The organism is Jatrophihabitans sp. (assembly GCA_036389035.1).
Taxonomy (GTDB): domain Bacteria; phylum Actinomycetota; class Actinomycetes; order Mycobacteriales; family Jatrophihabitantaceae; genus Jatrophihabitans_A.
Genome location: DASVQQ010000008.1, coordinates 1 through 230686 on the forward strand (window position 1 = coordinate 1; position 230686 = coordinate 230686).

212 protein-coding genes, 1 tRNA gene and 2 riboswitches (1 of these 215 cut by a window edge) are annotated in these 230686 nt (G+C 69.8%); of the genes, 133 read left to right on the plus strand and 80 right to left on the minus strand.

What is annotated here, in order from left to right; all coding sequences use genetic code 11:
* Nucleotides 1–1464 (minus strand): NAD+ synthase (locus VF557_05100; protein HEX8079563.1); only part of this gene is annotated, 1464 nt, incomplete at its 3' end.
* 192 nt (nt 1465–1656) lie between these two features.
* On the opposite strand from VF557_05100, the gene VF557_05105 reads away from it, so the two are divergent.
* The 5 genes from VF557_05105 (at nt 1657) to VF557_05125 (ending at nt 9481) form a co-directional block, all read left to right on the plus strand.
* Nucleotides 1657–2913: an Ig-like domain-containing protein gene (locus VF557_05105; protein ID HEX8079564.1), complete on the plus strand. Its 1257-nt coding sequence runs from the start codon at nt 1657–1659 to the stop codon at nt 2911–2913.
* Between the two features lie 114 nt (nt 2914–3027).
* On the plus strand, nt 3028–4386 hold the full coding sequence (gene glnA, locus VF557_05110) for a type I glutamate--ammonia ligase (protein ID HEX8079565.1): 1359 nt from the start codon (nt 3028–3030) through the stop codon (nt 4384–4386).
* A gap of 138 nt (nt 4387–4524) precedes the next feature.
* Complete coding sequence (locus VF557_05115) at nt 4525–5451, plus strand: glycosyltransferase (protein ID HEX8079566.1); 927 nt, start codon at nt 4525–4527, stop codon at nt 5449–5451.
* Between the two features lie 9 nt (nt 5452–5460).
* Nucleotides 5461–6336, plus strand: a complete 876-nt coding sequence (locus tag VF557_05120) for a type 1 glutamine amidotransferase (protein ID HEX8079567.1) — start codon at nt 5461–5463, stop codon at nt 6334–6336.
* Entirely contained in the window at nt 6317–9481 is a 3165-nt protein-coding gene (locus tag VF557_05125; protein ID HEX8079568.1) for a bifunctional [glutamine synthetase] adenylyltransferase/[glutamine synthetase]-adenylyl-L-tyrosine phosphorylase, read from the plus strand. The genes VF557_05120 and VF557_05125 overlap by 20 nt, the downstream gene beginning before the upstream one ends.
* On the opposite strand, the gene VF557_05130 is transcribed toward VF557_05125, so the two are convergent.
* On the minus strand, nt 9463–10329 hold the full coding sequence (locus tag VF557_05130) for a phosphatase PAP2 family protein (protein HEX8079569.1): 867 nt from the start codon (nt 10327–10329) through the stop codon (nt 9463–9465). The two genes, VF557_05125 and VF557_05130, sit on opposite strands and share 19 nt — an antisense overlap.
* 160 nt (nt 10330–10489) lie before the next feature.
* Nucleotides 10490–11551 (minus strand): aminoglycoside phosphotransferase family protein, encoded by a 1062-nt coding sequence (locus VF557_05135; protein HEX8079570.1) that lies wholly within the window; start codon nt 11549–11551, stop codon nt 10490–10492.
* Between the two features lie 183 nt (nt 11552–11734).
* Between VF557_05135 and VF557_05140 the strand changes: the two genes are divergently transcribed.
* The 5 genes from VF557_05140 to VF557_05160 all read left to right on the plus strand — a co-directional run bounded on the left by VF557_05140 (nt 11735) and on the right by VF557_05160 (nt 16413).
* The gene (locus VF557_05140; GenBank protein HEX8079571.1) at nt 11735–13033 is read left to right on the plus strand and encodes an aspartate aminotransferase family protein; all 1299 of its coding nucleotides are present in this window, start codon (nt 11735–11737) and stop codon (nt 13031–13033) included.
* Nucleotides 13034–13159: 126 nt separating this feature from the next.
* Complete coding sequence (locus tag VF557_05145; protein ID HEX8079572.1) at nt 13160–14623, plus strand: YdiU family protein; 1464 nt, start codon at nt 13160–13162, stop codon at nt 14621–14623.
* A 143-nt stretch (nt 14624–14766) separates the two neighbouring features.
* Nucleotides 14767–15504: a Clp protease N-terminal domain-containing protein gene (locus tag VF557_05150; protein ID HEX8079573.1), complete on the plus strand. Its 738-nt coding sequence runs from the start codon at nt 14767–14769 to the stop codon at nt 15502–15504.
* 89 nt (nt 15505–15593) lie between these two features.
* Complete coding sequence (locus tag VF557_05155; protein HEX8079574.1) at nt 15594–15839, plus strand: CopG family transcriptional regulator; 246 nt, start codon at nt 15594–15596, stop codon at nt 15837–15839.
* Between the two features lie 187 nt (nt 15840–16026).
* On the plus strand, nt 16027–16413 hold the full coding sequence (locus VF557_05160) for a hypothetical protein (GenBank protein HEX8079575.1): 387 nt from the start codon (nt 16027–16029) through the stop codon (nt 16411–16413).
* Between the two features lie 38 nt (nt 16414–16451).
* Here the strand turns inward: VF557_05160 and VF557_05165 are convergent, their stop codons facing one another.
* Nucleotides 16452–17441, minus strand: coding sequence for a hypothetical protein (locus VF557_05165; GenBank protein ID HEX8079576.1), 990 nt, complete (start codon nt 17439–17441; stop codon nt 16452–16454).
* A gap of 803 nt (nt 17442–18244) precedes the next feature.
* Nucleotides 18245–19141 (minus strand): aminoglycoside phosphotransferase family protein, encoded by an 897-nt coding sequence (locus VF557_05170; GenBank protein ID HEX8079577.1) that lies wholly within the window; start codon nt 19139–19141, stop codon nt 18245–18247.
* Nucleotides 19142–19273: 132 nt separating this feature from the next.
* Here VF557_05170 and VF557_05175 point away from each other — a divergent pair, with 132 nt between their 5' ends.
* A complete protein-coding gene (locus VF557_05175; GenBank protein ID HEX8079578.1) occupies nt 19274–20629 on the plus strand; it encodes an APC family permease in 1356 nt (451 codons plus the stop codon).
* Here VF557_05175 and VF557_05180 read toward each other — a convergent pair.
* Together VF557_05180 and VF557_05185 are read right to left on the minus strand one after the other, a co-directional pair.
* A complete protein-coding gene (locus tag VF557_05180; GenBank protein HEX8079579.1) occupies nt 20586–21026 on the minus strand; it encodes a PIN domain-containing protein in 441 nt (146 codons plus the stop codon). The two genes, VF557_05175 and VF557_05180, sit on opposite strands and share 44 nt — an antisense overlap.
* Nucleotides 21023–21931, minus strand: coding sequence for a hypothetical protein (locus tag VF557_05185; protein ID HEX8079580.1), 909 nt, complete (start codon nt 21929–21931; stop codon nt 21023–21025). Before VF557_05185 ends, VF557_05180 begins: the two co-directional genes overlap by 4 nt.
* 257 nt (nt 21932–22188) lie before the next feature.
* Nucleotides 22189–22367: riboswitch (cyclic di-AMP (ydaO/yuaA leader) on the plus strand.
* A 142-nt stretch (nt 22368–22509) separates the two neighbouring features.
* Here VF557_05185 and VF557_05190 point away from each other — a divergent pair.
* Entirely contained in the window at nt 22510–24069 is a 1560-nt protein-coding gene (locus VF557_05190) for a carbohydrate binding domain-containing protein (protein ID HEX8079581.1), read from the plus strand.
* A 201-nt stretch (nt 24070–24270) separates the two neighbouring features.
* On the opposite strand, the gene VF557_05195 is transcribed toward VF557_05190, so the two are convergent.
* Nucleotides 24271–24537: a metal-sensitive transcriptional regulator gene (locus tag VF557_05195; GenBank protein HEX8079582.1), complete on the minus strand. Its 267-nt coding sequence runs from the start codon at nt 24535–24537 to the stop codon at nt 24271–24273.
* 227 nt (nt 24538–24764) lie between these two features.
* Here VF557_05195 and VF557_05200 point away from each other — a divergent pair, with 227 nt between their 5' ends.
* The 3 genes from VF557_05200 (at nt 24765) to VF557_05210 (ending at nt 27903) form a co-directional block, all read left to right on the plus strand.
* Nucleotides 24765–26954: an MMPL family transporter gene (locus VF557_05200; protein ID HEX8079583.1), complete on the plus strand. Its 2190-nt coding sequence runs from the start codon at nt 24765–24767 to the stop codon at nt 26952–26954.
* Nucleotides 26955–27021: 67 nt separating this feature from the next.
* Nucleotides 27022–27186 carry a hypothetical protein gene (locus VF557_05205; protein HEX8079584.1) on the plus strand — a complete coding sequence of 55 codons (165 nt, stop codon included), beginning with the start codon at nt 27022–27024 and terminating at the stop codon, nt 27184–27186.
* A gap of 42 nt (nt 27187–27228) precedes the next feature.
* Nucleotides 27229–27903: a PhzF family phenazine biosynthesis protein gene (locus VF557_05210; protein ID HEX8079585.1), complete on the plus strand. Its 675-nt coding sequence runs from the start codon at nt 27229–27231 to the stop codon at nt 27901–27903.
* Between the two features lie 53 nt (nt 27904–27956).
* On the opposite strand, the gene VF557_05215 is transcribed toward VF557_05210, so the two are convergent.
* The 3 genes from VF557_05215 to VF557_05225 all read right to left on the minus strand — a co-directional run bounded on the left by VF557_05215 (nt 27957) and on the right by VF557_05225 (nt 29540).
* A complete protein-coding gene (locus VF557_05215; protein HEX8079586.1) occupies nt 27957–28367 on the minus strand; it encodes an isoprenylcysteine carboxylmethyltransferase family protein in 411 nt (136 codons plus the stop codon).
* A gap of 70 nt (nt 28368–28437) precedes the next feature.
* Nucleotides 28438–29163, minus strand: coding sequence for a cation transporter (locus VF557_05220; protein HEX8079587.1), 726 nt, complete (start codon nt 29161–29163; stop codon nt 28438–28440).
* Nucleotides 29160–29540, minus strand: coding sequence for a metalloregulator ArsR/SmtB family transcription factor (locus VF557_05225; protein ID HEX8079588.1), 381 nt, complete (start codon nt 29538–29540; stop codon nt 29160–29162). The genes VF557_05220 and VF557_05225 overlap by 4 nt, the downstream gene beginning before the upstream one ends.
* Before the next feature lie 550 nt (nt 29541–30090).
* On the opposite strand from VF557_05225, the gene VF557_05230 reads away from it, so the two are divergent.
* The 3 genes from VF557_05230 to VF557_05240 are packed head-to-tail and all read left to right on the plus strand — an operon-like array spanning nt 30091 to nt 36295.
* Entirely contained in the window at nt 30091–31296 is a 1206-nt protein-coding gene (locus VF557_05230) for a DUF6361 family protein (protein ID HEX8079589.1), read from the plus strand.
* Complete coding sequence (locus VF557_05235; protein HEX8079590.1) at nt 31296–33101, plus strand: phospholipase D family protein; 1806 nt, start codon at nt 31296–31298, stop codon at nt 33099–33101. The genes VF557_05230 and VF557_05235 overlap by 1 nt, the downstream gene beginning before the upstream one ends.
* 23 nt (nt 33102–33124) lie before the next feature.
* The gene (locus tag VF557_05240) at nt 33125–36295 is read left to right on the plus strand and encodes a helicase-related protein (GenBank protein ID HEX8079591.1); all 3171 of its coding nucleotides are present in this window, start codon (nt 33125–33127) and stop codon (nt 36293–36295) included.
* A 79-nt stretch (nt 36296–36374) separates the two neighbouring features.
* On the opposite strand, the gene glnA (VF557_05245) is transcribed toward VF557_05240, so the two are convergent.
* The 3 genes from glnA (VF557_05245) to VF557_05255 all read right to left on the minus strand — a co-directional run bounded on the left by glnA (VF557_05245) (nt 36375) and on the right by VF557_05255 (nt 39244).
* Nucleotides 36375–37799 (minus strand): type I glutamate--ammonia ligase, encoded by a 1425-nt coding sequence (gene glnA / locus VF557_05245; GenBank protein ID HEX8079592.1) that lies wholly within the window; start codon nt 37797–37799, stop codon nt 36375–36377.
* A gap of 151 nt (nt 37800–37950) precedes the next feature.
* Complete coding sequence (locus tag VF557_05250) at nt 37951–38472, minus strand: RDD family protein (protein HEX8079593.1); 522 nt, start codon at nt 38470–38472, stop codon at nt 37951–37953.
* A gap of 7 nt (nt 38473–38479) precedes the next feature.
* Nucleotides 38480–39244, minus strand: a complete 765-nt coding sequence (locus VF557_05255) for a DUF4191 domain-containing protein (protein HEX8079594.1) — start codon at nt 39242–39244, stop codon at nt 38480–38482.
* Nucleotides 39245–39374: 130 nt separating this feature from the next.
* Between VF557_05255 and VF557_05260 the strand changes: the two genes are divergently transcribed.
* Nucleotides 39375–40697 (plus strand): hypothetical protein, encoded by a 1323-nt coding sequence (locus VF557_05260; protein ID HEX8079595.1) that lies wholly within the window; start codon nt 39375–39377, stop codon nt 40695–40697.
* Nucleotides 40698–40754: 57 nt separating this feature from the next.
* Here VF557_05260 and lipA read toward each other — a convergent pair whose 3' ends face one another.
* Nucleotides 40755–41753, minus strand: coding sequence for a lipoyl synthase (gene lipA, locus VF557_05265; GenBank protein HEX8079596.1), 999 nt, complete (start codon nt 41751–41753; stop codon nt 40755–40757).
* Complete coding sequence (gene lipB, locus VF557_05270; protein ID HEX8079597.1) at nt 41746–42393, minus strand: lipoyl(octanoyl) transferase LipB; 648 nt, start codon at nt 42391–42393, stop codon at nt 41746–41748. Before lipB ends, lipA begins: the two co-directional genes overlap by 8 nt.
* Before the next feature lie 237 nt (nt 42394–42630).
* On the opposite strand from lipB, the gene VF557_05275 reads away from it, so the two are divergent.
* Together VF557_05275 and VF557_05280 are read left to right on the plus strand one after the other, a co-directional pair.
* Nucleotides 42631–44853: an MMPL family transporter gene (locus tag VF557_05275; protein ID HEX8079598.1), complete on the plus strand. Its 2223-nt coding sequence runs from the start codon at nt 42631–42633 to the stop codon at nt 44851–44853.
* Between the two features lie 66 nt (nt 44854–44919).
* On the plus strand, nt 44920–46659 hold the full coding sequence (locus VF557_05280; protein HEX8079599.1) for a serine/threonine-protein kinase: 1740 nt from the start codon (nt 44920–44922) through the stop codon (nt 46657–46659).
* Between the two features lie 35 nt (nt 46660–46694).
* Here the strand turns inward: VF557_05280 and VF557_05285 are convergent, their stop codons facing one another.
* The 4 genes from VF557_05285 to VF557_05300 all read right to left on the minus strand — a co-directional run bounded on the left by VF557_05285 (nt 46695) and on the right by VF557_05300 (nt 52551).
* A complete protein-coding gene (locus VF557_05285; GenBank protein HEX8079600.1) occupies nt 46695–47597 on the minus strand; it encodes a TIGR01777 family oxidoreductase in 903 nt (300 codons plus the stop codon).
* A gap of 64 nt (nt 47598–47661) precedes the next feature.
* Nucleotides 47662–49395, minus strand: a complete 1734-nt coding sequence (sucB, locus tag VF557_05290) for a 2-oxoglutarate dehydrogenase, E2 component, dihydrolipoamide succinyltransferase (protein ID HEX8079601.1) — start codon at nt 49393–49395, stop codon at nt 47662–47664.
* A gap of 78 nt (nt 49396–49473) precedes the next feature.
* Entirely contained in the window at nt 49474–50877 is a 1404-nt protein-coding gene (gene lpdA / locus VF557_05295; GenBank protein ID HEX8079602.1) for a dihydrolipoyl dehydrogenase, read from the minus strand.
* Nucleotides 50878–51066: 189 nt separating this feature from the next.
* Nucleotides 51067–52551, minus strand: a complete 1485-nt coding sequence (locus tag VF557_05300; GenBank protein HEX8079603.1) for a leucyl aminopeptidase — start codon at nt 52549–52551, stop codon at nt 51067–51069.
* A gap of 113 nt (nt 52552–52664) precedes the next feature.
* On the opposite strand from VF557_05300, the gene gcvT reads away from it, so the two are divergent.
* A complete protein-coding gene (gene gcvT, locus VF557_05305) occupies nt 52665–53774 on the plus strand; it encodes a glycine cleavage system aminomethyltransferase GcvT (protein HEX8079604.1) in 1110 nt (369 codons plus the stop codon).
* 99 nt (nt 53775–53873) lie between these two features.
* Here the strand turns inward: gcvT and VF557_05310 are convergent, their stop codons facing one another.
* From VF557_05310 to VF557_05320, 3 genes are read right to left on the minus strand one after another with little or no spacing between them, the layout of a single operon-like run.
* Nucleotides 53874–54674: an adenosylcobinamide-GDP ribazoletransferase gene (locus VF557_05310; GenBank protein HEX8079605.1), complete on the minus strand. Its 801-nt coding sequence runs from the start codon at nt 54672–54674 to the stop codon at nt 53874–53876.
* 4 nt (nt 54675–54678) lie between these two features.
* Nucleotides 54679–55905 (minus strand): nicotinate-nucleotide--dimethylbenzimidazole phosphoribosyltransferase, encoded by a 1227-nt coding sequence (cobT, locus tag VF557_05315; protein ID HEX8079606.1) that lies wholly within the window; start codon nt 55903–55905, stop codon nt 54679–54681.
* Entirely contained in the window at nt 55902–56456 is a 555-nt protein-coding gene (locus VF557_05320; GenBank protein HEX8079607.1) for a bifunctional adenosylcobinamide kinase/adenosylcobinamide-phosphate guanylyltransferase, read from the minus strand. Before VF557_05320 ends, cobT begins: the two co-directional genes overlap by 4 nt.
* Nucleotides 56457–56634: 178 nt before the next feature.
* Between VF557_05320 and VF557_05325 the strand changes: the two genes are divergently transcribed.
* From VF557_05325 to VF557_05340, 4 genes are read left to right on the plus strand one after another with little or no spacing between them, the layout of a single operon-like run.
* The gene (locus tag VF557_05325) at nt 56635–56823 is read left to right on the plus strand and encodes a hypothetical protein (GenBank protein ID HEX8079608.1); all 189 of its coding nucleotides are present in this window, start codon (nt 56635–56637) and stop codon (nt 56821–56823) included.
* 53 nt (nt 56824–56876) lie between these two features.
* Entirely contained in the window at nt 56877–57113 is a 237-nt protein-coding gene (locus VF557_05330) for a hypothetical protein (GenBank protein HEX8079609.1), read from the plus strand.
* A 13-nt stretch (nt 57114–57126) separates the two neighbouring features.
* The gene (locus tag VF557_05335) at nt 57127–57498 is read left to right on the plus strand and encodes a hypothetical protein (protein HEX8079610.1); all 372 of its coding nucleotides are present in this window, start codon (nt 57127–57129) and stop codon (nt 57496–57498) included.
* A gap of 57 nt (nt 57499–57555) precedes the next feature.
* A complete protein-coding gene (locus VF557_05340) occupies nt 57556–58566 on the plus strand; it encodes an aldo/keto reductase family protein (GenBank protein HEX8079611.1) in 1011 nt (336 codons plus the stop codon).
* 103 nt (nt 58567–58669) lie between these two features.
* On the opposite strand, the gene VF557_05345 is transcribed toward VF557_05340, so the two are convergent.
* Both VF557_05345 and VF557_05350 read right to left on the minus strand, forming a co-directional pair.
* Nucleotides 58670–59269, minus strand: a complete 600-nt coding sequence (locus VF557_05345; GenBank protein HEX8079612.1) for an RES family NAD+ phosphorylase — start codon at nt 59267–59269, stop codon at nt 58670–58672.
* A gap of 3 nt (nt 59270–59272) precedes the next feature.
* On the minus strand, nt 59273–59596 hold the full coding sequence (locus VF557_05350; protein ID HEX8079613.1) for a hypothetical protein: 324 nt from the start codon (nt 59594–59596) through the stop codon (nt 59273–59275).
* Nucleotides 59597–59757: 161 nt separating this feature from the next.
* Here VF557_05350 and VF557_05355 point away from each other — a divergent pair, with 161 nt between their 5' ends.
* Nucleotides 59758–60966: a hypothetical protein gene (locus VF557_05355; protein HEX8079614.1), complete on the plus strand. Its 1209-nt coding sequence runs from the start codon at nt 59758–59760 to the stop codon at nt 60964–60966.
* Nucleotides 60967–61009: 43 nt separating this feature from the next.
* Here the strand turns inward: VF557_05355 and VF557_05360 are convergent, their stop codons facing one another.
* Both VF557_05360 and nadA read right to left on the minus strand, forming a co-directional pair.
* Nucleotides 61010–61621: a DUF3043 domain-containing protein gene (locus VF557_05360; GenBank protein ID HEX8079615.1), complete on the minus strand. Its 612-nt coding sequence runs from the start codon at nt 61619–61621 to the stop codon at nt 61010–61012.
* A 49-nt stretch (nt 61622–61670) separates the two neighbouring features.
* Entirely contained in the window at nt 61671–62969 is a 1299-nt protein-coding gene (nadA, locus tag VF557_05365) for a quinolinate synthase NadA (GenBank protein HEX8079616.1), read from the minus strand.
* 144 nt (nt 62970–63113) lie between these two features.
* Here nadA and VF557_05370 point away from each other — a divergent pair, with 144 nt between their 5' ends.
* The 3 genes from VF557_05370 to VF557_05380 all read left to right on the plus strand — a co-directional run bounded on the left by VF557_05370 (nt 63114) and on the right by VF557_05380 (nt 65827).
* Nucleotides 63114–64208 carry a DoxX family protein gene (locus VF557_05370; protein ID HEX8079617.1) on the plus strand — a complete coding sequence of 365 codons (1095 nt, stop codon included), beginning with the start codon at nt 63114–63116 and terminating at the stop codon, nt 64206–64208.
* 162 nt (nt 64209–64370) lie between these two features.
* Nucleotides 64371–64760, plus strand: a complete 390-nt coding sequence (locus VF557_05375) for an iron-sulfur cluster assembly accessory protein (protein HEX8079618.1) — start codon at nt 64371–64373, stop codon at nt 64758–64760.
* 92 nt (nt 64761–64852) lie between these two features.
* Nucleotides 64853–65827, plus strand: coding sequence for a carbohydrate kinase family protein (locus tag VF557_05380; protein ID HEX8079619.1), 975 nt, complete (start codon nt 64853–64855; stop codon nt 65825–65827).
* Nucleotides 65828–66117: 290 nt separating this feature from the next.
* On the opposite strand, the gene VF557_05385 is transcribed toward VF557_05380, so the two are convergent.
* The gene (locus VF557_05385) at nt 66118–66789 is read right to left on the minus strand and encodes a hypothetical protein (GenBank protein HEX8079620.1); all 672 of its coding nucleotides are present in this window, start codon (nt 66787–66789) and stop codon (nt 66118–66120) included.
* Nucleotides 66790–67085: 296 nt separating this feature from the next.
* On the opposite strand from VF557_05385, the gene VF557_05390 reads away from it, so the two are divergent.
* The gene (locus VF557_05390; protein HEX8079621.1) at nt 67086–67304 is read left to right on the plus strand and encodes a PfkB family carbohydrate kinase; all 219 of its coding nucleotides are present in this window, start codon (nt 67086–67088) and stop codon (nt 67302–67304) included.
* Nucleotides 67305–67310: 6 nt separating this feature from the next.
* Here VF557_05390 and VF557_05395 read toward each other — a convergent pair whose 3' ends face one another.
* The 8 genes from VF557_05395 to VF557_05430 form a co-directional block, all read right to left on the minus strand.
* Nucleotides 67311–68150, minus strand: a complete 840-nt coding sequence (locus VF557_05395; GenBank protein ID HEX8079622.1) for a phytanoyl-CoA dioxygenase family protein — start codon at nt 68148–68150, stop codon at nt 67311–67313.
* Nucleotides 68134–68883, minus strand: coding sequence for a nitroreductase family protein (locus VF557_05400; GenBank protein HEX8079623.1), 750 nt, complete (start codon nt 68881–68883; stop codon nt 68134–68136). The genes VF557_05395 and VF557_05400 overlap by 17 nt, the downstream gene beginning before the upstream one ends.
* Entirely contained in the window at nt 68880–69941 is a 1062-nt protein-coding gene (locus tag VF557_05405) for a SagB/ThcOx family dehydrogenase (GenBank protein ID HEX8079624.1), read from the minus strand. Before VF557_05405 ends, VF557_05400 begins: the two co-directional genes overlap by 4 nt.
* A 17-nt stretch (nt 69942–69958) precedes the next feature.
* Nucleotides 69959–70132 (minus strand): hypothetical protein, encoded by a 174-nt coding sequence (locus VF557_05410; protein HEX8079625.1) that lies wholly within the window; start codon nt 70130–70132, stop codon nt 69959–69961.
* 256 nt (nt 70133–70388) lie between these two features.
* On the minus strand, nt 70389–70883 hold the full coding sequence (locus VF557_05415) for a type II toxin-antitoxin system PemK/MazF family toxin (protein ID HEX8079626.1): 495 nt from the start codon (nt 70881–70883) through the stop codon (nt 70389–70391).
* Entirely contained in the window at nt 70883–72802 is a 1920-nt protein-coding gene (asnB, locus tag VF557_05420) for an asparagine synthase (glutamine-hydrolyzing) (GenBank protein ID HEX8079627.1), read from the minus strand. Before asnB ends, VF557_05415 begins: the two co-directional genes overlap by 1 nt.
* Nucleotides 72802–73359, minus strand: a complete 558-nt coding sequence (locus VF557_05425; protein ID HEX8079628.1) for a dTDP-4-dehydrorhamnose 3,5-epimerase family protein — start codon at nt 73357–73359, stop codon at nt 72802–72804. Before VF557_05425 ends, asnB begins: the two co-directional genes overlap by 1 nt.
* Before the next feature lie 28 nt (nt 73360–73387).
* A complete protein-coding gene (locus VF557_05430) occupies nt 73388–74878 on the minus strand; it encodes an aminotransferase class V-fold PLP-dependent enzyme (protein HEX8079629.1) in 1491 nt (496 codons plus the stop codon).
* A gap of 254 nt (nt 74879–75132) precedes the next feature.
* Between VF557_05430 and coxB the strand changes: the two genes are divergently transcribed.
* The 3 genes from coxB to VF557_05445 all read left to right on the plus strand — a co-directional run bounded on the left by coxB (nt 75133) and on the right by VF557_05445 (nt 77134).
* Nucleotides 75133–76032 (plus strand): cytochrome c oxidase subunit II, encoded by a 900-nt coding sequence (gene coxB / locus VF557_05435; protein HEX8079630.1) that lies wholly within the window; start codon nt 75133–75135, stop codon nt 76030–76032.
* A gap of 12 nt (nt 76033–76044) precedes the next feature.
* Nucleotides 76045–76467, plus strand: a complete 423-nt coding sequence (locus tag VF557_05440) for a cytochrome c oxidase subunit 4 (GenBank protein ID HEX8079631.1) — start codon at nt 76045–76047, stop codon at nt 76465–76467.
* Between the two features lie 136 nt (nt 76468–76603).
* Entirely contained in the window at nt 76604–77134 is a 531-nt protein-coding gene (locus tag VF557_05445) for a hypothetical protein (GenBank protein HEX8079632.1), read from the plus strand.
* 166 nt (nt 77135–77300) lie between these two features.
* Here the strand turns inward: VF557_05445 and VF557_05450 are convergent, their stop codons facing one another.
* The 4 genes from VF557_05450 to VF557_05465 all read right to left on the minus strand — a co-directional run bounded on the left by VF557_05450 (nt 77301) and on the right by VF557_05465 (nt 81703).
* Entirely contained in the window at nt 77301–78965 is a 1665-nt protein-coding gene (locus tag VF557_05450; GenBank protein HEX8079633.1) for a cytochrome bc complex cytochrome b subunit, read from the minus strand.
* Nucleotides 78962–80059 carry a Rieske 2Fe-2S domain-containing protein gene (locus tag VF557_05455; protein HEX8079634.1) on the minus strand — a complete coding sequence of 366 codons (1098 nt, stop codon included), beginning with the start codon at nt 80057–80059 and terminating at the stop codon, nt 78962–78964. Before VF557_05455 ends, VF557_05450 begins: the two co-directional genes overlap by 4 nt.
* Nucleotides 80056–80955, minus strand: a complete 900-nt coding sequence (locus VF557_05460; protein HEX8079635.1) for a c-type cytochrome — start codon at nt 80953–80955, stop codon at nt 80056–80058. Before VF557_05460 ends, VF557_05455 begins: the two co-directional genes overlap by 4 nt.
* Before the next feature lie 70 nt (nt 80956–81025).
* Nucleotides 81026–81703 (minus strand): heme-copper oxidase subunit III, encoded by a 678-nt coding sequence (locus tag VF557_05465; GenBank protein HEX8079636.1) that lies wholly within the window; start codon nt 81701–81703, stop codon nt 81026–81028.
* 85 nt (nt 81704–81788) lie between these two features.
* Between VF557_05465 and VF557_05470 the strand changes: the two genes are divergently transcribed.
* The 3 genes from VF557_05470 to trpD are packed head-to-tail and all read left to right on the plus strand — an operon-like array spanning nt 81789 to nt 84367.
* Complete coding sequence (locus tag VF557_05470; protein ID HEX8079637.1) at nt 81789–82844, plus strand: cytochrome c oxidase assembly protein; 1056 nt, start codon at nt 81789–81791, stop codon at nt 82842–82844.
* Nucleotides 82844–83260, plus strand: a complete 417-nt coding sequence (locus tag VF557_05475; GenBank protein ID HEX8079638.1) for a hypothetical protein — start codon at nt 82844–82846, stop codon at nt 83258–83260. Before VF557_05470 ends, VF557_05475 begins: the two co-directional genes overlap by 1 nt.
* A gap of 30 nt (nt 83261–83290) precedes the next feature.
* Nucleotides 83291–84367, plus strand: coding sequence for an anthranilate phosphoribosyltransferase (gene trpD / locus VF557_05480; GenBank protein HEX8079639.1), 1077 nt, complete (start codon nt 83291–83293; stop codon nt 84365–84367).
* A 7-nt stretch (nt 84368–84374) separates the two neighbouring features.
* Here the strand turns inward: trpD and VF557_05485 are convergent, their stop codons facing one another.
* Together VF557_05485 and VF557_05490 are read right to left on the minus strand one after the other, a co-directional pair.
* Entirely contained in the window at nt 84375–84662 is a 288-nt protein-coding gene (locus tag VF557_05485) for an Lrp/AsnC ligand binding domain-containing protein (protein HEX8079640.1), read from the minus strand.
* Nucleotides 84659–86464 (minus strand): DEDD exonuclease domain-containing protein, encoded by a 1806-nt coding sequence (locus tag VF557_05490; protein HEX8079641.1) that lies wholly within the window; start codon nt 86462–86464, stop codon nt 84659–84661. Before VF557_05490 ends, VF557_05485 begins: the two co-directional genes overlap by 4 nt.
* Before the next feature lie 288 nt (nt 86465–86752).
* On the opposite strand from VF557_05490, the gene VF557_05495 reads away from it, so the two are divergent.
* The 4 genes from VF557_05495 to VF557_05510 all read left to right on the plus strand — a co-directional run bounded on the left by VF557_05495 (nt 86753) and on the right by VF557_05510 (nt 90955).
* Nucleotides 86753–86971: a hypothetical protein gene (locus VF557_05495; GenBank protein ID HEX8079642.1), complete on the plus strand. Its 219-nt coding sequence runs from the start codon at nt 86753–86755 to the stop codon at nt 86969–86971.
* A 177-nt stretch (nt 86972–87148) separates the two neighbouring features.
* A riboswitch (cyclic di-AMP (ydaO/yuaA leader) is annotated at nt 87149–87301 on the plus strand.
* 153 nt (nt 87302–87454) lie between these two features.
* Nucleotides 87455–88456, plus strand: a complete 1002-nt coding sequence (locus VF557_05500) for an NlpC/P60 family protein (GenBank protein ID HEX8079643.1) — start codon at nt 87455–87457, stop codon at nt 88454–88456.
* Between the two features lie 46 nt (nt 88457–88502).
* Nucleotides 88503–89831 (plus strand): hypothetical protein, encoded by a 1329-nt coding sequence (locus VF557_05505; protein ID HEX8079644.1) that lies wholly within the window; start codon nt 88503–88505, stop codon nt 89829–89831.
* Nucleotides 89828–90955: a glycosyltransferase family 4 protein gene (locus VF557_05510; protein ID HEX8079645.1), complete on the plus strand. Its 1128-nt coding sequence runs from the start codon at nt 89828–89830 to the stop codon at nt 90953–90955. Before VF557_05505 ends, VF557_05510 begins: the two co-directional genes overlap by 4 nt.
* Before the next feature lie 82 nt (nt 90956–91037).
* Here VF557_05510 and VF557_05515 read toward each other — a convergent pair whose 3' ends face one another.
* Complete coding sequence (locus tag VF557_05515) at nt 91038–92846, minus strand: AMP-dependent synthetase/ligase (GenBank protein HEX8079646.1); 1809 nt, start codon at nt 92844–92846, stop codon at nt 91038–91040.
* A 92-nt stretch (nt 92847–92938) separates the two neighbouring features.
* Here VF557_05515 and VF557_05520 point away from each other — a divergent pair, with 92 nt between their 5' ends.
* From VF557_05520 to VF557_05540, 5 genes are read left to right on the plus strand one after another with little or no spacing between them, the layout of a single operon-like run.
* Entirely contained in the window at nt 92939–93331 is a 393-nt protein-coding gene (locus VF557_05520; protein HEX8079647.1) for a polyketide cyclase / dehydrase and lipid transport, read from the plus strand.
* A 58-nt stretch (nt 93332–93389) separates the two neighbouring features.
* The gene (locus VF557_05525; GenBank protein HEX8079648.1) at nt 93390–93854 is read left to right on the plus strand and encodes an SRPBCC family protein; all 465 of its coding nucleotides are present in this window, start codon (nt 93390–93392) and stop codon (nt 93852–93854) included.
* Between the two features lie 24 nt (nt 93855–93878).
* Nucleotides 93879–94832, plus strand: coding sequence for an ROK family glucokinase (locus tag VF557_05530; GenBank protein ID HEX8079649.1), 954 nt, complete (start codon nt 93879–93881; stop codon nt 94830–94832).
* Nucleotides 94833–94876: 44 nt separating this feature from the next.
* Nucleotides 94877–95098: a ribbon-helix-helix protein, CopG family gene (locus VF557_05535; GenBank protein HEX8079650.1), complete on the plus strand. Its 222-nt coding sequence runs from the start codon at nt 94877–94879 to the stop codon at nt 95096–95098.
* Nucleotides 95089–95499, plus strand: coding sequence for a PIN domain nuclease (locus VF557_05540; GenBank protein ID HEX8079651.1), 411 nt, complete (start codon nt 95089–95091; stop codon nt 95497–95499). Before VF557_05535 ends, VF557_05540 begins: the two co-directional genes overlap by 10 nt.
* A 20-nt stretch (nt 95500–95519) precedes the next feature.
* Here the strand turns inward: VF557_05540 and VF557_05545 are convergent, their stop codons facing one another.
* The 3 genes from VF557_05545 to VF557_05555 all read right to left on the minus strand — a co-directional run bounded on the left by VF557_05545 (nt 95520) and on the right by VF557_05555 (nt 98834).
* A complete protein-coding gene (locus VF557_05545; GenBank protein ID HEX8079652.1) occupies nt 95520–97295 on the minus strand; it encodes a carbohydrate-binding module family 20 domain-containing protein in 1776 nt (591 codons plus the stop codon).
* 183 nt (nt 97296–97478) lie between these two features.
* Nucleotides 97479–98009 carry a hypothetical protein gene (locus VF557_05550; GenBank protein HEX8079653.1) on the minus strand — a complete coding sequence of 177 codons (531 nt, stop codon included), beginning with the start codon at nt 98007–98009 and terminating at the stop codon, nt 97479–97481.
* A gap of 222 nt (nt 98010–98231) precedes the next feature.
* Entirely contained in the window at nt 98232–98834 is a 603-nt protein-coding gene (locus VF557_05555; GenBank protein ID HEX8079654.1) for a hypothetical protein, read from the minus strand.
* A gap of 208 nt (nt 98835–99042) precedes the next feature.
* Here VF557_05555 and VF557_05560 point away from each other — a divergent pair, with 208 nt between their 5' ends.
* Both VF557_05560 and VF557_05565 read left to right on the plus strand, forming a co-directional pair.
* Nucleotides 99043–99564 carry a histidine phosphatase family protein gene (locus VF557_05560; GenBank protein HEX8079655.1) on the plus strand — a complete coding sequence of 174 codons (522 nt, stop codon included), beginning with the start codon at nt 99043–99045 and terminating at the stop codon, nt 99562–99564.
* A 208-nt stretch (nt 99565–99772) separates the two neighbouring features.
* Nucleotides 99773–101911 (plus strand): M14 family zinc carboxypeptidase, encoded by a 2139-nt coding sequence (locus VF557_05565; protein HEX8079656.1) that lies wholly within the window; start codon nt 99773–99775, stop codon nt 101909–101911.
* 87 nt (nt 101912–101998) lie between these two features.
* On the opposite strand, the gene VF557_05570 is transcribed toward VF557_05565, so the two are convergent.
* Entirely contained in the window at nt 101999–103381 is a 1383-nt protein-coding gene (locus VF557_05570; GenBank protein ID HEX8079657.1) for a hypothetical protein, read from the minus strand.
* Nucleotides 103382–103458: 77 nt separating this feature from the next.
* Between VF557_05570 and VF557_05575 the strand changes: the two genes are divergently transcribed.
* The 5 genes from VF557_05575 (at nt 103459) to VF557_05595 (ending at nt 107644) form a co-directional block, all read left to right on the plus strand.
* Nucleotides 103459–103623: a hypothetical protein gene (locus VF557_05575; protein ID HEX8079658.1), complete on the plus strand. Its 165-nt coding sequence runs from the start codon at nt 103459–103461 to the stop codon at nt 103621–103623.
* On the plus strand, nt 103610–104026 hold the full coding sequence (locus VF557_05580) for a DUF4232 domain-containing protein (GenBank protein HEX8079659.1): 417 nt from the start codon (nt 103610–103612) through the stop codon (nt 104024–104026). Before VF557_05575 ends, VF557_05580 begins: the two co-directional genes overlap by 14 nt.
* Nucleotides 104027–104176: 150 nt before the next feature.
* Entirely contained in the window at nt 104177–104941 is a 765-nt protein-coding gene (locus VF557_05585) for a S1 family peptidase (protein ID HEX8079660.1), read from the plus strand.
* A 266-nt stretch (nt 104942–105207) separates the two neighbouring features.
* The gene (locus tag VF557_05590; protein ID HEX8079661.1) at nt 105208–106119 is read left to right on the plus strand and encodes a S1 family peptidase; all 912 of its coding nucleotides are present in this window, start codon (nt 105208–105210) and stop codon (nt 106117–106119) included.
* Between the two features lie 463 nt (nt 106120–106582).
* A complete protein-coding gene (locus tag VF557_05595) occupies nt 106583–107644 on the plus strand; it encodes a S1 family peptidase (GenBank protein HEX8079662.1) in 1062 nt (353 codons plus the stop codon).
* A 168-nt stretch (nt 107645–107812) separates the two neighbouring features.
* On the opposite strand, the gene VF557_05600 is transcribed toward VF557_05595, so the two are convergent.
* The gene (locus tag VF557_05600; protein ID HEX8079663.1) at nt 107813–108571 is read right to left on the minus strand and encodes an SDR family oxidoreductase; all 759 of its coding nucleotides are present in this window, start codon (nt 108569–108571) and stop codon (nt 107813–107815) included.
* Nucleotides 108572–108628: 57 nt separating this feature from the next.
* Between VF557_05600 and VF557_05605 the strand changes: the two genes are divergently transcribed.
* Nucleotides 108629–109849: a cysteine desulfurase-like protein gene (locus VF557_05605; protein HEX8079664.1), complete on the plus strand. Its 1221-nt coding sequence runs from the start codon at nt 108629–108631 to the stop codon at nt 109847–109849.
* A gap of 113 nt (nt 109850–109962) precedes the next feature.
* Here the strand turns inward: VF557_05605 and VF557_05610 are convergent, their stop codons facing one another.
* The 4 genes from VF557_05610 to VF557_05625 all read right to left on the minus strand — a co-directional run bounded on the left by VF557_05610 (nt 109963) and on the right by VF557_05625 (nt 114667).
* Nucleotides 109963–112725, minus strand: a complete 2763-nt coding sequence (locus VF557_05610; protein HEX8079665.1) for an AMP-binding protein — start codon at nt 112723–112725, stop codon at nt 109963–109965.
* 83 nt (nt 112726–112808) lie between these two features.
* Nucleotides 112809–113033 (minus strand): helix-turn-helix domain-containing protein, encoded by a 225-nt coding sequence (locus VF557_05615; GenBank protein ID HEX8079666.1) that lies wholly within the window; start codon nt 113031–113033, stop codon nt 112809–112811.
* A gap of 45 nt (nt 113034–113078) precedes the next feature.
* On the minus strand, nt 113079–113462 hold the full coding sequence (locus tag VF557_05620) for a Fic family protein (GenBank protein ID HEX8079667.1): 384 nt from the start codon (nt 113460–113462) through the stop codon (nt 113079–113081).
* Nucleotides 113463–113908: 446 nt separating this feature from the next.
* Entirely contained in the window at nt 113909–114667 is a 759-nt protein-coding gene (locus tag VF557_05625; GenBank protein HEX8079668.1) for a hypothetical protein, read from the minus strand.
* Nucleotides 114668–115032: 365 nt separating this feature from the next.
* On the opposite strand from VF557_05625, the gene VF557_05630 reads away from it, so the two are divergent.
* Nucleotides 115033–115446: a hypothetical protein gene (locus tag VF557_05630; GenBank protein ID HEX8079669.1), complete on the plus strand. Its 414-nt coding sequence runs from the start codon at nt 115033–115035 to the stop codon at nt 115444–115446.
* Between the two features lie 125 nt (nt 115447–115571).
* Here VF557_05630 and VF557_05635 read toward each other — a convergent pair whose 3' ends face one another.
* Complete coding sequence (locus VF557_05635; protein ID HEX8079670.1) at nt 115572–116153, minus strand: hypothetical protein; 582 nt, start codon at nt 116151–116153, stop codon at nt 115572–115574.
* A gap of 149 nt (nt 116154–116302) precedes the next feature.
* Here VF557_05635 and VF557_05640 point away from each other — a divergent pair, with 149 nt between their 5' ends.
* Nucleotides 116303–117079, plus strand: coding sequence for an endonuclease/exonuclease/phosphatase family protein (locus tag VF557_05640; protein HEX8079671.1), 777 nt, complete (start codon nt 116303–116305; stop codon nt 117077–117079).
* On the opposite strand, the gene VF557_05645 is transcribed toward VF557_05640, so the two are convergent.
* The 5 genes from VF557_05645 to VF557_05665 all read right to left on the minus strand — a co-directional run bounded on the left by VF557_05645 (nt 116981) and on the right by VF557_05665 (nt 121639).
* Nucleotides 116981–119158, minus strand: coding sequence for a S9 family peptidase (locus tag VF557_05645; GenBank protein ID HEX8079672.1), 2178 nt, complete (start codon nt 119156–119158; stop codon nt 116981–116983). The two genes, VF557_05640 and VF557_05645, sit on opposite strands and share 99 nt — an antisense overlap.
* Nucleotides 119159–119185: 27 nt before the next feature.
* Nucleotides 119186–119800 (minus strand): hypothetical protein, encoded by a 615-nt coding sequence (locus VF557_05650; protein ID HEX8079673.1) that lies wholly within the window; start codon nt 119798–119800, stop codon nt 119186–119188.
* Between the two features lie 28 nt (nt 119801–119828).
* Nucleotides 119829–120065: a hypothetical protein gene (locus VF557_05655; GenBank protein HEX8079674.1), complete on the minus strand. Its 237-nt coding sequence runs from the start codon at nt 120063–120065 to the stop codon at nt 119829–119831.
* A 90-nt stretch (nt 120066–120155) separates the two neighbouring features.
* The gene (locus tag VF557_05660; GenBank protein HEX8079675.1) at nt 120156–120851 is read right to left on the minus strand and encodes a hypothetical protein; all 696 of its coding nucleotides are present in this window, start codon (nt 120849–120851) and stop codon (nt 120156–120158) included.
* A 2-nt stretch (nt 120852–120853) separates the two neighbouring features.
* A complete protein-coding gene (locus tag VF557_05665; protein HEX8079676.1) occupies nt 120854–121639 on the minus strand; it encodes an alpha/beta fold hydrolase in 786 nt (261 codons plus the stop codon).
* A 173-nt stretch (nt 121640–121812) separates the two neighbouring features.
* Between VF557_05665 and VF557_05670 the strand changes: the two genes are divergently transcribed.
* The 11 genes from VF557_05670 to VF557_05720 all read left to right on the plus strand — a co-directional run bounded on the left by VF557_05670 (nt 121813) and on the right by VF557_05720 (nt 131751).
* Complete coding sequence (locus tag VF557_05670) at nt 121813–122586, plus strand: lysophospholipid acyltransferase family protein (protein HEX8079677.1); 774 nt, start codon at nt 121813–121815, stop codon at nt 122584–122586.
* A 17-nt stretch (nt 122587–122603) separates the two neighbouring features.
* The gene (locus VF557_05675) at nt 122604–123107 is read left to right on the plus strand and encodes a polyadenylate-specific 3'-exoribonuclease AS (GenBank protein HEX8079678.1); all 504 of its coding nucleotides are present in this window, start codon (nt 122604–122606) and stop codon (nt 123105–123107) included.
* An 86-nt stretch (nt 123108–123193) separates the two neighbouring features.
* Nucleotides 123194–124219: a 6-phosphofructokinase gene (locus tag VF557_05680; GenBank protein ID HEX8079679.1), complete on the plus strand. Its 1026-nt coding sequence runs from the start codon at nt 123194–123196 to the stop codon at nt 124217–124219.
* A gap of 70 nt (nt 124220–124289) precedes the next feature.
* Nucleotides 124290–125687, plus strand: coding sequence for a 3-deoxy-7-phosphoheptulonate synthase class II (locus VF557_05685; GenBank protein ID HEX8079680.1), 1398 nt, complete (start codon nt 124290–124292; stop codon nt 125685–125687).
* A gap of 14 nt (nt 125688–125701) precedes the next feature.
* Nucleotides 125702–126724, plus strand: coding sequence for a GntG family PLP-dependent aldolase (locus VF557_05690; GenBank protein HEX8079681.1), 1023 nt, complete (start codon nt 125702–125704; stop codon nt 126722–126724).
* A 64-nt stretch (nt 126725–126788) separates the two neighbouring features.
* The gene (locus VF557_05695) at nt 126789–127577 is read left to right on the plus strand and encodes an SDR family oxidoreductase (protein HEX8079682.1); all 789 of its coding nucleotides are present in this window, start codon (nt 126789–126791) and stop codon (nt 127575–127577) included.
* Nucleotides 127578–127609: 32 nt separating this feature from the next.
* A complete protein-coding gene (locus VF557_05700; protein HEX8079683.1) occupies nt 127610–128032 on the plus strand; it encodes a glyoxalase superfamily protein in 423 nt (140 codons plus the stop codon).
* Complete coding sequence (locus tag VF557_05705) at nt 128029–129039, plus strand: RNA polymerase subunit sigma-70 (GenBank protein ID HEX8079684.1); 1011 nt, start codon at nt 128029–128031, stop codon at nt 129037–129039. The genes VF557_05700 and VF557_05705 overlap by 4 nt, the downstream gene beginning before the upstream one ends.
* Nucleotides 129040–129064: 25 nt before the next feature.
* Nucleotides 129065–129628 (plus strand): RNA 2'-phosphotransferase, encoded by a 564-nt coding sequence (locus tag VF557_05710; protein ID HEX8079685.1) that lies wholly within the window; start codon nt 129065–129067, stop codon nt 129626–129628.
* A 10-nt stretch (nt 129629–129638) separates the two neighbouring features.
* Nucleotides 129639–130742, plus strand: a complete 1104-nt coding sequence (locus VF557_05715) for a hypothetical protein (GenBank protein HEX8079686.1) — start codon at nt 129639–129641, stop codon at nt 130740–130742.
* A gap of 82 nt (nt 130743–130824) precedes the next feature.
* Nucleotides 130825–131751 (plus strand): sterol desaturase family protein, encoded by a 927-nt coding sequence (locus tag VF557_05720; protein ID HEX8079687.1) that lies wholly within the window; start codon nt 130825–130827, stop codon nt 131749–131751.
* 33 nt (nt 131752–131784) lie between these two features.
* Here the strand turns inward: VF557_05720 and VF557_05725 are convergent, their stop codons facing one another.
* From VF557_05725 to pknB, 3 genes are all read right to left on the minus strand, one after another.
* Nucleotides 131785–132000 (minus strand): hypothetical protein, encoded by a 216-nt coding sequence (locus tag VF557_05725; protein HEX8079688.1) that lies wholly within the window; start codon nt 131998–132000, stop codon nt 131785–131787.
* 129 nt (nt 132001–132129) lie between these two features.
* Entirely contained in the window at nt 132130–133161 is a 1032-nt protein-coding gene (gene aroF, locus VF557_05730) for a 3-deoxy-7-phosphoheptulonate synthase (protein ID HEX8079689.1), read from the minus strand.
* Nucleotides 133162–133212: 51 nt separating this feature from the next.
* Nucleotides 133213–135228, minus strand: coding sequence for a Stk1 family PASTA domain-containing Ser/Thr kinase (pknB, locus tag VF557_05735; protein HEX8079690.1), 2016 nt, complete (start codon nt 135226–135228; stop codon nt 133213–133215).
* 86 nt (nt 135229–135314) lie between these two features.
* Between pknB and VF557_05740 the strand changes: the two genes are divergently transcribed.
* The 6 genes from VF557_05740 to VF557_05765 all read left to right on the plus strand — a co-directional run bounded on the left by VF557_05740 (nt 135315) and on the right by VF557_05765 (nt 138535).
* Nucleotides 135315–136193, plus strand: coding sequence for a fused MFS/spermidine synthase (locus VF557_05740; GenBank protein HEX8079691.1), 879 nt, complete (start codon nt 135315–135317; stop codon nt 136191–136193).
* Nucleotides 136194–136216: 23 nt separating this feature from the next.
* Nucleotides 136217–136555, plus strand: coding sequence for an Rv2175c family DNA-binding protein (locus VF557_05745; GenBank protein HEX8079692.1), 339 nt, complete (start codon nt 136217–136219; stop codon nt 136553–136555).
* 39 nt (nt 136556–136594) lie between these two features.
* Nucleotides 136595–137002, plus strand: a complete 408-nt coding sequence (locus VF557_05750; protein HEX8079693.1) for a lycopene cyclase domain-containing protein — start codon at nt 136595–136597, stop codon at nt 137000–137002.
* Nucleotides 136999–137313: a lycopene cyclase domain-containing protein gene (locus VF557_05755; protein HEX8079694.1), complete on the plus strand. Its 315-nt coding sequence runs from the start codon at nt 136999–137001 to the stop codon at nt 137311–137313. The genes VF557_05750 and VF557_05755 overlap by 4 nt, the downstream gene beginning before the upstream one ends.
* A 68-nt stretch (nt 137314–137381) precedes the next feature.
* Nucleotides 137382–137975: a hypothetical protein gene (locus tag VF557_05760; protein ID HEX8079695.1), complete on the plus strand. Its 594-nt coding sequence runs from the start codon at nt 137382–137384 to the stop codon at nt 137973–137975.
* Entirely contained in the window at nt 137972–138535 is a 564-nt protein-coding gene (locus VF557_05765) for a nucleotidyl transferase AbiEii/AbiGii toxin family protein (GenBank protein ID HEX8079696.1), read from the plus strand. The genes VF557_05760 and VF557_05765 overlap by 4 nt, the downstream gene beginning before the upstream one ends.
* A gap of 233 nt (nt 138536–138768) precedes the next feature.
* On the opposite strand, the gene mptB is transcribed toward VF557_05765, so the two are convergent.
* The gene (mptB, locus tag VF557_05770) at nt 138769–140481 is read right to left on the minus strand and encodes a polyprenol phosphomannose-dependent alpha 1,6 mannosyltransferase MptB (protein HEX8079697.1); all 1713 of its coding nucleotides are present in this window, start codon (nt 140479–140481) and stop codon (nt 138769–138771) included.
* 31 nt (nt 140482–140512) lie between these two features.
* Nucleotides 140513–141601 (minus strand): polyprenyl synthetase family protein, encoded by a 1089-nt coding sequence (locus VF557_05775; GenBank protein HEX8079698.1) that lies wholly within the window; start codon nt 141599–141601, stop codon nt 140513–140515.
* A gap of 24 nt (nt 141602–141625) precedes the next feature.
* Between VF557_05775 and metF the strand changes: the two genes are divergently transcribed.
* Nucleotides 141626–142513 carry a methylenetetrahydrofolate reductase [NAD(P)H] gene (metF, locus tag VF557_05780; GenBank protein ID HEX8079699.1) on the plus strand — a complete coding sequence of 296 codons (888 nt, stop codon included), beginning with the start codon at nt 141626–141628 and terminating at the stop codon, nt 142511–142513.
* On the opposite strand, the gene VF557_05785 is transcribed toward metF, so the two are convergent.
* The 5 genes from VF557_05785 to VF557_05805 all read right to left on the minus strand — a co-directional run bounded on the left by VF557_05785 (nt 142503) and on the right by VF557_05805 (nt 147801).
* Complete coding sequence (locus tag VF557_05785; protein HEX8079700.1) at nt 142503–143111, minus strand: GNAT family N-acetyltransferase; 609 nt, start codon at nt 143109–143111, stop codon at nt 142503–142505. The genes metF and VF557_05785 overlap by 11 nt on opposite strands.
* Nucleotides 143112–143121: 10 nt before the next feature.
* Nucleotides 143122–143598, minus strand: coding sequence for a YbaK/EbsC family protein (locus tag VF557_05790; GenBank protein HEX8079701.1), 477 nt, complete (start codon nt 143596–143598; stop codon nt 143122–143124).
* Between the two features lie 118 nt (nt 143599–143716).
* Nucleotides 143717–144418: a phosphoadenylyl-sulfate reductase gene (locus VF557_05795; protein HEX8079702.1), complete on the minus strand. Its 702-nt coding sequence runs from the start codon at nt 144416–144418 to the stop codon at nt 143717–143719.
* 293 nt (nt 144419–144711) lie between these two features.
* Complete coding sequence (locus VF557_05800) at nt 144712–146370, minus strand: nitrite/sulfite reductase (protein HEX8079703.1); 1659 nt, start codon at nt 146368–146370, stop codon at nt 144712–144714.
* Between the two features lie 279 nt (nt 146371–146649).
* Nucleotides 146650–147801, minus strand: coding sequence for a hypothetical protein (locus VF557_05805; GenBank protein HEX8079704.1), 1152 nt, complete (start codon nt 147799–147801; stop codon nt 146650–146652).
* A 194-nt stretch (nt 147802–147995) separates the two neighbouring features.
* Here VF557_05805 and cobA point away from each other — a divergent pair, with 194 nt between their 5' ends.
* From cobA to VF557_05830, 5 genes are all read left to right on the plus strand, one after another.
* Nucleotides 147996–149189 carry a uroporphyrinogen-III C-methyltransferase gene (cobA, locus tag VF557_05810; GenBank protein ID HEX8079705.1) on the plus strand — a complete coding sequence of 398 codons (1194 nt, stop codon included), beginning with the start codon at nt 147996–147998 and terminating at the stop codon, nt 149187–149189.
* A 146-nt stretch (nt 149190–149335) separates the two neighbouring features.
* A complete protein-coding gene (locus tag VF557_05815; protein ID HEX8079706.1) occupies nt 149336–149737 on the plus strand; it encodes an SAV_6107 family HEPN domain-containing protein in 402 nt (133 codons plus the stop codon).
* 28 nt (nt 149738–149765) lie between these two features.
* Nucleotides 149766–150545 (plus strand): methyltransferase domain-containing protein, encoded by a 780-nt coding sequence (locus VF557_05820; protein ID HEX8079707.1) that lies wholly within the window; start codon nt 149766–149768, stop codon nt 150543–150545.
* A 17-nt stretch (nt 150546–150562) separates the two neighbouring features.
* Nucleotides 150563–151864 carry a DNA polymerase IV gene (gene dinB / locus VF557_05825; protein ID HEX8079708.1) on the plus strand — a complete coding sequence of 434 codons (1302 nt, stop codon included), beginning with the start codon at nt 150563–150565 and terminating at the stop codon, nt 151862–151864.
* Between the two features lie 159 nt (nt 151865–152023).
* On the plus strand, nt 152024–152407 hold the full coding sequence (locus tag VF557_05830; protein HEX8079709.1) for a DUF3040 domain-containing protein: 384 nt from the start codon (nt 152024–152026) through the stop codon (nt 152405–152407).
* 443 nt (nt 152408–152850) lie between these two features.
* On the opposite strand, the gene VF557_05835 is transcribed toward VF557_05830, so the two are convergent.
* The 3 genes from VF557_05835 to VF557_05845 are packed head-to-tail and all read right to left on the minus strand — an operon-like array spanning nt 152851 to nt 157536.
* On the minus strand, nt 152851–155148 hold the full coding sequence (locus VF557_05835) for a DUF3488 and transglutaminase-like domain-containing protein (GenBank protein HEX8079710.1): 2298 nt from the start codon (nt 155146–155148) through the stop codon (nt 152851–152853).
* Complete coding sequence (locus VF557_05840) at nt 155145–156452, minus strand: DUF58 domain-containing protein (GenBank protein ID HEX8079711.1); 1308 nt, start codon at nt 156450–156452, stop codon at nt 155145–155147. Before VF557_05840 ends, VF557_05835 begins: the two co-directional genes overlap by 4 nt.
* Before the next feature lie 10 nt (nt 156453–156462).
* Complete coding sequence (locus VF557_05845; GenBank protein HEX8079712.1) at nt 156463–157536, minus strand: MoxR family ATPase; 1074 nt, start codon at nt 157534–157536, stop codon at nt 156463–156465.
* A gap of 444 nt (nt 157537–157980) precedes the next feature.
* Between VF557_05845 and mraZ the strand changes: the two genes are divergently transcribed.
* The 17 genes from mraZ to VF557_05930 all read left to right on the plus strand — a co-directional run bounded on the left by mraZ (nt 157981) and on the right by VF557_05930 (nt 177066).
* Nucleotides 157981–158409, plus strand: coding sequence for a division/cell wall cluster transcriptional repressor MraZ (gene mraZ / locus VF557_05850; GenBank protein ID HEX8079713.1), 429 nt, complete (start codon nt 157981–157983; stop codon nt 158407–158409).
* A gap of 238 nt (nt 158410–158647) precedes the next feature.
* Complete coding sequence (gene rsmH, locus VF557_05855) at nt 158648–159619, plus strand: 16S rRNA (cytosine(1402)-N(4))-methyltransferase RsmH (protein HEX8079714.1); 972 nt, start codon at nt 158648–158650, stop codon at nt 159617–159619.
* Nucleotides 159616–160254: a hypothetical protein gene (locus tag VF557_05860; GenBank protein ID HEX8079715.1), complete on the plus strand. Its 639-nt coding sequence runs from the start codon at nt 159616–159618 to the stop codon at nt 160252–160254. Before rsmH ends, VF557_05860 begins: the two co-directional genes overlap by 4 nt.
* Before the next feature lie 362 nt (nt 160255–160616).
* The gene (locus VF557_05865; protein ID HEX8079716.1) at nt 160617–162521 is read left to right on the plus strand and encodes a penicillin-binding protein 2; all 1905 of its coding nucleotides are present in this window, start codon (nt 160617–160619) and stop codon (nt 162519–162521) included.
* A gap of 49 nt (nt 162522–162570) precedes the next feature.
* Nucleotides 162571–164193: a UDP-N-acetylmuramoyl-L-alanyl-D-glutamate--2,6-diaminopimelate ligase gene (locus VF557_05870; GenBank protein HEX8079717.1), complete on the plus strand. Its 1623-nt coding sequence runs from the start codon at nt 162571–162573 to the stop codon at nt 164191–164193.
* Between the two features lie 7 nt (nt 164194–164200).
* The gene (gene murF, locus VF557_05875; protein HEX8079718.1) at nt 164201–165601 is read left to right on the plus strand and encodes a UDP-N-acetylmuramoyl-tripeptide--D-alanyl-D-alanine ligase; all 1401 of its coding nucleotides are present in this window, start codon (nt 164201–164203) and stop codon (nt 165599–165601) included.
* Entirely contained in the window at nt 165598–166692 is a 1095-nt protein-coding gene (gene mraY, locus VF557_05880; GenBank protein HEX8079719.1) for a phospho-N-acetylmuramoyl-pentapeptide-transferase, read from the plus strand. The genes murF and mraY overlap by 4 nt, the downstream gene beginning before the upstream one ends.
* A gap of 174 nt (nt 166693–166866) precedes the next feature.
* Nucleotides 166867–168459, plus strand: a complete 1593-nt coding sequence (gene ftsW / locus VF557_05885) for a putative lipid II flippase FtsW (protein ID HEX8079720.1) — start codon at nt 166867–166869, stop codon at nt 168457–168459.
* Nucleotide 168460: 1 nt separating this feature from the next.
* Nucleotides 168461–169564 carry a UDP-N-acetylglucosamine--N-acetylmuramyl-(pentapeptide) pyrophosphoryl-undecaprenol N-acetylglucosamine transferase gene (locus tag VF557_05890; GenBank protein HEX8079721.1) on the plus strand — a complete coding sequence of 368 codons (1104 nt, stop codon included), beginning with the start codon at nt 168461–168463 and terminating at the stop codon, nt 169562–169564.
* Nucleotides 169548–171176, plus strand: coding sequence for a UDP-N-acetylmuramate--L-alanine ligase (gene murC, locus VF557_05895; protein HEX8079722.1), 1629 nt, complete (start codon nt 169548–169550; stop codon nt 171174–171176). The genes VF557_05890 and murC overlap by 17 nt, the downstream gene beginning before the upstream one ends.
* Nucleotides 171173–171919 carry an FtsQ-type POTRA domain-containing protein gene (locus tag VF557_05900; GenBank protein ID HEX8079723.1) on the plus strand — a complete coding sequence of 249 codons (747 nt, stop codon included), beginning with the start codon at nt 171173–171175 and terminating at the stop codon, nt 171917–171919. Before murC ends, VF557_05900 begins: the two co-directional genes overlap by 4 nt.
* Before the next feature lie 409 nt (nt 171920–172328).
* Nucleotides 172329–173531, plus strand: coding sequence for a cell division protein FtsZ (gene ftsZ, locus VF557_05905; GenBank protein ID HEX8079724.1), 1203 nt, complete (start codon nt 172329–172331; stop codon nt 173529–173531).
* A 15-nt stretch (nt 173532–173546) separates the two neighbouring features.
* Nucleotides 173547–174275, plus strand: a complete 729-nt coding sequence (locus VF557_05910; GenBank protein HEX8079725.1) for a YggS family pyridoxal phosphate-dependent enzyme — start codon at nt 173547–173549, stop codon at nt 174273–174275.
* 43 nt (nt 174276–174318) lie between these two features.
* Nucleotides 174319–174807 (plus strand): cell division protein SepF, encoded by a 489-nt coding sequence (sepF, locus tag VF557_05915; GenBank protein ID HEX8079726.1) that lies wholly within the window; start codon nt 174319–174321, stop codon nt 174805–174807.
* A 40-nt stretch (nt 174808–174847) separates the two neighbouring features.
* Nucleotides 174848–175141 (plus strand): YggT family protein, encoded by a 294-nt coding sequence (locus VF557_05920; protein ID HEX8079727.1) that lies wholly within the window; start codon nt 174848–174850, stop codon nt 175139–175141.
* A gap of 216 nt (nt 175142–175357) precedes the next feature.
* Nucleotides 175358–176260, plus strand: coding sequence for a DivIVA domain-containing protein (locus tag VF557_05925; GenBank protein HEX8079728.1), 903 nt, complete (start codon nt 175358–175360; stop codon nt 176258–176260).
* A gap of 104 nt (nt 176261–176364) precedes the next feature.
* Nucleotides 176365–177066: a hypothetical protein gene (locus VF557_05930; protein ID HEX8079729.1), complete on the plus strand. Its 702-nt coding sequence runs from the start codon at nt 176365–176367 to the stop codon at nt 177064–177066.
* A gap of 43 nt (nt 177067–177109) precedes the next feature.
* Here VF557_05930 and ileS read toward each other — a convergent pair whose 3' ends face one another.
* Nucleotides 177110–180235, minus strand: coding sequence for an isoleucine--tRNA ligase (gene ileS, locus VF557_05935; protein ID HEX8079730.1), 3126 nt, complete (start codon nt 180233–180235; stop codon nt 177110–177112).
* Between the two features lie 497 nt (nt 180236–180732).
* Between ileS and VF557_05940 the strand changes: the two genes are divergently transcribed.
* The 3 genes from VF557_05940 to VF557_05950 all read left to right on the plus strand — a co-directional run bounded on the left by VF557_05940 (nt 180733) and on the right by VF557_05950 (nt 183444).
* Nucleotides 180733–181731: a TraR/DksA C4-type zinc finger protein gene (locus VF557_05940; protein HEX8079731.1), complete on the plus strand. Its 999-nt coding sequence runs from the start codon at nt 180733–180735 to the stop codon at nt 181729–181731.
* A gap of 77 nt (nt 181732–181808) precedes the next feature.
* The gene (gene lspA, locus VF557_05945) at nt 181809–182522 is read left to right on the plus strand and encodes a signal peptidase II (protein HEX8079732.1); all 714 of its coding nucleotides are present in this window, start codon (nt 181809–181811) and stop codon (nt 182520–182522) included.
* Nucleotides 182515–183444: an RluA family pseudouridine synthase gene (locus VF557_05950; protein HEX8079733.1), complete on the plus strand. Its 930-nt coding sequence runs from the start codon at nt 182515–182517 to the stop codon at nt 183442–183444. The genes lspA and VF557_05950 overlap by 8 nt, the downstream gene beginning before the upstream one ends.
* Nucleotides 183445–183503: 59 nt before the next feature.
* Here VF557_05950 and VF557_05955 read toward each other — a convergent pair whose 3' ends face one another.
* A complete protein-coding gene (locus VF557_05955) occupies nt 183504–183890 on the minus strand; it encodes an antibiotic biosynthesis monooxygenase (protein HEX8079734.1) in 387 nt (128 codons plus the stop codon).
* Nucleotides 183891–184092: 202 nt separating this feature from the next.
* Here VF557_05955 and dnaE point away from each other — a divergent pair, with 202 nt between their 5' ends.
* Both dnaE and VF557_05965 read left to right on the plus strand, forming a co-directional pair.
* Nucleotides 184093–187653 (plus strand): DNA polymerase III subunit alpha, encoded by a 3561-nt coding sequence (gene dnaE, locus VF557_05960; GenBank protein HEX8079735.1) that lies wholly within the window; start codon nt 184093–184095, stop codon nt 187651–187653.
* Nucleotides 187654–187725: 72 nt separating this feature from the next.
* Nucleotides 187726–188358, plus strand: a complete 633-nt coding sequence (locus VF557_05965) for a hypothetical protein (protein HEX8079736.1) — start codon at nt 187726–187728, stop codon at nt 188356–188358.
* A 55-nt stretch (nt 188359–188413) separates the two neighbouring features.
* Here the strand turns inward: VF557_05965 and VF557_05970 are convergent, their stop codons facing one another.
* Nucleotides 188414–189070, minus strand: a complete 657-nt coding sequence (locus VF557_05970) for a GyrI-like domain-containing protein (protein HEX8079737.1) — start codon at nt 189068–189070, stop codon at nt 188414–188416.
* Between the two features lie 381 nt (nt 189071–189451).
* Between VF557_05970 and VF557_05975 the strand changes: the two genes are divergently transcribed.
* A complete protein-coding gene (locus VF557_05975; GenBank protein ID HEX8079738.1) occupies nt 189452–190747 on the plus strand; it encodes an amidohydrolase family protein in 1296 nt (431 codons plus the stop codon).
* Nucleotides 190744–191364, plus strand: a complete 621-nt coding sequence (locus tag VF557_05980) for a hypothetical protein (GenBank protein ID HEX8079739.1) — start codon at nt 190744–190746, stop codon at nt 191362–191364. Before VF557_05975 ends, VF557_05980 begins: the two co-directional genes overlap by 4 nt.
* A 219-nt stretch (nt 191365–191583) precedes the next feature.
* On the opposite strand, the gene VF557_05985 is transcribed toward VF557_05980, so the two are convergent.
* Nucleotides 191584–192279 carry an LON peptidase substrate-binding domain-containing protein gene (locus VF557_05985; protein HEX8079740.1) on the minus strand — a complete coding sequence of 232 codons (696 nt, stop codon included), beginning with the start codon at nt 192277–192279 and terminating at the stop codon, nt 191584–191586.
* 110 nt (nt 192280–192389) lie between these two features.
* Between VF557_05985 and hisD the strand changes: the two genes are divergently transcribed.
* The 15 genes from hisD (at nt 192390) to trpC (ending at nt 206173) form a co-directional block, all read left to right on the plus strand.
* Complete coding sequence (gene hisD / locus VF557_05990; protein ID HEX8079741.1) at nt 192390–193700, plus strand: histidinol dehydrogenase; 1311 nt, start codon at nt 192390–192392, stop codon at nt 193698–193700.
* On the plus strand, nt 193697–194935 hold the full coding sequence (locus VF557_05995) for a histidinol-phosphate transaminase (protein ID HEX8079742.1): 1239 nt from the start codon (nt 193697–193699) through the stop codon (nt 194933–194935). The genes hisD and VF557_05995 overlap by 4 nt, the downstream gene beginning before the upstream one ends.
* Nucleotides 194932–195534: an imidazoleglycerol-phosphate dehydratase HisB gene (gene hisB / locus VF557_06000; protein ID HEX8079743.1), complete on the plus strand. Its 603-nt coding sequence runs from the start codon at nt 194932–194934 to the stop codon at nt 195532–195534. The genes VF557_05995 and hisB overlap by 4 nt, the downstream gene beginning before the upstream one ends.
* Before the next feature lie 13 nt (nt 195535–195547).
* Nucleotides 195548–196207, plus strand: a complete 660-nt coding sequence (hisH, locus tag VF557_06005) for an imidazole glycerol phosphate synthase subunit HisH (protein HEX8079744.1) — start codon at nt 195548–195550, stop codon at nt 196205–196207.
* Between the two features lie 57 nt (nt 196208–196264).
* On the plus strand, nt 196265–196618 hold the full coding sequence (locus VF557_06010) for a hypothetical protein (GenBank protein ID HEX8079745.1): 354 nt from the start codon (nt 196265–196267) through the stop codon (nt 196616–196618).
* Nucleotides 196615–197355, plus strand: coding sequence for a bifunctional 1-(5-phosphoribosyl)-5-((5-phosphoribosylamino)methylideneamino)imidazole-4-carboxamide isomerase/phosphoribosylanthranilate isomerase PriA (gene priA, locus VF557_06015; GenBank protein ID HEX8079746.1), 741 nt, complete (start codon nt 196615–196617; stop codon nt 197353–197355). Before VF557_06010 ends, priA begins: the two co-directional genes overlap by 4 nt.
* Before the next feature lie 2 nt (nt 197356–197357).
* Entirely contained in the window at nt 197358–198149 is a 792-nt protein-coding gene (gene hisF, locus VF557_06020) for an imidazole glycerol phosphate synthase subunit HisF (GenBank protein HEX8079747.1), read from the plus strand.
* 92 nt (nt 198150–198241) lie between these two features.
* A complete protein-coding gene (locus VF557_06025) occupies nt 198242–199708 on the plus strand; it encodes a neutral zinc metallopeptidase (protein HEX8079748.1) in 1467 nt (488 codons plus the stop codon).
* Between the two features lie 104 nt (nt 199709–199812).
* Nucleotides 199813–200304 carry a hypothetical protein gene (locus VF557_06030; protein HEX8079749.1) on the plus strand — a complete coding sequence of 164 codons (492 nt, stop codon included), beginning with the start codon at nt 199813–199815 and terminating at the stop codon, nt 200302–200304.
* Between the two features lie 113 nt (nt 200305–200417).
* A complete protein-coding gene (locus VF557_06035) occupies nt 200418–201161 on the plus strand; it encodes a response regulator transcription factor (protein ID HEX8079750.1) in 744 nt (247 codons plus the stop codon).
* Nucleotides 201158–202705 (plus strand): HAMP domain-containing sensor histidine kinase, encoded by a 1548-nt coding sequence (locus VF557_06040; protein ID HEX8079751.1) that lies wholly within the window; start codon nt 201158–201160, stop codon nt 202703–202705. Before VF557_06035 ends, VF557_06040 begins: the two co-directional genes overlap by 4 nt.
* 77 nt (nt 202706–202782) lie before the next feature.
* Nucleotides 202783–203160, plus strand: a complete 378-nt coding sequence (hisI, locus tag VF557_06045; GenBank protein ID HEX8079752.1) for a phosphoribosyl-AMP cyclohydrolase — start codon at nt 202783–202785, stop codon at nt 203158–203160.
* A complete protein-coding gene (locus VF557_06050; protein ID HEX8079753.1) occupies nt 203157–204656 on the plus strand; it encodes an anthranilate synthase component I in 1500 nt (499 codons plus the stop codon). Before hisI ends, VF557_06050 begins: the two co-directional genes overlap by 4 nt.
* Entirely contained in the window at nt 204653–205261 is a 609-nt protein-coding gene (locus VF557_06055; protein ID HEX8079754.1) for a Trp biosynthesis-associated membrane protein, read from the plus strand. Before VF557_06050 ends, VF557_06055 begins: the two co-directional genes overlap by 4 nt.
* Nucleotides 205262–205363: 102 nt before the next feature.
* Nucleotides 205364–206173 carry an indole-3-glycerol phosphate synthase TrpC gene (gene trpC / locus VF557_06060; GenBank protein HEX8079755.1) on the plus strand — a complete coding sequence of 270 codons (810 nt, stop codon included), beginning with the start codon at nt 205364–205366 and terminating at the stop codon, nt 206171–206173.
* A 340-nt stretch (nt 206174–206513) separates the two neighbouring features.
* On the opposite strand, the gene VF557_06065 is transcribed toward trpC, so the two are convergent.
* Complete coding sequence (locus VF557_06065; protein ID HEX8079756.1) at nt 206514–207500, minus strand: quinone oxidoreductase; 987 nt, start codon at nt 207498–207500, stop codon at nt 206514–206516.
* 41 nt (nt 207501–207541) lie between these two features.
* Here VF557_06065 and lgt point away from each other — a divergent pair, with 41 nt between their 5' ends.
* Both lgt and VF557_06075 read left to right on the plus strand, forming a co-directional pair.
* A complete protein-coding gene (lgt, locus tag VF557_06070) occupies nt 207542–208621 on the plus strand; it encodes a prolipoprotein diacylglyceryl transferase (protein ID HEX8079757.1) in 1080 nt (359 codons plus the stop codon).
* A complete protein-coding gene (locus VF557_06075; GenBank protein ID HEX8079758.1) occupies nt 208530–209321 on the plus strand; it encodes a VIT1/CCC1 transporter family protein in 792 nt (263 codons plus the stop codon). The genes lgt and VF557_06075 overlap by 92 nt, the downstream gene beginning before the upstream one ends.
* 60 nt (nt 209322–209381) lie before the next feature.
* Here the strand turns inward: VF557_06075 and VF557_06080 are convergent, their stop codons facing one another.
* Both VF557_06080 and VF557_06085 read right to left on the minus strand, forming a co-directional pair.
* Nucleotides 209382–210089, minus strand: coding sequence for an ion channel (locus VF557_06080; protein HEX8079759.1), 708 nt, complete (start codon nt 210087–210089; stop codon nt 209382–209384).
* Nucleotides 210082–210738 (minus strand): ankyrin repeat domain-containing protein, encoded by a 657-nt coding sequence (locus VF557_06085; GenBank protein HEX8079760.1) that lies wholly within the window; start codon nt 210736–210738, stop codon nt 210082–210084. The genes VF557_06080 and VF557_06085 overlap by 8 nt, the downstream gene beginning before the upstream one ends.
* Before the next feature lie 214 nt (nt 210739–210952).
* On the opposite strand from VF557_06085, the gene gltB reads away from it, so the two are divergent.
* The 4 genes from gltB (at nt 210953) to VF557_06105 (ending at nt 218704) form a co-directional block, all read left to right on the plus strand.
* Nucleotides 210953–215527 (plus strand): glutamate synthase large subunit, encoded by a 4575-nt coding sequence (gene gltB / locus VF557_06090; protein HEX8079761.1) that lies wholly within the window; start codon nt 210953–210955, stop codon nt 215525–215527.
* A 58-nt stretch (nt 215528–215585) separates the two neighbouring features.
* Nucleotides 215586–217016, plus strand: coding sequence for a pyruvate kinase (gene pyk / locus VF557_06095; GenBank protein ID HEX8079762.1), 1431 nt, complete (start codon nt 215586–215588; stop codon nt 217014–217016).
* Complete coding sequence (gene tesB, locus VF557_06100) at nt 217006–217920, plus strand: acyl-CoA thioesterase II (protein ID HEX8079763.1); 915 nt, start codon at nt 217006–217008, stop codon at nt 217918–217920. Before pyk ends, tesB begins: the two co-directional genes overlap by 11 nt.
* Nucleotides 217921–218044: 124 nt before the next feature.
* Nucleotides 218045–218704 (plus strand): hypothetical protein, encoded by a 660-nt coding sequence (locus VF557_06105; GenBank protein ID HEX8079764.1) that lies wholly within the window; start codon nt 218045–218047, stop codon nt 218702–218704.
* Between the two features lie 56 nt (nt 218705–218760).
* On the opposite strand, the gene VF557_06110 is transcribed toward VF557_06105, so the two are convergent.
* Both VF557_06110 and VF557_06115 read right to left on the minus strand, forming a co-directional pair.
* Entirely contained in the window at nt 218761–220179 is a 1419-nt protein-coding gene (locus VF557_06110; protein HEX8079765.1) for a pyridoxal-dependent decarboxylase, read from the minus strand.
* Between the two features lie 70 nt (nt 220180–220249).
* A tRNA-Leu gene (locus tag VF557_06115) sits at nt 220250–220330 on the minus strand.
* 101 nt (nt 220331–220431) lie between these two features.
* Between VF557_06115 and VF557_06120 the strand changes: the two genes are divergently transcribed.
* From VF557_06120 to polA, 9 genes are all read left to right on the plus strand, one after another.
* A complete protein-coding gene (locus VF557_06120; GenBank protein ID HEX8079766.1) occupies nt 220432–221040 on the plus strand; it encodes a response regulator in 609 nt (202 codons plus the stop codon).
* A 314-nt stretch (nt 221041–221354) separates the two neighbouring features.
* Entirely contained in the window at nt 221355–222515 is a 1161-nt protein-coding gene (locus tag VF557_06125; GenBank protein ID HEX8079767.1) for a branched-chain amino acid ABC transporter substrate-binding protein, read from the plus strand.
* A 139-nt stretch (nt 222516–222654) separates the two neighbouring features.
* A complete protein-coding gene (locus VF557_06130; protein ID HEX8079768.1) occupies nt 222655–223572 on the plus strand; it encodes a branched-chain amino acid ABC transporter permease in 918 nt (305 codons plus the stop codon).
* Nucleotides 223569–225821, plus strand: coding sequence for a branched-chain amino acid ABC transporter permease (locus tag VF557_06135; protein HEX8079769.1), 2253 nt, complete (start codon nt 223569–223571; stop codon nt 225819–225821). The genes VF557_06130 and VF557_06135 overlap by 4 nt, the downstream gene beginning before the upstream one ends.
* Nucleotides 225818–226816, plus strand: coding sequence for an ABC transporter ATP-binding protein (locus VF557_06140; GenBank protein ID HEX8079770.1), 999 nt, complete (start codon nt 225818–225820; stop codon nt 226814–226816). The genes VF557_06135 and VF557_06140 overlap by 4 nt, the downstream gene beginning before the upstream one ends.
* Nucleotides 226817–226824: 8 nt before the next feature.
* On the plus strand, nt 226825–227541 hold the full coding sequence (locus VF557_06145) for an ABC transporter ATP-binding protein (GenBank protein ID HEX8079771.1): 717 nt from the start codon (nt 226825–226827) through the stop codon (nt 227539–227541).
* A gap of 212 nt (nt 227542–227753) precedes the next feature.
* Nucleotides 227754–228338 (plus strand): GNAT family N-acetyltransferase, encoded by a 585-nt coding sequence (locus tag VF557_06150; GenBank protein ID HEX8079772.1) that lies wholly within the window; start codon nt 227754–227756, stop codon nt 228336–228338.
* The gene (locus VF557_06155) at nt 228335–228787 is read left to right on the plus strand and encodes a hotdog fold thioesterase (GenBank protein HEX8079773.1); all 453 of its coding nucleotides are present in this window, start codon (nt 228335–228337) and stop codon (nt 228785–228787) included. The genes VF557_06150 and VF557_06155 overlap by 4 nt, the downstream gene beginning before the upstream one ends.
* Before the next feature lie 40 nt (nt 228788–228827).
* Nucleotides 228828–230686: part of a DNA polymerase I coding region (polA, locus tag VF557_06160; protein ID HEX8079774.1), annotated on the plus strand (this coding region is incomplete at its 3' end). 287 nt of the annotated region lie beyond the right edge of the window; the window shows 1859 of its 2146 annotated nt.

A 230686-nucleotide genomic window follows, 5' to 3' on the forward strand; every position in this document is an offset into this window, starting at 1 on the left:
GCCGGGTCGCAGCTCCGCGCTCGGCTCCTTGGTGATCACCGCCTCCGGGATCGGCGGGGTCTCACCGTGGGCCGCGGCGTACTCGTTGCGCCAGGTGGACAGCCGCCACACCCAGGTCTTGTAGATGTCCTTGATCGGGGCGAAGCCACCCACCGCGTCGCCGTAGATCGTCGAGTAGCCGACCGACAGCTCGCTCTTGTTGCCGGTGGCCAGCACCAGGTGCCCGTGCTGGTTGGACAGGCCCATCAGGGTGGTGCCGCGCACCCGGGCCTGCACGTTCTCCTCCGCGAGCCCGGTCAGCTTCAGCGACTCCACGAACGCGGTGACCATCGGCGCGATCGGCACCGTCTGCAGCGGCGCGCCCAGGTTGGCGGCCAGCTCGGCGGCGTCGGCCAGTGAGTGCTCGGAGGAGTAGTCACTGGGCAGCGCCACCCCGTGGACGTTTCCGCCCCCGATGGCGTCGGCGGCGATCGTGGCCACCACCGCTGAGTCGATGCCGCCGCTCATCCCCAGCACCACCGAGGTGAAGCCGTTCTTGAGGATGTAGTCCCGGGTGCCGATCACCAGGGCGCCCCAGACCTCGGCCTCGTCCGGCAGCCGGTCCGCGACCCCGAGCGGCTCGGCCAGCTCGCCGCTGACCGGGCGGGGCGGCTTGGGCGCGCGGTAGCGCCCGACCCTGAGCTCACCGGCCTGGCTCACGGTGTTGCCGGCGCTGTCGGGCAGGTCCAGCTCCAGCAGGTACAGGTCCTCGACGAACTGCGGCGCCCGGGCCAGCAGCCTGCCGTCGGCGCCGACCGCGAACGAGTCGCCGTCGAAGACCAGCTCGTCCTGGGCGCCGCACTGGTTGACATAGACCACCGCCGAGCGGGCCTCGATCGCCCGGCGCCGCACCAGGTCGAGCCGCACGTCGTCCTTGTTCCGCTCGTAGGGCGAGCCGTTGATGTTGATCAGCAGGCCGACCTCGGCGGCCGCGGCGGCGGCGAACGGGCCGCCGTCCTGCCAGACGTCCTCGCAGATCGTCAGGCCGATGTCGATGCCGCCGAAGCCGACCACGCTCAGCTCGGTGCCGGCCTTGAAGTAACGGGACTCGTCGAAGACGCCGTAATTGGGCAGGTGGTGCTTGAAGTAGCGGGCCACCACCTGGCCGTCCTGGAGAAAGGCGGCGGCGTTGCGAGGCCCGCCCTCGGAATCCAGGTAGCCCACCACCACCGCGAGGTCTCCGTGGCCGGCGTCGGCCAGTTCGGCGGCCAGCTCGTTCAACGCCGCGCACGAGGCCTGCCGGAACGACCGGCGAAGCACCAGGTCCTCCGGCGGGTAGCCGGTCAGCGTCATCTCCGGGAAGACCACCAGCTGGGCGCCTGCCCCCGCGGCCTGCCGGACCCGCTCGCGCACCATCGCCCGGTTGGTCTCCAGATCGCCGACGACCAGGTCGACTTGGGCCAGGGCTATCCGCAGGACACTCACGCGCCTAGTCTGCCGCCTGGCGGCGCCGACGCGCTGGCAGGGAGTGTCGCCGGCGCGCTGGCAGGGAGTCCGGCGAGTTTGATCTGACACCGTTTCGTCACGAGCCGTGACCGTGGCAGCCCGGAAAGTACGTCACAATGATCCGCGACGGCGCCGCGACGGCGGGCGGCCGTGAGGTGGGAAGGAACGGTTTTGGCGGGATACCGGGGTAAATCGGCGGCGGTGGTGTCGGGGGTGCTGGCCACCGTGCTGGTGCTGAGCGCCTGCTCGCAGAAGAAGGCCCCCGATGCGGCCGGACCGACCTCGAGCAACTCCAACGCGACCGCCTCAGCGGCCAGCAGCGCACCACAGGTGGCACCGGCGGTGCTGAGCTTCAACCCGGGCAAGGACGCGACCGGCGTCAACCCGATGACGCCCATCAAGGTCGGGGTGGCGGGCGGTTCGCTGTCCGCGGTCAAGCTGACCAACCTCGAAGGCAAGCAGGTCAAGGGCGCGCTGTCGGCCGACAAGCGGTCCTGGTCATCGGCCGAGGCGCTCGGCTACAACCGCCTGTACTCGCTGGAGGCCACGGCCACCAACGCCGCCGGTCAGCAGACCTCTACCACCAGCAACTTCAGCACGCTGAAGCCGGCCAACATGACGATGCCCTACATCCAGACCGCGGCCGGCGGTGGCATCGCGCCCGGAGTCACCTTCGGAGTGGGCCAGGTGGTGCGGATCCACTTCGACGAGCCGATTCCGGACCGCAAGGCCGCCCAGGCCGCGATAGCGGTCAAGACCGAGCCGGCGCAGGTCGGCGGCTTCAGCTGGCTGGACAACTCCAACGTCTACTGGCGCACCAAGAACTACATGAAGCCCGGCACCAAGGTGAGCATCACCGCCAAGGCCTACGGCAAGAATTTCGGCAATTCGCTCTACGGCCAGGCTGACACCAGCGCCTGGTTCCGGGTCGGCGACAAGCACATCTCGATCGTCGACGACCGGACCAAGATGATCAAGGTCTACTCCAACGACCGGCTGATCCGCACGATGCCGACGTCGATGGGGCGCGACGCCCGGATCAAGGGTGACAACGGGCCGATCGACCTGCGCACCAACTCCGGCCCGCACGTGGTGGTGGGCGGTGAGAAGAAGATCAAGATGGACTCGGCCACCTTCGGGCTGAGCAAGGGTGACGAGGCGTACAAGAAGGTCGTGCCGGTCGGCGTGCGGATCAGCTACGACGGCGAGTACGTGCACTGGGCGGACTGGTCGATCGCGCAGCAGGGCAAGGTCAACGTCTCGCACGGCTGCCTCAACGTCTCACCCGCCAACGCCTACTGGTTCTATGACTTCTCGGTGCCCGGCGACATCGTTGACGTGCGCAACACCGGTCGTAACCTGGCGGTCTGGAACTCCGGTTTCTGGAACATCTCATGGGCGGGATGGGTCGCCAACAGCGCAGCCTGATCGCTGGGCCCCGGCCCGCACTGCCTGACACCGGCGGCTGACCGCCCTCGCTGACACGCCGGACTCCGCCGGTTGTTACCTGCCTGACACAGGTAACCGGCAGACTCACCAACTGTGGATCGCCAGCAGGAATTCGTCCTACGCACCCTGGAAGAGCGACAGATCCGGTTCGTCCGGCTGTGGTTCACCGACGTGCTGGGCTACCTCAAGTCCGTAGCCATCGCGCCGGCCGAGCTCGAAGGCGCCTTCGCCGAGGGGATCGGCTTCGACGGCTCGGCGATCGAGGGCTTCGCCCGGGCCAGCGAGTCCGACATGCTCGCCCGTCCCGACCCGGCGACCTTCCAGATCCTGCAGGACGACGACGGCAAGCCCAGCGACACCGCGCGGATGTTCTGCGACATCACGATGCCCGACGGCTCGCCGTCCTGGGCCGACCCCCGCTACGTGCTGCGCCGGACGCTGTCCAAGGCGGCCGAGCGGGGCCTGACCTTCTACACCCACCCCGAGATCGAGTTCTTCCTGCTCAAGAACCGTCCCACCGACGGCAGCGAACCGGCGCCGATCGACGACGGCGGCTACTTCGACATGACCAGCCACGACACCGCCCATGACTTCAGGCGCAGCGCCATCACCGCGCTCGAGGCGGTCGGCATCTCGGTCGAGTTCAGTCACCACGAGGTGGCGCCGGGCCAGCAGGAGATCGACCTGCGCTACGCCGACGCGCTGTCCACCGCCGACAACATCATGAGCTTCCGGCACATCATCAAAGAGGTCGCCCGGACCCGCGGGGTGCACGCCACCTTCATGCCCAAGCCGTTCCGGCACCAGCCGGGCAGCGGCATGCACACCCACCTGTCGCTGTTCGAGGGCGACCGCAACGCCTTTCACGACCCGGCGGACAGCCTCTACCTCTCGGCCACCGCGCGCTCGTTCATCGCCGGCCTGCTGAAGCACGCCCGTGAGATCACCGCGGTCACCAACCAGTGGGTGAACTCCTACAAGCGGCTGTTCGGCTGGTCGGCCCCGGGCCAGCTGGTCGAGGCCCCGACCTACGTGTGCTGGGGTCACGCCAACCGCTCCGCCCTGGTCCGGGTGCCCATGTACAAGCCCGGTAAGGCCAACTCCACCCGGGTCGAGGTCCGGTCGCCGGACTCGGCGTGCAACCCGTACCTGGCCTTCGCGGTGCTGCTGGCGGCCGGTCTGAAGGGCATCGAGGAGAACTACGAGCTGCCGCCGGGCGCCGAGGACGACGTCTGGTCGCTGTCGGACACCGAACGCCGGGCGCTGGGCTATGACGACCTGCCGCACAACCTGGCCGACGCGCTGCGGTCGATGGAGGACTCCGAACTGGTCGCCGAGACGCTGGGCGAGCACGTCTTCGAATTCTTCCTGCGCAACAAGCGCTCGGAATGGGTGGACTACCGCGCCGAGGTGACCCCGTTCGAGCTGCGCAGGTACCTGCCCTCGCTGTAGTCACTCCCGTGCGGGATGTGTCATCCGGCGTCGGTGGGGCGCAGCCGCTAGCGGACACAGCCTGCTGGCAGAGATACTCGCCCCGATCCTGCCCCTGACTCATGGGGGCCAGCACCTGAGAGACGCAGGGAGATGTCGGTGGCCACCGTCCTGAGGTGCAGTGTCGTCATTCCCACCTACAACCGGGCTGAGTTGCTGCGGCACACGCTGGAGTCGCTGGCCCGGCAGGATCTGCCGAAGGCCGCTTTCGAGGTGTTGGTGGTCGATGACGGCTCCAGCGATGGGACGGCCGAGGTGGTGGCCGGCTTTCACGATCGGCTTGATGTGCGGTACTTCTTCCAGCCTGATGAGGGCTGGCGGGTGGCGCAGGCGCGCAACGTCGGGATCGCCCATGCCACCGGCGAGGTGTGCGTGTTCGTGGACTCGGGCGTGGTGCTGCACTCAGGTTGCGTGCGAGCGCATGTCGAGAGCCATGAGCAGGCCGGCGGGCCGGTCGCGGTCTGCGGTTACGTCTACGGCTTCGACAACAACGACTTCGACGCCGAGGAGATGATCCGGACGCTCGACTTCGACGATCCGGACGCCACCATCGAGGTGCTGCGCGAGACCGGGCGGTGGGCCGACCTTCGTGAGCCCTTCTACGCCAGGCATGCCTACGACCTGGGCCGATTGCCCGCGCCCTGGGTGCTGTACTGGACCTGCAATGTGTCGGCGCCGACGGATCGGCTGCGGTCGGTCGGGGGGTTCGACGAGCAGTTCCGCAGCTGGGGCGGCGAGGACATCGACCTGGGGTACCGGCTGCACCTCGATGGCGTCCGGTTCGTTCTCAACCGAGCGGCGAGCTCGATCCACTACCCGCACGCCAAGAGCTCGCAACACAACTTCGCCGAGGCCCGCGTCAACTATCGCTACATGGCGCAGAAGTACGACACGCCGATCACCCGGCTGGCGGCGCGACTCGGCGGCGCCCTGAACGCGTTCACCCTCAACGACGCCATCACGATCCGCAATCTGCCCAGCTGCGCTGAGTACCTGCGCCAGCGGGCGGCGCGCCCGGTTCAGTAACCTGCAGGCATGGCCGCCCGTCCGCAGCTCCCGGTGCTCGTTGTCGAGAACGACCTGATCGCGCCGATCGGCATGCTCGACGGCTGGCTGCGGGCGGCCGGCGCGGAGCTGGTGATGTGCTCGCCGGCCACCGGCCAGCCGCTGCCCGCCGACCTGGGCGGTTACTCGGCCCTGGTGGTGCTCGGTGGCGGAATGGGCGCCTACGACGACGAGCGGGCGGCGTGGCTGCCGCAGCTGCGGCAGTTACTCGCCGAGGCTGTCCGGACCGAGCTGCCCACCCTCGGCGTCTGCCTGGGCGCTCAGCTGCTGGCGGCGGCCACCGGTGGCCGGGTGCGACCCGCCGACACCCCCGAGTACGGCTCGCAGCTGGTCGCCAAGCGGCAGGCCGCCGCCGCTGACCCGCTGTTGCGTGAGGTGCCGATCACGCCGGACGTCCTGCAGTGGCACGTCGATGAGATCAGCGAGCTGCCACCGGGAGCGGTGCTGCTGGCGTCCTCACCGGTGTGCGAGGTGCAGGCCTTCCGGATCGGCCGGTTGGCCTGGGGCCTGCAGTTCCACATCGAGACCACCCCCGAGATCGTGGCGCTGTGGGCCGAGCATGACGCGGAGCTGCTGCAGGATTACGACCTGCCCGCCATCCTCGAGCGCAGCGCCCGGGCGCATCCGGACATCGTCGAGGTGTGGCAGCCAGTGGTCGCCGCCTTCGTCGGGCTGGCTGCTGACCCGGCGGCTGCGGGACCGCCGGCCGGCGCGGGGCCGCGGCTGCTGCCGATGGCCGGCGCCGGATCGGTGACCACGACCGCTGGGCCGATCACCGACGCTGCCGCGATCCGGGCGGCCCTGGCGGCCGAGCTGCAGGCCTCGCGTGAGCCACCCGGACACTGAGCAAACTCGGGGGCCCGACACCCCGGCAGCCCCGGCAGACAGCACCCCGGCAGCCGGCACCTCGGCAGTCGGCACCCCGGCAGCCGGCATGGTGGCCACGCCGCAGACCCGCCGGCTGACCGCGCGGCTGGCCCGGGCCGGGTTCGCCGATCCGGTGCGGGCCGGCGGATTGCTCACCTCGCCGGCGCTGCGGTTGTGGGATTCCGAGCGCAACGAGGCCAGTGATCCGGCCGCGGCGGCGGTGCTCTCGGCACTGGGCCGGGCGGCAGCACCTGACCAGGCGCTGGCGATGCTGGCCGAGCTGGCCGTCAAAGAGCCCGGCCCCGAGATCGTGGCCGAGCTGCGGAATTCGGTGGAGTTCAGGACCAGGCTGCTGGGGGTGCTGGGCGTCTCGCAGGCGCTGGCCGAACACCTGTGCGCCCATCCCGGCGACGCGCTGCTCCTGCGGGGCGCCGCCGGTGAGCTGCCAGGAGTCGACTCGGCCGCCGAACGGCTCGCCGACGCTGTCGGCGCCTCGGCGGCAGATCCGGTGACCGGTACCGCCGGCACGCCGGCCACGGTGACCGGGCCGGCCGCGGTGCGGGCGTTGCGAGCCGCCTACCGGCGCGAGCTGCTGCTGGTGGCCGCCCGCGACCTTGCCAGCGAGCTGAGCCTGCAGGAGGTCACCGAGGCGCTGGCCGACCTGGCCGGCTTCGTCCTGAGCGCCGGGCTGGCCGTCGCGCGAGCGGGCCTACCCCCCGACGCGGCCGGCTGCCGGTTGGCCGTCATCGGGATGGGCAAGGCCGGCGGGCGCGAGTTGAACTACATCTCCGACGTCGACGTGGTCTTCGTGTTCGAGCCGGCCGCGACCGGGACGGCCAAGGACGCCGACCAGGAGAGCGCGGCGCTGGCCACCGCGACCAGGCTGGCCGCCGACACCATGCGGATCTGCGGGCAGGCGGCGTGGGAGGTCGACGCCGCATTGCGCCCGGAGGGCAAGTCCGGCGCGCTGGTCCGGACGCTGGCCAGTCACGAGGCCTACTACAAGCGGTGGGCCTCGACCTGGGAGTTCCAGGCGCTGCTCAAGGCCCGTCCGATCGCCGGCGACCTGGAGCTGGGCGAGCGCTACGTCCAGGCGCTGTCACCGCTGGTCTGGACGGCCTCGCAACGCCCGGACTTCGTCCCCGATGTGCAGGCGATGCGCCGGCGGGTGGTCGAGCACCTGCCCGCCGACCTGGCCGAACGCGAGATCAAGCTCGGTCGCGGTGGCCTGCGTGACGTCGAGTTCGCCGTGCAGCTGTTGCAGCTGGTGCATGGCCGGGCCGATCCCTCGCTGCAGGTCCGGGCGACCCTGCCAGCATTGGCGGCGCTGCGCGACGGCGGCTTCGTCGGCCGCGACGACGCGGTCAGCCTGGCCGACGCCTACCAGTTCCTGCGGGCGACCGAGCACCGGTTGCAGCTGGTCAAGCTGCGCCGGACCCACCTGGTGCCCGACGACCCCGCGGCCATGCTGCGGCTGGCGCGCTCGCTGGGCTTTCGGCCGGACAGCCGCGGCGACGCGGTGGCGGTGTGGCGCGCGGAATGGGCGCTGCACGCCCGGGAGGTCAGGCGGCTGCACGAGAAGCTGTTCTACCGCCCGCTGCTGGAGGCGGTCGCCAGGGTTCCCGCCGAGGCGTTGCGGCTGACCGCGGGCGAGGCCCGGCGACGGCTGGAGGCGCTGGGCTACACCGATCCGCAGGGCGCGCTGCGCCACATCGAGGCGCTGACCGCGGGGCTGTCCCGGCGGGCGGCGCTGCAACGGGCGCTGCTGCCGGTGATCCTGTCCGAGCTGGCCGACGCACCTGACCCGGACGCCGGGCTGCTGGCCTACCGGCAGGTCTCCGACGCTCTCGGCAGCACCTCCTGGTTCCTGCGGCTGCTGCGCGACGAGGGCGCGGTGGCGTCCCGGCTGGCCACCTTGCTGGGCACGTCCCGCTACGTGGCCAACCTGCTGGTGCGCTCGCCGGAGGCGCTGCAGATGCTGTCCGCCGATGACCAGCTGCGGCCCCGCCGGCAGGCCGAGCTCGAGGTGCTGATGGGCTCGGCAGCCGGCCGCCAGGACGATCTGGCGCAGGCCGCGCACGCGATCCGCTCGCTGCGCCGGGTGGAGCTGTTGCGGATCGCCTTCGCCGACCTGCTCGGCCAGCTCGGCGACATCGAGGTGGCCGAGGCGCTCAGCGAGCTGGCCGACGCCACCCTGGCCGCGGCGCTCAGCGCCGTCCAGCGGATCGTGGCAGCCGAGCAGGCGGTGCCCGAGCTGGGCGTGCGGTTCGCGGTGGTAGCGATGGGCCGGCTGGGTGGCCGGGAGCTGGGCTACGGCTCGGACGCCGACGTCCTGTTCGTCTTCTCCGACTGCGGCGCCGGCGCCGAGGCAGGCCGCCGGGCGCATCTGGTCGCCGAGCGGCTGCGGGCGATGCTGGCTGCCCCGTCCACCGATCCGCCGCTGCGCCTGGACGCCGACCTGCGGCCGGAGGGCCGCAACGGCGTCCTGGTCCGGTCGCTGGACTCCTACGCCGAGTACTACCAGCGGTGGGCCTCGGTATGGGAGGCGCAGGCGTTGCTGCGAGCCCGGTTCTGCGCCGGCGACCCCGAGCTGGGGGAGCGGTTCATCGCGCTGATCGAACCCCTCCGCTACCCCGCCGGCGGCCTGGCCGGACCCGCGGTGGTGGAGATCCGCCGGATCAAGGGCCGGGTGGACGCCGAGCGGCTGCCCCGCGGCGCTGATCCGCACACCCACACCAAGCTGGGTCGCGGCGGGCTGGCCGACGTCGAGTGGACGGTTCAGCTGCTGCAACTGCGCTTTGCCGACCAGGTTCCCGGGCTGCGCACCACCGGAACGCTGGCTGCCATGCAGGCCGCGGTGGAGGCCGGCAAGCTGGCGGCCGACGACGCGGCGGCACTGGTGGCGGCCTGGCGGCTGGCCGGCCGGATCCGTAACGCGATCATGCTGGTGCGCGACAAGGCCGAGGATCAGCTGCCCAAGCCCGGCCGGGTGCTGGAGGCGGTGGGGCGGGTGCTGGGCTATCAGCCCGGATTCGAGGCCGGCCAGCTGATCGATGACTACCGCAAGGTCGCGCGACGGGCCCGCCGGGTCGTCGAGTCGGTGTTCTACGACCCGGCCGGCTGAGAGCTGCGCCGCTCAGGCGTGGGCTCGTTGCCCGCGTGCCGGTAGATCGGGGCCTCGACGAAGGCGCTCCGGCCGGAGGACAGGTACTGGACCGCGCCACCCATCCAGAACACCACCAGCCCGGCGACGGCGTCGATGATGAAGTGGTTGGCGGTGCCGACGATGACGAGCAGCGTGCAGACCGGGTAGGCCAGGCCGAGGGAGCGTACCCAGGAGCGGCGGGCGCAGTAGTAGATCACGACGCCGCACCACAGCGCCCAGGCCATGTGCAGGCTGGGCATCGCGGCGTACTGGTTGGAGTGCTCGGCGATGTTGGGGTCGGCCAGCGAGCCCCAGGTGTGGAACGTGATCAGCGTGTCGACATAGCCGTATTGGGGCAGCAGCCGGGGCGGCGTCAGCGGGTAGAGGTAGAAGCCGGCCAGCGCGATCAGCGAGGTGGCGAACAGCACGGTCCGGGCGCCGCGGTAGATCCGCGGATGCGCCCGGTACAGCCACACCAGGCAGCCGATGGTCACCACGAAGTGCAGGGTGGCGTAGTAGTAGTTCATCACCTGGGCCAGCGGCTCGTGGCTGGCCACGAAGCGGTTCAGCGAGAGCTCGAAGTTCAGGTGCAGCGCGTCCTGCAGGTGCTGGACGCCGCGGCCGTGCCGGTCGGCGATGCTCTTCTGCTCGGGCACCAGGTTGCGGACCTGGCTGTAGATCCAGTAGCAGAAACCGATGATGGCGATCTCTTGCCACCACTTGGGCCGGCGGTGGTGCAGCAAGCTGTCGGGGAACAGACCGTTGAATCGGCGACGCGGCCTGGGCGGCTCGACCTCGCGGACTTCAGTGGTCACCTCGGCTGTCACCGCACCATTCTCGCATTTGAATCCCGGGATTTTGCCGGAAGCGACCGACGCCGCACGCCAGCGGATCCTCGGACTCAACGCGTCAGCGTTCAGGTTTGCTCCGACGGCAGAAACGTTCACGGTGGGTGACCGGCTGATGACCCAGGGGCGATATCGAAGGTCAGGCCAGCGCGCTGAGGACGTCGGTGACGTCCCAATGGATCGGTGGGATGTCGCGCGTGTCCAACCCGCGCCGGTGGATGTCGAGCCGGGCGCCGAGGGCGTTACGAGCCCGGTAGACCAGCGCGCGAACCGACTCGGACCGGCCACCGGCCGGGCTGCCGTAGGCCTGCCAGAAGGCGTCCACCTCGGTGCCGGGCCGCGACAGCACCCGGTTGACCGTCCAGTCCGACATCGGATCGCCCCAGGAGGCCGCATCGCAGTCCAGCACTCCGGTGATCGTGGGCCGGTCCGGGTCGGTGTCGACCAGGATGTTGAGCGTCCACAGGTCGCCGTGCAGCAGCGCCGGGACGGTGACCTCGTCGAGTTCGGCGCGATGACGCTCCGCCGCGGCGATCACCCCGTGAGCCGGAGCGGCGTCGAGGCCGGCAGTGGTGAACTCCTCGGCCAGCCGCTCGAATCCGGCGATGAGCGCCGAGCTCCAGGTGGCGTGCAGCGGTCCGGCGACCGGGCCGAACGCCGAACCGGTGACCTCGTGAATCGTCCTGGTGACCGAGCCGAGCTCGCGGTAGAGGCACCGCAGCGCGCTCGCGGAGTAGCCGGGGATCCGCTGCGAGGCCGGCTCGCCAGGCAGCATGGTCTGCACGAGGTAGTCGCGCTCCAGCAACTGGTGGGTGAAGTCAACGGCCAGGGTGCGGGGGACCAGCCCGCCCAGGGGCGCCAGGAAGGGCAGCGCCGCGTACTCGTTGCGCATCGCCTCGCGCGCGGCGATCCCTTGACGCGAGGGCTCCGGAGCGACCCGGAGGATCACCGGCTCGCCCTCGACGATGTCGACCCGGTAGGTGCTGTTGTAGGTGCCGACGCCGATTTCGACGATCTGCCGGACTCGCACGCCGGCGCCCAGAGCGCGCCGGCAGATAGCGAGCAGGACGCTGGGCGCCACCGGCTGCTGAAAGGCGTCGGGGGCGCGTTCGATCGGGACCACGGTGACTGCCGGGGAGTGTGCGTCCCCGAGGTCGGCTGGTTCGCCGAGGTCGGCTCGTTCGCCGAGGTCGCCGGTCATGCGGCCCATCTTGCCTGCGATCGGGCGATCCGCACGTGCAGACGGATCGTTGGCCCCGCAGCAGGGTCGACGCCGGCGCGTCGCCCTGCCAGCGGGCCAACGATCGCGCCTATCCAGCGCCGCCAGCGCCATCCATCGGCAAACGGGCGGCAGGCAGGCGGGGATCGGTTGTAGCGTCTGGTCATGGCTCACGACTTCTGGTCAGAGGTGGATCAGCACCTGATCCGCTACGGCGGCAGCTTCACCACCGAGATCATCACCCGCGCCGAGGGCAGCTTCGTCTACACCGAGAGCGGCCGGAAGATCCTGGACTTCACCTCGGGACAGATGAGCGCGATCCTGGGGCACTCGCATCCGGAGATCGTGGCCACCGTCCAGCGGCAGGTCGCCGAACTCGATCACCTGTTCAGCGGGATGCTGTCGCGCCCGGTGGTCGAGCTGGCCCGCCGGCTGGCGGACTCGCTGCCGGCGCCGTTGCAGAAGGCCCTGTTGCTGACGACCGGGGCGGAAGTGAACGAGGCCGCCCTGCGGATGGCCAAGCTGGTCACCGGCAAGCACGAGATCGTGTCGTTCGCCGGCTCCTGGCACGGCATGACCGCCGGGGCCGCGGCGGCCACCTACAGCGCCGGCCGCAACGGTTACGGGCCCACGGTCGGCAACCTCGCCATCCCGACCCCGAACAGCTACCGTCCCGACTTCGTGACCGCCGAGGGCGAGCTCGACTGGCAGCGGCAGCTGGACTACTCCTTCGCCCTGATCGACGCCCAGTCGGTCGGCAGCCTGGCGGCCTGCCTGGTGGAGCCGATCCTCAGCTCGGGCGGGGTCATCGACCCGCCGGTGGGGTACCTGGCCGGGTTGAGGCGCAAGTGCGACGAGCGCGGGATGCTGCTGATCCTGGACGAGGCGCAGACCGGGCTGTGCCGGACCGGGACCTGGTACGCCTTCGAGCGGGACGGGGTCGTCCCCGACATCATCACGCTGTCCAAGACCCTGGGCGCCGGGTTGCCGCTGGCTGCGGTCATCACCAGCGCCGCCATCGAGGAGGAGGCCCACCGGCGGGGCTTCTTGTTCTACACAACGCACGTCTCGGATCCGCTGGTCGCCGCTGTCGGAAACACCGTGCTGGACGTCCTGGAACGCGAGCGGCTGGACGAGCAGGCGCACAAGCTGGGCGGCGTCTTGCGAGACGGGTTGCTGGCCATGCAGGACCGCCATGCTGTGGTCGGCGACGTCCGCGGCCGCGGCCTGCTGCAGGGCCTGGAGCTGGTGACCGACCGCGACACCAAGCAGGGCTCGGACAAGCTGGGCGCCCTGGTGACCCGGCGCTGCCTGGAGCTGGGGCTGCACATGAATGTCGTGCAGCTGCCCGGGATGGGTGGCACCTTCCGGATCGCGCCGGCGCTGACCAGCACCGAGGACGAGATCGCCCTGGGTCTGGAGATGCTCGACCAGGCGATCGGCGAGGTCTCGCGCCAGCTGTGAAGGTGGGGGCAGGCGCCCCTTCGGTTAGTGCGGCCGCCCGTGATCGTCATGCGGCCGCCCGTGATCGTCGTACGGTCGCCCGTGATCGCAGAGGCGGCGGTCCGCGCCGCAGGTAGGCTTGGACAGATGAGCGTTGCACCCGTGCCGACTCTCGACTTCGAAGACCGGTTCGCCCGCGAGCTGGGTGAGATGGCCTTGCCGTGGCAGGCTGAGCCGGCTCCTGACCCGCGGCTGCTGGCGCTCAACGAGCCGCTCGCTGCCGAACTGGGCCTGGCCGCCGACTGGTTGCGCGGCCCCGACGGCCTGCGGTTCCTGGTGGGCAACCTGGTGCCCAGCGGAGCGACCCCGGTGGCGCAGGCGTACTCCGGGCACCAGTTCGGCGGGTTCACGCCGCGGCTGGGTGACGGGCGGGCACTGCTGCTGGGCGAGGTCGTCACTCCCGGTGGGCGGCGTCTCGACCTGCACCTGAAGGGGTCCGGGCGCACGCCGTTCGCGCGTGGCGGTGACGGCCTGGCCGCGGTGGGTCCGATGCTGCGCGAGTACGTCATCAGCGAGGCGATGCACGCGCTCGGCATCCCGACGACCCGTTCGCTGGCGGTGGTGGCGACGGGGCGCCCGGTGTACCGCGAGACCGTGGTGCCGGGAGCGGTGCTGGCACGAGTGGCCAGCAGCCACCTGCGGGTGGGCAGCTTCCAGTACGCCGCCGCCACCGGCGACCTCGACCTGCTGCGCCGGCTGGCCGACCACGCGATCAGCCGGCACCACCCCGGCGCCGCGGAAGCTCCGCACCGCTACCTGGCCCTGTTCGAGGCCGTGGTCTCGGCTCAGGCCTCGCTGGTGGCGCGCTGGATGCTGGTCGGGTTCGTGCACGGCGTGATGAACACCGACAACATGACGATCTCCGGCGAGACCATCGACTACGGCCCGTGCGCCTTTCTGGACGTGTTCGACCCGGCCACCGTCTTCAGCTCGATCGACGCGGGCGGGCGCTACGCCTACGGCAACCAGCCCGTGGTCGCCGAGTGGAACCTGGCCCGGCTGGCCGAGGCGCTGCTGCCGCTGCTGGCCGAGGACCAGGAGCAGGCGATCGCACTTGCGGTGGAGGCGCTCGGGCGGTTCCGCGAGCAGTACTCCGCCGCCTGGACGGCCGGCATGCGCGCCAAGCTGGGCCTGCCCTCCGATGCCGAGGCCGCTGAGGCGGCAGCGCTGGTCGACGACCTGCTGGTGATGCTGCAGGCCAACCACGTCGACTACACATCGTTCTTCCGCGGCCTGGGCTCGGCCGCCCGGGGCGAGCCCGAGCCGGTGCGGGGGTTGGTCCTGGACCTAGCGTCGCTGGATGACTGGTTGGGGCGCTGGCTCGCCCTGGCGCCGGACGGGCAGGCCATGGACCGGGTGAATCCTGCCTACATCCCGCGCAACCACCTGGTCGAGGAGGCTCTCACCGCCGGGGTCGCGGGCGAGCTCGGTCCGTTGCACCGGCTGCTCGAGGCGGTGACCGTGCCCTTCGACGAGCGCCCCGGCCTGGAGCGCTACGCCGCGCCCGCTCCGGAGGACTTCGGCTCGTACGTGACGTTCTGCGGGACCTGACGCCGCCGCCCTTGGCGCATAGTGCGGCCCGAAACGTCGCTGGAACGGCCTTCGCAACGACGTTTCGGGCCGCACAATGCAGGGAGGCCGTAACCGACAACCCGAGGTTGACGATTGATCAGCGTCAACCTATGGTTGTCGACATGGTAGAGCCAACCCAGATGAGCAGCCCGGTCCGGCTGGACGACCTGATCGCCACCATCAAGAAGGTGCATACGGACCCCCTCGATCAACTCGCCGACGCCGTGCTGGCCGCGCAGCACATCGACGAGGTGGCCGACCACCTGATCGGACATTTCGTTGATCAGGCGCGGCGTTCCGGTGCTTCCTGGACCGACATCGGACGGAGTATGGGAGTCACCAAGCAGGCGGCGCAGAAGCGTTTCGTGGCCAAGGCCGGAGCCCCGGACCTCGATGCGAGCCAGGGGTTCAGCCGGTTCACCCAGCGGGCCCGCAACGTCGTGATGGCCGCGCAGAACGAGGCGCGGGCCGCCGGCAACGACACGATCCTGACCGGGCACCTGATCCTGGGGCTGCTCAGCGAGCCGGAGGCGATCGCGGCCCTGGTCCTGCGGAACCAGGGCGTCGCGCTGGACGCCGTGCGAACCGCGGTCACGGCGACGCTGCCACCGGCGGCCGACACGCTGCCCGACCTCATCCCGTACAGCACGGACGCGCGCAAAGCCCTGGAGCTGACCTTTCGCGAAGCGCTGCGACTGGGGCACAACTACGTCGGCACCGAGCACATCCTGCTTGCCCTGCTGGAGCACGAAGCCGGTTCAGGCCCGTTGGCCGAGCTGGGCATTGAGAAGACCCAGGTCGAAGAGGCCGTCCTCGCGACCATCGGCGTCTTCCACATCGCTCACGACATCGGTGAGTAGCGCCCGAAGCCTCAGGGACTGCCTGCTGTGTTCCATCCGGCATCAGCTCTCGCGTCCAGCCTCATTCCGCCGCTGGTCATACTCACGTCATGAAGACCGCGATCTCCATTCCCGATGATCTCTTCGAGAGGGCAGCTCGGCGAGCACACGATCTGGGGATGAGTCGCTCGGAGTTCTTCACCCGTGCGGCAGTTCGCTACTTGGACGAACTCGACGCCGAATCGCTGACCTGTCAGATCGACGAAGCCATCACCGCCCTGGCCGGACGTGATGACACCCCCGACCAGGCTGTCGAAGCAGGCGGGCGAGTCTTGGCTGCTACGCCTGAGTGGTGATCGAGTGCAGTGGCAATTGACCGGGCGAAACTAGAAGCGCCTGGCTGCTGAAGCCGGCCGTCTCAGCGGCGGAGTGCTTCGCGTCGGATGGTTCGGCTACCTCACCTTTGGTAGTCGCCGGGGCCCGATGCCGGCCGTGCTGCCCACCAGTGTCGCCGCTTGATACCCGAGGGGGTCGATCTACGCAGTGATTGACCCAGTCGGACGCGAGCTGACCATCGCCGAACTCGTCCGTCAGAAGCTTGCCACCGGTTTGACCCTCCGCCAGCTCGAAGAGCGCTCCGGTGGTTCGGTTCCGTATCAGACGTTCGGCAAGATCAGCAAAGGCGAGGTCAAGGGCTGGCCGAAGTCCCGGCAGGTCATCGAGGGCACCGCCAGCGCTCTCGGGGTGGATGCCCGTGAGGTCGTGTTGAGGTACGCCACCCAGTTCGAGATCGACGTGTCAGAAGACCGGTCGCTGCTGGCGTCGATGCTGCCGTCCTGCTGCTGGAGCTGGGCGAGCGGAGTAGGGCTGCGGACTCTGAGGGGCTCACTGCGTTCGGGTCGGTGCTGTTGGCTCTCGAAGGTGCGCTGATCTCGGTTGTCAAGGGAGCCGAGGACAGCTGAGCGCTGCTACCAATTTCGGTTGACCCCGGCCGCCGCTCGGCGGCTCATCAGGTCTGACATGGCCTCGATCAGCAGGGCCTCCAGCTCGGAGTCGGCCGTGGTCGCGCAGCCGAGCGCTGCCTGAACGCCGCCGGTCGCCAGATCGGCCCGGAAGCCGGCGGCCAGGAACGGACCGGCCTCGGACCGGCCGACCAGAATCAGCACCACGACCTGCCGAGTGGCGTACCGGCCGAGCAGATCCGACGGGCCAAGGCCTGGCGCGATGGTCTGCATAATGAGGCACTCCTGGCCGGCCTCGTCAGGATCGATCATGAGCAACGCAACGTGGCCTCGTGCATCGTCGAGCCTCTGCTGAGCCTGCACACGCCATGCGGTCTCAGACCACAGACCGGTCACCTCGTCGAAGGCATCCTCGACTTCGACGACGTGGCGGAGCGAACCGAGGTGGACCGCGAACAGGATGGGTAGCGCGGCCAGTGCAGTGGCCTGATGCCACAGCATGGCCAGGCCCAGGCCGGCTCCCAGAAATTGCGTCCCAACCTCGACGAGTTGAACATGGGGGACGGCTGAGACCATCCGCCAGACGTTCCGACTTCCTGACGCCCGGATCAAGATCGCGACGATGCCGATGTTCAGTGCCCAGAAGGTCAGGACCGCGGCCGGGATGTCGAAGGCCCCGAGCGCTGGATGGTGCAGGACGTATGAAGCGGCGACGCAAGACGCTGTCGTTCCGGCGGTACTCACCGTGTACTTGAGGGGACGCCCGTTCCCCACGGCTCGACGCGACGGCCATTCTCCGAGGTTGACCAGCATTACCAGAGCCACGATCAGCGGTGCTGGCAGGAGCATTGAACCCGCGAAAGTCCATATGCCGAGCATGTCGGGGATGCGGTCTAACACCACGGCGCGCCGTAATCTCTCTATTCGCCTTAGGGAGTGCGAATAGGTCAAACTAAGTACGGTAAGCAGCAGGAAATTCTGTAACTGGTCGCTCATTCAGTGTGCCCGCCGTACTTGAAAGGGGGTGTTTTTACCATGCCTGAGAACAACAACTGGCCTCGGAACAACAACTGGCCGTCCGCATAACCGAGTAGACAGCACCGAATGGGCTCGGGACACTAGAGATGTCCCGAGCCCTTCGGCATGCTGCAATCGAACTGACTTCACTGGTCGATCGAGCCGCGTTGTGCCAACGCTTGGGTCGCTCTCATTAAATCCCCCGTATCGACCATTACAGACCGTACTCGCAAGGTTCGGATCTGTCACCACTAGTTGACGCTTAACCGGGGCAGCACGCCTCTACTGCTGTTTGACGCGCCCGGACGCGCTTGGCTCGAATGGTGCATCATCAGGATTTCGCCTTAAGGCGTAGGAGGAACGCGGTCTGTTGTCACGACTACTGCCTGCCCTGGGCCGGACTAGACCGACGGGTCGTCAGGGGTCAAGACTTAGTCGGGGTTGCCAGCAACGCGAGAACTCGTCGGAGTATGCCAGGTTGCGTTTATTTGAACGCGCATGCCTAGATCCAGTGAACTTATCGCTGCTCACAAATGCAGGATGCTGTGACATGACTAGACGGAAGCTGCTGGAGCAGCCAGCCCCATGACTTTGACGCTGTCTCCAGTAGACCAAGAACCATTTATCTAAAACCAAGAGATGGCCCTTCGTAGGCGCTTTGTCTATGGCTAAAGGCCGCGCATAGCAAAATTAGCTGATAATGCGACCGCCTTCTAGGCGGATCGTCTACTTATTTATCGCTTCGTCGAATCCCGCACCTTTTGCGAACGAAGTTCAGGTGCTCAATCGAGGTCGGCGAGTACGGCGTTCACCGCGCGCCAGGATCGCGCGACGATGTCGGGGTTGGTGTCACGGTAGTACGGCAACGCGTGGACGGCGGCCGAGACTGCCCATGCCCTGCCGCGTAACCACATCGGCTCGTCCACGCAGCCGAGCCGCTCGCGAAACACCGCCCGGCTCGTCTTGTCGAACAAGCTCCAGGCCGCGACCAGGTCGATGGCGGGGTCGCCCGCCTTGCAGCCGCCCCAGTCGATGACCGCGACCAGCCGCCCCCGCTGAACCAGCAGGTTGCCGTCCATCAGGTCACCGTGCACCCAACGGGGCGGGCCGTCCCAGGCCGGCGCCGTCACTCCCGCCTCCCAGGCGGCGAGCAGGGCGTCGACGTCGGTCTGGCCGCGCAGCCGCTCGGCGCTGTCGCGGGTCGAGGCGTCGGCGCCGGCGAGCGGTCCGCCCCGGTCCGAGCCCTTCGGCCGGGGCGCGCCGGTGGTGTCCAGGCGCTGCAGGTCGAGCACGAAGGCGGCCAGGTCACCGGCCAGCAGGGTCAGGTCATCCTCCGGCCGGGGGTTCTCGCCGGCGAGCCAGGGCGAGACATACCAGCGGTAGGGGTAGGCCCCCTGTGGCCGGCCGACGAACAGCGGCACCGGAACCTTGACGGCCAGCTGCGCGGCGATCAGGGGCAGCCACCGCCGCTCCGTCTCACCCTGGGACGCTGCCCAGCCGATCTTCGGCAGCCGCACCGACAGCTCCTCGCCCAGCCGGTAGATCACGTGGTCGGTCCCCCAGGCGGGCACCCGGGTGAGCGGTAGCCGGGCCCAGTCAGGCGCCTGCTCGCTCAGCAGGCCGCGGACCAGGCCAGGATCGACCTCGACCTCGTCGGCGTGCATCCGGGGAACCGTCACGCGCCCTATCCCACCACCTGCCCGCCGCGTGCGACGACGTTACGGTGATCGTCGATCTGCAGGCACCCTGAAAGGCTCGCCTCTCATGCTCCGATGCGTAGCAAGCCGGACCGCTCAGGCGCAGGGCGAGCGGTGAGCGGCGCGCCGGCAGGCGGCGAACTGGCCCGACGGCTCGGCACGTTCGACGCGGTGATGATCGGCCTGGGGTCGATGGTCGGCGCGGGGGTCTTCGCCGCGTTCACCCCTGCCGCCCAGGCAGCCGGCGGCGGGCTGCTGGTCGGGCTGGCGATCGCGGCGCTGGTCGCCTTCTGCAACGCCACCTCGTCGGCGCAGCTGGCGGCGCAGTACCCGACATCGGGCGGAACCTACGTCTACGGCAGGCAGCGACTGGGCGAGTGGTACGGCTTCCTGGCCGGTTGGGGTTTCGTGATCGGCAAGACCGCCAGTTGCGCGGCGATGGCGCTGACATTCGCCTCCTACGCGGCGCCGGACGGGTGGGCGCGGCCCGTCGCGGTGGCGGCCGTGCTCGCGCTGGCGGCGGTCAACTACCGGGGTGTGACCCGCACGGCGAGGCTGGCGAAGATCATCGTCACGGTGGTGCTGGCCGCCTTGGCCGTGGTGGTGGCGGCCGGACTGGCGGGTGGGCAAGCGCAGGCCGACCGGCTCGGCGGCTGGGACGACGTCATCGGAGGCGACGTCATCGGAGGCGGCGCTTACGGCATCCTGCAGTCCGCCGGCCTGCTGTTCTTCGCCTTCGCCGGCTACGCCCGCATAGCAACGATGGGCGAGGAGGTCAGGGACCCGGGACGGACGATCCCGCGGGCCATCGGCGCCGCCCTGGGTATCGCGCTGGTCGTCTACGCCGTGGTCGCGGTGTCGATCCTGTCGGTTCTGGGCGCTGATGGTGTTGCCGCGACCGCCGCTCCGCTGGCGGCTGCGGTGGATGCCGGGACCTGGTCATGGGCCGGACCCGTGGTGCGCCTGAGCGGTGCGGCCGCCTGCCTGGGGGCGTTGCTCGCGCTGCTCGCCGGCATCGGGCGGACCAGCCTTGCGATGGCCCGCAACGGTGACCTGCCGCGCTGGCTCGCCGCCGTCCATCCCCGTTACCGCGTGCCGCACCACGCCGAAGCAACCCTGGCCGTGGTGGTGAGCGCTTTCGTCCTGGTGGCCGATCTGAGAGGCGCCATCGGCTTCTCCTCGTTCGGCGTCCTGCTCTATTACCTTGTGGCAAACCTCGCGGCCTGGACGCAGATCGGACGCGACCGGCGCTATCCCAAGGCGCTGCAGGTGATCGGCGCGCTCGGCTGCGCCGTCCTGGTCGCGACCCTGCCGGTGGCCTCGATCCTCGGCGGGCTGGCGGTCTACCTGCTCGGCGTGTTGTACCGCCTGTACCGCCTCGCGTCAGCGCGAAAGAAAACGACCGGACTAGAAGAGAACGACCGGATTACAGGTCAGGATGGACGAGGCGCAAAGGGTGATCGGCGGTGACCTTGGCGAAGTCGCTCAGGTTGTTCGTCGCCAGCGGGAGCGGCGGGTTCGCCGACAACGCCGAGGCCGCGACCCACAGGTCATTGGCTCCGCCCCGTTGCAGGTGTCCTCGGTACTTGACGTGCAGTGCCGCCCACTGTTCGGTGATCGTCGCGTCGAAGGGCAGCACGACGAAGTTGCGCCTGATCGCCTCGCTCCAGGCGGTCCTTCGCGCGGTGCCCCAGGACCGGGAAAGGGGCAGGGCGAGAAGCTCCCCGACGTTGACGAAAGACAGCGTCAGGAGGTGCCCGCGAAGGAGCGGTCGCCAGGGCTCTGCTTCCCCCACGCCGGTCAGCAGCCAGGTGGCGACGTCGGTGTCAATCAACAAAGGACCGGCCGGCACGTCGTCCGGGCTCATGCGTCCAGATCCGCCAGAGCGCTGGCGATGTCTACGAGTTCCTGCTCACTCCACTGTGCGAGCGGGGACTCGAAGGTGGCCGGCTGCACCCCTTGCGCGTGTGCGAGCTGCTCGACGGACGCCCTCTCCCAGAACGCCGAGGTGTCGAACGGCAGCGGGTCCGGAGTGCTGATGCGGCGCAGCTCCACGCGCTTCACGGTTGCGGTGGTCGGGTCGAAGGTGATGATGCCTTCGAAGGCGGCTTGTTCCCGAAGAGCCTCTTGGATGTCGTCGGCCAGCCCAGCAGGAAAGTCCACGATCACGGTCTCGCCCGTCACCGTGTGCAGCCGTGCGGTATGACGGTCGAAGTCCGCTTCATACAGCGTGCCCACGACGACGTCGGACTGGTGTCCGAGGGGGGCGTCAGCCAATCGACGCATCCGCTCCTTGGTGCTGGCGTCGAGGCGACCCTGTCCAGGGACCCTGGCGCTGGTCAACAGCAGCTCGTCGTGCCGCTCGCCGATGCCGAGCTCCTGACCGAGGTCGGCGAGCGCCCTGGCGATTCCGGTGTCGACCTGGTCGTCAGGTTGGGCGAAAGACGCGACGAGCCGGTCGAACGCCGCTCCGGCGAGGTCGTCCACCTTGATATCGAGGGTGGCGTCTGTGACCTCAGCAAGCTCAGGGAGCCGGAGCACGGCGACGACACTGCCGGGCTCCACGCTCTGGAAATGGAGCCGTGAGGCCGCCTCGATAGCAGCCCGATGGCGGCCTGTCGTACCCCTTCGAGGCTTACCGAGGGTGGCATACGCCGCTGCCGCGACTGCTGATTCCAAGCCGGTGATCAGGCGGGCGATGTCACTCGCGCGAACCACCCCCAGCGTGGCGTCGCTGCCGCGCAAGATCGCTCGAAACTGCTCTGCCGCCATGAGCGCAACTCTCGCACAAGCCACTGTCAACGGCCACGATCAACGCCGGCAGGCCACTCGGCGGAGCGGGGGAGGTGTGGCGCGAGTATGCGCAAGGACCGCAGTGGCGCGCCGCGGCCTAGGTGCCCCCAACGACCGCGAGATCGCCGACACTTCTATACCTCAATATCTCGTCAAGTTGCCGGTGTGCCACTTGCTGCCACGTAATAGCAACCCTTAGTGTTCGGGGCACTCGCGCCCGTGGAGGGCGCGCTTGGCCGCGCGGATCGCCGAATCCTGCCCCGCTCGGGTCCCACTTTTCGAGAGCGCTCGGCAGGAGCGGGGGAACCAAACGTGAAGGTCGCTCGCGCGACCTAGGGGTGAAGCCGCGTGATTGCGGCCGGGTGCCTCCTGCCCGAACCCGACAGCTCACCTCGTAGGCGTGAGGAGAGGATTTACCTTTGTTCCGTCATGCCCCCACAGCGGCGCACAGTCACGCGCGCCGAGCTGATAGAGGCGCTCACCGGCACCCCGCCCCAACCACGTCCCACGCAGCCCCGCGCAGGTCCTCCACTGCAGGCTGGCGCCAGAGCCTTCGGGTGAGCCTGGCCATAGCTACCTCCCTGACAGCCGTGATCGCCGGCAGTGCCGTCCTGTCACCGGCTGCCTCGGCAGCCGAAGAGGTCGCCAACGGCACGTTCGAGACCAGCACCAGCGGTTGGCTCGGCACCCCCAAGGACGACGGCACCGCTCCGGTGGCACTCGCCCGGGTCGCCGGCGGGCACACCGGTAGCTACTCCGCCCGGGTGTCCAACACCTCGGCCGCCACGGCCACCACGGTTCTGAACGACGCGCCGAACAGCGTTCCCAGCACGGTCGCGGGCCAGACCTACCGGGCGACGGCCTGGCTGCGCGCGAGCCAGGCCAACACCTCCCTGGTGCTGCGCCTGCTCGAGTTCAACACCAGCAACGCGCTGGTGACCAGCAAGCAGAGCTCCTACTGGGCCGCCGACACGCTCTGGCACAAGATCACGGTGGACCTGGTGGCCGCCCGCGCCGGGTCCAGCATCGACGTCAACGCCCTGGCCTGGGACCTCGGCGCCGGCAAGTCCTTCCTCGTCGACGACGTCAGCGTCGCACCGCTCACGACGACGCTTCCGCCTCCCAGCACCCCGACCGCTCCCACCACCACTGCAGGGGTGCTGCCGGCGCAGGGCACCGGCGCGCTGTTCGGCTACTACCAGGCGGGCGGCGCGGACCCCCGCCCGATGGAAACCAAGATCGGGCGCAAGTTCGACATGATCCACCACTTCAAGGACTTCGACGCCACCAACAACATGTGGCCGTCCACGACGATGCTCGCCCAGGCCAAGGAGGGGCGGACCCTGCACGTCGGCTGGGAGCTCACGTCCTACGACGGCGGCTATGACGCGGCCCTGCAGCCGGCGCCGGCGGCGTCGACGTATGACCGCGAAGGCCGCCTCAGGAAGACCTGGACCTACCGGCAGGTCAACAACGGCTCGCTCGACCGCTACCTCGACGCGGTAGCGGCCAAGGTCAAGGCCACCCCGTACAAGTACATCGTCGACATCGACCCCGAGATGGACGACCGCCCCGACATCGGCGGCACCGCGAAGCTCCGGGCGATCGCCGGCACCCGGGCCGAGTGGGCGGCGGCCCACCGCCACATCGTCGATCGGTTCCGCGCCCGGGGCGTCACGAACATCGTGTGGGCCTGGACGGTCTCGGGATGGACCGCGTCCGATCCCACCAAGAAGTGGTCGCTGGAGCAGCTCTGGCCCGGCCCCGGCTACGTCAACATCATCATGTGGGATCCCTACAACCACAAGGCAGACCGCTGGCGCAGCTTCGGCCAGATGGTCGCACCTTTCTACAACTCCATCCAGGGCGGGCTGCTGGACGCGGTGGACCCGACCGCCAAGCGACTGCCCTTCGGCCTGGGTGAGTACGGCTGCATCGACGACCCCCGCCGGGCGGATTGGCTCAAGGCCATCCCGAGCCAGGCCCGGGCCTATCCGGGCATCGTCGCGCTCGGCTACTTCTCCAGCGGTAGCTGGGGAGCGCTGCACACCGACACCGTCGACACAGCCGCTTTCGGGACGGCGGGCAGGGACCCCTGGCTCAGGACGCGAGGCTGACCTACCTCATCGCAACGCACACACCGGCGCCCCGGGACTTTCCAGTCCGGGGCGCCGGCGCGTTCAGACAGATCCGTCGAGATTCCCCCACTCACGGTGGGAAGGCAGCGTAGGAGCCGCTCGCCTTCGAGAACCTCGATGAGATCATGGGTAGATCTCCCGGCGGTGGCCTACAGCGACGCCGAGCACCACTAGCACGCCTCATGCCAGGGCGAGAAACAGCTTCTCCATCTTTTTCACATCTACGCCGTCCAGGCCTTCGTCGTTCTGGGTCAAGCACTGTTGCAGTCCAGTGGCAACGATGGCGTACCCGGCGCGGGCCAGCGCCTTGTTCACCGCGGCGAGCTGGGTGAGCACCGACTCGCAGTCCGAGCCCTCCTCCATCATGCGGATGACGCTCGCCAGGTGGCCGTTGGCGCGCTTCATGCGGGTGATGATCGCCTTGATCTCGCCGGGATCCAGGTCCATCAGTTGCTCCCCTCCACCGCAGGCAGGGCTGCGTTCAGCCCGTCACCCGGGTAGTCCGTAATGGCTGTCCTCCAGGAGGATGCGATTGCCGGCCCGTTGTGGCGTCAGCCTCCTCAGAGTACAACCCCCCAGGGGGATCTGTTAACGTGCCAGATCAACAACCCCCTGGGGGCACTTCTTCCTTCCCCGTCCTCGCACTCAGCGTTCCCAGAACAGAACGGATCGTCATGAGCACCGCCACGACATCCCCGCCCTCTCCGCCCTCTGGCTCGTCCCACACCGGCAGCAGCACGGGATCGTTGGGCCGCCTCGGCGGGTGGGTCATCGACCACGCCAAGCTGGTCACGATCGTCTGGGTGTTGGCGATCGTCGGCCTCGGCGCGTTCGCGCCGCAGGTCGAGCACAACCTCTCCGGCGCCGGGTGGCAGGCCAACGGCTCGGAGTCCGTCGAGGCCAGGGAACTCGCCAGGCAGCACTTCGGCGGCAACGCGTCCTCAGCCATCCAAGTGGTCATCCGCTCTACCGGCGGACCTGTGACCGAAGGCGAGGGCAGGGACGTCCTGGCCGAAGTCACCAAGATCCTCGAAGCCGAGCCCCGCATCGCCGACGTGGTCGCGCCCATGCCCGGCGCCACCATCTCCCAAGACGGCAGTACCGCCATCGTGCTGGGCGGCGCGGGCGGCGACACCAACGAGATGGTCCGCGTCGCCACCGACCTCAAGAAAGAACTGCAGGACCTCTCCACCGGCCCAATCGAAGTCAACCCGACCGGCTCCTCGCTGCTGTGGAGCGACTTCAACGACGCGAACCTCGAGGCGATGCTGAAGTCGGAGTTCATGTCCTTGCCGGTGACCCTGGCGATCCTGGTGCTCGCCTTCGGCGCCCTCGTCGCCGCGGGCCTGCCACTCATCCTCACCTTGGCCGGCCTCGTCGCCTCGGCTGGGTCGCTGGTCCTGATCAACGAGCTCGTACCGGTGTCGATCTGGGCGATGAACTTCGCGATGATGTTCGCCCTCGCGCTCGGCATCGACTACGCCCTGTTCGTCGTGGTCCGCTACCGCGCCGCGCGCGCCGCCCGCCATGGCAGCGACCGCAACGACACCACTGCCAAACGAGGGGCGATCGCGCAGACCATGGACACCGCCGGCAAGGCAGTCCTGTTGTCCGGTCTGACGGTCCTCATCTCGCTCTCGGCCGTGATGCTGGTTCCCTCACCGTCCTTCAGGTCGATGGCCGGCGGCATCATGCTCTCGGTCGTCTTCGTGCTGGCCGCGACCCTGACCCTGCTGCCGCTGGTGCTGTTCAAGCTCGACGACCGCATCAACAAGTTCGCGCTGCCCTGGGCTCGGGCAGGCGAACACCGGTCACCGAAGTTCGCCGCGTGGGGTGAGCGCCTGTGGAAGCGCCCCCTCGTCTGGGGCCTGGCGTCCCTGGTCGTGCTGCTCGCACTTGCCGCACCCATTGGCGGGCTCAAGACCGCGATGCCGTCGATCAAGGTCCTGCCCGAGGACGCGTCAGCGAGGATCGGCTACGAGCGCGTCCAGGAGTCCTTCGGCGAAGGCGCCCCCGGAACCCTGCAGATCGTCGTGGACGAAGCCGACGCCGACGCCGCCACCACGGTTCTGCGCGACAACAACGGGATCGCCGCCACGATGCCGCCGATGCCCGCCACCGACGGCAGCACCCTGGTCCTGGTTCAGGCGGTCCCGACTGTCGATCCCTCCGACCCCCTGCTCGGCGAGACCGTCAACCAGCTCCGCGCCGCCCTCCCCGCCTCGGCCCTGGTCGGTGGCGCGGCAGTGGAGAACCTCGACCTCAAGGCCCAGCTCGACGAGTCCACGCCCCTGGTCATCGCCGTCGTCCTGGCCTTGGGCTTCCTGCTGCTCCTGACCGCCTTGCAGGCTCCTCTGATCTCGCTGCTCGGCACCTTGGCCAGCCTGCTCTCGACCGCTGCCGCGTTCGGTGTCGCCCGACTGATCTTCCAAGAGGGACACGGCGCCGGCCTGTTTGGCTTCGAGTCACAGGGGTTCCTCGACGCGTGGGCGCCGGTGTTCTTCTTCGCGATGATCTTCGCGATCGCGATGGACTACACGGTGTTTCTGCTCGCCTCGGCCAAGGAGCACTTCGAGCGGTCAGGGGATCCCAAGGACGCCATGGTCGGGTCATTGGCCCACTCCGGGCGCGTGATTTTCGCTGCAGGCGCCGTCATGGTCGCGGTCTTCTTCACCTTCGCCCTGTCCGGACCCATCCCGCCCAAGGAAATGGGCGTCGTTCTCGGCATCGCAGTCCTGCTCGACGCGTTCCTCGTCCGGCTGGTCCTACTGCCCGTCCTGCTGCGCCTCACCGGCAAGGCCGCCTGGTACACCCCGGCCTGGCTCAAGAGGATCCTCCCTGACATCAGCTTCGCCCACGACTGACCTGGCACGGGCGCCGACCGAACCCGCTCCCGGGCCGCAACTACGCTCACTCATAAGGAGAACCACCATGTGTCGACCCACCACCTGCCGCACCTGCAAGAAGACCACCTGGGCCGGCTGCGGGCAGCACATCAATCAGGTCAAGGCCACCGTGCCCGCCGACCAGTGGTGCTCGGGCCATTCCAGGGCCGAGCGTCGCGGCGGCTTCTTCAGCAAGCTGTTCGGCCGCTGACCACCGGAGACCGGTTATGAACCTCACCCGTTTGGAGCGCACATGACCCTCCTGCACGTCCTGCGCGTTTTCACCGATGACGACGGCCAATACGGCAACGCCCTCGGCGTCGTTCTGGACGGCGCCGCGATCGCCCCCGGGGGGCGGCAGTCCCTCGCCGCCGAGCTGGGCTTCTCCGAGACCGTCTACGTCGAGGACGCGGCCACCGGCCGGGTGCGCATCTTCACGCCAGCCTCCGAGCTGCCGTTGGCCGGGCATCCCCTGGTGGGGACCGGGTGGCTGCTCAACCGGCAGGGTCATCGGGTCACCGAGCTCAACCCGCCCGCCGGCCCGGTCGCCACCTGGGCCGAGGACGACCTCACCTGGATCCGCGGGCCGGTGGCCGCCGCGCCGGAGTGGACGCTGCATCAGGTTCCCGACGCGGCAACCGTGGCGGCGATGACTGGCGTCCCGAACCCGGAGCAGGACGCGGACCAGTTCTGGGCCTGGCAGGACGAAACTGCCGGGACGGTCCGGGCCCGGGTCTTCGCCGCCCGCTACGACGTCCGCGAGGACGAAGCCTGCGGGTCGGCGTCGATGCTGCTGGCCGATCGGCTCCAGCGCCCGCTGACCATCCACCACGGCGAGGGCTCGGTCGTCCTGGCGCGCCCGGCAGCCGGCGGCATGGCGGAGGTGGGAGGCCGGGTCGTGCTCGATCACGAGCGAGAGCTGGCCTGAGCGCGCTACCCGGCTGCTACTGCCCGATCGACGGATGTGTGAGGCGATTCGCCTCAGCTGTCGCTGGCGCGCCGGGGGACGCCTAGCCATCGCGGCACCCGTGCGGCGTAAGACGTGTACGTCCCCCCGAAGTGCTCTGCGAGCGCGGCTTCTTCGGCAGGGATCTGGACCCGGTTCATGATGCCGATGAAGCCGAGGACCGGGAGTGTGGCGGCCCAGCTGCCCCGTGCGATCGCGTGGGCGGTCAGGAGGCCGGTCATGCCGACGTACATCGGATTCCTGGTCAACTGATGTGGCCCAATGGTCACGAGTGAGGTCGCCTGCTCGGGAGACATGGGGTCGACGGTGGTTTGGCCGCGTCGGAACTCGCGCACTGAGGAGGCGAGTAAGGCGAGTGAGGACGCCGCCAGCGAGCCGGCTACCAATGTTCGCCTTGTCCTCGGTGGTCGGGCGTTTGGCGGCATCAGGTGCTGTGCCGCGGCTGCGCCGGCGACGAGCGCGAGCGGGGGAACCCGCAATGGTCGTGTCACCGGTCTACCTGCCCTTCTCGGGTGCGCAGCAGCCGTCCGCGCAACCCGCGTCAGCAACCAGGCCGGGTGCGGTGGCGGTGTCGCTCAGAACGGGCCCGCAAGCGCAACCTTCGCCTCGCCACGCCTCGAAGCCTTCCCGGACCGCCACAGCGGCGATCACCAAGCCGGCGATGGGATCGGCCCACGACCAGCCCAGCGTGGCGTTGAAGAGCAGACCTGCCAGAAGCACCGCCGACAGGTACGTGCACAGGAGAGTTTGGGTGGAGTCAGCCACCACGGCGTTCGACCCGAGGCTCCTGCCGGTGCGGCGCTGCGCCCAGGACAAGAACGGCATGACCACCAGCGAAGCTGCGGCCAGGCCGATGCCGACCGCAGATGGGTCGGGTTCGTGGCCAACTATCAAGGCACGTAGCGACTCGAACGTCACATAGGCTGCGAGGACGAAGAAGGAGAGCGCCATCAGTCGCAGGGCTCGCCGCTCTCGCGACTCCGGTAGCGGGTGGCGGAACTGCCACAAGATGATCAGACCGCTGCTGACCTCGACGATCGAGTCCAGCCCGAAGCCGACGAGTGCGATCGACCCCGCGATCAGACCAGCGCTGATCGCGACAACCGCCTCGACCAGGTTGTAGGCGACCGAGGCGCCGGCGAGCAGTTGGGCGCGGCGACCCAGCTGCTGTCGACGGGTCGGGTCATCCACGTAGGTCGCGGCGTGCAGATGAGCGCTCATCCGTGGGCCACCTCACCGTAGACAGGGCAGAGCACCACGGCATCGCCGGTCGCTCGGAGCAGTTCCTCAGCCGCACTGAAGACCTTGAGCACAGCTTCAGGGTGTTCCAGCGAGTAGACCGATGACCGGCCAACCGGACGTGCATCCACAAGCCCGCAGTCCCTGAGGCACGCAAGATGCTTCGACACCGTCGACTGCGCCAGCCCCAGATGGGCCGTCAGCTCTGCGACGTTGTGCGCACCCAGCAGCAAGTGGCGCAGGATGGCCACCCGCGACGGGTCACCCATCCCCCGGAAGAGACATGCGGCCACAGCCGCGGCTGCATGCTCCGCCTGAGGTTCGGTCTGGTCCAAGGCATCGGTGCCAGTCATCGCCATATGACGATGTTAGAGCTGATTGGCGATGGTCGCGAACCGCAAACGCAGGGCGTTGGTGATCACGTTGCGGAAGGACCGCAGCCGGCGACCCTGCTAGATGTCGTAGTACAGCTCGAACTCGTACGGGTGCGGGCGCAGCCGGACCGGGTCGATCTCGTTGACGCGCTTGTAGTCGATCCAGGGCCTCGATCAGATCGGGAGTGAACACCCCGCCCTCTTGCAGGTACTCGTTGTCCTCTCCCAGTGCTCGAGCACCCGCTCCAGCGAGCCGGGCACCTGCGCGATCGAGGCGGCGCACTCGATTTGGTGCTCCGCAGAACGAGCGAGCGAGACCGAGCGGGCTGAGGGAGGATCAAGCCATGATGCCCGCGCCCAGCGATGACCTCGATCACGTCTGGAACCTGCCTTACGACCTGTCGTGCGGTGACAGCTGCGGATTGATGCTCCCTACCCGGCAAAAGACTTGGGGCGAGCCTTCGGCTTTCTGTTCAAGGACAGTGTCCGTCGCAAGCCATCGCTTGCTGCGCTCGTGGTTGCCTGAGCGGTGACCATGTCCGGCTCGACCTTCGGGTGGCTCGCGTATGACGCCTCCGAGAAGCAGCGCGCCTTGGAGGTCGTGGAGTCTCTCAAGCAACCTGGCACCGTCGATGAGCTGGGTATCGGGGTTATCCGCGACACGCTGGCACGGGTTATGTTTCCGGGGGCATCGGTCCTGCACACGCGAGCTCGCTATTTCACTTTCATCCCCGCGTTGATCTCCATCGCCGCACGCGAGGAATCGGTGGAGAAGGCGTCCAGCAAACTTCACGACCTAGAAGTCAGCCTCATCTTCGCGTTGCTCAAGGGAGATCCGACCGCCGAGGGTCTCATCGGTCGCGAAGCAAAGAGGAACCTCAAGCGCATGCCGTCCGCAGCGCACTGGGCGGCGCTGAGGCGCTATGGGTTGGTGACGGCTCAGAAGCGCTCGATAGATCAGGTTCTTCGTGCGGCCGTCGGTGCTGGCCGCCGTGCCGCGGCGACGGTACAGAACCCTGGCGACGACCACGACGCCTCGCGTCCTGTCTACGGCCTGGATGCGACAGCAGCTCATGGCTGGCTGCCTGACCATTGGCGTCGGGACGGGGCCACGTTCACGATGAAGAGCGCTGAGGCCGAGTACCTGCGTGAGCGAATCATGACGTCTACGGCTGGATCGCTGTACGAGTGGTTTCTCATCAATCGAGTGGCGCCTGCCGGCTTCAGGTACGTGTGGGATCACGATGATGTCGCTCGATTTCCAGCCAGAATGCGCTTGATCATGCGTCACGCCAAGTGCTTCCACCACCTGATCCAAGGGGCCGCCATCCTCTACAACCTCTATGTCTCGCGAATGGTCGAAGACGATGAACTCGTCGCCGCCTACGAGAACCAGTTCGAGGATTGGGACAGGGACATTCGTGACTTCCAGGTGCTCGCAGACTGGTCAATCGACGAGTTCATCACGGCGATACGCCAACTCAATCCGCGGCTCGGGCCGGTAACCGCGAACTTCGTGAAGCAATGGGATGGACTCGTGCGTCAACCACCGCAGAGTACTCGAGCGAACTCCATGGAGGAGCTCGTCAGGAGGCGTGAGTGGGATACGAAGAAGGCGCGCGCGCGACTGTTCAACCCCGCGGCTCGAAGCGACTGGCGAGGAAACGCCGGGCTGATTCCGCTGGATTACAACTGGAGCGTGGCTGCGCGCATCGTGAATGACATCCAGGAAGCGCTCTGATGCTGCGGCCTGAGAATCACGCTCTTCTAACGACCGCGTTGCGACCGCCGGTCGGCTATACGCTGGACCGCGCCGTCGGGACGACCTTCTCTCTCGACCTCATCGCCGTAGCGCTTGCTCAGCTGACCTTCGCGGCGCACGACCTCGGAGCAGACATCGACAACGTAGCGCCGATCGCGTTGTTGGACGCTCTTCGCCGACATGCCGACACGACGACCATCTTCGTCCAGGGCGGCGGCATCGCTGTGCCTAACAAGTACCGCCCGTTGATGACCATCCTCGAGGACTCGATTGTTGAGGTTATGCCCAAAGACGGCGTCTTCCACCCGAAGGTGTGGGCACTGCGCTTTGCGAGCCCAGCTGGGCATCGCTGCCACCGAGTTCTCGTACTGAGCCGCAACCTCACGTTCGACAGGACTTGGGACACGATGCTGCGGCTTGACGAGGCGAATCCCGAACCTGGCCACGAGTACCTGGATGGCCAGATGTTTGCCGAGTTCCTGCGTGAGTTGCCCGCCCTGGCCAATGGGGCGGTACCTGACATCGGTGACTTGGCAGCATCCTTGGCAGGAGCGCAGCTCGAACTACCCAAGCCTTACAACACGGCAGACGTCTGGGCTTTGGGTTTTGGGCGGGTACTCGATCCGGACTGGGCGGCCACCCGTGCTCTCATCGTCTCGCCGTTTCTTGGACAGAGCGTCGTCCAAGACATCGCAGGTCGTGTCGGAGAACTTCGGGTCCTGTCCACGCCGCAGGCGATTGACCTGATCGGTACCCATCCGAGGAACGCCAGTTACTTCACATTGAACCCCGCTGTGGATTCCGGCGAGGATGCTTGGAGTTCCCATGATCCGGGCGGCGAGGTGAAACCGGTTCAACCAGCCTCCGAGACGAGTCCACCGCTCAGTGGGCTCCATGCCAAGGTTGTGATAGTGGAGCACGGGTCCCATGCGTGGACCTTCACCGGATCAGCGAACGCAACCCTTGCCGGGTTCTCGCGCAATGTCGAATTGATGGTCGAACTGGTCGGACCGCGAGCCTCGACAGGAATCGACTCGATCTGGAAGTCCCGCCCGGGCGATTCCGGGCTGGAATCGCTCGTCATGCCGTACGAGCCTCGACCGCCCGAATCAAATGCGAAGCTGCGCGCCGACCTCGAGTGGGAACTGTTCGCCTTTCACTGTCATCTTGCTGGCCTCGATATCACCACGACGATCGAAGACTGCAGCGAGGACGAGTTCGCGCTCGTGGTCTGCGTCCCAGGGTCGTGGGACCCAGGGGTTCAATCAATCGCGAGGCCGCTGAGCCGACCAGACGGCAAGAACTTCGCAGCGCGAATGCGCTGGCAACCGCTCGGTATCGCGGCACTGACACCATTCCTAGTCGTGGAGAGTGCGGTGACAAGGAGCGGCATCACGATGACGAGGTCCTGTGTCCTCACGACGCGACTGATCGGAGACATCCCCAAACGTCGCGACCAGGTGCTCCGCGATGTGCTGAAGAGCAAGACCGATGTCCTCGCGTACTTGGCATTTCTTCTCGGAAACCCCGCGATCGAGGGTGGTGATGACGTCACTGGATTGACCGATAACTTGTCAGGAGCAGGCACCGACCAGTTAGCCGCACAGCCACCGGTCGTGCTGTTCGAACCCCTGATCCGAGCAGCACTCGGCGACGCGAGCGCCATGGAGCGAGTCGACTCCCTTGTGCGGGAACTAACCCGGCTGGGTGACCTCGACAAGCTACCTGATGGTTTCTCGGATTTGTGGGCGGTGGCCCAGGAGGCACACGGGAGCAGACGATGAGAAATGCCCAGAGGCCGGATGTAGTGACCGAGCTGGCTCATCTCAAGGATTTTCAGCGCGACACCGCGGCGTACGTCCATCAGAGGCTCTGGCTGGACCGGGACACCGAGGGGCGGTTCCTTGTCGCGGATGAAGTGGGGCTCGGCAAGACCATGGTCGGTCGCGGTGTCATCGCCACAACGATCGACCACCTATGGGATCAGCCCCAGGGAAAGCGGATAGACATTGTCTACATCTGCTCTAACGGCCAGATCGCCTCACAGAATCTGCGGCGCTTGAACGTCGCGGAGTACGAGACGGTCGAAGTGGACCGCCTCAGCATGATGCCGCTTGTGGTGGGCCAACTCCAAGGCTCTCGCGTGAACATTCTGAGCTTGACGCCCGGGACATCGATGGATGTCTCCCGAGGCCCTGGCAAGGCACAGGAGCGCGCGCTCCTTCACTATCTCTTGGCAGCCGGCCTGGAGAGGCCAGAGCTTCTCGGCCACGAGGGATGGGTTCGTTTCTTCCGCGGACAGGCAGGCACGCGAGGCTACTCGTACTGGCGTGACAGGATCGACCACTCGCGGGTAGATGTGAAGTTCGCTAAGAAGTTCGTGCGCCGCCTCAAGAAGCGTCGGGGCGGGAGTTCCGTTGTTGACTCGGCAATCGCGTTGACCAACCGACTCGCAGGCACTCCTGAAGAGGCTTCTCACGGTGTTCCGGAGGCACTGCGCATCGAGTGGCGCGCGCTCGTGGGCCGTATGCGGCACGAGGTGGCGTCGGCCGCAGTGGAACTTCTTGATCCCGACTTGGTGATCCTTGATGAGTTCCACCGATTTCGAAAGTTCCTGCGTGACGATGTCGAGGAGGACGATGCAGACAGCGACGCTGTGGCGCTTGCTCGCGCGATCTTCGACCACAAGAACAAGGCCGGAACAAGGGTACGTGTGCTGCTCTTGTCAGCCACGCCGTATGCGATGTTCACGCTTGCCGCCAACGCCTCGGCGGAGCACCACGAGAACGATTTCCACCTGACCACGGAATTCCTCGGGGGCAAGAGACTCGCGGAGTCGATACGAGCCAGACAACGTCTGGTTCGCGAGGCGGCTATGGGCCACCGTGACGCCGAACAAGGGAAGGTTGCGGCGCGGTCGGTAGAAGGCGACCTGCGGAAGATAATGTGCCGGACCGAGCGACTCGCTGTGTCCACGGATAGAGACGGCATGCTGAGGCAGCCGCCCATGGCCCCGCCCATGCCGACCTCGAGCGACATCCTGTCACTGGGTGCGGCAAATAGGCTCGTTTCTCTCGTGGGGTCATCCCAAGACCCGTTCGAGTTCTGGCGCGCTTCGCCCTATCTCGTGAATCTCATGGAGAAGAACTACGAGGTCAAGCGGCACTTGATTTCGCATCTCGACTCACCCTCGCAGGCGTTGATCGGGGCAGTCACAAGCGGACGAGGAGTCCTGCCCTGGTCAAAGATGCGCAAGTACGAGCAGATAGACCTCGGCAACCCCAAGCTTCGGCTGCTCTGGGATGACCTTCGTAAGCGGAATGCTCCGACCACGCCGTGGATTCCGGCGGCGCTACCGTATTACGAGCACCAAGGAGCGTTCGCTCGCGCGGCCGAAGCCGGACTGACGAAGCGCCTGGTCTTCTCGGCGTGGGCCGTTGCGCCTCGAGCGATCGCGACGCTGCTGAGCTATCAAGCGGAACAGCTGGCCCGGCCTACGGGAACCTATGACAAGGCTCATCACCCCTTGCTCGCTTGGGCGCGCTCGAAGAGCGAAGACGAGCGGATGCGTGGGATGCCCGTACTCGCGTTGACCTACCCCTTCGTTCGGTTGGCAGAGATCGGGGACCCACGAGCGATAGCTGCCGAACTCGGGCAGATTCCCGCCCGAACCCGAACTTTTCAGCGGCGTCTGGCCCGAATTATGGCTGGGGAACTCGCGAAGATGCCGTCCGGACAACGGTCAGGCCCCGTCGACGAGCGTTGGTACTGGGCCGCTCCGATGGCGATGGACCATGCGCACGACGCGGGGTCACACCGTGCGCACCTAGAGCAGGAGCGCTGGGTTGCCGGCAATGACGGCGGACTCTATGCGGACCACATCGCGGAAGCTGAGGACGCGACCTTGCCATGGCTGGCAACCTTGGGTCGGCGTCCGGATGACCTGCCGCAGGTGCTCGCACGCCTCGCCGTGGCAGGCCCCGGCGTCTGTGCCCTGCGAGCGCTGCACAGAACCACGCGCGGGACGGATCTGGACCATGGGCCTCTTCGAGAGTACGCGCACAGTATCGGCAAGGCATTCCGCAGCATGGTCAATTCGCGCGAACTTACCCACGTGATCGGCAAGCTGCATCCGTCGGAGGCATATTGGCGTGCCGTACTCATGACTTGTGTCGAAGGCAATCTCCAATCCACCCTCGACGAATTCGTCCATGTCCTGACCGACTCGAACGGATTGGTCTCCCTTGAAGACGACAAGCGACTCGAACTGCTCAGTGGCGCGCTCAGCGAAGTGCTGACACAGCGCGCCGGCACGCCGCAGGTGGACATCTTCAAGCCGTCTCAGCAGGGCGTAGCGGTCAGGTCTCAAGTCCTGCGCACTCACTTCGCGGTGAGGTACGGACGCGAACAGTCTGATGACAAGACTCGGCAGACGGAGAAGCGGGTCCGGGACGCTTTTAACTCACCCTTCTGGCCCTTCGTGCTGGCATCCACGAGCGTGGGACAGGAGGGCCTTGACTTCCACATGTATTCGCATGCGGTGGTCCACTGGAATCTGCCGAGCAACCCGGTCGACCTAGAGCAGCGCGAAGGGCGCGTTCATCGTTTCAAGGGCCACGCCGTTCGCAAGAATGTCGCCGCCGACCATGCCGCAGCGGCCCTTGATCTTGCCGTGCGGGATCCGTGGGAGGCGGTCTTCGCAGCGGCGCGAGCACAGGCGGCTAGTGCCGGTCTGGATGAAGTGACGCCCTACTGGGTGTATCCGAAAAAGGACGGTGCATTCATCGAGCGCTACGTGGTCGCCTCGCCACTCAGCCGTGAGACCGCTCGGTTCGAAGTGCTTGTTCGGATGCTGGCCGACTATCGGCTGACAATCGGTCAGCCTCGACAAGAGGACCTCATCAAGTACGTCGGGCAGCGAGACGACGTCGAGTGGATGTTGCTCAACCTTGCTCCGCCTCGGCTTGATAGCGAGTGACCGAGGAGTCTCGTACGCCGCACCTGCCGCCCACGGGGCGGAAGCTCATGGGCCAGCAGGCGCGGCACGGAGCGAAACCTCAGATGTCGTAGTACAGCTCGAACTCGTACGGGTGCGGGCGCAGCCGGACCGGGTCGATCTCGTTCGTGCGCTTGTAGTCGATCCAGGCCTCGATCAGGTCGGCGGTGAACACCCCGCCCTCCTGCAGGTACTCGTTGTCCTCCTCCAGGTGTTCGAGCACCCGCTCCAGCGAGCCGGGCACCTGCGCGATCGAGGCGGCCTCGTCCGGCGGCAGCTCGTAGAGGTCCTTGTCGATCGGGTCGGCCGGCTCGATCTTGTTGCGGATGCCGTCCACGCCGGCCATCAGCATCGCCGAGAAGGCAAGGTAGGGGTTGGCCGACGGGTCGGGCACCCGGAACTCGATGCGCTTGGCCCGGGGGCTGGTGCCGGTGATCGGCACCCGGATGCAGGCCGAGCGGTTGCCGGCCGAGTAGACCAGGTTCACCGGCGCCTCATAGCCGGGCACCAACCGGTGGTAGGAGTTCACCGTCGGGTTGGTGAAGGCCAGCAGCGACGGGGCGTGGTGCAGCAGGCCGCCGATGTAGTAGCGGGCGGTGTCGGACAGTCCCGCGTAGCCGGTCTCGTCGTAGAACAGCGGCTCGCCGTCCTTCCACAGCGACTGGTGGCAGTGCATGCCCGAGCCGTTGTCGCCGAACAGCGGCTTGGGCATGAAGGTCGCGGTCTTGCCGTTGCGCCAGGCGACGTTCTTGACGATGTACTTGAACATCAGGATCTGGTCGGCCGCGTGGGTCAGGGTGTCGAACCGGTAGTTGATCTCGGCCTGGCCGGCGGTGCCGACCTCGTGGTGGGCCCGCTCGAGCACCAGGCCGGCCTTCATGAGCTCCAGGCTCATCTCATCGCGCAGGTCTGCGTAGTGGTCATAGGGCGACACCGGGAAGTAGCCGCCCTTGACCCGGGTCTTGTACCCGAGGTTGCCGCCCTCTTCGGCCCGGTTGCTGTTCCAGGAACCCTCGATCGAGTCGACCGAGTAGCACGATCCGTTGATCTTGGACTCGTACCGGACGTCGTCGAAGATGTAGAACTCGGCCTCAGGGCCGAAGTAGACGGTGTCGGCGATGCCGGTCGAGGTCAGGTACTCCTCGGCTTTGGACGCCACCTGGCGCGGGTCGCGGTCATAGGGCTCGCCGGTGCGGGGCTCGACGATCGAGAAGTTCAGGTTGAGCGTCTTGGCGGTCCGGAACGGGTCGACATAGGCGGTGGCGGGGTCGGGCAGCAGCTTCAGGTCGGACTTGTGGATCGCGGCGAAGCCGCGGATCGACGAGCCGTCGAACATCAGGCCGTCGGTGAAGGCGTCCTGGGTGAAGCCGGACGCGGGCACGTTGAAGTGCTGCTGCACTCCGGGCAGGTCGGTGAAGCGCACGTCGACGAATTCGACGCCCTCGTTCTTGATGAAGCTGAGAATCTCATCGGAGCTACTGAACATTCGGCGGTCCTCGTCTGCCTCGGTGGGTGGGAATCACTGAAGGTGCTGCCAACCTAGGGCTGTCCGATTGCTTCCTGGTGTCTCAAGTGTTTCCGCGACGTTACGCCCGCCGTCCGGGGCCGGCCTGATGGCGGAGCCGGCAGGCGCTGGGTCAGTGCACGATCACGGCGGTGTCGGTCAGCCGGTCGTGCAGGCCCCGAAAGTCCTGATCGGCCACCAGCGCCGGGATCAGCGTCACCAGCAGCGCCGTGCGCACCAGCGCGCGCATCGGCCCGACCGGCAGCCTGGCGTCCACCCGGATCACCCGCAGCCCGGTCAGGTACATGCCCAAGGACCGGCCGAACAGCAGCAGCCCGACGAGGTAGTCCAGGGCCAACGGGATCAGGCTCCACTGGCCGGGCAGGTGGGCGGCCAGCCCGGGCAGGTCCTGGCGCGGCGCGAAGAGGCTCGCCACCAACCCGGCGGCGAGCACATCGAGGACGAAGGCCAGGATCCGGCGGCCGGTCGGAGCCAGCGATCCGGGGCCGGAGGGCGGCAGGCCGATCAGCTGGCCGCGGTAGGGCCGAGCCGACTTGTCAGGCCCAGCCGACTTGTCAGGCCGAGCCGACCCGCTGGACCGAGCCGATCCACCGGGCTGAGCCGACTTGTCAGGTCGAGCCGACCTGTCGGGCACTGTGAACTCAGCTCCGGCGGCGGGCCGCGCGCTGGATGCTGCGCATCTTGACCCCGCCGGGCATCGGACCCTGGGGGAGCGGGGCGCGCTGGGCCCCGAGCGCGGACAGCCGCCGGTCCAGGGCGACCACCTGCTCCTTGGACAGGTTGCGGGGCAGCTTCATCAGGTGGGTGTTGAGCTTGCCCAGCGGCACCTCACCCTCGCCGCGGCCGACCACCACGTCATAGATCGGCGCGTCACCGGCCAGCCTGGCCACCCGCTTCTTCTCCTGCGCCAGCAACGGCTTGACCCGTTGCGGGGCGCCCTCGCCGATCAGCACCACGCCGGGCCGGCCGAGCAGCCGGTGCACCGCGTCCAGTTGCGGGGTTCCGGCCACCGCGTCGGTCTTGCGCCAGTCACCGCGCAGTTGCCCCAGCACGTAGGCCGCCGCGCCGGCCTGGCCCTCGGCCTGGCGATAGGCCGAACTCTGCGCGCGCCGGGAGAACACGAACATCGCGGCGAGCAGCCCGAACATGATCGCCGGCAGGATCGGCAGCCAGACGCTGTCGGTGATGAGGAACGCCAGCAGGTAGAGCGGCACCGCGGCGAGGACGAAGGCGATGATCAGATACGGGACAAGCCGGGCGTCGGACTTGCGGGTGAGCGTGAAGGCCTGGCGCATTTGCTTGAACGAGTCACGCCGGGACTGCCTGCGCTGAGCGCGGGCGGCCTTTTTTTCGGCCTTGCTCAACTTCACCTTGCTGTTCCGCTTCGCCCCGGTCGATTGCGCCATGACAACAGGATAAGCCGTCGGCGAAAGATGTTTCACCCGCGTCAAGGTTTACCAGCTACAGTTACCTCAGTGTTAGTTTCTTACCGCCTGCGGGGGTGCAAAAACAGTGCGAATCCGACGTCCTGACCGAGTGGTGGCAGCTTTGCTGCTCGCCATGCTCGGCAGCTCGCTCGCACTGCTGGCCCAGCCCAGCGCCGCTTCCACGCTCGAAAGCTATGACGTCCGAGCCACGGTGCGATACGGCTGCGCCCCGGACAAGGGCGAGGACGACTTCGTCGAGGTCAGCCTCCGCGCCGTCGAGCAGGACCGTTTCGCCGATCACGAGATGGTGATGCAGGTCGGGCTGGCCGGCCCCGACACCGACTCCTACGACGTCTTCCCCGAAGGCGGGCCCAGCCTGGTGACGCTGGGCGAGAACACGACCAAGGTGCGACTCGCCGGCCCGGTGCGCGACAGCGATCACGTCTTCCTCAAGCAGCTGGACCGGCCCGAGGTCATCAAGCTGCCGCTGCAGGAGAGCTGCCACCGGATCAAGCCGACCAACTTCGGCCTGGACGAGCCGGGCGTCAAGGTCAGCGCCCAGAGCTGCACGGCAGGCTCGCGAGCCAACCTCAAGGTCACCCTGCAGAACCCCAACGAGGTGGACCGGCGGCTGGAGAAGATCGGCATCGAGCAGATCGACTACACCGTGCTGCTGGTGCGCCAGGACGGCCTGCTGGCCGGCGAGGAGCCGGTCGGGACCATGGTCAGCTTCGACGAGCCCAGCGCCTCGAGCATCACCCTCAGCCAGGTGGCGGCCAAGCCGGCCAACTTCCAGGTCCGGGTGATCGGCCTGGACGGCGCGGTGGTCAGCTCCCGCAGCATCCGACTCAGCTGCGCCAGCACCGGGCCCGCCCCCTCGACGCCCAGCCGGCCCAGCCCGAGCGTGTCGCTCAGCTCGCCGGGTTCGACGCCGCCGAACTCCTCGCGGCCGGCGTCCAGCACGCCGGCGCCGCCACCGACTGCCACGGTGTCACGCCCGCCCACCTCGCCGGCGCCCACCAGCTCAGCGGCGACGAGCACCCCGGCAAGCTCGGTTCCGGCGCCCACCACCAGCCGGCCCGCGACGAGCCAGCCCCCGACCAGCCAGCCCGTGACCAACCCGCCGGTTGCCTCGTCCTCGGCCGTCGGCCCGCCGCCCAGCAGCGCCAGCTCGCCGGCGCCCCGCCCCAGCAGCAGCGCCGCCCGGCCGTCAGCCACGCCGTCAGACGTCGAGCCGCCCAGCTCGGCGCCGGCCGGCCCGGCGTCTCCCAGCCCGACGCAGAGCTCGTCCACCATCCGGCTGGTCGAGCCCCGGCCCGACTACGGGGCCCTGCCGATGTTCCAGAAAGAGGCCGCCCTGGTGGTCCTCGCCTTCTCCGGGGCGATGGCGGCGTTGGTCGGCGTGACCGTGGTCAACGCCCGCCGCCGCTGACCGCAGGCGCGCCCAGCCTGGGCAGTGCCAGCTCAGGCGCGCCCGGCCCGAACGGATTCAGCTCGAGGCGGCCGGGGTGAGGGTGCGAGCGTCAAGGGCCTGCTGGTAGAGCCGGCCGGCTCGGTAGGACGATCGTACCAATGGCCCGCTGAGCACCCCGGCGAAGCCGATCTCCTCGGCCTCCTCGCGCAGCTCGACGAACTCCTCGGGCTTCACCCAGCGGTCGATCGGGTGATGCCGCAGTGACGGGCGCAGGTACTGGGTGATGGTGATCAGCTCGCAGCCGGCGTCGTGCAGGTCCTGCAGCGCCTGCGAGATCTCGGCGCGCTGCTCGCCCATTCCCAGGATCAGGTTGGACTTGGTGACCAGGCCGGCCGCCCGGGCGGCGCTGATCACCCGCAGCGAGCGCTCGTAGGTGAAGGCCGGCCGGATCCGCTTGAACACCCGCGGCACCGTCTCGACGTTGTGCGCCAGCACCTCCGGCCGCGAGCCGAACACCTCGGCCAGCTGCTCGGGCACGGCGTTGAAGTCGGGGATCAGCAGCTCGACGCCGGTCCCGGGGTTGAGGTCGTGGATCTGGCGGACCGTCTCGGCGTACAGCCAGGCGCCGCCGTCGGGCAGGTCGTCACGGGCGACACCGGTGACGGTGGCGTAGCGCAGCCCCATCGTCCGCACGCTCTCGGCGACCCGGCGCGGCTCGTCGGTGTCCAGGGCAGCCGGCTTGCCGGTGTCGATCTGGCAGAAGTCGCACCGGCGGGTGCACTGGTCGCCGCCGATCAGGAAGGTGGCCTCGCGGTCTTCCCAGCACTCGTAGATGTTGGGGCAGCCGGCCTCCTGGCACACCGTGTGCAGGCCCTCGCTCTTCACCAGTTGGCGCAGCTCGGTGTACTGCGGGCCCATCACCGCGCGGGTCTTGATCCACTCGGGCTTGCGCTCGATCGGGGTCTGGGAGTTGCGGGCCTCGATGCGCAGCAGCTTGCGTCCGGCCCCGGCCGCCGGGCCGGGCTCGGGCGCGGAGCCGACGGGTTCGGTCAGGGAGCCGACGGGTTCAGTCACGGGATCGAGCGTACGCGGCGACCAGGCCCGGCAGCAGCGCCTCCACCACCGGCAGGGCATCGGTGACGCTGACCTCGCGGCCGAGCTCGGCGGTCAGCGAGGTCACACCGGCGTCGGTGATGCCGCACGGCACGATCCGGTGGAACCAGCTCAGGTCGGGGTTGCAGTTGAGCGCGAAGCCGTGCAGCGTGACGCCCTGGGCGACCCGGATGCCGATCGCGGCCACCTTGCGTTCCGGGCCCCGGTCATCGGCCGGCAGCCACACCCCGCTGCGACCGGCGACCTGGCCGGCCGCCAGGCCCAGCTCGGCGCAGACCTCGACCAACACTTCCTCCATCCGGCGGACGTAGGCCACCACGTCGACCGGGTTGGGCAGCTCGACGATGGGATAGCCCACCAGCTGCCCGGGGCCGTGCCAGGTGATCTTGCCGCCCCGGTCCACGTCGATCACCGGCGTGCCGTCGGTCGGGCGTTCCCAGTCCTCGGTGCGCCGGCCGGCGGTGTAGACCGGCGGGTGCTCCAGCAGCAGGGCGGTGTCATCGATCTCACCCGCGACCCGCTGCTCGTGCAACTGGCGCTGCCACCGCCAGGCCTGCTCGTAATCGAGCAGACCGGCGCGAATGGTCCTCAACTCAGACACCTGATCACCTCTTCACCCGCCAGCGTACGGCCCTGGCGAGTGGTCAGTATTCGGAGAGTGTCGGCGGTATTCGAGGAGTAGCGGGGCCGATCGGTAACTATCCGGTGCGAAACGCTGACACCCTGTGGTGGATGGTTTTTCAAAGAAAGTACGCTGCGCGCATCAACTCCGTCGGTCCGGCCACAACCTGGCGTTGAGGTACCTCTGGACCCGTACCCCTCTCTTTTTGGAGATGTGATGACCGAGGTCAAGACCCGGCCGGCGCCCGACCCGGCAGGGCCCAAGAAGCGGCAACTTCCCCGGGGCCTGCCGGTCTTCGCGGTGGTCGCCGTCGCGATCCTGGCATTGCTGGGCGGCGGGGCCGGCAGCTCCTACCAGAGCAAGCTGGTCGAGGTGCAGAAGAACGACAATGCCTCGTTCCTGCCAGGCTCGGCCGAGTCGACCAAGGTGCTCATGGAGTCGGACAAGTTCAACAAGGTCCAGAATGTGCCGGGCTTCATGGTCTTTCACCGAGAGAGTGGACTGACCGCCGAGGACCGGGCCGCGGTTGACAAGGCCGCCGGGCTGGTTGCCAGGACTCCCGGGATCGCCACCGACGCACTCGCCCCGCCGCAGGTCTCCGCCGACGGCACGACGATTGCGGTCTTCACGCCGCTGGTGCAGAAGGAGAACGGCCAGGACCTCAGGTGGGACCTGATCGGCGAGGTCGAGGAGAAGATCGTCAACGAGACCTCGGCGGGGCTGCCCGCAGGTCTGGAGGCGTATCCGGCGGGGCAGTCAGGGTTCTTACTGGCATTCACGCAGGCTTTCGAGGGAATCGACAGCACGCTGCTGATCGCCGCGCTGACAGTGGTGATCATCATCCTGCTGTTCGTCTACCGCTCGCCGGTGCTGTGGATCTTTCCGATCCTGTCGGCGCTGATGGCCCTGGGGCTGTCCTCGATGGTGATCTACTTCCTCGCCAAGGAGGATGTCCTCTCCTTGAACGGGCAGACCGCGGGCATCATGCCGGTGCTGGTGCTCGGCGCTGGCACCGACTACGCGCTACTGCTGGTCGCTCGCTATCGCGAGGAACTGCATAACTATCCCAACCGCTTCGACGCCATGATCGTGGCGTGGCGTGGAGCGGTGCCGGCGATCGTGGCCTCGGCCGCCACGGTGATGCTCGGCCTGGGGTGCCTGATCTTCTCCAGCCTGGAGTCCAACAAGACCCTGGCCCCGGCGGGCGTGATCAGCATCGCCTGCACCCTGCTGCTGTCCATCACCTTCCTGCCGGTGCTGCTGGCGCTGGCCGGCCGTTGGGTGTTCTGGCCCCGCAAGCCCAAGTTGGACCAGACGGTCGACCTGACCAGCCACGGCTTCTGGGGCGGCGTCGCGAGCAGGGTCGACCGCAACCGCCGTCCGGCCTGGATCGGCTCGGTGGTGCTGCTGGGTGTCTGCCTGATCGGCCTGTTCTCACTGAACACCAGCGGCTTCTCCCAGGCGGAGACCCTCACCAACGAGGCCGACGCGATCGTCGGTCAGGAGCTCTACGACGAAAAGTTCGGCGTCGACACCAACACGCCCGCGGTGATCACGACGAACGCCAACTCGGTGGACGCCGTCATCGCCGCGGTGTCGAAGGTCGAAGGAGTGGACACCAAGCCCGGCGCGGTATGCGTCCAGGTCGACTACCCGAAGCTGGCCGCCGCGATCAAGTCGGGCAGCACCCCGCCGCCCAGCGGCAGCTGCGCTCCGGAGTCGCTGCAGGTCCAGCCGATCGAGGGCCGGACGATCCTGAACGCCACGATGACCGACGCCTTCGACACCGATGAGGCCTACGCCACAGTGGACCGGCTGCGTGAAGCGGTCGGCAACGTCCCCGGCGCTGACGCTCAGGTGGGCGGCATCTCCGCGGCGACGCTCGATGTCAAGGTCGCCTCGGAACACGACCGCTACCTGATCATCCCGATCGTGTTGCTGGTGATCTTCCTGGTGTTGGCGGTGCTGCTTCGGTCGATCCTGGCTCCGATCCTGCTCATCCTGACGGTGGTGCTCTCCTTCGGGGCGGCGCTGGGAATCGGGGCGCTCGCATTCGAGCACCTGTTCGGCTTCCCGGGTTCGGATCCGTCCTACCCGCTGTTCAGCTTCGTGTTCCTGGTGGCGCTCGGAATCGACTACAACATCTTCCTGATGACCCGGATCAGGGAGGAGTCCATCAAGCACGGCACCCGGGCCGGGATCTCGCGGGGCCTCACGGTGACCGGCGGTGTGATCACCTCTGCGGGCATAGTGCTTGCCGCCACCTTCACGGTGCTCGGCGTGCTGCCGCTGGTGTTCCTGACCGAGCTCGGCTTCACCGTGGCGGTGGGCGTGTTGATCGACACCATCCTGGTGCGCAGCGTGCTGGTGCCGGCGCTGGCGGCCGACATCGGCAAGAAGATCTGGTGGCCTTCCAAGCTGGCCACCGCGCAGGACTAGGCGGTCCGGCCGGGGGGCTGTGGACAACCTCGGCGGTGGTAGCGCTGTTTCTCCTACCGTTGCCCCGTGTTCACGGTTCCCGGCTATCACCTAGATCAGCTCATCGGTTACGGCAGCCACGCCGAGGTGTTCTCCGCCCGGCTGGCTGCCACCGGCGAGCCCGTCGCGCTCAAGCGCATCATCCTGCACCCGGCGGGCGGCGATCCCGCGCAGGCCGCTCGGCAGGCGGCGGCGCTGGCCCGCTCGGCCCGCGGCGAGGCGGCGCTGCTCGCCACGCTCGAGCACCCCGGCCTGATCCGGCTGCGCCAGTACCTGCAGACCTCGACAGCCGCGGTGCTGGTGATGGATCTGGCTGAGGGCGGCTCGCTCGCCCAGCTGTTGCGCCGCCGTGACCGGCTGAGCCCGGCAGAGGTCGCGGCAACCCTCAGCCGGGTCGCCGCCGCGCTTGCCTACGCCCACGACGAAGGGGTGCTGCACGGCGACGTCAGCGCTGCCAACATCCTGTTCACCGCCGCCGGTCAACCCAAGCTGGCAGACCTCGGCGTGGCGCGGATGCTGATCGACCATGCCGATCCGGACCGGGCGCTGGGGACGCCGGCCTACCTCGACCCGGTGCTCGCCGCCGGCGGCGCGGCCGGCCAGGCCAGCGACGTGTTCTCACTCGCCGCTGTCGCGTTGCATTGCGTGACCGGCGCCGGGCCGTGGCAGGCCGGTGACCGCGACGACGCCCGCACCGCCCTGGCCCGGGCGGCCACCGGCGTGATCGAGGATCTGCCCGGCAGGCTGGCGGGCTGCCCCGAGGCGATGGCCGCCGTGCTCAGCCGGGCGCTGGACCCGGAGCCGCACCGTCGCGGCTCGGCGGCCGAGTTCGCCCTCGACCTGGGGGCCAGCGTGCCGGGCACTCCGGTGGTGCTCGGCGCCGGCCGGATCGTGCCGCGGGTCGGGCGGCATTCGGCCGAGCGGGATCATCCGACCGAGCGAGATGAGCAGACCGGACGAGATGAGCAGACCGGACGAGATGAGCCGACCGGCGGCGATGCCGTGCCGGCCGACCTGACCCATGTGGCACGGCTGCAGGTCAGGGGAGAGCCGGTCCCGCCGAGCCCCGGGGGCCGGCCGGCTCGCTGGTTGTCCCGCCGGCCGGCCAGGGTCAGCGCGATCGTGGCCGCCGCGGTCCTGAGCGTCGCCGGCGTGGCACTCGGGGTGGCCGCCGTTCGCGGCACGGGCGGGCCGAGCCTGGGGTCTGGCCAGCAGGCCGGGGCGCCGGCCATCCAGGGCGGCGGGGTCGCCGCGACCGTCGAACGGCCTCCGGGTGCCGGGCCGGTCAAGGGCGGCCATGCCGAAGACGACCCTGCCAAGGGCGGTCGAACTGAGGACGGCCCTGCCGATGACCGCCCTGCCGAGGACGTCCCCGCCGAGGACGATCTGGCCGACCCCGACATGGTGCTGCGCACGCTGGCCGATCGACGTGCCGAGGCGTTCGCCTCAGCCCGTCCCGACCTGCTGGCCGGCGTCTACCAGTCACCGGCCCTGCTGACCCAGGATCTCGCCCAGCTGCGCTCCCGCATCCCGGCCGGCTGTGGCCTGACGGGGCTGCGCACCGAATATCAGGACGTCACGGTCACCAGCGCCGGCCCGCAGCGCCTGGAGTTGCAGGTCACCGCCAGCCAACCGCCGGCGTCGCTGGTCTGCGCGGGGACGGTGCGCAGCCGGACGCTGCCCGCGGGCGCGACCCGGCTGGCGCTGAGCCTGGTGCGGGTGGGAGCTGAGTTCCGGATCGCCTCGCAGCGTCCGGGTTGGCCGTGACCTGGCTCAGCGCGGTCTCGTCGGAGCCCGAACGCTCAGTGGGCGATCGCCCAGGCCAGCGCGCTGCGCACATCAGCGTGCTCGAACCGGTACCCGCTGCTTGTCAGCTTCTCCGGCATTACCCGCTGGCTTACCAGCACCCCCTCGTCGGTGAACTTGCCGATCGCCAGCCGAAGGCCGAACGCCGGGGCCGGCAGCAACGCCGGCCGGTGCAGCGCCTTGGCCAGCTCGGCGCTGAACTCGGCGTTGCGGACCGGCTCGGGGCCGACCACGTTGACCGGGCCTTCGAGCTGCTCGGTCTGCAGGATGTGCCGGATGGCGCCGATCTCGTCGGCCAGCGTGATCCAGGGCTGGTACTGGCGGCCGGAGCCGAGCTTGCCGCCGGCCCCCAGCTTGAACAGCGGGAGCAGGCGTTTCATCAGCCCGCCGGTGCGGCTGAGCACCAGCCCGGTGCGCAGCGTCACCACCCGGACCCCGGCGTCCCGGGCAGCCTCGGTGGCCCCTTCCCAGTCGCGCACCAGATCGGCCAGGAACCCGGTTCCGCCGGCCGCGGACTCGGGCAACGGCTCGTCACCGCGGTCTCCGTAGTAACCGACTGCCGAGGCCGACAGGAAGGCGCCGGGCCGTAGCTCGGCCGGCAACCCGGCCAGGGCGCGGGCCAGGGTCCTGGTCGGCTGCACCCTGCTCTGCACCAGCACCTGCTGGTAGGCCGGCGTCCACCGCTGGTCGGCGATCCCGGCGCCGGACAGGCTGATCACCGCGTCGGATCCGGCCAGCGTCAGCGGATCCAGCTCACCCCGTTCGGGGTGCCACTCGAACTCCGACTCCGACACCGGGCTGCGCCGTACCAGCGTGCTCACCTGGTGGCCGTGGTCGCGCAGGTCCTTGACCAGCGCCTTGCCGAGAAAACCGGACGCCCCGGCGATGATCACCTTCACAGCACACCCCCGTGAGCACTCAGCGTGCCGGCCTGGTCATCGGCCGGGCCGGCACGTCACTGTGTCAGCCCAGTCCGAGCGCGCGTTCGAAGGCGCCGGCCTCGAGCCGGGTCTTCATGGTGGTCAGGAACCGGGCTGCGTCGGCTCCGTCGACGATCCGGTGGTCATAGGACAGCGCCAGGTAGACCATCGAGCGGATGGCGATGATCTCGCCGAGCTTCTCATCAGAGATCACCACCGGACGCTTGACCACCGAACCGGTTCCCAGGATCGCCACCTGCGGCTGGTTGATGATCGGGGTGTCGAACAGGGCGCCCCGGCTGCCGGTGTTGGTCAGGGTGAAGGTGCCGCCGCCGAGCTCGTCCGGTGACACCTTGTTGGTGCGGGTCCGATCGGCCAGGTCGGCGATCTTGCGGGCGACGCCGGCCAGGTTGAAGTCGCCGGCGTTGTGGATCACCGGAACCAGCAGGCCGCGCTCGGTGTCCACCGCGATGCCCAGGTGCTCGGCCTCGTGGTAGGTGACCGTGCCGGCTTCGGTGTCGACCGAGCAGTTCACGTTCGGATGCGCCTTGAGGGCTTCGACCGCCGCGACCGCGAAGAACGGCAGGAACGTCAGCTTGACGCCCTCCCGCCTTTCGAACTCGGCCTTGGCGGCCTCGCGCAGCCGGGCGATCGGGGTGATGTCGACCTCGACCACGGTGGTGAGCTGCGCCGAGGTCTGCAGCGATTCCACCATGCGAGCTGCGATCACCTGACGCAGCCTGGACAGCTTGACGGTCTGGCCGCGCAGGGCGTTGTCGGCAGCCGGCGCGGACGCGGCAGGCGCGGACGCGGCAGCCGGAGCGGACGGGGCGGACGGGGCGGCGGGAGCTGCCGCAGGCGGGGGAGCGGCCTTGGCTGCCTCGGCCTCGGCCCGCTGCTCGGCGGCGGCCTGGGCCGCTGACAGCACGTCGGACTTGCGGATCCGGCCACCCACGCCGGTGCCGGTCAGTGAGTTCAGGTCGACACCGTGCTCGCTGGCCAGCTTGCGCACCAGCGGTGTCACGTAGGTGCCGGCGACCTCGTCGTCATCGGCCCCACCCGGGACCGAGGGAGTCTCCCGGCCCGAGTAGTCCGACGCCGGAGCCGAACTCGGCGAGGCCGAGGCGTTGGGCGGGGCAGCGGCGGCTGGCGGTGGGGCGGCGGCCGGTGCCGGAGCCGCGGCCGGAGCCGGCGCGGCGGCCGGTGCCGGGTCGGCCGGTGGCTTGTCCTCGGCGGCCGGCTGCTGGTCGGACTCGCCGGCCGAACCCGCCTCGGGGGCGGCCTCGCTGATCGGCTCGTCGGGCGCCTTCTCGTCGGTGGTCTGCTCGTCGGCGGGCGGGGCCTGGGCCGCCGGCTCGTCCTCGGCCGCCGGCTCGTCCTCGGCAGCGGGTTGCTCAGCGTCCTGCTGGCCAGCAGGCTGTGACTCGGCCGCCGGTTCGGCGCTCTCGTCGGCCTGGTCAGAGTCCGCCTGGTCAGAGTCCGCCTGGCCAGAGTCCGCCTGGTCAGAACCCGCCTGGTCGGAGCCGGCCTCGGCCTCACCGGCGTCGCTGATCACTGCCAGCTCAACGCCGATCTCGACGGTCTCGTCCTCGGCGACCTTGATCGAGGTCAGGATGCCCGAGGCGGGCGAGGGCACCTCGGTGTCGACCTTGTCGGTCGAGACCTCCAGTAGCGGCTCGTCCGCGGTGACCTGATCGCCCTCCTGCTTCAGCCAGCGCGTAACGGTTCCTTCGGTCACGCTCTCACCGAGGCGCGGCATGGTCACTGAGACCGGCATGTCTTCTGGCTCCTATCGTCGGATCAAGGCGTGACACACCGGGCAGCGGGCCTGGCGCGGCCCGCGGTCCGGGTGGTGTCAGTCGTGCACGTGCAGCGGCTTGCCGGCGAGCAGCAGGTGGGCCTCGCCGATCGCCTCGGACTGCGTGGGGTGCGGGTGGATCAGCTGGGCGACCTCGCTGGGCAGCGCCTCCCAGTTGTAGATCAGCTGCGCCTCGGCGATCAGCTCGCCGACCCGGTCGCCCACGATGTGCACGCCGAGCACTCTGCCCACCGCGTCCTCGGACTTCTCGGCCACCAGCTTCACCGCGCCCTTGGTGTTCAGGATCGCGCTGCGGCCGTTGCCGGACAGGTCATAGGTCACCGTCTTGATCTTCTCGGCGCCGAACTTCTCGGCGGCCTGTGCTTCGGTGAGCCCGACCGAGGCGACCTCGGGGCTGGAGTAGGTGATCCGCGGGACGCCGGCGTAGTCGATCGGCACCACCGGCAGGCCGGCGAGGTGCTCGGCCACCAGGATGCCCTCGGCGAAGCCCACGTGGGCCAGCTGCAGGGTCGGGATCAGGTCACCGACGGCGTAGACGCCCTCGACGTTGGTGCGGCAGTACTCATCGACAAGGACGAAGCCCCGGTCCATGCTCACGCCGGCCTGCTCGTAGCCGAGGTCGGCCGAGGTCGGGCCACGCCCGACGGCGACCAGCAGCAGTTCGGCCTCGAGCGTCTGGCCGTCCTGCAGGTGCACCTTCACACCGTTGTCGGTGCTCTCGACGCGATCGAACTGGGCGCCCAGCTTGAAGCCGATCCCGCGCCGGCGGAAGGCCCGCTCGAGCAGCTTGGAGTTGGCTTCGTCCTCCAGCGGCACCAGGTGCGGCAACGCCTCGACGATGGTCACCTCGACCCCGAAGGACTTCCAGGCGCTGGCGAACTCGCAGCCGATCACGCCGCCGCCGAGCACGATGGCACTGGCCGGCACGTGGTCCAGTCCCAGCGCGTGGTCGCTGGTGATGACCCGCTGACCGTCGATCTCCAGGCCGGGCAGCGTCTTGGCGTAGGAGCCGGTGGCCAGGATGACGTTTGCGCCGGTGTAGGTCTGGTCCCCGACGGTGACCTGCTTGGGGCCGGTGAGCCGGCCCTCGCCCTCGACGATGGTGATGCCGCGGCTGCGGATCAGTCCCTGCAGGCCCTTCCAGTTCTTGGAGACGACCCCGTCCTTGTACTTGTGGACGCCGGCCATGTCGATGCCGTCGAAGCTGGCATTGACCCCGAACTGCGAGCTCTCGCGGGCGGAGTCGGCGACCTCACCGGCGTGCAGCAGCGCCTTGGTGGGGATGCACCCCCGGTGCAGGCAGGTGCCGCCGACCTTGTCCTTCTCGATCAGCACGACGGACTTGCCCAGCTCGGCGGCACGCAGCGCCGCGGCGTAACCGCCGCTGCCACCACCGAGGATCACGACGTCTACGTTGTTCCCGGCCCCTTCGGCTGCCACGAATGTCTCCAAGCTTCGGGGCTTGGCTGCCCCGATCGTCACCAGTGAGTCCAGCTGGTCCGACGCAGTGTCGGACCGGGTTCCATCTTGTCACTTCACGTTCGTAGCCGGGCAGCCGGGCAGGCTGCGTTCAGCGCCCGCCGCCCCCGGCCCGCCGGGCGCTCAGTTCGCCACTGGCTGGCCGGGCGCTCACCCCGCCGCCAAGTCGATCAGGCTTGCCAGGATCGTCCGGACGATGACGCCGGTGCCGCCCTGGCCGTTGTAGCCCGAAGCGGAGTGCAGGAAGGCCGGGCCGGCGATGTCGACGTGCACCCACTCCAGGCCCTCGGGCACGAAGTCCTTGAGGAAGGTGGCGCCCACCAGCATCGAGGCCGAGCGGTCCTTGGGCAGGTTGACGACATCGGCCACCGGGGAGTCCAGCACGCTGCGCAGCCGGGGCGGCATCGGCATCGGCCACAGCGATTCGCCGGCGGCGGTGCCCAGCGCCACCACCCGGTCGCGGAGGGCGTCGGTGCCCATCACCCCGGAGGTGCCGTTGCCCAGCGCGACCACCTGACCGCCGGTCAGGGTGGCCGTCTCGATCAGGTAGTCGGGGGAGTCCTCGCACGCCCGCAGGATCGCGTCGGCCAGGATCAGCCGGCCCTCGGCGTCGGTGTTGTCGATCTCGACGGTGCGCCCGTCGCGCATCACCAGGATGTCGGAGGGCCGGTAGGACGAGCCGGACACCGCGTTCTCGGCCATCGGGACGGTGGCGGTGATCGCGATCGGCAGCTTGAGCCGGGCCGCCGCGATGATCGACTCGATGACCGCCGCCGCGCCGGCCATGTCGGACTTCATGTCGCCCATGCCGGACTGCTTGAGGTCCAGGCCGCCGCTGTCGAAGGTGATGCCCTTGCCCACCAGCGCGACGCTGGCGCGGGCTCCGGCCGGCGTGTGGCTCAGCCGCACCAGTCGCGGCGGCGTCCGCGAGCCGCCGCCGACCGCCAGGATGGCCCCGAACCGGCCGCGCTTGAGGGCCCGCTCGTCGAGCACCTCGACTCTCAGGCCGGCTGCCTCGCCACGCTCGCGGGCGTAGGCGGCGAAGGTCACCGGGTTGAGGTGGTTGGCCGGGGTGTTGACCAGGTCGCGGGTGTTGTTGACCGCCTCGATGATGATCCTCGATCGCCGGATCGCGGCCTTGGCGCCGGCGTCGGCCGGCTTGGTGACGGCGATGTCGACCCGCCGCAAGGCGTTCGGCTCGGCGCTCGGCTTGTACCGGGTGAACCGGTAGCCGCCCAGCAGCGCGCCGTCGGCGATGGCCTGCACCAGTTGCGGGTCGGTGCCGGAGCCGATCGCCACCGCCACTCGCTTGGCCGACTGCAGCCCGCGCAGCGCGGTTCCGACGGCTCGCCGCACCGCCTCGGGTTCGAGGGTGTCCGGCGCCGCGACGCCCAGCCCGGCCGCCACCACCAGCGGTGTGGCGCTCTTGCCCAGCGTCGGGATCTTGATCGCCTCGTCCGCCTTGCCAGTGGCCTCGACGGCTCGCAGCGCCTCCAGCAGGACGCCGCCGAGAGCCGCGTCGACGCCGGCAGCGCCGTCGGCCAGCGCCACCCCGTCATCGGTGCAGACCGTCGCCACCACTACTGCGTCAGCGGTCAACGGCGCCGCGCTGTCGATCAAGAAAACCGAAGTCATGCGGCAACTGTATGTGAAGTGAGTACCGCACCGGTTTGCCCATCCGGCCCCGACTTGATCCGGTCCATGACAGGGCTGGGCGAGGCGGCCGGGAGGGTCGGTACCGTTGCGCCATGACTGAGCTGCGCCGTTCACCGCTGCACGACCGCCACGTCGAGCTGAAAGCCAAGCTCGCCGACTTCGGCGGATGGCAGATGCCCATCGAATACGGCGCGTCCGGTGGCGGCGTGATCGCCGAGCACACCGCCGTCCGGTCGGCCGTCGGCATCTTCGACGTCTCGCACCTGGGCAAGGCCACGGTCGCCGGCCCCGGCGCCCGGGACTTCGTGAACTCCTGCCTGACGGCCGATCTGGGCAAGATCGGACCCGGCCAGGCGCAGTACACGCTGTGCTGCGCCGAGGACGGCGGTGTCATCGACGACGTCTTCAGCTACCTGATCAGTGACGAGCAGGTGTTCCTGATGCCGAACGCGGCCAACGCCGACGAGGTGGTCGGGCTGCTCGCCGCCGCCGCTCCGGATGCGGTCACGGTGACCAACCAGCACGAGGACTTCGCCGTGCTCGCCGTGCAGGGCCCCAGGTCCCCGGAGTTGCTGAAGGCGCTGGGCCTGCCGGTCGAGCTGAACTACGTCAGCTTCGTCGACGCCGAGTTCGGCGGCCGGCCGGTGCGGGTCTGCCGGACCGGCTACACCGGCGAGCACGGCTACGAGCTGATCCCGTCGTGGGACGACGCCCCGGCGCTCTGGGACGCCCTGATCGAGGCGGCCCGCCCGCTGGGCGGCATGCCGGCCGGCCTCGGCGCCCGCGACACGCTGCGCACCGAGATGGGCTACCCGCTGCACGGCCAGGACCTGACCCGCGAGATCAGCCCGGTGCAGGCCGGCTCGTCCTGGGCGGTCGGCTGGCAGAAGCCGGAGTTCTGGGGCCGTGAGGCGCTGCTCGCCGAGAAGGCGGCCGGCCCGTCCCGGCGGCTGCGCGGGCTGCTGGTGACCGACCGGGGCGTCCCGCGCGGGCACATGAACGTCCTGGACGCCGACGGCGCGGTGATCGGCCAGACCACCTCCGGGACGTTCTCACCCACCCTGAAGCAGGGCATCGCGCTGGCCCTGATCGACACCGGCGCCCAGGTGAGCGAGGCCAGCCCGGTGTCTATCGAGGTGCGGGGCCGCAAACTGGCCGCCACCGTGGTCAAGCTGCCGTTCGTGCCCTCGCACGTCCGCTAGCCGGCTCCGCCGGACGCGTAGCGATTTCGTCCGCCAGAGCGCCCGAAATCGCTACCTGTCGGACGAGTCTCCCGTCCACAGATCGCGCGGCGGCCAGGCTCAGGCGGCGCTCAACGCCAGCAGCGCCACCGCTGTGGCCAGTTCACAGCCGGCGCCGAGCACGTCGCCGGTGACTCCGCCGAACCGGCGCACGCACTGCCGGGCCAGCAACAGCACCAGGGCGCAGCCGAGCAGGACCGCCAGCCCGGCCCGGACCCAGTCCGCCGCCGGCCAGCCGGGGCCGGCGGCCTCGATGCCCCGGCCGGCGACCGCGCCGAGCGCGATCAGCGCCAGGGCCCAGGCCGCGCAGACCGACGCCGGCACGGTGCCGGCCACCAGGGCGCCCAGGCCGTCGGGCCGGGCGGCCGGAATCCGGCGCGCGCAGCACAGCGTGATGCCCAACCGGCCCACCGCGACCCCGACGGCGATCAGCAGCCAGCCGTGCCGGGCCACCAGCGCCGACAGCGCCGCGGCATCCACCAGCAGCACCGCCGCGATCGCGGCCACCCCCAACGGGCCGGTCTCGGGTGACTTCATGATCGCCAGTGCCCGGTCGGGGGCGGTGTAGGAACCGAGCGCGTCGAAGGTGTCGGCGAGCCCGTCCAGGTGCAGGCCGCGGGTCAGCAACGCCAACAGCACCACCAGCACGGCAGCGCTCGGCAGCGGGGCCAGTCCCAGCTCAGTCAGGCCCCAGGCGACGCCGGCCAGCACCCCGCCGAGCGCCAGCCCGACGGCCGGCGCCCAGGCCATCGCCAGCGCCGCGGTGCGCCGGTCCACCCGGCCGGCCGGCAGCGGCAGCACCGTCAGCGTGGTCAGCGACAGCCGCAACCCGGCAGCCACCGGCCAGCCGCCGCCGCTCATCCGCTCATTCCCCGGCGTCCGATTCCGTGGCGCTCAATTCCGCGGCGCTCAATTCCGCGGCGCTCAATTCGGCACCGCTCGGCTGCCGGGTGGCCACCGCGGCTTCGGCGAAGGTGGCCATCTGGGCCAGGCTCAGCGCGGCGGCCCGCAGCACCGGCAACGCCACCAGCGCCCCGGTGCCTTCTCCGAGCCGCATTCCCAGCCGCAGGATCGGCGTCAGCCCCAGCCGCTGCAGGGCCAGCTCGTGTGCCGGCTCCGCCGACAGGTGCGCAGCCTGCAGCCAGTGCACCACCCGCGGGTTGCCCAGCTGGGCGACCAGGGCCGCGGCGCTGACCACCAGGCCGTCCAGCAGCACCGGCGTCCGGCGGTAGGCGGCCTGCAGCATGAAGCCGGTCATCGCCGCCAGGTCGGCGCCGCCGGCCACCGCCAGCAGCCGGGTCAGGTCCTGCCGATGCGGCCAGGCCCGGCGCCGGGCGTCCCGGATGGCGGCGCACTTGCGAGCCCAGCCGGCGTCGTCGATGCCGGTGCCCCGGCCCACCACCTTGATCGGCTCGACCCCGGCGAGCACCGAGATCAGCACCGAGGCCGGCGTGGTGTTGCCGATCCCCATGTCACCGGCGATCAGCAACTGCGCTCCGCTGTCGATCTCCTCGTCGGCGATGGCGATGCCGGCGGCCAGGGCCCGCTCCGCCTCGTCCTGGCTGAGGGCGTCCTCGCGGTCGATCCGGCCGCTGGAGCGGCGGATCTTGTACTTCGACAGCGCCGGATCGGTGTCATGGTCCACCGCCAGGTCCAGCGGGCGGACGCCGGCGCCGGCCGCGGCGGCCAGCACGTTGACGGCGGCGCCGCCGGCAGCGATGTTGGCCAGCATCTGCGCGGTCACCTCGGCCGGGTAGGCCGACACCCCCGCGGCGGTAATGCCGTGATCGCCGGCGAACACCACCACCCGGGCGCGTTCAAAGGCGTGCGGCGGGCACTGTCCCTGGGTGCTGCTGGCCCAGATCGACAGCTCTTCGAGCATGCCGAGCGCCCCGGCCGGCTTGGTCAGCTCGTCCTGGCGGAGCTTGGCGGCCTGCGCGGCGTCGGCGTCGGGGTAGTCGATGCCCTCCAACGCCGCCCGCAGCGCGCTCGGCGCCTGCTCGGGCGTGCTCGGCCGCTCGGAAGTGCTCGGTGCCTGCTCGGGCGTGCTCGGCGCCTGCTCGGAAGTGCTCGGCTGCTCGGATGCGGTCATTGCTGCTCTCCTGACTGCTCGGGCGGTGTGCGCAGCCACAACGGCAGGCCTGCCACCACCAGGACGACCTCGTCGGCGTGCGCTGCCAGTTCGGTGTTGAGCCGGCCCAGCTCGTCGGCGAAGATCCGGCCTGATCTGGACTCCGGGTGGATGCCGCTGCCCACCTCGTTACTCACCAGCACCACCCGTCCGGGACTCTCGCGCCAGGCGCTCACCAGCTCGACGGTCGCGACGCGCAGGCCGGACAGCTCGCCGTCCCAGCCGCCGGTGCGGTCGATGGTGCGGGCCAGCCAGTTGCCGAGATCCTCCACCAGCAGCGGCGCCGGCGGCGCGGCCAGCGCGGCGGCCAGCTCCAGGGTCTGCACGGTTCGCCAGTGCGCGGGCCGGCGTCGGCGGTGTTCGGCGATCCGGCGGGCCCAGTCGGCGTCGTCGCGCTCGGCCGCGGTGGCGAGGTAGTCGACCCGGTCGTGGCCGGCCAGCTGCCGCTCGGCCCAGCTCGACTTGCCCGACCGCACGCCGCCGAGCACCAGAGTGCGCCGTCGCGCCGTCAATCAAGGACCCTTTCGCTGAGCGAGCCGCTGCGCCAGCCCGGATGGCTCGCCCGCGGCCCGCCGGTGAGAACCCGCCAGTGCGGAACGCAGCCTAGGCCAGCCGCCGCGACCGGGCCCAGCCGGGACGCTAGCGTGAGCCGCGGAAGGCCGAATCCCCGACCGACAAGGTGGCGCGAAGATGTCCTGGACCTGGAAGTACGAGCCCGAGACCCCCGACGCCGAGAACCCGGGCGATTTTCCCAGCCAGTCCGACGCCGAGAGCTGGCTGGGGGAGGCCTGGCGGACGCTGGCCGAGGCCGGCGTGGCGGGCGTGAGCCTGGAGCACGACGGCAAGCACGTGTACGGCCCGATGCCGCTGTCGGAGTGAGGCAATTGACAAGTTTCAGTTGTCAGCTGTCACTGACAAGGTAGAGTTGTCAAGTGGAGTTGGAGGTCGCTGACGCAGCTCGAAAACACGGTGTTGCTGACGCGGACATGCTTCACGCGATCCGCATGCAGTTCCGTGCCATCCGCCAGAGCGGCAACCGTGAGCTGATCATCGGCGCCGACCGCACTGGTCGACTGCTGGAGATCGTGATCCTCGACGCCACTGAGCAAGAACCTCCATGCGTAATCCACGCCATGGAGTTGAGGAAGAGGTTCTACGCGTTCCTGTAAAGGGGTGATGACGATGGCACGATCCAAGGAGGAAATCGCAAAGGCGGCTGCCGAGAGCGATGCGTGGATGGATGCTGTCGAGCCCGCACGCCTCTCCGCTGACGCGATCAACGATCGGAACGATTTGCGTCAGATCGGTGTCGCGCTACTAGCTATCGAGGCAGCCCAGCAGTCACTCGTAGACGCCGTCGCCCAGGCGAAGGCAAACGGCCGGTCCTGGACGGATATAGCGAACGTGCTTGGCGTCTCGCGCCAGGCGGCGCGACAACGCTTCGATGCCCACCTGGAGTCCGCGCGCCAGCCGGATGGCGAGATTCTCACCATCCATGATCTTCCGAGCCAACCTGTTACGGCCTTCGATCTTGAAAGACGGAAGTCCTCGTGACGCCCTGCCGCCACCCAGGGTGAACGGTGGCAGGTTTTTCGGCCTAGGGTCGAAGTCATGGAATTTCGATACCTAGGAAACAGCGGACTCAAGATCTCGGAGATCACCTACGGCAACTGGCTGACCCACGGCTCCCAGGTCGAGAACGACGTGGCCAAGCAGTGCGTCCAGGCTGCCCTGGACTGCGGGATCACCACCTTCGACACCGCCGACGTCTACGCCAACACCAAGGCAGAGACAGTGCTGGGCGAGGCGCTCAAGGGCCAGCGCCGCCAGTCACTGGAGATCTTCACCAAGGTGTATTGGCCGACCGGCCCCGGCGGCCCGAACGACTCCGGCCTGTCCCGCAAGCACATCATGGAGTCCATCGACGGCTCGTTGAGCCGGTTGCAGACCGACTACGTCGACCTGTACCAGGCGCATCGCTTCGACACCGAGACCCCGCTGGAAGAGACCATGCAGGCCTTCGCCGACGTGGTCCGGGCCGGCAAGGCCCTCTATATCGGCGTCAGCGAGTGGACCGCGGACCAGCTGCGGGCCGGTCACGCGCTGGCTCGCGAGCTCGGCATCGGCCTGATCTCCAGCCAGCCGCAGTACTCGATGCTGTGGCGGGTGATCGAGGACGAGGTGGTGCCGGCCTCCCGGGAGCTCGGCGTCGGCCAGATCGTCTGGTCCCCGATCGCCCAGGGCGTGCTGAGCGGCAAGTACCTGCCGGGGCAGCAGCCGCCGGCCGGCTCGCGGGCCACCGACACCAACGGCGGCGCCGACATGATCCGGCGGTTCATGACCGACGACGTGCTCAACCGGGTGCAGGCGCTCAAGCCGATCGCCGAGGAGCTGGAGCTGACGATGGCTCAGCTGGCAGTGGCCTGGGTGCTGCAGAACGACAATGTCTCGGCCGCCCTGGTGGGCGCCTCGCGTCCGGAGCAGGTGCAGGAGAACGTCAAGGCCGCCGGTGTGACGATTTCCGACGAGGCGATGAAGCGGATCGACGAGGCGCTGGGCGACGTGGTCGTGCGCGACCCGGCCAAGACCGCCCAGAACGCTCCGGACCGCCGACCCAGCTGAGGGCGGCGGCGGGCGCCGAGGCCCGCGCGGTGCGTGCTGAGGGGAGGCTGCTGTCGCTCCGTAGAACGCTTGCATACGCGATGCGCCCACCGACTGCGGTGGGTCAGAGGCCGGTATCGACGACCCGAAGGTGGCGTGGCGGCACGTGGCGTGGATCGGCCGGCAATCGGTCCCAGGCCGTGTCGACCGCGGAGCGTGTTGGTCGCTGCGCGACCGGAAGGACATCGGTGAATAGAGCGAGTGTGTCTCCGATTCCTGTGGCGGCGGGAGTGACGACGCCGTGCAGGCCGATCTGGTGAGCAACCTGGGCGACAGCCCTACAGCGGGCATAGGCATCGCTGTCCGAGGTTGCCGAGCGAAGGATGTCGAATGGCAGGTCCAGCTGCATACGGCTGGCCGCTTCCCGAAGGTCTAACAGGTCTGTGACTTCAACGGTGCACGTCACCAGAGCGCGTGGTTCGAGGTAGGCAAGCATCTGTTCGTCCTCGACAGGGTCGACGAGGTGTCGATAAGCCTCGACGATCACTGAGTCGGTAGGGCGGCCCAGGTAGAGGACGGGAAACCCGTCCTTCGTACTCCATCGCCCGGTGCCACGCCGTCCGTCAAGGGCCTGGGTGGCGTAGCGCGCGGCGACGTGGCGTTGCCAGGTCCCGCCCACATCGGCTCGCGGACATGCGGCGACGAGGACGGCGAGGGAGTCCATGGTTCACATAGCTCCCGAGACGCGTTCGGCTTCAGCGAGGACTTCGTCGTACTGGCCGGCGGCGAGCAGGTCGATGGGTCGCTGGCTGCCGAGGTTCCGGTTCCGGGCATGCAGCCAGATCTGGACACCTTCCTCGGTGTAGGCCTCACGAAGCTCGCGGACGATGTACTGCACGTCGAGGAGACGCCTGACTTTCGCACCAGCCGGTACGCCGTTGCCGGCAGCCCAGTTCTGCACCGTCCGCAGGCTCGCCCCCACGGCTTGGCCGAGCTCAGTCTGGGTGATTCCAGAACGGGTGATGTCATCGACGATGCGCAGGTAGGTCAAGGAGTCCGGTGCCTGGGCGCCTGTTCGGGTTGGGCGTGCTTTGCTCATCTGGGTCCTCTAGGGTGAGCCACGTTGCTTATCATGCTGCGTAAGCAGTTACGTGTCAAACTTCGTACAACTGTCATGTCTTCTGCTACGGTAATGCCATAGCGGAGGTGGGCATGGCCGAATTGGTTATTCGTGTCAGTGGGCAGGACGCTGCCCTGATCAGCCGCGTATACGGTGCCGGTGGAGCGCCGGTGGCCAGGCAGCGTCCGGACCGTCTGGTGGTGGACGCCCATGTCGCGGCCACCCATCCGGAGATCGCGGCCACCGCGCGGCGTGCCGGCGTGCCGTTCCTGGTCGACCCGTTGACTCACTATCTGCAGGACGTGCAACATCCAGCCGATCCTTGGGCGAAGCTCTCGTTCGCCAATGAGCGAGCCCACACCCCGGCTGATCTCGCTGCGGCCCCACGCCAGGAACGGCTTGTTGAGGAGTGCCTCTCGTTCCAGATCGACCATGGCGCTACGACCCTGATCGCCCCCTACGCCCATATCGAGAGGGCCGACGATGGCTGGGTTGACATCCAGCGGCGGTTACTCGCCCAGACGCGCCGCTTCCTGGACCGCAATAACGTCCGCATCCCGGTAATGGCCGTGTTCGGGCTTGGGTGGCGGCTGTTGGACCGCGTGACCTGGCCTAGCGTCCTTAACCCGCTGCTTGAGGCATCCGCCTTGCTCGGACCGGTGCCGGTCGCACTAGCCGCGGCGAAAGTGGATCAAGGTGTACACCCCGAGCGGCGTCTCGCCGATCTGCTCGCCACGATCGGGCAGATCAGCTCCCGTCACCCGGTCATTGCCTGGAACCAAGGGGCACTCGGCGAGGCATGTGTTGTCGGTGGCGCCATCGGCTACGAAGTCGGGATCGGATGGCGGGAACGGTGCGACCTGCGGTCGGCCTCGGCCGCTCACCGACTGCCACCGTCGGGCGGTGGCGGCGCGCGACCGGTATACGTGGCGAGTGTGCGGCGGAGCATTCCGAAGCCGAGCCTGCGGGTGCTGATGAGAGACCGCGTTCTCCTGCCGCACCTGGCTTGCACTCATCTGCCCTGCTGTCCGACCGGACATTCTGCCCTGCTTGGCGATGCCCGCGCGCACACCATCGCGGCCAGGGCCCGTACCCTCGCTGAACTCGATGCCGCAGACACCCTCGCTTGGAAGTGGCAACTTCTCACCCAAATCAGCGAACGCGGCCTTCAAGTTGCTGACCGGATCAACATCGCCAGCCGGCTCCATGACGCCGTGAGCCGCATCGACACCGCGGCTCTAGTGGCGACCTATGCCGTGGCAGCCGCGAAACGGCGCAACGCAACAGAGCGCGCCGCTTGAATCATCCGTCGACGCGAGCACGCGCTGTGGCGGGACCAGCCGCTCAGATCTCGTCGCCCAGCTCGACCCGGGGCAGCGGACGCCGCCAGCTGCGCCGGAAGTAGGCCCGGCTGCCGGCGTAGAAGCCCAGCGACACGGCGGACTCCCTGCTCTGCAGGCCACGTGACACCGCCAGCTTGCGGATCCTGGAGCCGGTGAAGATCCATTCGGCCAGCAGCAGGCCGAACAGCCCCAGGGTCAGGATCTGCAGCGTCGGGATGGCGTAGCCGACCAGCATCAGCGGGAACAGCAGCAGCAGGTAGTTCGACGCCATCCGGCGCGAGTCGACGTAGTCCCGGGCCAGGGCGCGCACCGGGCCCTGGTCGCGGCGGGGCAGCACCCGGGGGTCGCCGGCCTTGACCGCCTCGCGGTACTCGGTGGCGGTCAGCTTCTTCTGGCCGGCGACCTTGGCCTTGCTGCCCTGCTGCTTCTGCCAGGCGGCGGCTTCCTTGCGGGTCTTGGGCGCCGGGGGCGGCGGTATGGAGTTCGTCCGGCGCTTGGGGGTCGGACGTCCCTTCGGCGCGCGCGCCGAGGCCGGGCCGGGCTCGGGCTCCGGGGCGGTCGGAACTTCGGTCACGGTCTCGGCGGCGGCTGCCTTGCGGCGGAGCGGGTTCACGGCGCAGCTTTCTTCTCGGGCGGGTCGGATCCGTGCCGGATCCAGTGGGTCAGGTCGGGAGCGGGGCGGCCGGCAGCAGCTCGGGCAGCGCCAGCATCCGGTCCAGCGCCAGCCGGGCGTTGCGGGCCACCGTCGGCTCGACGGTGATCTGGTTGACCACCTCGCCGCGCACCAGTGACTCCAGAGTGTGCACCAGGTGCGGCAGGTCGATCCGGTTCATGGTGGCGCAGTAGCAGACGGTGGACTCCAGGAAGGTGATCACCTTGTCCGGGTGCGACTCGGCCAGCCGGCGCACCAGGTTCAGCTCGGTGCCGATCGCCCAGGCCGAACCGGCCGGCGCCGCCTCGATGGTCCTGATGATGTATTCGGTGGAACCGACCAGGTCGGCCGCGCTGACCACCTCGTAGGTGCACTCGGGATGCACCAGCACCTGCACCCCGGGCACCCGCTCACGCACCTGGGCGACCTGCTCGGCGGTGAACCGGCCGTGCACCGAGCAGTGCCCGCGCCACAGGATCACCCGGGCCCGCCGCAGCTCCTCGACGGTGAGCCCGCCGTTGGGCTTGTACGGGTTGTAGACCACGCAGTCGTCCAGGCTCAGGCCCAGCTGGCGCACCGCGGTGTTGCGCCCCAGGTGCTGGTCGGGCAGGAACAGCACCTTTCCCTCGCCGTCCGGGTGCTGGTCGAAGGCCCAGCGCAGCGCCCGCTCGGCGTTGGACGAGGTGCAGACCAGCCCGCCGCGCTCGCCGGTGAAGGCCTTGATCGCGGCCGAGGAGTTCATGTAGGTGACCGGCACGGTCTGCCCGGCGATGCCGGCGTCGGTCAGGGCATCCCAGCAGTCCAGCACCTGGAAGTCGCGTGCCATGTCGGCCATCGAGCAGCCGGCAGCCAGGTCGGGCAGCAGCACCCGCTGGTTCTCACCGGTCAGGATGTCGGCCGACTCGGCCATGAAGTGCACCCCGCAGAAGACGATGTAGTCGGCTTCGGGGCGGGCCGCGGCGTCCCGGGCGAGCTTGAAGGAGTCCCCGGTGACGTCGGCGAACTGGATGACCTCGTCGCGCTGGTAGTGGTGGCCCAGGATGAACACCTTGTCACCCAGGGCCGCCTTGGCCGCCCGGGCCCGCTCGACGAGATCGGGATCCGAGGCCGCCGGCAGCTCACCGGGGCAGTCCACCCCGCGCTCGGAGTCCGGGTCGCTGCCCCGCCCGAGCAGCAGCAGGGCCCGCGCCGAGGAGCCGGCCGCCTCAACCGAGGAGCCGGCCGCCTCAGCCTGAAGGTCACGAACGTGTGTTGAACCGCCCGCCCCGGCTGAGACGTATGCATTCTTGTACCCATCAACGCTGGTCACAGCTGACAGTCTGCCTGCTGAGTGCCGATCCGTCGGCATGAGGCGCAGCACAGGCGGGCGACAGCTGGTCCGGCCGGGCTCGGTGAGCAGCGTCCGACGCGGCCCGCTGACCGGCCGGGCCGCCAACCCGAAGGCAGGGACGAGATGCGCACAGCTCGAATGCGATCGGCGGACGAACCGGCCGTCCGGACCGAACCAGTCCGTGACCCGCGCCGGATCCGCGCCAACGGCTGGCCGGTGCTGCCGCTGAGGCTCTTCCTGGGCGCCCTGTTCTGCTTCGCCGGCTATGCCAAGTTCAGCTATCCCGGCTTCTTCGACGAGGGCTCGCGCAACGGCTTCCAGTCGGCAGCGCGCGCGGCCAGCGAGGGGACCCCGCTCAGTGGCCTGATGAGCCCGCTGGTGGACAACCCGTCGGTGTTCGGTCACATCACCGCCATCTCCGAGATCGCCATCGGCCTGGGCCTGATCGTCGGCCTGCTGACCCGGATAGCGGCGCTGGCGGGCATGGTCCTGGTCACCTCGATCCTGCTGAGCGTCAACTGGACCGGCGTCAAGGAGTACACCGGCTCCAGCGGCTGGTTCACCGCCGTCGACCTGGCGATCGCCGCCGCGTTGTCGATCTTCCTGCTGGGCGGCTCGGGGCCGCTCGCGCTGGACAACCTGTTCATCAGGGCCCGCGATCGGCAGCGGGCCCGCGACGAGGCCGAGCCCAGCTTCCGGGACTCCGACATCGACGACTCCCGCCGCCGGCTGCAGGGTGACCCGGCCTACGGCGCCGCGGGTGCCACCACCCAGATGCCGGTCGCCGGCGGCTACCGCGACGGCGACCGCGATGACCTGGACCACCCCGGCCGGGACCGTCCCGGGGACCGCGGTGCGACCGGTTACCGCCCCGAGGACCGCGACACGACCAGCTACCGGCCCGAGGGCGGCGGGACGACCAGCTACCGCCCCGAGGGGAGTGGCACGACCAGTTACCGTCCCGAGGGCGGCGGCGCCACCAGCTACCGCGCTGAGGACCACGGCGGGGAGGGTCTGCGGCCGGCGGATCGCGGCGAGGCCGGCTACCGCACCGGCCGGCAGGACGAGGAGTACCGCGACGACCCCGAGCCCGAGACCAACTCGCTGTGGACCGAGGGCCGGCGAGGTCCGGACCAGCCGCCGGCCGACCAACCGCCGCGTCGCGACTCCGAGCCGCCGCGTCGCGACCCCGAGCCGCCGGGCAGGGCCGACCGCTAGGCTTCGCCACGCAGACAGGGCTCGCCGGGTATCATGAGTGATGGCGCGTTTGCGCCGTAGGATGGCACTAACCTGCCTAGCGCTCCTGCCTTGCGCGTGGGCAGTATGTATTGCTGAGACGACTGCTGAGCCGAGCGCTCACAGCAACTGTTTGGGGACCACATGACTTCCACTGAGATCTCGATCACCACCGCGGACACCGCCGTCGGGGCTCCCGTCGTGCTGTCAGAGGCCGCGGCGCTGAAGGTTCGCGAACTGCTGGACGGCGAAGGCCGCGACGACCTGCGGCTGCGGGTCGCCGTGCAGCCCGGCGGCTGCGCCGGCATGCAGTACCAGCTGTTCTTCGACGAGCGCGCCCTCGACGGCGACGTCACGATCGACCAGCCCATCGAGGGCGCGGGCACCGTTCCGCTGGTGGTCGACCGGGCCAGCGTGCCGCTGCTCGCCGGAGCCACCATCAGCTACACCGACACCATCGAGAAGCAGGGTTTCGAGATCGACAACCCGAACGCCGGCGGCGGTTGCGCCTGCGGTAACTCTTTCTGCGGCTAGTCCACACCCATATCGATCGAACGGGCGTCACCCGCATTCGCTTAGCCGCGAGTGCTCGGGACGCCCGTTCTTCTCTGACAGGTAGCTGACTGATGCCCGTTCTCCTCTCCGGCTCCATCGCCACCGACCACCTGATGCACTTTCCGGGCCGGTTCGCCGAGCAGTTGCTGGCCGACCAGCTGCACCAGGTGTCGCTGAGCTTCCTGGTCGATGACCTGGTGGTCCGGCGGGGTGGCGTCGCCGCCAACATCGCCTACGGCATGGGCCAGCTTGGCGAGCGGCCGGTGCTGGTTGGGGCGGTCGGCCAGGACTTCGCCGACTACCGGGCCTGGCTCGAGCGTAACGGCGTGGACTGCGACTCGGTGTACGTCTCAGAGGCGCACCACACCGCCCGGTTCGTGTGCACCACCGATGAGGACATGTGCCAGATCGCCTCGTTCTACGCCGGGGCCATGAGCGAGGCCCGCAACATCGAGCTGCGCCCCGCGGTCGAGCGCACCGGCGCCGAGCTCATCGTGATCAGCGCCGATGACCCGCAGGGCATGGTGCGGCACTCGGTCGAGGCCCGCGAGCGGGGGTACCGGTTCGCCGCCGACCCGTCCCAGCAGATCGCTCGGATGAGCGGTGATGAGCTGCGCTCGCTGGTCGAGGGCGCGGAGTTGCTGTTCACCAACGACTACGAGAAGAGCCTGCTGGAGTCCAAGACCGGCTGGAGCGACGCCGACGTGCTGGCCCAGGTGAACGTCCAGGTGACCACCCACGGCAAGAACGGCGCCGACATCACCGGCCGTGACCTGGAGCGGGTGCACGTCCCGGTCGCCAAGGAGCGCGCCAAGGTCGACCCGACCGGGGTCGGCGACGGCTTCCGGGCCGGCCTGCTCGCCGGGCGCACCTGGGGGCTGTCGTGGGAGCGCTCGGCCCAGGTCGGCAGCCTGCTTGCCACCCTGGTGCTGGAGACCGTCGGCACCCAGGAGTACGTGGTCAAGGCGCACGAGTTCGCCGACCGGCTCGCCGAGTCCTACGGCGACGACGCGGCCGCCGAAGTCCTGCCGCTGCTCACCCGCTGAACTCTGCCTGGTCCTGCTGACGTGACCGCATGACCACGCCCGCCAAGGTTGGCATCCGCGCCGCTACTGCGGCTGACGCCGCGCAACTGCTCACCTTGTGATCTCAGTGCCACGCCGGACGGGCAGCGCATCTACGAGAAGGCCGGCTTCATCCTGACGAAGGCCCCGAGTATGAAGCTGTTCTTTGACGACAGGCGGTGGGCAGCAACCATCGTGGTGGCGTCGCAGATCTACAAGTGTGGCTCAGCCGCCATTGCTATGGCAGGTGCAACGGCCCCGTAGTAGGTGTGCTAGGTGGTCATCAGGGTGAGGATCGCGATCGCCGGGGGGATAGTGGCGAGGGCGACCAGGACAACCGCCGTGCGGTAGCGCGACCATGCGTTGGGCGCGACCGCCTCCGTAGTCTGCTGGGTTGCCGCCGCCGGCGTGATGTTGGCGTTGTCGACTTCCACATAGCCGGCGGCGGTCCACCGTCGCCGCGTCGTCCATCCCATGCCGTCCCAGTACAGCTGGTCGTTCGGTAGGTCCGTGGCGGGGTACCACCCTGGGGCTGCCGACTGAGGAGGCGCGGATAACGGCTGCCGCGCCACTACCGGGTCCCGGGTCGTCGGAGTGGGGCCATAGCTTCGTGTGATGAGGCCCTTCTCTGCGAAGAACTCGTTGCTGTCAGGTGCGGCCAGCCACATGCAGACAGCGCAGCTCAGGACGAAGGCCAGGAGCGTCGTGAGGAGGCGAGTGACCGATGTCGTGAAGATCAACCCCGACAACGACACCGCATTCGTGACAGCTGACAACCCGAAGAACACCCAGGTGATCACTCGTGCCCACGGCTGGCCGCGGCGTACGTAGTAAGTCAGCGTGCAGAGCAAAACAACTCCGGGCTCGACCAAGGCCGCCAGTTGCCAGCTGTACAGCAGGGCACCGATCAACCCCACGACGCTCATGGTTGCGTAGAGCCCCATGATCGTCGACGCTCGGCCTACCGGCCGGGGGATCGCCCTGCGCCCGACAACGCTCGTCGTCACGGCATCCCCTTCCGAGGCAGGATCGCTTGGGGCGCGAGCGTAGCCCTGTCAGGGGGAGATCTGCTCGCCGACCCGCCTACCCCGGGCCTCTGCGGACTCTCGGCCGCAGGCGCATCCGGGTAGGCGCTGCCATGCGAGGGGTGAAGTTCCGCGCCGGGCTGTTCGAACGCACCTACGTCGACGTGTCGAGGCCGGGCTGGCGCAGCTGCGTCCGGACGCAGTAGAACACGGCGGTGATCGGGCACTCGGCGAGGACCGGCTGGAGCGAGGCCGAGTTGCTGTCCCAGGTCAGCGTCCAGATCACCACCCACGGTAAGAACGGGGCCGACATCACCGGCCGTGACCTGGAGCGGGTGCACATCCCGGTCGCCAAGGAGCGCGCCAAGGTGGACCCGACCGGCGTCGGCGACGGCTTTAGGGCCGGCCTGCTCACCGGGCGCACGCGCGGCTAAACCCGGTTATGGCTCGCGTGGGGTGGTCCGCTCGGCGAGCCGCGACTCGTGTAGGTCGACGTCTAACACGTCGGTAGGCACTGGTCCGCGCAGGCGCAGCCCGATGTCGGCGGCACGCTGAGCGAGGCCATGATCGCGCTGTAGGACGGCGACGTCCTGCATGTCGGTCATGGGAGTGAGTTCAACCGGGCTGATGTGATCATGCGTCGCCTGGTACCTCGCGTCAATGGACACCCGGGACAGCCCGTCAGTCGCACGCCGGGACGCGTGGACGGTGAGCGAGTGGAACAACACGATGTCGCCAACGGCGCAGGGAACCACTTCCCACTTGACGCGATCGAGAGCAGAGACGTCGCACACCGGGCGCTGCCGGGTGTGATCGATCGGCCACAACCCGCGCTGATGCGACCGCGCAACGAACATCAGCGGTGAGGACTCCTCCGGAACCTCATGCAACGGGATCCAACAGGTGATCGTGTCCAACGCACCCTGTGTGAAAGGAAAGTCCTGGTGTGGTGGCATGGAGAATCGGCCATGCACGCGCGGCATCGAAACGCGAAGGATCCAGCGTGGATGGACGAATACCGAACTCTGCACCAGCTGACCGATAGCAGTGAGCAAGCACGGGTCGGTGACCGTCCGAGCGACGGCAACGGATGCTGCCATGGCGCGCGCGACTCGGATCCCTAGAGGAGTCGGGACGTTGACGTGGCGCAAGTCGTCGGCGGGCAGTATCCGACGGGCATCCGCAGCGACGGCATCGATGACCTGCGCCGGAATCACCTTCGCCTTGTGCAGGAATCCGTCACGCCAGAATCGCGTGACCTCGTTATCGGACAGGATCACGGGGGTTGCCGAACTTGAGCAAATACAGCGGTTCCCAATCGTCGGGCATGGCAAGCAGCCGGGTGACCGCGGCCTCGTCGAAGGCAGGTGTCACGCAGGTGCCCAGACCCAACGCTGACGCGCGGACGATGACGGCTTGAGCGACGCGCCCGATCGTGCGCAGGTCTTGGACGTAGTGCAAACCGGCGCGCTCGGCCTCGTCGTAGCGCTGGTGGCCATAGTCGATGCAGAAGAAAAGCACACCCCCGGTGCCCTGTATCCACGATTGACCATGTGTCGCGGCCGCCAGCGACTGCCCGGTCGGTCGCGCTGGGCCGGATGGCCGATCGTGGGATTCGACCGGCACGGTGAGAACGCCTCGCGGGACATCCTCGATCGCTTGGGCGAGCAGGACGACCTTGAGCTGCGGAAGGTCGAGCGCTGCGTGGCGCAGCAACTCCTCGAGCGCCTGCCACGCCGAGGCCGCGACAGGCGCCCGATCGAACCGTCGGACCGATCGACGTTCAAGGACTCGTCGCAGGTCGTCTCGGCCGAGGCCGTCCAACCCCCGCACAGTCAGTTCCGAGAGCGCCGCTCCGTTGCCGTCGCGTCGCTGTGCTGCCACTGCGCGGAGGAACTCACGCGGTCGTCCCCAGTTGTGACGAATCCAAATTTCATCGAAATCCTCGTCTCCAACCTCGCCATCCCCCTGCAATCGCCACGGGCTCAGTACGATTCGCTCGCGCGTGTTCATCCGGATGCCATCCGCTGTCCGATAACCGACATGCCCAGGACGGCGACGCACGATCCTGAACACAGCAGCTGTGCGAGCGCTGCTTGATCGAAGGCGTCGATCTCGGTCGATTGCCATCCGAGCCATTCACTTAGCTCTGCTACCTGCTGGCTGATGTGGCCGACATCGAAGATCACGGCTCGGAACGACCGGGGATCCCGGTACCGCCACATCGCGCGTTCAACGAAGGATGCGTAGACCACTACCGCGCCGACGCTCCACTCACGCGGCAGTTCGAGATGGGCCCTAAGTTCTGGGTAGGTGATGTCGAGAGCGTCCAACCGGTGGTTCTCGACGTTGTAATGATGAACCCCAGCATTGGCGTGCGTCTCCGGAATCAGCACGAACACCTCGGTGGGGTGCCGGCTACCGCCGCTAGGTACCGGCTTGAACACCAACTCGACCTGCAGCAGGGGTCGGTTCGTGCTGGTTCCCCAGGTACGCGGGACGTGACGGCGCAGCCCGACCGAACCGCCGAGAATCACGGCCAGATCATGCATGGTCAGTTCGCAGCCTGGCGATTGTGCCGCGGCAACGGCGGTTTCCAGCCCCGGCAGGGGCATGTGGCGGACCGCGTCGACGGAGTGAAACACCGGCGGAGCGGTATGCGCCCGTTCGTACTCCTGCATGCGGCGGTTGTCGATCAGAGCGCTGTCGGGCAACGCCATGTCCAAGAACGGGTAGGAGCGCGTTACCTCATGCAAGAACGCCTCACGCCTGCCCCCACGCTCGGGCTGGGCAGCGACGATGAGCTGCTCAGCAACAGCGAAAGCCCACAGCTCATGTGCGATGCCGTACGCGGGCGCGGCTGCGTCCCACCTGGACTTCGCGTCGCCTTCAGTGAATCGGGTCGGAAGAACGCGTAGCGCTTCTAGTAGCCGGTTGTCGGTCACGGCGAGCGGCGACTCGGTGGGCGATGTCTCCAGAAGGACCTGCTCATCGCCCGCCACATAGCCGAACAAGGCAGGATGCAGGCGATAGGACTGACCGGCGGCCGACGGCTGCTCTGGATCCGCCATCACATCAAAGATCAGTGCTACTCCTGCGCGTCCGGGCGGTCGTCGTCCGAACCCGTTTCAGTCTCGTCCTGCGCGGCCCGATCATCTCGATCGGGGCGGTCTGCCGGTTGATCGTTGTAATCCTCGGCGGGCTCGTCCTGTCGTTCGAGATTGCACACCCCGGTTTGAAGCAGCGCGACCGGACTTGCCACGGCAGTGTTTCGGTGTCCGTACATTCGCGACCTCGCTCCTACTTCGGGACCTGGATGAGTTGAGCGTGACGTACCCTCCACCTTGCGTCAAGTGACTCGGGCGTGGCCGACAGCAACATGGCCGGGCTCCGTGCCGACCATGACATGCATGCGCGAGTCGGCGCGCCTCGGGAGGAATCCGCGGAGTGCGAACTAGGGATTGCGCAGCGGCTCCGCGATGCGCGTAGTCGATTCCGGCCGAGGCGTATTTACAACGCTACTCGCGCGCGAGCGCGGTGAAGGCCCAGCTGACCCGCTCGAACACCTGACGGCTCAACGCCGCGCCCTCACGCCGGACGGCCTCCGGACGCAGCCGCACCACCCGGTCCAGACGGACCTCGCTGGGCCGTCGCTGGGAGTCCCAGGCGCCGGCGCCGACATCGAGCCAGTGCCTGCCATGCGAGGCGTCGGCTCGGTGGTCACGGTCGTGATCCTTCGACGTCAGCATCAGCCCGAGCAGGTACTCACCGTCCATGCCGATGATCAGCACCGGGCGGTCCTTGCCCCGGTCGTGGTCGTCCTCGTAGGGCACCCAGGCCCACACCACCTCGCCCGGGTCGGCCACGCCGTCCGGATGCGGGTCGTAACGCGGCACCACGGTGCCGAGAAAGTCACCGGGGTAGCCGCCCAGGCCGGCCCGACCGAGGGCCGCCCCGCTGGAAGCAAGCCGCTGCTGCTCCTTACGATCCCGCCGCAACCAGCGGAAGACCATCAGATCGCCACCGGGTACACCGGCTGCGGGATCTCGGGTCGGATCCGGCCTTCGACGAAGATGCCGTGCCAGACCATGAACACCAGCAGCGTCCAGATCTTGCGGGAGTAGTCGTGCGGGCCGTCGCGGTGGGCGTCCAGCAGCCGAAGCGCCGCCGCCGTGTCGATCAGGTGACCGGTGCCGGCCGAGCTGATGATGTCGCGGGCCCAGTCATACATCTCATCGCGCAGCCACGGCCGGGTCGGCACCGGAAAGCCGAGCTTGGGCCGGTTCAGCACGTGGACCGGCACGATCTCGGCCAGCGCCCGGCGCAGCGCGTACTTGGTGGTCTCGGGGGTGATCTTCTGCTCCACCGGGATCGCCGAGGCCACCCGGAACACCTCGGTGTCCAGGAACGGCACCCGCAGCTCGAGTGAGTTGGCCATCGTCATCTTGTCGGCCTTGACCAGGATGTCGCCGCGCAGCCAGGTGAACAGGTCGATGTACTGCATCCGGGTGGAGTCGTCCAGATGGGTGGTGGCGGCGTAGTGCGGCGCGGTGACGTCGGTGTAGCTGACGTCGGGGGAGTACGTCTTCAAAAGATCGGCCATCTCATCGGGACGGAAGATCCTGGCGTTGCCGTAGTAGCGCTCCTCGATGCCGATCGAGGCCCGGCGCAGCAGGTCCTTGCCGCGCATCCCCTCCGGCAGCCGGGTCGACAGATTGCCGAGCAGCCGCTTCACCGGGTCGGGGACGGCGGTCAGGCGCCGCAGCGAGATCGGCTCCCGGTAGATGGTGTAGCCGCCGAACAGCTCGTCGGCGCCCTCACCGGACAGCACCACCTTGACGTGCTTGCGCGCCTCGCGGGCGATGAAGTACAGCGGCACCAGCGCCGGGTCGGCCACCGGGTCATCGAGATACCAGACGATCAGCGGCAGGGTGTCCATCATCTCCTGGGCGCTGACCACCTTGGTGATGTGCTCGACCCCGATCGCGGCGGCCGACTCGGCGGCCACGTCGATCTCGGAGAAGCCGGAGCGCTCGAAGCCGGTGGTAAAGGTGAGCAGCTTCGGGTTGTGCTCGCGGGCCAGCGCGGCGATCGCGGTGGAGTCGATGCCGCCGGACAGGAACGCCCCGACCGTGAAGTCCGAGCGCAGGTGCTTGGCCACCGAGTCGCGCAGCGCGTCGGCGATCTCGGAGTAGAGCTTGTCCGGCTCGGAGACCGGGCGGATCGGGAAGTCCGGCTTGAAGTACCGCTTGGTCTCGATGGGCCCGCCCGGGCGCAGCGTGAAGCTGGTGCCCGAGTCGATCCGGGTGATCTGACGGTGCATCGAGGCCGGCTCGGGGACGTACTGCAGCGTCAGGTAATGCTGCAGCGCCTCGGTGTTCACCTGCTGGGCCACCTCGTCAGGGGCCACCGACAGCAGCGCCTTCTTCTCCGAGGCGAAGAACGAGCCGCGCTCGTCGGTGTAGGTGTAGAGCGGCTTGATGCCGAACCAGTCCCGGGCGCCGAACAGCACCCGTTCGTGGCTGTCCCAGATCAGGAACGTGAACATGCCCCGCAGCTCGGTGACGATCTGCTCGCCCAGGTAGTGGTAGCCGGCCAGGATCGCCTCGCCGTCGCCCTTGGTCTCGAACCGCGCCCCGAATTCGGTGCTCAGGCGCTCGCGCAGCTCCAGGTAGTTGTAGATCTCGCCGTTGAAGATCAGCTGATAGCGCTGCTGCAGGTAGGGCAGCGGCTGGTGGCTGTGCTCCCAGTCGATCAGCGACAGCCGGCGAAAGCCGATCACCGCCTCGTCGTCGGACCAGGTGCCGGCGTCGTCCGGGCCGCGGTGGCGCATCTGCACCAGCGAGGCCTCGATCGCCTCCCGGGTCGCTTCCAGCTGCCCGGCTTGCCCGCCGCCGGTGGGGGCGGCGACGAAGCCGATCAGACCGCACATCAGCCGCTCACACTCTGCTCGCTGAACTTGGGGGCGGTGGCGTCCTTGGCCGAGATCTGGGCCGGGTCGCCGGCGTCCACCGGAATCGGCCAGCTGAACCCGAGGCCCTCGTCCAGCGGCGAGAAGGCGGTTCCGGGCATGCCCGGGTACCACTCGTCGGTGAAGACGTAGAGGTACTGGCTGCCCCCGCGGCTGACCGACTGGAACCCGTTGCAGACGCCCGCCGGCACCAGCACCTGGGTGCCGGACCTCAGCTCGACGGTGACCAGCTTGCCGTAGCTTGCCGAGTCCGGACGGGTGTCGAGGTAGGCCCCGAACGCCTCGCCCGCGATGCAGCCCACCAGCTTGGTGGTGGACTCGCCGTGCAGCCCCCGGACCGCGCCGTAGCCGGACTCGGTGACGTTGATCTGGCGCATGGGGCCGAAGTCGCCCAGCGCCGAGGCCCGGAAGAACTCACGGACCGTGCCACGCTCGTCGCTGACCTGCTTGAGGGTGATGACCAGCAACCCCTCGATGCCGGTCTCGCCGCTCTGCATGTCGGTGATCTGCATGCTCATGCCCCCGATCCTTTCACGGGCCGGATGCTCAGTGCAGTCGACGCACCCGGTAGGCGCTCGCCCCGTCGGCCGTCGCGGCCTGCTCGACCAGCTGCTGGCCGCGCATCCGGCACCAGGCCTGGAGGTCACTGGCCGCAGCCGGGTCATCGGCCAGCACCGTCAGTTCCGAGCCGATCTCGATGCCTGGCAGCGCCCGGGCCAGGTCCAGCACCGGCAGCGGGCAGCGCCGGCCGCGGCTGTCCAGCACGCCGCCGTCCGGGGACGGGCCGGTCTCGGTGGTCGGGCCTGTGGTGGACGGGCCTGTGGTGGACGGGCCTGTCGCGGTGGTCGGGCGGGACTCGGTGATCGGCCCGGGCCGCGCGGTCGGCGAGCCGGGCGCCTGGGCGCGGACGGCCGCCACCGCCTCGGGCAGCACCGCCAGGAACCGCTCGACGTCGGCCTGCTGGACCCCCGGGTGCAGCGAGATCCGGATGTTGCCCGAGGTCAGCGCGCCCATCGCGACCAGCACATGGGACGGCGTCAGGGTGTCGGAGGTGCACGATGACCCCGACGACACCGCGAAGCCGCGCCGGTCCAGCTCGGTGAGCAGGGCCTCGCCGTCGAGGTAGAGGCAGGAGAAGGTGACCAGCTGCGGCAGCCGGCCGGCCGGGTCGTCCTCGCCCAGCACGACCGTGTCCTCGACGCTCAGCGGCACCTGCTGCCGGATCCGCTCGACCAGCCCCGCCAGCCGGGCGCCCTCGGCCGCCCGGTCGGCCCGGGTGGCGCGCAGGCTCGCCACCGCGGCCACGATCGCCGGCACGTTCGGCATCCCAGCGGTCCGTCCGGACTCGGCCTCGTCCACCGGGAAGGGCGGGCGCCACCGGGTGCCCTGGCGGATCACCAGCAGCCCCACGCCGGCCGGCCCGCCCCACAGCCGAGCGTCGGCGGTGAAGATCGGCGCGGTGGCCGGCGGCCGGCCGTAGACCAGCTCGTGGCTGGCGTCGACCACCAGCGGCACGCCGAGTTCGGCCAGCCGCCGGGCCGCCTCGTCGACCGGTTGCCGGGTGCCGACCTCGTGATTGGCGGCCTGCAGCACCGCGGTGGCCACCCCGGGCTGGCCGGCCAGCTCCAGGAACTCGGTCAGCCGCACCCGGCCGGTCGGATCGACGCCGGCCACCCGCACCTCGCCGCCGTGCTGGCGGTGCCAGTCCGCGGCGTGCAGGACCGCCGAGTGCTCGACCGCCGAGTGCAGCAGCACGTTGCCGGTCCGCCGCCGGCCCGCCAGGCTGCCCAGCACGCCGTGCTGCAGGGCGTGCGCGCCCGAGGGCAAGAAGCTGAGCTCGTCGGGACGGACCCCGAGTTCGGCCGCCCCGGCCTGCCGGGCGGCGTCGAGCAGCACCGCGCTGCGACGCCCGGCGCCGGTCAGCCGGGACGGGTCGGCCCAGCCGTCCTGCCAGGCCGCCTGCATCGCCTCGGCGGCCACCGGGTGCAACGGCAGGCCGGCGGCGGCGTCGAGGTAGCCCGAGACCGGCTGGTTCATGCTGGCGACGGTAGTACCCGCCCGCCATCCCGGGGTGTGCCGCCTACCATCCCGGGGTGTCCCGCTCGCCATGCCGAGCGGCACGCCACCCCTCACCGCTGTTGTGCTGTGTTCTCGGATAGGCTCCAAAGTGGCGGGATTACTCGAGGCGGGAATGGCCTCGACCCAGCCGGACGAGGAAGGCGGTTTCGCCAGTGCAGCGCAGTCTCCGGTCCCGGATTTCGCGACTCGGTCTGCTCGCGGGGTCTGCCGTGATGTTGACCGGTTGCACCGTCCAAGACGTCGAGGACAAGCTCCGGTTCGGCTGGCCCAGCGGCGTCACCAACCAGGCAGACCGGATGCGCACCCTGTGGACCTGGTCCTCGGTCGCGGCGCTGGTCGTCGGGGCGATCGTCTGGGGCCTGATCTTCTGGTGCTGCTGGCGCTACCGCAAGACCGATGACCTGCTGCCCACCCAGACCAAGTACCACCTGCCGATCGAGATCGCCTACTCGATCGCGCCCTTCGTGATCATCGCCGTGCTGTTCTACTTCACCGCGATCACCGAGGACTACGTCGACACCTTGACGCCCAATCCGGACACCGTCGTCCAGGTCAACGCGTTCAAGTGGAACTGGGAGTTCGAGTACAAGACCAACACGGTCAACGGTCAATCGCAGGAGACGAACTACCCGACCGGTGATCCGGCCGCCGGCACGTCGATCTCGACGGTCGGCAGCGCGGACGAGATCCCGGTGCTGGTGGTGCCGGTGGCCAAGCGGGTCCGGGTCATCGAGGTCAGCAAGGACGTCATCCACTCCTTCTGGGTGCCGGACTTCCTGTTCAAGCGCGACGTGATCCCGATGAAGAAGCCGAACGAGTTCGAGTTCACCGCCACCCAGACCGGGCACTACGTCGGCCGCTGCGCCGAGCTGTGCGGCACGTACCACTCGCAGATGAACTTCGAGGTGCGGGTGGTGACCGCCGACAACTACAACAAGTACCTCACCAACCTGGCCGCCATCCCCTCCGGTGACCCGGCTCGCCAGAGCAAGGCGCTGCAGTCCATCGGCGAGGACCCGTGCGCCACCACCACGTACCCGTTCGAGACCGACCGGCTGAAGCGGTCGGCGTCTGAGAACCCCGGCGCGCGGGCCTGCGCCGGCGCCAGTTAGGGCGGTGGGGCAATGAAACTCGAAGCCCGGATCTTCAACTGGATCGCCCTGTTCTGCTTCGTGGTCGCCGGGATCTACGCCGGTTGGACGAACTGGAACAGCGGCGGCGTCGAGGTCGCCGGCACGACGGCGCTGATACTGTCCGGCGGCCTGCTCGGCATCAGCGGCTCGTTCTTCTGGTTCGTCTCGCGCCGCATCGACGCTCGCCCCGAGGACCGCAACGACGCCGAGATTGCCGAAGGCGCGGGGGAGTTGGGCTTCTTCTCACCCGGCAGCTACTGGCCGGTCGCCATCGCCTTCGGCGCCATGCTGTCGGCCATCGGCTTCGCCACGGTGCAGTACTGGCTGGTCGGCCTGGGCGTGCTGGTGATTCTGTACAGCGTCGGCGGGCTGCTGTTCGAGTACTACGTGGGCGAGCGCGCACCGCTTCGCTGAATCAGCTGACACCGGCAGGCTGATCGCCTGTTGGCTGCCCACGGGCGGTGTCGATGCTGCACTATCTAGCACTATGCCGAATACGGATACCGCTGTCACCGTTCGACGCCATTGGGGCGCGTTTCGCACTCCATGGGTGGTCCGCAAGCTTCGAAAGTCTGCCGACACCCGCGTCCGGCTGCCCGAGGCCTACACCTATAACGGCTCGAGCGCCGATGCCGGCCCGTGGGTGAGAGCGCTGGCCGCCCGGACCGGAGACTTCGCCCACCAGCCGATCGACCTGGCCCCACCACGACGGGCCCGCCGCCGCGATCATTCCGATACGCTCGACCTGCCCCCCGACCTGTTCCCTTCGGCCGAGACCGGCGGTGGTGGGAGTGGCGGTGGTGGTGATTGGCTGGACGGGGCGGATGAGTACGGACTCGTCATCATCGCTGTGATCGTGGTTCTCCTCGTTGTCGCCGTCGCGGCGCCGTTGGGGCTAATCGCTATCGAGATCGTGCTTACCCTCGGCCTCGCAGCGGCCGGTGTCATCCTCCGCCTGGCGAACATCAAACCGTGGACCGTCCTGGTGCTGCGCAATGGGATTGTCGTGGCCGTGGTAGCGGTCAAGGGATGGCGATCAAGCCGATCGGTCATCGCAGCGCTGCGCCAGCACGCAACCTGACCTCGCAGTCTCACGCCGCAGCCGGCGAAGCTGCTGGATCACCACCTCGCAGCAGCAGCCAAGTAGCCGCCCTGGTGAGGCGACAGCGGCACCCCTGCCTGAGCATGGGTGCCGCTGTCGAACGGTCTCAGCAGGCCGGCAAACGTCCGGCCGATGGGGTCTCTGGTCAGTCGGTGAGTTCGCGCTCGCGGTGTGGGTCGCTCAGCTCGGCCCTGGCCAGGGCGTCGAGTTCGGCCTGGATGTCGGCCTTCTCGCGGACCGGGTAGAAGAAGCCCCGGATCTTGTGACCGCGCGGGTTGCCGAGCTGGTTCATCCGCTTGGGCACCGGCGTTCCGGCGTAGCCGAGCTGGCCGTGGCCATGGTCATCCACCGGGCCGAGCGGCTGGTGCACCTCGATGAACTCGCCGTTGGGCAGCAGCTTGATGATGCCGGTCTCGATGCCGTGCTCGAGCACCTCTCGGTCATGGCGTTGCAGGCCCAGGCAGATCTTGTAGGCCACCGCGTAGGCCAGCGGCGGCAGCACCAGCAGCCCGATCCGGCCCGCCCAGGTCATCGCGTTCAGCGAGATGTCGAAGGCCTTGGCGATCAGGTCGTTGCCGCCGGAGATCAGCAGCACCGTGTAGAAGGTGATGGCCATCGCCCCGAGCCCGGTGCGCACCGGCACGTCACGCGGGCGCTGCAGCAGGTTGTGCGAGGACTTGTCCTTGGTGAACTTCGCTTCCAGGAACGGGTATAGCCCGGCCAGGGTGAACATGATCCCGGGCAGCACCAGGGTCGGCCAGAACAGCGGCGGGATCGTATGGTCGAACAGCCTGATCTCCCAGGACGGGAACAACCGGGTCGAGCCGTCGAGGAAGCCGATGTACCAGTCGGGCTGGGAGCCGGCGGTCACCTGGGACGGGTTGTAGGGCCCGAACAGCCAGATCGGGTTGATCTGGGCCAGCCCGCCGAGCGCGACGCAGACGGCGGCGACGATGAAGAAGAAGCCGCCGGCCTTCATGCCGTAGACGGGGTACATCCGCTCGCCGCTGACGGTCTGCTCGGTCTTGCCGGGGCCGGGGAACTCGGTGTGCTTCTGCTTGATCAGCAAGGCCATGTGGGCCCCTATCAAGCCGGCCAACAACGCCGGGACGATCAGGACGTGCACGATGTAGAGCCGGCCGATGATCACGGTGCCGGGGAACTTGCCGCCGAACACCAGGAACTCGGCCCAGCTGCCGATCACCGGGATCGACTGCATGATCGCCGCGGCGATTCGCAGGCCGGTGCCGGACAGCAGGTCATCGGGCAGCGAGTAGCCGGCGAAGCCCTCGACCAGGCCCAGGGTCACCAGGCCCAGGCCGATCAGCCAGTTCAGCTCACGGGGCTTGCGGAACGCGCCGGTGAAGAACACCCGGAACATGTGGATCAGCATCGCGGCCATGAACAGCAGCGCCGCCCAGTGGTGGATCTGGCGCATCACCAGCCCGCCGCGGACCTCGAAGGAGATGTCCAGCGTCGAGGCGTAGGCCCGCGACATGTGCACGCCGTTCAGCGGCACGTAGGCGCCGTCATAGCGGACCTCGGCCATCGAGGCGTCGAAGAAGAACGTCAGGAAGGTGCCGGACAGGATCAGGATGATGAACGAGTAGAGCGCGATCTCGCCCATCATGAACGACCAGTGGTCGGGGAAGACCTTGTTCAGCTGCTTGCGCATGCCGCCGGCCACGCCGAGCCGGTCCTCGCTCCAGCGGCCGACCTTGCCGATCGGGGTGGATGGCTTGTCGAAGCGCTTGGGCCCCTTGACTGTGGGCTTCTTGCTCAGGTCGACAGAATCATCATTGGTGGTCATGGCCGCTCCCAGAATGACGGGCCTACAGCTTCAGGGTAGTCATCTCGGGAGACGAAGTACTGCTGTCCGTCGACTACCTCGACGTCCAGCGGCAGCTTCGGCAGGCTGCGAGTGGCCGGGCCGAACACCGGCTTGGCGTCCTGCAGCACGTCGAACTGCGACTGGTGGCACGGGCAGAGCAGGCGTCCGGTCTTCTGCTCGTACAGCGAGGCCGGGCAGCCGGCGTGCGTGCAGATCTTGGAGAAGGCGACGTAGTCGCCCCAGCCGAAGTTCTCCTGGCCCCTGCGGGCCTTGACGGTCTCACCCGGCCTCAACCGGATCAGCAGGGTGGGCGCGTCCGGGTCCTTGGTGCCGCCCGGGACGCCGGGGAACACCGTGGCGATGCCGCCGGGCAGCAGGTCACCCGGTCCGGCCCGGCGGCCGTCGATGTGCACGAGCGGCATGCCCGGCTCGAACGGGGTTGAGAACAGGCTCTGGCCCTCGCCGCGGCCGGGCTTCTTGATCATGGCGCCGACCAGCGCGACCACCGGGGTCAGGGCCAACGCTCCGCCGGCCAGCCCCAGGGTGGTCTTGAGCATCGAGCGGCGGGCGATGCCCAGGTCCTGGTAGCCCGACACCAGGGTGCCCGCGCCGAGGATCTGCTGGGTCAGGTCCGAGGCGCCGTCGTGCCGATCCTGGACGGCCTCCTCCTCGGGAAGCAGCCACTTGGCCCACATGATCACGCCGATGCCCACGCAGGCCAGCGACAGCCCGAGCAGGCCGCCGATCAGCGGCGTGAAGAACCGGAAGTTCTGGTTGCCCTCGCCGGGCAGCCGCCACTCGAACGGCACCGCGCCGCAGAACACCACGATGAAGCCGACCGCGGACAGGAAGCCCAGCAGGAAGACCGCCGCGATGGTGCGCTCGGCGCGCTTCTCGGCCTTGGTGCCGGCGATCGGAAAGCGCTCACGCCGGTGCACGATGTAGATGCCGTCGGCTTCGGCGCCGGCGATCATCGCCTCTTCGGGGCTCAGCTGCGCGGCTTCCTCGGCCGAGAGGTCCTCTCCGGAATGGAGGTTCTCTCCCGAGTGCGCCCCACGGGCGGTGACACTCACAGTCGGGCTCCGATCCACAAGATCGAGACCATCAGGACGCCCAGGCCGACGGTCCAGATCAGCAGGCCCTCAGCCACCGGGCCGATCCGGCCGAGGCTGGCGCCGCCCGGGTCCTTGGACTCCTTCATGGCCTGCACGTAGCCGATGATCGCGCGCTTCTGCTCGGGGGTGATCTGGTTGTTGGCGAAGACCGGCATGTTCTCCGGGCCCGACTGCATGGCCGTGTACATCTGAAGATCGGTGGAGAGGTTGAGGTCCGGCGCGATCTTGCCGGCCGACAACGGCGCGCCCTTTCCCGCCGCGCCGTGGCAGGAGGCGCAGTTCAACCGGAACAGCTCGCCGCCCTCGCCGAGCGCCTCGGGCCCGGCGCGCAGGTTCTCGGTGGCAGCCGGAAGCTGCGGCCCGCCACCGACGGACTGGACGAAGGCGGCGAGCTGCAGCGTCTCCTGCTCGTTGAACTTGGGGATCTTGCGAAGCTCCCAGGCGCCCTGCACCGGGGCCGGCATCCGGCCGGTGCTGACCTGGAAGTACACCGAGGCCGAGCCGGTCCCGACGATGGTCGGGCCCCGGCCGGGCACGCCCTCGAGGTTGGCCCCGTGGCAGGTGATGCAACTGTTGTTGAAAAGCTGGCGGCCGGCCTCGATGTTCTCACTCGTCATGATGCTGTCATCGGCGCCGGAGGACGGCGCGATCATGGCGTAGCCGCCGCCGACCGCGGTCAGGGCGCCGATCAGCACCGCCAGGCTGCTGGCGCGGCGGCGCAGCCCGCCCCGGCGGCGGCGCGGAGCGGCCGTGGCGGCCTTCGGGCGGGCGTCCTTGCCGCGGCCGGTGTCGTCCACGACAGCCGGCGCGAAGCCGAGATCGCCGTCCGCGTCGAGGTGCTCCTCGTCGGTCATGGGCGTCCTTTCGCTGTTCGGCCACGTGCTGTTCGGTCGCGGTGCCGAGCGGTTGTGGTGCGCAGGTAACTCAATGGATCAGGTAGATCGTGGCGAACAGCCCGATCCACACGACGTCGACGAAGTGCCAGTAGTAGGACACCACGATCGCCGCGGTGGCCTGGGCCGGGGTGAACCGGCCCAGCGCGGTGCGGGCGAGGAAGAACAGGAACGCGATCAGGCCGCCGATCACGTGCAGCCCGTGGAAGCCGGTGGTGAGGTAGAACACCGAGCCGTAACCCGAGGACGACAGCGTCATGCCGGCCTCGTGGAAGCCGTCGACGAGGTGGCGGTATTCGAGCACCTGCTCGCGGTACTCGTTCGCCTGCCCCAGGGTGAAGATCAGGCCCATCATGAAGGTCAGGAAGAACCAGCGGCGCACGCCGTACACATCGCCGCGCTCGGCCGCGAAGACGCCCCACTGGCAGGTCACCGAGGACGCGACCAGGATCACTGTGAAGACGGTGGCGTAGGGCACCGCCAGATGGATCTCGTACGCCGGGTTGCCGTCCTTCGCCGGTGCGCCCGGCCAGTTCTCCAGGTTGTTGGCGCGCACTGTGAAGTACATCGCGAACAGGCCGGCGAAGAACATCAGCTCGCTGGACAGCCACACGATGGTCCCGACGCTGACCAGGTTCGGCCGGGTGAGCGAATGAACCTGGGACGAGGGAAAGCGTCCGGCCGGAGGCGCCTGTGCAGTCGAGGTCACCTCTGCATTATTGCCTCATCGCCTGCAGAGTGTTAGGCACGGGGTACGTGCTGCGGGACGTGTTTTCGGTAACTACGCTTCAAGGGTGCTCCAGGCCGCGCTCAACCTCGTTCCGGTGCTCGCCCACGACCCCGATTCCGGCGGCGTGTCGGGGCCCTCGACACTGCCTCGTTTCACCCCTGTGCGGCTGTTCACCGAGCTCGAGCTGAACTGGTTCCTGCTGGTTCCGCTGCTGATCGCGACCGGGCTGTACCTGTGGGGCGTGTGGCGGCTGAGGCTGCGCGGTGACCACTGGCCGCCCGGCCGGACGGTGGCCTTTCTGGCCGGCGGGATCGGGGTCATCGCCTTCGCCGGAATGAGCGGGCTGGGCGCCTATGACACCACGATGTTCTCGGTGCACATGATCCAGCACATGCTGCTGGCGATGGTCGCGCCGATCTTCCTGGCGCTGGGGGCGCCCGTCACCCTGGCCCTACGCACCACGCCGCGCGGCGTGCGCTCGGCCATCCTGGCGGTGCTGCACAGCCGGCTGGCGAAGCTGCTGACCTTTCCGCTGATCGGCTGGGCGGTGTACGTGGCCAGCCCGTTCGCGCTCTACTTCACCGGCTGGTACCCGGCGACCCTGGACAACCAGGTGCTGCACGAGCTGCTGCACCTGCACTTCGTGCTGGTCGGCGCGCTGTTCTTCTGGCCGATGATCGGCATCGACCCCATTCCGGGCCGGCAGTCCCATCCGTTCCGGTTCCTGATCCTGGTCTCGACGCTGCCGTTCCACGCCATCCTGGGAATCTCGATCTACACCCAGACCACGCTGATCGCCGCGTCCCACTACGAGGGGCTCCAGCTCAGCTGGCTGGACCCGCTGTCAGACCAGCGGGTCGGCGGCGGGCTGCTGTGGTCCTCCGGCGAGCTGGTCGGGCTGATCATGTTGGGCGTGGTGGTCGTGCAGTGGATCAGGGCCTCCGAACGTGAGGCGGTCCGTGAGGATCGCCGGCTCGACCGGCTCGAAGCTTCGGATGCCGCCGAAGCTGCCCAGGCCGCGGCGATGGCGGCCGGTGCGCCCGGCGCGCGGGTGCTGGATACGATGGCGGTCAACGACACCCGACCGCCCGGCTCCGCGAAGAAGGAGGTTCACAGCTGATGACCTCGCCTCGCCCGCTCACCGTTGTGGTCTACAGCCAGATCGAGGACCTGCGGACCCAGGTGCGTACCGCGGTCGGCCGCCGGGCAGCCCCGGGCATGGGCCGGATCGACTGGGTCGAGACCGCGAACTACAGCCAGCTGCGCAACCAGCTGGACTCCGGCGACATCGATCTGGTGATCCTGGACGGCGACGCCCAGCCCAGCGGCGGGATCGGCCTGTGCCGGCAGTTCAAGAACGAGATCACCGACTGCCCGCCGATCATCGTGCTGCTGGCCCGCGAGCAGGACCGCTGGCTGGCGGCCTGGTGCCAGGCCGAGGCCACCATCGTGCGACCGATCGACCCGGTACTGGCTGCCAACACCGTCGCCGAGGTGTTGCGGGCCCACGCCTCCGCTATCCCCGTGGTGCGCTGAGCCGGCCCTGCCGAGCTCCGCAGTGATGTCATGACCATCCCGAGCCAGCCGCCGGCTCGCCAGCCGAGCTGGCCCGACCTGTTCGCGAGCCTGATGCGCGGCCAGTCGCTGTCCAGCGACGCGACCAGCTGGGCGATGGCCGAGATCATGGCCGGCGAGGCGAGTCCGGCCCAACTGGCGGCGTTCGCGGTGCTGCTGCGCGCCAAGGGCGAGACGCCGGCGGAGCTGGCCGGCCTGGTGCGCACCATGCTGGATCGAGCCACCCCGGTGGCCCTGAGCCAGCCGGCGGTGGACGTCGTGGGCACCGGGGGAGACCGGGCCCAGACCGTGAACATCTCGACCATGGCGGCGCTGGTGACCGCCGGGTCCGGCCGGGCAGTGGTCAAGCACGGCAACCGGGCGGCGTCCTCGGCCTGCGGCACCGCCGACGTCCTCGAAGAGCTAGGCGTGGCCATCGACCTGCCGGCTGCCGGCGTGCTGGCCACCGTGACCGGGGTCGGCATCGGGTTCTGCTTCGCGCCGGTGTTTCACGCCGGCATGCGGCACGCCGGCGGCCCCCGGCGCGAGCTCGGCGTGCCGACCTCCTTCAACTACCTCGGCCCGCTGACCAACCCGGCCCGTCCGGCGGCCGTCGCGGTCGGGGTCTATGACCTGCAGATGGCGCCGGTGATGGCCCAGGTGCTGGCTGACCGGGGCGACCGGGGCATGGTGTTCCGCGGCAACGACGGGCTCGACGAGCTGACCACGACCACCACCTCGCAGGTCTGGCTGGTGTCCGAGGGCACGGTGCGCCCCGACGTGCTCGACCCGGCCGCGGTCGGGATCGCGGCCGCCGACCCGCAGGCGCTCAAGGGCGGCTCGGCGCCGTTCAACGCCGAGGTGGTCCGGCGGCTGCTGGCCGGCGAGCAGGGACCGGTGCGCGACGCGGTGCTGCTCAACGCCGCGGCGGCGATCGCCGCGTTCGACGGCGTGCTGGACTCGGCGCAAGCCGCTGTGCGGCACGGCCTGCCGATCGCGGCCGCCGCCCTCGACGACGGCTCGGCCGCGGCCCTGCTGCCGGCCTGGGTCGAGCTGAGCCAGAAACTGCGCGCCGGCCAGGGTCGCTAGGCGGCGGTCACTCCGGGGCTGAGTAGCCGATCGAGAACGCCGACTCCAGGTCGTGCCGGGAGTAAGCCCGAAAGGCCACGTGGGTGTCGGTGCTCAGCACGCCCTCGATCCGGCTCAGCCGGCCGGCGATGACGTCGGCGATCTGCTCGAACTCGCGGACCCGGACGATCGCGATCAGGTCGACGTCACCGGCGACGCTGTACACCTCGCTGACCCCGTCGAGGTCGGCGATGGCCTGGGCCACCTCGGGGATCATGTTCGCCGCGACGCTGACCATGACAATGGTGGTGATCATGCGCTGATCCTAGAACCAGAACCAGAACCAGAACCAGAACCGGACCGGTTGGGCTGGTGCACGACGGGAAGCCGGCGGCGGTCGGCGAACGGCTGAGCGTTGCGCCGCGCCCCGTCGGCCGAGACCAGCCAGCTGCGCAGCCGGGCCGCGCCGGCGGCCGGCGAACTCCAGGGCTGGCTGGCCGAGACCAGCCGGGTGCCTGGCTGGTTGAGCCACCGCAGCAGCAGCTCGGTCTCTTCGACGGTGGCCACGGTGGCCAGGGTCGCCGAGTCAGAGGTGTCGGGGACGACCTCGGCGGTGCTGAGCAGGGTCGCCACCATCGGCATCGGCGACACCCCGCACGCCGCGACCTCGGCTCCCACCAGCCGACCGTGCCGGATCACCACCAGCTCCCAGCCGCCGAGGCCGTCCGGCCGGGCGGCGACCAGTTCGGCCACCCGGGTCAGGGAGACCAGGGCCTGCATGCGGGCGCAGCTGCGCACCAGGGTGGCGATCCGGTCACGCATCACGGCCGCCTCTTCATAACGCTGGGCGACGGCCAGCGCGCTCAACCGGCGCCGCAGCGGCTCGATCAACATCGAGACGTCGGCGTGCCAGGCCTGCACCACGGTGTCGACCAGGCTCGCGTAGTCCTGCGGAGACACCGCGTCCTCGCACGGCGCCGCGCACTTGCCGATCCCGGCGAGCGCGCACGCCCCGCGGACCACCCGGCCCGGCGTCAACCGATCGGTGCATTGCCGCAGTGGCACCGCGTCGTGGATGGCGTCGCGCAACTGCTCGGCCTGCCTGGTCGAGCGCAGCGGGCCGAAGTACTGCGCGCCGTCGGCGCGAGCCTGGTGCACCACCGACAGCCGCGGAAAGGGCTCGCGGGTCAGCTTGAGCCAGATCGTCCGGTCGCTGTTCTTGGATCGCCGGTTGTAGCGCGGCTTGAGCGAGGTGATCAGGCGCAGCTCGCGCACCTGCGCCTCGAGCGGGTGCGCGCAGACGATGGAGGAGACCGATTCGGCCAGCCCGACCATCTCACCCATCCGGCTGCGGGTCTCTGAGGCCACGAAATACTGCCGCACCCGGGTCCGCAGGTCCTTGCTGGTGCCCACGTAGAGCGGGCGTCCGGAGCCGTCGTTGAACAGGTAGACCCCCGGAGCGTGCGGCAGCGCGTCAGCCAGGTGCCGCTTGCGCCGCTGGGCATCGGTGACCTGGGAGGTGAAGGCGCGCAGCTCGGGCAGCGAGTGCACGCCCAGGTTGCCGAGCCGGCCGATCAGGGCGTGCAAGACGTCCACGGTGGCCCGGGCGTCGGTCAGCGCCCGGTGATTGGGCGTGGTCTCGGATCGGAAGAAGCCGGCCAGCGTGCTCAGCTTGCAGTTGGGCACCTCGTCGCGGGTCAGCACCCGGCGGGCCAGCAGCGCGGTGTCGAGCACCGCCGGATTGGGCCAGCTTCGCTCCTGGCGGGCGCAGGCCGCTTTGAGGAAGCCGATGTCGAAGGGCGCGTTGTGGGCGACCAGCACCGCGCCGGCGGCGAATTCCAGGAAGGAGGGAAGCACCGAGGCGATCGACGGGGCGGTGGCCACCATGCGGTCGGTGATACCGGTGAGCACGCTGATGAACGGGCTGATCGGCATGCCGGGATCGACCAGGGTGGCGAATTCGCCGATCACCTCGCCGGCCCGCACCTTGACCGCGCCGATCTCGGTGATCGAGTCCGTCATCGAGGCGCCGCCGGTGGTCTCGAGGTCGACCACCACGAAGGTCGTCGCCAGCAACGGCTCGTCGAGGCAGTCGAGGCTGAGCTGGCCCCGGGTCATCGCGGTCACAATCGAACACGTTAGCGATGAGGTCCGACGAAAGGCAGCCGCAGCGCCGAACTCGTGACCTCGGCAGGTCGGTAAGGCGGGCGACCCTCGGGATGTCCCGCCCCCGACGGGTAGCGATTTCGTCCGGCGGGACGTCTGAAATCGCTACGCGATGCCGCGGCCCCACTTCCGGCGGCAGTCGGCTCGGCCGCTCGCTCAGCTCAAAACTGTCAGTGCCCCTTTCTACGGTGTAGCCATCCTGCGGGAGTACAGCCGCCGGCCAGGAAAGGTGGAAGAGAAATGCTCATCGACTGTGACAGCTGCGCGGCCCGCGACATCAGCTGTGGAGATTGCGTGGTAGCCGTCCTGCTGGGTCCGCACCGCGGTGCCGTCGAACTCGACAGCGCCGAGCAGGACGCGCTCGGCGCGCTGGCCAGCGGGGGGCTGCTACCTCCGTTGCGGCTGGTGCCCACCCGACCTCCAGAAGATTTACCTGGGGTTCACACCGCTATTGCCTGATTTGCGAGGTGGGCGGGTGAGAATTGCCACTCCGACACGGCCAGGCCCGATTGCTTACCGGCAAGAGCGTCACGTAATCTTTCCGAGATCTTCCGGTTCCCGCCTCCCGACGGGAGGCACCGGAAGCACCGCCGAGTCGGCACCGATCAGCAGAGCAGACAGCGCTCTACCGCGTACCTAAGTCTGCAGCTGATTGCCGAACCGGGGACCCAGGTTTTCTGGGGTGAATCGGGGGAGCACGGAGCGTTTACGCTCGGTGCGGACTTCTTCCGTAGGGCAACTTCCAAGCCCGAACCCGACAGCTAACTCGGTAGGCGGTCGAGTGGAAGAGGAGTTCCGCCAACTGTGGCGTTAACTCGTGTCACGCGGCTCGCCCGCACCCTTTTTGCTTCCCTGGTCGTAACCGGCGCCTTGCTGACGGTGCCGCAGGCTGTCCAGGCTGTACCGCGCCCGGAGGCCCCGGCGCCCAAGACCACCACGCAGGTGACCGCCAAGCTGCATGAGCTTGCCAAGTCCAGCGAGAAGCTGGCTGAGCAGCTGAACCAGGCCCACATCGATGTCCGGACGGCCCAGCGCACGGCGGCCCAGGCCACCCAGGCCGCGACCGCCGCCCAGGCGCGGGCCCGCACCGCCCAGCGACTGCTGGCCGCCTCGCTGGCCTCCCAGTACAAGGCCGCCTCGTTCAGCCGGACCGCTGCCCTGCTGGCCAGCAGCTCCACCGACGGCTACCTGCAGACCATCCAGTCGATGAACCTGCTGACCCAGCACCAGAGCACGGTGGCGCGGACGGCGACGAAGGCGATCGCGTCCTCGGACGCCGCCGCCGCTCAGGCCAAGGCCGCGGTGGCCACAGCCGTCGAGAAGCGGGCCCTGATCGGCAAGCGGCAGGCCGAGCTCACCAAGCAGGTGCGCAAGTACAAGGCGCTGCTGGCCACGTTGACCGCCGCCGAGCGGGCCAGGTACCACAACCCGGTTCCGCAGCCGACCCCGGCAGTCGTCGCGCGGGTGGTGAACCGAGCGGTGACCCAGGCGGCGCGGACAACGCAAGCAGCGCAAGCAGCGCCGACGCCGAGGGTGGTCGCTGCGAACCCCGCTCCCGCTCCTCAGGCGGCGCCGCCGGCTCGGTCGTCATCCCGTGGCGCCGGCGCGGCCATCTCTGAGGCCCGCGCGCAGCTCGGCAAGCCCTATTCCTGGGGCGGCAGCGGTCCGGGCAGCTTCGACTGCTCCGGCCTGACCGCCTGGGCCTGGCGCGCGGGCGGTGTCAGCCTGCCGCACAACGCCGCGGCGCAGCAGGGCAGTGGCAGGTCGGTGAGCCGCGGTGAGCTGCAGCCGGGTGACCTGGTGTTCTTCGGATCCCCGGCCTATCACGTCGGGCTCTACGTCGGGGACGGCATGATGATCCACGCCCCGACCACCGGTGACGTGGTCAAGATGTCCTCGATCTCCTACATGAGCGAGTACTCAGGGGCCGTCCGGGTCGGGTGAACGACGTCGGGTGAGCCAGTCAGCTGAATCGAACGGGCGGGAACCGGTGACGGTCCCGCCCGTTCGGCCGTCCCGACGCACGGCCAGCCGCCGGCTGACCGGCCTGGTGCTGGTGCTGGTGCTCGCCGGGCTGGCAGTCCTGCTGGTCCGGCAGGTCCGCACGTCGCCGCCCGAAGCCGCCCCGACCGGCGCGCCGGACTCCGCCGACGTCGCCGCCGTGCTGAGCGTGCTGAACCGGCACGCCGACGCCCTGATCGACCGGGACGCCCGGGCCTGGGCACAAGACCTGGACCAGTCGCCGGCCGCGGCCGGCTACACCGGGCGCCAGCGGCAGGTGTTCTCCAACCTGGCGCAGGTGCCGCTTGCCAGCTGGCGCTACGTCCTGGTCGCACCGGTCACCGATCCGAACGTGCTGGCCCCTGCGGCGGCCCGGCTGGGCGGCCCGGTGGTGATCGTGCACGTTGAACTGCAGTACGCCCTGGCCGGCGTCGATCCGGCGCCGACCGGCAAGCAGCTGTGGCTGACCGGCGTCCGGCGCGGGAACAGCTGGAAGCTGGCGGCCGATGACGACGTGGCAGCCGCCGGCGGCGCGTCCTGGCGCGGTCCGTGGGACTTCGGGCAGCTGCTGGTCCGGCGTGGCGCGCACACCTTGGTGTTGACCCACCCGGCGCACCGGCAGGATGGGCCGGTGTTAGCCGACCTGGTCGAGAAGTCGCTGCCGGCCGTCACGCGGGTCTGGGGCCGCGACTTCAACGACCAGGTTGCGGTGCTGATCCCCGACACCGCCGAGGAGTTCGCGGCGGTCACCGGGGACGACACCGACAGCACCGACCTGGCCGCCGTGACGGTCGCTGACCAGGTGCGCCCGGACGGCACCGTGCTCGGCGCCCGGATCGTGCTCAACCCGAGCACCCTCGGGCGGTTGGACGCCGCCGGTCGCCGGCTGCTGATCAGCCACGAGCTGACCCATATCGCGGCCAGGTCGGTCACCTCCGACCAGATGCCCACCTGGCTGATCGAGGGACTGGCCGACTATGTCGGCAACCTCGGCTCCGGGCTGTCGGTCAGCCGCACCGCCACCGAGCTGGCCGCCGACGTGCGGGCCGGGCAGGTGCCGGCGGCGCTGCCGGCCGACGCCGAGTTCACCGGCGGCAGCCGGCTGCCCCAGGCCTACGAGAAGTCCTGGCTTGCCTGCCGGCTGATCGCGGACCGGGCCGGCCAGGCCGGCCTGGTGCGGTTCTACCGGGTCGTGGCCGCGGCTGCCCGCACCGATCCGGCCACCGCGGTGGCCCTCGGGCTGCGTCAGGTGCTGCGCACCGACCTGGCTGCCTTCACCGCGGCCTGGCGGTCCTACCTGGTCGGCCAGCTGCGATGAGCACCCGCAAGCTGCTGATCGTCACCAATGACTTTCCACCGCGGCAGGGCGGCATCCAGTCCTTCGTCCACGAGCTGGCCCGCAGGCTGCCGGCCGACCAGGTGGCCGTCTACACCTCGGACTACCCGGGCGCCGCGGCGTTCGACGCCGAGCAGGACTTTCCGGTTCGCCGCCATCCGGGTGGCCTGCTGATCCCCACGCCCGCAGCCCGGGGCCGGGTGCTGCAGGCCCGCCGCGATTTCGGCAGCACCTCGGTCTGGTTCGGGGCTTCCGCGCCGCTGGGCCTGCTGGCGGGGCCGCTCCGGCGGGCCGGCGTGCAGCGGATGGTGGCCAGCACGCACGGGCACGAGGCCGGCTGGGCGATGCTGCCGGCGGCCCGCCAGGCGCTGCGCCGGATCGGCAACCAGGTCGACGTGGTGACCTACCTCGCCGAGTACACCCGCCAGCAGCTGGCCGGCGCGTTCGGCCCGCGGGCCACCCTGGTGCAGCTCGCCCCCGGGGTCGACCTCGACACCTTCAGCCCGGCGGTCTCCGGCGCCGCGGTCCGGCAGCGGCACGGTCTGGCCGATCGCCCGGTGGTGGTGTGCGTGTCCAGGCTGGTGCCCCGCAAGGGCCAGGACGTGCTGATCCAGGCGATGCCGGCCATCCTGGCCAGGGTCGAGCAGGCGGCGCTGCTGATCGTCGGCGGCGGCCCGTACGAGAAGCGGCTGCGCGCCCTGGCCCAGCGCGCCGGCGTGGCCGAGCAGGTGGTGTTCACCGGTCCGGTGCCGGCCGCCGATCTGCCCGAGCACTTCGCCGCCGGTGACGTGTTCGCCATGCCGTGCCGGACCCGGCGGCTGGGCATGGACGTCGAAGGGCTGGGGATCGTGTTCCTGGAAGCCTCGGCGACCGGCCTGCCGGTCATCGCCGGGAACTCCGGCGGCGCTCCGGAGACGGTTCGGCAGGGGATCACCGGGCTGGTGGTGGACGGCCACGACGTCGCGGTGGTCGCTGACAAGGTCAGCGGCCTGCTCGTCAATCCTCAGCGGGCCGCCGCGATGGGCACGGCAGGCCGGCACTGGACCGAGCAGTCCTGGCAGTGGAGCACCGCGGCCGACCGGCTGGCCGACCTGCTGCGGCTGTAGCCGGTCGGCACCTCGGCGGCTGCAGTCCGCTCAGCGGGCCGTAGCCGCTCAACGCCCGAGCGGACTACAACCGCTGAGCCGCTCAGCTCCGGCTCGACCCCGAGTACAGGGCAGCGATCTCCCCGGAGCACTCGGTCATCACCAGGTTGCGCTTGAGCTTGAGCGACGGGGTCAGCTGGCCACCGGCCTCGGTCCAGTCCTCGGACAGGATGGTGAACTTCTTGATCGCCTCGGCCTGGGACACCGCCTTGTTGGCGTCGTCGACTGCCTGCTGGACCTCGGCGTGCAGCTCCGGGTCCTGCGCCAGTTCGGCGATGCTGAGCTCGCCCTTGCCGGCCTTCTCGGCCCAGGTCGGCAGCGATTCGGGGTCCAGGGTGATCAGGGCGGCGATGAACGGCTGCTGGTCACCGACCACCAGGCACTGGCTGATCAGCCAGTGCGCCCGGACCCGATCCTCCAGCACCGCAGGCGCCACGTTCTTGCCGGCCGCGGTGACGATCAGCTCCTTCTTGCGTCCGGTGATCGTGACGAAGCCGTCGTCGTCGATCTCACCGATGTCACCGGTGTGGAACCAGGTCTTGCCGTCCCTGTCCTCCAGCACCTCGGCGGTCGCCGTCGGGTTCTTCCAGTACCCCTCGAAGACCACCGGGCCGGCCAGCAGGATCTCGCCGTCATCGGCGATCTGGACGCTCATGCCGGCGACCGGGCGGCCGACCGAGCCGACCTTGATCTTGTCCTCGACGTTGAGGCAGGCGCCGGCGGTGGTCTCGGTCAGGCCGTAGCCCTCGTAGATCGTCACGCCGATGCCGCGGAAGAAGTGCCCGAGCCTGGCTCCCAGCGGCGCACCGCCTGAGATGGCCGCGGTGCACTGGCCGCCGAGCGCGGCCCGCAGCTTGGAGTAGACCAGCTTGTCGAACACCTTGTGCTGCAACCGCAGCCCCAGGCCGGCGTGGCCGCTGTCCATCGCCTCGGAGTGCGCGATCGCGACGGCTTCGGCCCGGTCGAAGATCTTTCCCTTGCCGTCGCCGTGGGCGCGCTGCTTGGCGGTGTTGTAGACCTTCTCGAAGACCCGGGGGACGCTCAGCACGAAGCTGGGCTGGTAGACCGCGAAGTCGGCGATCAGATTCTTGAGGTCGGCGGTGTGGCCCAACGTGCACCCGGTGGCGATGGCGCCCATCTCGATGGCCCGCCCGAACACGTGGGCGATCGGCAGGAACAGCAGCGTCGAGCTGTTGGCGTTGAACAGGTTGCCCAGCCCGCTGGCCACCTCCGACACCTCGGCCAGGAAGTTGAAGTGGGTCAGCTCGCAGCCCTTGGGGCGGCCGGTGGTGCCGGAGGTGTAGATCAGCGAGGCCAGGTCGGCGGGCTTGGTGGCCGCCAGCCGGGCGTGCACCTGGTCGGCCTCGACCGCGGCGCCGGCCGCGGTCAGCTCGGCGACCGCGCCGCCGTCGATCTGCCAGACCTGGCGCAGCCGGGGCGTCTGGTCGCGCGCCTGCTCGACCAGCGCGGCGTGCGCGGCGCTCTCGACCACCACCGACTCGGCGTCGGAGTCGGACAGGATCCACTCGACCTGCTCGGCCGAGGACGTCTCATAGATCGGCACGACCACGCCGCCGACGGCCAGGATCGCGAAGTCGAACAGCGTCCACTCGTAGCGGGTCTTGCTCATCAGGGCGACCCGGTCACCGGGCTGGATGCCGCTCGCGATCAGGCCCCGCGCCACGCCGAGCACCTGCTCGGCGAACTCCGCGGCCGTCACCTCGCTCCAGCCGTCGTCGCCACGGACCTTCAGCGACACCAGGTCAGGCCGCGTTCGGGCATTGTCGAAGACGTACTGGGCGGCGCTGTTCTGTGGCGGCGCACCTGCGCTTGGAATGGTCAGCTCACGCATTCGATTTGCCCTCTCGCAGATGTGTTGGTGCACAGTAGCCCGGGCGGCAGGGTAGTCCAACGATCACCCGCCCGACATGCCATCCTGCCCGAATGCAGCCGCAAGTCCACCTGATAGATCAAACCTGGATCGACGCGCCGGTCGCAAGGGTGTCCGCCGCGGTGGCCGATCCGGTGAACTGGCCGTCCTGGTGGCCCTATCTGCGGCTCACCGTGACCCGGAACCGCGGCCTGAAGGGGGTCCAGTTCGCGGCGGCGCCGGCGCCGGGCAGCGGCTGGCCGGCCTTGTCGGGAACGGTGGAGATCTGGCTCGAGCCGTTCAAGGACGGTGTCATCCTGCATCACTTCGTGCGGCTGGAGCCGGCCGGCGGCCAGCGGCTGCCGGCCCGGGCGGCCCGCCGCTGGAGCCGGCGCGCCGGCTGGCACGCCAAGCAGGTGTTCTGGCGGCTCAAGGACGAGCTGGAAGCCGGCAGCCGGGCCGGGTGACACGGCAGTCGCGGGTCGCCCTCAGCCGCTCGGTGAACTCGGCGGTAACCTTCGCCCCATGGCCGATGAGTCAACCCAGTCGATCACCATCAACGCAGCCCCGCCCGCTGTGATGGCGGTGATCGCCGATTTCGATGCCTACCCGCAGTGGGCCAAGTCGGTGAAGTCCGCCGAGGTCACCGTGCCGGGCCCCGACGGCCGGGCCCGGCAGGTCGCCTTCAAGATCGATGCCGGGGTGATCCGCGACGACTACGAGCTCGCCTATGACTGGAGCGATGACCAGAAGGTGTCCTGGACGCTGGTCACCGGCCAGATGCAGAAGTCCCAGCGCGGCTCGTACACCCTCAAGGCGGTCGGCAGCGGCGCGACCGAGGTGACCTACAACCTCGCCGTCGACCTGGCGATGCCGATGCTGGGCATGCTCAAGCGCAAGGCTGAGAAGGTCGTGATGGACACCGCGCTCAAGGAGTTGAAGAGGCGCGTCGAAACCGGCGATGGCGCCCCGCGTGACCTGCGGGGCTGACCGTCCTGCCGCCGGCGGTCGCTGATGCCGCTGGCGATCGGCGTCGACATCGGCGGCACCAAGGTCGCCGCCGGAGTGGTGGACGACCAGGGCCGGGTGATCGACAGCACCCGGCGCCCGACCCCGGGTAGCGACGTCGCCAGGACCGAGGCCGTCATCGCCGAGGTGGTCAACGAACTGTCGGCGCGGCACCCGGTGTCCGCGGTGGGCATCGGCGCGGCCGGTTGGATCGCCAACGACCGGGCCACCGTGCTGTTCTCCCCGCACCTGGCCTGGCGGGACGAGCCGTTGCGCGACGCGCTGGCCCAGGCCATCGGGGTGCCGGTGGTGGTGGAGAACGACGCCAACGCCGCGGCCTGGGCCGAATACCGCTACGGCGCGGCCCGCGGGGCCCGGGTGGCGGTGATGGTCACCATGGGCACCGGGATCGGCGGCGGCCTGGTGCTGGACGGCGTGCTCTTCCGCGGCGCATACGGGGTGGGTTGCGAGTACGGGCACATGAGCGTGGTTCCGGACGGGCGCCGGTGCGCCTGCGGCAACCGGGGCTGCTGGGAGATGTACGCCTCGGGCCGGGCGCTGGCCCGCGACGCCCGCGAGCTGGCAGACGTCTCGCCGGTGGGCGCCGAGCACCTGATGAGGCTGGCCGGCGGTGATCTGAACCAGCTCACCGGCCAGCTGGTCACCCAGGCGGCCCGGGAGGGCGATCCGGCGGCGGTAGAGATCTACACCGCGATGGGACGCTGGCTGGGCCGGGGCCTGGCCAACCTGGCGGCGGTGATCGACCCGACGGTGTTCGTGATCGGCGGCGGGGTGTCCGAGGCCGGTGACCTGCTGCTGGGCCCGGCCCGGCAGGCGTTCGGCGAGAGCCTCACCGGTCGCGGCTTCCGGCCGGCGGCCGACATCCTGCTGGCCGAGCTGGGCCCGCAGGCGGGGCTGGTGGGCGCCGCGGACCTGGCCCGCCTGGAAGCCGCTCGCTAAGATCACTTAGCGTGATAGCGTATGATATCGCGCAGGAGGCCAGAATGAGCGATGTGCTGATCCGAGACGTGCCCGACGAGGTGATCGCGGCGATCGACTCCCATGCCCGCAGGTTGGGACTGTCGCGCAGTGAGTACGTTCGCAGGCGGTTGGCTCAGGACGCCGCGTCGTCCCGGCTGCGGGTGGCTGTCGCTGACCTCGATGCGTTCTCACGATCTTTTGCCGACCTCGCTGATCCGGACGTGATGGATCAGGCGTGGACCTGACACCTTGGCTCATTGACAAGTCGGCCCTCATCCGCCTGACAGCAAGCGTGGATGCTGAGGACTGGGCGGGTCGGATCGAGCGAGGACTGGTTCGGATTTCCACCGTGACCCGGCTGGAAGTCGGGTACTCAGGTAGATCCGGAAGTGAGATTCGGTCCGCCTTCCTCGAAGCTCCGTTGGCATCCATGCCGGTGGAGTACCTCACGCCGGCCATCGAGGACCGCGCCGTCGAGGTTCTCCTGCAGTTGGCTGATCGAGGCCTCCACCGAGCGCCTTCGATTCCGGATCTGATCATCGCGGCAACGGCTGAGCTCGCAGGCCTGGTCGTTCTGCATCTTGACAAGGACTTCGAACTCATCGCTGACCTCACCGGCCAGCAGGTCGAGCGGCTGAGGGCCTGACCAGTCGAGTGGACTCCCGGCTATTGCCAGCTGTTGTTCAGGGTCAGCGTCGAGCCGGCGCCGGTGTTCGCCGTCCGGTTGCCCAAGCCTTCCCAGGTGACCGAGCCGTCCGGGTTCTTCTTGATGTACTTGAACTGGATGGCGGTGTTCTTCGGCAGCCACACGGTGCCGGACCAGACCGGGTAGCCGCCTGAGGACAGCGCGGTGGCCAGGTTGGTGTTCCAGACGCCCAGCAGCGGGTGATCGCCGACCAGGAACACGTTCTGGCCGTAGGCGGTGGGCGCGTTGACGTTGAAGCTCACCGCGACCGCGCTGCTGGTGCTGGCGGTGGAGTAGCTGTGGAAGGCGACCGCGCTCTGCGCCGGCACCGTGATGGTGGCCGCGCCCGAGCTGTTCACGGTGACCAGCGGGCCGGTGCAGGTGGTGCCGGAGGCGCTGCCGTGGATCACGTCGCAGTACGTGCCGGCGGCCATTCCGGTGGTGAAGGTTCGGGTCACCGCGGCGTAGGTGTTGTTGATCGTCACGAAGCCGGCCGAGCCGCGACTGAAGGAGATGACGTTGTTGCCGTCGCTCCACCAGTTGGCCACCGGCTTGCCGGCCACCGCGTTGTGCCAGCCCACCATGCCCAGCGTCGCCTGCTGGCGGTGCTGGCACAGCCAGGTGCCGATGCTGCCGCAGTCGGCGGCCGTGACCATGCCGGTGGAGGCGGACGGCGGCCCCTGGTCGTGGCCTGAGTAGGTGAAGCTGGAGTAGACCTGCGGCGCGCCGTACCCCCAGGCCAGGGAGAAGATGTTGGCCAGCTGGTAGGTCGAGCCGTGCTTGTAGTTGAGCGTCGAGCCGTCGCGGGCGGTGTCGTGGTTGTCGACGAAGGTGACGGACTTGTTGCTCGGCTCCATGCCCCAGCTCTGGCCGAACGTCTGCAGGTTGGCGATGCTGCCTTGGAACTGCTCCTTGAGCTTCCTGCCGTAGGTGAACTCCAGGACGCTGCCGTTGGCGTGGTAGGCGGGCCAGTCGACCGCTCCGCCGGGGATGACCTCTTGGTAGAGGAAGTTGGGACGGCTCAGCTGGGCCTTGATGGCGGCGATGTCGGCGGCGTTGATGTGCTTGGCGGCGTCGAGGCGGAACCCGTCGACGCCCAGGCTGAGAAGGTCGTTGAGGTAGGCGGCGAGCTTGCCGCGCACGTAGGAGCTGGCGGTGCGCAGGTCCGAGAGCTGGAGCAGCTCGCACTTCTGCACCTGGGTCTGGCTGTTGTAGTCGTGGATCTGGCCGTCGGCGTTGGGGCAGTCGCCGGGGTAGTGGTGGAAGTCCTGGCTGCCGTACAGCCCCGGGTAGGTGTACTTGTTGGTGAACGTGGTGCCGGCGTAGCCGGTGTTTCCCTGGCCGGTCATGTGGTTGAGCACCGCGTCGGCGTAGACCTTGACTCCGGCGTTGTGGCAGGCGGTGACCATGGCCGCGAACGCCGCGCGGTTGCCCAGCCGGCCGCTGATCTGGTAGCTGACCGGCTGGTAGACCTCCCACCACGGGTGGCCCGCGCTGCCCAGGGTCACCGATTCCTGCGGCGGCGCCACCTGGACCCCGCCATAGCCGTTGGGGCCGAGCACGGTGGTGCACTCGTTGGCGACCGAGCTCCAGTTCCACTCGAAGAGGTTGGCGATCACGTCGCCGCGCGGCGGGGTGCCGGCCGCGGCTGCCGGCGCGGCGCCGGTGAACACCACCGCGATCAGGGCGGCTGCCGCCATCATGCCGGCGGCGAGGCTCGCGCCGAGGGTGGACCGGGTACGGCGACGACGGGGCATCGTTACTCCTCAAACGGAACGCGGCGGATGCGACGGGCCGTTCGCGGGTTGTACGGGTAAATCCGACCAAATCGTGCACGTGCCCAGAGCAAGCTTAGCGCTGAAAACGCCCACGTCCAGGCTTGGACGTGGGCGTTCTCAGAGAAGCCGGACAGCCGCCGACGCGACGGCTGGTTCAGCGCGTCACAGATCGTTGGACGAGCCTTGCGAGTCCCAGTAGCGCCAACCGACGCTGGTCAGGCTGTACGCCGTCAGCGCCCCGCTCTTGGTCGTCGTGGGGTAGCGGCTGGCCATGCTTTCGTCGCAGGCCCAACGGGTCTGGTTGTACGTCCCGGAGGTCTGGAGTTTGTAGGTGCCGTAGCTCGCGTACGCGGTGGTGAGCGGCGGGACCGGCGCGCTGAAGGACGAGGTGGTGTTGACGGTGATGCTGCTACTGGTGGTCCTTGTCTGCGCCGAGTTCACCCCGAGAGTGACGATGCCGAGGTTGATCCCGCCCGAGAACGTGGTGGTGGTCGAGTAGGTGGTGCTGTACGTGGCGGTGTGGGAGTAGCTCTCGTTCCAGGTGACCGTGGTGCTGCTGCTGCCGTTCTGGAAGCTCCTGGTCGGGATGACGGGCGTTTGGGTGACGCTGCCGACATTCTGCACGTCGTACCAGTTGTTGTAGCACCAGCCGCCGATCGGCACGTTGGCGTAGGCCGCCGTTGGCATTGCCATCATGCCGGCGCTGACGCCGACAGCCGCGGCCACTGCTGTCACGGTCCTGCGCAGCCGGCGCGGGTGGGCACTCTTTGCTGATCTGATCCTCACGTAAATTTCTCCCTCGGACTGGCGAATAGGTGGAATGCCTTCGAATCATGGATAAAATGCGGAACAGGCGCGCGAACCGTGAAGGGGCCGCCAGAGCTGACGAGACGGCTCCCTTCACGGTTCAGCGCATTACAGCTCGCTGGACGAGCCCCTCGAATCCCAGTAGTGCCAACCGATGCTGGTCAGGGTGTACGCGGTCAGCGCCCCACTCTGGATGGTGTAGTAGCTGCCGTCGTCGCAGCCGTAACGCTCCTTGTAGTACGTCCCGGAGGTCTGGAGCTTGTAGGTGCCGTAGGTCGCGTAGGCGGTGGTGAGCGGCGGGACCGGCGCGCTGAAGGACGAGGTCGTGTTCACGGTGATGCTGGTGCTGGTGGTCCTGGTCTGCGCCGAGTTCACCCCGAGAGTGACGATGCCGAGGCTGACGCCGCCCGTGAACGTGGTGGTGGTCGAGTAGGTGGAGGTGTAGGTGGCGGTGTGGGAGTAGCTCTCGTTCCAGGTGACTGTGGTGCTGCTGCTGCTGTTCTGGAAGCTCCTGGTCGGGATCAGGGGCGTGTGGGCGACGCTGCCGACACTCGCCACGTCGTACCACGCGTTGAAGCACCAGCCGCCGGGTGGAATGGCGTGTGCCGCCGTCGGCGCGGCCATCATGGCGGCGCTGACGCCCACAGCCACGGCTAATGCCGTCATCATCCTGCGCAGCCGGCGCGGCTGGACGCTTTCTTCAGACCTCAATCTCACGGGTTCTCCTTGGGCTGGAAACGGTAGAAATGCCTCGCAAAGGCGGATGCAGGGTGAAATGATGACACGGATGTAACCGTATGACTACCCTCTGTTACCAATAAAAAAGACAAGTATCGGTAACGGTGACTGCGGCGCTTTTCGGGCCAGCTATCCCTGTCAGGCGTGGGCCCCTGCCGCCTGGATCTGCCAGACTCCCCCGGTGACCGGACGGCGGCTCATCCTGATCAGGCACGCGAAGGCCGAGGCCGGCGCGGTCGACCTCGAACGCCCGCTGGCTCCTCGCGGTGAGTCCGACGCGGCGGCCGCGGGTCGGCTGCTGGCCCGGGCCGGTGTCGTGCCCGACCGTGCGGTGCTGTCACCGGCCAGGCGGGTGCGCCAGACCTGGGACGCGGTGCGGGCCGGTCTTGCCGTTCCGGTCGAAGTCCTCGTCGACGAGCGGGTCTATCACAACGACGTGGCCACGCTGTTCCAGGTCGTCGCTGACGCCGAGGCCGAGGCCGGCGCCATCGGCTGTTTGGCGCTGGTGGGGCACAACCCCTCGTTCGCGGAGTTCGCCATCACGCTGGACGACGGTCAGGGCGATCGGGACGCTCGCCAGCGGCTGCGGGCCGGTTACCCGACCAGCGGCGTCGCCGTCTTCGAGCTGACCGGCGGATGGGACGCGCTGGCGCCGAAGTCGGCGACCCTGCGCAGCTTCGACATCGCCCGCGGCACTGCGTGAGAGCCCGTCGGGATCGTTATCAAAGTCGGTATCAGGCGACGCTCGAACCCGAAGAAACGGCCTTGTGGCCAGCAAGAATTGTTATCGAGATTTGTATTAAAAACCGACAATTGCCAGATATATATAGCCGCGCGTAGGTTAGGCCGCCATCTGCACATCGGTTGGAGGTTCCATGCGTCGTTCTCGTTATCTCGTCATCGCACTCGCCATGAGCACCGTCGCCCTGGGGGTGACTGACACGGCGGGATCGGCGCCGGTCACCCCGGCCAAACCGGCCGCGGCGCAGCTGGCGCCGGCCGACACCGCGCTGGTGACCCTGCAGGTGGCCAACCGGGCCCAAGCCGAGGCGCTGATCGCATCCGGCACCGACCTGCCGGTGCGCAAGCTGCCCGGCGGCGCCTACCGGGTCGACCTGGTGGTCACCGGCGCGCGGCTTGCCACGCTGACCAGCCGGGGAGCCCGTCTCGTCCGGATCATCCAACGCGAGGGGGACGGCACGGCCAGGTACGCCGAGAGCGTGCAGGCCGCGCGGGCCAAGGCCGGCCAGGCCTCGGCCAGGACCGGTCTCGCGGCGGCGGATGCCACCGTCATGGCCGGCCCCACCGCCGTCAACACCGACACCCTGCACTTCCAGCAGGGCTACTGGTGGACGAGCAAGGGCCAGACCTTCGTCAGCGCCAAGGTCGCCACCACCGCGACCGAGGATCCCGACGTCCAGATCACCATCACCTGGCGCACTGCCGATGGCAGGACCGGCTCCTTCGCATTGCAGCGCTACGTCGACGCCAACGAGTACCAGCACCACTACGTGTTCTTCCCGGAGCCGGTGCCGGCCAAGCCGGTGTCGCTGACAGCGAGGTCGAGCCGCGGCGGTAGCGCTCAGATGACCCCACGGGCCTGGCTCGGCGCGAAACCCCCGCCGACGCCGACCGGCTACCAGCAGGACTTCATCACCCAGTACATGACTCCGACGGACGTCAAGGCGCGCATCCAGCGACTGGCGCGTCAGTACCCGTCCCTGCTCGACGTGATCAACCTGCCGAACAAGACCCAGGGCTACCGCCGCACGGCCTCGGGCTACCTCGGCGATCCGGCCAAGGCCGCGATCGTCGTGGAGACCAGGCAGTTCGGCGACCAGGGCGGCAACGGCGTGCAGGTCCGAACCATCAAGCCGACCGGGCCGAACCATCCGCTCACCGCGCGCTACGCAAAGCGCGTCCTCACCGTCACCCTGGCCACCGGAAAGAACCGCGCCGTCACCAGCACCACCGGCCAGGTCGCGGCCATCATCAGGGACCGGCTCGGATCCACCTTCCGCGCCTTCGTCGAGAACGGCTCGGCCGGCAAGATCATGCCGGTCGCCGGACCGACCGTGTTGAGCGACCGTCTCAAGGCAGGTCCCGAGGTCCCGCGCGCGCCGTGGACGGTGCAGGCGCTGCGGATCGGCGCGCACCGCGACGGCTCCCGCATCGGGGTGCTGGCCTACTCGCAGGAGCACGCGCGCGAGTGGGCGACGCCGCTGGTCACGATGGAGTTCGCCGAGCGTTTGCTGGCCAATTACGCCACGGACCCGAAGACCCGCGCGCTGCTCGACCAGGTCGACGTCTTCGTGGTGCCGGTCACCAACCCCGACGGCGCCAACTACTCGTTCCACGACTTCAACATGCAGCGCAAGAACCTGCGCAACTATTGCACGGGCGCGCAGCGCGACCCGGTCCACCGCAATGACTGGGGCGTGGACATCAACCGCAACTACGCGGTCGGATCGCTGTTCGACGGTTACTTCGGCGCCAGTCTGGACTGCCTGAACGAGGTGTCCTCGGGCCCGGCGGAGCTGTCGGAGCCGGAGAGCCGCAACATCATCGCCTTCGCAAAGGCGCATCCGAACATCAAGTACGCGATGAACGTGCACTCCTACGGAGGCGCCTTCATGTGGCCGCCGGGGGCGTACAAGCTCGATGGCCGGATCACCCTGCCGCGTCCCTCGATCGAGGAGTCGGCGCACTTCCAGGCGGCCGCGCGGCAGATCGTGACGTCGATCGCGGCCTATCGCGGAACGGTCACCTGGCCGGCGTTCACCGGGCCGCTCGCCGACGTGCTGTACTCGGCGGCCGGAAACTCGGCCGACCAGCTGTACTACGAGCAGGGCATCTTCGCGTGGGACTTCGAGGTCGGCAGCTTCCTCTGGAACTCCGCGACCCGGGAGTGGGAGGGCGTCGGTTTCCAGCCACCGTATGCGGAGGCCCACGCTGAGGCGATGGAGTACGCCTCAGGCCTGATGCAGCTGGTGCGGGTGGCGGCCGAGTACCAGCGGACCCACCCGACGGTGGCCACCGTCCGCCGCTGAGGCGCGAGCATTGATCGCGGTTCCCCCGCCACGGCCAGTGCCGCCGGGGGAGCCGCGATCAGCCGCGCTCAGGTCGGGTTCGGGCTCTCAGCCCAGTTCGTGGAAGCAGCAGGAGCCGGTCGCGCCGGACACCATGTTCAGCACCGCGTTCTGGGACTCGGCCGGGCCGCCCCGCAGGTACATCCCGGAGTAGCCGCGGGCGCCGAGGAAGGCGCCCCACACGAGCAGCCACTCGGTGAGGCCGTCGTCGGAGGGGAACAGCTCGGTGTGCGGGTGGATCCGCCGCTGCAGCACGAACTGCTCGTTCATTGACTCCTCCAGCAGCCTGGCCCACTTCTCGGGCTCGGTCTGCCAGCCCGGTGTCACGCCGGCGCCGCCGTGCAGCATCACCGGCTTGAGGATCAGCTCCTCGCGCTCGGCGATGGCGTACTCCTCGAGCAGTACGGTGCGACCGGCCACCGTCACCGGCCCGTGCCGGACCGTCCGGGTCCAGGGCAGGATCCGGTCCAGGCAGTCCAACTCCTCATCGCTGAACACGCCGCGGTTGGCCTCGTCGGACAGCAGCGCCAGCGCGCCCTTGCTGCCGTAGAGCTCGGCGTCCATCGGCGAGAAGATCTTCACCTTGTCCCGCTCGGCGGCCCTGAGCACCGGCTCGATCAGCGCCGGGCCGGTGGGGTCGAGCAGGTCCTCGATCAGGAACAGCCGGTAGATGACGTCGACCTTGCGCTCGCCCAGCCACACGTCGAACTGCTCGTCGACCCGCAATTGCCCGAGGTGGCAGGCGAAAGCATCCATGCCGAGCTTGGTCAGGGCGGCCGCGTTCTTGTGCAGTTGCGATTCCAGCTCGGGGTAGCTGGCCGGCCAGTCGCAGAACGCCACAGTGGGGCGGGCGTCCGGGCTGGCGCAGCATTCGGCGAGCAAGGTCTGACCGACCTCGACCATGGTGTCGACATAGCCCAGGTTGTGCTCGGCGGCGAACTCGGCCAGGAACGGCTGCGCCAGCATCGCCCGGATCAGGCCGCCGCTGTCGATGCCGCCCAGGGCGGCGCTCATGTTCAGCTCCAGCACCTTGAAGCCGGTGTCATCGACGTAGAGGTCGGCCCGCGACAGCCGGCTCGGCGCGTTGCCGCGGCCCCGGACGATCGCGTCCACCTGCTGCTGGGGCACCCCGGTGGCCAGCGCGAATGCTCCGAGATCGCCGCCGAAGAGGCGGTCGGGCAGGCCGGTCACGCATCGGAACAGCGTCTCGAGGTCGGCCTCGAGCCGCCGCACCTGCTCGCGTTCCAGCAAGCCGGGTCGGGTCAGGCAGCGGCCGTCGAAGTGGGTGCCCACGGTGACCGGTTGCACGGCGGCGTGAAACTCACTCGCCTTCAGCCCGCTGGCCTGAAACGCGGCCAGGTACTTCTCGGTGAGCTCGTTGTGGTGGACCTGGCTGCGTGCTGATCCCGCTGCCTGTGCCGACTCGATCACGATCTAACTCCAATTCTGTGACCGCCGGCATGGATGTCAATGACTGCATTTCACCGGCGTCCACAGGCTAACCCGCGATGAAGAAGCTGGACAGACCATCAATCAATTTCGGCGAAAAATACGAGGACATCAAATTAACTCTCAACCATATGCACATCATGTGCAGTCACCCCGGTGCGGCCGGCGGCTGGGTTGCCGCGCTCGGGGCGAAGGGTGAATGCTGCAGGGATGACCGATACTGATGCCACCGAGGCCGGGCCTGACGACGTCGAGTTCTCGCTCAACTGGCAGGACGAGGACGGGGCTCTCAAGGGCGCGCTCCAGGCCCGCAACGTCAGCGAGCACCGCGTCCGGCTGTCCGGCAAGCCCCACCTCATCCCGCTGGATGCCGACGGGAACCCTCTTGAGGCCGAATCGATCATGACCTTGGAGCTCAGGCTTCCCGGCTATGCCGAACTCGGTCCTGGCGAGTCGGCGACCTCGCAGGTCGGGTGGGCGGGCTGGGACGGCCCGGCTGCCGGCGGGATCGTTCGGATCGAGTGGTCCGGTGGGCAGGCCGACGTGCCGGCCGCGGGGCCCCGGCAGCCGTCGGAGACGGGTCCCGCCACCAATCTGTGGAGCTCCTGGTTCGACACTGATGCCTAGCTTGTCCGGATAAGTAGGCATACGCTCAGGCTGAGTTCGTCAACAGCCTCTCCTGCTTCCCTGCCAGCTCTGGTGGCGCACCGGTGAAAAGGCCTGCCGAGCCCATGGGCGCGCTATTCGGCCGCTCATCCCTGGATGAGGAGGCTCGCAGTGAGACCCACCCGCACAGCTGTCCGCGCCGGCGCGCTCGGGGTCACCGTCGGCATGCTGGCGGCGGGCGCCCTGTTCCACGCTCCCGCCGCCCAAGCCGCCCCATCGGCAGTCACCCCGGCCGTGGTCGCGGCGCCGGTCCCCCAGCCGGGCCCGCACCAAGCCCATGCCTTCACCGTCAGCGCTACGAGCCCCCAGGGCGGTGACCCCTTCTCCGGTTCATGGGGGCGCTGCGCGATCGGCTTCAATGTGCGCAACAGCAGCAACGTGTACTACTTCCTGACCTCCCGGCAATGCGGCGGCAGCGTCGGCACTGTCGTTTATTCCGACTTCTCGCGCACCCGGGTGCTGGGGACCACGGCCGGCGTCAGTCCTGCGGACAAGGACTATTCGATCGTGAAGTACGCCACCGGCATCACCCCGCTCGGCACCGTCAATATCTACAACGGCGCCAGCCATGACATCACGTCGGCCGCTGCCGCCTATGTCGGTGAGCCGGTGAAGCGCAGCGGCGGCGCCACCGGTCTCCGCAGCGGCACTGTGACCGCGGTCAACGTCACGGTGAACTACGCCACGGGCCCGGTCAGGGGTCTGATCAGGACCAACATCTGCGCTGAAGGCGGCGACGTGGGTGGCCCGCTGTTCGACGGCGGCAAGGCGCTGGGCCTGACCTCAGGTGGTAGTGGCAACTGCACCTACGGCGGAACGACCTACTTCCAGCCGGTCACCGAGCCGCTGGCGGTGTACGGCGTCACCGTCTTCTAGTCCCTTCATCGGCTCGGGAGAGCAGGTTGAGAAGCGCTGTGAAAAACGGGGCTCAGGAGCAAGATGTGAAATGAGTAAATCGTTGTAGTCACTGATTGTTTATCTTGTCTGCACTTCTTATCTGCTACAACAAGCTCTATCTCGGATTGGTCTCTTTCACTGCGCTCGTGTGGTTTTCCCCCCAACCGCACCTGTTCAGCGGAACAGCCTGCCGAGCCACCTGAGCGAGCTACCCCGGCCCGCTCACCCCCATGAGGAGGCTCGTAGTGAGACTCACCCGCACTGTTCGAACCGGCGCGATCGGCGTCGCGATCACCGCGCTGGCAGCAGGAACCCTGCTCCTCGCACCCGCCACCCAGGCCGCCCCGGCCCCCGGGTCGGCATCGGCGACCCACAGCGCCGCCGCGCTGGCCAACGTCACCCGCGCGCTGGACCAGCACGCCCGCGTCCCCGGCACCGCGTGGTCGGTGGATCCCGCGACCTCCCAGGTCGTCGTGTCCCTGGATGAGACGGTGACCGGCGCCAAGCTGGCCAGGGTCACCGCGGTGACCTCCCAGTTCGGCAGCGCGGTGCGTACCGAGCGGGTCGCCGGCACGTTCCGCAAGTACATCTCCGGCGGTGACGCCATCTACGGCGGCGCGTACCGCTGCTCGCTCGGCTTCAACGTGCGCAACAGCGCCGGCGCGTACTTCTTCCTGACCGCCGGTCACTGCGCGAACGTCGCCTCGACCTGGTACTCCAACTCCGCGAAAACCGCGCTGCTCGGCACCAACCAGGGCAGCAGCTTCCCGGGCAACGACTACGCGATCGTGAAGTACACCAACGGCAGCACCCCGCCCGGCGACGTCAACCTGTACAACGGCAGCTTCCAGGACATCACCTCGGCGGCCAACGCCTTCGTCGGTGAGGCGGTCAAGCGCAGTGGCAGCACCACCAAGGTCCACAGCGGCACCGTGACGGCGCTCAACGCCACGGTGAACTACGCCGAAGGCACGGTGAGGGGGCTGATCCGGACCAACGTCTGCGCTGAGGGTGGCGACTCGGGCGGCGCGCTGTTCGACGGCACCAAGGCACTCGGCCTGACCTCCGGTGGCAGTGGAAACTGCCGGAGCGGTGGCATCACGTTCTTCCAGCCGGTCACCGAAGCGCTTTCGGTGTACAAGGTCTCCGTGTACTAAGCCCCACCGCATTCCAAACTGCACGGTTGATATCGGCACTCGAGCCCATAACACCCGCGCTGTATGCAGCACCACAACTATTTGCGCACGCAAGAAAAGACCGGCCGCTCGCGCATCACGCGGGCGGCCAGTTTTCTGCTGTTCCGATGCCGTTCGGGCAGTGACCGCAACCTAGACCTGCATTTATTGCCTCGTGATCTGCGGCTGTGTGTATGGATAAGGTCAGGTCAATGTATGAAATGGGTGAAGTGACGCAGTCATTCTTCTTGTTTGACTTGTCCGGTTAGCCGATTACATGCTAAACAGGATTCACCTCGGATTTGCCTCTTTCACTGCTCTCGCCCGTTTGCAGCAACAACAGGCGAGATTGAGGAAAAAGTCGGCCGAGCCCCTGAGCGTGCGTCCCCCGCACGTTCATGAGCGTGCACCCCCTGCGCGCTCACCCCTTATGAGGAGGCTCGTAGTGAGACCCACCCGCACTGTTCGAACCGGCGCAATCGGCGTCGCGATCACCGCGCTGGCAGCAGGAACCCTGCTCCTCGCACCCTCCACCCAGGCCGCCCCCGCTCCGTCTGCCAAGGCAAGTCCCGCCGCGGCAACCGCGCTGGCCGCCCAGTTGGGCGCCCGGTCCGCCGGCGCCTACCAGAACGCTGCCGGCCAGATGGTCGTCACCGTCACCGACGCTGCGGCCGCCACCCAGGTCCGCAACGCCGGAGCGACGGCGCAGCTCGTCAAGCACGGCTCGGCCGCCCTGACCGGCGCCATGAAGGCGCTGGACAAGCAGGCAAAGGTTCCCGGAACCGCGTGGGCCATCGACGCCAAGACCGGCCAGGTCCTGGTGTCCCTGGACCAGAGCGTGACCGGCGCCAAGCTGGCCAAGGTCAACGCCGCGGTCACCAAGCTCGGCAGCATGGCTCGCACCGAGCGGGTCGCCGGCACCTTCAGCACGTTCATCCAGGGCGGCGACGCCATCTACGGCGGCGGCTCGCGCTGCTCGCTCGGCTTCAACGTCCGCAACAGCGCCGGCACCCAGTTCTTCCTGACCGCCGGTCACTGCACCAACCTCGCATATACCTGGTACGCCAACTCGTCGAACACCACGGTGCTGGGCAACCGCACGGGCTCCAGCTTCCCGGGCAACGACTACGGGATCGTCCAGTACACCAACACCTCCATCTCCAAGCCTGGCACTGTCAACCTGTACAACGGCACCAGCCAGGACATCACCTCTGCGGCCAACGCCTTCGTCGGTGAGGCAGTCCGGCGCAGTGGCAGCACCACCGGTCTCCGCAGCGGCAGCGTCACGGCGACCAACGCCACGGTGAACTACGCGCAGGGCTCGGTCTACGGCCTGATCCGGACCAACGTCTGCGCTGAGGGTGGCGACTCGGGCGGCTCGCTGTTCGACGGCACCAAGGCGCTCGGCCTGACCTCAGGTGGCAGTGGTAACTGCAGCACCGGCGGAACGACCTACTTCCAGCCGGTCACCGAGGCGCTCTCCGTGTACGGCGTGTCGGTCTACTAAGCACCACCGCACAACCCAGCACCACGCAACAAACGCACCAAACGCTTTTCCCTCCAAGCGAAGCCGGCCGTTCGCGCACAGCGCGAGCGGCCGGTTTCCTTTTGCCGCCAGGGTTTTCAGCAAGGTCTTCAGCAAGGTCTTCAGCAAGGTCTCAGCGCGCAGGTGTGCTCAGCGCAGGTGCGAGGCTCCGTTGGCGTCGATGACGCTGCCGCTGATCCACACCGGCGCGTCGGTGGCAAGCCAGGTCACCACCGCGGCGATCTCGGCGGACGTAGCGACCCGGCCGAACGGGCTCTGGGCCCGCACCGCGTCACCGCCCGGACCTTCCAGGATCTCGCGAGCCATCTCGGTGTCGACGAAGCCGGGCGCGACCGCGGCCGCCATGATGCCGTGCGGCGCCAGGGCGATTGCCAGGGACTGGGTCAGGGAGTGCAGCGCTGCCTTGCTCGCGCCGTAGGCCGAGGTGACGGGCTCGCCGCGGTACGCCCCGCGAGAGCCGACGCTGATCAGCCGGCCACCAGCCGGGCCGGCCGGGCGGTTCAGCAGGTGGTCGACGGTCAGCCAGGCCAGATTCGCCGGCGCCACCAGGTTGAGGTCCAACGTGGCGCGCCAGGCCTGCTGCCACTCCGAATAGCTGGTGCCGTCGATCGGGTGCCCGGCATAGACGCCGGCGTTGTTGACCAGCACGTCGAGGTCGCCCAGCCCCTCGATGACCTCGGCGACCAGCCGCGGGCAGGTGTCGGGCAGGGTGAGGTCACCGGTCACGGCCAGATGCCCTTTGCCGGGCAGCGCATCGCGAACCTGCTCGGCCGCGGCGGTGTCGCGCCCGGCGTGCACAGCCACCCGGTGCCCGGTCGCCGCCAGGGCATGCGCGATGGCCGCGCCGATGCCGCGGCTGGCTCCGGTCACCAGGGTGCAGGTCGTCATGGCGGCGACGTTACCCGGCGGGTTCCCTGGCAGGCGTGGCGATGAGAGAGTGTGGCCATGAGTTTCGATGTCGCGGCTGTCCGAGCCCAGTTCCCGTCCCTGGCCGCCGGCACGGCGTACTTCGACGGGCCGGGCGGCTCGCAGACGCCCCAAGTGGTCGCCAGCGCCATCCACGACACGCTGGTGTCCTCGATCGCCAACCGGGGCCTTGTCACCCGGGCCGAGCGCAACGCCGATGAGGTCGTGCATGCCATGCGGGCGGCGATGGCCGACCTGCTCGGCGCCGATCCGCGCGGCATCGTGTTCGGGCGCAGCATGACCCAGCTGACCTTCGACGTGGGGCGGGCGCTGGCCAAGACCTGGTCACCCGGTGACGAGGTGGTGGTCAGCCGGCTGGACCACGACGCCAACGTCCGCCCTTGGGTGATCGTGGCCGAGAACGCCGGCGCGACCGTGCGCTGGATCGACTTCGACCCCGAGTCCACCGAACTGCGCGTCGAGCACGTCGCCGAGCAACTGAGCGAGCGCACCCGGCTGGTCGCGGTGACCGGCGCCTCGAACCTGATCGGCACCCGTCCCGACCTGGCGGCGATCGCCGAGCGGGTGCACGGCGTCGGCGCGCTGCTCTACGTCGACGGGGTGCACCTGGCCGCGCACGCCGGCATCGACATCGCCGCGCTGGGCGCGGACTTCTTCGTCTGCTCGCCCTACAAGTTCTTCGGCCCGCACTGCGGGGTGCTGGCCGCGAGCCCGGACCTGCTGGAGACGCTGCACCCGGACAAGCTGCTGCCCGCGACCGACGACGTTCCCGAGCGCTTCGAGCTGGGCACCCTGCCCTACGAGCTGATGGCCGGCACCACCGCGGTGGTCGACTTCATCGCCGACCTGGGCCGCATCGCCGGCGTCGACTCCGCCGGTGGTGGTGACAGGCGCGAGCGCATCCTCGCCTCGATGCGCGCCGCCGAGGAGTACGAGGACGCGCTGCGGCGGCGCATCGAATCGGCCCTGGCCGACTTCGAGACCGTGACGCTGCACTCGCGCGCCCGGCACCGCACCCCGACGCTGCTGCTGACCTTCGCCGACCGCTCGGTGCAGGATGCTTACCGGTTCCTCGCCGAACTCGACATCAACGCCCCTGCCGACTCGTTCTACGCCTACGAGCCCGCCCGACGGCTGGGCCTGCCCGATGAGGGCGGGCTGCGGATCGGCCTGGCGCCCTACAACGACGACTCCGACGTCGACCGGCTGCTCGACGGGCTCACCAAGTTCACCAGCTAGCTTCGCTCGTATGAAGGAGCCTCAGACAGCCGTCGAACACTCGGGTATCTTCCGCGAGCGGAGCTGCCCCGAACACGCTGGGCACGCACGTCACACGGTGTTCGCAAGGTGATCTACCGCGACCCCGACGGCAACGAGACCGGCTTCGGCGGCGCCCCTTCCGAGTGATCGGCGCGGGAGTGATCGGCGCGGGAGTGACCGTCGCGGGCCAGCCGGGTGATGGCCTGCTCCAGGCGGTTCACCCCGATGTTCGCGGCCACGCCGGCGATGAGGCAGGCCAGGACGACGACGGCCCGGGGGACTCCGGCGTCGAGCAGCGGCGGCCACACCACCCAGTGCGTCAGGTAGATCCACAGGGAGGCCGATGCGAGGCGGCTGAGCAGCGGCGCCAGCAGCCGGGGCGCCGGAAGCGAGGGCAGCCAGATGAGCAGCAGCAGCCCGGCCTGCACGGCCAGATCCCGCACCGGGTTGTCCGGGAAGTACCCGTGCAGGGTGATCAGCACCAACCCGCTCATCAGCAGCCGCCCGATGAGCCCGGTGCTGACCTGAATGAGCCAGCCGAGCGCGAAGATCCAGAACACCAGGTGTGGTCGGCTGACTTGCAGGGTGGTGGCCCCCGCGCCGAAAAGGTCGGCGCAGAGCAGCAAACCGAGTGCCAGTAGCACGGCCGGCAGCAGTGCCCGATGCCGGCGTTCGAGCCGCCGAACGGCCGGCACCGCCAGCAGGATCGCCAGCACTGCCAGGATGCCCACCAGCGCCTCGACGAACCAGAAGTTCCAGGCCTGGGTCCAGTTCGGCGGACCGAGGACGTGGTTGAGCAGCACGACGTTGGTCCAGCCATAGCTGTCATCGACTGCCGCCACCAGCCCGATGTAGAGCACGCTCGGCACTGCGAGCCGCGCCAGGGAGCGCAGCAGCCCGTCGATCCGGTCGCTGTCCCGGATGGCCGCCAGCGGGAAGCGGGCGAAGGTGTAGCCGGCCACCCCGAGCAGCAGGTGCGCTCCGCCGTGGACCGTGGTGACCTTCAGGTGCACCAGGACCACCATCACGATCGCCACCGCGCGCAGCACCAAGCCGGTGTCCAAGTCGGCCACCCACCGCCGTCGCCAGGGGCGGGCACCGGCGGGGCCGGGCTGCGCCGGTGGCTGGACGGCAGCGGTGGTAGTCGCCAGATTCTGGCCGCCGGCGCCGGCCAGTTCGCGGATGCTCAACTGCGGCCAGCTGAGCGGCAGCCGCCCCAGCAGCTTTTCAAGCCGGAACGCCATCTCGACGAAGCTCAGCGAATCCCCACCCAGCTCGACGAAGCTGGCGTCGGGGTCGACCCGGTCATAGCCCAGCACCTCGGCGAAGGCGGCCCGGACCGCACCCATCAGGTCGGCGGCCTCCGGGTCGGCGCCCACCAGCTCGCCGCCCACCAGGTCGGCGGCCTCCGGGTCACCGCCTTCCAGCTCGGCGCCTTCCAGATAGGCGGTCTCCAGATCGATACCTACCGAGTCAGCGCTGTCCAGGTCGCCCGGGTTCGTGAGCACGTCGAGGTGACGGAGCGCGGCGAGGTCGGGCTTGCCGTTGGGCAGCAGCGGCAGCGCGGGGTAGCGGCGAACCGACACCAGGCCCGGGGGCAGGCAGGTCAGCCGGGCGGCGGCGTCGCGCACCAGCAGCGGGTCGGCGGTGGTCACCGCGACCAGCAGCCGCTGGTCATCACTCAGGCAGACCAGGGTCGGGTCGAAGGCGGTGAGCGCCGACTGGAGCCGGTCCAGATCGATCCGGTGGCCGAGCAGCTTCGCGAACCGGCTGGTCCGGCCCACCACCTGGAACAGCCCGTCCGCCCGTTGCCGGCCGAGGTCGCCGGTGCGCAGCTCGGTCAGCGCCGGCTCTCCGGCCAGGTCGCCGACGTCCTCGGCGTAGCCCATCATCACGTTCGGTCCCGAATAGGCGAGCTCGCCGACCCCGTCAGCGTCCGGTTGGTCGACCCGGAGCGCGCCACCGGGGACCGGGCGGCCGATGCAGTCCGGGTGCGCACCGGCCTGCGACGGGTGCAGGTAGGCCATCCGGGCGGTGGCCTCGGTCTGGCCGTACATCACGTAGAGCTGCCAGCCGTGCCGCTCGCCGAGGCCGGCGAGCCGGCGGACCTCGGCCGGGTCCAGCCGCCCGCCGGCGCACGTCACGTAACGCAGGCTCGGGACGTCGTACCAGCGCTCGGAGGTCCGGTTGAGCAACGCGAAGGTGTGCGGGACCGCGGCGAAGGAGGTCACCGAGTGGGATCGGGCCAGCGACCACAGCTCGGGTTCGATGACCGAGCGCTCGGTCAGCACGACACTCGCCCCGACCTCGAGATGGCTGTGCAGCACGGACAGCCCGTAGCTGTAGGCCAGCGGCAGGCTGGTCATCGCCCGGTCCTCGGGCGTCAGGCCGAGGTAGTCGGCGATGGCGGCGGCATTGCTCTGCAGGTTGGTCGCGGACAGCCGGACCAGCTTGGGCGAGCCGGTCGAGCCTGACGTCGACAGCAGCAACCGCAGCTCGGGATGCGGGTCGTGACGGCTGGTCAGCCGCCGTTCCTGCCAACCGTCCGGCCCCACCACCAGATCGGGGTCGAAGCGGGTGAGGATCTCGGACACCTGCTCGCCGCGAGCGGCGTCGACCAGGATCACCGGGTGACCGCCCCGCAGGGCCGCGAGGTAGGTCACCACGGAGCCGAGCGTGTTGCTCCCGTGCAGCAGCAACAGCCGCCGCTGGTCACCGAGCCGGTCCAAGGTCTCATCGACGAGAAGGTCGAGGTCGGCATAGGACACGATCTCTTCGCCACTCAGCAGAGCTGGCGCCTGCCCGAAGCCGGCCAACCGGTCGATGAAGCTGTCGCTCCGAACCAACGCTCGCACCAGCACCTCCAAGGGCCAAGGTAGGTGAGGCTACCCTAACTAAAGCTCGACCGGCCTCGGGGGTTCGGTTCAGCGTGCGGTCTTCAGATGCCGCCGCGGCGGCCTGAGCGAACCGCGAACGCATCGAGTGCCGCGAGCACTTCCGGCGCGCTGTAGCGGCGGTAGCGCTGCCTGCCAGAGACTTTCGTCAGCACGCCTGCCTCAAGGAGCTGTTCGATCGCACGCAACGCGGCCGGAGCGGTGATGCCGAGTTGGTGCTGCACCAAGGGAGAATCCACGATGGGCTGGCCGAGCAACAGGTCAGCCACCCGCCACGCGGATGCGCCACGTCGCGCGGTGACGCTGGCGTTCCATCAGTCGCGGACCGCATGTAGCTCGGCCACCAGCGTCCGACCGTTGTTTACCGCGGCGAACGTCGCGTTGGACAGCCGCTCCACGATCGGTTCCGGATCGCCCTCTCGATAGGCGGTCAGCGCGGCAAAGTAGCTGTTGGTGTCAGCGAGCAGTCCGGCGGAGACCGGCACCGTGACCTGTCTGGTCAGTCCTTTCGCGCGAAGAATGCTGTGGACCAGCGCGCGGCCGGTACGGCCGTTGCCATCCGAAAATGGATGGATGGTTTCGAACTGGGCATGGGCGATCGCGGCATGGATCAACGGTGGCAGGTCATTGCGGCTGAGGAACGTCTCCAGGTCGACGATCGCGGCCGGCACCCGCCGAGGGTGGGGCGGGACGAACAACGCGCCGTGCGAGACCAGTCAGAGCCGCCCACCCAGTTCTGCACGTCGCGCCACCTGCCTGCCCACTCGGGATAAGTCGGGGCCATCAACGCGGAGTGCATGCCGAGGATTGCGGCGCTGTCGAGGTGGTCTGCCAATGCGATGGCTGCCTTCATCGCTGTGGTGTTGGCGACGATGATTGTGGCGTTCTGACGGCTGGTGTCGCCCAGTTCAGCCAGGGCTATCGCTTTCGCGGACGCGGTCAGGTTCTCGATACGGGACGAGGCGACAGACTCTACCTAGCAACGGATAGCCGATATTGTTTACTTAGCGTCATCGTGAGTAACGATTAGCGTGCTCGCGGTTGCACACCTCCGCTGCCTTCAGATCAGGTGTCCCAAGGCCGCCTTAGCGAGCGAGACTTGACAGGAGGCGAACTTGACAGCGTGCGGCAAATCGGTGCTTCTTTAGCGTCTGCGCTCGGAGGCAAGGATCTGCGGCAGCAGCAGGTCGAAGACTTCTAGGAACAAGTCGTCGCCTGCTTCCGCGATTCGTTGACGAAGCTCATCAAGCAGCCCTGCGCGGTAGAGGCTATGACAAGTCGTACAAGCGACCAGGACCGGTGGCCAGGTGAGCCGTGCACGGGGAAGCGGTGGCCGCATTTCTAAGATCCATTGCCAGTCGGTGTCCTCGCAGAAAACACACGAGTGATCGGCTCTGGGATCAAACTGCTCGTAACTAACGAGCCCTTGGAAGACCGCGCCAGGGGTATCCAGAGATGCGTGGTAACCGGGTGGGTCCGCGGCAGGCAATTCTGGGCGTAGGGACTCGTAGGGCGCGGAGGTTAGCGCCGGAAGGTCCAGTGGGCTAGGTGGCCGCGCCACGGCCAGGGAGACGTCGGTGAAGAAGGCCACATCGACGACGATCTCACTGGTCACATACCGCTGCGTATCCAGCTCCTGACCGTCAAAGGTCAGTGTTGCGGGGGTCGGGTTCGTATTTTCAAGGCGAGAGTAGTAACGGACGTCCCTCATGGCAGGGTCAGGCCAGGGGTAGAAACCCAACAGGTTCGAGAAGCGATATCGGCCTAGGAATGCTGCTTCCTCGATGACCCCCTCTGGCTCCAAGCGGTAGGTCACATACAGCGGCTCGGAGGTGCTGACCGTCCGGAACTCGACTGCCACGGCCTTGGTCTTGCGGTCCTCGCTCCAGCTCAGGTCTTGCACTCGCGCGCTGATATAGCCGGGTGGAGCTATCGGTATGCGCATGATCGAGGTCCGTTCCGCGCGCTCAACCTACGTTTCAAGCGAATGCCTCGCAGTCAAGCGCAGTTCTAGCGCGTTGACAGCGCTCATGGATGATCTTGTTCAACGATCAGCACCCTAGCAGCGCTGCGGTATGCCGCTCCTCTGACAACCGGGTATCGCCACGAGGCTGAGAGGCCCGACCCGGCGCCCCGTGGTGGAGCTGACAGGGGTCGGCTCGGAAATTACGGGAGGTCTCGACGAGCTACCGGTGCAACAGTCAACCAGCTCGCCACCGTTTGAGTGTCAACCCGGACTCGCCCGGGTGGGTAGAAGGGACAACTCAGGTGAACGGAATCAGGGTCGCATTGGCGACCGCCGGCCTCATCGCCGGGACGATCTTCGCGGCTCCGGCCGCGAGCGCTGACCAGCAGTTCGGCTGCACATCGAGCACCACCTCCGGGCTGCACATGACGGCGACGCGGATCAGCTACGGCGGGTTCAAGTCGGCAATTTACGCGAGCGCGACCCAGAGCTACAAGCAGGTCAAGAACAACCTGCCCGACGTCCAGTGGTCGTTTAGTCGGTTCACCTCGAGTTCGGGCCTCCAGACCCGGTACTCCAACCCGACGCAGTGGGGCTCCTCGGCCAACCCGCTCGACATGAACACCCGCTACGTGACCGCGCACTGGGCCGGGACATCGATCGGTGGCACCACCGGATGGATCACGAGCTGCACGACTCGGGTCGGCGCTCCATAACCACGAATCTGCTCGAGGCCATGGGTTGGACCCCGAGCCTCGAGCAGGTCCGATGCCGTTCTGAGTCAAACCGTCGCGACTGAGACGGTCAGCTGGTGCCTGTGCGAAGCCGGGGCGCGACGGCCTCAAACACTTCCCAGCTCCTTGCGGACCACTACTCGGTTCTTGGACGGCCTGCGCACGACGGTGAACCCGTGCGCGGTGAAGACCGACTCGTCATTGACCTGCTTGTCCGAGCCGGAGTGCGGTCCGTCGGCGGCGAACGGGAAGCCTTCGACGGCGCATGCGCCATGCTCGCCGGCCAGGACCACGGCGGCCTGCAGCAGGCCGGCGGTGATTCCTGAGCCTCGACGGTCAGGACGGATGAAGAAGCAGGGCACCAGCCAGACAGTGTCGTCCTCGGCGGCGTCTCGGCCCGCATAGGTGGGCGTCCGGACGCCCCGAGCAAAACGCGACCGGGGTCCCACGGCGCACCACCCGACGGCTTGGTCACCGTCGAGGGCCAGGATGCCCATCGGCTCCCGGCTGGCTTGGGCGACGGCGGTGAAGGCCGCCTTGTTTCCCTCGATGCCGTTGGCGTGAAACTGCTTGACCGGGATCAGGAACCACATGCACCAGCACGCCTCAGCCGAATGGTGGGCGCTGAACAGCGCGTCCAGGGTGGGGATCAAGTCCAGCGCGAAGGATCGGTAGCTGAGGTTCGTCATGCTGTGGGGTCCAGCTCCCTTTGCGAATGGCATAACCGTTGTCCACCAGGCCTGGCAAGCCGACATCAACAATGTATGCGGAAGGACACGGTGAGCCCGAGTTGCGCCGCACCGACCTCGGGAAACGAGCGCCTGCCAGGATGGTGGGCGTGACCACCCTGCGGCTGCTGTCCTACAACGTCCGGTCGATGCGCGATGACGTCGACGCTTTGGGCCGAGTGATGCGCGAGATCCGCCCGGACGTGGCGATCATCCAGGAGGCCCCACGATTCCTGCGCTGGCGGTCCAAGTGCGCCGCGCTGGCCCGCCGAGCCGGCATGGTCGGCGTCACCGGCGGACGGGCCACCGGCGCCAACCTGGTGCTGTCCTCGCTCGCCGTCCAGGTCATCGATCGCCACGAGCTTGCCTTCACCGCCGACAAGCACCTGCACCGTCGCGGCTGCGCCATCGCCGTCCTGAAGCTGGCCGGCTCGCCGTTCGCGGTCGCCGGCACCCACCTGGACCTGATCGAGGCCCCCCGGCTGCGGCACCTGGACGAGCTGGCCGACTTCGCCGAACGCAACCTGCCCGACAACGCGCCGCTGATCGTCGGGGGCGACGTGAACGCGGTGCCGACCTCGGCGACCTGGCAGCGGATGCAGCGCTTCGGAACCGACGCCTTCGCCGCGGTCGGCTCCGGCGACGGCTTCACCTACTCGACCGTCGCCCCGGTCCGCCGGATCGACGGCGTGTTCGCAGACCCGCGGCTGCGGCCGGTCAGGGCCGAGGTGATCGACTCGGCCGACGTCAGGATCGCCTCGGATCACCGGCCGCTGGTGGTCGAGTTCCTACTCCCCGACGTTGACACCGAGACCGGAGACGACGCTGGCGCTGTCGAGCTGCCAGCTCACGCCGAGGGTGTCCAGCTGCCAGGCCAGGGTGAATGAGATCTCGTGCCAGGCGTCATAGCGGCCACTGCGCCCGCCGTGGCCGGCCTCCATCTCGGTCTTGAGCAGGATCGGGGCCGAGCCGGTCGACACCGCCCGCAGCCTGGCGATCCACTTGGCCGGCTCGACATAGAGCACCCTGGTGTCATTGAGGCTGGTGATCGCCAGGATCGCCGGGTAGTCCTTGGCCTCGACGTTCTCATAAGGCGTGTAGGACTTCATGTAGGCATAGACCTCCGGGTCGGCCAGCGGGTTGCCCCACTCCTCCCACTCGATCACGGTCAACGGCAGCGACGGGTCCAGGATCGTGGTCAGCGCGTCGACGAACGGGACCTGCGCGACGATGCCGCCGAAGGCCTGCGGCGCCATGTTCGCCACCGCGCCCATCAGCAGTCCGCCCGCGCTGCCGCCCAGCGCCACGATCCGCTCCGGACGGGTCCAACCGGCGCTGACCAGGTGCTCGGCGGCGGCGATGAAATCGGTGAAGGTGTTGCGCTTGGACAGCATCTTGCCCTGGTCGTACCAGTGCCGGCCCAGCTCGCCGCCGCCGCGCACGTGCGCGATGACGTAGACCACGCCCCGGTCCAGCAGCGACAGCCGGGGGATCGAGAAGGACGGGTCACGCGAGACCTCGTAGGCGCCGTAGCCGTAGAGCACCACCGGGGCGTCGCCGTCCAGCGCGGTGTCGGCCCGGTGGACCACCGACAGCGGCACCATGGTGCCGTCAGCTGCCCGCGCCCACTCACGAAGCTGCCGGTAGGCGCTCAGGTCGACGCCGCCCAGCACCGGTTGGCGTTTGCGCAGCAGCAGGTTGCCCGAGGGCAGGTCGTAGTCATAGACCGTGTCAGGGGTGACCATCGAGCGGTAGACCAGCCGGTAGCTGGTGGCGTCCCAGTCCAGGTTGGCTCCCGGCGCCACGGTGTACAGCGACTCCTCGAACGCGATCGGCTCCGGCTGGCCGAAGCCGCCGCCCTGCCGGCGCAGCACGGCCAGGTTGGTCAGGCCGTCACTGCGCAGGTACAGCATCGCGTGCCCGGCGAAGGCCTCCACCCCGAGCAGCCGGCGGTCGGCCGAGCCGGGGATCAGCGTCCGCCAGTTGGCCGCGCCCGGGTCATCGAGCGCGACCGTGCTCAGCTCGAAGTTGGGCTCGTGGGTGTTGTGGGTGATCAGCAGCTGGTCACCGGCATGCTCGACCAGGTACTCGACGCCTTCCACGCGCGGCGCGACGATCACCGGCTCGGACTGCGGCGCGTGCGCGTCCAGCAGCCACACCTCGGTGGTGAGCTTGCTGCTCACCATGATCTGGATCGCCCGCTCGTTGCGGCTGAGCTCGATGCCGACCCAGAATCGCTCGTCGTCCTCGGTGAAAACGACCACGTCCTCGGCCGCGTCGGTGCCCACGATGTGCCGCCAGACCTGGTTCGGACGCCAGGAGTCATCGACGGTGAGGTAGAAGACCGCGCTGGCGTCGGCGGACCAGGCCGAGGAGTAGAAGACTCCGGTGACGGAGTCGGGCAGGTCCTCGCCGGTGCGCAGGTCCTTGATCCGCAGGGTGAAACGCTCGTCGCCGGTCAGGTCCACGGAATAGGCCAGCAGGTTGCCGTCCGGTGAGGTCTCCGCCGTGCCCAGCGCGAAGAAACCCGAGTCGGCGGCGATGACGTTGCCGTCCAGCAGCACCTGCTCGCCGTCCGGGGCCACCGGCTCGGCCGACGGTCCGTCGCCGCCGTCGATCACCGGCGGGGCGTCGCCGACCGCGGGCAGCCGGCAGTGGATCGAGTACTGCTGGCCCTCGACGGTCCGGCTGTAGTACCAGTAGCCGCCCTTGCGGGACGGAACCGAGAGGTCGGTCTGCTGGGTGCGGGTGGCGATCTCGTCATAGATCCGTTTCCGCAACGGCTCCAACCGCGCGGTGCTGGCCTCGGTGTAGGCGTTCTCGGCATCGAGGTAGCCGATCACCTCCGGGCTGGTCTTGTCCCGCAGCCACTCGTAGTCGTCGAGGAAGGTGTCACCGTGGTGCACCCGCTCGACCGGCTTGATCGCTGCGACTGGCGGCGTCGGCCGCTGGGGTTGCTCAGACACCTGTCCGAGGCTACTGCCCGGCGCCGGTCAGCACCCGCCGGCCTGGAACCCACCGGCCTGAGCCCCACCGGCCTGAGCCCCACCGGCCGGGAGCAGCACGGCGCCGGTGGGCGGCGGGTGCTCGCTGAAGAACCGGTCCTCGTTGTCCAGCCAGTCCCGCCACGGCGCGCGCAGCGGACCGTCCCGCTCGATCCAGCGCCGCTCGCGCTCCTCGCGGGCGACGTCGAGAAAGATCGCCACCGAGAGCCGGCCGGCGCAGGCGGTGATGGCCGACACCCCTTCGACCAGCAGGACCCGGGGCACCGGCACCGGCACGGTCTCGGCGAAACGCATCGCGTGCCAGTCATAGCGCCGGTAACTGCCGGGCCGGCCGGCCGCCAGCGGCTCCAGCACGTCCTGGCGCAGCCGGGGCCAGAAGCTGAACTGCCCGGCCCAGCCGTCCAGCATCGCGTCGGTGGACAGCACCGCGCTGCCCCTCAGCTCCTCGGCCAGTGCGGCGGCCAGGCTCGACTTGCCGGCCGCGGCGCCGCCGTCCACAGCCACCACCTGGACCAGGCCACAGCGGGGCTCGGCAGCCTCGACGAGTTCGGCGAGTCCCGCCACGGCGGCAGCGCACACCGCTGTCTCCGGTCGGCTGGCCATGGCGGACAGCCTAGGCGGCGGCCTCGGTCTAGGCGCTCACCTGAGCGACGGCTCGGACCGCGCCGAGCCACCGCTCCAGCGGCAGCGAGTCGCGTTTGGCCACGGTGACGCCGGCGTGCAGCAACACCGCGTAGGAAGTCTGGGCCAGTTCATCGACCTGCGGCCGCGCCAGAAAGGCCTCGAGCTCCTCGACTCCGAAATCGAACGGGTCGTGGCCGGTGAGCCGGCACCACAACCCGAACACCACTTCTTGTCCTGTCCGCATCTGTTCTACCTCCGACACCACCCTGTCGGGTCGGGATGTCGGCGCCGCCACCGCTGGGTGGCCGGCAGGAGAACGTCGGCCGGCAGCTTCTTACACGACCGCCCCGTCGTCGTCGGAGTCATCGCGCGGCTCCGGGCGCAGCCGCAGCACCAGCAGCCCCGAGCCGAACAGCACCAGCACCACCCCGAGCGGCAGCGGCAGGTCCGGCGGCAACCCCAGCGAGTAGCCGAAGCCCAGCACCACGATGCCCAGCAGGACGATCAGCACCGCCATCGCGGTGGGCAGCGCGGGTCGGGGCAGCGGCGGCGCCGGCGGCGGCACGAAATGCTCCACCTCGTCCAGCGGGTCGCGGCGGGCGGTGCCCAGCTGCCGCGCCGGCGTCGGCTCCGGCGGTCCGGCGACGGGCTGGTCCGGCCCCTGCAGCTCGGCGATGATCTTGGCGAACTCGGCGTCGGTGTCGATGCCGGCCAGCGGATCCGGGGGCGGTTCCTCGCGGTCACTGCCCCGGTCCCAGTGGCGGTGCTGGGCCACCTCGATGCCGAGTTCGGAGGCGATCTCGGTCAGCACCTGGCGGGCCTCGGAGGTCTGGTCGGCGGCCACGTACAGCCGGTCGGCGGTCACCGGGTCACTGGTCGGCGTCGGCTCGACGTAGGCGGGCACGTCACGCAGGCCGAGCACGTCGAGCAGGTGATCGGCCAGCCGGGGGTCGACGTCGGCGACCGGTGAGAACTTGTCCGAGTCCAGGCCGTTGTCACGGCGGCCCCGGTGCGAGGCGGGCGAGCTCATCGCTAGTCGCCGACGCCGGTGCGGACGTGCTGGGAGATGAACTCGACGCTGCCGTTGAAGATCAGCTCGGCGTCGTTGTCGACGGTGGCCACGTGGTAGCTGTCGGGCAGGCTGACCTCGCGCACGGTGGTGGAGGTGGCGCCGGCGTGCAGCAGCTTGCCCGACAGCGCGTCGACCACGTGGTCCTCGGCGGAGCGGAAGTACAGGATCGGCACCGTGATCTTTCCCAGGTCGGCGGTCACCAGCCGCCACATCGCCTGCATCGAGACGAAGGCCCGCAGCGGCACCCGGGCATAGCTCAGCTCGGTCATCCCGGCCTTCTTGATGTCGCTGCCGATGCCCGGGCGCGAACGCACCGCCCAGGCGAGGTAGCGCGCCAGCGAGGCGTCCCTGCGCAGGGTGCCGTAGGCGACGTTGACCAGCACCAGCCCGCCCAGCTTGCTCGACGGCTGGTCCGCAAGGTCCTCGGCGAGCCGGGTGACCAGGGCGCCGCCCATCGACAGCCCGCAGGCGAACACCGTGTCGCAACGCTCGGCCAGCTCGTCGTAGGCGCGGCGGATCTCGGTGTACCAGTCGATCCAGGTGGTGCCGTTCATCTCCTGCCAGGTGGTGCCGTGCCCGGGCAGCCGCGGCAACCGCACCGAGTAACCCTGCGCCGCCAGGTGCTCGGCCCAGGGCCGCATGCTCTGCGGCGTGCCGGTGAAACCGTGGCTGATCAGCACCCCGGTCCGGCCGGCGGCGCCGTCGCCGTCGACCGCGAACGGCTCGGCTCCTGCGAGGATCGGCACGCGTGATCTCCTTTGCGCGGTGGCTGCTCCCATCATGCCGTGGCGGCTCCGTCCTGGCGAGCCCCGAGAATGCCGCCCGGCCGGCGCGCTGGCGCTTGATTGTCGCCCGCCTCCCGGCCGGACTAAGGTCAGAGCACCCCGATCAGTTCGGTGATCTGTGCTGGAGGCGCTGAGTGCTGTACTGGTTCCTGAAGAACGTCGCGCTCGGTCCGTGGCTGAGGGCGATCTGGCGACCCTACGTCGAGGGCGCCGAGAACGTCCCGGAGACCGGCGGAGCGATCCTGGCCAGCAACCACCTGTCTTTCTGCGACTCGTTCTTCATGCCGCTGGTGGTCAAGCGGCGGGTCACCTTCCTGGCCAAGGCGGAGTACTTCACCACCCCCGGAATCAAGGGCCGGTTGACCGGGATGTTCTTCGCCGCGGCCGGCCAGGTGCCGATCGACCGCGACGACGCCGACGCGGCCCGGGGCGCGCTGCGGACCGGGGTCCGGATCCTGCGCAAGGGGGAGCTGCTCGGCATCTACCCCGAAGGCACCCGCTCACCCGACGGCCGGCTCTACAAGGGCAAGACCGGCGTGGCCCGGATGGCTCTGGAAGCGGGCGTGCCGGTGATCCCGGTGGCCATGATCGACACCCACAAGATGATGCCGACCGGGCGCAAGCTGCCGCACCTGCGGCCCAGGCCAGGAGTCCGGTTCGGCAAGCCGCTGGACTTCTCCCGCTATGAGGGGCTGGCCGGTGACCGGTTCGTCGAGCGGTCGATGACCGACGAGATCCTCTACGAGCTGATGCAGCTGTCGGGCCAGGAGTACGTCGACACCTACGCCAGCAAGGTGAAGCTGCAGACCGGCGCCAACCTGGGCTTCGGGGCTCGCAAGGGCATCTCCCACCCGGACGCCGTGGGCAGCACCTCCCATGACCGGCTGCCGGTCGAGCGAGCCGGCTGAGGCGAGCCGGCGACGACGTGCGCTACTTCTACGACTGTGAGTTCATCGAGGACGGCCGGACCATCTCACTGGTCTCGATCGGCTTCGTCGATGAGAACGGCCGGGAGTTCTACGCGGTGTCGACCGAGTTCGACCCCGACCGGGCGATCGACTGGGTGCGCAAGCACGTGCTCAGCCAGCTGCCCTCACCCGCTGACCCGGCCTGGCGGTCCCGGGCGCGGATCCGCGATGACCTGCTGGCCTACCTGAGCGAGCCGGGCGAGCCGATCGAGCTGTGGGCCTGGATGGCCAGCTATGACCACGTCGCCCTTGCCCAGCTGTGGGGCGACATGCGCGCGCTGCCCCGCCAGATCCCGCGCTTCACCCACGAGCTGCGCCAGCTCTGGGAGGCCGCCGGCTCACCGCCGCTGCCGGTCGCGGGCGCCGACGTGCACGACGCGCTGGCCGACGCCCGGCACAACCTGGCCCGCTGGAAGCTGATCACCGGAGCCGTCGCCGCCGACCTCGCCGGCGATCGCTAAACTCCAGGCTTTCCGACAGCGCCGTCGATCCTGCTCGCCAGCTACTCGCAAGCCGTCACGTCAGTTGACAGGAAAGGATCGGACAGATGCGCATCGGTGTACTTACCGGCGGGGGAGACTGCCCCGGGCTGAACGCCGTCATCCGCGCCGCGGTGCGCAAGGGCGTCGGGGTGTTCGGCTACGAGTTCGTCGGCTTCCGGGACGGCTGGAAGGGCCCGTTGGAGGGCCTGACCATGCAGCTGGGCATCAGCGAGGTCCGCGGCATCCTGCCTCGCGGCGGCACCATCCTGGGGTCCTCGCGGACCAACCCGTTCAAGATCGACGGCGGGGTGGGCAAGATCCGCGAGAACTTGCACAGCTTCGGCGTCGACGCCCTGATCGCGATCGGCGGCGAGGACACCCTGGGGGTGGCCACCCAGTTGCACGAGCACGGCGTGAACGTCGTGGGGGTGCCCAAGACCATCGACAACGACCTCAACGCCACCGACTACACCTTCGGCTTCGACACCGCGGTGAACATCGCGATGGAGGCCATCGACCGGCTGCACACCACCGCCGAGTCCCACCACCGGGCACTGATCGTGGAGGTGATGGGCCGGCACGCCGGCTGGATCGCCCTGCACGCCGGCCTGGCCGGCGGCGCCAACGTGATCCTGATCCCCGAGCAGCGGTTCTCGATCGAGCGGGTCTGCGCTTATGTGGAAAGCCGATTCGAGTCCCACTACGCGCCCATCATCGTGATCGCCGAGGGCGCGATGCCGCTGGAGGGCGAGATGCGCATCCTGGAGAAGGAGGTGGACGCCTTCGGCCACGTCCGGCTCGGCGGCATCGGCGACTGGCTGGCCTCGGAGATCGAGAGCCGCACCGGCAAGGAGGCCCGCACCACGGTGCTGGGCCACATCCAGCGCGGTGGCACGCCGACCGCCTTCGACCGGGTGCTGGCAACCCGGTTCGGCCTGCACGCCATCGACGCGGTGCACGTCGGTGACTGGGGCAAGATGGTGGCGCTCAGCGGAACCGAGATCGTCCGGGTGCCGCTGGCAGAAGCCACCAAGACCCTTAAAACGGTGCCCAGTGAGTTCTACTCCGAAGCCGAGGTGTTCTTCGGCTGAGCCGATCAGCCTGTCCGCACGAGATCTGTCACCCTGCCCCGTTGGAATTCGCGCTAGGTAGTCTTTCCTTGTGACCTCGACCGTCGATTCCTCCGACGCCGCCGACCTGAACCTGGACGCCTGGCGCGGACTGGCCGCCGCGCAGCAGCCGACCTGGCCGGATCAGGCGGTGCTTCGCGAGGTGGCCTCGCAACTGTCGCAGCTGCCGCCGCTGGTGGTCGCCGACGAGATCGACGCGCTGACGGCCCGGTTGGCGCAGGTCGCCAGGGGCGAGGCGTTCCTGCTGCAGGGCGGTGACTGCGCCGAGACGTTCGCGACCTCGTCGCAGGCCGACATCGCCGGCAAGGTCCGGGTGCTGCTGCAGATGGCGGTGGTGTTGACCTACGGCGCCTCGATGCCGGTGGTGAAGGTGGGCCGGATGGCCGGCCAGTACGCCAAGCCGCGCTCGACCGAGCTGGACGCCTTCGGGCTGCCGTCCTACCGCGGCGACATGGTGAACGAGCTGCACGGCGACCTGGCGGCCCGCACCCCCGATCCGCGCCGGATCCTGCGGGCCTACTCGACGGCCGCCTCGACGCTGAACCTGCTGCGGGCCTACGCCGGCGGCGGGCTGGCCTCGCTGGAGAAGGTGCATTCCTGGAATACCGCTTTCGCCCGCAACACCGAGACCGGCAGCCGGTACGAGCGGCTGGCTGCCGAGATCGACCGGGCCGTCCGGTTCATGCGGGCCTGCGGGGTGCATGACGCGGTGCTGGAGGGCGTCGAGCTCTACGTCAGCCACGAGGCGCTGATCCTGGAGTACGAGCGCGCGCTGACCAGGGTGGAGAACCACCGGGCCTATGACCTGTCGGCCCACTTCGTCTGGGTGGGCGAGCGCACCCGCCAGACGGACGGCGCGCACCTGGACTTCGTCTCCCGGATCGCCAACCCGATCGGCGTCAAGCTGGGCCCGAGCGCGACGCCCGAGTTCGCCGCCGAACTCGTCGAGCGCCTGGACCCGGACGGGGTGCCCGGCCGGTTGACCCTGATCAGCCGGATGAGCAACGTGCTGGTGCGCGACGCGCTGCCCCCGATCATCGAGAAGGTCCAGTCCACCGGCCACCTGGTGGTCTGGCAGTGCGATCCGATGCACGGCAACACCGAAGAGACCGCCGCCGGGGTCAAGACCCGGCACCTGGACCGGATCATCGACGAGGTCGACGGCTTCTTCGACGTGCACGAGCAGCTGGGAACCCATCCGGGTGGCCTGCACGTCGAGCTGACCGGCGACGACGTCACCGAATGCATCGGCGGCACCGGCCAGCTCACCGCCGCGGATCTGGGCAGGCGCTACGAGACGGCGTGTGACCCCAGGCTGAACATCGAGCAGTCCCTGGAGCTGGCCTTCCGGGTCGCCGAGCGGCTGGTCGTCGACCGGCGCAACCGCGAGCTGCGCCAGCACCAGGCCGCCAGCGGAAGGACGGTCTGAGCGCGTTGTCGACAGTGGTGGATCTGCGCAGTGACACGGTCACCAGGCCCTCGGCGGCGATGCGGCGGGCGATGGCCGAGGCCGAGGTCGGTGACGACGTCTACGGCGATGACCCGACGGTCAACGCCCTGGAGGCCGAGGTGGCCCGGATGCTGGGCTACGACGCCGGGCTGTTCACGCCGTCGGGCTCGCTGGCCAACCAGCTTGCCCTGCGATTGCTGGTCAAACCCGGCGAGGAACTCGTCTGCGACCGGATCGCGCACGTCGTGCGGGCCGAGATGGGCGCCGCTGCGGCCTTCTCCGGAATCACCACCCGCACCTGGGACGCGGTCGCCGGCCGGCTGGACCCGGCCGCGGTGGCCGCGACGATCACCCCGAACGCCGGCTGGCACCAGGTCTCGACCACCGCGATCGCGGTGGAGAACACCCACAACTTCGGCGGTGGCACGGTGCAGCCGATGGAGGCCGTCCGGGCGGTGCAGGAGCTCGCCCGGGAGCACGGCCTGGGGTTGCACCTGGACGGCGCCAGGCTCTGGAACGCCCACGTCGCCACCGGGGTGCCGCTGCTGGAACTGGCGGCCGGTTTCGACACCGTCTCGGTCTGCCTGTCCAAGGGGCTGGGCGCCCCGGTGGGGTCGGTGCTGGTCTCCTCGGCCGAGCGGATCGCCGAGGCGCGGACCTGGCGCAAGCGGTACGGCGGCGCCATGCGGCAGGTCGGCATCCTGGCCGCGGCCGGGCTCTACGCCCTGGAGCACAACCTCGAACGGCTCTCCGAGGACCATGAACGGGCCGCCCGGCTGGCGGCGGCGCTGGGCCAGAAGCCGGAGCTGACCGAGACCAACATCGTGGTGCTGCGGGTGTCCGACGCGCCGGCCCTCTGGCAGGCCGCCCTCGACCAGGGAGTGATCACCTCTGCGATCGGGCCGAACCTGCTGCGGCTGGTGACCCACCTCGACATCGATGACGAGGCCCTCGACCGGGCGATCGAGGTGCTGAGCCCGCTGCTGACCGCCGACGGTTCATCGCCGCACCGATGAGTTTGCGCGGTCCCCGACGTTTCACCTGGTGATAGACATCTACAGGGCGAAACGGGGAGACCGGATGAGCAAGCTACTGGCCGGCAGGAACGCGATCGTCTACGGCGGAGGTGGCGGGATCGGCGGCGGAGTCGCCCGGGCCTTCGCCCGGGAGGGCGCGCGGGTCTTTCTGGTCGGCCGGACGCGGGCCAAGCTCGAGGCGGTGGCGGCCGACATCACCGGCCGGGGCGGCGCGGCCGAGACCGCCGTCCTCGACGCCCTGGACGAGCAGGCGGTCGACGAGCACGCCGAGGCGGTGACGGCCGGCGCCGGCAGCATCGACGTGTCGTTCAACCTGATCACCCGTGGCGATGTGCAGGGCCCGGCGCTGCTGGAGCTGACCCCTGATGACCTGCTGCGGGCGGTGACCAACGGCTTGCTGAGCAACTACTTCACCGCGCGGGCGGCCGGTCGGCAGATGATGCGGCAGCGATCCGGGGTGATCCTGCACCTCAACAGCGGCTCGGGCGCCGGCACGACGGCGGGCATGGGCAGCACCGGCCCGGCTGACGCCGCCACCGAGGCGTTCATGCGCCAGCTGGCGGCCGAGCTCGGCCCGTACGGGGTGCGCGTCTGCGGCATCTGGACCGCCGGCGTCGCCGAGACGCTGACCCGAGAGAAACTGGCCGCGGTCGGCGGGCCTGACGGGCCCTCGCCGCAGGATGTTCAGGGCATGATCGCCGGGATGTCGGTGCTCGGCCGCACGCCCAGGCTGGCTGACGTCGCCGAGGTGGCCGCGTTTCTGGCCAGTGACCGGGCCGGCGGCATCACCGGCAGCATGACCAACGTAACCGCCGGACTGGTGCTCCGTTGAGCTCCGGCCGCAACCGCAAAGGAGACATCCCGATGGACTGGAAACTCGAGGTAGTGGTGCTGCCGGTGTCGGACGTGGACCGCGCCAAGGAGTTCTACACCGAGAAGCTGGGCTTCAACCTCGACGTCGACCACGAGATGAATGAGCACTTCCGGATCGTGCAGATGACCCCGCCGGGTTCGGGCTGCTCGGTCACGGTCGGAAAGGGCCTCAGCGACGCCGCGCCCGGTTCGGTGCGTGGCATGCAACTGGTGGTCTCCGACATCGAAGCCGCGCACGCCCAGCTGACCGAGCGTGGCGTGCCGGTCAGCGAGATCTCGCACTTCGACAACGGCAACCGCAAGCCGGGCGTTGACCCTGATCGTCGCGTGTTCAACTCGTTCATCTTCTTCAGCGACCCCGACGGAAACGCCTGGGCTGTGCAGGAGGGTCACCGCGGCACCCCGCCGTCATGACAGCTTCGATGGGTGCGACAGGTCAGGCGGCTTCGACAGGTCAGGCGGCTTCGATAGGTCAGGAGGCCGGGTTCGAGCGGTTGGCGCAGCGGCACCGGCGGGAACTGCACGTGCACTGCTACCGGCTGCTGGCCTCCTACGACGAGGCCGAGGACGCCGTCCAGGAGACCTACCTGCGGGCCTGGCGGGCCCGGGACAGCTTCGAGGGCGATGCGCTGGCCAGGGCCTGGCTGTACCGGATCGCCACCAACGTCTGCCTCGACCTGATCCGGGCGCGTGCCCGGCAGGCGCCGAGGCTGCGGTCGCTGGCTGAGGTCAGCTGGCTGCAGCCCTACCCCGACCGGCTGCTGGACGAGGCGGCGGCCGCCGAGGACCAGCCCGATGCGGTGGCGGTGAACCGCGAGACGATCGAGCTGGCGTTCCTGGCTGCCCTGCAGGTGCTGCCGGCCAGGCAGCGGGCCGCGCTGGTGCTGCGCGACGTGCTGGGACTGCCGGCCGCCGAACTGGCCGAGCTGCTCGACACCACCGTCGCGGCGGTCAACAGCGCGCTGCAGCGGGCCCGGGTGACGATGGCGCGGCACCTGCCCTCGCATCGCGTGGACTGGTCGGCGCGACAGCCCAGCTCCGAGGAGCGGGAACTGCTGGCGCGGTTCATCGACGCCCACGAGCGCTGTGACGCCAAGGCCGTCGCCGCGATCGCCGCAGCCGACATCCGGGTCACGATGCCGCCCTATCCCTGGTGTTTCGACGGGCTGGACATGCTGGCCGTCCTGCTGCAGCGCGCTTTCGGTCCCGACCGCGAGGGCGACTGGCGGCTGCTGCCGACGGCGGTCAACCGGCTGCCGGCTGCCGGCAGCTACCTCAAGCGCCCTGGCGACAGCAAGTTCCGGCCGTTCAAGCTGGATGTGCTGCGGATCGAGGCCGGCGTCATCGCTGAGATCACCACCTTCGGACCGGCAGTGTTCCCGGAGTTGCACCTGCCCGCGACGTGGACCCGCGCGTCCTGAGCCCGGTCGGGGCACACTGGTAAGGGTGGATCCGGTCCGGACCTCGAAGCTGCTCGCACGCGTCCTTCGGCACGATCCCGCGGCGATCGGGATCACCCTGGACCCCGCCGGCTGGGTCGAGGTCGACATCCTGCTGTCGGCTTTGCGCGCACACGGCTACCGGCTTTCGGCGACCGAGTTGCAGCAGCTGGTGTCGGCCAGCGACAAGCAGCGCTTCGCCCTCGATCCGCTCACCAACCGGATCCGGGCCAACCAGGGGCACTCCGTCGAGGTCGATCTCGGGCTGCCGCCCGCGACACCGCCGGCACTGCTCTATCACGGCACGCCTGTTCGCAACCTCTCCTCGATCCTGACCGGGGGGCTCAACCGGGGCTCCAGGCACGACGTGCACCTGTCGCCGGACGTCGAGACCGCCCGCCGGGTGGGCGCCCGCCGTGGCCGGTGCGCCGTGCTGGTCGTCCGGGCCGGGGCCATGCACTCCGACGGCCACCGGTTCAGCGTCTCGGACAACGGCGTCTGGCTGACCAGACAGGTGCCGGCCCGCTACCTGTCCAGGCTGGGCGAGCCGGAGTTCCAGGCCAGCGATTAGGGTCACCGGCATGACGACGCCCGGTGCGATTTCCTGGATCGGCCTGCTGACGCTGATGGTCGACGGTCCCGACCTGCCGGTGCGAGGGGTGATCAGCAGCCGCGAGGGCGCCGACCCGTCCTACGGCTATTTCGGGTGGGCGGCGTTCGCCGGCCAGCCGGTACCGGTCTTCGCCGGCTTCAGCGGCGCCGGCGAGCCGGAGGAACCGGAGGCTGGGGAACCGGACGGCCCGGGGTCTGAGGGCGCCGAGCCCGGGGGCTCTGAGAACGCCGGCGGCTCGACCGTGCCGGAGTCGGTCGACGCCGATGCCGAGCCGGTCCTGACCCGGGCCTGGCGTTCGGGGCGGCGGGTGCGGCTGGAACGACCGGACGGGCGGCCGTCACTGATCGTCGGCGAGCGCAGTTGCTGGCAGTTCCGCGGCGATGACCCGGTGCCGGTGGAGTCGCCCAGCAGCGCGGTGGCCTACCAGGGCAACGGCACCCAGCTGCTGCGCCGCCGCAAGGCAGGCGAGTTCACCGGCGACGACTTCACCCGCCCGACCGGGCCGGTGGGTCAGACCACCTTCCTGGGCCGCGACGCCTACACCGTCGAGCTGGCGCCGCCGGCGCACAAGCCGTTTCCCATCCAGCTCGTCGTGGACGGCGAAACCGGCCTAGTGCTGCAGGAGCGAAACGACGGCTACGGCTCGGTCGACGAGTGGGCCGAGATCGTCGTCGGCGAGCAGCTGGACGACGGGCTGTTCCGCTGGCAGGGCCCGTCCAGATCCGAGGCGGACGAGCGCGCCGAGCACGAGCGGGAGTGGCAGGCCGACCTGGCGCAGCGGACCGACTGGTTCCGCGCCAACGTCACGCCGTTGCCGCTGCGGCTGGAGCTGGACCTGAGCGTGCACGTCCACGTGTACGAGCCGGACGGCTCATTCGAGGCCAGCATCGGCGAGAGCCACCTCGGGATGTTGGCCCGCCGGCCCAGTTCGGGGCAGGACTGGCAGCTCGGCTGGTCCGAGGTGCAGCACCGGTGGTCCTCCGACGGCTGGGACTGGGCACTCAGCATCTACGACGAGGCGGTGACCGAGGCCGGGCTGGCCAGGTTGAAGCAGGCGCTGGGCAGGACGTGAGCCGCCGTTCTGCGTTACTTTGAGCAGTGTTCAGCTACGGTCGGCTGGACTCCGCGGCGAGCGATGGTGAGGGGGTGGCGCGGTGTTAGGTGAGATTCACGACCCGGTGATGTTCGCGATCCCGGTGTTCATCGTGTTCCTGGCCCTGGAGATCATCGCCATCCACGTGCTGCACCACGACCAGTTCGACGTCGGCGGGGGCGGCGCCCAGGCGGTGCGCGGCTACGACTTCGCCGACACCCGCACCAGCCTGACGATGGGCGTCGGCTACGCGGTGGTCAACCTGTTCTGGCGGCTGGTGGTGCTGGTGGTCTACGCCGGCCTCTACGAGTTGACCCCGCTGCGGTTGAGCCCGTACGACTGGTGGACCTGGGTGCTGCTGTTCTTCGCCGACGACCTGGCCTACTACGGCTTCCACCGGGCCTCGCACCGGATCCGGTTCTTCTGGGCCGGCCACATCGTGCATCACTCCTCGACGCACTACAACTTCTCGACCGCGCTGCGGCAGAAGTGGACGCCGATGCTCACGATGCCGTTCTGGATGCCGCTGGCGCTCATCGGCATCCCGCCGTGGATGATCTTTCTCGCGCTGGCCTGGAGCCTGATCTACCAGTTCTTCCTGCACACCGAGAAGATCGCGAAGATGCCGGCCTGGTTCGAGGCGGTGTTCAACACCCCGTCCCACCACCGGGTGCACCACGGCAGCGACGCCGACTACCTCGACGTCAACTACGCAGGCATCCTGATCATCTGGGATCGGATGTTCGGCAGCTTCGTGCCCGAGACGCACCGCCCGACCTACGGCCTGACCAAGAACATCGAGACCTACAACCCGTTCAGGGTGGCGTTCGGCGAGTTCGTGAACATGGGCCGGGACGTGCGCCGCTCACCCGGCCTGCGGGCCAAGCTGGGTCACGTCTTCGGCCCGCCCGGCTGGCAGCCGGCCGGCGTCCGGCTCGACCCGGCGCAACCCGACCCCGAGCAGTTGAGCCCGGTCCGGCGCAGCTGATCAACCGGCTCGCGCTGGTGACAGAACGAGCCGTCAGCTGGGCTCGTCCTCGCGGTCCATCGGGACGACGGTGCCCGGCACCACCGTCCCGGTCGCGTTGGTCCCCTCGAAGTCACTCGGGTCGAGCTCGGGATCGGCGTCGTCGAACTGGTAATCGGACTGCGGCTTGCCGGGGTTGCCGTTCAGCGCGGCGTTCTCGTCGTCGACGCGCGGGTCGCCGTACACGTGGTCGTCAAGCGGGTTGGTCATGCTGCCTCCCGGCGCCGGGCCGGTCGGGGTGACCGGCGGCTGGCCGCTGGCTCGGGCCGCGTCCGACTCTAGCGCGGCTGGTATCGGTTGGGGACGCGGCTGGGACCGCGGCCGGCCCGGCTGGTATCGCTAGCCCGCGTGGGAGGCCGCCGAGGTCCGGCCGAGCAGCGGGGGCAGGGTCAGAACCACCTCGGCCAGCTCGTCCAGCGACGCGCCGTACAGCGCCTGGGCCCCGTCGACCAGCGCGACCTCGGGATGCGGGTGGACGTCGACCATCACGCCGTCGGCGCCGGCCGCGATGCCGGCCCGGGCCAGCGGCACTACCAGGTCCCGCCGGCCGGCCGAGTGCGACGGGTCGACGATGATCGGCAGGTGGGACAACAGCTGCATCATCGGCACCGCCGAGACGTCGAGCAGGTTGCGGATGGTCGGCTCGAAGGAGCGGATGCCCCGCTCGCAGAGCACGATGTCGAGGTTGCCGCGCTGGGCGATGTACTCGGCGGCCATCAGCCACTCCTCGTAGGTGGCCGACAGCCCGCGCTTGAGCATGATCGGCTTGCCGACGCTGCCCACCGCCTGCAGCAGGCCGAAGTTCTGCATGTTGCGGGTGCCGATCTGCAGCATGTCGGCGTACTCGGCGACGAGGTCGACGTCCTTGACGTCCAGCACCTCGGTCACGAACGGCAGGCCGGTCTCCTGCCGGACCTCGGCGAGGATCTTCAGCCCCGCGCCGGCCAGGCCCTGGAAGGCGTAGGGCGAGCTGCGCGGCTTGTAGGCGCCGCCGCGCAGCAGGCTCGCTCCGGCGCGCTTGGCCTGCTGAGCCGCTTCCACCGCCTGCTGGGCCGACTCCACCGCGCACGGCCCGGCGATCAGGGTGAAGGTGTCCGGCCCGATCGGCACCCCGCCGACCCGGACGGTGCTGCGTTGGGTGTGGTTCTCGGCTGCCACCAGCTTGTAGGGCGCGGTGATCCGCTTGGTGTCGACGACCCCGGGCAGGCCCAGGACGTCGATGGTCTCCAGAACCGCCTCGGTGCCGACCACGCCGATGATCGTCCGGGTGACGCCCCGGCTGACGAAGGCCTGGCCGCCGTGGAACTCGATGTTGCGAACCACGGCCTCAAGGTCGGACTCTGTCGCGGCCGGGCCCATCACGATCACCATGCCGCCTAGATTAGTCCGGTGACCCCGCCGTCACGATTGCGAGCTACCGCCTCAGACCACCGTCAGCAGCACTTCGGAGCCCGGTCGCACCTGGGTTCCGGCGCCGGGGTCCATGCCCACCACGGTGCCGAGGAAGCCGCCGAAGGCCCGCTTGATCCGGACCTTGAGGTCCAGCGCCTCCAGCCTGGCCCGGGCTTCGCCGACCGGCGTGCCGTTGCGGATCTGGGGAAGGGTGACCAGCCTCGGACCCTGGGAGATGACCAGGTTGACGGTGCTGAACTTCGCCACCGAGGACTTGGCCGACGGGTCCTGGCGGATCACCGAGCCGGCCGGCACCGTGTCGGAGTAGTCCTGCTGGACGTCGAGCTTGAAGCCGGCCTTGGTCAGGGCGGCGCTGGCCTCGTCCTGGGTCTTGTCGAGGACGTCGGGGACCCGGACGATCGGCGGGCCGGTCGAGACGAAGACGGTCACCACCGAATCCCGCTTGACCTTGCTGGTGGGCCGGGGCTCGGTCCGGATCACCCGGCCGGGGGCGATCTTGCCGGTCTCGTCGGCGGCGTCGCGGCGCACCAGCCGCACCGGTATGCCGGCCAGGGCCTGCTGGGCCTCGCCGTAGTCCCGCCCGGCCACCTGCGGGACGACGAACCGCTCCGGTCCCTGGGAGATCACCAGCCGCACGCTGCGCCCGCTCAGCACGTTGCTGCCGGCGTCGGGCTCGCTGCCCAGCACGGTGCCGGCGGCGACGGTCTCGGAGTACGCCTGGTCGACGGCCGAATCGACGGTGAACCCGGCGCCGCGCAACTGCTGCACCGCCGTGGCGCGGCTGTCACCGGCCACGTCGGGAACCTGGTGGTAACGACCGACCGCCAGGTACCAGGCTCCGTAACCGGTGAGCAGGCCCAGCAGCAGCACGATGGTGACCACCAGGGCGGTCCGCCGCCGGGACCGGCGTCGCCGGTTGTACGCGGGACCGGCTCCAGGCGGCCGATCCCGCCGGTCTGGCCGGTCCGCGCCGTCCGCGCCGTCCGGCTGACCGCCGGCGTAGGAGGATCGGTCCTGCTGGTGCACGGTGGTGTGGTGCAGGTCGGAGGCGGGCGGCCGGGCCGGGGTCGGGGCGGTGGTCGCGGTGGCGCTCTCGGGCATCCGGATCCGCTGGGTGTCGGTGCTGACAGCCGCCGCACCCCCGACGTCCGGCCGGGGCGGCACGCCCAGGACGGGCAGACCCAGGTCGATCCGGGCGTCGTGCAGTTCGGCCAGCAGGGCGCCGGCGTCCAGCGGCCGGCTGGCCGGTTCGCGGTTGGTGGCCCGCAGCACGATCTCGTCCAGCTGAGGGGGGATGCCCTGCCGGCGGGTGGACGGCAGCGGCACGTCGGAGTTCACGTGCTGGTAGGCCACCGCTATCGCGCTGTCACCGACGTAGGGCGCCGCGCCGGTCAGCAACTCGAACAGCACCACCCCGGCCGAGTAGACGTCGGAGCGGGCGTCGGCCGACCCGCGCGAGATCTGCTCCGGCGGGCAGTAGGCGACGGTGCCCATCATCAGCCCGGTGCGGGTGCTGCTCTGGTCCGACTCGATCGCCCGGGCCAGGCCGAAGTCGGCGACCTTCACCGCGCCGTCGTCAGACAGCAGGATGTTCTCGGGCTTGACGTCGCGGTGCACCAGGCCGGCCCGGTGCGCCGCGGCCAGCGCGCCCAGCACCGGCTCCATGATCGAGACCGCCAGCGCCGGCGACAGCGCGCCGCGTTCGCGCAGCAGGTCGCGCAGGGTCCGGCCCCGCACCAGCTCCATCACCAGGAAGACATGGCCCTCGTCGGTGCCCTGGTCATAGACGGCGACGGCGTTCAGGTGCGACAGCCTGGCCGCCACCCGCGCCTCGCGAGCGAACCGATCCGCGAACGCCGGGTCCGTCGACAGGGCAGCCGACATCACCTTGACCGCAACCGGGCGGTCAAGGCGCTCGTCCAATGCGCTGTACACGGTCGACATGCCACCCCGGGCGAGCTGGTGGAGAATCCGGTAACGACCTTCCAGCACACGGCCGACGATCCGATCAGGAGCCGTCTGCACGCCGCAATTCTAGGTGGCGACCAATAACGGTCGGGCATCGCCGCGCGGCGGGCCCGGGCCGCGATGGCGACAGTAGGGTTGGTGCCATGCCAGCTCAGGGGCGATCGCGGCGGCGGGCCGGCGCGAGCGCCGGCGATCCGGCGCCTGCCACGAGGCCGCCCCGGCCGCGGATCGAGCTGATCGCCGATGACGAGCATCCCGGCGGCACCATGCTGGTGATGGACGACGTCCGGCAGTCCTACGTCGACCTCGACGACCCGACCTACCTCGACTTCGAGTACGTCCAGTACTTCGCCAGCGTGTTCGCGACGCTGCCGGCCGGTCCGCTGGCGGTCACCCACATCGGCGGCGGCGCCCTGACCATGCCGCGCTACCTGCAGGCCTGCCGGCCCGGCTCGCCGCAGATCGTGCTGGAGCCCGACGCCGAGTTGACCGAGCTGGTCCGCAGCAGGCTGCCGTTGCCGCGCGAGCACCGGATCCGGATCCGGCCGCAGGACGGCCGCGCCGGGCTCAACGCGCTGGCCGAGGCCAGCGCCGACGTGGTGGTGCTCGATGCCTACGCCGACGGCCGGGTGCCGGCCGCCCTGACCACGCTGGAGTTCTTCACCGACGTCTCCCGGGTGCTCAGGGCCGACGGGCTGTTCCTGGCCAACCTGGTCGACGAACCGGGCCTGCGCTACCTCGGGCGGGTGCTGGCCGGCCTGCGCGAGGTGTTCGGCGAGCTGGCCCTGATCAGCTCCAACGACGTCCTGAAGGGCCGCCGGTTCGGCAACGTGGTGCTGGCCGCCTCGTCCGGGCCGCTGGACGTGGCCGAGCTGCGCCGCCAGATCGCCCGGCAGCCGTTTCCGGCCGGCGTCCGCGACGACGCGCAGTTGGCCGCCCGCTACGGCACCGCCCGGCCCTGGACCGACGCGGACTCCTCGGTGTCGCCGGAGCCGACCCGGGACGGCTGGCGGATCCGCTGAACCCCGCATGGCAGGCTGGTCACATGCCTGAGGACCACGAGCTGATACCGCTGCCCGACGTCGCCGAGCTGCTCGGGATCTCGATCATCAAGGTGCACCAGTTGCTCAAGGACGGCCAGTTGGTGGTGACCACCGACGACCAGGGGCGCCGGGTGCTGCCCCGGGTGTTCGTGGCCGGTGGGACGGTTCTCAAGGCGTTGCCGTCGGTGATCACCCTGCTGCGCGACGGCGGTTACTCCGATGCCGAGATCATCGACTGGATGCTGCGCCCTGACGACTCGTTGCCGGGCACCCCGGCGCGGGCGCTGGCCGAGAACCGGGGCACCGAGATCAAGCGGCGAGCCCAGGCGGCCGCGTTCTGATGCCGGCCTCATGCGCCGGCTGACTTCGCTGGCGGCCTCGTGCGCCAGCTGAGCTATCTGGCGGTGCTCGCGGCCTGCCTGCTCGGCACCCTGCCGTTGGAGCTGGTGCTGCGGGTCAGGGTGTACGCCCGGTGGCGCCGGCTGCTGGCCGCGCTCGTCCCCGGCCTGGTGCTGGGGGTGGCCTGGGACCAGTACGCGGTCCGCAGCGGGCACTGGTACTTCGACCCGCGTTCGGTGATCGGCCTCGAGCTGTTCGGGTTGCCGGTGGAAGAGGTGCTGTTCTTCGTGGTGATCCCGATCTGCGCGATCCTGACCCTGGAGGCGGTCGCGCGCCGCCGGCCGGGCTGGCTGATCGGCGACGAGCCGGCTGAGCGGGTTCCCGCGGAAGGCTCGAACAGCTCGAACAGCTCGAACAGCTCGGACTACTCCGACGGTTCGGCGCGGTGAGCTACACCTGGCTGGTGGTCCTGGCGCTGCTCGGCACCGCCGCCTGGGACCTGCTGGTGCTGAGGACGCGGCTGCTGCGCCGCAAGGCGTTCTGGGTCGCCTACGCCATCATGGTCAGCTTCCAGTTGCTGGTGAACGGGTTGCTGACCGGCCTGCGCATCGTCCAGTACGACCCGGACACCATCCTCGGCCTGCGGCTTGCCTACGCCCCGGTGGAGGACCTGGGATTCGGCTTCGCGCTGATCCTGCTCACCCTGTCGTGCTGGGTGGCGCTGGGACGGCGAGGCAACCGAGGACAGAAATTACAGTAAATATTTAGTTCTTGGTAAGCCTGGTGTAGCTAACTAAAGTCGATATTGAGTTGCTGTAAGCTTGAGATGTGTCGGACCGGGTAAGCCTTCGTCGAAGGCTCAATGAAATCGCCTTCCAGCAAGCTGGTTACTTCACCGCGGCCCAGGCAAAGACGGCTGGGTACAGCTATCAGGCGCAGAACTACCACGTGAGTCGGGGTAACTGGGTTCGGATCGACCGTCGGATATTCCGGCTCGCTGAATGGCCGTCCTCGGCCGATGACGTCTACGCCCGTTGGTGCGTATGGAGCGAAGGCCGGGGAGTGATCTCACACGAATCCGCCGCCGCTGTACACGAACTGGGCGACCTGGACCCGAACCTCGTCCACCTCTGCCTGCCGGGCTCACGCACTTCACACACCGGGGTAGTCCTGCATCCAGATCGGCTGGAGCGTTCGGATATCGAGGACCGCGCCTCCTTCCGGGTGACCACCCCGGCCCGAACGCTGCTGGACCTGGCGTCGACCCACACGAGTCAGGAGCAATTGACTACGGCCGTCCAGGACGCCCTGAGCGCCGGGCTAGTCACTGCCACTACGTTGCGCCGGCGCATGGACGACTTCGGTCCCGTGGCCGCGCTCCGGCTAGAACGGGCCCTAGCCACCGAGCCGGCGACGACATGAGCCCGTCCACTGCCAGCGCGATGCGCGCGGCCCTCGACGCGCGGATTATCAGCCAGGCCGGTGAAGGCGGCATGGCTGCCGGACGCCTTCGTAGGCGATTGGTCTTTCAGCGAGTGATTCGCCGGCTCGCAGGAGACTCCCATTGGGTCCTCAAGGGTGGCTACCTGTTGGAAACCCGCCTCGCCGCGGGCGCTCGGACGACCCGTGACCTCGACTTGGCAAGTAAGGAGGCCGGTGACCTGGGAGTGTTGCGAGAGGCGCTGGAGTCGGCGCTGGACCGCGATCCCGATGACGACTTCTTTCGATTCAAGGTGACTCATACCGTGCGGCTTGGCGCGAACCAAGCTGGCCAGGGCGGTTGGCGTTTCAGCGTGGCGGCGATGTTGGCCGGCCGGGTATTCGACCAGGTGCGGATCGACATCGTCGAACGAGTCACCGAGACAGTAGGCGGTACCGAGTTCATCGAACTGCCCTCGCCGATCACCGGCGTGCACTTCGCGCCGGCCCGCGTGCTCACTGTCGATGTGCACAGCACGCTGCTGAGAAATTTCATGCTTTGAGCCGGACCTATTCAGGTGAGCGACCGAGCACTCGTGTCAAGGACCTGGTGGACGTGCTGCTGCTTCATGATGCCGGCTTGCTTCCAGATCCACGGCTGGAAGCCGGATACGGGCGGTCTTCCAATCCCGGGATGGCATGGTTCCGCCACCTGATCTTCCCGAACCACCCGCCGCCTGGGGCCGGGACTACGCGGCCTTGACAGCAGAAACCCCGGTATCGGCAATGACGTGACCTATCGCCTGGCTCGATGGACCCAACGGATCTGGGACACGCCGGAGCGCGACCTAGGATCGTTCGGGCGCGCGACGCCTGCCGTCGCCGGATCAAGGATCTCCACTTCGTCATGGATCTCCGGTTCGGGGGAGCGCTGCGCGACCGGGCCGAGCAGCGCCCGGGTCGCCAGCACCGCGACCAGCACCGCCGGAACGTAGACCGCCATCTCCAGGCTCGAGCCCATCGGACGGGTGAGCAGCGTCAGCGCGATCGAGGCGGCGGCGATCCAGCCCAGCTGCCGGGGGGCGAGCAGGAACACCGCCGCGATGGTCAACGACCAGCTGAAGTACCAGGGCTGAACGGCCGGCCCCAGCACCACCACGGCGGCCAGGGCCAGCGCCAGCAGCTTCAGCGCCGAACCGCGCGTCGCCCGGAACCAGAGCACCACCAGCAGCACCCCGCTGACGATCAGGCCGACGTTGCGGAAGTCGCGCACCGTCGCGTCCACCAGCGTGCCGGCGTGCTCGGCGCCGATCGCGGCCCGGTAGCCGACGGCCAGCATGGTCGGGATCGACATGAAGTTGATCACCGGCACCCCGGAGCTGACCTGCCGCGCCCAGCCCAGGCCGACCCCGGCGACCAGCGACACCACCGCGAACACCGGCAGCGCGACCGCCGCGGCGATCGCGCAGTGCCTGACCCAGTCCCGGCGGCGCAGCCCGGACCGGCCGGGGCCCAGCTCACCCGCACCCGCTCGGCCGGCCAGGTAGATCGGCACCGCGAAGGCCACCGCCACCAGTCCCGGTGACTTCACCGCCGCCGCCAGCGTCATCAGCGCCACCCCGGCGACCAGGTCGCGCAGGCCGGCCGTCGGCCGGGTCACCAGCACCAGCCCGGCCACGATCAGCGCCACCATCACGGCGTCGTTGTGACCGCCGCCGACCGCGTGCACCAGGATCAGCGGGTTGCCGATCGCCAGCCAGAGCGCCAGGTCGGCGCGCTTGCCGTACCGGCCGGCCAGCACCGGCAGCAACCAGGCGGTCAGCGCGATCGCGGCGAACGGCAGCAACCGCAGCAGCAGCACGCTGATCATCGCGTGATCACCGGTCAGCGCGGCCACCCACTTGGACACCGCCACCCACAGCGGGCCGTACGGGGACGGGGTGTCGACCCACTTCCAGGCGACGTTGTCGAGGAACTTGCCCAGATCCACCAGGGGCAGGTCGGCCGGGGTGGTGGTGTACGGGTCCAGCCCGTGCCGGGCCAGCTGAGCCTGGGCGGCGTAACTGTAGAGGTCCGAACTGGCCAGCGGCATCCCGCACACCAGCGGGACGCTCCAGCCGACCAGCATCCGGCGCAGCGCCGACGTCGGAACCAGTTGAGCGATGCTGGCGCGCTCACCGCGGGTCGAGCCGGTCAGCAGCAGCCTGCCCAGCAGCAACCAGGCGATCACCACCAGGACCAGGCCCAGGTAGTGCAGTGCCAGGGCGGCGTGCAGGCCTGGCTGGCCGTGTCGCAGCAGGCCCAGCACCGGTATCAACCGGGTCGGGTCGTTGGCGGGCAACGCGCCGGCGCCGAAACTGCCCAGCGCGATCATCACGGTGCCGAGCAGGCCGGCCCGGCCGATCTGGCGCAGGCCCCAGCCGTCGATCGCCCGGGCGAACCAGCGCAGGCTGACCGGCACCGGCGCCGGCGACGACGCTGGTGCCTCCCGCTGGGCGCTGGCAGTCATTCCCTCATCGTGGCAGATCCGGGCGGGGGTTCTACGACGTGCGGTGCGCGGCGGCCTGGGCGAGTTGCAGCAGCGCCTGGGCGGCGGCCGGCTGCAGGGATCCGCCGGCCAGGCAGCGGGCCGCCGCGGCGGCCCGTTCGCTGATCCGCTGCTCCACCCGCTCCGGCGCGCCGGTCTGGCGCAGCACCTCGCGCAACCGCGCCACACCGTCGGCGGTGAGCGCCGGATCGCCGATTCCGTCCTGCAGCAGCGCCCGCTGGGACGGGTCCGCCGCCTGGTGGGCCAGCGCCACCAGCAGGGTGCGCTTGCCCTCCCGCAGGTCATCGCCGGCGGGCTTGCCGGTCTGGGACGGGTCGCCGAACACCCCGAGCAGGTCATCGCGCAGCTGGAAGGCCTCACCGATCAGCAGACCGTAGGCCGACAGCACCTCCACCAGCTCGGCCGACCCGCCGGCCGCGCCGGCGCCGAGCAGCAAGGGCCGCTGCACGGTGTACTTGCTGGTCTTGTACTCGACCACCCGCAACGCCTCGTCCGGGTCGAAAGCGCCCCGGGCCTGGGCCAGCATGTCCAGGAACTGTCCGGCGACGACCTCGGTGCGCATCAGATCGAACTCGGCCGTCGCGGCCCGGGCCCGGTCACGGGGCAGGCAGCCGATGGCCGCGGTGAACAGCTCCTCCGACCAGGACAGCAGCAGGTCTCCCAGCAGGATCGCGCCGGCCGCGCCGAAGGACCGCCCCGAGCCGGGCCAGCCCCGCTCGTGATGGAACTCACCGAAGCGGACGTGGGCTGCCGGCTGGCCGCGACGGGTGTCGGAGCTGTCCATCACGTCGTCGTGCACCAGCGCGCAGGCGTGCAGCAGTTCCAGGCCGGCAGCGGCCCGGACCAGCTCGGCCTCACCGGCGGCCCCGGCCGGTTGGACGCAGCGCCATCCCCAGTAGGCGAAGGTCGGGCGCAACCGCTTGCCGCCGGTCAGCACCGCGGCGCGGGCCGCCTCGGCCAGCACGCTCAGGTCGGCCGAGACCTCGGTCAGCAGGCCAGCCCGATCGGTGAGAAAGGCCGACAGCTCGGCGGCGATCCGATCGGTCAGGGTGGCAGGGCTCGGGTCAGGACGCTCAGCCACAGCAGCGGACACTACCCTCATGGCATGGCGCGCACGGTGAGGGACAGCTTCAAGGCCGGCAAGCCGACTTTCTCCTTCGAATTCTTCCCACCGAAGACCCCGGAGGATTATCGGCTGCTCTGGACGACGATTCGCGAACTGGAGTCGCTGCGTCCGGACTTCGTCTCGGTCACCTACGGGGCCGGCGGGGCCACCCGGGACCGCACCATCGAGATCACCGAGCGGATCGCCACCGACACCACCCTGCTCCCGGTGGCGCACCTGACCGCGGTCGGGCACTCCATCGCCGAGATCAGGGCCATCGTCGGCCGGCTGGCCGACGCCGGCATCTCCAACGTCCTGGCGCTGCGCGGCGATCCGCCGGGTGACCCGCTGGGCGAGTGGGTCCCACATCCGGAGGGCCTCAGCTACGCCGGTGACCTGGTGAGCCTGCTACGCGCGCACGGCGACTTCACCGTCGGGGTGGCGGCCTTTCCGTACAAGCACCCGAGGTCGGAGTCGATCGAGCAGGACACTCTGCGCTTCGTCGAGAAGTGCCGTCGCGGAGCCGATTACGCGATCACCCAGATGTTCTTCGAGCCCGAGCCCTACCTGCGGCTACGTGATCGGGTGGCGGCCGCCGGCTGTGACGTGCCGATCATCGCCGGGCTGATGCCGGTCACCAACATGGGCATCATCAACCGCTCGGAGCAGTTCAGCGGCGCGCCGTTCCCCGCCGAGCTGGGCGCCAGGTTCGCCAAGATCGCCGAGGACCCCAAGGCGGTGCGCGAGCTGGGCATCGAGGAAGCCTCGAAGCTGGCTCACCGGATGATCTCCGAGGGCGTTCCGGGAATTCACTTCTACACGTTGAACCGGTCCCGGGCGACCCGCGAGGTGTGGGCCAACCTGATGCCGGCCATGGTCAGCGACTGAGCGCCGCCTGCTCACCGGCCCGGGAGCCGGCCGGCGGCGGAAACGGCAGCCGGGCCCCGAGCACCCCGAACGGCCGGTGGTCGCCGGGGAACAGGTGGTTGCGAGCCAGGTCGTGGAAGCCCAGCCTGCGGTACAGCCGCCAGGCCCGGTTCTCGCCCTCGGGCGTGGACAGCACCATCGTCCGGTGCGGCAAGCCGTCGGCCAGCGATCGCAGCAGCCGCTCGCCGAGGCCGGTTCCCTGCGCGGGCGGGGTGACGTGCAGCTCGGAGAGCTCGAAGGCGTTGCCCAGCCAGTGGTCGGGGTCGCCGGCGATGGCGCGCAGCACCAGGTCGTGCCACCACTGGCCCGGCAGGCTGGTGTAGCCGTAGGCGAAGCCGAGCATCTTTCCCTCGGGGTTCAGCGCAGCCCGGCACCGGAATGAGTCGAAGCCGGCGTGCCTGCGCATGTGGGCGCCGCGCTGCGATCCGCTGGCGGCGGGGTAGCCCATCGCGGCGACGTAGATCGCCATCGCCTCGTCCACCCGGAGCGACAGGTCCGACCGGGGCACGTCGACGACGGCGATCGTCGACGCGGCGCCGGCTCCGGTTGGCTGTGCCATGGTCAGCACATTAGGCGACTGCGACCGGCTGGGCCGACGTCAGGGCCAGCAGGTCGGGATAGCTGATCGGAAAGACGGCGTGCGGGATGCCGCCCGCCGCCCAGATCTCGGGGAAGTCAGCCAACGCGGTGTCCAGCAGGGTCCGGATCGGCCGCGGATGGCCGATCGGCGCGACGCCTCCGATGCGCTGGCCGGTGGCGTCGCGGACGAACTCGGCGGTGGCCCGCACCAGCTTGGCGGTGCCCACCAGCGCTGCGACCTTGGCGGTGTCGACCCGGTGCGCGCCACTGGTCAGCACCAGCAGCGGGGCGTGCTCGGCGGTCGTGAAGATCAACGAGTTCACGATGGCCGCCACCTCGACGCCGAGCTGATCGGCGGCGGCGACCGCCGTCGGGGCCGCCTCGCCCAGGATCCGCACCCGGCCCGGCAGGCCGGCGTCCCGCAGGATCGAGTTGATCAGGACGCAGTTGGGGTGCAGGTCGGCCACGCTGCCCGACACTACGTGGACGGGGCGCGGGGTGGGTGAGGCGTGCGGTGGGCGCGAGCGGGCCTTCAGCCCCAGTTGTCGCGACCCCAGAGATGGGGCTCAGGCGCGTCGCGGCTCGCTAGCTGTGCAGGCCGCACTCGGTCTTGGCGGTGCCGGCCCAGCGACCGGCCCGGGAGTCCTCGCCGGGCAGCAGCCTGCGGGTGCACGGCGCGCAGCCGATCGAGCCGTAGCCGTCGCTCAGCAGCGGGTTGACCAGCAGGCCGTGCTCGGTGATGTAGGAGTGGACGTCCTCATCCGACCAGGCCGCGATCGGGTTCAGTTTCACCATGTCGTGCTTGGTGTCCCATTCGATGACCCGGGTTCCGGCGCGGCCGGCCGAATCGGCTCGGCGCAGCCCGGACGCCCAGGCCCGGTACGGGGCCAGCGCCCGGTTCAGCGGCTCGACCTTGCGCATCGCGCAGCAGGCGCCGGGATCGCGCTCGTGCAGCCGGGGGCCGAACTCGGCGTCCTGCTCGCTGACACTGCGCAGCGGCAGGACCGTGCGCACCGAGACCGGCAGGACGGCGGGAATGGCGTCGCGCATGCCGATGGTCTCGGTGAAGTGGTATCCGGTGTCGAGAAAGACCACGTCGACCCCGGGCAGCACCCGGGATGCCAGATGGATGAGCACGGAGTCGGCCATCGAGGACGCGACGCACCAGGCGGCGCCGAAGTGCTCGACCGCCCAACCCAGGATGTCGGTGGCGGGGGCCGAGTCGAGCTGGTCACCGGCGCGCTCGACCAGCAACCGCAGGCTGGTCAGGTCCACCTCAACGTTCATGGCTGGCTCTTCGCGAAATTCGCGGGCGTTCCGTCGTAGCGGCGATTGCGCTGACGGAATAAAGGATCCGTTCATATTCAATTTCTCCTTGCACGTGCTGCGCTCAGCTAGGCTGCGTCGTCCAGTCAGCAGCGATGCCGAGGTAATTAAGGGAAAAGACCCGCTGGCAGGCACCGCAGCGCCACTGGCCATGCGTCTCACCGAATGGTCTGAGGTCCTCATCGGCGCAGTAAGGACAGTAGAACGGCGCGGCGCGCTCGGTCATCGCGTCACCGCCGACGGCGCCTGCCGGCTCACAACAACCAGTCCTCTTCGGCACGGCTGACATAGCCGGCAAAGGATTCGCCTGCCGTCCGCCGGTCGAGGTAACCGGTCAGAATCCGTTCGGCGTAGTCCGGGGCCTGCTCGGCGGTCACCTTCAAGCCTCGGAACTTGCGGCCGAACGCGGCTTCACTGCCGAGCTGGCCACCGAGATGGACCTGGAACGCCTCGGCGTCGACGAACGAGCCGTCCTCGGCCTTGACCTTCTGCACGATTCCCTTGAACCCGATGTCGGCGACCTGGAACCGCGCGCAGGAATTCGGACAGCCGTTGACGTTGATCGTGATTGCCGTGTCGAAGTCAGGTAATCGACGCTCGAGCTCGTGCCGGATGGTCTCGGCCCGGCCCTTGGTCTCGACCAGGGCCAGCTTGCAGAACTCGATTCCGGTGCAGGCGATGGTGCCACGGTGGAACTTCGTGGGCCGAGCCGACAGGCCCAGCTCCTGCAGGTGCCGCACCACAGCCTCGGTCGACCCGGCTGGCACGTCCAGCAACACCAGACCCTGCTGGGCGGTGGTGCGGATCCGCCCGCCGGCCAGCGAGTCGGCCAGCGCCGCCACCTTGGTCAGCGCGGTGCCGCTGGTGCGTCCGGAGTCGGTGGTGGCCCCGACGGCGAAGCCCCCGTCCCGCTGGGCGATCACGCCGATGTGATCGCGGTGCGCCGGCGAGCTGTCCGGCGCCGGCCCGTCGGGCAACTTCCGGCCGAGGTATTCGTCTTGTAGGACCTGGCGAAACTTCTCCACACCCCAGTCGGCCAGCAGGAACTTCAGCCGCGCGTGGTTGCGCGAGCGCCGGTAGCCGTAGTCCCGGAAGATGCCACAGACGCCACTCCACACCTCGGCCACTTCCTCGGACCGGACGAAGACGCCCAGCCGCTGGGCGAACATCGGGTTGGTGGACAACCCGCCGCCGACCCACAGGTCGAAGCCCGGCTCGTCGTCGGCGTCCCGCACGCCGACGAAGGCGACGTCGTTGATCTCGTGGTTGACGCAGTGCTGGGCGCAGCCCGAGATCGAGGTCTTGAACTTGCGCGGCAGGTTGGAGAACGCCGGATCGCCCACGTACCGCTCGATCGTTTCGGCCAGTGCCGCTGAGGCATCGGCGAGGGCGTCAGCGGCGACGCCTTCCAGCGGGCAGCTCAGCATCACCCGAGGGGTGTCACCGCAGGCCTCGGTGGTGTTGAGCCCGACCGCTTCGAGTTGCTCCCAGATCGCCGGCACGTCCTCGATCCGGATCCAGTGCAGTTGCACGTTCTGCCGGTCGGTGATGTCGGCCAGGTCACGGCCGTAGCGGGTGGAGATCTCGCCGATCACCCGCAACTGCTCGGAACTCAGCCGGCCGCCGTCGATGCGGATCCGGAGCATGAAGTACTTGTCCTCAAGCTCTTCGGGCTCCAGGATCGCCGTCCGCCCGCCCGGGATTCCCTGGGCGCGCTGGGTGTAGAGGCCGTACCAGCGGAACCGGCCTCGCAGATCTCCGGGATCGATGCCGTCGAACCCGGTGTGCTGGTAGATGTCGATGATCCGCTGCTTGACGAGCAAACCGTCGTTGTCGCGTTTACTGCGCTCGTTGGGGTTCAGTGGCTCGCGGTAGCCCAGCGCCCACTGACCTTGCCCTTTTCCCGCTGCCATTGCGGCCGCTTCCCTTCATGATTACCCCACGGTGGGGCGAGAAAAATCCGAAGAAGGGATGCTCAACAGGTCGCGCCGGCCACCCGAAGCAAATCGATGTGGCGGCGCGAGGTCAGCAGGAGCAGAACTGGGCGCACGACTACATGGTTTCACACTTGGGGCGCTGCTGCGAAAAATCACGCCCGCCAGAAGTGATCGGGCGCCCGGGACCGGCCGCGTCGCTGCATCATGGCGGGCGCCGCGCTGGGCGAACTCGATCACGCGAGCCGCCCGGAGGTCCTAGCGTGGCGGATCCGGTGGTCCCCAACGCGGGCCGTCCGGAGGTCCGCGGTGCGGGTCGCTCGAAGATCCCCAGCGTGGGTCGTCCGGTTGCGGCTGGCCGGCGTCGGGCCCGTAGAAGGGGCCGAATCCGGGAAGCGGGTTGCTGGCGGACGTGTCGCCGGCGGGCTGGCCGTACTGAGCGGGCTGGCCGTACTGGGCGGGCTGCCCGTACTGGGCAGGCCCGGCGTGGCCGGCGGCCTCAGCCGGACGGCCGCGGCGCCACAGCAGCCAGCCGGCCAGGACCGCCACCGCCGCCAGCAGCGCCGTCAATCCGACCCAGCCAGCCGGGCCGATGTCTGCTTCAGCCCGCTCGGCTTCAGCGACGGTCTCGAAGTCGATCCGGCCACTGGCATCCGGGGTGAAGGTCACGGTATTGCCGCGTACCTGTCCCTTGCTGCTGAGAATCCGGCCCGGAAAGCTGAACTCGAAGGAGACCTTGGAGCTCTTCAGGATCGCGGACGGGTCCAGCTGAGGCAATCCGGACGGCAGCAGGCTGGCCAGGTCGGACGGCACCCCCGTCGGCAACAGGCTGGTCAGGTCGGACGGCACCCCGGTCGGCAGCAGGCTGGCCAGGTCAGAGGGCAGCAGGCTGGCCAGGTCGGTCGGCAGCAGGCTGGCCAGGTCGGTCGGCAACGCGCTGGGTGGCGCCGCGGTGCCGCTGGCCGAGCCGGAGGGCAGCCCGCCCTGCTGGCGCAAGGCCGCCGCCAGGTCGAAGTTGCCGGACAGCCGGAACCTCTCGCCGACATGCTCCAACCGCGGGCCCTGCATGCCGGCGTTGAAGTCCGCCAGGCTCAGCCGGTCGAAGCTGCATTCGATGCCCGTATGGGTGCCGTCGTCGAATTGCTTGGAGGCGAAGCTGCGGTTGCCGAACCGGCACGGCTCCCCGGCCCGGCCGAACAGCCCCGTCGAGGTTCCGCCGGCCAGCGCGGCCAGGCTCTTGCTCACTCCGAACCGGGCGGTGCCCGAGACGGTGTCATCGGCGTGGACCCGAGCCTTGACCCCGATGGCGAAGCAGCCCGACAGCAGCAGGACTGCCACCAGCGCTGCGCCGATCGCGCCGAGACGGGGCAGCGGGCGGTGCTGCGGGGCATACCGAGGCGTGTGGGGCATGCGGCGATAGTGCCCTGTGCGCGGCCAGATCGCAGCCAAGCGCGGTACGCCCGTCGATCCGGGGTACGCCCGTCGACCCGGCGTCGCGCGCTCGTGGGGGCCGGGTCGCCGCCGCCGGCACGTCCGCTGATCGGCAGCGCCTCCTGCCCTAACCGGATTTCGCGCCGGGTCGGCCGGCAGGGGAGACTGCTCCGGTGACCGGCCTGCCAATTCTCCTGGACCTGCTCGGACGCCGGGTGGTGATCGTCGGCGGCGGCACGGTGGCGGCCCGGCGGGCCAAGACCTTCACCGAGGCCGGCGCCGAGGTGCTGGTGATCGCCCCCACGGTGGCGCCCGAGCTGGCTGCTTCCGGAGTCCGGCTGCTGCGCCGGCGCTACCAGGCCGGTGACCTGTCCCAGGCCTGGCTGGCGGTGACGGCCACCGATGACCCGTCGATCAACACCGCGGTCGCCGAGGAGGCCGCCGCCAGCCGGATCTTCTGCGTCCGGGCCGACACCGCCGCAGCCGGCAGCGCCCGGGTGCCGGCCATCCTGCGCAGCGGTGAGCTGACGGTGTCGGTGAACGCCGGTGATGACCCGCGCCGGGCGGCAGAGCTGCGCAACCTGATCGCCGCGGCGCTGCAGACCGGCGAGCTGGCCAGCCGCCCGGTGCGCCCGGCCAGCGCCGGCAGCGTCGCCCTGGTCGGCGGCGGGCCAGGAGATCCCGAGCTGATCACCGTCCGCGGCCGGCGGCTGCTGCTGGAGGCCGACGTGGTGGTCACCGACCGGCTGGCGCCCCGGTCGCTGCTGGACACCCTCGACCCCGAGGTCGAGATCATCGACTGCGGCAAGTCCGCGCACCGGCACAACCTCACCCAGGACGAGATCAACGCGGTGATCGTCGACCGGGCCGGGCAGGGCAAGCGGGTGGTCCGGCTCAAGGGCGGGGACCCGTTCGTCTTCGGGCGCGGCGGCGAGGAGGTGGCGGCGTGCGTGGCCGCGGGGATCGCCGTTCAGGTCGTGCCGGGCATCACCTCGGCGATCGCCGCGCCGGCCGCGGCCGGCATACCGGTGACCCACCGCGGATTGGCCGCCGACTTCGCCGTGGTCTCGGGCCACCGCGACCCGGGCCGTGCCGAGGCGGGCTGGAACTGGCCGGAGCTTGCGGTCGGACCGGCGACGCTGGTGGTGCTGATGGGCATGGAGGGCCTGGGCGGCATCGCCGCCGAGCTGATCGAGCACGGCCGCCCGGCCGACACCCCGGCGGCCGCCATCCACCGGGCCACCCTGCCGGGCCAGCGGGTGGTGCGCTCGACGCTGGCGGGCCTGGCAGCCGAGGTGCAGCGGGCCGGGGTGGGTGCCCCGTCGGTGGTCGTGATCGGCGCGGTGGCGGCTCTCGGCGCTGACTGAGCGGGTGTTGTCAGAGGCTGCGTTTAGCCTCGCCCCATGCCCGCAGATCAGCATCCTCGCACCCCTCCGGCCTTGCTGGACAAGGCTTCGAATCGTGCTACTGTTCGAACATACTTTCGATTCAGTGCCTCGGCGAGGAGAAGCGCATGACGAGTCCGCTGCCGGCCAGTGTCGGGTCGTTGCTGTCCCAGGCCAAGACCACCTGGGCCGAAGCCGTCTTGGAGCCACGGGCCACCGAGAAGTACCGCTCTGCTCACGTCGCCGCCCTGCGCGCCGCCGCCACGGTCCTGGCGTTGCGTGCGCGACCGGTTGCCTCCAACCGTCGCCGGCCGACCAGCGCGTGGGTGCTGCTCGCGGCAGTGGCGCCCGAGCTGGCCGAGTGGACGGTCTACTTCGCTGACAGCGCGCGCCGCCGGGCAGCCATCGAGGCGGGCGTGATGACCGTGGTCTCCGAGCGAGACGCTGATGACCTGCTGCGGGCGGCCGGTGAGTTCATCGGGATCGTCGAGCGGATGGTCGGTGCGCCCGCGCTCGGGGTAGCCAGTTGACCATGCCACCGCGCTAGTGTCTGTTCTCGTGGCTAGTGACGCGCCAGGCCAGGCAGCCGCGGGCACCGACCTGTCCGGCTCCGCTGCCGTCGACCGGTCACCGCTAGGCCGCTCGCCGCTGCTGTGGGCCAGCCTTCGCCAGATCCTGCGGGACGGCCAGGGCTCCCACCCGGACGCGCCGCGAGTGCTCGACTGCGGTGGCGGCTCAGGCAGCCTGGCGGTGCCGTTGGCGGCCCACGGCGCGGTGGTCACCGTGGTCGACGTCAGCATCGACGCGCTGGCAACGCTGATGCGTCGAGCGGCCGAGGCCGGCGTGTCCGATCGGGTGACCGCGGTTCAGGGCGAGGCCGAGTCACTCGCCGAACTGGCCCCGGCCGACGCCTTCGATCTGGTTCTTGCCCATGACGTGCTCGAGGACGTGGGCAATCCCGTCCTGGTGCTGCGCCAGATCGCCGGGGTGCTGCGGCCCGGCGGCGTGCTGAGTGTGGTGGTGGCCAACCCGGTGGCAGGCGTGCTCGCCAGGGTGCTGGCCGGTGATCTGGCCGGGGCGCTGAGCGCCTACCACCGCCCGGCCCAGCATGCCCATGACGCCGAGTCGCTGGCCGCGCAGTGCCTGGCGGCCGGCCTGCGGGTCCGGTCCGTTGAGGGCCTGGATGTGTTCACCGACCTGGTGCCGGGCATCGAGCTCGACCGTCCGGGCGCGATCGCCGCGCTCTCGGAGCTCGAGTCGGCGGTGGCCGGCCAGTCGCCCTACCGCGACATCGCCTCCCGGCTGCACATTCAGGCACACCGCCCGGACGCCGGCTAGGACCGGGCGAGGGAGTCATGGGGCGAAGCGCGGACCTGCCCCGCTCATCCGGAGAGGTCGACGGCGACGACACCGGCTGCCACGTGCTGCATGTCGACATGGACGCCTTCTTTGTCAGCGTCGAGATCAGGACCCGGCCGGAGCTGCGCGACCTGCCGGTGGTGGTCGGTGGCACCGAAGGCCGCGGGGTGGTGATGGCCGCCTCCTACCCGGCCCGCGTCTTCGGGGTGCGCAGCGCGATGTCGATGGGGCAGGCGCTGCGGCTGTGCCCGCAACTGGTGGTGTTGACGCCCAACCGCTCGTCCTACACCGAGGCATCGAGCGCGATCATGCGGATCTTCGCCGACGTCACGCCGCTGGTCGAACCGCTGTCGCTGGACGAGGCGTTCCTTGATGTGTCCGGGGCGGTCGGGCTGTTCGGCAGGCCGGCCGACATCGCCCGCCTGATCCGGCGCCGGGTGTTCGCCGAGCATCAGCTGACCTGCTCGGTGGGGATCGCGCCGATCAAGTCGGTGGCAAAGCTCGCCTCGGGCAGCTGCAAGCCGGATGGCCTGCGGGTGGTCAGCAAGGACGGCGTGCTCGACTTCTTGCATCCGCTTCCGGTCAACGCGTTGTGGGGGGTGGGGCAGCGCACCGCCGAGGTGCTGCGCAGGCTGGGCATCCGCAGCGTTGGCGACCTGGCGGTGACCCCGCTGGACACCCTGCGTCGGGCGGTCGGGGCCGCCTCGGCCGATCACCTGCACGCGCTGGCGAACGGCCACGACGAGCGCGCCGTCAACCCGGCGCAGGTGGAGAAGTCGATCTCCACCGATCGGACGCTGGCTGCCGACCTGCTCACCGAGGCCGAGGTCTGCCGTGAATTGCTGCGGGGCTCGGGTGAGGTGGCTGAGCGGTTGCGCCAGGCCGGATGGGTCGCCCGCACCGTCGGAATCAAGATCCGGTTCGCCGACTTCACCACCGTCACCCGGGTGCACACCCTGGCCGAGCCGACCGACGCGGCTTCGGTGGTGTACTCCGAGACGGTGAAGCTGTACCGGTCGCTGAAACTGGACCGGCCGCGGATCAGGCTGGTCGGCGTCAAGGCCGAGAACCTGCGTCCGGCCGGTGAGGCCACCCAGCTCGCGCTGGATCTGTTCGGCGACGAGCCACCGGCCGGCGCGCCCACCGATCGGGTGATCGATGCGCTGGCCGCCCGGTTCGGCAAGCCCGTCGTGGGGCCGGCGTCACTGCTGGGCCGGTCCGAGCACGGGTCGGTGGGCGGCTTCAACCGTTCTATTGACCGATCCGGGCGGTTGGCGGCCCCTGGAGGTAACGAATGATCCCTGCCGGACCAGCAATCATCGCAGACAACTTTCGCACTCACATTTCGGCTCGTATGCTCGACGGTGTGTCCCTTCATCCGCCACAGAGCACTTATGGCGCTGATGGGCAAGCTCTGGTAATGGTTCACTACATAGCGACAGGGATTGGAGGGCATCATGCCGCTCTCCGAGCATGAGCAGAGACTGCTCGACGAAATCGAACAAGCCCTGTACGCGGAGGACCCGAAATTCGCGTCCTCTGTCAGGTCGGCCCGTCCTCGCAACCGCGCGCGAACGATGCTCGCGTTGTCTGTGGTCGGCGTCCTGCTCGGGCTTGCGGTGGTGTTGGTCGGTCTGACGGCCAACCTGATCTTGTTGGGCGTGCTCGGATTTGTATTGATAGTGGGATCGTGTGTGGCTGCCGCCAGTGCCCTGCGGGGTCCGCGGCAGAACGGGACGACATCATTGGCCGCTCAGGCCAGTCAGGCTCGCAACGCGAAGTCGAACACTCTGCGCACCAAGATGGAAGACCGGATGCGCAAGCGGTTCGACGAGAGCTGATAGATCCACTCAACGGCCCCGGTGCGCTGACTGCTTCGCCAGTCAGCGGACCGGGGCCGCTGACTGCGCCGGGAACGCCATAGCAGGGCGCCGGCCCGCCGGTACGGAGAATGCCGCTCGGCGGCAGACACACCGGCGACGCGTCCCGCTGATAAGACGCTTCCGCTGATAACCGTCTAGGCGGATCGGCCTAGACGGGCGGCCAGAGCGGGACGACCCAGGGCGAGTGTCAGCCCAGGCGGGGATGACTCAAGACGGGATGACTCAAGACCGGACGACCCAAGGCGGGGGTGGCTCAAGACGACGACTCAAGACGGGGATGACTAAGGCGGGGACGGCCGAAGTCGAGACTGACCGCCCGCTCAGCGCCGCCAGCCCCGGCTCAGCGCCGCCAGCCCCGGCTCAGCGCCGCCAAGGCCGCGGCTCGGCGCCGCCAGCCCGGCTCAGCGCCGCCAGCGCGGCTGCCCCATCAGCGACCGCGGTATCCAGCGATGCATCAGGCTCAACCGCCGGTCGGTCCGCCTGGCCCACCGGGTCAGCGCCTGGTCAAGGGCGGCGATGGACTCCGGAGGCATCTCATCGACCAGCTGCGCGCTGAACCGGTCCCGCTCGACCCGGTCGGCCACCGCGGTGACCGCGGCCCGGCCGCGCTCGTCGACGCCGTGGCGTGACAACCAGCCGGCGACCTGGCCCACCGTGATGGTGCTGGGCCACAGCGCGTCCCGGTCGGTGGCCGTAGCTGCCAGCTCCAACCAGAGCGGTTCAGGGTTGCCCGTGGTCCTGGCCCGGTCCAGCCGTCGCCGGCGTTGCCGCTGCCGCAACCACTGCGGCCCGAAGATCACCGCGACGATCATCAGCAGTACCAGCAACACCAGCAGCACGATCCCCACCACAGCGGCGGACGGACCGAAGCGGCCATCGGACCCGGCGGCCTGATTGGCCTCTGCGCTCACCGAGGCGCGCGAGGCGGACAGCCCACGGTTGGCGGTCTCGGCGACGCTCGGCTCGACACCTTCCTCGGGATGCGGCGCCCAGACCAGGGAAACCGCCCGACCGGCGTCCGGACCGGTCAGCGGCGTCGGGTCGAAGGGGATCCAACCGATCGACTTGAAGTACACCTCTACCCAGGCGTGCGCGTCATTGGTGGTGACGGTGAAGAAGCCGTTGGAGTCCGGCGTGCGGTGGGTGTAGCCGATCACCACCCGGCTGGGCAGCCCGGCCTCGCGCATCAGCACCGCGGCAGCCGCGGCGTACTGCTGGCAGAAGCCTTCCTTGTTCTCCAGGAAGGACTCCAGGTTGCTGAGACCGTCCTTGGCCTCGGTGGTGAGCGAGTATTTGAAGCCGTTGCCCTCGTTGGTGAAGTACTCCGAGATCGCCTTCGCCTTGGCGTAAGGGGAGGTCAGGCCGGCGACGAGCGTTGCCGCCCGCTCCTTGACCGACGCGGGCAGCTCCGGCTTCTGAAGCAACCGCTGGCTCTGGAGGTCGCCCTCGTCGGGAACCCACGGCTGCGCGTTCTGCAGTTGGGGCACCGTCGGTTTCGGCTGGATGAACTGCTGGCTGTAGGTCATGCCCCGCTTCAGCCTGGTGTTCACCACGGTGGCGGTGGCGCTGTTCCAATCGCCGCCGCTGGAAGTCCGCACGGACAGCGGGTTCGACAGGATCGGCAGCGTGTTGCCGCCGAGCGCCAGGATGGTGAACTCGGCGCTGAGGACGGTCTGCGTCGATCGGGTGGCGCGCTCCTGCTCGATGCGGTCGGGGTCGTAGGGGCTGATCGAGAAATCTTCGCCCAACCTCTCCACGCTGGTCGTGAAGCCGGAGGGCCGCCAGCCGTCATCGGAGTACTGGTCCAGGACCTCCTGGCGGACGTAGAACGGCTGGCCATCGGCCTTCACCCGGAACAGCGGCACCTGCTTGGGCCGCTGCAGAGAACCCTGCAGGGAAGCAAGGTTGTTCAACACGACCTGGCCGTTGCCGGAACCGGTGCCGTTGCCGTCCTGCTGGGTGGCCCGGGCCAGCACGTTGACCGACACCGACGGCAGCAGCAGCGGAACCAGCAGGGCAGCCACCACGCCGGTCACGGCCATTCGCCGGGCGCCGCCGAGCCGGCCCGCCGAACCGTCCACCGACGGCCCCCAGGCCCGGTCCTGCAACCGGGTGCCCGACAGCAGGATCAGCAGGAAACCGCCGGCGGCAGCGGCGAACCAGACCGGGTGAGCGGCGTCCGACGAGGTCGCCGAGGCGATTGCCAGCACTTCCAGCAGCGGCGCCGCGGCCAGCAGCGGGCGGCGCAGCACCACCGCGAGGACGTCGGTCAGCGCCACCAGCCCCACCAGCGCCGAGGCGACCAGCAGCCGTAGCGCGGCGGTGGAGGCCAGCGGCGCGTTCTCCTGCTGGATCGAGGTGCTCGCCGCCGTGACCAGGTCACCGATGTCTGTCAGCGACGAGGGCGTGGGCAGCACGCCCATCCACAGGTGCTGGGGGACGAAGACCCACAGCACCATCAGCACCGATGCCAGCAGGCCCACCAGGCTGTGCCACCAGCGTGGCGTCGAGCGCATCCGGAACAGCGCGACGACGGCCAGGTAGGGCAGCACGCAGCCCACGCTCACCATCAACCAGGCCCAGTCGGTGAAGACCGAGCGCAGCGGCAGGGTGGTCAGCAGCACGCCGGCGGCGACGGTGCCGGTGGCGGCCGCGACTACCGGGTCCGGCCCGGCGGTGTACTTGGCAGGTGCGGTCATCGGGCACTCCCAACGCGTGCGGAGAGAAGGCTGGGCCAGAGATCGCCGACTTCGTCGCCGGCTTCGGCCGACACCACCCGCCAGCCGGCGGCGCGCAAGGCGTCGGCGGTGGACTGCCAGGCGGCCTCGGCCAGCAGGTCACGGGTGTCGCTGTTCCAGGTCCAGGGCCGTAGCAGCAGGGCCACCGCCGAGCCGGGGGACTGGGGCCGGCTCAGCAGCCCGCTGATCGAGCTCTTGGGGGAGGCCGCCAGCACCGCGAACACGGCGGCGTCGCGGCCCAGCCCGGTCAGCGCGGCCGCCAGCGGCTCGAGGTCGGCGCGCAGGGCGGGCTTGACGTCGGCGAGCATGTCCAGGATCGCCGCGGGGGTGTCGTGCGCGACCTGACCCTCACCGGTCACCACCGCTACCCGCCGGCCCTGCTCGGCCAGGTGGCAGCCGATGCTGGCAGCGGCCGAGATGGCCCATTCCAGGGCCGCCGAGTCCGGCTGGGCCGGTGTCGTGGGGTAGACCATCGCCCGGTGGTCCAGCAGCACCAGGGACTCACCGTGCCAGGGCCGTTCCTCCTGCCGGACCATGAAGGCGCCGGAGCGGGCGGTGCTGCGCCAGTGGATCTTGCGCAGGTCATCGCCGTGGCGGTACTCGCGCACCGAGGCGTCATCCGAACCGCCGACACCGACCGAGTGGCTGAGGGTGGCGGCGCCGTCGCGCCAGGCGACCGGCAGCGCCAGGCGCGCCAGCTGGGTGGTCGCCGGCCGGACGATCAGCTCTCCCACGTCGGTGGATCGGGTGTCGGCGGTGACCAGGCCGAACGGGTCACTGGCCATCACGGTGGTGGGCCCGACCGTGTACCGGCCGCGGCGCAGCGCGGGCAGCGGGTAGGCAACCGTGCGGCGCTGCCGGCCGCGAACCCCGGCCACGCTGAATCGCAGCGGACGCCCGCCCGGGACCGTCTCGGTGACCCGCAACGGCCCGGTGCCGAAGCTGTGCGGGTTGCCCAGCACCAGCCGGACCTGGGCCTGCTCGCCGACCGTGATACGCGACGGGGTCACCGCGTGGCCGATCCGCAGGCCGGAGCGGGCTTGCCGGACGGCCAGCCAGGCCGGCACCGGCAGCACCAGCAGCAGCACGCCCAGGCGCTGCAGGTCCAGCACGCCCAGCATCAGCCCGGTGGCCAGCGAGATCAGTCCCACTGTGATGAAGGTGCGGCCGCGGCTGGACAACGCCACCCGCTGGCTTCCGATCGAGGTGGTATCGATCAGCGGAGGCGCTGCCGAAGAACCGCCACCGGTTCGAATCGTCGCCACGACACCTGCCCTATCCGCGTGGGCTGGCTACCGGAATCGGGACCTTCGTCACGATCTCTGCCAGCAGGTCTTCAGGTGAGCGACCGGCCACGGTGGCGGTGGCCGCCGGGATCAACCGGTGGGCCAGCACCGGCACGGCCAGTTTCTGCACGTCATCGGGCAGCACGTAGTCCCGACCGGCCAGCGCCGCCGCGGCCTTGGCGGTGCGCAGCAGGTGCAGCGAGGCGCGCGGTGAGGCGCCGAGCCGGATCTCGGGATGGTTGCGGCTGGCCTCGGCCAGCGAGACGACGTAGTCCTTCACCGACTCCACCACGTGCACGGTCCGGACGGTCTCGATCAGGGCGCGGATGTGGGCGGCGTCGGAGACCGGCTGCAGCATCGACAGCGGGTCCACGGTGGTCTGGTCGCTGAGCATGGCGATCTCGGCGCTGCGGTCGGGGTAGCCGAGTGAGATCTTGCCGGTGAAACGGTCGCGCTGGGCTTCGGGCAGGGCGTAGGTGCCCTCCATCTCCACCGGGTTCTGGGTGGCCAGCACCAGGAACGGCGACTGCAGCGCGTAGCGCACGCCGTCGACGGTCACCTGCCGCTCGGCCATGCACTCCAGCAGCGCCGCCTGGGTCTTGGGGGAGGCGCGGTTGATCTCGTCGCCGAGCAGGATGTTGGCGAAGACCGGGCCGGGCTTGAACTCGAAATCGCTGGACTCGGCGTTGTAGATGGAAACGCCGGTGACGTCGCTGGGCAGCAGGTCCGGGGTGAACTGGATCCGCCGCACCGAGCAGTCGATGGATCGGGCCAGCGCCTTGGCGAAGGTGGTCTTGCCGACGCCGGGCACGTCCTCGATCAGCAGGTGGCCCTCGGCCAGCAGCACGGTGACGCCGAGCCGGATCACCTCGTGCTTGCCGGCGATCACCTTCTCGATGTTGGCGATGATGCGCTCAGCGGCCGGGCCGACGTCGGCGACCGAGAGCGCGGATCCCGCCGTCGAGGGACTTGCCAGGCCATTGGCGCTCGGTGGCGAGCCGTGACCGTTCTGCTGCGCGGAACCGGCCGCCGACTGAGCGGCCTGAGCTGCTGCATGTGTCACTACGGAATCCGTCCTGTTGCTCCGAGGGCCGCCGACAGGTCGAACTGCCTGGCACACCCTCAGGGTTGTCGAGAAGCGGGCGTAAGTCGAGGGCCCACGTCAGACGTCGACCCGTTTGGGGTCCAGGGTAGTTGCTCAAGCGGCCCGGGGTGAGCCTCTCGGGGCATCCAACTGGCTCCTCACCTGTGAGCCAGATAGGAGTCTGCGCACCGCGGGTGCACGCCGCCGCGTGTCGCCGGCTCAGAGGTGCGTGCCGAGCAGATCGCCGGTGGGGAATCCCCACCACGACTTGGCGACCTTTTGTCCGGGTTAGCGGATCTTTAATGGCTCGCAGTCACCATTTTGCTCGACATTTCCGCGAAACAGTGGTGAACAGTGGGGTATGGTGGGCCGTAGTGGGGATAGTGTTAAGTCCTCGTCTAGTCAGTGTCAGGGAGGTGGGCCATGTTTCTCGGTACCCACACCCCTCGGCTGGACGACAAGGGCCGCCTGGCGCTGCCCGCGAAGTTCCGTACCGAGCTGGAAGGGGGGCTGGTGATCACCAAAGGCCAGGAACGCTGCCTCTTCGTGTTCCCGATGGCTGAGTTCAGCCGGATCACCGAACTGCTCCGCTCGGCTCCGGTCACCCAGCGCAGCGTCCGGGACTACAGCCGGGTGTTCTTCGCCAGCGCCTCGCACGAGGTGCCGGACGGTCAGGGCCGGATCACCGTGCCCAGCCAGTTGCGCGAGTACGCCGGGCTGTCCAAGGACTGCGTCGTGATCGGCGCCAACAGCCGGGTCGAGGTCTGGGACTCCGGGGCGTGGCAGAGCTACCTCGAGAGCACCGAGCAGTCCTTCGCCGACGCCGAGGAGGTGCTGCCCGGCCTGCTCTAGGCACCCGTCCAGGGCTCAGGCACTCCAGCACTCGCCACGTCACGGCGCGCCGTCCGGCACCTGCGGACCGGCCTCCTCCCGCCACCTCTCGTTCCACCTGACGCACTTCCCCGGCGCCAGGCGGAACGGACATCCGGCAGGCGGGCGGGGACCAGTCGGCATGAGGCGGACGCCACCGCGACAGACCGCCGGCTCGATCAGCAACAGCGCACCACCCGAGATGTTCAGGAGTCACCGCATGGGCGAACCGGAGCCGCCGGCCCCGGCTGGGCACGTCCCGGTGCTGCTGGACCGGGTCCTGGAACTGCTTGCCCCCGCAGTGGACCGACCCGGCGCGGTGCTCGTCGATGCCACCCTCGGCCTCGGCGGCCACAGCGCCGCGCTGCTGCGGGCGCATCCCGGCCTCACCCTGGTGGGCCTGGACCGCGACCGGCACGCGCTGCGTCTGGCTGCCCAGCGGCTGGCCGAGTATGCCGGGCGCACCCATCTGGTGCACGCCGTCTATGACCAGCTTCCCCAGGTGCTCGACGAGCTCGAACTCACCGGGATCGACGGCGCGCTCTTCGACCTCGGGGTCTCCTCCATGCAACTCGACCTGGTCGAGCGCGGCTTCTCCTACGCCCACGACGCGCCGCTGGACATGCGGATGGACGATGAGGACCTGCTGACCGCCGAGGAGGTCGTGAACAGCTATCCGGTGCCGCGACTGGCCCGGGTGCTGCGCGACTACGGCGAGGAGCGGTTCGCTCTGCGGATCGCCCAGGCGATCGGACGCCGCCGCGCCGAGCACCGGCTGACCTCCACCGCCGAGCTGGCCGAGCTGGTGCGCCAGGCGATCCCGGCGGCGACCCGCCGGACCGGAGGCCATCCCGCCAAGCGCACCTTCCAGGCCCTGCGGATCGAGGTCAACTCAGAACTGGCCGCGGTCCAGGCGGCGATTCCCGCCGCGTTGCAAGCGCTGAGCGTCGGGGGACGCATCGTGGTGCTGGCCTACCACTCGCTGGAGGATCGGATCGTCAAGCGGAGCTTCGCCGAACTGGCCCTGGACCGGACACCGCCGGACCTTCCGGTGGCGATCGCGGCCGCCGGCCCGCAGATCAGGCTGTTGAGCCGGGGATCCGAGCCCGCCACCGAGGCCGAGGTCGCGGCCAATCCGCGGGCCGCCTCGGTGCGGCTGCGAGCCGCCGAACGAATCCGGGAGGCGGCATGACCGCGCGTCCGCCGATCGTCCGGCTCAGCAACCGGCTGAGCAGTCTGCCGCTGCCGGTGCTGCTGGGGCTCATGCTGGTCGCGGGGCTGTGCGCGCTGCTGGCGTTGAACACCGCCTCGGCCGCCCAGGAGCTCAAGCAGCGCTCGCTGAACGACAGCAACGCCGCGCTGTCTGACCTGGAGCAGCAACTGATGCGTGACCTGGCGGCCAAGCAGGCGCCGGCCTCGCTGGCCGCGGCCGCCGCCGCGCAGGGCCTGGTGCCCAACCCGAACCCGGCCTTTCTCCGGCTCAACGCCGACGGCTCGGTCACGGTGCTGGGCTCACCGGCAGCAGCCAGTGTCGCCGCGCCTCCGGCCGCTGCGCCCCGGCCGTCCGCGACTGCCACTGCTCGTGCGACTGCGACTGCTGGCGCGACGCCGACGAAGCCAGCGCCCAGTTCGTCCGCCCCAGCAGGGCAGGCGGCCAGCTCGACGGCCCGGCCCGCCCCGACGTCCAGCAGGTCCGCCAGCCGGCCGGCCGCCAGCAGCACTCGACCGGCCCCGGTGGTGACCGTGACGGTGACCCGGCCCGCCGCGCCCCCGAAGCCCTCGAGCGCTGCCAGCACGACGACCCCCACCTCGCCCGGAGGGCAGTGATGACCCGACCACCCCGGCAACCGCCGGTCACACCGCCCCGGCCGGGGGCACAGCGGCCCGGCCGGCAGCCGGTTCAGCCGGCGCCCGATCGGCCCCGAACCCCGGCAGGGCAACCTGCCGGCCCGCGCGAGCCGCACCGGGCCGGCGCGAGCGCGGCGCCTCGCCAGGCTCCCGGGTCGCGCCAGGCTCCCGGGTCGCGCCAGGCTGAAGGACCACGCCAGGCTGAAGGACCGCGGCAAGCACCAGGACGGCAGGCTCCGGCGCAGCGGCAGGCTGCGAACGCACGGCCGGCTTCGGCGCAGCGGCCGGCACCGGCACGGCCCGCCCCGGCCGCTCAGCGCGATCCGGGCCGCCGGCCGCCGGTGACCCAGCACGACCGGGCCCCTCAGCACGACCGGGCCCCTCAGCACGACCGGGCTCCGCAGCGCGACCCGGGCAGCCGGCCGCCGGTCCAGCGGCAGCGCCCGGCCGTGCCGCGGCGGCCGGCCGCCCCCCGCCCTCGTCCGGCCCGGCGGCCCGTCGGCATCCGCCTGGGCAGGTCGAGGCGGCGGCTCTGGGCAGGCGTGGCGGCGGTCAGCCTGCTGCTGTCGGTGGTGTTCGTCCGGCTGGTGTGGCTGCAGGGCATGGACTCCGCCGGTTACGCGCTGGCGGCCTCTGACGAGAAGCGCGAGTTCGTGACCCTGCACGCGGCCCGGGGGTCGATCGTGGACCGCAACGGCGTGCCGCTGGCCTACACCGCCGACGCCAAGGACATCGTCGCCGATCCGACGATGGTGGACCCGGGCAACCGGTTGGACTACGCCACGATGCTCTCGCCGCTGATCGGCAAGTCGGTGGTCGCGATCGCCGACCAGCTCAGCCTGAACTCGCGCTACGCGCTGCTGGCCACCGCGCTCTCACCGGCGGCCGCCAACCAGATCGAGGCCCTGCGGCTGGACGGCAAGCCACTGCCGGGCATCTTCGCCCAGGCCACCTCGCAGCGGCTCTATCCCGGCAAGACCACCGGCGCGAACGTGATCGGCCTGGTCCTGTCCGACGGCCTCGGGGCCGAAGGCATCGAGCACAGCTACGACTCGCTGCTCAAGGGCGCGGACGGCTCGGTCAGCTACCAGAAGGACTCGGTCGGCAACGTCAATCCGGCCGGCCCGATCAAGCGCAAGGCGGCGATCGACGGCGGCACGGTGCGGCTCACGATCGACCAGGACCTGCAGTTCATGACCCAGAAGTACCTCGAGGACACGGTCAAGCGAACCAGGGCCAAGGGGGGTCAGGTGACCGTCCTGGACGCCCGGACCGGTCAGGTCCTGGCGCTGGCCGCCAGCAGCTCCTTCAACCCGCAGGACCCGGCCAGCATCAAGACCGGCCAGTCACTCAACCCCAACGTCCAGCAGGTCTTCGAACCGGGCTCGGTGAACAAGATCGTCGCCATCTCCGCCGCGCTGGAGAAGGGCCTGATCACCCCGCGCACGGTGCTCACCGTCCCGCAGACCGTCCATACCGGGGGGATCACCGTGCGCGACGCCTGGTGGCACCCGGAGCAGAAGTTCACCGCCACCGGCGTGCTTGCCCAGTCCTCGAACGTCGGCACCCTGGCGATCGCCGACATGGTCGGCAAGCAGAGCTTCAACGAGTACCTGCAACGGTTCGGCGTGGGGCAGAAGACCGGCGTGGAACTGCCCGGTGAGAGCGCCGGGCTGCTGCCTGCCATCGGCAGCTGGTCCGATTCCAGCTTCGCCAACCTGCCGATCGGGCAGGGGGTGGCGATGACGTCGCTGCAGCTGGCGTCGATGTACCAGACGGTGGCCAACGACGGGGTCCGGGTCCCGCCGCGGATCGTCGGCTCGGTGACCAACCCCGACGGCTCGGTGACTCCGACCGCGCAACCGGCCGGCGTCCGGGTGCTGTCCACCCCGACCGCCCGGACGCTGCGCACGATGCTGGAGTCGGTGACCCTCAAGGGCGGCACCGGCGTGAAGGCAGCCATCCCGGGCTACCGGGTGGCGGGCAAGACCGGCACGGCCCAGCAGCCCGATCCGGCCACCGGCAGGTACTCCGACTCGAGCTACTGGCTCACCTTCGCCGGGGTGGCGCCGGCGGACAACCCCCGGTTCACGATCGCCATCATGATCGACAAACCGGCCGGCGGCATGCACGGCGGTGACGTGGCGGCCCCGCTGTTCCGCCAGATCGCCTCCTATGAGCTGTCCGCCGCCAAGATCGCGCCCAGCGGATCGCAGTCCGTGCTCGTTCCCTTGACCCTCGACTAGCCCCAGCCAGCCGTGCCGACAAGGTGAAGGTGAGCGCCGGAGTGAGCCCATGAGCCCATCGGTAACGTGGTCCAGCGTGGCGCCACCGCAACAAGGTCAGCCGGACGGGGCCGCCCCCCGTCCGAGCCAGGTCGCGCCCCGACGACTCGGTGAGCTGGCGGAGCTGGTGGGCGCCACGATGGCCGGCCGGGGCGGGCCGGATCCGGAACCGGTGGTCTCCGGGGTGAGCGTCAGCTCGGCGCAGGTGCGCCCGGGTGACCTGTTCGCGGCGCTGCCCGGCGCGAGCCGGCACGGGGTGGCCTTTCTCGACCAGGCGCTGGCGGCCGGCGCGGTGGCGGTGCTCACCGACCCGGCCGGCGCGGCCGAGCTGGCCGGGCTGGACAGCGCGCCGCCGGTGCTGGTGACCCCTGACCCCCGGGCCGCGGTGGGCCCGTTGTCGGCCGAGGTGTACGGCCAACCGTCGCGCACCCTGCCGGTCTTCGGCGTGACCGGCACCAGCGGCAAGACCACCACCACCTTTCTGGTGCGGGCCGGCCTGGCCGCGGCCGGACGCCGGTCCGGGCTGATCGGAACCGTCGGGGTGTTCCTCGGCGAGGAGACCGTCAAGACGCCCTTCACCACCCCCGAGGCGCCGCAGTTGCAGGCATTGCTGGCGGTGATGCGCGAGCGCGGCCTGGACAGCGTGTCGATGGAGGTGTCCTCGCACGCGCTGCGGCTGGGCCGGGTGGACGGCATCGAGTTCGCGCTCGCCGCCTTCACCAACCTCTCCCAGGACCACCTCGACTTTCACGCCGACATGAAGGACTACTTCGCCGCCAAGTCGCTGCTGTTCGACGGCCGGGCCCGGCGCGAGATCGTGGTGGTCGATGACGAGTGGGGACGGCAGCTGGTGAGGCCGGCCACGGTCACGGTCAGCGCCGAGCACTCGGCCGCGGACTGGCATGCCGCCGACGTGCGGGTGCTGGCAGATGGCAGCACCCGGTTCACGGCGCACGGGCCGGGGTGGGAGTTCGCGACCGGTTGCCGGATTCCGGGCGGGTACAACATCGCCAATGCCTTGCTGGCCTTCGCGATCCTCGCCGAGGCCGGTGTCGAGGTGGCCGAGGTGGCGCCGGCGGTGGCCGCCGCGCAGGTGCGCGGTCGGATGGAGCGGGTGGACGGGGACCAGCCGTTCCTGGTGGTGGTGGACTACAGCCACAAGCCGGCCGGGGTGGCCGGGGCGTTGCGGGCGCTGCGGCCGCTGACCGCCGGCCGGTTGATCATCGTGCTGGGCTGCGGCGGTGACCGGGACCGCGGCAAGCGCGCGGTGATGGGCGAGGTCGCCGCCACCGAGGCCGACGTGCTGATCGTGACCGATGACAACCCCCGCTCCGAGCCGCCGGCCCAGATCCGGGCCGCGATGATCGCCGGCGCGAGCGCGGTGCCGGCCGGGCAGCGGGCCCGGGTGATCGAGGAAGGTGACCGGCGTGCCGCCATCGAGCAGGCCATCGCGCTGGCCGGGGCCGGTGACACCGTCCTGATCGCGGGCAAGGGCCACGAGACCGGGCAGGAGGTCGACGGCGTCCTGCTCGCCTTCGACGACGTCCCGGTGGCCCGGCAGGCCCTTGCGAAGCAGGGCTATCGGGACGGCGAGCCCGGTCCTGCGGTGGCCGACAGGCGGAATACGGCGTGAGCCGGCTGTGATCAAGCTGAGTCTGGCCGAGATCGCCGAGATCGTCGGCGGCCGGCTGATGGCCGCTGACCCTGAGCGGACGGTGTCGGGCAAGGTCGAGTTCGACAGCCGGAAGGTGGTGGCCGGCGACCTGTTCCTGGCGATCGCCGGCGATCGGGTGGACGGCCACGACTACGCCGAGGCGGCGGTCCGGGCCGGGGCGGTGGCGGTGCTGGCCAGCCGCCCGGTGGCCGCTCCGGCGATCCAGGTGAGCGACCCGATCCAGGCGATCACCGCGTTGGCCCGCGCGGTGGCGCCCCGGTTGAACGCGAGCATCATCGGCATCACCGGGTCCTCGGGCAAGACCTCGACGAAGGACCTGCTGGCCCAGGTGCTGGCCGTCGCCGGGACGACCGTGGCGACGCCGGCGTCGTTCAACAACGAACTGGGCTACCCCTACACCGTGCTGCTGGCGGATGAGGACACCCGGTACCTGGTGCTCGAGACGTCCTCGCGCGGGCTGGGCCACATCCGGCACCTGACCGGCATCGCCGCGCCCCGGGTGGCCGCGGTGCTCAACGTCGGCAGCGCCCACTTGTCCGAGTTCGGCAGCGTCCAGGTGATCGCAGAGGCCAAGGGCGAGCTGGTCGAGGCGCTGCCCAGCGCCGCCGACGGCGGGGTCGCGGTGCTCAACGCCGACGATCGGCTGGTCGCCGCGATGGCCGCGCGCACCAGCGCCCGGATCGTGACCGCCGGTGAGCATCCGGACGCCGAGGTGCGCGCCGTTGGGGTGCGGGTGGACTCCTCCGGCCGGGCCGCTTTCGAACTGGTCGCCGCGGCCGGGCGCGCCCCGGTCCGATTGCAGGTGCGTGGCGAGCACCAGGTCTCCAACGCGGTGATCGCGGCGGCGGTCGCGCTGGCCTGCGGGCTGGAGCTGCCGGTGGTGGCGCGGGCGCTGTCGCAGGCGACGGCGCAGTCGGCCTGGCGGATGCAGGTGACCGAGACCGCCGCCGGCATAACGGTGATCAACGACGCCTACAACGCCAACCCGGAGTCGATGCGGGCCGCGCTGAAGGCGCTGGCGATCATGTCCGAAGGCCGCCGGTCGGTCGCGGTGCTCGGCCACATGGCCGAACTCGGCCCGGACGCGATCGCCCAGCACGACGCCCTCGGCCGGCACGTGGTCCGCCTGGACATCGCGGCGCTGATCGCGGTGGGTGAGCAGGCGCGTGCCATCGCCACCGGCGCGGCGCTCGAAGGCTCCTACGACGGTGAGTCACAGTGGGTGCCGGACGCGACGGCGGCTGTCGCCAAGCTCGGTGAGGAGTTGCGGCCAGGTGACGTGGTGCTGGTGAAGGGATCGCGCTCGGCGGCCATGGAGGTTGTGGCGCAGGCGCTCATCGAGCGGTTCGGCAGCGTCCCCGCATGAAGACCATCCTGATCGCAGCGCTGTTCGGGCTGATGACCTCGATCCTGTTCACCCCGCTGGTGGTGAAGTACTTCCGCCTGAAGGGATTCGGGCAGGAGATCCGCGACGACGGACCCAAGAGCCACCTGGTCAAGCGGGGCACTCCCACCATGGGCGGCGTGGCCATCATGGTCTCGACCATCGTCGGGTACGCGATGGCGCACCTGATCGGGTCGTTCCGTCACGATTCCGGCCCGACCGCCTCGGGCATGCTGCTGCTGTTCCTGATGCTGGGCTCGGGCGCGGTCGGTTTCATCGACGACTTCATCAAGCTACGGCACCGGCGCAGTTTGGGCTTGCGCGCCCGGGCCAAATTCGCCGGTCAGCTACTGGTCGCGCTGCTGTTCGGCATCGGGGCGATGATGTTCAAGAACGGCCAGGGGCTGACCCCGGCGTCCAAGCGCATCTCTTACGTGCGCGACATCGGCGCCCTCTCGATCGGGCTGGTGGGCTTTCTGCTGCTGGCCTACCTGATCATCACCGCCACCACCAACGCGGTGAACCTGACCGACGGCCTGGACGGCCTGGTGGCCGGCAGCGCGGCCATGGTGATGGGGGCCTACACGCTGATGACCTTCATCCAGTTCCGCAGCAGCTGCTACCCGCCGCCGGCGCTGGAGGGCTGCTACTCGGTCCGGGACCCGCACGACCTGGCGCTGATCGCCGCCGCGGCGATGGGCGCTTGCTTCGGTTTTCTCTGGTGGAACGCCAAACCGGCGCAGATCTTCATGGGCGACACCGGCTCGATGGCGCTCGGCGGGTTGATGGCCGGACTGGCGATCCTGTCGCGCACCGAGCTGCTGCTGGTGGTGCTGGGCGGCCTGTTCGCGGTGGTGACGCTGTCCAGCGTCATCCAGGGCGGCTGGTTCAAGTACACCCGGCTCAGGACCGGCACCGGTAAACGGGTCTTCCGGATGGCGCCGTTCCATCATCATTTCGAGCTCGGGGGCTGGGAGGAGACCACCACCATCGTCCGGTTCTGGATCGTCAGCGGTCTGGCGGTCGCCTTCGGAATGGGCCTGTTCTATGCAGAGTTCATCTCGCACGGGTAGCCCGGTGGCACGACACGCGACACGCCTCCCGAAGATCGCCCCGCCCAGGACCGACGATAGGACCATGCACGAGGTCGTGGCTGACGCGACGTCACTGGCCGGTGCCGGTGCCGTGGCACTGCCCGCACCCTCGAGCTACCCGACGCTCGCCGTTCAGGCCTATCCGCGAACAGGATGCGTGATCGACCGCACCGCGCCCGGCAGCGCGCGGGTGGGGTCGTGATCAGCCGGCTGCGCGCCCGGGTCAACGGAATCCGGATGGTCCGCGCCTCGGGTCGCTACCTGGAAAGCCCGTACGCCTCGACCCAACTGATGCTGGCCGCCGGTGGCGGGCTGCTGTTCTTCGGCCTGCTGATGTCGGCCTCGACCACCCTGTCGGCCTCGGTGCACACCACCGGGGACGCGCCGTGGGCGCAGTTGATCCGCGAGGTGCAGTTCATCCTGCTGAGCGTGCCGGTGTTCTGGTTGGCGGTCCGGATGTCACCCGCCGCCTATCGCAGGGTGGCCTACCCCGCGCTGGGGTTGGCCCTGATCACCCTGGTCGGCGTCCTGCTGCCCGGCATCGGCGTCACCGTCAACGGGGCGAAACGCTGGCTCCAGCTGGGCCCGGTGGTCGTGCAGCCCTCGGAGTTCGCCAAGTTCGCGATCTTGTTGTGGGGAGCCGATCTGCTTGCCCGCAAGGAGTCTTTGAAGACGCTGACCACGGCCAGGCATGTGTTGATCCCGCTGCTGCCCGGCTTCGTGCTGGTGATCGGCCTGGTGATGCTGGAGCCGGATCTGGGCACCTCGTTGTGTTTCATGCTGCTGTTGCTGGGTTTGCTCTGGATGGTGGGCCTGCCCTACCGCTACTTCGCCGCGCTGCTGGTGCTGGTGGCCGGCTCGGTGACGGCCCTGGCGGTCACCGAGGCCTACCGCATGCAGCGGCTGACCACCTTCATGAACCCCGACCTCGATCCCGGCGGCGCCGGCTATCACACCATCCAGGGGCTGTACGCGCTGTCCAGCGGCGGCATCTTCGGGGTCGGCCTCGGCCAGGGAACCTCCAAGTACGGCTGGGTGCCCAACGCCAACACCGATTACATCTTCGCCATCGTCGGTGAGGAGCTCGGCCTGCTGGGCTGCGTCGTGGTGCTCAGCCTGTTCGCGCTGTTCTGCTACGCCGCGATGCGGATCGCGCACCGCAGCCAGGACCCGTTCGTCCGGCTGGCCGGCAGTGCCGCCGCGATCTGGATCGCCGGCCAGGCGCTGATCAACATCGGTTACGTGACCGCGCTGCTGCCGGTCACCGGCATCCCGCTGCCCTTCATCTCCAACGGCGGCACCTCGCTGGTGCTGACCTGTGGGGTGCTGGGCATGCTGGTGTCCTTCGCCCGGCACGAGCCGGCCGCCGCCCGGGCCGCTCAGCGGGCGGCTGAGAGCGGCAGCACCGCCCGCTGGGTTCGCGCGCTGCGGCTGCCGCCGCCGGCCACGCCTTCGAACCCCCGGCTTCCCTCGGTCTCACGGGAGCCCTCGACCTCGGGCACGTCCGGGGCTGCGGGCAAGTCCGCGGCGGGCAAGTCCACGGCGGGCAAGTCCACGGCGGGCAAGTCCACGGCTGCGGGCAAGTCCACGGCGGGCAAGTCCGCGACCGCACCGGCGGCCACGGCCCCGCGCAAGCCCGCGGGCGCCCGGGCGGCTGCTGGAAAGCGGCCGGCCCCGGCGAGCCGGCAGCAGCCCGGCCCGCACCGGCCGGCCGGTCAGCCGATGACCCGCCGCAAGGGCGCCTGAGGTGGCACGGGCAACCAGCATCGTGATCGCCGGCGGCCACTCCGCCGGGCACATCGAGCCCGCGATGAACGTCGCGGACGCGATCAAGGAACTCGATCCGGGCGTGCTGATCACCGCGCTCGGCACCGTCCGCGGCCTGGACACCACGCTGATCCCGGCGCGCGGGTATCCGCTGGAACTGATCCCGCCGGTGCCGTTGCCGAGGCGGCTGAACCTGGCGCTGCTCAAGACCCCGGGCCGGGTGGCGGCAGCGGTCCGGGCGGCCGGGGCGGTGCTGGACCGGGTGCAGGCCGACGTGGTGGTCGGCTTCGGCGGCTACGTGGCGGTGCCCGCCTACCTGGCCGCTCGCCGCCGCAAGATCCCGATCGTGGTGCACGAGGCCAACGCCCGGCCAGGAGTGGCCAACCGGCTGGCGGCCCGGCTGACCGAGCACGTCTACACCGCGCAGGCCTCGGCCGGACTGGCCCACGGCCGCCCGATCGGCATCCCGCTGCGGCCGGCCATCCTCGAGCTGGACCGCGACCGCGACCGACCGGGCGCCCGGGCCAGGCTGGGACTGGCCGCCGACCGGCCCACGCTGCTGGTCACCGGCGGGTCACAGGGCGCCCAGCGGCTCAACCAGGCGGCGCTCGGGGCGCAGCGCGCGCTGGCGGCGGCCGGCATCCAGGTGCTGCACATCGCCGGCGCCAAGAACCCGCTGACCGCGCCGGACCGAGCCGCCGGTGAACCGCCGTACCTGGTGCTGCCCTACCTCGACGCGATGGCGGACGGGTACGCCGCGGCCGACTTCGTGCTGTGCCGCTCGGGAGCGATGACCTGCGCCGAGCTGACCGCGGTGGGCCTGCCGGCCGGCTACGTGCCGTTGCCGCTGCGCGGGGGCGAGCAGCGCCTGAACGCCGAGCCGATCGTCGCCGCCGGCGGCGGGTTGATGGTGGCCGATGCCGAGTGCGATCCGGCGTGGGTGGCCGAGAATGTGATCGCGGTGCTCAGCGACCCGGCCCGGCTGGCGGCGATGTCGGCGGCTGCCCGCCAGGCCGGCGCCCGCGACGCCGGCGCGGTGCTGGCCCGCCGCATCCTGGAGGTGGCCCGTGACCACCACGCCTGAGCCGGGCGACTTGACCGAGCCGGCCAATCGGGCCGAGCCGGCCGACCTGACCGAACCGGCCGACCTGACCGAACCGGGCGACCCGGCAGCGCGCTCGCAGGCCAGTTACGACCGGCCGGCCGGCTGGGCCGCGCCCGGCGCGGCGCTGGTGTCGACGGCGGCCACCGAGGTGGTGCCGGCCGCCGGTGAGCTCGGCCGGGTGCACATCATGGGCATCGCCGGTTCGGGAATGAGCAGCCTGGCCCGGATCATGCTGGCCAGGGGGGTGCCGGTGACCGGCTGTGAGAGCCGGGAGTCAGCGACCGTGGCCGAACTGCGCGAACTCGGCGCCCAGATCCGGATCGGCCATTCACCGCAGCACCTGGACAGCTGCGACACCCTGGTCTACACGACCGCGATCGACCCCGCGAACCTCGAGCTGGCAGCCGGTCGCGAGCGCGGCCTGCGGGTGCTGCGGCGGGCCACCGCGCTGGCGGCGATGGTCACCGGCAGCCGCTGTGTCGCCATCGCCGGCACCCACGGCAAGACCACCACCACGTCGCTGCTGATCACCGCCGCGCTGGCCGCCGGTCTGGATCCGTCCTTCGCGATCGGGGCGAACCTGGCCGGTCACGGGGTGAACGGGCAGGCCGGCTCGGGGGAGTGGTTCCTCGTCGAGGCCGACGAGAGCGACGGCTCGTTCCTGCTGCTGTGGCCGGAGATCGCGGTGGTGACCAACGTCGAGGCCGATCACCTGGAGAACCACGGCGACCTCGAGGGGGTCTTCAGGGCCTTCGAGCAGTTCGTCGACCGGATCACCCCCGGTGGCCTGCTGCTGTACTGCGCCGATGACCCCGGCGCCAGCAGGCTGGCCGGCTATGCCAGGGACCGCGACGCCCGGGGCCACGCCCTGCGGGTGCGCGGTTACGGGACCGGCTCCGGCGCCGACCTCGGTGTCCGCGACATCGTCGAGCTGCCCGACGCGGTGGAGTTCAGCGTGCTGGGCGCTGCCCGAACGCCGATCGACGTCCGGCTCGGCTCGCTGATCGGGCGGCACATGGCGCTCAATGCCACGGCCGCGCTGGCGGTCGCGGTGGAGCTGGGCATGCCGGCCGAGTCGGCCGCCGGCAGCTGGCGGGATTTCGCCGGCGTGCAGCGCCGCTTCGAGTTCCGCGGTGAGGTGGGTGGGGTCCGGGTGTATGACGACTACGCCCACCATCCGACGGAGGTGCGCGCGCAACTCGACGCCGCCCGTGGCGTGCTGAGCGGATCCGGCCGGCTGATCGCGATCTTCCAGCCCGGCACGTACAGCCGGACCCAGACGTTCGCCCGGGAGTTCGGCCAGGCCATGGCGCTGGCCGACGTAGCCGTGCTGATGGACATCTTTCCGGCTCGGGAGCAGCCGATCCCGGGGGTGACCGGCGGGCTGATCGCCGAGCAGGTCCCGCTGCCGGCCGACCGGGTCGTCTACGAGCCGGACTGGCACGCGGTCGCCGCCCGGGTGGCCGCGCTGGCCGAGCCCGGTGACGTGCTGCTGACCATGGGGATCGGTGACGTCCACCTGCTGTGCGCCGACATCCTGGCCGAACTGGCCGAGCCGGACCAGCCGGCCGGACCGGCGGTGACCGGATGACAAGCGGTGACGGGATGATCGACGGTGACGGGATGACCGGGCGGGGCTGGGCCGCCGCCCGGCTGGGGTCGGTGCGCCCGGCACGCTGGTGGTACTGGGTCGCGGCGGTGCTGGTGCTGGCGCTGCTGGTCTGGCTGGTGGCCTTCACCAGCGTGCTGGGGGTGCGTTCGGTGAAGGTGGTCGGCGCCCGGACGCTGACCGCCGAGCAGGTGCGCGCCGCTGCCGGCATCCGGACCGGGGCGCCGCTGGCCAGGCTCGACCTGGACGCCGTCAGTTCCCGGCTGAGCGCGGTGGGCCCGATTCGCGCTGTCACGGTGAGCAGGTCCTATCCGGCCACCGTCACCATCCGGATCACCGAGCGGACCGCCGTCGGCTACCGCCCGGTCGATGGCGGACGGGTGCTGCTCGTCGACCGTGACAACGTGGCCTTCCGCTCGGTCAAGACCATCCCGGCCGGCCTGCCGCGGCTGCTGGTGACCGGCTCGCAGACGGCCTCGGCCGCCGCGGCGCTGGTGGCCGGGACGCTGCCGGCCAGCATCAGCAAGACCCTCGGCTCGATCTCGGCGCCGAGCGAGGAGTCGATCACGTTGACCCTGCGCGACGGCCGGACGGTGTTGTGGGGCGGGGTGGACCGCAGCGCGGACAAGGCGCGGCTGCTGTCGGTGCTGCTGGGCCAGCCGGGTCGCTACTTCGACCTGAGCGACCCCAGCACGGTGATCAGCCGGACCGGTCCCGGCAACTAGCCCACCCGCCGTCCCCCCGACGCACGTTCCCCCCGACACGTCTCCCGACGCACGTCCCCCGACGCGTAGCGATTTCGTCCGGCGAGGCGTTCGGAATCGCTACGCGATGCTGCGGACCGCACTCCCGGCGGCAGTCAGGGCGAGGCGTTCGGAATCGCTACGCGATGCTGCGGACCGCACTTCCGGCGGCAGTCAGGGCGGCCGTCGGCCCCCACGCGCCCCCAAGCGAAAATCATCCGTGATTTTCGGAGTGTCGCGGCGCGCCTTCGCGCGCCGGCGGCCGGGCGAACTACTTTTCCTGATATCGCTCAGGTTGACATAATGTTAACGGTCTACTTGAGGGTGAGGGTTTCGAACCAGCTACCCGACCACACCACCGAAGATCGAAAGCTAGCGAAGGACAGGCCTCATGACCTCACCCCACAACTACCTCGCTGTGATCAAGGTCGTCGGTGTCGGCGGCGGCGGCGTGAACGCGGTCAACCGGATGATCGAGCAAGGCCTCAAGGGCGTCGAGTTCATCGCGGTGAACACCGACGCCCAGGCGCTGCTGATGTCTGACGCTGACGTCAAGCTCGACGTCGGCCGGGAACTGACCCGCGGTCTCGGCGCCGGCGCGCAGCCCGAGGTCGGCCGCAAGGCCGCCGAGGATCACCGCGACGAGATCGAAGAGGTGCTCAAGGGCGCTGACATGGTCTTCGTGACGGCCGGCGAGGGCGGCGGCACCGGCACCGGCGGCGCTCCGGTGATCGCCAGCATGGCTCGCAAGCTCGGCGCGCTGACCATCGGCGTGGTCACCCGGCCGTTCTCCTTCGAGGGAAAGAAGCGGGCCACCCAGGCCGAGCTCGGCATCGAGCAGTTGCGCGCCGAGTGCGACACGCTGATCGTCATTCCGAACGACCGGTTGCTCCAGATCTCTGATCACAACGTCTCGGTGATGGACGCCTTCCGCAGCGCCGACCAGGTGCTGCTGTCCGGCGTGCAGGGCATCACCGACCTGATCACCACCCCGGGGCTGATCAACCTGGACTTCGCCGACGTCAAGAGTGTCATGAGCGGGGCCGGCTCGGCCCTGATGGGCATCGGCTCGGCGCGCGGCGAGGGCCGGGCCCGGGCGGCCGCCGAGATGGCGATCGCCTCGCCGCTGCTGGAAGCGAGCATGGACGGCGCCCATGGCGTGCTGCTGTCGATCTACGGCGGCTCGGACCTGGGCCTGTTCGAGATCAACGACGCCGCCACCCTGGTCGCCGAGTCCGCGCACCCGGACGCCAACATCATCTTCGGCGCGGTGATCGACGACACCCTCGGCGACGAGGTCAAGGTGACGGTCATCGCCGCCGGCTTTGACTCGGGCCAGCTGCCCTACAAGAAGGTCGAGATTCCGGCTCGGCGCGAGCCGGAGTCCCAGCTGGCCACCGTCTCGGCCGCGCCGCCGGCGATGAACGGCTCACGCCCGGCGCCCACCTTCACGCCGAGCGCGGGCGCCAGCGCGTACGGCGCGGGCGCCTCCAGCGCGCCGCCGGCCGGCTCGGGCTCCAGCTGGTCACCGACCACCACCCGCAAGCCGGTCGAGCCGGACGAGGAACTGGACGTCCCAGACTTCCTGAAGTAGGTCTGGGCAGCGTCGATGAGTTCGCCGGAGGTCCGGCTGGCCGAGCTGCGCGACAACCTCGCCGCGGTCCGGTCCCGGATCGACGAGGGGTGCCGGGCCGCCGGCCGGTCCGGCCAGGAGATAACCCTGATCGCGGTCACCAAGTTCTTTCCGGTGACCGACGCCGCACTGCTGGCCGAGCTGGGCGTGACCGACCTGGGTGAGAACCGCGACCAGGACGCCTCGGTCAAGGCGGCCGAACTGGCCGAACTCACTCCCATCGCGGTCCGCTGGCACTTCCTCGGGCGGCTGCAGACGAACAAGGCCCGGTCGGTGGCCCGGTACGCCGACCTGGTGCACAGCGTCGACCGGCAGCCGCTGGCCGACGCGCTGGAAGACGGCGCCCGGCGTGCGGAGCGGCCCGGCCTGGACGTCCTGGTGCAGCTGAGCCTGGACGACGCCGAGACCGCGGCCGGCCGGGGTGGCGGCGCGGCGGACGAGCTGCTGAGGCTGGCCGACCGGATCGCCGGCTCGGACGTCCTGCGGCTGGTCGGCATCATGGCGATCGCTCCGTTGGGCGGCGATGCCGATCAGGCGTTCAGCCGGTTGGCCGAGGTGGCCCAGCGGTTGCGGGCCGCCCATCCAGCGGCCGGAATCGTCTCGGCCGGCATGAGTGATGACCTGGAAGCCGCGCTGAGACACGGCGCGACACACGTGCGGATCGGTACGGCGTTGCTCGGCCGCCGCGAACAACAATTCAGATAGCGTCGGCCCGCAGCAGCGGGAAGTACCTACACAGGAGGACGGAATGGCTACAGCCTTTCGGAAGATGGGCGTCTACCTCGGCCTAGTCGAGGATGACGACTACGCCGACGGCGGCGGCACGCAGTCCTACGGTGCGCTCGCGCGTGATCCGCAGTACCAGCGCCGCGAGGTCGAGCCGGCGCACGGCGGTTACGAGGCCACCAGCCCCGAGGCTGAGGTCTATGACGACTACGACGTCACCTACGAGCAGCCGCCGCAGCGCATCACCACGCTGCACCCGCGGACCTACAACGAGGCCAAGACCATCGGCCTGCAGTTCCGCGCCGGGACGCCGGTGATCATGAACCTTTCCGAGATGGATGATTCCGACGCCAAGCGGCTGGTCGACTTCGCGGCCGGGCTGACCTTCGGCCTGCACGGCAGCATCGAGCGGGTCACCCCCAAGGTGTTCCTGCTCAGCCCGCACAACGTCTCGGTGACCGCGGCGGACAAGCAGCGGATCGTCGAGGGCGGTTTCTACAACCAGAGCTGAAGCGTCGGCGTTCTCACCATGAGGGTGAGAGAATGGATCCATGACGACGTTCTGGGCCGCGATCGGCCTCGCGCTGCTGGTGTTCTACTTACTGGTGATCGCCCGGTTGATCGTGGAGACGACGCGCAGCTTCGCCAGGTCATGGCGCCCGGCAGGCACCACGGCGGTCGGTCTCGAGGCGGTCTACACGGTGACCGATCCGCCGATGAAGTTGCTGCGACGGGTGATTCCGCCGCTGCGGCTCGGTGGGGTCAGCCTGGATATGAGCGTGATCGTCCTGTTGATCATCATCTGGATTTTGCGCGCGATCGTCACCTCCCTGGCCGCCGGCTAACCGCCCTCGACCTCGTTCGGGCGACTCGGGCCGCCCTTTTTCGCCACTCCCGCGCTATGACGGGGCCGCGGGTGGCTATCCTGCCTACTGCACCGATTTACGCAGTCGGCGCGAGCGGTGCCGCAACTTCGCGGTTGCCGTCTGCAACACAGCCTGTCCGTTCGCACCAGGGCAGCCCGTTCCCGGGCCGCCCGCCACTCCACATGAGGTGACTCGATGCCTTTGACGCCCGCTGAAGTCCACAACGTGGTCTTCAAGAAGCCCCCGATCGGCAAGCGCGGGTACGACGAAGAAGAGGTCGACGCCTTTCTCGACATCATCGAAGTCGAACTCGCCCGCCTGATCGACGAGAACGCCGATCTCAAGGACCGCTCGCCGGCCGGCGCGCCGTCGGCCGACGGCTCTGCCCTGGCCGCCGCGCGTGAGGAGAACCGCAAGCTGACCGCCCGGATCGGTGAGCTGGAGTCGGCGCTGACCCAGGCCCGGCAGCCCTCGCCCGGCAACCAGAACGAGGCGGCCGCCATCGCGGCGGCCAACGAGGAGAACCGCAAGCTGACGACCCGGATCGGCGAGCTGGAGTCAGCCGTCAGCCAGGCCCGCCAGGCGCTCATCCAGGCCCAGCAGGAAGCCACCGCTGCCAAGGCGGCCGGCGCGGCAGCCGGCGGCGGGGGCGGCGGCAACCAGCTCGGCCTGGCCGAGCGGGTGCTGGCGCTGGCCCAGCAGGCTGCCGACGAGCAGACCGCCGCCGCGAAGTCGCAGTCGGAGAAGACCCTCGCCGAGGCCAAGGCGCACCAGGACCGGGTGCAGTCCGAGGCGCGCGCCTTCCACGAGAAGACCATCGCCGAGGCCCAGTCCCGGGCCGAGCAACTGGAGCGGGACTCGCGTGCCAAGGCCGCGAGCGCCGTACAGGAGGCCGAGCAGCGGGCCAACCAGATCACCACCCAGCTCGAGCAGCGCAAGGCGGCCCTGGAGAAGCGACTGGAAGAGCTGCGCACCTTCGAGCACGAGTACCGCTCGCGGCTCAAGAGCTACCTGGAGTCCCAGCTGCGGGACCTGGACACCAGCACCCGCGCGGAGCCGGTCAACCAGTCGGCCAGCTCGGACAAGCAGTCCGGCTGACCCGGCTGGCGTAATCGGATCGAGCGGCGGCGTCCGGCGACGGCGCTCAGGGGGCTGGGTGCCGCACGCCGCGGCCAAGACGTAGGAAAGCAGGAGGCCCCGACGTGCAGGTAGTGGTGTTGCTGCTGCTCGTCGCGGGCCTGGCCTTGCTGGTGCTGGGGTTGATCACCGGCAGCACGCCGCTGGTGGTGGCCTCGATCGCCGCCAGCCTGCTGGCGGCCTACGTGATAGTCCAGACCCGCCGGCGGCAGTCCGCCGGCGCCGCCGGGGCGGCCAAGTCATCCGGCGTGGCCAAGTCATCCGGCGTCGCCTCGGACAAGGCGTTGGCTGCTGAGCTGGCGGCTGGAAAGGCGTCCCGGGCTGCCGCTGGCAAGGCGTCGGTGTCGGAGAAGGCCCGGGTCAGCGTCGCCGCTGGGGTTACGGCCGCCGGGCCGGCCGGCAGCGTCGCCGAGCCGGTCGAGACTGCGCCGGTTGACACCCGACCGGCTGAGACTGCGCCGGCTGAGGCTGCGCCGGCTGAGACCGCGCCGGCTGAGACCGCGGCGACCGCGCCTGACCCGGCCGGAACCGTTGACGCCGATGACCCGGCCACCCCTGAGCCTGCGGTCGCCGACACCGACCCGCCGCTGCGCAGTCGCGGCGACGAGCCGGTCTGGGTGATCGACGGCCGGCCGCGCTACCACCTGCCGCACTGCGGCTTCCTGCTCGCCCGCCAGACCGAGCCGGTGCCGCTGCGCCAGGCCGTCGAGGACGGGTTCAGCCCCTGCGCGCTGTGCGACCCTGACACCGGGCTGGCCGCCGGCTGACACCGGCCACCGGCTGACGCCGATCGTTTGAGGTTGAACCCGGCTAGGCCTTCGCGAGCCAGAGTTGCAGCCCGAGCTCGTCGTCGCCGGCTCCGAAGAAGCCGTCCGGCCGCGCGGGGGCGCCCTCGAAGACCGCGCTGGCCAGCACCTCGCGCGACAGCTCGCTCAGGTGCTCCCGGATGGCCTGGGCCGGCTCCGGTGAGCCGCCGACCGTCCAGTGCAGCGTGATCCGGTCCGAGACGTCGAACCCGGCGTTCTTGCGAGCGTCCTGCACGATCCGGATCACTTCACGCAGCAGGCCGAGCCGTCGCAGCTCACCGGTCAGCTCCAGGTCCAGGGCGACCGTCTCCGGACCCGAACTCTCCACCGCCCAGCCCGAGACCGGCGCCTCGCTGATCAGCACCTCCTCGGCGAGGACGTCTTCGCCGAGCGCGGACAGCGGCATCGAGCCCGTCGACCTGATCGAGGCGGCCAGTTCGGCCGGGTCGGCGGCGGTGATGGCCGCGGCCACCTCCTTCGTCCGGGAGCCGAACCGCTTTCCCAGGGCGCGGAAGTTCGGCTTGACCGTGACGTTGACCAGGTCCGCGGCGCTGGCCAGCTCGGCGAGCTCGACGACGTTCAGCTCGTCGGCCACCTCCTGTCGCAGCTGTTCGGGCAGCCCGGTCCAGCCGGGGGCCGAGATCAGCGCCCTGGCCAGCGGCTGCCTGGTCTTGACTCCCGAGCCGGCCCGCGCGGCCCGGCCGAGTTCGACCACCCGGCGCACCAGGGCGACCTGGGCCGACAGCGCCGGGTCGGTCGGCGCGCCGGTGTCCGGCCAGGCCGCCAGGTGCACCGAGTCCACGCCGGTGACCTCGGCGAACAGCGCCTGCCAGACCCGCTCGGTGACGAACGGCACGAACGGCGCCAGTAGCCGGGTCAGCACGTCCAGGCAGTCGTGCAGGGTCTGCAGCGCCGCCGGGTCACCGTCCCAGAACCGGCGGCGTGAGCGCCGGACGTACCAGTTGGACAGGTCGTCGATCAGCCCGGACAGCGCCCGCCCGGCCCGGGCCGGGTCATAGGCCTCCATGGCGAGGTCCACCTCGGCGGCGACCCGGTTGGTCTCGGCGCGGGCCCAGCTGTCCAGCACGGACTGCTCGCCGGCGGTGCCCGGCGTCCAGTCGTTGGCCCGGGCGTACAGCGACTGGAACGAGGCGATCGACCAGTAGGTGCGCAGCACCTTGGAGGCGATCTCCTCCAGGTTCTTGTGCCCGACCCGGCGCGCGGACCACGGTGAGCCGCCGGCCAGCATGAACCAGCGCACCGCGTCGGCGCCGTGCCGGTCCATCAGCGGGATCGGCTCCAGGATGTTGCCCAGATGCTTGCTCATCTTGCGGCCGTCCTCGGCCAGGATGTGACCCAGGCACACCACGTTGCGGTAGCTGGACTCGCCGAACACCAGAGTGCCGATCACCATCAACGTGTAGAACCAGCCACGGGTCTGGTCGATCGCCTCGCAGATGTAGTCGGCCGGGTAGTTCTGCCGGGCCAGCTCGGCGTTGCGGTGCGGGGCGCCGAACTGGGCGAACGGCATCGAGCCCGAGTCGAACCAGCCGTCGATCACCTGCGGCACCCGGGAGAAGACGCCGGGCACGCCGGGCAGCGTGAACGTCGGGGCGTCGACGAAGGGCCGGTGCGGGTCCAGCCGGCTCAGGTCCTCACCGGTCAGCTCCGACAGCTCGGCCAGCGAGCCGACGCAGACCAGCCGGCTCGGATCGACGTCATTGCGCCAGATCGGCAGCGGGGTGCCCCAGTACCGGTCGCGGGAGAGCGCCCAGTCGATGTTGTTGTCCAGCCAGTCCCCGTAGCGGCCGTGCTTGACCGTCTCGGGGTACCAGTTGGTGGCCTCGTTCTGCGCGATCAGCTCGGCCTTGCGCTCGGTGGTCCGGATGTAGAACGAGGGCAGCGCGTAGTACATCAACGGGGTGTGGCAGCGCCAGCAGTGCGGGTAGCTGTGCTCGAAGGCCAGGTGCTTGAACAGCAGGCCGCGCCGGCTGAGGTCAGCGACCAACCGGTCGTCGGCGTCCTTGAAGAACAGCCCGCCGATCTCTTCGATCCCGTCCAGGAAGTGGCCGTCCTTGCCAATCGGGCTCACCACCGGCATCCCGTACGAGCGGCAGATCGCCAGGTCCTCGGCGCCGAACGCCGGGGCCTGGTGCACCAGTCCGGAGCCGTCCTCGGTGGTGACGTAGTCGGCCAGCACCACGTAGTGCGCCGGGTTCTCGGCGTCACCGATCGCCACGTAGTCGAAGGGCCGCTGGTAGCTCCAGCGCTCCATCTCCCGGCCCTGGTAGCTGGCGATCGTCTCGGTGCCCGGCGGCAGCTGGGCGCTGGCAGCCCCGCCGAGAAAGGTGACCAGCGTCTGGCCGTCCGGGGTGCGGACCACGGAATAGGTCACCTCGGGGTTGACCGCGACGGCGGTGTTGGACACCAGCGTCCAGGGGGTGGTCGTCCAGATCAGCAGGTCGGCCTCGCCGGCCAGCGGGCCGGAGGTCAGCGGGAACCGGACGTAGACCGACGGGTCGACGACCGTCTCGTAGCCCTGGGCCACCTCATGGTCGGACAGCCCGGTGCCGCAGCGCGGGCAGTACGGCGCCACCCGGTGGTCCTCGACGAGCAGGCCCTGGTCGAAGATCTGCTTGAGCGCCCACCACACCGACTGGATGTAGTCGGGGTTCATCGTCCGGTAGGCGTTGTCGTAGTCACACCAGTAGCCCATCCGCTCGCTCATGGCGGTGAACTCGTCGACGTGGCGCTGCACCGACTCCCGGCACCGGTCGTTGAACTCGGCGATGCCGTACCGCTCGATGTCGGCCTTGCCCGTGAAGCCGAGCTCCTTCTCCACCGCCAGCTCGACCGGCAGGCCGTGGCAGTCCCAGCCGCCCATCCGGGGGACGGAGTAGCCCTTCATGGTCTTGAACCGCGGGAACAGGTCCTTGAAGGCGCGGGCCTCGATGTGGTGGGTGCCCGGCATGCCGTTGGCGGTCGGCGGGCCCTCGTAGAAGACGTAGGACGGCCCGCCGGCGGTCTGCTCCAGGCTGGTCTGGAAGATCTTGTGCTCACGCCAGAACGCGATCACCTCGCGGTCGTTCGCCGCCAGATCCACGTGGGCGGGCAGGGCCTGGTAGGCCATCGCGGAACTCTCCTTCGCCGTACGCCGGCCGGTCTGGGATCAGAGCGGCCACTCGGTGAAGGGACGACAGCAGGTGCTGCCGCGGTACCACCCCTCTTGGCGCGCCCCGGGTGCTGGCCACGCCCACTCTTGGTACTGCCTGGCTCGGTTCTACTCGCGGGACGGACCCGCTTTCTTCCGAGGCTCGGAGGTGATTTGGCTGACCGGCGCTCAGCGCTGGGCTTCCACCGTCCCCAGCTCGCTCTTGCCTGCCACCGGCGCTACTTGTCCTCGTCGACGCCTGCGGTTGAGTCTACGTGCCCCGGCATCCGGATTTCGAACCGACGCTCGGCCGTGGCGCGGGCTGGTGGGGTCCGGCCTCATCTGGACGTTCTTCACGATCTGGACGGTAACGCCCGGCGTGCCCGCTACCGCCCCGGACCGCCCGGCTCGTATCCTGACGGCTTGCCAGAGCCGGCACCGGTTGCCGGCCACGGCGCCGGGCGAGGGGGGCTGCTATGGCAGGCGTGCGAGGTCGGATCGGGGCGGCGTTGCGCAGGGCCGGTGACGTGTCGGCCGCCGCGGCCAGCAAGGTGACGCCCGGCCGGGCCGCCAAGGCGGCCGGTCCCGCGAAGGCCGGTTCCGTGAAGGCCGGTCCCGTGAAGGCCGGTCCCGTGAAGGTTGCCGCTCCCGCGAAGGCCGGTCCCGCGAAGGCCGGTCCCGCGAAGGCCGGTCCCGGCGCGGCTGCTGCTGCGAGTGCGGCTGCCGCCAAGGCTCCGGCCAAGAGAACCGCCGCCACCAAGGCTCCGCCGGTGAAGAAGGCGCCCGCCAGCAAGGCCGCCACTAAGGCCCCGCCGGTCAAGAAGGCGCCCGCTGGCAAGGCCGCCGCCACCAAGGCCCCGCCGGTGAAGAAGGCGCCCGCCGGCAAGACCGCCGCCACTGAGAAGCCGGTTAAGAAGGCGCCGGCCAAGAAGGCGCCGGCCCAAGCGGCGCCGGCCGCGACAGCGCCGGCTAAGAAGACGCCCGCCAAGAAGGCGCCAGCTGTCAAAGCGCCGGCCAAGAAGGCAGCTCCCGCGAAGGCGCCCGTCGCCGAGAAGGCGCCGCCGGCCACTCCGACCGGCGGACCGGACAGCGCCGCCGAGTCGAATGTCGCGGGGCTCACCGCGGCGGACCTGGCCGAGATCCGTGGCCGGCTGGAGCGCGAGCTGGCCGAGATGCGACTGGAGTACGACAGGTCGATCAACCAGCTCAACGAGCTGCGACAGTCCCACACCGACGGGGCCGGCGACGATCAGGCAGACGTCGGCGCCAAGACCTTCGAGCGTGAGCAGGAGCAGTCGATCGCGGCCAACCGGCACCTGCTGCTGACCCAGATCGAGCACGCCCTCGAGCGGATCGACTCCGGCACCTACGGCGTCTGTGAGGACTGCGGCCGGCCCATTCCGAAGGCCCGGATCAAGGCGCTGCCGATGGCGACCCTGGACGCCGAGTGCAAGGCGCTGGCCGAGCGGCGCTGACCAGCCGCGACGGCCGCTCCGACGCCACCGACCTGCCAGGTGCGCCACCGGGTCCCGCGATGCGGGAGAATGGCCGGGTGAGCAACCCTCGACCGGCTGATCCCGCACGGCTCGACGGCCGGTCCCCGGTGCGCAAGACCTGGCTGTTCTTCGTCACCGCGCTGATCGCGCTGGCCGCTGACCTGGTGAGCAAGATCGTGGTGGTGGCCACCATCGAGCCGGGCGATTCGGGGGCTCGGCTGCTCGGCGGCGCGGTCTACCTGGTGCACGCCCGCAACAGCGGAGCCGCGTTCTCGTTGGCTGCCGGAGCCACCGCGGTGCTGACAGCGATCTCGATCGTCGTCATCGCGGTGGTGATCCGGGCAGCTCGCAAGCTCACCTCGTCCCGCTGGGCCCTGGCGCTCGGGCTGGTGCTCGGCGGTGCGATGGGAAACCTGGTGGATCGGCTGTTCCGGGCGCCCTCGCCCGGCAAGGGCCACGTGGTGGACTGGATCTCGGTGCTGGCCAACGACGGCCACGTCTGGCCGATCTTCAACCTGGCCGACTCGGCCATCATGATCGGGGGCGCGCTGGCCGTGCTGCTGTCGCTGCGCGGTGTCGAGTTCGGTTCCGGCTCGAGTCGGCGACCCGCGAAGCCCGCCGCACAGACCCGACCCGTGGACGGGCCGGCCGCGAACCAGTTGGCCGCCGACCCGCCGCCCCCGCACCAGCCGCCCCCGCACCAGCCGCCCCCGTACCAGCCGGTGGCGCTGCCGCAGGATCGGACTGCCGAGGGCAGCCCGCGTGACTGACGTCCGGATGCTGCCGGTCCCCGACGGCCTGGACGGGCTGCGCCTGGACGTGGCGCTGTCCCGGCTGTTCGGGCTGTCCCGGTCGGCGGCGGCCGGGCTGATCGACGACGGGGCGGTCACCCTGGACGGCAGCAGCCCGGCCCGCTCGGAGAAGGTCCGCGGCGGGTCCCTGCTGGAGATCAGCATTCCGGAGCCGGTGGATCTGGCCGCCGCCCCGCCGCGCGCGGTGGACGGGCTGGCGGTCCTGTACGCCGACGACGACATCGTGGTGGTCGACAAGCCGGTCGGCGTCGCGGCACATCCCAGCATCGGCTGGGACGGACCCACCGTGACCCAGGGGCTCGCGGCGATGGGGTACCGGCTGTCGACCTCGGGCGCGGCCGAGCGGCAGGGCGTCGTGCACCGGCTGGACGCCGGCACCACCGGCGTGATGGCGGTCGCCACCAGCGAGCGGGCCTACACCGGGCTCAAGCGGGCGTTCAAGGAGCGCACCGTGGAGAAGCTGTACTCCGCCCTGGTGCAGGGCCATCCCGACCCGAGCAGCGGCACGGTGGACGCGCCGATCGACCGGCACCCGTCCTCGGACTGGAAGTTCGCGGTGGTGGCCAGCGGGCGGCCCAGCGTCACCCACTACGAGACGGTGCAGGCCTATCGGGCGGCCTCGCTGCTCGACATCCGCCTGGAGACCGGGCGCACCCACCAGATCAGGGTGCACATGGCAGCGTTGCGGCACCCGTGCTGCGGTGACCTGGTCTACGGCGCCGATCCGGTGTTGAGCCGGCGGCTAGGCCTGCAACGGCAGTGGCTGCACGCCCGGTCGCTGTCCTTCGAGCATCCGGGCACGGGGGAATGGCTGACCGTGGTGTCGCCGTTCCCCGCCGACCTGCAGCACGCCCTGGACGTCCTGGAGGCCGAGTCCTAGCAGCCGCACGGCTCAGCCGGCTGCGGATCAGCAGCCGTATGGCTCAGCGGCTGCGGGGGCTAGGAGCCCGAGCCGCCCGCGGAGCCGCCGGCGACCACGTAGGACCACAGCTCGCTGCTGACCCCGACCGGCTTCTTGGGCTGCTCGCCGCCCTCGGCGCCGTGGGCGTGCGGGCTCCCGCCACCTTCGCCGCCCTGGGCGTGCGGGCCCTCGGACCGGTGGCCCTGGCCGAACGCCGGCGAGCTGGCCCAGGCGTTGAAGGCGTCCTCGTCGCGCCAGCGGGTGAGCACCAGCCAGGTGGTCCGGCCGTCGGTGGGCTGCAGCAGCTCGAAGCCCTCGAAGCCGTCCTGGTTGTCGACCGCGCCGGCCCGGGCCGCGAACCGCTTGGCCAGTTCGTCACCGCTGTCGGCGGCGACCGTGATGGCATTGATCTTGATGATGGACATGCTGCCCATGCTGTCACAGCCGGACCCGTAGTGGTTTCGACCGCCAGGGCGGCTAAAACCGATACGCGATGGTGGGACGTGACCGCGACGCGCCGGGACACGCCGGGCTTCTCGCTGTCGTCGTACCCAAGGTGCAGAATCGGAATCCGCTGGCCAGCCCGATCGATGGGCGCCACCCGAACCGAAGGACGTGGGCGTCGCTGTGACCGTCACCAGAGAGTCCGACTCCTTCGTACACCTGCACGTGCACACCGAGTACTCGATGCTCGACGGCGCCGCCCGGCTCGACGACCTGTTCGCAGAGACCGCCCGAATGGGCATGCCCGCGCTGGCCATGACCGACCACGGCAACGTCTTCGGCGCCTATGACTTCTACAAGAAGGCCAAGGCGCACGGGGTCAAGCCGATCATCGGCCTGGAGGCCTACCTCACCCCGAGCACCCACCGCGGCGACCGCACCCGGGTGCGCTGGAACGCCGGCGGCGAGGACGACGTCTCGGGCAGCGGCGCGTTCACCCACATGACGCTGCTGGCCGAGAACACCGCCGGCATGCACAACCTGTTCCGGCTCTCCAGCAGGTCCAGCCTCGAAGGCTTCTTCTACAAGCCCCGGGCCGACCGCGAGCTGCTCAACGACTACGCCCAGGGCCTGATCGCCACCACCGGCTGCCCGTCCGGTGAGATCCAGACCTGGCTGCGGATCGGCAACTACGGCAACGCCAGGGCCTCGGCCGCCGAGTTTAGAGACATCTTCGGCAAGGACAACTTCTTCCTGGAGCTGATGGACCACGGCCTGAGCATCGAGACCCGGGTCCGCGACGGCCTGCTGCGCCTGGGCAAGGACCTGGGCCTGCCGATGGTGGCCACCAACGACCTGCACTACACCCGGGCCGAGGACGCCGACGCCCACGAGGTGCTGCTGTGCGTGCAGTCCGGCAAGACCATGCAGGACCAGAACCGGTTCAAGTTCGACGCCAAGGACTTCTACCTCAAGTCCCCGGCCGAGATGCGCTCGCTGTGGGCCGACAAGTACGAGCTGCGCGAGGCCTGTGATAACACGCTGCTGATCGCCGAGCGGTGCGAGATCGGCTTCGACGAGTCCAAGAGCTACATGCCCCGCTTCCCGGTCCCCGAGGGCGAGGACGAGACGTCCTGGTTCGTCAAGGAGACCGAGCGGGGCCTGCATGCCCGCTACCCGGACGGGGTCCCGGCCGACGTTCGGGCCCGGGCCGACTTCGAGGTCGGCGTGATCACCCAGATGGGCTTTCCCGGCTACTTCCTGGTGGTCGCCGACTTCATCAACTGGGCCAAGGAGAACGGCATCCGGGTCGGCCCGGGTCGCGGCTCGGGCGCGGGCAGCATGGTCGCCTACGCGATGCGGATCACCGACCTCGACCCGCTGTGGCACGGCCTGATCTTCGAGCGGTTCCTCAACCCCGACCGGGTCTCGATGCCCGACTTCGACGTGGACTTCGACGAGCGCCGGCGCGGTGAGGTGATCCGCTACGTCACCGACAAGTACGGCGACGAGCGGGTCGCCCAGATCGTCACCTACGGCACCATCAAGGCCAAGCAGGCGGTCAAGGACGCGGCCCGGGTGCTGGGCTACCCGTTCGCGATGGGCGACCGGATCACCAAGGTGATGCCGCCGCCGGTGATGGGCAAGGACGTCCCGCTCTCCAAGATCTTCGACACCACCCACAACCGCTACGGCGAGGGCGGGGAGTTCCGGTCGCTGTATGACGCCGACCCCGAGGTCAAGCGGGTGGTCGACACCGCCAAGGGGCTGGAGGGGCTCAAGCGGCAGTGGGGCGTGCACGCGGCGGGCGTGATCATGTCGAGCGACCCGCTCATCGACGTCATCCCGATCATGCGCCGCGAGGCCGACGGCGCCATCATCACCCAGTTCGACTACCCGTCGTGCGAGAGCCTCGGCCTGATCAAGATGGACTTCCTGGGGTTGCGCAACCTCACCATCCTCGACGACGCGGTCGACAACATCAGGGCCAACCGCGGCCACGACCTGGTGCTGGAGGACCTGCCGCTGGATGACAAGGCGACCTACGAGCTGCTGACCCGCGGTGACACGCTGGGGGTGTTCCAGCTCGACGGCGGGCCGCTGCGGGCGCTGCTGCGCTCGATGCGCCCGGACAACTTCGAGGACATCTCGGCGGTGATCGCGCTGTACCGGCCTGGGCCGATGGGCGCGGACTCGCACAACAAGTACGCCAACCGCAAGAACGGCCGGGAGCCGGTGGTGCCGATCCACCCGGAGCTGGAGGCGCCGCTGGCCGAGGTCCTCAGCGACACCTACGGGCTGATCGTCTACCAGGAGCAGGTCATCTCGATCGCCCAGTCGCTGGCCGGCTACACCCTGGGCGGCGCTGACCTGCTGCGCCGGGCGATGGGCAAGAAGAAGAAGTCCGAGCTGGACGCCCAGTACGAGAAGTTCTCGGCGGGCATGGCGGCCAACGGCTACTCCGCGGCCGCGGTCAAGACGCTGTGGGACATCCTGGTGCCGTTCTCCGACTACGCCTTCAACAAGGCGCACTCGGCCGCGTACGGGATGCTGTCGTACTGGACCGCCTACCTCAAGGCGAACTACCCGGCCGAGTACATGGCCGCGCTGCTCACCTCGGTCAAGGACGACAAGGACAAGATGGCCGTCTACCTGGCCGAGTGCCGGCGGATGGGCATCAAGGTGCTGCCGCCGTGCGTGAACTCCTCCGACGCCAACTTCACCCCGACGGGCACCGACATCCGGTTCGGCCTGACGGCGGTGCGCAACGTCGGCGGCAACGTGGTCACCTCGATCACCACCTGCCGCAAGGCCAACTCGGCTTTCACCGACTTCGCCGACTACCTGCGCAAGGTCGACGCGATGGCCTGCAACAAGCGCACCATCGAGGCGCTGATCAAGGCCGGCGCGTTCGACTCGCTCGGCCACAACCGCAAGGGCCTGATCCAGGTGTACGAGGCCTCGATCGACGCGGTGCTGAGCACCAAGCGCGCCGAGGCGATCGGCCAGTTCGACCTGTTCGGCTTCGACGACGATGCCGGGGGCGGCCTGGGTGACATGTTCGCCGTCCGGGTGCCCGAGGGCGAGTGGGACAAGTCGGTGCTGCTCAACTTCGAGCGCGAGATGCTCGGGCTCTATGTCAGCGACCACCCGTTGCTGGGGGTCGAGCACATCCTCAAGTCGGCGGCCGAGGTCAGCATCGCCGAGCTGCAGACCGAGGCCGTCAAGGACGGTGAGAAGGTCACGGTGGCCGGCATCCTGTCCAGCGTCACCCGGCGGATGACCAAGGACGGCAAGCAGTGGGCCCAGGTGGTGCTCGAAGACCTCGAAGGTTCGGTCGAGGTGCTGTTCTTCCCGGCGTCCTACGCCCAGGTCGGCCTGCAGATCGCCGAGGACGCGGTCGTGGTGATCAAGGGCCGGGTGGACGCCCGGGAGGACACCATCCGGATCATCGGCTCGGACCTGTCGCTGCCGGACCTGACCAAGGGGATGGACGGCCCGCTGCGGCTGGTGATGAATCAGCACCAGTTCAAGCAGGCGATCGTGGACAACCTCAAGGAGATCCTGCGCTCGCACCCCGGCATGACCCCGGTCGAGATCCAGCTGGCGTTCGGCCAGCGGTTGCGGACCGAGCTGCCCGATTACCGGGTGACGCCGTCGCAAGGCCTGATGGGCGACATCAAGGCGTTGCTCGGGCCGAACGCGATCAGCGACCAGTCCGCTCCGAGCTCGGCGGGTCGCTGAGCCGGACCGGGTCGCCGGAAAAGCTCCGTTCAGTGAGGAACTACAACGGGGCGCGAGATCGTTGAATCGGGTATGAGAGAGCAATTCCGGCCCGGGCGGCCGTCAGCGTCCTTCGGTGGCGACCCCGAGCGTCCGGTGCTGGTGAAGCGGCCGGTCGCCAAGGAGCGGCCGGTGTACGACGAGCGGCCGGTCATCGAGGTGGGCAATTTCGGTCCCGGCTCGGCGACCAGCCAGGCGGTGCTGCGGCGCTACCTGCTGACCCGGGCGCTGGGCAGCTCGATCATCAACGCCGTGCAGTGGACCGGCGTGCTGGTGCTGCTGGTGGCCGCGCTGTGCTGGTTGGCCGACCTGCGGGTGCTGGCGGTGCTGGTGGGCCTGGTCGCCCTGCTGGTCTTCACCTTCCGCTGGCTGCTTACCGCCGTCGCGCGCCGGCTGTCCGGAGCGCACCGGCTCGGGCCGCTGGAGCCAAGGGTGGCCGCGCTGGTCGCCCGGACCCGCAAGGGACTGCGCCGTGAGCTGCGCCGGGTCGGGTTGCCGGGCGTGCCCTGGGGGCCGCTACTGATCGGCTGGCGGCTGCTGCGTCCGGTGCGGCGGGTGCGCACGGTGGAGGCGCTGAGCCGGATCGACCTGACCAAGGTGGTGCCGCCCAGCCAGGTGGACGAGCTGCAGATCCTGCTGCGCCAGATGCCGCCCGGCCGATTCTGAACGGCTCGGAAGCCACCTTCGCCATCGCAATCAAGCGCAGGCGGCGTCACTCGGGTTATGCGGTTGACGTGACGGGTTGGCGCAGGATCGTCTTTAGCTTGCCGGGCTCGGTCTTGCGGGGATCAGAGAGGTAGATCTCGTGGTGTAGGCCTGTCGGCACGAGTCCGTGGGCGGGGAGGAACTCGGCATGCAGGCGCGCAAGCGTCGGGCCCTCATCGTCATAGGAGCCGACGTGCAGGATCTGCGCGCTGCGGCCTTCGGCATAGCGCTCGAAGCGAATCAGGCTGAGTGCCGGCAATCCTTTCTTCCGCGCGGCGGCCAGGGCTTCATCGACAAGCTCGGAGCTGACCCAGTCGGGTTGGGCGATCATCATCGTCCAGTCCCAGGCGTCCTTGTCGCCGGTACGGAAGACCTCCCAATCCGTTGCTGACCACAGCCCTTCGAGGGGCGCCACCGTGTGCACCCTTTCCCCTCTTGCCTTTGTCGCGGCTCGCACCGCGTAGGAGGCGGTGTACAGCGCGGCCACCGCGTCGCGATAGGCGGCGGAGGTGTTCGGGTCACCATGCCCGTCGATCATGAGGAACCCCAGGTCGGGCACGTCGATGATCTCGAAGTCGCCGCGCTTGGGCGAGTAGAGATCCTTGCGCTCCTTCTTGATGTCATAGGTCTGCATCGCGCTCCGACTGGAACCGAGCTTCAGGTCGGCCGACATCCGCGAGCTACCTTCGTCGCCCGTAGCGGAAGTAGCCAAGAGGTACCGCGCCAGCTGAGTTGGTCAGGATGACCGCAGCTGTCCACCGCGCTTTCGAGCCTCGGACGTCAGCCGAAGGTCGCCGGGCAAGATCGAACAGAGCCGCGATCTTGAGCGCACCCTCAAGGGCTGCGCTGATGACAATCAGTCGACGAACCCCAGGACCAAGATCATTCCATCGCTTTCTGGCACGAGAGCGCACGAGAACACTGTGCCCGGTCATCCTGAGCGCGGGCAACCGACCCCCGCTTGCGAACCGCCGGGCACCCGAAGCGAGCCTGATGAGACCGGTACGGCCCGGCGCAGAGCCGTGCGCACGTCCCTTCTTGCGAAGATAAAATCGTGACCGATCAGGATCAGCCGTTGCTCGGCCGCCGCGGTGTGCGGTTGCCCGCGGCGCTGGCCGAGCGGGCCAGAGCCGGCCTGGAGCTGATCCGGTCACGCCGGCTGCGGACCGGCGCCGTCCCCAGCCGCGGGGTCGCCTTCGTCGGCACCGTCTGGACCGGCGGCGCTGCCCAACCCGGCTTCGGCCTGGTGGTGCTCGACGGCGCCGGCCGGGTCGCCGACCTCCGCCCCGAACGAGGCGGGATGCCCAGTGACCTGCTGGTGCTGGGCGGGATCAACCACTGGGTGGTGCCGGCCCTGGTGGACGCCCACGTGCACCTGAGCCAGCCGGCCGACGGGGAAGCAGCGGGGGACTGGCCGACCGGCCTGGAGACCGGGCTGGTCGGCCTTCGCGACCTGGCCTCGCCGCTGCGGCAGGCGCAGGGCTGGCGCACCGGGCACCGCCCGCCGCCGCCCGGCTGGCCGGTGATCGCGGTGAGCGGGCCGGTGCTGACCGCCCCCGGCGGCCACCAAGCCAGCTGCTGGGCCGGCGCCACCGCGGAGTTCGTCAACTCACCGGTGCAGGCGCGTTGGACGGTGCAGCGGCTGGCCGCCGACGGGGTGGACCTCATCAAGCTCGGCCTCGACCCCGGCCCGGACGCCGGGCCCACCCTGCCGCCGGCGGTGGTCCGGGCGGTGGTGAACGCCGCCCACGACGCCGGACTGCCGGTGCTGGCCCACGCGCTGAGCGCCGAGCTGGTCGGCCGCGCCCTGGACGCCGGGGTCGACGAGCTGGCCCGCGTCCCCACCGAGCGGCTGCCCGCTGCCCTGATCGAGCGGATCGCCGGCAGCGGGATGAAGGTCACCTCCACCCTGCAGAGGTTCTTCTCCTCCGGCCACGGCCGGGACGCCGCGGCCAACGCCGCCGACCTGGTCAGCGCCGGGGTGCCGCTGCTCTACGGCACCGACTCAGCCCGCTCCGGCGCCGCCCCGGCGGTGGACCCGCGCGAGCTGGACCGGCTGGCCAACACCGGGCTGGGACGGCTCGGAGCGCTCCGGGCCGCCACCGAGCACAGCGCCGGCGCTGCCGGGATGCGCCGGCGCACCGGGCGGCTGCGGGTCGGCGAGCCCGCCGCGCTGGTGTTGCTTCCCGCCAGCCCGCTGGTGGAGCCGGGCGTCTGGCGCACGCCGGGTGCGGTGTTCGTCGACGGTCGGCTTACCGTTAGTCCCAACGCGCCCAACCACCGGGCCGTCCGTCCCGCCGGCGCCACACCGTCCGGCCTCACCGCCGCCGCCGACCAGGGGAGCCGATGACCAACGCTCCAGGGGAGCCGATGACCGACGCCGTCACCGGCCAGCCCGCGCCGGTCGCCGGCCAGCCCGTGCCGGTCGCCGACCAGCCCGTGCCGGTCACCGACCACGACCCCGCCCTCGCTGGCCGATCCTGGCGCCCGCTGGCGATCCTGGTGGTCGGGCAGCTGCTGGCCGGCGTGCTGGCCGGGCTGATCTGGCGGGCCTGGGCCCCGACGACCACCTCGTACCTGGTGGAAGGCGGCGGCGGCAACCCGGCCTTCGTGGTGCCGCAGGAGAGCGAGTCCCAGATCGCCGGCGACGGCCGGTTCGTGCTGCTCTCGATAGCGCTCGGCATGGTGTTCGGGCTGCTGGCCTGGCGGCTGCGGACCATCCGGGGCCCGGTGGTGCTCGCCGCCCTGGCCGTGGCCGGGGTGCTGAGCTCGCTGCTGGCCCGCGCGGCCGGTGAGTGGTTCTCCGGCAGTCCCGTCCGCGAGCTCAACGCCGCGTTCACGCCGGAGTTGAGCCTGCACGCCCTGCCGGCGCTGGCGGTCCAGGCGTTCTTCGGGGTGCTGGTCTACACCGCGCTGGTCGGGCTGAGCGCCGACCCCGATCTCGGGGACCGGAAACCCCGCAGCTGACGTCCATCGACCAGAAGCCCGCAGCTGACGTCCATCGACCAGAAGCCCGCAGCTGGCGTCCATCAACCAGAAATCTCGCAGCTGACGTCGATCGTTGGCCTCGTAGCAGGGTGACCCGCCGTCCAGCACCCTGCTACGAGGCCACCGATCCCAACGCAAGGCGACTGAAGAACTCAGCCGGTCAAGGACCTAGGCCTCAGCCGGTCAAGGATCGAAGCCTCAGCTGGTGCCCCGGCTGCGCCGGAAGGTCGCCGCGGTGATCGGCACCGCGCGGAGCTGGCGCAGCAGCTCGGTCTCACGGCGCAGCACCGCCCGTCCGGCCTTCAGCCGGGCCGCGGTGTCGGCGACGCCGAGCAGCGCCTGGCGGTCCAGCATCGGCAGCGAGGGCAACATGGCCACCGCGTAGGACAGCGCCCGCGGGTCGGCCGAGACCGGCAGGTCGGTGAACTCCGCGAGGTCGGCGTTGAGCGCGGTCAGGGTGCGCAGGTGGATGTCCAGCGCTCGCCGCACCGAGGTGGCCAGTCCGGACCCGATCTCGCCCGCCGGCTCGGTCAGCCAGCGGACTTCGGCCACCAGGTAGGGCTTGGCGCCGGTGTCCAGGGAGTCGATGACGAACCGGCGTTCCCCGACCGCCGCCAGGTCGCAGCGGCCGTCGGGGTGGGGCAGCACGTCAGTCACCCGGGCCGAGGTGCCGACGTCGTAGACATCGCCGAGCTCGCCGACCTCCCAGCCCTGACGCAGCGCGACCACCCCGAACTCCGGCGCGCCGGGGCCTTCGGCATTGAGCAGGTCAGCGACCAGCTGCCGGTAGCGGGGCTCGAAGACGTGCAGTGACAGCCGCATGCCCGGCACCAGCACCGTTCCCAGCGGGAACAGCGGCAGCACCTCGGCCTTGCCGGACGTCGGATGAGGCACCCGCTCACCGTACGGCGGTTCCGGCCGGCCTGCGCGCCAGCTCGTGCCTACGAGGGAGCCCGGCACAGCGACGGCATCCGGAGGCCTCGCAGGCTAACTAGACTGGCTGCGTGCTTCGCCGAGTCGACCTGTCCGCCACCGCCGCCAGCCCCGGCCAGCTCCGCCGGTTGCTGCCGCGGGCAGAAATGGACGTCAGCTCGGCCCTGGATGCGGTCAGTCCGCTGGTCCGGGCGGTCCGCGAGCGGGGGTACCCCGCCGCCCGCGAGGCCACCGCCCGCTTCGACGGCGTGGACGTGCCCGAACCCCGGGTGCCGGCCGAGGCGCTGGCCCAGGCCCTGGCCGAGCTGGCCGGCCCGGTCCGCACCGCCCTGGAGGAGTCCATCCGGCGGGTCCGGATCGTGCACGCCGAGCAGCGCCGGGCCGTCACCGAGGTCGAGGTGGCCCCGGGCGCCACGGTGACCGAGAAGTGGGTCCCGGTGGACCGGGTCGGGCTCTACGTGCCGGGTGGCATCGCGGTCTACCCGTCCTCGGTGGTGATGAACGTGGTTCCGGCCCAGCTGGCCGGGGTGCCGTCGCTGGCGGTTTGCTCACCACCGCAGAAGGAGTTCGGCGGGCTGCCGCATCCGGCGATCCTGGCGGCCTGCGCGCTGCTCGGGGTTGACGAGGTGTACGCCGTCGGCGGCGCCCAGGCGATCGCGCTGCTGGCCTACGGCGACCCGGAGCTCGGAATCGAGCCGGTGGACCTGGTGACCGGGCCGGGCAACATCTATGTCGCGGCGGCCAAGCGGCTGCTGCGCGGGGTGATCGGGATCGACGCCGAGGCCGGCCCCACCGAGATCGCCATCCTGGCCGACCGGACCGCCGACCCGACCCACGTGGCCGCCGACCTGATCAGCCAGGCCGAGCACGACCCGGCGGCCGCCTCGGTGCTGGTCACCGACTCGAGCGACCTCGCCGACGCGGTGACGGCGCAGGTGGAATGGCAGGTGGCGCTCACCCGACATGGCGAGCGGGTGCGCACCGCGCTGTCCGGGCCGCAGTCGGCGATCGTGCTGGTGGCCGACCTGGAGCAGGGCCTGGAGGTGGTCAACGCCTACGCCGCCGAGCACCTGGAGGTGATCACCGCCGACGCGCGCAAGTGGGCCGAGCGGGTCCGGCACGCCGGCTGCGTGTTCGTCGGCGCCCACTCGCCGGTCTCGCTGGGCGACTACTGCGCCGGGTCCAACCACGTGCTGCCCACCGGCTGCACCGCCCGGCACGCCTCCGGGCTGAGCGTGCAGTCCTTCCTCAGGGGCCTGCACCTGGTCGAGTACAGCCGCGAGGCGCTGGCCGAAGTCGCCCCGCACGTCCTGGCGCTGGCCGAGGCCGAGGACCTGCCGGCGCACGGCGCGGCGGTCAGCGCCCGGATGCCGCGGCCATGACCGGCATCCCCTCCAGGGTCGCGACGAGCGTTGCGACGAGCGTTGCGACGAGCACGGACGCGGGCTGGCAGCTGCCGCTGCGCCCGGAGCTGGTCGGCCAGGTCCCCTACGGCGCCCCGCAGCTGGACGTGCCGGTGCGGCTGAACACCAACGAGAACCCCTACCCGCCCTCGGCCGGTGTCGTCGCCGACATCGCCGCCGCGGTGAGTGCGGCGGCCGCCGGGCTGAACCGGTACCCGGACCGGGAGTGCGCCGAGCTGCGCGCCGCGCTGGCCGGCTTTCTCGACCGCGAGGCCGGCGTGCGGCTGGGCACGGCTCAGCTCTGGCCGGCCAACGGCTCGAATGAGGTGATGCAGCAACTGCTGCAGGCCTTCGGCGGGCCCGGCCGCACCGCGCTGTCCTTCGCCCCCACGTACTCGATGTATCCGGAGTACGCCCGCAACACCCACACCGAATGGGTGACCGGGCCGCGGGCCGCCGACTTCAGCCTGGACCTCGACCAGGCGATCGACCTGATCAACCGGCTGCAACCCTCGGTGGTGCTGCTGGCCTCGCCGAACAACCCGACCGGCACCGCGCTGCCGCACTGGCAGCTGCGCGCCGTCCTGGACGCCGCGCCCGGCGTGGTGATCGTCGATGAGGCCTACGCCGAGTTCCGCCGGGCCGGCGTGCCCAGCGCGGTGGGCCTGCTCGCCGACCACCCGCAGCTGATCGTCACCCGCACGATGAGCAAGGCGTTCGCGCTGGCCGGCGGCCGGCTGGGCTACCTGGCAGCCTCGGCCGAGGTGGTGGACGCCGTCCGGATCGTCCGGTTGCCCTACCACCTGTCCGCGGTTAGCCAGGCGACCGCGCTGGCCGCGCTGGCGCACAGCGCCGAGCTGCTGGCCCGGGTCGCCGAGCTGCGCGCCGAACGGGACGCCACGGTGGGCTGGTTGCGTGAGCTGGGACTGCGGGCGGCCGACTCCGACGCCAACTTCGTGCTCTTCGGCGCTTTCGCCGACCGGCACGCGGTGTGGCAGGGTCTGCTCGATCGGGGGGTGCTGATCCGCGAGACCGGGCCGGACGGCTGGCTCCGGGTCTCGATCGGCGACCAGGAGCAGATGCGGGCCTTCCGCGCCGCCCTGCAGGATCTGTCCGGCCAGCCAGCGATGCGGCAGCTGACCGATTCCGGCGGGGCAGGATTGAGCGTGGCCGGTTCCAGCGGAACCGGATCGACAGAGGAGGACAGCGGATGAGCCGCACCGGACGCATCGAGCGCAGCACCACCGAGACCAAGGTGCTGGTCGAGATCGACCTCGACGGATCAGGCCGCGCCGACATCAGCACCGGGGTGGGGTTCTTCGACCACATGCTGGGCTCGTTCGCCAAGCACGGCCTGTTCGACCTGACCGCCCACGTCGAGGGCGACCTGCACATCGACTCCCATCACAGCGTCGAGGACGCCGCCATCGCGCTCGGCCAGGCCTTCACCGAGGCGGCCGGGGACAAGGCGGGCACCCGGCGCTTCGGCGACGCCACGATCCCGATGGACGAGGTGCTGGTGTCGGCGGCGGTCGACCTGTCCGGGCGGCCCTACCTGGTGCACCACGAGCCCGACGGCGCGCCGGCCTACCTGCTCGGCCGCGACACCGCCTACGCCACCACCCTGACCCGGCACGTCTTCGAGTCCTTCACCTACCACGCCCGGGTGGCGCTGCACGTCACCGTGCACTCCGGCCGGGACTGGCACCACATCATCGAGGCGCAGTACAAGGCGGTGGCCCGGGCGCTGCGCGCGGCGGTGGAGCTCGACCCGCGCCAGTCCGGCGTGCCCTCGACCAAGGGCGTGCTGTAGCGGTGGGCTGCGGATGAGCAAGGTGATCGTGCTCGACTACGGCTCGGGCAACGTCCGCTCGGCGGTGCGCGCGCTGGAGCGGGTCGGCGCAGAGGTCGAGCTCAGCGCCGACCCGCAGGCCGCCGTCGAGGCCGACGGCCTGGTGGTGCCGGGCGTCGGAGCGTTCGCGGCCTGCATGGCGGGCCTGCGCGAGGTGCAGGCCGGCCGGATCCTCACCGAACGGGTGCGGGCCGGCCGTCCGGTGCTCGGCATCTGCGTCGGCATGCAGGTGCTGTTCACGGCCGGCGTCGAGCACGGGGTCCAGACGCCGGGCCTGGGCGTGCTGCCCGGCCGGGTCGAGCGGCTCAACGCCCCGGTGATCCCGCACATGGGCTGGAACACGGTGCGCCCGCCGGCCGGCTCGGTGCTGTTCGACGGCGTCGAGCCCGGCACCCGGTTCTACTTCGTGCACTCCTACGCGGTCCACCCCAGCCCCGAGCACCCCAGCCCCGAGCACCCCAGCCCCGAGCGCCCCGCGATCGAGCAGGCCGGTTACGCGGCCACCCTGGCCGAGCACGGCGAGGACTTCGTCGCGGCGGTGGAGGCCGGGCCGGTGTCGGCCACCCAGTTCCACCCGGAGAAGTCCGGGGACGCCGGGGCGCAGCTGCTGGCCAACTGGCTGGGCACCCTGTGACGCCGGCTGCTCGGCCCGGCCGGGCAGCAGCCGGGCGATCATGAGCGAGTCGCGAGCATGAGCAAGCAACGAGCACAGCGGCGCGCCGAACGGCTGGCCGCCACCGAGCAGCGGCTGGAGCTGCAGCGGCAACGGCTGGCCGCCGAGGCCGACCGGCGCCAGCGGCGGGCCCGGTGGCAGCGGGCCTGGCAGGCTGTGCCCGGCAGGCGTCCCGGCGGCCGGAACCCGGTCAGCAGGCTCGGCGTCCGCCGCAAGGAACGGCGCGCCGTCATCGCCTCGGCGCTGCTGGTGGCGGTGGTGCTGACCTACCTGATGAGCCGCTCGGTCGTCATGGTGATCGGCGTGCTGCTGGTCTCGGTGATCGTCATCCCGGCGCTGGCGGTGGCCTTCGGAGATCGGAGCAGGAGATGAACACCGCGATCGCGCCGCTGGTCCTGCTGCCGGCCGTCGATGTCGCCGGCGGCGTCGCGGTCCGGCTGGTGCAGGGCGAGGCCGGCACCGAGACCTCCTACGGCAGCCCCCTGGAGGCGGCGCTGGCCTGGCAGTCAGACGGTGCCGAGTGGGTGCACCTGGTGGATCTGGACGCGGCGTTCGGGCGGGGCAGCAACCGCGAGCTGCTGGCCGAGGTGACCGGGCAACTCGACATCGCCGTGGAGCTGTCCGGCGGGATCCGGGACGACGAGTCGCTGGCGGCGGCGCTGGCCACCGGCTGCGCCCGGGTCAACCTGGGCACCGCGGCCCTGGAGTCCCCGGACTGGGTGCGCTCGGCGATCGCCCGGCACGGCGACCGGATCGCGGTCGGCCTCGACGTCCGCGGCACGACGCTGGCCGCCCGGGGCTGGACGGAGCAGGGCGGTGACCTCTACGAGGCGATCGAGCGCCTGGACGCCGACGGCTGCGCCCGTTACGTGGTGACCGACGTGCACCGCGACGGCACCCTGACCGGGCCGAACCTGGACCTGCTGCGCTCGGTGTGCGCCGTCACCGACCGGCCGGTGGTGGCCTCCGGCGGGGTGTCCTCGCTGGCCGATCTGGCTCAGCTGGCCGGGCTGCGCGGCCTCGGCGTCGAGGGCGCCATCATCGGCAAGGCGCTCTACGCCGGCGCCTTCACCCTGCGCCAGGCGCTGGCCACGGTGGCTGGGGTCTGAGCGTGCCGGTCGCGGTCCGAGTCATCCCCTGCCTGGACGTCGCGGACGGCCGGGTGGTCAAGGGCGTCAACTTCACCGGCCTGCGCGACGCCGGCGATCCGGTGGAGCTGGCCCGCCGCTATGACGCCGAGGGCGCCGACGAGCTGACCTTTCTCGACATCACGGCGTCCTCGGCCGGCCGCCGGACCACCCTGGCGGTGGTGTCGCGGACCGCGGAGCAGGTCTTCATCCCGCTGACCGTGGGCGGCGGGGTGCGCTCGGCGGCCGACGTGGACGCGCTGCTGCGGGCCGGCGCCGACAAGGTCGGGGTGAACACCGCCGCGATCGCCCGTCCGGAGCTGCTGGCCGAGATCGCCGACCGGTTCGGCCGGCAGGTGCTGGTGCTGTCCGTCGACGCCCGCAGGACGCCGGCCGGCGCCGCGGCGACCGAGTCCGGCTTCGAGGTGACCACCCACGGCGGCCGGCGCGGCACCGGCATCGACGCGCTGTGGTGGGCGGCCCGGGCCGCCGAGCTGGGCGCGGGGGAGATCCTGCTGAACTCGATGGACGCCGACGGCACCCGCAACGGCTTCGACCTGGAGCTGATCGCCGGGGTCCGGGCGGTGGTGTCGGTGCCGGTGATCGCCAGCGGCGGCGCCGGCGCGGTCCGGCACTTTCCGCCGGCGGTGGCGGCCGGCGCCGACGCGGTGCTGGCGGCCAGCGTGTTCCACTACCAGCAGGTCAGCATCGGCGAGGTCAAGAGCTGCCTGGCGGCCGCCGGCGTCCCGGTCCGGTTGGCTCCGGCCGTTCGCTGAGGCCGTCTGCGGGCGGTACCGTGACATTTGTTGCCCGCGTCGTCGGGCGCCGCCGGCCAGCACAGCCCAGCGGCCTTCAGCTGGGACCTGTCGTGACCTTCAACCTTCGCCTGGCCCTGTCGGCAGCGCTGTTGCCCGTCAGCCTGCTGCTGTCGGCCTGCGACCCCTCGCTGCCCCGGTCGAACAACAACGATTCGGGCTCGCAGTCCGAACAGCGCAACGCCTCGGTCCGGATCGTCAACGACGGGCGCACCGAATTCGACCAGGTGGTCAAGAACTCCATCGCCGACCTGCAGGAGTTCTGGCGCGCCAACTACCCCAAGGCCTCCGGCGGCCGGGCCTACCCCGAGCTGCGCGGCGGGATCTACTCGGTCGACGGCAAGAAGGTCCCCGCCGCGGCCAAGCGCAACGCCTGCCTGCGCGAGGACCCGAGCGGCGCGGAGAACAACGCCTTCTACTGCCCCGCCGACGACTCGGTGGTCTTTGACCGCAACCCCGAGAACCTGGTCGGCCAGCTGGGCCAGAAGTACGGCAAGTTCATGATCACCGCGGTGGTCGCGCACGAGTGGGGTCACGCCATGCAGCAGCGGCTGGGCGTCTTCGAGGCCGGCCCTGACGGCGAGCGGCCACCCACCATCTTCACCGAGACCCAGGCAGACTGCGCGGCCGGGGCGTTCATCCGCACCGCCCAGGACGGCCAGACCGAGCATGTCGCGGTCACCCAGGAAGAGCTGGAGGAGATGCTGCTGGGCTACCTGCAGGTGCGTGACCCGCCGCCGGTGACCTACGAGCAGATCTCGCACGGCAACGGCTTCGACCGGCTGTCGGCGATGGCCGACGGGATTGCCAACGGCGTGGAGTACTGCTTCGGCAGGGAGTTCCAGCAGCGGGAGTTCACCGAACGCCCGTTCACCTCCGACGCCGATTACCAGCAGCGCGGCAACCTGCCGTACGAGCAGGTCATCGACCCGACCCCGGACTCACCCGACCAGTCGACCCTGCAGAACGAGCTGAACAGCTTCTGGAGCAAGGCGGCGGAGTCGGTGGACAAGTCCTGGAAGGACGTCGAGCTCCGCGAGACCGGCAGTCCGGACTGCCCGGACGTGCAGGAGGCCAGCGAGTTCGACTACTGCCCGGCCGGTGACTACGTCTACTTCACCGACGAGTTCGCCCGGCAGGCCTACAACAGCCTGCCGGACAAGCGGGTGGACCGGTCCACCGGCGAGCTGACCCTGATCGACGACGCGCCGGCGGACTACGCCCTCGGGATGCTGTTCGTCTACGGCTGGAGCATGGGGGTGCGCGACCAGCTGTTCGCCCGCCCGATCGATGACCGGGACGCCATGCTGGACGCCAGCTGCTACAGCGGGGCCTTCACCGCCTCGATCAACGACGGGGAGCAGGGTTTCCAGCTGTCACCGCCGGACATGGACGAGGCCACCTCGGCGGTGATCAAGCTGGTGCCCTCGGACAAGGCCTACGGCGCGCACGAGACCACGGCGCTGCAGCGCATCCAGCGCTTCACCGAGGGCTACTTCGGCGGGTTGCCCGCCTGCTGAGCCCACCGTCCCGGCGCGCCGCGGTTGCACCGGAGCGGGGTTGGCCCCACCCTAGGTTCACACCGGCGGGCGCCGGCCCGGCGGCGGAGGAGGAGTGAGCGGCGATGAACGAGACCCGCACGCCGCCCACCGTGATCGCCGCGGTGGCGGCCGGCACGGTGGTGGTGCCGTTCCTGATCGTGTACTCGTTCCTGTTCATCGTCCGGGGCGGCTTCGTCCAGGTCGACCAGCCCGACATCACCGGCAGCCGGACCGGTGAGCTGATCGCCGGCCTGATCGCGTTCGGCTTCTTGATCTTCGTGCTGTGGGGGATGGGCCGGCTGCTCAACGGCTGGGATCGCTGGGTGTTCCTGGCCGGCCAGCTGCTGACGTTCGGCGTCGCGTTGAAACTGCTGCTGGACTCGGCCTCCGGCGAGCCGCAGGTGCCTGCGGTGGTGATGGTCGCGGCGCTGCTGGCGATGGTGCTGGCCTGCCTGTCGCCGTCCTGGCGGTGGGTGGCGACCGAGGGCGGCCAGCGGGTCACCGAGGCGCCCGCCGACCGTCCGGCGGCCTCGGAAGGCGGCCAGGCATGGGGCGGGCAGTCGGTCGGGCACTGAGATCGACCTTCCCAGGGTTCGACCTTCCCAGGGTTCACGTCCCAGGGCTGGCGCACAGCCGGTTCACAGTGAAAGCTAAGGGGGTGCCTACCCGGACGCGGGACCCTCAGCTCATGTCCAGTTCTGTCTCCACAGTCTCAGGCCAGTCCGCCCGCCAGCCCGCCCCGCGCGCCAAGCGCCGGGTGCTGGTCGTCGATGACGAGGAGAACGTGGTGCACCTGGTCGCCTCCGCGCTGCGCTTCGACGGCTACGAGGCGGTGACGGCCGACAACGGCCATTCCGCGCTGGCCGCGGTCGCCGAGTACGACCCCGACCTGGTGGTGCTCGATGTGATGATGCCCGGCCTGGACGGTCACGCCGTGCTGCAGCACCTGCGCTCGGCGGGCTCCGTGGTGCCGGTGATCTTCCTGACCGCCCGCGACGCCGCCAACGACCGGGTGGCCGGGCTGCGCTCGGGTGCCGATGACTACGTGGTGAAGCCGTTCAGCGTCGAGGAGCTGCTGGCCCGGGTCAACGCCGTGCTGCGCCGCACCCAGGCCGAGCAGGACCGCGACGGGGTGCTCAGGGTCGCCGACCTGGAGCTGGATGAGAACAGCCACGAGGTGACCAGGGCCGGCGAAGAGGTGCACCTGACCGCCACCGAGTTCGAGCTGCTGCGCTACCTGATGCGCAACGAGCGGGTGGTGCTGTCCAAGGCCCAGATCCTGGACCGGGTGTGGAAGTACGACTTCCAGGGCCAGTCCAACATCGTCGAGCTCTACATCGGCTACCTGCGCAAGAAGATCGACCACATCGAGCCCAAGCTGATCCACACCGTCCGGGGCGCCGGCTACGTGGTCAAGGCGCCGCGGGGGTGAGTCTGGGCAGCGTCGGAGCGCCGACCGGCCCAGCTAACCCGACCCGCCACCCACGGTGGCTGCCCCGCACCCTCAGCGCCCGGCTGGTGATCGGCGTGGTGGGGCTGCTGCTGGTGGTCGTCACGATCACCGGCGCGACCACCTACTTCCTGCTGCGCCCGTTCCTGCTGCAGCGCCTGGACCAGCAGCTGAACAGCGTGGCCTCCGGCAACGCCAACAGCGTCCGGCAGTGCATCCTGTCCGGTGGCCGGACCTGCACGGTGGGGGTGCCCGGTAGCAGCGGGGCCGCCCAGCTGGCCACCACCCAGCGGGAGTGGATCGTCGGCTACGACTCCGCCGGCAACGCCGTCATCAAGGTCACCGCCAACATCGACTCGCTGTCGCAGCTGATCCTGTCCGGCCGGCAGCGCGAGCAGGTAATGACCGATCCGGGCAAGGTCCGCACCATCGCCACCCCCGACGGCCTGCGGCTGCGGGTGACCGCCCGCCAGATCCAGATCCGGACCCAGACCATCACCGTGGTCACCGGGCTGTCGATGGAGGACGTCGATCACACCCTGCAGCGGCTGCTTATCCTCGAACTGGTCGTCGGGGCCACCGCGGTGCTGCTGGCCGCGGGCCTGACCAGCTGGGGTGTCCGGGTCGGGCTGCGCCCGCTCAAGCGGGTCACCCGGACGGCCCAGGACGTCACCGCCGAGCTGTCGCCGGCCGGCTCCGGGCTGGACCGCCGGGTCCCGGACGCCGACCCGAGCACCGAGGTGGGCCAGGTGGCCGCGTCGGTGAACACCCTGCTGGAGGCGGTCGAAACCGAGTTCGCGGCCCGGCTGCGCAGCGAGGAGCGGATGCGCCAGTTCCTGGCCGACGCCTCGCACGAGCTGCGCACCCCGCTCACCTCGATCCGCGGCTACGCCGAGCTGTCCCGGCTGCAGGGCCACTCCACCGACGCACCGGATGACTCGATGCGCCGGATCGAGGTCGAGGGCACCCGGATGTCGCGGCTGGTCGAGGACCTGCTGGTGCTGGCGCGCGGTGACCAGGACACGGCGCTGCGGCGCGAGCCGGTGGAGGTCGACAAGCTGCTGGCCGAGGCTGCCCACGCGGTGTTCTCGGCCTACCCCGAACGCCCGCTGAGCATCATCGGCTCCGGCGGCGCGGTGGTGATTGCCGACCGCGACCAGCTGCTGCGGGTGCTGATCAACCTGGCCTCCAACGCCGCGATCCACACCCCCGCCGGCCCGATCCGGCTGGAGGCCATCCCGGGCCGCACGCCGGCCGGCGAGGCGGTGGCGCTGCGGGTCATCGACACCGGCCCGGGGCTCGCCCCCGAGGACGCGGCGCACGTCTTCGAACGGTTCTGGCGGGCCGACAAGGCGCGCAGCCGGGCCAAGGGCGGCAGCGGCCTGGGCATGGCGATCGTGGCCCAGATCGTGGCGGCGCACGGCGGCCACGTCCAGTTCGACTCCACCGTCGCGGGCGGCACCACCGTCACCGTCACCCTGCCGGTGTGCCCCCCGGGGTATCCGGGCGAGCGCCCGCCTTTCTGAGGCCCTGGCCCCGAGACGGGCTCTGAGGCCTTCGCCCCGGGGCTCGGGGGTGGAAACCCGCCCGGCAGAATCAGGGGATGCCTGCCATACCTGCCTCCGGCCTGGACCCACAGATCGCGCGGCGGCTGAAACGAGACGCGGCCGGCCTGGTCGCCGCAGTGGTGCAGCAGCACGACACCGGCGAGGTGCTGATGCTGGGCTGGATGGACGACGAGGCGCTGCACCGGTCCCTGACCACCGGCCGGGCCACCTACTGGTCGCGGTCCCGGCAGCAGTACTGGCGCAAAGGCGACACTTCAGGCCACGTGCAGTATGTTCGGTCCATCGCGCTGGACTGTGACGGCGATGCCCTGCTGGTGCGGGTCGACCAGGTCGGGCCGGCCTGCCACACCGGGCAACGCAGCTGCTTCCAGGCGGGATCGCCGCTGACCGCGGTCCAAGGAGGCGCCCGATGACCGAGATCGGACGGGCCGAGCTTGCCGACCTGGCCCGGACCCACCGGCTGGTCCCGCTCACCCGCACCCTGTTCGCCGACGCCGAGACCCCGGTGGGGGTGTACCGCAAGCTCAGCGGCGGGCGTCCCGGAACATTCCTGCTGGAATCAGCGGAGCCTGGTGCCTCCTTCTCTCGTTGGTCTTTCGTGGGAGTCAACGCGATAGCGACCCTGACCGCCGATGACAGCGTCGGCGGCGGGGCCCGATGGCAGGGCGAGGCCCCGCTGGGCCTGCCCACCGCGGGTGACCCGCTGGAGCTGCTGGCCGGCGCCTGGCGGGCCGTCCGGGGCCCCCGGCTACCCGGGCTGCCGCCGCTGACCGGCGGCTTCGTGGGCTACCTGAGCTATGACGTGGTGCGCCGGATCGAGACGCTGCCCGAGATCGCGCCGGACGAGCTCGGCCTGCCCGAGCTGATGATGCTGCTGGTGACCGACCTGGCCGCGGTGGATCACCACAACCGCACCGTGACGCTGATCGCCAACGCCGTCCTGCATCCGGAGATGACCGGCGACGAGCTCGACGCCGCCTACGCCGACGCCCAGCGCCGGCTGGACGCGATGGCACGCGACCTGGCCGCGCCGACCGAGTCGACGGTGGTGCCGATGGTGACGGTGCCGCCCAAGCCGGCCCGCTCGCGCACCCCGGCCGGCGAGTTCGAGGCGGCGGTGCGCCAGTGCCTGGAGGCCATCCGGGCCGGTGAGGTCTTTCAGATCCTGCCCGGCCAGCGCTTCATCACCGAGACCGATGCCAACGCCTTCGACGTCTACCGGGCGCTGCGCACCCTGAACCCCTCGCCGTACCTGTACTACCTGCACTTCGCCGACTTCGACATCGTCGGCTCCAGCCCCGAGGCGCTGGTGACGGTGTCCGAGGACTGCGCCACCATCCACCCGATCGCCGGCACCCGGCCGCGGGGCGCGGACGCGGTGGCCGACGCCGCGCTGGTGGCCGAGCTGCTGGCCGATCCCAAGGAGCGCGCCGAGCACGTGATGCTGGTGGACCTGGCCCGCAACGACCTGGGACGGATCTGCCGTCCCGGCTCGGTCCAGGTGATCGAGTTCGGGGTGGTCGAGCGCTACAGCCACGTCTGGCACATCGTCTCGACGGTGACCGGGACGGTGCAGCCGGGCAAGGACGCCTTCGACGTGTTCACCGCGGTGTTCCCGCACGGCACCGTCTCCGGCGCGCCCAAGGTGCGGGCGATGCAGTTGCTGGAGGAGATCGAGCCGGTCCGGCGCGGTGTCTACGCCGGCGCGGTCGGCTACTTCGACTCGGCCGGTGACATGGACCTGGCGATCGCGATCCGGACCGCGGTGATGGTCGGGGGCACCGCCTACGTCCAGGCCGGGGCCGGCGTGGTGGCCGACTCGATCCCGGCCAACGAGGAGGCCGAGACCCGCAACAAGGCAAGAGCGGTGCTGCAGGCGATCGCCACGGCCGAAACACTGAGAACATGACCCCCCAGACGCTGGCCGGTCCGAGCCGGTCCGCGCAGCGCCGTGAGATGGCCTGCGTCCTGGGGCTGGGCTTGCTGGCCGCCGCGCTGATCCTGTTCGCTGCCGGCCGGTCCTGGATAAGGGTCACGGTCCTGCGGATTCCGCCGTTCGGGCCGCTGCAGGATGAGCTGACCGGCCGCGAGCTGTACCCGGCGCTGACCGGGCTGGCCGTGGTGGCGCTGCTGGGCGGGGCGCTGGTGCTGGTGACCGGCGGTATGGTGCGTCGGCTGCTGGGCGTGGCGCTGGTGCCGGTCGGCGGTTGGGCGGGCGGATATGGCTTCAGGGGATTGGACGGTGGCCACCCGTCGGGGTTGGACCAGCCGGCGGGTGCCACGCTCACCGAGCGCTCCGGGCTGGAGCAACTGCACTGGCATCCCTTCTGGCCTGGCGTCACTGTGGGGGCGGCGATGCTGCTGATGCTCTGCGGCCTGCTGCTGGCGGTCCGGGCGGGCCGGTGGCAAGTGAGCCTGTGGGCCAGGTACGCGGCCCCCGGGGTGGTCGCCGAATCGACTGACCCGTGGCGCCGACTGGACCGCGGTGAAGATCCGACAGTGTCCGATCGCTAACATCGGGAGGCCAGATCACATGATGGCGAATCGGCGTGACGCAGGCGCCTATCAGCAGGATCAGTGCCAGGACCAGCGGCAGAATCAGACGAGGAGGCAGCTGTGAACGTCCTCGAGGACATCCTCCGAGGTGTCCGGCTGGATGTCGCCGCCCGCCAAGCCAAGCTCAGCCTGGACGAGGTCCGGGCCGCCGCCAAGGCCGCGCCCACCCCGCTGGACGGCTACCGCGCCTTGCGGGCCCCCGGCGTGGCGGTGATCGCCGAGGTCAAGCGGCGCAGCCCGTCCAAGGGCCTGCTGGCCGAGATCGCCTCGCCGGGGGAGCTGGCCCGGCAGTACCAGGCCGGTGGCGCCCGGGTGATCAGCGTCCTGACCGAGGAGCGCCGGTTCGGGGGCTCGCTCGCCGACCTGGACCAGGTGCGGGCGGCGGTCCACACCCCGGTGCTGCGCAAGGACTTCGTGATCAGCGCCTACCAGGTGCACGAGGCCCGGGCCCACGGCGCTGACCTGGTGCTGCTGATCGTGGCCGCGCTGGAGCAGAACGCCCTGATCGGCCTGCGCGAGCGAATCGAGTCACTGGGGATGACGGCGATCGTCGAGGTGCACGACGAGGAGGAAGCCTCCCGCGCGCTGGACGCCGGCGCCCGGGTGATCGGCGTGAACGCCCGCAGCCTCAAGACCCTGCAGGTGGACCGGTCGGTGTTCGAGCGGATCGCGCCGGGCCTGCCCAGCGAGATCGTCAAGGTCGCCGAGTCCGGGGTGCGCGGCGCCCACGACCTGATCACCTACGCCTCGGCCGGCGCCGACGCGGTGCTGGTCGGCGAGGGCCTGGTGACCTCGGGCAACCCGCGGCAGGCGGTCGCGGACCTGGTGACCGCCGGCGCCCATCCGGCGACGCCGCGGACCGCGCGCTAGCTGCCCGCCACCCTCGTCACCCCGCTACCCCGCCACCCCGCCACCCCGCCCTGACGACGCGTAGCGATTTCGTTCGGCAGGGCGTGCGAAATCGCAACGGGTCGGCAAAGCCCGCCTGCCTGCCACCCCGCCACCCTCGTCACCCCGCCTGCCTGCCACCCGCCACCCCGCCTGCCTCGTCCGTCCCGTCCTGACCGACGCGTAGCGATTTCGTTCGGCAGGGCGTGCGAAATCGCACCGCGATCGTCCGGCTCTGGACGGGTCCGTCCCTCCGTCCGTCGACACGTAGCGATTTCGTTCGGCAGGGCGTGCGAAATCGCAACGGGTCGGCAAAGCCCGCCTAGGGGATGAGCAGCAGCTTGCCGGTGGTGCGGCGCCCCTCCAGGTCGGAGTAGCACCGCACCGCCTCGGCCAGCGGGTACCGGCCGCCGATCTCGACCTGCAGGCCGCCGAAGGCCAGGGCGTTGAGCACCGCGCCGGCCCGGGTCAGCAGCTCGTGCCGGGTCTGGATGTGGTGCGCCAGGCTCGGCCGGGTGAGGAACAGCGAGCCCCCGGAGTTCAGCCGCTGCAGGTCGAACGGCGGCACCTGGCCGCTGGCCGCGCCGAACACCGCCAGCGTGCCGCGGACCCGCAGAGAGGCCAGCGAGGCGTCGAAGGTGGACTTGCCGACGCCGTCATAGACCGCCGCCACCCCGACGCCGCCGGTCAGCTCGCGCACCGCGGCGGCGAGGTCGATGATCTCGGCGTAGTTCAGGACGTGGTCAGCGCCCAGTGCGCGCACCTTGGCGGCCTTGGCCTCGCTGGAGACTCCTGCGATCACCGCGGCGTCCTTGGCCTTGATCATTTGCACCAGCAGCTGGCCCACCCCGCCGGCGCCGGCGTGCACCAGCACCGTGTCACCGGCCTGCACCGGGTAGGTGTCGTTGACCAGGAAGTGGGCGGTCATGCCCTGCAGCAGCACCGCGGCGGCCTGCTCCAGCGGGATCGGCTCGGGCACCGGCACGGCGGCGCTCTCGGGCACCAGGGCCAGACCGGCCGCGCTGCCCGGCGTCATGCACCAGCAGACCCGGTCGCCGGGCACCGCGCTGGTGACGCCCTCGCCGGTGCCCAGCACGATCCCGGCACCCTCGCTGCCGAGCGTGAACGGCACCGGCGCCGGGTAGATCCCCTCGCGCTGGTAGACATCGATGAAGTTCACCCCGGCGGCGGCGACCTGCACCAGCAGCTGGCCGGGGCCGGGCTGATCGATCTCGCGGGTCTGGATCTCGAGCACATCGGTGCCACCGTGCTCGGTCACTACCAGGGCGTCGGTCGTCTGTGCGGGCATGGATTCACGGTAGCGGGGGACCACTCATCTACGGTGTGCACGTGCAGATCATCGAAGCGGCTATCCCCTCTCCGACCGTGAGCGTGATCCGGCTGGGCCCGTTCTCGGTCCACCTGTACGCGCTGTGCATCGTGGCCGGCATCCTGGTGGCCATCTGGCTCACCGACCGCCGCTGGCGGGCCCGTGGCGGCGCCAGGCACCAGGTGAGTGACGTGGCCGGCTGGGCGGTGCTGTTCGGCATCCTCGGCGGCCGGCTGTACCACGTGATCACCGACGCGCAGCTGTACTTCGGCGAGGGCAAGGACCCGGTGGACGCCCTCAAGATCTGGGACGGCGGCCTCGGGATCTGGGGCGCGATCGCGCTGGGGGGCCTGGGCGCCTGGATCGGCTGCCGCCGCCACAAGATGAACTTCACCGCCTTCGCCGACTGCGCCGCGCCCGCCGTCCTGCTCGCCCAGGCGATCGGCAGGTTGGGCAACTGGTTCAACAACGAGCTGTACGGCCGGGCCACCACGCTGCCGTGGAAGCTGGAGATCCACGAGCTGGACGTGGCCTCGGGCGAGGCGGCCCGGGACGCCGCCGGCAATGCCGTGGTGCTGGGCTTCTTCCACCCCACCTTCCTGTACGAGATGCTGTGGAGCCTGCTGGTGGTGGCCGTGCTGCTGTGGCTCGACCGCCGCCGGGTGCTGGGCGCGGGCCAGGTCCTGGCGCTCTACGTGGTGGGCTACACCTTCGGCCGGTTCTGGGTCGAGCTGCTGCGCGATGACGAGGCCAACCAGATCCTGGGCATGCGGGTGAACAGCTGGGTGTCGATCCTGGTGTTCCTGGCCGGGCTGGCCTGGTTCCTGCGGCTCAGGGGCAGGCCGCGCAGCGTGGCAGAGCCGGGGCACTCACCGGACGGGATCGAATCCGGGACCCGATCCGACGGGGCGGCCGGCCCGGTTGACCTGACCAAGCCCGCCGACCAGGTGGGCCGTGGCCCGGTCGAGCCAACCGACGAGCCGGCTGATGCCGCCATAGACTCAGACCATGTCCAGCATGCCGAAGGCCGATCCACGGGGCCCAGCGCAGGCGGTGGCCCAGCAGGAGCCGACGGCAGCGCCGCACCACCCGATCGGTGATCCCGCGCACCAGGTCGGCCACGAGCACCGCGAGGTCTCCGGCGGCTGGCTGCGCCCGACCGTGTTCGGCATGGTCGACGGGCTGGTGTCGAACTTCGGCCTGGTAGCCGGGGTCGCGGCGGCCAGCGCCGGCGCCCGGCCGGTGATGATCGCGGGCGTGGCGGGCCTGCTGGCCGGCGCCTTCTCGATGGGCAGCGGCGAGTACGTCTCGGTGCGCAGCCAGAACGAGTCGATGCGGGCCGAGGTGGAGGTCGAGCGCCTCGAGCTCGAGGACAACCCGGAGGCCGAGCTGGCCGAGCTGACCCAGATCTACATCGACAAGGGAGTCGATCCGGAGCTGGCCCAGCTGGTCGCCGAGCAGCTGTCAGTGGACCCCACGCAGGCCTTGGAGATCCACGCCCAGGAGGAGCTGGGCGTCGACATCCACGACCTGCCCAACCCGTGGCTGGCCTCGGGCTCGTCGTTCCTGTCGTTCTCCCTCGGCGCGCTGCTGCCGATGCTGCCGTTCCTGTTCGGGGCCGACGTGCTGTGGCTGGCGGCCATCCTGACCTTGACCGGGCTGTTCGTGACCGGCGCGATCACCGCGCGGTTCACCACCCGGCCCTGGTACTACGCCGGCGCCCGCCAGCTGCTGCTGGGCGCGGTGACCTTCGCGATCACCTACGGCATCGGCCACCTGATCGGCGCCAACGTCGCCTGAGCCGGCCGCGCGAACCGAAGGGGCAACAGGACCAGAGCCGCTCAGTTCAGCTCGGACGGCTCAGTTCAGCTCGTCGGCCGACCCGTGCCGGGCCCGGGACCGGGCCACCGTCAGCCCGACCATCCAGGACACGATCATCGCCACGTAGGCGATCCCGGCCACCTGCTCGATCATCACGAAGCTGCGGGCATGCGGCAGCACCGGCACCACGTCGGACAGGCCGGTGCTGGACAGCGTGGTGAACGAGAGGAACAGCAGCTCCATCCAGGTCCGCGGCTCGCCCGCGTTGAGCGCGGCCGTGAACGAGCCCGGCCAGATCACCTGGGTGAGCACGTACAGGTGGGCGAAGGCCCAGGCCAGCAGGGTGAAGGTGGCGCCGACGGCGAACAGCTCGTCGCGGGTGATGTCGCGGTCGGCGAGCATGTAGGCGATCAGGCTGAAGGCGGCGTAGAAGTAGAACGCCGACTCGAAGCCCGACCCCCAGGCCTGCCACACCGCGGCATCGGAAAGCAGCTGGCAGACCGTGAAGATCACCGAGGGGACGCCCAGGCCGATCGACACCCAGACCGTCCAGGTGGTCGTCTCGACCGACCAGACGGCCAGCGCCAGCACCAGCAGGCCGAACAGCGCCACCGCGCCGGTGCCGGTCCGGGACTCACCCAGGTAGGGGTAGATCAGCACCCCGAGCAGCTGGGTCGCCAGCAGGAACGCCGAGGGTTGCCGGCGGGCCCGTTCGAGCAGCCTCGGCAACCGAGCCGGCTCAGCCAACGTTGCCGCCGAGCAACGCCGTGCGCACCGTGTCCTCGGAGGCGAGCTCGATCGGCGTCCGGCCGTCGTCGTTGGCCGCGGCCGAGTCCGCGCCGGCCGACAGCAGCGCCAGCACCGACTCCAGGTCGCCGTTGGCCGCCGCCGAGTGCAGCGGGGTCCAGCCGCCGCGCTGGCGGGCGTGCACCGGGGCGTCCGAGGCGATCAGGATCCAGACCAGCTCCGAGTGCCCGCCGGCGGCGGCTGCGTGCAGCGGGTGCACCGCCAGCTCGTTGTGGGACGGCTCGGCCACCTCGGCGTCGGCGTCGAGCAGCATCCGGGCCGCCTCGGCGCGGCCGAAGTAGGCGGCCAGGTGCAGCGCCTGCCAGCCGTCGGCGCTCCACGAGTCGATCACCGACCGGTTGGCGGCGATCAGCTCGGCCAGCCGGGTGGTGTCGTCGAAGGCGGCCGCCTCGAACACCGACAGCGCCCCGGTGCGCGCGGCCAGCTCGTCGGCCAGCGGCGCGTGGCCGTTGTACAGCGCGGTCAGCGCCGGCGACGCGCCGTCCGGACCGAGGTTGGCCAGCAGCGACGGCTCGGCGTCGAGCATCCGGCGCACCCGATCGACGTCGCCGACCGCGATCGCGGCAAAGAACTCGCTCAGGGACGCCATGTCACCACTGTGCCACTGCTGCCGGGCCGCGAGAAGTTCCCACCCGGGCGCACTCGCGCTGCCAGCCGCTGTGCCGGTAATCTTCAGCTCGCACCACACGAGCCACCTGGGCCGACGCTGTCCCGCGAGTGACCACACGGATCGGACGCACCTCACCGAACCGGACAGCAGCGGGCCCCCGGCGTGCCGGGCGCCCCGACCGAGGGGAGCACGCGTGCAATTCTCCGCAGTGCCCGCCGCGCAGGGCCTCTATGACCCGCGCAACGAGACCGACTCCTGCGGGGTGGCCTGCCTGGCCGACCTGCGCGGGCGGCCGAGCCACGCGCTGATCAGCACCGCCCTGGCGGCGCTGCACAACATGGACCACCGCGGCGCCGCCGGGGCCGAGCCGGAGAGCGGGGACGGCTCCGGCATCACCGTCGCCCTTCCGGACGCCTTCCTGCGGGCGGTGGCGGGCGAACTCGGCATCGAGCTGCCGGAACCGGGCAGCTACGCCACCGGCATCGCCTTCCTGCCGACCGACCAGGTGGCCCGGGACCGGGTGAAGGCGATGGTGGCCGAGACCGCCGCCGCCGAGGGCCTGCTGGTGCTCGGCTGGCGGCCGGTGCCGATCTCAGCCGAGGGTGTCGGCCCGAGCGCGCTCGAGGTGATGCCGGCCTTCGAGCAGCTGTTCGTCCGGGCCGCGGCCGAGCCCGCCGGCGGGATGCGGCTGGAGCGGATGGCCTACGCCCTGCGCAAGGTCGCCGAGCGGCGGGTCGCCACGAGCAAGATCGTCGGTGACCAGCTGTACTTCGCCTCGCTGTCGAACCGGACCTTGATCTATAAGGGGATGCTGACCACCGCGCAGCTGGCCACCTTCTACCCCGACCTGCACGACGAGCGGTTCAGCACCGCCATCGCCCTGGTGCACAGCCGGTTCTCGACCAACACCTTCCCGTCCTGGCCGCTGGCCCAGCCGTTCCGGCTGATCGCCCACAACGGCGAGATCAACACCGTCGGCGGCAACCGCAACTGGATGGTGGCCCGGCAGGCGCTGCTGGCCTCGGACCTGCTTGACGGGCCAAGCTCCGACATCTCGCGGCTGTTCCCGATCTGCACCCCGGACGGCTCGGACTCGGCGTCCTTCGACGAGGTGCTGGAGCTGCTGCACCTGGGCGGGCGCAGCCTGCCGCACGCGGTGCTGATGATGATCCCGGAGGCGTGGGAGAACGCCGACTACATGGACGCGGCCCGGCGCGACTTCTACGCCTACCACTCGACCCTGATGGAGCCCTGGGACGGCCCGGCCTGCGTGAGCTTCACCGACGGCACGGTGATCGGCGCGGTGCTGGACCGCAACGGGCTGCGCCCCGGCCGCTGGTGGCGCACCAGCGATGACCTGGTGATCCTGGCCAGCGAGGCCGGCGTGATCGACCTCGACCCGGCCACCGTGGTGGCCAAGGGCCGGTTGCAGCCGGGCCGGATGTTCCTGGTGGACACCGCGGCCGGTGAGATCCGCGACGACGACGAGATCAAGTCCGCGCTGGCCGCCGAGCACCCCTACGGCGACTGGCTGCACAGCGGGCTGCTGCACCTGGACACCCTGCCCGGGCGCGAGCACGTGATGCGCACCCACGAGTCGGTGACCCTGCGCCAGCAACTGTTCGGCTACACCGAGGAGGAGCTGCGGGTCATCATCGCCCCGATGGCAGGCTCGGGCGGCGAGCCGCTGGGCTCGATGGGCACCGACACCCCGCTGGCGGTGCTGAGCAAGCGGCCCCGGCTGCTGTTCGACTACTTCAGCGAGCTGTTCGCCCAGGTCACCAACCCGCCGCTGGACGCGATCCGCGAGGAGATGGTGACCTCGCTGTCGGCCACCATCGGCCCCGAGCAGAACCTGCTGGAGCCGACGCCGGCCTCGTGCCGGCAGATCGTGCTGCCCCGGCCGGTGATCGACAACGACGACCTGGCCAAGATCTGGCACGTCAACGCCGACGGTGACCTGCCGGGCTTCCAGTGCGCCCTGATCGACGGCCGGTACCGGGTGCACGGCGGCGGCCCGGCGCTGGCCGCCGCGCTGCTGCGGGTGCGCGACGAGTGCTCGGCCGCCGTGGCCGCAGGCGCCCACATCCTCATCCTGTCCGACCGGGACTGCGACGCCGACCACGCGCCGATCCCGTCGCTGCTGCTGACCTCGGCCGTGCACGGGCACCTGGTGCGCACCGGGCAGCGCACCCGGGTGGGCCTGGTGGTCGAGTCCGGCGAGGTCCGCGAGGTGCACCACGTGGCGTTGCTGATCAGCTACGGCGCCGCCGCGGTGAACCCCTACCTGGCCTTCGAGACGATCGATGACCTGATCGAGACCGGGGTGCTCACGGGGGTGGACTCACCGACCGCGATCGGCCGCTATCTCAAGTCGCTGTCCAAGGGCGTGCTGAAGGTGATGTCGAAGATGGGCATCTCGACCGTCGCCTCCTACACCGGCGCCCAGGTCTTCCAGGCGTTCGGGCTGTCCGACGAGCTGATCGAGGAGTACTTCACCGGCACCCGCAGCAGCCTCGGCGGGGTCGGCCTGGACGTGCTGGCCGACGAGGTCGCCGCCCGGCACGCCCACGCGTTCCCGTCCAACCCGGTAGCGCGGGCGCACCGCCGGCTAGAGGTGGGCGGTGAGTACGCCTGGCGCCGCGAGGGCGAGATCCACCTGTTCAACCCCGAGACGGTGTTCAAGCTGCAGCACGCCACCCGGGCCCGGCGCTATGACCGCTTCGCCGAGTACACCGCCGAGATCGACCGGCTGAACCGGCAGGGGGCCACCCTGCGCGGGCTGTTCGAGCTGCGCACCGGCCTGCGGCCGCCGGTGCCGCTGGACGAGGTCGAGCCGGTGTCGCAGATCGTGCGGCGCTTCGCCACCGGGGCGATGTCCTACGGCTCGATCTCGGCCGAGGCGCACCAGACCCTGGCGATCGCGATGAACCGGATCGGCGGGCGGTCCAACTCCGGCGAGGGCGGCGAGGACGCCGACCGCTACCTGCCCGACGCCAACGGCGACCTGCGCCGGTCGGCGATCAAGCAGGTGGCCTCCGGGCGGTTCGGGGTGACCTCGCACTACCTGGTCAACGCCGATGACCTGCAGATCAAGATCGCCCAGGGCGCCAAACCCGGCGAGGGTGGCCAGCTGCCCGGCTACAAGGTCTACCCGTGGATCGCCCGGACCCGGCACTCCACCCCCGGGGTGGGCCTGATCTCGCCGCCGCCGCATCACGACATCTACTCCATCGAGGACCTGGCGCAGCTGATCCACGACCTGAAGAACGCCAACTCCTCGGCCCGGGTGCACGTCAAGCTGGTGGCCGAGTCCGGGGTGGGCACGGTGGCGGCCGGGGTCGCCAAGGCGCACGCCGACGTGGTGCTGATCTCCGGTCACGACGGCGGCACCGGCGCCGCCCCGCTGACCTCGCTCAAGCACGCCGGCATGCCGTGGGAGCTGGGGCTGGCCGAGACCCAGCAGACCCTGCTGCTCAACGGCCTGCGGGACCGCATCACCGTGCAGGTCGACGGGGCGATGAAGACCGGGCGCGACGTCCTGATCGCGGCGCTGCTGGGCGCGGAGGAGTACGGCTTCGCGACCGCGCCGCTGGTGGTCTCGGGCTGCGTCATGATGCGGGTCTGCCACCTGGACACCTGCCCGGTGGGGGTCGCCACCCAGAACCCGGAGCTGCGCGCCCGGTTCACCGGCAAGCCCGAGTTCGTGGTCACGTTCTTCGAGTACATCGCCGAGCAGGTCCGCGAGCTGCTGGCCGAGCTGGGCTACCGCACGCTGCAGGAGGTCATCGGCCACGCCGAGCTGCTGGACACCCGCGCCGCGATCGAGCACTGGAAGGCCGACGGCCTGGACCTGTCGCCGCTGCTGGTGGTGCCCGAGCCCTTCCACGGGACCGCGCTGACCAAGCGGGTCGAGCAGGAGCACGGGTTGGACGCCGCCCTGGACAACACCCTGATCCAGCTCTGCGAGGGCGCGCTGCTCGACGGCCGGCCGGTGCGGCTGGAGTTGCCGGTGCGCAACGTCAACCGGACGGTCGGCACCATGCTGGGTTCGCTGGTGACCCGCCGCTACGGCGCCGAGGGCCTGCCGCCGGGCACCATCGACATCACCCTGCACGGTTCGGCCGGGCAGTCCCTGGGCGCGTTCCTTCCCGCCGGGGTGCAGATCACGCTGTTCGGCGATGCCAACGACTACGTCGGCAAGGGCCTGTCCGGCGGCGTGATCGCGCTGCGTCCGGACCGGCGGTCGCCGCTGGTCGCCGAGCGGAACGTGATCGCCGGCAACGTGATCGGCTACGGGGCCACCTCGGGCCAGCTGCTGCTGCGCGGGGTGGTGGGCGAGCGGTTCTGCGTCCGCAACTCCGGCGCCACCGCGGTGGCCGAGGGGGTCGGTGACCACGCGCTGGAGTACATGACCGGCGGCACCGCGGTGATCCTCGGCCCGACCGGGCGCAACCTCGGCGCCGGGATGTCGGGCGGCGTCGGCTTCGTGCTCGACCTGGACCCGGACCGGGTAAACCCCGAGCTGGTGGACATCGAGCCGATGACGGCCCAGCACGCCGGCGCGCTGGCCGCGATCCTGAAGACGCACCAGCGGCTGACCGGATCGGCGGTGGCCGGTGAGCTGCTGGCCGACTTCGGCGCCGGCCTGCTCCGGTTCTCGGTGATCATGCCCCGTGACTACAAGCGGGTGCTGCGGGCCACCAGCCTGGCCCGGGCAGCGGGCGCCGATGTCGATGACGCGGTGATGGCGGCCGCCCGCGGGTAAGCCGATTGGAGCAAGGCTTCCTTATCGCGATCGGCCGGCAACGGTTAGGGTGGTAGGAGTGATCCGCCGCGCAAAGATCGTCTGCACCCTGGGCCCTGCCACCGACCCGCCGGAACGGCTGCGGGCGCTGGTCGAAGCAGGCATGGACGTGGCCAGGTTGAACTTCAGCCATGGTGAGCACCGCGAGCATGCCGGCCGGTTCCGCGGCGTACGCGAGGCGGCCAAGGCCGCCGGGCGCAACGTCGCCACCCTGGCCGACCTGCAGGGCCCCAAGATCCGGCTGGGCCGGTTCGTCGACGGCCCGGTGATGTGGGCCAACGGCGAGCAGGTCCGGATCACCGTCGAGGACGTCGAGGGCGACCACGACCGGGTGTCGACCACCTACAAGCAGCTGGCCGACGACGTCCGGCCCGGTGACCGGCTGCTGGTCGATGACGGCAACGTCGCGCTGGTCGCGGTGGCCATCGAGAACGGCACCGACGTGGTGTGCGAGGTCACCGAAGGCGGCATGGTCAGCAACAACAAGGGGTTGTCGCTGCCCGGCGTCGCGGTCAGCGTGCCGGCGTTGAGCGAGAAGGACATCGAGGACCTGGAGTTCGCGCTGGAGCTAGGCGTGGACTGGGTCGCGCTGTCCTTCGTCCGGTCCCCGGATGACATCAAGCTGGTGCACGAGGTGATGGACCGGGTCGGCGTGCGCCGGCCGGTGATCGCCAAGATCGAGAAGCCCGAGGGCGTCGATCGGCTGGTCGAGATCGCGCTGGCCTTCGACGGCGTGATGGTGGCCCGCGGTGACCTCGGGGTCGAGATGCCGCTGGAGCAGGTGCCGATGGTGCAGAAGCGGGCCATCGCGATCTGCCGCGACAACGCCAAGCCGGTGATCGTGGCGACCCAGATGCTGGAGTCGATGATCAGCCACTCGCGCCCGACCCGGGCCGAGGCCTCGGACGTGGCCAACGCGGTGCTCGACGGCGCGGACGCGGTGATGCTGTCCGGCGAGACCAGCATCGGCACCTATCCGGTGCAGGCCGCGGCCACCATGTCGCGGATCATCTCCTCGGTCGAGCAGTCCACCGTCGAGGTCGCCGCGCTGCTGCACGACCCTCGCACGCCCGGCGGGGTGATCGCCAAGGCCGCCAAGGACATCGGCGAGTCACTCGGCGCCACCGCCCTGGTCGCCTTCACCCAGAGCGGTGACACCGCCCGCCGGCTGGCCCGGCTGCACGCCCGGTGCGCGGTGCTGGCCTTCACCCCGGAGGAGACCGTGCAGCGCCAGCTGGCGCTGTCCTGGGGGGTGGCGGCGCACCGCGTCTGGACGGTGCAGACCACCGATGAGATGGTCCGCCAGGTGGACTCGGCCCTGCTGGCCCAGCGGGTCTGCCGACCCGATGACCTGGTGGTGATCGTGGCCGGCACGCCGCCCTCGACGCCGGGCACCACCAACACCATCCGGGTCCATCACATCGGAGGCATCCTGCAACGTGACCGCTGAGCCGGATCTCAAGGTCCCCGCCGACGGCACTGGTTTCCTGCGCGGCCAGTTCGTCGTGGACGCCCTGGTGGGCCTGCTCGACCTCGAGGCCCTCGAGACCGACATCTTCCGCGGTCTCAGCCCGCAGGTCGCGATGCAGCGGGTCTTCGGCGGGCAGGTGGCCGGCCAGGCGCTGGTCGCCGCCGGGCGCACCGTGGAGTCCGAGCGGCTGGTGCACTCGTTGCACTCCTACTTCATCCGGCCCGGTGACCCCTCGATCCCGATCATCTACACCGTCGAGCGGATCCGCGACGGCCGGTCGTTCTCGGTGCGCCGGGTACTGGCCATCCAGCACGGCCAGCCGATCTTCATCCTGTCGGCCTCCTTCCAGCTGCCCCAGGGCGGCATCGACCACCAGGCCGAGATGCCGCCGGCGCCGCCGCCGGAGTCGCTGCCCACGCTGGCCGAGCGCTACGAGGGCTTCGACGAGCTGTGGTCGGTGATGCGCCAGATCCCGCAGGCCTTCGACGTCCGCTACGTCGACGACCCGCCGTGGGTCCAGCGCTCCCAGGGGCCGCGAGAAAACCAGCCGCACCGGATCTGGCTCAAGGCCGACGGCACGCTGCCCGATGACCCGCTGTTGCAGGTCTGCGTCGTCACCTTCGCCTCCGACATGAACCTGCTGGACTCGGTGCTCATCCACCATGGCCTGGCCGCCCGGCTGGACCCGATCAGCATGGCGTCGCTGGACCACGCGATGTGGTTCCACCGCCCGTTCCGCGCCGATGACTGGCTGCTCTACGTCTCCTCGTCGTCCTCGGCCTCCGGCGGGCGCGGGCTGGCCACCGGCCAGTTCTACTCCCGGGACGGCCGGCTGGTGGCCAGCGTGACCCAGGAGGGCATGATCCGGCTGCCCAACGCCTGAGCAGCTTCGGCTCCGGCCGGCAGTCGCGGTAGCGGCCACCTGATCCTGCGCCGATCCGGTGAAGGATCGGCATCAAAACGGCATCGTTCGGGACAGATCGCACTCGATAGGCGTCCTATCGTTAGTGACCGGATTTGTCGTAGCGGCCGGGGGCCGCCGTCAAGGGGGTTCGGCAATGGCGTCTTGCACCCGTCGTTCGGCGATCATCGGCTGCCTGGCGGCATTCCTGGCTACCGTCACCGGCTGCGCCAGGGAGCGCCCTCCGGCGACCGGGGAGCGCTCTGCGTCGGCCGGGGAGCGCTCTGCGTCGGCCGAGTACCGGGGCGTCGACTTCTCCCAGGACCAGGAAGCCAATTACGCGGCGGGCCAGCTGGGCCAGCGACTGATGCGCTTCCTGCCAGGCATGCCGGGTTATGCCGGCATGCAGATCGTCAGAACCGGCATCCAGGTCGAGGTCGTGGGCAGCCCCACCCCCGAGATGCGCTCGGTCGTCGCCCGGCATGGCCTGCGACACCAGGGCAGCGAGATACCGGTCAGGTTCCATTCGGTCCGCTATTCGGAGAAGGAGTTGCAGGCCGTTCAGAACCAGATCACAGCCGACCGGGACGACTGGGCCAAGCGCGGCATCGAGCTCTCGAGCTGGGGGATCGATCTCGACAGCAACACGGTGGAGATCACGCTTGAGCGCTATACCAAGGCCTTCGGGACGGCGTTGCTCGAGCGCTACGGCGATCGGGTGACGGTCTACCCGCACGACTACACGATCTCCTTTGGTGTCGGCTGAAGGCGTGAGTGAGCCGGGCGGTCGGTGTCCATCCGCCGCGGTTCAGCCGCCGTGGTTCATCCGCTTCCGGGCAGCTGGTCGCTGATCGCCTGCCAGGCGGCCTGGACGTGCCGGCGCTCGGTCAGTACCGAGCCGATCGCCATCCGGATCGCGAACCGGCCGTTGACCTCGGTGTGCGTCAGGTAGGCCTGGCCGGAGGCGTTGACCGCCGCCAGCAGCTCCCGCCCGGCGTCGTCGCCGGCCCGCACCGCGAAGGTGACCAGCGCCAGCGGGTGCGGCGCCAGCAGCTCGAACCGGTCATCGGCGGCCACCCAGGACGCGAACTCCCGCGCCAGCCCCACATGGCCGCGGATGTGCGCGCGCAGGCCGTCGGCGCCGTACCAGCGCAGCACCGTCCACAGCTTGAGCGCCCGGAACCTCCGGCCGAGCGGCACCTGCCAGTCGCGGTAGTCGAACACCTCGCCGGACTCGCTGGCGGAGTTGCGCAGGTACTCCGGCAGGATCGACAGCGCCGCGATCAGCGCGGCCCGGTCGGCGACCCAGAACGCGCTGCAGTCGAAGTTGGTGAGCAGCCACTTGTGCGGGTTGGTGCAGTACGAGTCGGCCTGCTCGACGCCGGCGTTGATCCAGCGCAGCTCCTCGCAGACCGCGGCCACCCCGGCCCAGGCGGCGTCGACGTGCAGCCAGGCGTCGTAGCGGTGCGCCAGCTCGGCGAGCTCTGCCACCGGGTCCAGCGCCCCGGTGCCGGTGGCGCCCACCGAGGCCACCACCAGCGCCGGGGTCCAGCCGGCCGCGACGTCGGCGGCCAGCAGCTCGGCCAGGTGCGCCGGCCGGGCCGCCAGGGTGGCCGGGTCGACGTCGAGCTTGCGCAGCGCCGCGGTGCCGATGCCGGCGATCCGGCAGGCCTTCTCGACCGAGGAGTGGGTCTGGCCGGAGGTGTAGACGCTGAACCGCCCGGCCGCGACGCCGTCGGTCTCGGTGGCGCCGCCGCTGGCCCGGTGCAGGGCGGCCACCAGGGCGACCAGGCTGGCGTCGGAGGCCGAGTGCTGGATCACCCCGCCGCCGGCGCCCTCGGAGTGAAAGCACGCCGGCAGGTCCAGCAGCTGGGCCAGCCAGTCCAGCATCCGGGTCTCGAGCTCGGTGGCGGCCGGCGAGGTCGCCCACAACATGCCCTGCACGCCCAGGCCCGAGGCCAGCAGATCGCCCAGGATCGAGGGGCCGGTGGCGCTGGCGGGGAAGAAGGCGAAGAAGGACGGGTGCTGCCAGTGCGTGACCCCCGGCAGGATCACCCGGTCCAGGTCCGCCAGCACCCCGTCGAAGCCCTGGCCGGCTGCCGGCGGCTCGGCGGGCAGGCCGGCGCTGACCTCGCCCGGGGCCACCTGCGACAGGACCGGCAGGGACTCGAGCCGCTCGTAGTAGTCAGCGATCCAGTCGATGACCTCGCGACCGTGCCGGCGGAACTGCTCCGGGCTCATGTGCCCGGTCAACGGCCGCTGACCCGGCCGTGCCGGTCCGTGCGGCGATTTCCACCGCGGCCTCGATCGGTGCCCCCGGTGGGATTTGAACCCACACGCCTTGCGGCAATGGATTTTGAGTCCACCATGTCTGCCATTCCATCACAGGGGCTTGAGCCGGACGGAAGTCTAGCCCGATAGGCTCAGCACCGCGCAGTCGCGGCGGTCAGGTTGCGCGTTTTCCGAACCGCCGAAGAAGGTGGGAAGTTTTCCGTGAGCGAGCAGGCACCATCGCGCGATCAGCCCGGCGCCCGGCGGGTGCTGATCGCCGAGGACGAGGCGCTGATCCGGCTCGACCTGCGCGAGATGCTGCAGGAAGAGGGCTTCGAGGTGGTCGGCGAGGCGGCCGACGGCGAGAAGGCGGTGCAGCTGGCAGGAGAGCTGCGCCCGGACGTGGTCATCTGCGACGTCAAGATGCCCAAGATGGACGGGATCACCGCCGCCGGTCAGATCGCCGCCGCGAGGATCGCGCCGGTGGTCATCCTGACCGCCTTCAGCCAGCGCGACCTGATCGAGCGGGCCCGCGACGCCGGTGCGATGGCCTATTTGGTCAAGCCGTTCCACAAGCGCGACCTGCTGCCGGCGATCGAGATGGCCACCAGCCGGTTCGCCGAGATCAAGGCACTGGAGGCCGAAGTCTCCGGCCTGCAGGACCGGCTGGAGGCTCGCAAGCTGATCGAGCGCGCCAAGGGCGTGCTGATGGCCGAGCACCGGCTGTCCGAGCCGGAGGCCTTCCGCTGGATCCAGCGGGCCGCGATGGATAAGCGCACCTCTATGCGGACCGTGGCCGAAGTGGTAATAGCTGAGACGGGGCGTGGCTGACGCTTTGGAGCGCAGAGTAATCACTCGGTCACTACCTAGGCGAAGTATGTCCGGAGTTTAGTTAAATGTTGGAAGACTGGGACGCGATTTGATTACGACCTATAACAGTTAATCCCGATGCCATCCACCGGCGACAGAACTCAGGCTAGCGTGCACCGACAACGAGCCTGAATACAGCAACGCAACAGACCCGGGCTCGTAAGCGTCTACCAAGAGCAACATCACGGCCTATCTGAGGCACCGAGAATGAGGAGGAGACGTCAGTGCGGACTAGTTCCCTGGCGAAGATCGCCGTAATCGGCGTAGTGGGAGTCATGGCACTCAGTGCTTGCTCCAACGACGACGGCGGCGGTAACGACGGCCCCGGCATTGGTGGCAACAACACCACAGGTGGCGCCGGCGGTAACGACACCAACAAGACTTACAAGATCGGCTGGCAGGGCCCGCTGTCCGGTGACAACCAGCAGCTCGGCATCAACGAGGTCAACGGTTCCCGGCTGGCTGTCAAGGAGGCCAACGATAAGGGCGACCTCGGCTTCAAGCTCGAGATGGTCGAGTCCGACGACGTCGGCACCGCCGACAAGGCTCCGGCCGCTGCGGCCAAGCTGATCCAGGACCCCGACATCCTCGGTGTGGTCGGCCCGGCGTTCTCCGGACCCACCTCGGCCACCGGCAAGACCTACGCCGCGGCCAACATGGGCCTGATCAGCGGCTCGGCCACCAACGCCACCCTGACCTCCTCGGGCTTCACCACCTTCCACCGGGTCGTCCCGACGGACGGCGTTGAGGGCACCCAGCTCGCCGAGTGGCTGGCCAAGAAGTTCAAGAAGGTGTTCGTCGTCGATGACACCACCACCTACGGCAAGGGCGTCTCCGACGTCGTCCACAAGGTGCTGCGTGAGAAGGGCGTCACCGTCCAGCGTCAGGGTGTGGACTCCAAGACCCAGGACTACGGCGCAATCGCGCAGCGGGTGACCGGAGCCGGCGTCGAGGCGCTGTTCTACGGTGGCTATGACGCCCAGGCGGCGCTGTTCGCCAAGGCACTGGCCGCCACCGGCTTCAAGGGCCTGAAGATGACCGGTAACGGTGGCAAGTCCTCGGTGTTCACCAGTGGCGCCGGCGCTGCCGGTAACGGCTGGTACTTCGCCTGCGGCTGCCAGGACGCGACCACCGCTCCCGAGGCCAAGGCCTTCGCCGAGGCGTACGAGAAGATGTTCAACACCCCGCCCTCGACCTACTCGCCGGAGTCCTACGACGCCACCAACGCGCTGATCGAGGCGGTCAAGGCGGCCGTGAAGAAGGGCACCCCGACCCGTAAGGCGGTTGTCGAGGAGATCAAGGCGCTCGACTACAAGGGCATCACCGCCCAGATCAAGTTCGCTCCCAACGGTGAGGTCGCCAACGCAACGGTGAATCTGTACACCCAGAAGGACGGCAAGATCGTGATGCTCGGCAAGATCCAGGAACAGCCCTAACCTCGGCTAGCCCTGTAAAGCAGTAACCCCAGATGAGGGGCGCGGGAATTTCGGCTCAGCCGGAAGGCGCGCCCCTCATCTGTGAGTTCGCACGGCCATCCAGTCGTCCTGCCGGAAGGTATGAAGCGTGACCGACTTCATGAATTACCTGATCCTTGGGCTGACCCGAGGATCGATGTACGCCCTGATCGCGCTGGGCTACACGCTCGTGTACGGAGTGCTGCAACTGATCAACTTCGCGCACAGCGAGGTGTTCATGTCCGGCGCCTTCGGCAGCTATGCGATCGTGCACCTGCTGGTGGGCGACGGTAAGGCAACGCCGTCCTGGGCGGTTCCCCTGGTCCTGCTCGCGGGCATCATCTCGGGCGCCCTGCTGGCGGCTGTCATCGCCTGGGCGCTGGAACGGGTGGCCTATCGGCCCCTGAGAAAGCGCGGGGCGCCCAAGCTGGCGTTCCTGATCAGCGCGATCGGCGCCTCGTTCTTCCTCTCCCAACTTTTCGGCAAGTTGTTCGGCCGGCTGACCTCCAACAGCTTCCCCGAGTTCTTCGACCAGAACGCGGTGATCTTCAAGCCGTTCGGGGCTGAGGTCCGGGTCCTGCAGATCGTCATCATCGCCTCGGCGATTGCCATGATGATCTTCCTCGACCGGCTGGTCACGGTCACCAAGCTCGGCCGCAGCATCCGGGCCATCTCGGAGGACGCCCCGACCGCGGCGCTGATGGGGATCGACATCGACAAAACCATTTCGCGGACCTTCATCATCGGCGGCCTGCTCGGCGGCGCCGCCGGCTTCCTGTTCGGCCTCAACTTCAGCTTCGGCAACACCATGGGCTTCATCCCCGGCGTCAAGGCCTTCGCGGCAGCGGTGCTGGGCGGCATCGGAAATATCCGCGGCGCGATGATCGGCGGCCTGTTGCTCGGTATCGTCGAGAACCTGGTCCCCGTGGTCAACATCGATACGAAATGGACTGACGTCGTGGCATTCGTGGTGCTCGTACTGGTGCTCATGTTCCGTCCGACCGGCATCCTCGGCGAGCGTCTGGGGCGTGCGGCATGACCCGGCCGTTCGGCATGACGCGCAATTCCAACCTGCTGGGCAGGCTGTTCGCCTGCCTGGCCGGCGCGCTGGTGCTGTCGTTGATGTGGGGGCCGCAGGAAGGCAGCTTCGGCAACTTCTACTTCGTCCTCAAGAAGGGCCTGTTCGAGCCCCGGGTGTTCATCTTCCTGGCGCTCGGGGTGATCGTGTTCCTGGCGATCACCTTCTGGCCGAAGGTGGTCCCGTACCTCACCCGGCCCGGTGTCTGGCCGCTGATCGCCGGCCTGTTGACGGTGATCGCGTCCCAGACCCTGATGCACTGGGCCGATCAGATCGGCGACGCCAAGTTCGCCACGGTGGCCAACGCGGTGGCCAACACCAATGGCATCTCACCGCTGGCCTCGGCCTTCTTCGGCGGGCTCGCCTGGGCGCAGCTGGTGGTGGTCGTGCTGCTGCTCGGCGCCGCGATCGTGACCGGCGTGCGCAACTTCGGCTGGGCCGCGGCGGTGGTCAGCCTCGCCGCCGCCGTGATCGCCTACCTCTCGCACCGCGCCGTCATCGACCTGGCCGGTGGCGCGGACCATTCGCTGGGCATGTACGTCTGCGTGGTCGGCTACCTGGTGCTGATGACCGCCGGCCTGGTGGTCGCGATGTCGGATGCCCAGGTGGCCAACACCCGCGGAGCGGTGAACCGGGTGCTCGGCTGGCGCCCCGGGCTGCCGCTGGTGGTGATCGGCGCCGTGCTCGGACTGATCTCGATGAGCACCTCGGCCTGGTTCTCACCGGAGAACCTCAACGCCACCCTCACCGACACCAGCGACGTGTTCCGCAACGCCGGCCTGGCCCCGATCGCCTCGCAGTACCTGATGTGGCTGGGGTGGGCGCTGTTCGCGGCCAGCCTGGTGCTCAGCGGGGCGGCCAGCTACCTGCGGATCCGCACGCTGGGCTGGGCCGGAGCCGTGGTGGGCGGCGTGGGCGTGGCGCTCACCATCCTGACCCTCTACCGCATCAGCAGCCTCGGCGCCAAAGAAGAGTTCGACGGGGCGACCGGGCCGTGGCAGAACCTCGGCGCGGGCGGCTGGATGACCGCCGCGGCGCTCTTCCTGATCGGGGCCGGCGGCTACATCGCCGCGACTGCCCCCCGCTACGCCGAGACGAGCGTCGAGGTCGACCCGGACGCCGTCGCCTCCGGCCGGTCCGCGACCTCGAGCTTCCTGACCGCACCCGGCGCGGTGCGCAGCTGCGTCATGATCGCGGTCGCCCTCGCGCTGTTCTACCCGCCGACCGCCAACGGCTTCTGGCAGTCGGTGCTGGTCTCCCAGATCGGCATCTACGTCCTGCTGGCGATCGGCCTGAACGTGGTGGTCGGCTGGGCCGGCCTGCTGGACCTGGGTTTCATCGCCTTCTACGCCATCGGCTCCTACACCACCGCCTACCTGGTGGGCTCGCTGCCGGTGAAGCCGCCGTCCTGGCTGAGCATGAGCCCGCTGCTGGCCATCCCGTTCGCGGTGGTGATCTGCCTGCTGGCCGGTGTGGCCCTGGGCGCGCCGACCCTGCGGTTGCGCGGTGACTACCTGGCGATCGTGACTCTCGGCTTCGGTGAGATCATCCGGATCGTGGCGGTCAACGCCGACGAGGTGACCAACGGCAGCCAGGGCCCGGTCACCGCGGTGCCGCACCCGGTCATCGACGCCGGCCCGGTGTCGATCACCTGGGGACTGAACCAGCTGCAGTACTGGTACCTGCTGCTGGTGCTGGTGCTGATCGTGCTGCTGGCGTTCCGGCGGCTCGAGCACTCCCGGATCGGGCGCGCCTGGGCCGCGATCCGCGAGGACGAGGTGGCCGCCCAGGCCACCGGCATCAACACCTTCCGGATCAAGCTGCTGGCCTTCGCCATCGGCGCCTCGACCTCCGGGGTGGCCGGGGTGTTCTTCGCCAGCCAGGTCGGGTTCTTCACGCCTGACAACTTCCTGCTGAACAACTCGATCCTGGTCGTGGCCTACGTGGTGTTCGGCGGCATGGGCTCGCTGCCCGGCGCGATCGCCGGCGCGGCGCTGCTGACCTGGCTGCCGGAGTTCCTCAGGGACCAGGTGCCCGCGGCCGACCGGCAGATGTGGATCGGCGCCGTGGTGCTGCTGATGATGATCTTCCGTCCCGGCGGCGTGCTGCCGGCCCGTCGTCGAGCGGTCGAGCTGTCCGGACTGCCCGAACACCAGAGACCGGCCCCGGAAGTCAGAGACGTTCCCATTCGCGAGGGGGCAGCGAAATGACCTCGACGATGCACGACTCGGCTACTCACGAGCAGCCGACCACCGGCACCGACGTCGTCTTCGACGTCCGCAACGTCACGTTGCGCTTCGGCGGTGTGACCAGCCTCAACGACGTCTCGCTGCAGATGTACCGCGGTGAGATCCTGGCGGTGATCGGGCCGAACGGCGCGGGCAAGACCTCGCTGTTCAACTCCCTGACCGGTGTCTACACACCGCAGGAGGGCGCCATCGAGGTGCGGGCCCGGGTCGGGGATTCCCCGACCAGCGTGATCGGCCTCAAGACCCACCTGGTGAACCGGCTGGGAGTGGCCCGGACGTTCCAGAACATCCGGCTGTTCCCGGCGCTGACGGCGCTGGAGAACGTCAAGGTCGGCATCGAGACGCGCCAGAAGTCCGGATCGATCGCGGCGATGCTCGGGCTGCCGCGCCAGCGCCGGGAGGAGCGGGAGAGCACCGAGGCCGCCTACAAGCTGTTGCACCGGGTCGGCCTGGAACGGCGGTCCAACGACATCGCCGGCTCGCTGGCCTACGGCGAGCAGCGCCGGCTCGAGATCGCCCGGGCACTGGGCACCTCGCCCGGGGTGATCCTGCTCGACGAGCCGGCCGCCGGCACCAACCCGGCCGAGAAGCGCGAGCTGGCGACGCTGATCCAGAGCATCAACGTCGACGACGGCGTCAGCGTGCTGCTGATCGAGCACGACATGAAGCTGGTGATGTCGATCGCGCACCGGATCATCGTGCTCAACTTCGGCGAGAAGATCGCCGAGGGCAGCCCGGAGCAGATCCAGCGCCACCCGGAGGTGGTCGCGGCCTATCTCGGAACCCCGGCCGACGAGGTCTCCGAGATGGACCTGACCCAGCCGGAGCTGCACCGGATCGACACCGCGACCTCGCTGGACGAACTGGTCGGGCAGACACCGGAGGAAGCCGCGGCCGAGCACGAACATGAGCACGGGCACGAGCACGAACACCACAGAGGGGGACTGCCGTCGTGAGCGAGGCGCTGCTGCAGGTCGATGACATCGAGGTCCGCTACGGGGCCATCAGGGCTCTCAAGGGGGTCAGCTTCGAGGTCTTCGAGGGCGAGGTGGTGGCCCTGCTCGGCGCCAACGGCGCGGGCAAGACCACGACCCAGAAGACGGTGTCCGGCATGCTCCAGCCGTCCCTCGGCCAGATCATCTTCGACGGCGAGCGGATCGACGGCATTCCGCCCCACAAGCTGATCAGCATGGGGATCTGCCACGTTCCCGAGGGCCGCCGGGTGTTCCCCCGGATGACGGTGCACGAGAACCTGGAGATGGGCGCCTTCCGGTTCAAGCGGCCGGACACGCAGGTGTTCGACCGCGTCCTGGAGCTGTTCCCGCGGCTGGGCGAGCGGATCAAGCAGCCCGCCGGCACGCTGTCCGGCGGCGAGCAGCAGATGCTGGCGATCGGCCGCGCGCTGATGGGCAAGCCGCGGCTGCTGCTGCTGGACGAGCCGTCGATGGGTCTGGCCCCGCTGATCGTCAAGCAGATCTTCGACATCGTGCGTGAGATCAACTCCACCGGGGTGACCGTCCTGATCGTCGAGCAGAACGCCGCGCAGGCGTTGGCGCTGGCCAACCGGGGCTACGTCCTGGAGACCGGTGAGCTGGTGCTCAGCGGCACCGGCCGCGAACTGCTGGCCGATGACCGGGTGCGGGCTGCGTACCTGGGCGAGGAGATCGCCGCCGTCTCCTAGGAGCACGGAGGCCGGCGTCACCGCCTGCGCTACCGAAAAGACGGATGTTTAGTCACCCTCGGTAGGTAGGTGGTGACGGGCAGTTTCGTAGCGGGGCAATACCTCCCATTGCTCTGTCGGACCGGTCGCGCGCGCGCTAGGGTGCGTTCGGGTTCGCCACTGAAGTGGCGAACCCGCCCAGCGTCGGGATCAACTCGAAATCGGGAGCGGATGTGTCGAGAGGCAACCTGCGTATCAGACCCGGCGCGCTCTCCGATATCAACGACCTCATCTCCCTCACCGTCGAGAACGGGGTCACCGAGCACATCGGGCGCCGGGGCCGCAAGGGTGACCTGAGCTCCGTGGCCGACCGTTTCCGCTCGTTGCTCTCCGACATCGACCGGCTGGTGCTGGTGGCGGTGGACGAGGCCAGCGAGCAGCTCGTCGGGTTCGCGGTGCTGCTCGAGGAGCAGATCGGCGTGCTGGCGCCCACCACCACCCTCTACATCTCGCACCTGCTGGTGGCCCCGTCCTTCCGCAGGCGCGGCGCGGGGCGGGCGCTGCTGACCGGAGCGGTCCGGCACGCCGAGGACCGTGAGATCAGCCATGTGGTCGTCGGGGTGCAGGCCGGCTCCCGGGACGCCAACCGCTACCTGGCCCGGCTGGGCTTCGCACCGCTGGTGGTGCGCCGGATCGCCTCGGTCACCGCGCTGCGCCGCAGCCTCGGAATCGCTGACACCATGGACCGGGTCGCGCTTCGCCGCCGCCGCACGGTGCGCGGGGTGATCCCGAGCCGTGTGGTAGGCAGAGGGGCATGATCACACCCGCGCAGCAGGCGATGCTCGATGAGTTCCAGAAGCGTTGGGACGGCACCGACGAACAGCTGGCCCCCCGGATGGGCATCGAGATCGTGGACAACGACCCGAACCGCCTGGTGGCCACCATGCCGGTGACCGGCAACCGCCAGCCTTACGGGCTGTTGCACGGCGGCGCCTCGGCGGTGCTGGCCGAGACCCTAGGCTCGTACTCGGCGGGCCTGCTGGCCGGACCGGACCACATCGCCGTCGGGGTCGAGCTCAGCTGCAGCCACAATCGCATGGCCACCGAAGGCGTCGTCACCGCCGTCTGCACCCCCATCCACGTCGGGCGCACGCTGTCCTCGTTCGAGATCGTGATCACCGATGACCAGGGCCGCCGGACCTGCACCGCCCGGCTGACCTGCGCCATCCGGCCGGCCCACCACGCGGGGCTGGCCAGCTCGCACTGAGCGGCAGGACTGTCCGACGGTGGGCCTAGACTCAGCCACCGTGACAGCTGCTGACTCCACGCCCAGACTGCTTCTCATCGACGGCCACTCGATCGCCTACCGGGCCTTCTTCGCGCTGCCGGTCGAGAACTTCTCCACCAAGGCCGGGCAGCCCACCAACGCGGTGTTCGGCTTCACCTCGATGCTGATCAACCTGCTGCGCGACGAGCAGCCGAGCCATCTCGCGGTCGCCTTCGACGTCAGCCGGCAGACCTTTCGCAGCGAGTCCTACCCCGAGTACAAGGCCAACCGCTCCAGCACCCCGCAGCCCTTCCAGGGGCAGGTCTCGCTGATCCAGGAGGTGCTGGCGGCGCTGCGCATCCCGATGCTGTCGCTGCCCGGCTACGAGGCCGACGACGTGATCGCCACCCTCACCGAAGAGGCCGCCGAGCACGGCATGCAGGTCCTGATCTGCACCGGTGACCGCGACGCGCTGCAGCTGGTCAACGAGCGGGTCACCGTGCTGTACCCGAAGAAGGGCGTCTCCGAGCTCACCCGGTTCACCCCGCAGGAGGTGCAGGCCAAGTACGACCTCAGCCCGGCCCAGTACCCCGACTTCGCCGCGCTGCGCGGTGACCCCAGCGACAACCTGCCCGGCATCGCCGGCGTCGGGGAGAAGACCGCCGCCAAGTGGATCCGCGAGTACGGCTCGCTGGAGCAGCTGGTGCAGCGGGTCGACGAGGTCAAGGGCAAGGTCGGTGACGCGCTGCGCGAGAACCTCGGCTCGGTGCTGCGCAACGCCCAGCTGACCAGGCTGGTGCGCGACGTCGACCTCGACCTCGGGGTGAGTGAGCTCAGCCGCCAGCAGTGGGACCGCGACGAGGTGCACCAGCTTTTCGACAACCTGGAATTCCGGGTGCTGCGCGAGCGGCTGTTCGCCACCCTGGCAGCTCCCGAGCCCGAGGCCTCGGAAGGCTTCGACGTCGAGGTGCTGCGGCTGGGGCCTGACGAGGTGGCCGGGTTCCTGGCCGAGCACGCCACCGACGGCCGCCGGGTGGGGGTGTCCTTCGGCGGAACCTGGGGCCGCGGCACCGGCACCCTCAACTCGGTGACGCTTGCCTGCGCCGACGGCGCCGCCGGCTGGGTCGAGGTCGTCCAGCTCACCGAGTCCGACGACAAGGCGCTGGCCGGCTGGCTGGCCGATCCCGACCTCGCCAAGGCCTGCCACGACATCAAGGGGCCGGTGCTGGCGCTGGCCCAGCACGGCTGGAAGCTGGCCGGGGTCAGCTCGGACACCCAGCTGGCCGCCTACCTGGTGCAGCCCGGCCAGCGTGCCTTCGACCTGGCCGACCTCGCGCTGCGCTATCTCAAGCGCGAGTTGCGCGACGAGTCCGGCCCGGCCACCGGCCAGCTCACCCTCGACGGCGGCCTGGAGGAGTCCGACAACGCCCGGGCCCAGGCCGAAGCGGTCCGGGCCTCGGCGATCCGTGACCTTGCCGACGCTCTGGACACCGAGCTCGCCGGCCGGGGTGGCACCGCCCTGCTCACCGACCTCGAGCTGCCGCTGACCTTCGTGCTGGCCGACATCGAGGCCACCGGCATCGCGGTGGACACCACGCACCTGACCGAGCTGCAGTCCGAGCTCGCCGCGGCGGTGCTCGACGCCGAGACCGAGGCGCACGCGCTCGTCGGCCGCCGGTTCAACCTCGGCTCGCCCAAGCAGCTGCAGCAGATCCTGTTCGACGAGCTGAACCTGCCGAAGACCAAGCGGACCAAGACCGGCTACACCACCGATGCCGACGCACTCCAGGCGCTCCACGCGCAGACGGGGCACCCGTTCCTGGCCGCGGTGCTGCTCCACCGCGATGCCACCCGGCTCAAGGTCACCGTCGACGGGCTGCTCAAGTCGATCGCAGACGA

Coding starts and splice junctions, on each gene's coding strand:
- VF557_05120 (HEX8079567.1), top strand. CDS start 5,461: ATGGCCGCCCGTCCGCAGCTCCCGGTGCTCGTTGTCGAGAACGACCTG.
- VF557_05135 (HEX8079570.1), bottom strand. CDS start 11,551: ATGACCGGCGACCTCGGCGAACGAGCCGACCTCGGCGAACCAGCCGAC.
- VF557_05140 (HEX8079571.1), top strand. CDS start 11,735: ATGGCTCACGACTTCTGGTCAGAGGTGGATCAGCACCTGATCCGCTAC.
- VF557_05145 (HEX8079572.1), top strand. CDS start 13,160: ATGAGCGTTGCACCCGTGCCGACTCTCGACTTCGAAGACCGGTTCGCC.
- VF557_05150 (HEX8079573.1), top strand. CDS start 14,767: ATGGTAGAGCCAACCCAGATGAGCAGCCCGGTCCGGCTGGACGACCTG.
- VF557_05155 (HEX8079574.1), top strand. CDS start 15,594: ATGAAGACCGCGATCTCCATTCCCGATGATCTCTTCGAGAGGGCAGCT.
- VF557_05165 (HEX8079576.1), bottom strand. CDS start 17,441: ATGAGCGACCAGTTACAGAATTTCCTGCTGCTTACCGTACTTAGTTTG.
- VF557_05180 (HEX8079579.1), bottom strand. CDS start 21,026: ATGAGCCCGGACGACGTGCCGGCCGGTCCTTTGTTGATTGACACCGAC.
- VF557_05185 (HEX8079580.1), bottom strand. CDS start 21,931: ATGGCGGCAGAGCAGTTTCGAGCGATCTTGCGCGGCAGCGACGCCACG.
- VF557_05195 (HEX8079582.1), bottom strand. CDS start 24,537: ATGGACCTGGATCCCGGCGAGATCAAGGCGATCATCACCCGCATGAAG.
- VF557_05200 (HEX8079583.1), top strand. CDS start 24,765: ATGAGCACCGCCACGACATCCCCGCCCTCTCCGCCCTCTGGCTCGTCC.
- VF557_05205 (HEX8079584.1), top strand. CDS start 27,022: ATGTGTCGACCCACCACCTGCCGCACCTGCAAGAAGACCACCTGGGCC.
- VF557_05210 (HEX8079585.1), top strand. CDS start 27,229: ATGACCCTCCTGCACGTCCTGCGCGTTTTCACCGATGACGACGGCCAA.
- VF557_05215 (HEX8079586.1), bottom strand. CDS start 28,367: ATGCCGCCAAACGCCCGACCACCGAGGACAAGGCGAACATTGGTAGCC.
- VF557_05220 (HEX8079587.1), bottom strand. CDS start 29,163: ATGAGCGCTCATCTGCACGCCGCGACCTACGTGGATGACCCGACCCGT.
- VF557_05225 (HEX8079588.1), bottom strand. CDS start 29,540: ATGGCGATGACTGGCACCGATGCCTTGGACCAGACCGAACCTCAGGCG.
- VF557_05230 (HEX8079589.1), top strand. CDS start 30,091: ATGTCCGGCTCGACCTTCGGGTGGCTCGCGTATGACGCCTCCGAGAAG.
- VF557_05235 (HEX8079590.1), top strand. CDS start 31,296: ATGCTGCGGCCTGAGAATCACGCTCTTCTAACGACCGCGTTGCGACCG.
- glnA (HEX8079592.1), bottom strand. CDS start 37,799: ATGTTCAGTAGCTCCGATGAGATTCTCAGCTTCATCAAGAACGAGGGC.
- VF557_05255 (HEX8079594.1), bottom strand. CDS start 39,244: ATGGCGCAATCGACCGGGGCGAAGCGGAACAGCAAGGTGAAGTTGAGC.
- VF557_05275 (HEX8079598.1), top strand. CDS start 42,631: ATGACCGAGGTCAAGACCCGGCCGGCGCCCGACCCGGCAGGGCCCAAG.
- sucB (HEX8079601.1), bottom strand. CDS start 49,395: ATGCCGGTCTCAGTGACCATGCCGCGCCTCGGTGAGAGCGTGACCGAA.
- VF557_05300 (HEX8079603.1), bottom strand. CDS start 52,551: ATGACTTCGGTTTTCTTGATCGACAGCGCGGCGCCGTTGACCGCTGAC.
- gcvT (HEX8079604.1), top strand. CDS start 52,665: ATGACTGAGCTGCGCCGTTCACCGCTGCACGACCGCCACGTCGAGCTG.
- VF557_05310 (HEX8079605.1), bottom strand. CDS start 54,674: ATGAGCGGCGGCGGCTGGCCGGTGGCTGCCGGGTTGCGGCTGTCGCTG.
- cobT (HEX8079606.1), bottom strand. CDS start 55,905: ATGACCGCATCCGAGCAGCCGAGCACTTCCGAGCAGGCGCCGAGCACG.
- VF557_05325 (HEX8079608.1), top strand. CDS start 56,635: ATGTCCTGGACCTGGAAGTACGAGCCCGAGACCCCCGACGCCGAGAAC.
- VF557_05335 (HEX8079610.1), top strand. CDS start 57,127: ATGGCACGATCCAAGGAGGAAATCGCAAAGGCGGCTGCCGAGAGCGAT.
- VF557_05340 (HEX8079611.1), top strand. CDS start 57,556: ATGGAATTTCGATACCTAGGAAACAGCGGACTCAAGATCTCGGAGATC.
- VF557_05345 (HEX8079612.1), bottom strand. CDS start 59,269: ATGGACTCCCTCGCCGTCCTCGTCGCCGCATGTCCGCGAGCCGATGTG.
- VF557_05355 (HEX8079614.1), top strand. CDS start 59,758: ATGGCCGAATTGGTTATTCGTGTCAGTGGGCAGGACGCTGCCCTGATC.
- VF557_05370 (HEX8079617.1), top strand. CDS start 63,114: ATGCGCACAGCTCGAATGCGATCGGCGGACGAACCGGCCGTCCGGACC.
- VF557_05375 (HEX8079618.1), top strand. CDS start 64,371: ATGACTTCCACTGAGATCTCGATCACCACCGCGGACACCGCCGTCGGG.
- VF557_05380 (HEX8079619.1), top strand. CDS start 64,853: ATGCCCGTTCTCCTCTCCGGCTCCATCGCCACCGACCACCTGATGCAC.
- VF557_05385 (HEX8079620.1), bottom strand. CDS start 66,789: ATGGGGCTCTACGCAACCATGAGCGTCGTGGGGTTGATCGGTGCCCTG.
- VF557_05400 (HEX8079623.1), bottom strand. CDS start 68,883: ATGAACACGCGCGAGCGAATCGTACTGAGCCCGTGGCGATTGCAGGGG.
- VF557_05405 (HEX8079624.1), bottom strand. CDS start 69,941: ATGGCGGATCCAGAGCAGCCGTCGGCCGCCGGTCAGTCCTATCGCCTG.
- VF557_05415 (HEX8079626.1), bottom strand. CDS start 70,883: ATGGTCTTCCGCTGGTTGCGGCGGGATCGTAAGGAGCAGCAGCGGCTT.
- asnB (HEX8079627.1), bottom strand. CDS start 72,802: ATGTGCGGTCTGATCGGCTTCGTCGCCGCCCCCACCGGCGGCGGGCAA.
- VF557_05425 (HEX8079628.1), bottom strand. CDS start 73,359: ATGAGCATGCAGATCACCGACATGCAGAGCGGCGAGACCGGCATCGAG.
- VF557_05430 (HEX8079629.1), bottom strand. CDS start 74,878: ATGAACCAGCCGGTCTCGGGCTACCTCGACGCCGCCGCCGGCCTGCCG.
- coxB (HEX8079630.1), top strand. CDS start 75,133: ATGTTGACCGGTTGCACCGTCCAAGACGTCGAGGACAAGCTCCGGTTC.
- VF557_05440 (HEX8079631.1), top strand. CDS start 76,045: ATGAAACTCGAAGCCCGGATCTTCAACTGGATCGCCCTGTTCTGCTTC.
- VF557_05450 (HEX8079633.1), bottom strand. CDS start 78,965: ATGACCACCAATGATGATTCTGTCGACCTGAGCAAGAAGCCCACAGTC.
- VF557_05460 (HEX8079635.1), bottom strand. CDS start 80,955: ATGACCGACGAGGAGCACCTCGACGCGGACGGCGATCTCGGCTTCGCG.
- VF557_05475 (HEX8079638.1), top strand. CDS start 82,844: ATGACCTCGCCTCGCCCGCTCACCGTTGTGGTCTACAGCCAGATCGAG.
- trpD (HEX8079639.1), top strand. CDS start 83,291: ATGACCATCCCGAGCCAGCCGCCGGCTCGCCAGCCGAGCTGGCCCGAC.
- VF557_05485 (HEX8079640.1), bottom strand. CDS start 84,662: ATGATCACCACCATTGTCATGGTCAGCGTCGCGGCGAACATGATCCCC.
- VF557_05490 (HEX8079641.1), bottom strand. CDS start 86,464: ATGACCCGGGGCCAGCTCAGCCTCGACTGCCTCGACGAGCCGTTGCTG.
- VF557_05495 (HEX8079642.1), top strand. CDS start 86,753: ATGCTCATCGACTGTGACAGCTGCGCGGCCCGCGACATCAGCTGTGGA.
- VF557_05510 (HEX8079645.1), top strand. CDS start 89,828: ATGAGCACCCGCAAGCTGCTGATCGTCACCAATGACTTTCCACCGCGG.
- VF557_05515 (HEX8079646.1), bottom strand. CDS start 92,846: ATGCGTGAGCTGACCATTCCAAGCGCAGGTGCGCCGCCACAGAACAGC.
- VF557_05520 (HEX8079647.1), top strand. CDS start 92,939: ATGCAGCCGCAAGTCCACCTGATAGATCAAACCTGGATCGACGCGCCG.
- VF557_05525 (HEX8079648.1), top strand. CDS start 93,390: ATGGCCGATGAGTCAACCCAGTCGATCACCATCAACGCAGCCCCGCCC.
- VF557_05530 (HEX8079649.1), top strand. CDS start 93,879: ATGCCGCTGGCGATCGGCGTCGACATCGGCGGCACCAAGGTCGCCGCC.
- VF557_05535 (HEX8079650.1), top strand. CDS start 94,877: ATGAGCGATGTGCTGATCCGAGACGTGCCCGACGAGGTGATCGCGGCG.
- VF557_05545 (HEX8079652.1), bottom strand. CDS start 97,295: ATGCCCCGTCGTCGCCGTACCCGGTCCACCCTCGGCGCGAGCCTCGCC.
- VF557_05550 (HEX8079653.1), bottom strand. CDS start 98,009: ATGGCAATGCCAACGGCGGCCTACGCCAACGTGCCGATCGGCGGCTGG.
- VF557_05565 (HEX8079656.1), top strand. CDS start 99,773: ATGAGCACCGTCGCCCTGGGGGTGACTGACACGGCGGGATCGGCGCCG.
- VF557_05575 (HEX8079658.1), top strand. CDS start 103,459: ATGAAGAAGCTGGACAGACCATCAATCAATTTCGGCGAAAAATACGAG.
- VF557_05580 (HEX8079659.1), top strand. CDS start 103,610: ATGACCGATACTGATGCCACCGAGGCCGGGCCTGACGACGTCGAGTTC.
- VF557_05600 (HEX8079663.1), bottom strand. CDS start 108,571: ATGACGACCTGCACCCTGGTGACCGGAGCCAGCCGCGGCATCGGCGCG.
- VF557_05605 (HEX8079664.1), top strand. CDS start 108,629: ATGAGTTTCGATGTCGCGGCTGTCCGAGCCCAGTTCCCGTCCCTGGCC.
- VF557_05635 (HEX8079670.1), bottom strand. CDS start 116,153: ATGACGAACCTCAGCTACCGATCCTTCGCGCTGGACTTGATCCCCACC.
- VF557_05650 (HEX8079673.1), bottom strand. CDS start 119,800: ATGGCCAGCCGACCGGAGACAGCGGTGTGCGCTGCCGCCGTGGCGGGA.
- VF557_05655 (HEX8079674.1), bottom strand. CDS start 120,065: ATGCGGACAGGACAAGAAGTGGTGTTCGGGTTGTGGTGCCGGCTCACC.
- VF557_05660 (HEX8079675.1), bottom strand. CDS start 120,851: ATGAGCTCGCCCGCCTCGCACCGGGGCCGCCGTGACAACGGCCTGGAC.
- VF557_05680 (HEX8079679.1), top strand. CDS start 123,194: ATGCGCATCGGTGTACTTACCGGCGGGGGAGACTGCCCCGGGCTGAAC.
- VF557_05695 (HEX8079682.1), top strand. CDS start 126,789: ATGAGCAAGCTACTGGCCGGCAGGAACGCGATCGTCTACGGCGGAGGT.
- VF557_05700 (HEX8079683.1), top strand. CDS start 127,610: ATGGACTGGAAACTCGAGGTAGTGGTGCTGCCGGTGTCGGACGTGGAC.
- VF557_05705 (HEX8079684.1), top strand. CDS start 128,029: ATGACAGCTTCGATGGGTGCGACAGGTCAGGCGGCTTCGACAGGTCAG.
- VF557_05715 (HEX8079686.1), top strand. CDS start 129,639: ATGACGACGCCCGGTGCGATTTCCTGGATCGGCCTGCTGACGCTGATG.
- VF557_05725 (HEX8079688.1), bottom strand. CDS start 132,000: ATGACCAACCCGCTTGACGACCACGTGTACGGCGACCCGCGCGTCGAC.
- aroF (HEX8079689.1), bottom strand. CDS start 133,161: ATGGTGATCGTGATGGGCCCGGCCGCGACAGAGTCCGACCTTGAGGCC.
- VF557_05740 (HEX8079691.1), top strand. CDS start 135,315: ATGCCAGCTCAGGGGCGATCGCGGCGGCGGGCCGGCGCGAGCGCCGGC.
- VF557_05745 (HEX8079692.1), top strand. CDS start 136,217: ATGCCTGAGGACCACGAGCTGATACCGCTGCCCGACGTCGCCGAGCTG.
- VF557_05765 (HEX8079696.1), top strand. CDS start 137,972: ATGAGCCCGTCCACTGCCAGCGCGATGCGCGCGGCCCTCGACGCGCGG.
- mptB (HEX8079697.1), bottom strand. CDS start 140,481: ATGACTGCCAGCGCCCAGCGGGAGGCACCAGCGTCGTCGCCGGCGCCG.
- metF (HEX8079699.1), top strand. CDS start 141,626: ATGGCGCGCACGGTGAGGGACAGCTTCAAGGCCGGCAAGCCGACTTTC.
- VF557_05785 (HEX8079700.1), bottom strand. CDS start 143,111: ATGGCACAGCCAACCGGAGCCGGCGCCGCGTCGACGATCGCCGTCGTC.
- VF557_05795 (HEX8079702.1), bottom strand. CDS start 144,418: ATGAACGTTGAGGTGGACCTGACCAGCCTGCGGTTGCTGGTCGAGCGC.
- VF557_05800 (HEX8079703.1), bottom strand. CDS start 146,370: ATGGCAGCGGGAAAAGGGCAAGGTCAGTGGGCGCTGGGCTACCGCGAG.
- VF557_05805 (HEX8079704.1), bottom strand. CDS start 147,801: ATGCCCCACACGCCTCGGTATGCCCCGCAGCACCGCCCGCTGCCCCGT.
- VF557_05815 (HEX8079706.1), top strand. CDS start 149,336: ATGACGAGTCCGCTGCCGGCCAGTGTCGGGTCGTTGCTGTCCCAGGCC.
- dinB (HEX8079708.1), top strand. CDS start 150,563: ATGGGGCGAAGCGCGGACCTGCCCCGCTCATCCGGAGAGGTCGACGGC.
- VF557_05830 (HEX8079709.1), top strand. CDS start 152,024: ATGCCGCTCTCCGAGCATGAGCAGAGACTGCTCGACGAAATCGAACAA.
- VF557_05835 (HEX8079710.1), bottom strand. CDS start 155,148: ATGACCGCACCTGCCAAGTACACCGCCGGGCCGGACCCGGTAGTCGCG.
- mraZ (HEX8079713.1), top strand. CDS start 157,981: ATGTTTCTCGGTACCCACACCCCTCGGCTGGACGACAAGGGCCGCCTG.
- rsmH (HEX8079714.1), top strand. CDS start 158,648: ATGGGCGAACCGGAGCCGCCGGCCCCGGCTGGGCACGTCCCGGTGCTG.
- VF557_05860 (HEX8079715.1), top strand. CDS start 159,616: ATGACCGCGCGTCCGCCGATCGTCCGGCTCAGCAACCGGCTGAGCAGT.
- VF557_05870 (HEX8079717.1), top strand. CDS start 162,571: ATGAGCCCATCGGTAACGTGGTCCAGCGTGGCGCCACCGCAACAAGGT.
- mraY (HEX8079719.1), top strand. CDS start 165,598: ATGAAGACCATCCTGATCGCAGCGCTGTTCGGGCTGATGACCTCGATC.
- ftsW (HEX8079720.1), top strand. CDS start 166,867: ATGCGTGATCGACCGCACCGCGCCCGGCAGCGCGCGGGTGGGGTCGTG.
- VF557_05900 (HEX8079723.1), top strand. CDS start 171,173: ATGACAAGCGGTGACGGGATGATCGACGGTGACGGGATGACCGGGCGG.
- ftsZ (HEX8079724.1), top strand. CDS start 172,329: ATGACCTCACCCCACAACTACCTCGCTGTGATCAAGGTCGTCGGTGTC.
- VF557_05910 (HEX8079725.1), top strand. CDS start 173,547: ATGAGTTCGCCGGAGGTCCGGCTGGCCGAGCTGCGCGACAACCTCGCC.
- sepF (HEX8079726.1), top strand. CDS start 174,319: ATGGCTACAGCCTTTCGGAAGATGGGCGTCTACCTCGGCCTAGTCGAG.
- VF557_05920 (HEX8079727.1), top strand. CDS start 174,848: ATGACGACGTTCTGGGCCGCGATCGGCCTCGCGCTGCTGGTGTTCTAC.
- VF557_05925 (HEX8079728.1), top strand. CDS start 175,358: ATGCCTTTGACGCCCGCTGAAGTCCACAACGTGGTCTTCAAGAAGCCC.
- ileS (HEX8079730.1), bottom strand. CDS start 180,235: ATGGCCTACCAGGCCCTGCCCGCCCACGTGGATCTGGCGGCGAACGAC.
- VF557_05940 (HEX8079731.1), top strand. CDS start 180,733: ATGGCAGGCGTGCGAGGTCGGATCGGGGCGGCGTTGCGCAGGGCCGGT.
- VF557_05955 (HEX8079734.1), bottom strand. CDS start 183,890: ATGTCCATCATCAAGATCAATGCCATCACGGTCGCCGCCGACAGCGGT.
- VF557_05965 (HEX8079736.1), top strand. CDS start 187,726: ATGAGAGAGCAATTCCGGCCCGGGCGGCCGTCAGCGTCCTTCGGTGGC.
- VF557_05970 (HEX8079737.1), bottom strand. CDS start 189,070: ATGTCGGCCGACCTGAAGCTCGGTTCCAGTCGGAGCGCGATGCAGACC.
- VF557_05980 (HEX8079739.1), top strand. CDS start 190,744: ATGACCAACGCTCCAGGGGAGCCGATGACCGACGCCGTCACCGGCCAG.
- VF557_05995 (HEX8079742.1), top strand. CDS start 193,697: ATGACCGGCATCCCCTCCAGGGTCGCGACGAGCGTTGCGACGAGCGTT.
- hisB (HEX8079743.1), top strand. CDS start 194,932: ATGAGCCGCACCGGACGCATCGAGCGCAGCACCACCGAGACCAAGGTG.
- hisH (HEX8079744.1), top strand. CDS start 195,548: ATGAGCAAGGTGATCGTGCTCGACTACGGCTCGGGCAACGTCCGCTCG.
- VF557_06010 (HEX8079745.1), top strand. CDS start 196,265: ATGAGCAAGCAACGAGCACAGCGGCGCGCCGAACGGCTGGCCGCCACC.
- priA (HEX8079746.1), top strand. CDS start 196,615: ATGAACACCGCGATCGCGCCGCTGGTCCTGCTGCCGGCCGTCGATGTC.
- VF557_06030 (HEX8079749.1), top strand. CDS start 199,813: ATGAACGAGACCCGCACGCCGCCCACCGTGATCGCCGCGGTGGCGGCC.
- VF557_06035 (HEX8079750.1), top strand. CDS start 200,418: ATGTCCAGTTCTGTCTCCACAGTCTCAGGCCAGTCCGCCCGCCAGCCC.
- hisI (HEX8079752.1), top strand. CDS start 202,783: ATGCCTGCCATACCTGCCTCCGGCCTGGACCCACAGATCGCGCGGCGG.
- VF557_06050 (HEX8079753.1), top strand. CDS start 203,157: ATGACCGAGATCGGACGGGCCGAGCTTGCCGACCTGGCCCGGACCCAC.
- VF557_06055 (HEX8079754.1), top strand. CDS start 204,653: ATGACCCCCCAGACGCTGGCCGGTCCGAGCCGGTCCGCGCAGCGCCGT.
- VF557_06065 (HEX8079756.1), bottom strand. CDS start 207,500: ATGCCCGCACAGACGACCGACGCCCTGGTAGTGACCGAGCACGGTGGC.
- VF557_06075 (HEX8079758.1), top strand. CDS start 208,530: ATGTCCAGCATGCCGAAGGCCGATCCACGGGGCCCAGCGCAGGCGGTG.
- VF557_06085 (HEX8079760.1), bottom strand. CDS start 210,738: ATGGCGTCCCTGAGCGAGTTCTTTGCCGCGATCGCGGTCGGCGACGTC.
- VF557_06110 (HEX8079765.1), bottom strand. CDS start 220,179: ATGAGCCCGGAGCAGTTCCGCCGGCACGGTCGCGAGGTCATCGACTGG.
- VF557_06125 (HEX8079767.1), top strand. CDS start 221,355: ATGGCACTCAGTGCTTGCTCCAACGACGACGGCGGCGGTAACGACGGC.
- VF557_06130 (HEX8079768.1), top strand. CDS start 222,655: ATGAATTACCTGATCCTTGGGCTGACCCGAGGATCGATGTACGCCCTG.
- VF557_06135 (HEX8079769.1), top strand. CDS start 223,569: ATGACCCGGCCGTTCGGCATGACGCGCAATTCCAACCTGCTGGGCAGG.
- VF557_06140 (HEX8079770.1), top strand. CDS start 225,818: ATGACCTCGACGATGCACGACTCGGCTACTCACGAGCAGCCGACCACC.
- VF557_06155 (HEX8079773.1), top strand. CDS start 228,335: ATGATCACACCCGCGCAGCAGGCGATGCTCGATGAGTTCCAGAAGCGT.